This is a genomic window from Micromonospora sp. DT178, from assembly GCF_049841695.1.
Taxonomy (GTDB): domain Bacteria; phylum Actinomycetota; class Actinomycetes; order Mycobacteriales; family Micromonosporaceae; genus Micromonospora.
On the sequence record NZ_JBNCKV010000009.1, the window covers coordinates 1 to 227834 of the forward strand.

Sequence of the window (227834 nt, forward strand, 5' to 3'; positions counted from 1 at the left end):
ACCGACCCGGAGTACTCGACGACGGCGTTCCTGAAGGGCCTCAAGCAGGTCGACGGCTGGCAGGACATGCCCCTGACCGAGGCCGCGCAGACGGTGCAGGTGTCGGCGTACCCCGACCACTACGCCCAGTGGGAGCAGCAGGCCGCCGACCTCGTCGCCGAGCACTGGAACAGCTGACAGCAAGACATGAACGCCGCTGGCCGGCACCCCCACCCGGGGTGCCGGCCAGCGGCGTCTGCGTCGGTCGGCCCCTGTCAGCGGGGAGCCGTGGCGTGGACCCGGACGACCACGGCGGTGGCGTTGTCGTCGCCGCCGGCCTCCAGGGTGCCGTCGAGCAGGTCCCGGACCGCCTCGTCCGGTCGCGGTGCCGCCAGGAGTTCGCGCATCAGGTGATAGTCGACCTGGTCGCTGACGCCGTCGGTGCAGAGCAGCCAGACGTCGCCGGGGCGCAGGGACACCGCGAGCAGGTCCGCCTCCGGCTCGTCCGGATGGCCGGCGTAGCGGGTGAGCTGGTAGCGGGCCCGACCGGCGGCGGGGGAGTCGACCGGGTACCAGCCGTGCAGCACGCCCAGCCAGGCCGCCGTGTGGTCGACGGTGACGAGTTCGAGCAGTCCGTCGCGCAGCCGGTAGGCGCGGGAGTCGCCGAGCTGGACGAGCCAGCCCTGCCCGCCGTCGGGCTCCACGAGCAGGGCGGTCAGGGTGCAGCCGGTCAGCTCCGCCAGTTGCGCGCCGGCGGCGCGTACGGCCGACTGGACGTGGCCCACGGCGGCGCGCAACTGGCGCGCGTCGATTGCGGGCCAGGCGGCTTCGACCCGCGCGACCAGGGTGGCCATGGCCGTCGTGCCGGCGCGGCGGCTGCCCTCGCCGGCGCCCATGCCGTCGACCACCGCGACGAACGGCAGTGCGGGGTCGACGTGCAGGACGTCGAAGTTCGCCGGGTAGCGGTTGCCGACCACGCTGCCGCCGGCGAACTCCAGCGTGACCTCGCCGAGCGGGAGACGGCGCACGTCACCGGGCACGGTGACCTCGGCGCGGCGGCCGACGGAGGAGGGGCACCGGCGGATCGTACTGTGGGTGCTCGGCGGAGGTGATCCGGTTGACCACGCGGCCGCTCAGTCGAGACAGAACTCGTTGCCCTCGACGTCCTGCATCACGAGGCACGACTCGTTGTGCTCGTCGGCGAGCAGCAGTCGCACGCGTACCGCGCCGAGCGCGACCAGTCGTGCGCATTCGGCCTCGAGCGCGGCCAGGCGCTCCTCGCCCACGAGCCCGGTGCCGACCCGTACGTCAAGATGCAGTCGATTCTTGACGACCTTGCCTTCGGGTACGCGCTGGAAGAACAGTCGCGGGCCCGCGCCTGTGGGATCGACGCAGGCGAACGCCGAACCCTGTCGCTCGGGCGGCAGCGCGCGGTCGAAGTCGTCCCAGCTCGCGAACCCCTCCGGTGGCGGCGGTACGACGTATCCCAACACCTCGCACCAGAAGCGGGCGACGCGCTCGGGTTCTGCGCAGTCGAAGGTGACCTGGACCTGCCTGACCGACGCCATCGGCCCACCATAGCGGCGTTCTTCAGTCGCGGGGTGTCAACATGGGTTGACAGGGTGGCGATGTCAACGTAAGTTGACGACATGAGTCAGGCAACGGAACTCGCGGCGGCAGCCGGCAGCACCGACCCCCGGGTCGGGCTGCGCGCCGTCCGCGCGCTGCGCCGGTTGCTCGAACGCCTCGAGGTGGTCCAGGTGGACAACGCCCGTCGACAGGGCTGGTCCTGGCAGGAGATCGCCGACGCGCTCGAGGTCAGCCGGCAGGCGGTCCACAAGAAGCACGCCGGTCGTCCGGCGGTCGGATCCTCCTGGGAGGCGTGATGTTCGAACGGTTCACCGACCGGGCCCGCACGGTCGTACGGCACGCCCGGGACGAGGCCCGGACCGAGGGCCAGCGGCCCGTCGGCACCGAGCACCTGCTGCTCGCCCTGCTTTCCGACGGCGACAGCCTCGCCGCCCGGGTGCTCGCCGAGGCCGGCCTGCGCGCCGACGACCTGCGGGCCCGCGTCCGCCGGCACACCGAGCGGGGAGCCACCGGCCTCGCCGACGCCGACGCCGCGGCCCTGCGTGAGATCGGCATCGACCTGGCGGCCATCGTGGCCCGGATCGAGGAGTCCTTCGGCCCGGACGCGCTGCGCGAGGCCGCGCCGGCGCCGCGCCGCCGCTGGGGTCGTCGGCGGTACGCGGGCGGCCCCTTCTCCCCCCAGGCCAAGAAGGTGCTGGAGCTGGCGCTGCGGGAGGCGTTGCGACTGCGCCACCGTCACATCGGCACGGAGCACATCCTGCTCGGCGTGCTCCGCGAGGGGCAAGGGCTGGGCGCCCTGGTGCTCACCGAGGCGGGAGCCGACCTCGACGACCTGCGCCGCCGCGTGGAGACCGCCCTCCGCACCCCCGCCTGACCCACCCACCCCACCCCCCGGCCCACCCCCGGACCCTTCCGTCGATCATGAGGTTGACGGCGATGTCGATCTCCAGGACCGCGGTCAACCTCATGATCGACGGGTCGCCGGCGGGGCGAGGTGGGGTTGGGTGGGCGGGGGACAGGGCGGGGGACAGCGCGCGGGACAGCGCGGGGCGGGGGCAAACGCGTTTTCGCTGCGCGTAAGGTCACCGTCCGCCGGGTCGCTGCCGTGCCGGATCTGCTGCACACTGGCGCCGTGGATCCTCGACAGGACAAGCGACGCGCGGCGCCCCACGGCGGTCTGCGCTCCGCCGTGGTGGTCAACCCGGTGAAGGTGACCGACCTCGACGAGCTGCGGCGGACGGTCCACGACGCCCTCGCCGCGGCCGGCTGGCCCGAGCCGATGTGGTTCGAGACCACGGTCGAGGACCCGGGCCGCGGCCAGACGCAGGAGGCGGTCGAGGCCGGCGTGGACGTCGTCTTCGCCTGCGGCGGCGACGGCACCGTGATGGCCTGCGTCAGCGGCCTGGTCGGCACCGACGTGGCGCTCGCCGTCCTGCCCCAGGGCACCGGCAACCTCCTCGCCGCCAACCTGGGCCTCTCGGGTGACCTGGCCGCCGGGCTGGAGGTCGCCGTCGAGCGGGGCCGCCGGCTGCTCGACGTCGGCGCGGTCGAGGACCGCTACTTCACCGTCATGGCCGGCATGGGCTTCGACGCCCAGATGCTCGCCGACACCTCCGAGACCACCAAGAAGCGGATCGGCTGGCCGGCGTACGTGGTGGGGGCCGCCCGGCACCTGCGCGACCGGCCGATGAAGGTCTCCATCCGCATCGACGACCAGCAGCCCATCCGCCGCCGGGCCCGCTCCGTCCTCGTCGCCAACGTGGGTCGCCTCCAAGGCGGCGTGCGGCTGCTCACCGACGCCGAACCGGACGACGGCTACCTCGACGTCGCGGTGCTCACCCCGCGTACGCTGCGGCACTGGCTCGCGCTCGGCTGGGCGGTCGTCCGCCGGCAGGACAGCGTGCCCCGGATGGAGGTCTTCCGGGCCCGACGGGTGGAGATCACCAGCAACCGGGCCCAGCCCCGGGAGCTCGACGGCGACCTCATCGAGCCGGGTCGCACCCTCAAGGCCGAGATCCGGCGGCGGGCGCTGTGGCTCTGCGTGCCGCAGCCGGCGCAGGATCCCGACCTGGCCGAGGACGCGCAGGCGGCCGCCGAGCGTGGTGAGCAGCTCATCGAGGACGCGCGCCGTGAGTAGCACCCGGATGGTGCCGGAGACCCGGCTGATGTCCGACGAGGAACTCAACGCCGACGACGCCTGGCACACACTGCGCCGGCAGGGCGGCTGGCACCTGCTGCGCGACGCGTTCATCCGGTTCCGCTACGGCGACGGGTTCAGCCACTCGCGCGCCTTCGCGCTGCAACTCTGCCTCGCCGTGGTGCCGTTCCTGATCGCGCTGACCGGCCTGATCAGCGAACTCGGCGTGGAGGAGGGCGGCCGGGTGGTCGCCGACACGGTGCTCGCGCTCACCCCCGGGGCGAGCGAACCGATGGTGGCCGAGCTGCTCGGCGAGGGCGACCGCACCGAACGCGCCGGCGAGCTGGCGCTCGGCCTGGGCATGCTCACCGGCCTGGTCGCGCTGACCACCACCATGGCCCAGATCGAGCGCGGCGCCAACCGGATCTACGGCGTGGAACGCGACCGGCCGGCGCTGTGGAAGTACGTCCGCGCCAGCGTCCTCGCCCTCACCGCCGGCGTGCCGGCGCTCACCGGGTTCCTGATCCTCGTCGGCGGCGGCCCGATGGGCGACTCGGTGCAGCGGCACTACGCCTGGGGCGAGTTCGCCAACGGCCTCTGGAACGTGGTGCGCTGGCCGCTCAGCCTGGGCCTGACCGTCCTCGCCGTCGCGGTGATCTTCCGGCACGCCCCCCGCCGCAAGCAGCCCGGCCTGTCCTGGCTCTTCTTCGGCGCCGGCATCGCCACCGCGTTGTGGTGGTTGGCCAGCCTGCTGCTCGCCGCGTACGTGCGGTTCAGCGGCGGGTTCGGCCAGACGTACGGGGCACTGACCGGGATGATGGCGCTGCTGCTCTGGGCCAACCTGACCGGCATGGCGCTCTTCGGCGGACTGTCCTTCGCCGCCCAGCTGGAGGCGCTGCGCATCGGGGTGCGCGAGCCCGCCCAACCCGACCTCTGGGAGCCCGAGACCCAGCGCCAGGAGATCCACGACACCGGCGAGATGAGCTCCCTGTAGCTCCGCATCGGACACCCCCCGGTGTACGCGGAGCGCCGATCGGGTAATGCGGCACGCCAGAAGCGAGAGGGAGGCTGCCGTGGGCGCGGTCAAAGAGGCGTTACGACGACCCTTGGGTCACTTCACCGAGCGGACCCTCGCCGGCCTGGCGATCGTGCTCGGTGCCGGGGTCGGTTTCGGGGTGCTCCTCGTCCTGGTCCGGACCCGGTGGTCCCCGCTCTACGACGTCGACCACGGCGTGGCCCAGTGGCTCAACGACCTGGTCGCCCCGCACGGGCCGCTGGTGACCGTGCTCAACGCGCTCACCGACCTGGGCGGGCGGGCGGTCATCGTCTGGCTGGTGTCGGTCGCCGTGGTCGGCCTGCTGATCCGCAAGCAGGGCCGGCTCGCGGTGTTCCTGATCGTCACCGGCGTCGGCGCCCTCGTCCTCGACCCGGCGCTGAAGACGCTGGTCGACCGGCTGCGCCCCGAGGTGGAGGTGCCCATCGGCACGTACGCCGGGGACAGCTTCCCCAGCGGGCACGCGCTGGGCTCGATGGTCGCGTACGGGGCGCTGCTGCTGGTCTTCCTGCCGGCCATGTCGCGCCGCTGGCGCAAGCCCGCGATCGCCCTGGTCGTCCTCGTCGTCTTCCTCATCGGCCTGACCCGGATCGCGCTGGGCGTGCACTTCGTCTCGGACGTGCTCGGGGCCTGGCTGCTCGGCGCCGCCTGGCTCGGCGTCACCGCGTACGCCTTCCGGCTCTGGCGGCTGGAGCGCGGCCGGCCGGTCCCGGCGCTCAGCGACGGGCTGGAGCCGGAGGCCGCGCACGACGTGGCGCCCGCCCCCGACGAGGCGCACCTGCTGCCGCACCCCCGGGCCGCCGTGTTCGAGCTGATCGTCGGCTGGGTGCTGATCCTCGGCGCGCTCTACGGCTTCGGCATGTTCGTCAGCTACCACGCCGGCGGCACCTTCTTCGCCACCCTGGACACGGACGTGCCGAGGTGGTTCGCCGAGCACCGCACCCCCGGCCGGGACGACTTCAGCTACTGGTGGAGCAAGGTCGGCGACACCCACGCCATCCTGCTCATCTCGCTGGTCTTCTGCCCGCTCGTGCTCGCGGTGTGGCGGCGCTGGCGGCCGGTGCTGTTCGTGGCGCTGACCATGTTCGGCGAGCTGACCCTCTTCCTCGCCTCCGCCGCCGCGGTCGACCGGCCGCGCCCGCCCGTCGGCAACCTCGACGGGCCGATGCCGACCTCCTCCTTCCCGTCCGGCCACATCGCCGCCACGCTCTGCGTCTGGGTGGCGATCGCGGTGATCGTCTTTCCGCGTACCGACCGGTGGTGGCGGTGGGTCTTCGTGGCGCTGGCGGTCGTGATGCCGGCCGGCGTGGCGATCAGCCGGATGTACCGGGGGATGCACCACCCCACCGACTTCATGGGCGCGATCATCCTTACCGCCCTCTGGATCGGGCTGCTCTACTGGGTGGTCCGCCCCAACGAGGACCTGCGCGAGGGCAACCGGCCGAGCATCGAGTCCGAGGACGTGCACACCCTCGACGACGAGCTGGCCAAGGCCGGTCGGGCGGACTGACGCCGCCGATGCTGCGGGCGATGACCTGGAACATCCGGACCGGCGGCCGGGACTCCGGCGGCGCCGACCGCCGGGACCTGCTGGCCCGGGTCGTCGCCGACGAGCGGCCGGACGTGCTGGCGTTGCAGGAGCTGCGGGGCTTCGACGCAGGCGACGTGCTCGCCGACTTCGCGGGCCGGGTGGGGATGCGTCCCCACCTGGCCCGTTCCTGCTTCGGCCAGCCGGTGGCGGTGCTGCTGCGCCCGCCGCTGCGCGCCCTCGCCGCGACCCGGGTACGCCGGCCGTTCCACCACGCCGCGCAGCGGGTCACCGTGGCGACCAGCGCCGGCCCGCTGACGGTGCTGAGCGTGCACCTCGACCCGTACCGGGGGCTGCGGCGGCGCGTCGAGGCGGGCTGGGCCGCCGCCGCGCTGCGCCGCGCGCCGGGGGAGCTGGGGCTGCTGGCCGGGGACCTGAACACCCTCGACCCGGTCGCCGACCACACCGAGCGCATCGCCCGGCTCCCGGCCGCGTACCGCCGCCGTCATCTGCGCCGGGACGGGCGGACGGTGGAGACCCGGGCGGTGGCCCGGCTGCTTGCCGCCGGCCTGGTCGATCTGTACGCGGCGGCGGGAGCATCCGACGGCGGGCTGACCGCGCCCACCCGGCACGGCGGCGGGGCGGAGTTCTCCGGGATGCGGCTGGACTACCTGCTCGGCACGGCGGCGCTCGCCGGCCGGGTGCGGGACTGCCGGGTGCTCCGGGGCGGCGGGACCGAGTACGCCTCCGACCACTACCCGGTCGTGGCGGACCTGGACCTCGACCCGGCCTGACGGCCTGACCGCCCGCCCTGTCGCCCCGGCAGCCTTGTCGGCTCTGGTCGCCTGCCGGCCCGGTCGCCTTGTCGGCTCCGGTCGCCTTGTCGGCCCGGTCGCCCGGTCGCCTCGCCGGCTGCGGTCCGCCCGGCCGGCTGCGGTCCGCCCGGCCGGCTGCGGTCCGCCCGGCCGGCTGCGGTCCGCCCGGCCGGCTCCGGTCCGCCCGGCCGGCTCCGGTCCGTGCGGCGGGCCGCGACGGTGGGGCGTTGCCGGTGCCGACTACCGTAAGCCGGTGATCAACCCGCCGAACCCGGAGCCGGGACGCACCGGGGCGCCACCCGCTCCGCTGCTGGTCGCCGTCGCCCGGGGGATCGCGCTGGTCGTGGTGGTGCCCCTGCGGCTGGTCTGGGAGCTGGTCGCCGCCGTCGGCCGTTGGCTGCACCGCTGGCTGCTCGCGCCGGTCGGCCGGTTCCTGGACCGCTGGCTGCTGCGCCCGCTGGGGTGGCTGCTGCGGATCCTGGTGTGGGCGCCGCTGGTGTGGCTCGGCCGCGGCCTGAGCTGGCTGTTCCGCACGCTGATCTGGGTGCCGACGGTGTGGCTCGCCCGTGGGCTGGCCTGGCTGGCCCGGACGGTGGTGTGGGTGCCGCTGGCCTGGCTGGCGTACCACCTGATCTGGGTGCCGCTGCGCTGGCTGGCCCGGCTCCTCGCGCCGCTCGGACGCCTGCTCGTGGTCGGGCTCGTGGCGGTCGGCCGGTGGCTGGCAAAGGCGGGCCGGGTTCTGCTGGGCGCGCTCGCGTGGGCCTGGTGGGCGGCCGGCCGGCTGCTCTGGTGGTGCTACGCGCTCACGCTGCGGCCGTTCGTGCTCGGGGCGGGCTGGCTGTGGCGGCACGCCGTCCGCCCGGTGGGGCGGGCGGTGGCCGCCGCGTGGCGGGCGACGGTGTCGCCGGCCGTCCGTTGGGTGCGCCGCGCCGTCGTGGACCCGGTTCGCCAGGCGACCCGTGAAGCGCTGACCGCCCTCGGCCTGCGCGGCTGACCCGCGCGCCGCCGGGGGTTGAGCGGCGCCCGAGCGAGATCTTGGCGCGGAACGGCCCCTCCAGGGGCACTCCCGTGCCAAGATCCCCGGAGCCGGAGCCGGAGCCGGAGCCGGAGCCGGAGCCGGAGCCGGAGCCGGAGCCGGAGCCGGAGCCGGAGCCGGAGCGCTACAGGAGCAGGTTGAGCAGGACGGTCAGGACTACCGACGCGACGATCGAGAAGAGGATCATCAGCAGGCAGCCCAGGCCGCCGCCGGCCGGCCGGATCTCCGTGTTGCCGATACGCATGTCGTCACCTGTTCGTCAGCGAGGGGGCGAGAAGGGCGCGTACCGCGCCGGCGACCTGCGCCGGGGCGGTGGTCACGACGTTGTGCGCGGCACCCGGCACGGTGACCGTACGGGCGTGCGGCACCAGCCGGCTCACCTGCGCGCGCCAGGACGGCGGCACGACGGGGTCCCGGGAGCCGGCCACCACCAGGGTGGGCGCGGCGATGCGGACCAGGTCCGCCTCGATGCCGTTGCGCACCGAGTGCGACAGCGTCGCGTGCACCCGCCAGGGGCGGGCGTCGAGGACGTCCCGGAGCAGGATCGGCGCCTGCAACGGCGCCTCCCGCAGGGTGTCCACCAGCCAGCGCCCGAACTGTCCCCGCCGGGATCGGGCGGCGGGATCGCTGGTCGGGCCGGCGAGCACCACCGCTGCGACCGCGTCGGGGTGCCGGGCGGCCAGCGCCGCGACGACCTCCGCGCCGAACGAGTGCCCGAGCAGGCAGACGGGCGGCATCCGGTACGCGGCCAGCCAGGCGGCCAGGTGCGCGGCGTGCTCGCGGACGTCGTACGCGCGGCCGGGGCGCTCGGTCAGCCCGAAGCCGGGCAGGTCGGGCGCGTACACCGGATGGGTGTCGGCCAGCGCGAGGGCGAGCGGGGTCAGGTAGCGGTGGGACACCGCCAGCCCGTGCACCAGCACTACAGGAGTGGCGGCGGTGCCGGGGTCGCCGGCGCGGCGGGTGTGCGTACGGAGCCCGTCGACCAGCCGCCACTCGCTGGTCAGCCCGGCGGCCGGCTTCGGGGCGGCCAGCGCGAGGCGCAGCTCCGCCGGACCGAACCGGCCCGGCGGGCTCACCCGGGGCCGCCGGCCCGGTGTCGCCCTCACAGCTCGCGCAGCCTCGGCAGGAGCTGCTCCTGCGCCCAGTCCAGGAACATCGGCTGTGTCTCGCCGCCCACCTGCACGATCGCCACGTGGGTGAAGCCGGCCTCGACGAACTTGCGGAACGCCTCGACGTGCCGCTCCACGTCGGGCCCGCAGGAGATCCCCTCGGCCACGTCCTCCTCGCGGACGAACTGGGTGGCGGCGGCGAACGACTCCGGCCCGGGCAGGTCGGCGTTGACCTTCCAGCCCATCCCGAACCAGCGGAACTGGTCGTGCACGATCTTGCGGCACTCCGCCTCGTCCGGGCCGTAGCAGATGGCCACCTGCCCGTAGCGGGGCTGCCCGGCGCCGCCGGCCTCGTCGTACATCCCGATGATGTGCGGGTCCGGTTCGGTCGCGACGAGGCCGTTGCCGTACTCGGCGGCGAGGGTGACCGACTGGCGGCCGGAGGCGGCGACGGCCATCGGCACCGGGCGGGCCGGCCGGTCCCACACGTAGGCGTCGGGCACGTCGTAGTGGTTGCCCGAGAAGGTCAGCGTCTCCCCGTTGAGCAGGGGTCGGATGATCTGGAGGGCTTCCTCGAACATCTCGTGCCGCTGCTGCACGTGCGGCCAGCCGCCGACCACGTGCTCGTTGAGGTTCTCGCCCGCGCCTAGGCCGAGGGTGAACCGGCCGTCCGAGAGCACCCCGATCGTGCTGGCCTTCTGCGCCACGACCGCCGGGTGGTAGCGGCGGATCGGGCAGGTGACGAAGGACATCAGCTCCGCCCGGCTGGTGGCGTGCGCGACCGCGCCGAGCACCGACCAGGCGTACGGGGAGTGGCCCTGGGAGTCGAGCCAGGGGTAGTAGTGGTCGGAGATGACGAGCTGGTCGAAGCCGGCCGCCTCCGCCCGCACCGCGTAGTCGACCAGTTGCTTCGGACCGGCCTGCTCGCACATCAGGGTGTAGCCGACGTTGACCATGGGTGTCTCCTTCCGACCCGGGCGGATCATCCCCGGATACCCCTGCCAGGTCGGGTCAACCCTCGCGTCCGGTGTCGGCAGCCGGCCGCTTAACCGGTTCATTGCGTGACCGGCCCGACCCGCCTACGCTGATCCCTGCGCCGCCGGGAGCCGGGCGGCGGCTGTCGGGCTGCAGCCGCCATCCCCTGTGACGTCCCACCCCCACCTGGGCAGCGGGGGTCCTCCCTCTGAGGAAGGCCATGAAGAAGAGACTCACCGCCGCCGGTGCGGCCCTGCTCGCGTTGCTGGTCGCCGTGCTGGCGTTCGGCCAGCCCGCGCGGGCCGCGACCGGCTTCTCCGTCGCCGACGGCAAGCTCTACGACGCCAACGGCAACGAGTTCGTCATGCGTGGCGTGAACCACGCGCACACCTGGTACCAGCAGCAGACCAGCTCCTTCGCCAACATCAAGGCGCTCGGGGCGAACACGGTGCGGGTGGTGCTGGCCAGCGGCCAGCGGTGGGCGAAGAACGACACCGCCGACGTCGCCAACGTCATCTCGCTGTGCAAGGCCAACCGGCTGATCTGCGTGCTGGAGGTGCACGACACCACCGGCTACGGCGAGCAGAGCGGGGCGGCCACCCTGGACCAGGCGGTCGACTACTGGCTCAGCGTCTCCGGCGCCCTCGCCGGCCAGGAGAAGTACGTCATCGTCAACATCGGCAACGAGCCGTACGGCAACCAGGGCTACGGCACCTGGGCGACCGACACCGCCAACGCGGTCAAGCGGCTGCGCACGGGCGGCTTGACGCACACCATCATGGTCGACGCCCCGAACTGGGGTCAGGACTGGTCGTTCACCATGCGCGACAACGCCGCGTCGGTCTTCGCGGCCGACCCGCAGAAGAACACGGTCTTCTCCATCCACATGTATGGCGTCTTCGACACCGCCGCCGAGATCAGCGACTACCTCGGCCGGTTCCGCGCCGCCAAGCTGCCGATCGTGGTCGGCGAGTTCGGCTTCGACCACTCCGACGGCAACCCCGACGAGGACACCATCCTCTCCTACAGCCAGGCCAACGGGATCGGCTACCTGGGCTGGTCCTGGAGCGGCAACGGCGGTGGCGTCGAGTACCTCGACATGGTCACCAACTTCAACCCCGCCGCGCTGACCACGTGGGGCCAGCGCCTCTTCAACGGGGCGAACGGGATCAAGGCCACCGCGAAGGAGGCGACGGTCTTCGGCAGCACCCCGCCGCCGACCACCCCGCCGCCGACGACGCCCCCGCCCACCACCCCGCCGCCCACGACGCCCCCGCCGCCGTCCACCCCGCCGCCGGGGGGCTGCACCGCGACGTACACGGTGACCAACCAGTGGCAGGGCGGCTTCCAGGGCGAGGTGAAGGTGACCGCCGGCGCGGCGGCGATCACCGGCTGGACGGCGAAGTGGACGTTCGCCAACGGCCAGACCGTCAGCCAGTCCTGGAGCACCGTCCTGAGCAGCAGCGGGGCGACCGTCACGGCCCGCAACGCCGACTGGAACGGCCGGCTGGGCGCCGGTGCCAGCACCAGCTTCGGCTTCATCGCCAGCTTCAACGGCACCAACGCCACGCCCGCGGTGACCTGCACCGCGAGCTGAGGTAGCTCGTACCACCGGTGGCCGGGCCCGCACGGGCCCGGCCATCGCCGTCGTGCCGCCAGTCGACGGGAGGTGGCGGTGCCGGAACGGCCGCTCGCGGGACCGCCGGGCCGGCTCCGGGGGCGGGCCGCCCACGTGCGCCGCCCGGAGGGGCGCCGACCGTAGGAGCGGCACGGAGACAGCGCAAGACATCGACGATGTGGGATATGCCACCGTCGACCGGGCGGCGGTCGACGGTGCGGGTGCCTACGGTGACCCTGCGATCGCCGGTCTGGTGGTCGCGAGTCCGCAAGGGACACGGGGGTCCTTGTCGTGCACGATCGTTCGCGATCGTGCCCAGCCGCGCGGCTGGGCACGAGTCCTCATGGCACCACGCCCGGCCCTACGCGCCGGGTGTCCGTGAGAGCGCCGTACGCCACGCCGTAGTCGAGTTCCGACGCCTGTCGTCGCGTCGTACACGGCCCCTGCCAGTTGATCCAGAAAGGATCGTCTGTGCCATCGTCGTACCCTCGGCGAGCAGCCCGAACCGCCGGCCTGCTCGCCGCCACCCTGCTGGCCGGGTTCATCGGCGTTCCGCCGGCCCAGGCCGTCACCGGAGGCGCCGCCGTCAGCGACGGCTCCTTCGCCTTCGCCGCGAAGATCGAGGTGGGACCCGGCTCGCGTGCCTGTAGCGGCGCGCTGGTCGACCCGTGGTGGGTGCTGACCGCCAAGAGTTGCTTCAGCGTCGACGGGCAGCCGGTCGTCGCCGGGAAGCCCGCGCAACCGGCCACCGTGACGGTCGGACGACCCGATCTCACCACGTCGACCGGCGCGGTCGTTCCGGTCTTCCGCATCGTTCCGCACCCGGACCGCGACGTGGTGCTCGTCCGGCTCTCCGCGCGGGTCGACGTGGCCCCGGTGCCGCTGGGCGCCGCCCCCGCCGTGGGCGAGCAACTGACCGTCGCCGGCTTCGGTCGTACGGCCACCACCTGGGTGCCGGACCAGCTGCACACCGGCACCTTCGCCGTGCAGGGCGTGAACGCCGGCACGCTGGAGATCCTGGGCAGCGGGCAGGCCGCCATCTGCAGGGGTGACCTGGGCGGGCCGACTGTCCGGCTGGTCGGCGGCAAGCCGCAGCTCGTGGCCCTGCACCACACGTCGTGGCAGGGCGGGTGCCTGGCCGAAACCGCGACGCGCCGCGACGCGGTGGAGACCCGCGTGGACGACCTCGGCGCCTGGCTGGCCGCGAACATGCCGCAGGGCCCGGCGGTCGACCGGTACGAGGACATCAACTTCCTCTACGTGTACGCCGACGGCGACGTCGCGCCGCAGACCTTCCCCGCCACCGCCACGGGCGGCTTCGACGCCCCCCTCGGCGAGTGGAAGGGCGGCGCCAAGGCGTACGGCACGGACCGGGTCAAGGTGCTCAACGACGACTTCGACGGCGACGGCATCAAGGACGTCGCCGTGATGTCGACCCGCACCGACGGCAGCTTCGCCCTCGACACGTTCGTCACCCGCCCGGACGGCAAGCACGGCGCGCCGATCAGGTCCTGGACGTACGGCAGCAACTTCGGCCACCTGGCCAGCATGAAGATGACCTCCGGCGACTTCAACGGCGACGGCCGGGCCGACCTGACCGCCTTCTACGGGTACGGCAACGGCGACGAGGCCTGGATCAACTGGCTCGCCCGCCCGGACGGCGGATTCGACGCGCCGATCGAGGCGTGGCGAGCCGCCAACTTCGGCCACTGGTCGAGCACCTCGGTCTTCGCCGGCGACGTCAACGGCGACGGCCGGCACGACGCCAGCCTCTTCTACGCGTACGGCAACGGGGCCATGGCCGTGATCACCTGGCCGGGCCAGGCCGACGGCAAGTTCGGCACCGGGTACACCTCCTGGTCCACCCCGGCGGACAAGCCGTTCGGGGCGCTCGCCTCGATGAAGCTCGCCGAGGGCGACTTCAACGGCGACGGCCGCGACGACGTCGCCGTGCTCCTCGCCGACAACGGCCTGCGCCTGTTCACCTGGACCGCCAAGGCGGACGGGAACTTCAACGCCCCGCTGGCCTCCTGGACGTCGACCATCTTCGGCCAGTTCGCCAGGAGCAAGCTGGTCTCCGGCGACTACGACGGCAACGGGCGGGACGACCTCGCCATCCTCTACCAGTACACGGACGACGGCATCGGCCTGCACACCTTCACGGCGAAGCCCGACGGCGGCTTCAACGTGCCCTTCGGGTCGTGGCGCGTGGACCGTGCCGTCTACGGCTGGTGGCCGAGCATGAAGATGGACGGCGAGTGACCCGGACCGCCTGAGGCGGCCCCCTGCGCCCACGGCGCGGGGGGCCACGTTCACTCCCCGGTCGCCCGGGTCGCCAGCCGGGCGGCGCGCATCGTCAGGTACCGCTGCTCGGGCAGGCTCGTGGTCAGGGCGGCGGCGGCCCGGTACGCGGCCACCGCCCGTTCCCGCTCACCGGCCATCTCGTGCAGGTGGGCGCGGGCGGCGGGCAGCCGGTGGTGCCCGGCGAGCCGGGGGTCGGCGTCGAGGGCGTCCAGTGCCGCCAGGCCGGCGGCCGGGCCGTGCACCATGGCGGTCGCCACGGCGCGGTTGAGGGAGACGACGGGGTTGCCGGAGGCGCGTTCCAGCACCTCGTACAGGGCGAGGATCTGCGGCCAGTCGGTCTCGGCGGTGCTGGGCGCCTCGTCGTGCAGCGCGGCGATGGCCGCCTGGAGCTGGTAGGGCCCGACCGGCCCGCGCGGCAGCGCCCAGGTGACCAGGGCGACCCCCTCGGCGATCGCCGCGGCGTCCCACCGCCCGCGGTCCTGGTCGGCCAGGGAGATCAGCTCACCCGAGGGCCCGGTGCGCGCGGCGGCGCGGGCGTCGGTGAGCAGCATCAGGGCGAGCAGCCCGGCGACCTCGGCGTCGTCGGGCAGGAGCGCGCGCAGGGCCCGGGTCAGCCGGATCGCCTCCTCCGACAGGTCCACCCGGCGCAGGTCGGCGCCCAGGCTGGCGGTGTGCCCCTCCGTGAAGATCAGGTAGAGCACGTGCCGCACGGCGGCCAGCCGGGCCTCCCGGTCGGTGGGCTCCGGCATCCGGAACGGGATGCCCGAGGCGCGGATGCGCTGCTTGGCGCGGCTGATCCGCTGGGCCATGGTGGCCTCGGGCACGAGGAAGGCGCGGGCGATCTCGGCCGTGCCGAGGCCGCCGACGGCGCGCAGCGTCAGCGCGATCGCCGACGCCGGCGTGAGCGTCGGGTGGCAGCAGAGGAAGAGCAGCGTCAGGGTGTCGTCCCGGTCGGCGGTCAGCTCCTCGTCCGGCGGCGGCGCGGCGCGCCGGTCGTCCGGCTCGCGGCGGGCGACGAGGTCCTCACGCCGCCGCCGGGCCGTCTCGCCGCGGACCAGTTCGACCATCCGCCGGTACGCGACCTGGATCAGCCAGCCGCGCGGGTTGTCGGGCGTCCCCTCGACCGGCCACTGGGTGGCCGCCGCCAGCAGCGCCTCCTGCACGGCGTCCTCGGCGGTGGCGAAGTCGCCGAATCGGCGGGTGAGCACGCCGAGGACCTGCGGCGCCAGCTCGCGCAGCAGGTCCTCGACGGGTGGGTCGGCGGCGGCCAGTCGTCACATCTCCTGCGGCGGCGCCGACATCACGGGGCGCACCTCGATCGGCATGTTCAGCGGCCGGCCGCCCGGGCCGGGCGCGGTGGAGATGTGCGCGGCGAGCGCGACGGCCCGCTCGGGGCTGTCGCAGTCCACGATCCAGAAGCCGGCGAGGAACTCCTTGGTCTCGGCGAACGGCCCCTCGGTGACCACGGGGGCACCGCCGGCGCCTGCCCGGACGATCTTCGCCTGGGCCGGGGCGGCGAGCCCCTCGCCGCCGACCAGCTCACCGTCGGCGATCAGCTTCTCGTTGACCTCACCCATGAACGCGACGTGCGCCCGGATCTCCTCGGGCGCCCACGTCTCGATCGGGGGGAAGTCCGTGCCGGCGGCGCTGAACTGCATGAGCAACATGTACTTCACGTCTGGCTCCTCACGACTGCGCACCATCATCGGTGCTCTCACCCGTCGGTAGAAGCCGGCACCCCGGTTCTCGACATCCCCGCCGGAGATTCTCCGAGAAATCCGCCCGCCCCGCGGTCGACGGCGGTGACCTCCAGCAGCACGGTCTGCTCGGGGTGCAGCGCGGGCATCTGGAGCCCGACGGTCGCCAGCACCGCGCCGCTCAGGGTGACGCCGCCGTCGGCCAGCCAACCCGGGGCGGTCAGTTCGAGGGTCGCGGGCTCCGGCACGCCCGCGGCGGGCCGCACCGCGTACCGGCGGCGGGGGTGCAGGCCGGGAAGCCGGACCGGACCGGGCGTCTGGGTCACCGAGGTGGCCAGCCGGGCCACGGCGTACACCGCGCGGGAACCGTCATGGGCGACCACGCCGTGCGCCCAGACGGCCGGGTCGGGGTGGTCGACGCGGACCACCCGGCCGGAGTGCAGCAGCGGGCGGAGCCGCTTGTGCAGCGCGACCCAGGCGGCCAGCTCGCGGCGCTGCACGAAGCCGATCGCGCCGATGTCCCACTCGATGCCGTGGTGGCCGAAGAGCGCGGTCGCCGCCCGGAAGCCCAGGTCGTGCACGCGGTGGGTGGTGTGCGAGCGCTCCGGCCCGATGTGGCTGCCGACCAGCTCGGGCGGGAGCAGCAGCCCCGTCCAGCGCTGGATCGCCAGCCGTTCCAGGGCGTCGTTGCAGTCGCTGGCCCAGACCCGGTCGGTGCGCCGCAGGATCTCCAGGTCCACCCGGCCGCCGCCGGAGGCGCAGCTCTCGATCTCCACGCCCGGGTGGCGGCGGCGCAGCTCGTCGAGGAGCCGGTAGACCGCGAGGGTCTGCCCGTGCACGCCGGGGCGGCCGTGGTGGCCCGCCTCGGTCAGGTCCCGGTTGTGGTCCCACTTGAGGTAGTCGATGCCGGGGTACGCGTCGAGCAGCGCGTCGAGCCGTTCCAGCAGGTGGGCGTACGCGGGCGGGTGGGCCAGGTCGAGCACCTGCTGGTGCCGCCACTGCGCGGGCAGCCGGCCGGGCGCCGACAGCACCCAGTCCGGGTGGGCGCGGAACAGGTCGGAGTCGGGGTTGACCATCTCCGGTTCGACCCAGAGCCCGAACTGCATCCCGTGCGCGCGTACGTGGTCGACGAGCGGGTGCAGGCCGTCGGGCCAGACGGTGTCGTCGACGTACCAGTCGCCGAGGCCGGCGCGGTCGTGGCGGCGGCCCCGGAACCACCCGTCGTCGAGCACGAACCGCTCCACCCCCACCTCGGCGGCGTGGTCGGCCAGCGCGCGCAGCCGGTCCAGGTCGTGGTCGAAGTAGACGGCCTCCCAGACGTTGAGGGTGACCGGGCGGGGCGCGGTCGGGTGCTGCGGGCGGGCGCGCAGGTGGGTGTGCAGGACGTCGCTGAGCCCGTCCAGGCCCACGTCGGAGAAGACCGCGTGCAGCAGGGGGGTGGCGTACTCCCCGCCGGGGTCGAGCACCATCTCGCCGGGGGCGAGCAGCTCGCCGCCGCCGAGGACCGACTCGCCCGTCGGCCGCCGCTCGGCGAAGGTCACGTGGTCGCCGCTCCACGCCGTGTGCACCGCCCACACCTCGCCGTGGCCGAAGCCGAACCCGGCCGTGCCGGCGACCAGCAGCAGGGTCGCGTCGTGCCCGGTACGGCCGTGCCGGCCCTCGCGTACCCAGGCGCCCATCGGCCACGGGTGCCGCTGCGGGGACCGCTCCCGGCACCACCGGCCGGTCAGGTCGAGCAGCTCGGTGGCGACCGGCGGCACCGGCAGGACCGGCGTCAGCTCCCGCAGCTCGTACGGGCGGTCGCCGGTGTTGCGCAGCCGGTGCCGCAGCAGCACCAGCCCGGTCGGGTCGAGCGCGATCTCGACGGTCAGCGACAGCCCGGCACCGGCGTCGGCCGCCCGGACGGTCACCCGGGCCGGCGCGGCCGGGTCGTCGTCGGTCACGTCGACGCCGTCCAGCCGGAAGGCGGTGGACCAGTCCCGGCGGTCGCGGTGCCCGGCGAGCGCCGGCCGGCCGCCCCAGCCGGCGGCCGCCTCGGGCAGCAGGGACAGCACCGTGGGCGCGTCGAAGCTGCTCGGTACGACCGGCGCGACGGTGGCGTCGACGAGGGCGGGCAGGTCGCCGTCGGGAACCGGGCCGAGGTCGGCGCCCCAGTGCGTGACCCGGGGCAGCCCCGGGCCGCGCGCGTCGAGCACCAGGCTGGTCCGGGCGCGGCGGAGGTGGACGATGGTCATCCCTTGGAAGCCCCCAGCGTCAGGCCCCGGACGAACTGCCTCTGCAACAGGAAGAAGATCACCAGGGTCGGGATCGCGACCAGCACCGAGCCGGCCGAGACGAGGTTGTTGTCGGTGAAGAACTCGCCGCGCAGGTTGTTGAGCGAACTCGTCACCGGGAACTTGTCCCCCGTGCGCATCAGCACGGTGGCCCAGAAGAACTCGTTGTAGATCCAGGTCACCTCCAGGGTGGCCAGCGCGGCCAAAGCCGGCCGGCACAGCGGCATGGTCACCTGCCAGTACTGCCGCCAGACGCTCGCCCCGTCGACCATCGCCGCCTCGTAGAGGTCGCGCGGCAGCGCCTTCATGTAGTTGCTGAGCACGAAGACGCAGAAGCCGCACTGGAAGGCGACGTTGACCAGGATCAGCCCCCAGTAGCTGTCGTAGAGCAGCTCCGAGTCGCTCATGAACGCCGGCAGCGGCACCTGCGTGAAGAGCCGGAACAGCGGGATGAGCAGGGCCTGCTGGGGCAGCAGGTTCGCCGCGGTGAACAGGCCGAGCAGGACGATGTTGGTCTTCCAGCTGAACCGGGCGATGACGAACGCCACGCACGAGGCGAGGAAGAGGGTCAGCAGCACCGCCGGCACGGTGATGTAGACGGAGTTGAGGAAGTGCCTGCCGAACTCGGCGGTCCGCCAGGCGGTGACGTAGTTGTCGAGGGTCCACCCGCCGAGCGAGACGTAGCCGTTGGTGGCCGTGTACTCGTAGGAGCGCAGCGAGGTCAGCACGGCCCAGAGGATCGGGAAGAGCCAACCGATCGCCACCGCCGCGAGGAACACGTGCAGCACCACCCGGGCCGGGCGCGGCGGCGGGCGGCGTTCGGGCGCGGGGGCGGTCCGGTCCTCCCGGGGCACGGTCGCGGTGCTCATCGGCGTCCCTCCCGCAGCACGGTCGCCAGGTAGACGGTGATGAAGACCAGCGAGACGACGAGCATGATGGTGGCCAGCGCCGAGCCGAAGCCGATGCGGCTCGCCTCGCCGACCACGTTCTGGGTGACCAGCGCCGAGATCAGTTCCAGGCCGTTGCGGCCCTTGTTGATGACCCAGACCAGGTCGAACGCGCGCAGCGACTCGATCACCGTCACCACCAGCACAATGATGTTGATGGGCCGCAGGACCGGGAAGATCACCTTGAAGAACGTCCGGCCCTCCGACGCGCCGTCCACGGCGGCGGCCTCACGCAGCGACGGGTCGACGCCCTTCAGCCCGGCCAGGTAGAGCAGCATGATGTAGCCGACGTGCCGCCAGCCGGCGGCCACCAGCACGGCCCAGATGTTGACGTCCGGGTCGCCGTACCAGTCGACGTCGGTGCCGAGGACGGCGTTGACCAGGCCCTGGTCGCGGGAGTAGAGCAGCTGCCAGACGAAGCCGATCAGCGCCAGGGAGAGCACCACCGGCAGGTAGAGCGCGGTCTGGTAGAAGCGGGTGCCGCGCAGCTCCTTGTCGAGCAGGACGGCCAGGAACATGCCGAACGGGGTGGCCACCACGAACAGCGCCGCCAGCCAGAGCATGTTGTTCTGCACGGCCGGCACGAACGGCGGGTAGTTCTGGACCACGTCCGCGTAGTTGCGGCCGCCGACCCACTCGATCTCGGAGACCGGGCCGATGCCGTCCCAGTCGGTGCCGGAGAGCAGCACGGTGGCGCCCGCTGGCAGCCAGACCAGGCCGACGACGAGCAGCAGCGGTACGGCCACCATGAGCGCGACGACCACGCGGTCGGTGCGGGACAGCAGCCGTACGCGCCGGCGGCGACCACCCGTGGAGGTGGCCGCGGCCGGCGGCGGCGCGGCGCGATCCGCTTGGATCAGGGGCAGGTCGGACACGGTGCCCTCACCCTCTCGCCGTCAGTCGGTGAAGATCGACTTCTTCTGGTTCTCGATGCTGGACGTCAGCCCGTCGACGTCCTTCGGGTCCTTGATGAACTGCTGGAGCGCCGGGATGATCACCGTGGAGGCGAAGTCCGGGCGGGTATCGCGGTCCAGGAACTGGGCGATCTCGGTGGCCGAGCCGACCAGCTCGGCGGCCTTCTTCTGCAGGGCGCTGTAGCCGCTGGTGTCGGCCTCGCTGTTGGCGACCAGCGTGCTCGGGTCGCTCTTGACGGTGATGTCCGCGGCCGCCTTCGAGCCGACGTACTCCAGCAGCTTCCTGGCGTTGGCTTCCTGCTTCGGCTTGCGGGCCATCATGTAGCCGTCGATGGGCGCGTCCAGGGCCTTGGCGCCGATCGCCGGGTCGATCTCGGGGAAGGTGAAGAAGTCGAGGTCGGCCAGGTCGGCGCCGTCGAACTGCTGGCCGACGAAGAGGCCGAGCAGGTACATGCCGCTCTTCTTCTGCTGCAACGACTGGGCGGCCTCCTGCCAGGTCCGGCCGAGGCTGTCGGGCTGGTGCAGGGGCAGCAGGCCGCGCCAGGTGTCGAAGACCTTCTTCACCTTGTCGGAGGTCCAGGACTCCTTGCCGGCCATCAGGTCGATGTGGAACTGGTAGCCGTTGATCCGCAGGTTGAGGATGTCGAAGGTGCCCATCGCCGGCCAGCCGTCCTTGTCGGCGAAGGCGATCGGGGTGAGCCCGTCCTTCTTCATCTCCCCGGCGAGCGCGGTCAGGTCGTCGAGGGTCTTCGGCACCTGGTAGCCGTTCTGCTGCCAGACCGACTTGCGGTAGAAGACGGCCCACGGGTAGTACGACGACGGCACGAAGTACTGCTTGCCGTCGTCGCCGGTCGACGCCTTGCGGAACGCGTCGGACATCCCGGAGAGCTTGCCCCAGACGTCGCTGAGGTCACCGGCGAGGCCCCGGGCGGCGAAGAAGCGCATCCGGTAGCCGGCGAACCACATGAACACGTCGTCCGGCTTGCCCTGGAGATAGTTGTTGATGTTCTCCTGGAACGTGTTGTGGTCGACGGTGTTGACGGCGACCTCGAGGCCGGACGAGGTCCGGAAGCCGTCCATGACCTTCGCGATCACCTCCTTGGGCTTCGGGTCGGACTGGTTGGAACCCAGCGACACCGTCTTGGCGCCGGACCCGCCGGAGTCGGAACCGCAGCCGGCGATCAGGCCCGTGCCGAGCAGCGCGGTGGTGCCGGCCGCGCCGGCCAGCAGCGAACGACGGTTGAGGCCGGCCACGGAGGGGGGTACGAGCCGGGCGAGGTATTCGGCTCGGGTGCGGGGACGGGACATGGTGCCTCCTGCGGATGAAGAGGTGCCCGAGGGCCGTCGGTGACGGTGCCCCGGCAACCGTGAACACACACCCGGATCCATCGCGAATCCACATTGGCGAACACGAATTGCCAGTGGCGCCTCAAGCTACTCGTCCTCCGGGCGCTGTCAAGGGGGCGGCAATCTCCCGACAACCCCGTCACGACAAGGCCGTTGAGAGGTAAACGTTGTAAAGATGATCGATGTTGGAACGTGTTGACTTGGCCGCCTCGGCCGGGCACGCTCTGCATTCATGCGGCGATGGCAGGGTGACGACATCTGGTTCGGTGCCGACTACAACCCCGAGCAGTGGCCCGAGTCCACCTGGGCCGAGGACGTCGCGCTGATGCGCCGGGCCGGGGTCAACCTGGTGTCGGTGGGGATCTTCTCCTGGGCGCTGCTGGAGCCCGCCCCCGGCGCGTACGAGTTCGGCTGGCTGGACCGGGCGATCGACGTGCTGCACGGCGGCGGGATCTCGGTCGACCTGGCCACCGCCACCGCCAGCCCGCCCCCGTGGCTGGCCCACCGGCACCCGGAGACGCTGCCCCGACGCGCCGACGGCGCGATCCTCTGGCCGGGCGGCCGGCAGGCGTACTGCCCCAGCTCGCCCGTGTTCCGCGAGCGGTCGCTGGCCCTGGTCGAGGCCCTCGCCACCCGGTACGCCGACCACCCCGCCGTGGTCATGTGGCACGTCTCCAACGAGCTGGGCTGCCACAACGTGCACTGCTACTGCGACGTCAGCGCCGAGGCGTTCCGCCGCTGGCTGCGCGAGCGCTACGGCGACCTGGACGGGCTCAACCACGCCTGGGGCACCGCCTTCTGGAGCCAGCGCTACGGCGACTGGGCCGAGATCAACCCGCCGCGCACCGCGCCGACCTTCGCCAATCCCACCCAGCAACTGGACTTCCTGCGCTTCTCCTCCGACGAGCAGCGCGCCCAACTGCGCGCCGAGCGCGAGGTGCTCACGCGCCTGGTCCGCCAGCCGGTCACCACGAACTTCATGATCGGCACCGGCATCAAGTACCTCGACTACCACTCCTGGGCGTCCGACGTGGACGTCGTCGCCAACGACCACTACCTCACCGCCGCCGACCCGCGTGCCCACGTCGGGCTCGCCCTCGCGGCCGACCACACCCGGGGCGTCGCCGGCGGCGACCCGTGGCTGCTGATGGAGCACTCCACCAGCGCCGTCAACTGGCAGCCGCGCAACGTCGCCAAGGCCCCCGGCCAGTTGCGCCGCAACAGCCTGGCGCACGTGGCGCGCGGCGCCGACGGGGTGCTCTTCTTCCAGTGGCGGGCCTCCCGCGCCGGGGCGGAGAAGTTCCACTCCGCGCTGCTGCCGCACGCCGGCCCGGAGACCAAGGTGTTCCGCGAGGTGTGCCGGCTCGGCGCGGACCTGCGGGCCCTCGCCGAGGTACGCGGCAGCCGGGTCGACGCCGAGGTGGCGATCCTGTTCGACTACGAGGCGTGGTGGGGCGCCGAGCTCGACTCGCACCCGACCGTCGACGTCACGTACGCCGACCGCCTCGGCGCGCTGCACGACGCGCTGTGGCGGGCCGGGATCACCGCCGACGTCGTGCACCCGTCCACCGACCTGTCCCGCTACCGGCTGGTGCTGGCGCCTACCCTCTACCTGGTGCGCGACGCGCACGCCGCGGCGCTGCGCGCGTACGTCGAGGCCGGCGGCACCGCCCTGGTCACGTACTTCAGCGGCATCGTCGACGAGCACGACCACGTCCGCCTCGGCGGCTACCCGGGTGCGTTCCGGGAACTGCTGGGCGTCCGCGTCGAGGAGTTCTTCCCGCTGCGGGCGGGGGAGCAGGTCACCCTGGACGACGGTTCCGTCGCCGACGTGTGGACGGAGTGGCTGCATCCCGAGGGCGCGCGGGTGCTCGCCGCGTACGCCGACGGGCCCCTGCCGGGCGTGCCGGCGCTGACCCGGCACCCGGTCGGCGCGGGCGCGGCCTGGTACGTCGGCACCCGGCTGGACGCGGCGGCGACGGACCGGCTGGTCGCCCGGCTGGTGGCCGAGTCGGGGGTACGCCCGGCGGCGGAGGTCCCCGCCGAGGTGGAGGTGGTCCGGCGGCGCGCCGGCGACCGCAGCTGGCTCTTCGTCATCAACCACACCGACGCCGACGCCCGGCTCGACGCGACCGGCGTGGAGCTGCTGACCGGCACGAGCTGCGGCGGTGACCTGGTCGTGCCGGCCGGCGGGGTGGCCGTGGTCCGCGAGGGCCCGAGCACCGACGCGGCCCGGTGACGGCCCGAAGGAGGTCATCCGGATGCTGGCGCGACAGCGGCAGACCGCGATCCTCGAACTGATCCGGCAGCGCGGCGGCGTGCGGGTCAGCCACCTCGTGAGCCGGTTCGGCGTCTCCGACATGACGATCCGGCGGGACCTGGAGACGCTGGCCGAGCGGGGGCTGATCGACAAGGTCCACGGTGGCGCGACGCTGGCCGGCCTCGGCTCCGCCGAGGAGCCCGGTTTCGCCGCCAAGTCGGCCCGGCAGCAGGCCGAGAAACGCGCCATCGCCGAGCGGGCCGCCGCCCTGGTCGAGCCCGGCATGGCCGTCGCGCTCTCCGCCGGCACCACGACCGCCGCGCTGGCCACCCTGCTCGCCGACGTACGCGGCCTGACCGTGGTGACCAACTCGATCCCGGTCGCCGACGCCCTGCATCAAAATCCCCGCGCCGACCAGACGGTCGTGCTGACCGGCGGCATCCGTACCCCCTCGGACGCCCTGACCGGGCCGGTGGCCGAGGCGGCGATCGGCTCCCTCAACGTCGACGTGCTCTTCCTCGGCGTGCACGGGATGAGCCCGCGCACGGGGTTCACCACCCCGAACCTGCTGGAGGCCGGGACGAACAGGTGCCTGATCGACGCGTCCCGGCGGCTGGTGGTGCTGGCCGACCACACCAAGTGGGAGACGGTCGGGATGGCCACGATCGCCCCGCTGTCCGAGGCCGACATGCTCGTCACCGACGCGGGCCTGCCCACGCAGGCGCGCGCTCAACTCGCCGAGCTGGTCGGCGAGCTGGTCGTCGTCCAGGCCGGCTGAGACCCCTCAGGTGCCGTGCGTGCCGCGCTCAGCGACCGCGCTCGCGATACTCCTGCGCGGACATGCCGTAGGTCGCCCGAAAGAGCCGACTGAAATGCGCTTTATCCCGAAAACCCCATCGCGCGGCAATGGCGTGGATCGGCTGTCCCGCCTTCAATGGACTGACCAGATCACGGCGGCAGCGCTCCAGGCGCTGCCGACGGATCAGTTCCGCGACCGTGAACTCCTCGCCCTCGAAGAGCCGGTGCAGCGACCGCAGGGAGACGTGATGGGCGGCAGCGATCGCGCCCGGGGTCAACTCCGGGTCGCCGAGGTGCTTCTCGACGAAGCTGCGGATCCTCATCCGCAATGTGCGCTGGTGAACCTCGTCCGGGAGCAGCTCCGCGGCATCCAGGCGCTGGGCCAGCGTGCCGGCCACCAGATCCAGCGTCACCGCGCCCAGGACGACGGCGTCGGAGGCCTGGTACTGCTCCGGATACCTGACGATGCGATGTACGAACTGAGCCAGCAGCGCGGCCATGCCCGTGTCGGACGGAATCGACGTGGCGAGCAACCGTCGAGCCTTGTCCGCCGGCAGTGGCAACGTCTGATGTGGGATCACCACGGAGATGGAGCCCGCGAGCCCCGGCCCGGTGGAACGTTGGCGAGCGGCGAACGGCCTGCAGTTGTCCAGGAACGTGAACGACGCCGGTTCGACGGCCGAGTGGTTGCGATCCTGGCTGATGGCGCTGTCGCCCGCCGTCGTCAGGACGAACTGGTAGTTGTCCGGTTGGCTCGTGCGCACCAGTTTCGAGGTCCGCGTGGTGTCCAGGGTCGGGTATCGCAGTGCGGCCAGCTTCACGTTTCCCAGATCCACACTCTTGGCTTGAGCGACGAAGTCGTCCAGGTGCGGGCTGCTGATGCGAGCAGGAGCCGCCTCCGACTCGATCACCTCGTACCAGCAGGCGAACCGATCGCGTGGTGGAAGCAGCGACGTGTCGAGAACCTGGCATGGCAGCACTCGTCACCTCCTCGTCCTCACGTCCGCCGATCTCGGCGAGCGTACTCAGGCGCATCACGTGTTAGTTGCCTGGACGAAGCCTGGTAACCGTCCCCTGCCCCTGTTCGTGCAGCGACCGCCGGCGGGCCGGGAAGGGTCACGAGTCCGACCGCCGGGGCGGCCGAGTGACGGGTTGAGGCGGGTCGCCCGCGAGCCGGACCCGCTTGCGCCACCGGTGGCGGCGCCACACGGCGACTGTGACGGCCACGGCGACGAGCAGCGCGGTGGCGCCCTTCCAGGCGCGCTCGAACCACCATCTGTCGCTGCCGAACGCCGCGTCGCCGGCCGCCATCAGCCACAACCCCACCCACGCCCACTGCCAGCCGCGCGGCCGGGAGAACCTGTCCGGCGGGCCGGAGAAGGCGATGTGGACAACGGATGCGACGCCGACGACGACGATCAGCGGTATTCCGACGCGCGAGGTTGCCTCCCACAGCGACACGAACCGATCATGGCACATCCGGACGACCGGGCCCCGTGGCCCGCGGGCCCCTCGGAGGGAGCGCGGCGACTGGTCACCAGAGCCGCCGGCCCGGCTCGGATCCGCCCCACGATACGGTTCGATCCGTGCTGCCCGGCCGCGCCGACCGCCCCTTGGTCTTCCTCGACGTGGACGGACCGCTGATCCCGTTCAGAGCCCGGCCGGTGGGCCGCAGACGTTCCTCGGGCGGCGCGGTCGCGGCGCCGGACGGCACCGGCAACCCGCTGCTCGACCGGCTCGATCCGGACGACGGTCGCCGGCTGCTCGCCCTGGGCTGCGAGCTGGTCTGGGCGACGACGTGGATGGCGGAAGCGAACGAGATCGTCGCACCCCGGCTCGGACTCCCCGACCTGCCCGTCGTTCAATGGCCGGACGACGACGAGGAGCCGAGGCACGGGCTGCACTGGAAGACCGAGCCGCTGACCCGGTGGGCGGCGGGACGCCCGTTCGTCTGGCTCGACGACGAGACAACCGGCGCCGACCGGCGCTGGGTCGCGGCTCACCACCCGGCGCGGGCGCTGCTGCACCGCGTCGACCCGTACGTCGGCCTCACCGAAGCCGACCTCTCCGCCGTCCGCCGGTGGCTCACCGCCGCCTGATCGCCTGCTCGTTCATGCCGGCTGTCGTACGGCCGTCGGACCCGCCGCGGCAGGCTCGACGCCGCGTCGGGTGCGCCGGCCTGCGGTGGGTGCTCTCGTCGGACGGCGCGCCTTCACAGGCACTTCACAGCGCCTCCGGTTAGGGTCCCGGGAAGTCAGCGACCCGCTCCAGGGTGGAGCGCGGTGTCTTTGCGCGGGAGTTCCGATGGTCTTCAAGAAGATGTTGAGCGCGTTCGGGGTGGGCGGGCCGAGCGTCGACACCGTCCTGACCAACCCGAACACCCGGCCCGGCCTGACCCTCGAGGGCCAGGTGAACCTGCTCGGCGGCGACGCGCCGGCCAACATCGAGCAGGTCGTCGTCGGCCTGGTCACCCGGGTCGAGATCGAGGGCCACGACACCGAGTACGCCGGCGTCATGGAGTTCCACCGGCTGCCGGTCAGCGGCCCGCTCCAGCTCGCCGCGAAGCAGCAGCTCGCCATCCCGTTCCAGCTCCCGGTGCCGTGGGAGACCCCGATCACCGACGTCTACGGCCAGCGGCTGCGCGGCATGACGATGGGGCTGCGCACCGAGCTGGCCATCGCCCGGGCGGTGGACAAGGGCGACCTGGACCAGGTCAACGTGCACCCGCTGCCGGTGCACGAGCGGATCCTGGAGGCGTTCCAGCGGCTCGGCTTCCGCTTCAAGCACGCCGACCTGGAGCGCGGCCACATCCGGGGCACGCAGCAGACGCTGCCGTTCTACCAGGAGATCGAGTTCTTCGCCTCGCCCCAGTACGCGGGCACCATCAACGAGGTCGAGCTGACCTTCGTCACCAGCCCGCACGGCGTCGAGGTGATCCTGGAGTGCGACAAGCGCGGCGGGTTCCTCACCCCCGGGCACGACGCGTTCGGCCACTACCGCGTCTCGCACACCGAAGCCGACCGGACGGACTGGGTCCAGGTGGTCGACGGCTGGCTGCGGGAGACGACGTCCCGCTACGGCAGCCTGCGTGGCGCGCACGGGTTCGGCGGCCACGGGCACGGTCACGGCCGGGGCGCCGGCATGGGCGGCGTCGTCGCCGGTGCCGCGATGGGAGCCGTCGGGGGCATGATCGTCGGCGACATGATCGGCGACGCCTTCGAGGGCGACGGCGAGGACTTCGGCGGCTTCGAGGAGTAGGGCCACACAGGACGGTGGCCTCCGGGACTGTCGTCCCGGAGGCCACCGTTTCTGATGGAGCGGTGCCCGGTCAGTGCCGGGCCTTGCGCTCCTCACCACTGCGCCAGTTGCTGCCGGCCTTGGCCAGACCACGGCTACCCAGGTACCCGATGGTCAGCAGCGTGATCATGAACCAGGCGTTGTCGGCCCGGAAGATGTCCACGCCGGCCGAGTTCCGGCCGACCAGCTGCGAGGCGGCCAGCACGCCGATCACGGCCGCGATGTAGACCCAGAACTCGGTCGTACGCAGCGACGGCTTGGTCTCCGTGCCGGGTGCCTGCATGGCCTCCCGGTGCCCGTCGTGCATCATCGGCATCGGACGGGTGGGCGTCTCCTGCATGGCCCGGTCCTGCATGGCCCGGTCCTGCATCGCCCGGTTGGGCGCGTCCTGCGTCGGCCGGTTCATCGGCCTGGTGGAAGCAGCCTGCGTGCTCATCTTGTCCTCCTCAGGATGCGATGAGTCGTACCTGCGTTCCCTCGCCCCGCTACCGCGTGTCGGCCACGGCACGGTTCGCGTTCATGGCGGGGGCACCCGCCGTCTACCCGAGCCGCCGGGGCCAGTAACCCCCACGGCTGCCCGAATAGTCCGCCCACCCGTGGCCCCGGCCCCGCCCCTGGCCCCGCGCCCTGGCCGTGGCCCCTGGCCCCGGAGGTCGGCGTCGACCATGCGGTTGTGGTGGGGGGCAAAACGCCCGAACGGGCATCTGCCGGGCACCACGACTGCATGATCGAGGCGTGGGGCGGGGCGTCGGGGCGGGTTTGCCGGGCCGGCCCTGGGGCACGCAATCCGGACCGACACTTCTGCGAGGTGATGGACGTGCGTGAGGACGACATGCGACAGGAAGCCGCCCGGCAGGCCGAGGACCGGATCGCCGGCGGCGTGTACGGCGAGGGCGCCCTCGACGAGGTGACCGTGCCCCGCACCGACGTGCAGCGGGTCATCCAGGACGAGGACCCGGACGACCCCGCCCACGTCCCGATCGACCCGGAGGTGCTGCGGGACGGCGGACCCACCCGAGGACAGGGCGCGGTCACCACGACCGGCGGCACCGCGGGCCCGGCCAGCGTGCGCCGGGTGGCGCGGCAGCCGGAGCGGCACCCCGGCAAGGTGGCCCCGACCACCACGGGCGACGCCACCACCGGCGGCCTGAGTACCCCGGCGGGCGGCTCCACCAGCGACCAGTCCGGCACCGCCAGCCAGGTCGGCGACTTCACCCCGGACTGACAGTCCCACCCCGGCCCCCTCCCGCCCCGACCCACCGGGTCGATCATGAGGGTGGCGGCAGCCGTAGAGATCAACATCGCCGTCAACCTCATGATCACCGGAGCCCGGAGCCCGGAGCCCGGAGCCCGGAGCCCGGAGCCCGGAGCCCGGAGCCCGGAGCCCGGAGCCCGAGCCCGGAGCCCGGAGCCCGGAGCCCGGAGCCCGGAGCCCGGAGCCCGAGCCCGGTGCCCGGAGCCCGAGCCCGGTGCCCGGAGCCCGAGCCCGGTGCCCGGAGGCCCGGACGCCCGGAGCCCGGAGGCGGGCGGGTGGGGAGGCCGGGTTGGGTGGGTCAGGTGGGGCGGAGGATGCCTAGGCGTTGGGTGGCGCGGGTGAGGGCGACGTAGAGGTCGCTTCGGCCCCGGGGCGACTCCGCCACGATGCGGTCGGGGTCGACCAGGAGGACCGAGTCGAATTCGAGGCCCTTGGCCTGGCCGACGGTCAGCACCACCACGCGACTCTCCAGCTCCGGGTCCTCGCCGACGGCCGCCTCGGGCAGGGCGGCGGTGAGCGCGACGCCCAGCTCGTCGACCCGGCCGGCCGGCACGATGACCCCGAGCCGGCCGTCGTCCAGGCCGGCGGCCTCCCGGGTGGTGGCGGCAACCAGCTCCGCCGCCAGGTGCTCCGGCGCCACCGCGCGGTCCCACGGCGGCACTCCGCTGGAGCGTACGGAGCGGGGTGGGCGCAGTGCCGGGTCGATCTCGGTGAGCACGTCGGCGGCGACCGCCATGATCTCGGCCGGGGTGCGGTAGCTGACGGTCAGCTCCTCCAGCCGCCAGCGCTGCGCCACGTACGGCTCCAGCGCGTCGGCCCAGGACGGGGTGCCGGACAGCGCGCCGGTCTGCGCCACATCGCCGACGATGGTCATCGAGCGGCTCGGGCAGCGGCGCATCAGCAGCCGCCAGGCCATGGGCGAGAGCTCCTGCGCCTCGTCGACGATCACGTGCCCGAACGCCCAGCGCCGGTCGGCGGCGGCCCGCTGGGCGGTGGTCAGCCGGTCGACCTCCTCCTGCCGCTCCAGCAGCCGGTCGGCGTCGAGCAGGTCGGTGACGCTGAGGATCTCGCCGCCCTCGGCCTCGTCCTCGACGTCGATGGAGCGGGAGCCCCGGGCGATCTCCAGCACGCCCTCGGCGTACTCGCGTTGCATGGCCCGGATCCGCTCCTGGCGGGCGGCGGCGGCCCGCTCGTCCTCGCCGAGCAGCTCGGCCGCCTCGTCCAGCAGCGGCACGTCGGCCGGCGTCCAGCCGCCCGGCTCGCGGTGCAGCATGGCCCGCTCGGCCTCGGTGAGCATGGGCGCGGCGGCGGCGATCCGCCTGGTGGAGGCGTACAGGTCGGCGAGCAGGCGCTGCGGGGTGAGCACCGGCCAGAGCTGGTCCAGCACGGCCTGCACCTCGGGCTCCTCGCGCAGCTCGCGGCGGATCTCGGCCACGTCGGCCTCGTCGAGCAGGTTCTCCCCGCCCAGCGGGTCCGCGCCGATCCGCTCGGCGACCTGGGCCGCGAGGGCGTGGACGATCTCGACGTCGAAGAGCGCCCGGGCCAGGTTGTGCGGCCGGTCGGAGCGGCGGGCCCGGTCCCGGGCGGCGCGCACGGTCTCCGGGTCGAGCAGCAGCACCTCCTGCTGCGGCAGCTCGATCTCCAGCGGCTCGTCGGGCACCCACTGCCGGTCCCGGACGGCGGCGGCCAGCACCTCGACCATCACCGCGCTGCCCTTGAGCGCGGCGGTCGCGGCAGGCTCGGCCCGGCGGGCGCTGACCCCCGGGAAGAGGTCGCCCTGGGTCCGTAGGAGCACGCCCGTCTCGGCCAGCGCCGGGAGCACCTGGGAGATGTAGCGCAGGAACGTGGCGTTCGGGCCGACCAGGAGCACGCCCCGGGCGGAGAGCTGCTCGCGGTGGGTGTAGAGCAGGTACGCCGCACGGTGCAGCGCGACGGCGGTCTTGCCGGTGCCGGGGCCGCCCTGCACGACCAGTACGCCCGGCAGGTCGGCGCGGATGATCCGGTCCTGCTCGGCCTGGATGGTCTCGACGATGTCGCGCATCCGGCCGGTGCGCCCGGCGTTGAGCGCGGCGAGCAGCGACGCCTCGCCGGTCAGCTCCTCGTGCGCGGTGGGGGAGGCGGTGTCCAGGTCCAGCACCTCGTCGTCGAGCGCGGTCACCTTGCGTTCCCGGGTACGCAGGTGCCGGCGGCGGCGTACGCCCTGGGGGTTGGCCGCGGTGGCGAGGTAGAAGGCGCGGGCCGCCGGGGCGCGCCAGTCCATCAGCAGCGGGTCGTAGTCGCCGTCGGTGTCGAAGATGCCGATCCGGCCGATGTAGTGGGGGCTGCCGTCGTTGGTGTCGAGCCGGCCGAAGCACAGGCCGCTCTCCACGGCGGAGAACTGCTCGACCTGGCCCGCGTACATCCGCACCGCGCTGTCGCGCTGGGAGAGTGCCTGGCGGGTGCCACCGGTCGCCCGCAGCTCGTCGCCCAGCCGGCGGGAGGCCTGCTCACGCAGCTCGTCCAGCCGGCGGTAGAGCATCGAGACGTAATCCTGTTCGCGGCCGATCTCGTCATCGGGCTGCAATTCGGCGGAATTGGCGGAATGCCTTGACAAGCCGTCTCCCATTCGAGTAGCATCTCTCTCGGAACGGCTTTGAGAGCCGTTCTTTTTTGTTGCCTGAACTGAGAAAGATACCGTGCGCCGGCCGTCGCGACCAAGCGCGCCGGGCCACGCCACGACCCGTACCGCGCAGACAGCGGGGGCCCGCCGCGTGGCGGGCCCCCGGACTGCCGATTCTCAGCCCCTGGCCACCTCGTAGAGCCGCTCCGGCGTCACCGCGCCGGCGATGAGCCGGCCGTCGTCGGTGAGCAGCGCGCTGAACAGCTTCCCGGTCAGCAGCCGGCCGCTGCCCCAGTCGCCGCTGACCTTCGGCAGCTTGCCGAGCAGCGCCGCCGGGTCGCCGGTCGACCCGTTCCCGGCGCCGCCGGGGGTGGTTCCGGCCCGGTCGGCGGGTGCGCCGGCGCCGTCGAGCCGCGCGACCACCACCGTGGCCCAGCTCTCGCCGACGGTACGCACGTCCGGCCGTTCGCCGTGCGCCGGCCGCTTCCCGGGCGCGTCGGCGGGCTGCCTGCCGGCGGTCTCCTCGGTCACCTTCACCCCGGGCGGCGGGTTGAAGGTGAACTGGTCGGCGGCGGGCCGGGCGTACGACACCTGGGTGAAGGCCATCTCGAAGGCCGGCTTGTCGCTGCCGTCGGCGAAGACCTCAAAGCGCAGCGGCACGTGCTGGCGCGCGTCGATGGCGATGCGCACCTGGTGCACCAGCGAGGCGGCGTCGCGCGGGGCGAGCACCAGCTCGTACGCGTCCCGGCCGGCGACCTTCGCGGACCGGCCGACGCTCACCTCGGTGCTCGGGCCGATCGCCGCCAGGGCCCGGTCGGCCGCCTCCCCGGGGGTGACCGGCAACTCCGGGGTCTCGGTCCCGGCGGCGCCCTCGGGCAGCGTGCGGTGGGTGGCGGTGTTGGACCGGCTGTTCCAGGCCCACACGTCCCGGCCGTTGCGGATGACGTCCCGCTCGCCGAGCGTGTCGACCAGCGCGATGCGCTGCCGGTCGGGCCCGGAGTGCCAGACCCGCAGCGTGTGCGTGCCGGTCAGCAGGCCGGCCGGACCGTCGCCGGCGACCAGGCCGGCCAGCGGCGGCAGGCCCAGGTCGGCGCGCTGCACCACCGTGCCGGAGAGCCCCTCCAGCCGGGAGGTCTGCAGGTCGACCAGGAGTTGGGCGGCGGTACGCGGCGGCAGGCTCGGCTCGGCCTGGGCGGCGAACGTGCCGAGCGCGGCGCCGCCGCCGATGACGGTCGCGACGGCGGTCACCGGGACCAGCCAGCGCAGGACGGGACGGCTCTTCAGGACGGACATGTGACACCTCCTGCCGGACATCCTGCCCCCTGGACGCTGTGAGGGCGCTGAGGACGACCGTACGACCGCCCGCCCGGGTGGCACCCTTGACCCCGTGCGGTTGCTGGTGGTGGAGGACGAGTCGCGGCTGGCGTCCGCGCTGCAACGGGGTCTGCAGGCCGAGGGGTTCGCGGTGGACGTGGCGGCGACCGGCCCGGAGGGGCTCGACGCGGCCCGGCACGGCGGGTACGACGCGATGATCCTCGACGTGATGCTGCCCGGCCTCTCCGGCTACGAACTGGTCCGCCGGCTGCGCGCCGAGGAGCACTGGCTCCCGGTGCTCATGCTCTCGGCCAAGGACGGCGAGTACGACCAGGCCGACGGGCTGGACTGCGGGGCCGACGACTACCTCACCAAGCCCTTCTCGTACGTCGTGCTGCTGGCCCGGCTGCGGGCCCTGTTGCGCCGCGGCGCCCCCGAACGCCCCACGGTGCTCGCGGTCGGCGACCTGCGGCTCGACCCGGCCCGGCGGCGGGTCACCCGGGCCGACGCCGAGGTCGCGCTGACCAGCCGCGAGTTCGCGCTGCTCGACTACCTGATGCGCCGCCCCGGCGAGGTGGTCTCCAAGACGGAGCTGCTCGACCACGTGTGGGACGCCAGCGTCGAGACCGCACCCAACGCGGTCGAGGTCTACGTCGGGTACCTGCGGCGCAAGATCGGCCGGGAGCGTCTGGAGACGGTCCGGGGCGCCGGCTACCGGCTCGCCCCGTGACGCGGGGGCTGCGCGGACGCCTGCGTGCCGCGCTCGGGCTGCGCGGGCGGCTGATGGTGGTCGGGGTGCTCGGGGTGTCGGGGGGACTGGCCGTCGGAGGGCTCGTCCTGCTCGCCGTGCTGGGCTGGGCCCTGCAACGCGCGGTGGACACCGAGGCGTTCCGGACCGCCGACGCGGTCGCGCTGCTCGCCGCCGAGGAGGTCCTGCCCGATCCGCTGCCGGTGGCCGGTGGACAGGTCCGGGTGCAGGTGATCGACGCCGAGGGCAGGGTGCGGGCCGCCTCGATCGACGCCGACCGGCTGGTGCCGATGGTGTCGCCGCAACGGCTCGACACCGGCGCGCGGCAGCGGCTGACGGTGTCTGGGGAGCGGGTCGGGCTGGCCGGGCCGGTGCGGGTGGTGGCCGTACCGGCGGGCACCGCCGCCGACCCGCGCACCGTCCTGGTGGCCCGGTCGCTGGCGGACGTACGGCACAGCGCGCACGTCGTCCGCACCATTCTGCTGGTGAGCTTCCCGCTGCTGGTGGCGGTGCTCGCAGCCGTGGCCTGGCGGGTGGTCGGCGCGACCCTGCGCCCGGTGGAGGCGCTGCGCCGGGGCGCCGAGGAGATCACCGGACGGGACGGGGGCGGGCGGCTGCCCGTACCGGCGTCGCAGGACGAGATCCATCGGCTGGCGGTCACGCTCAACGGGATGCTGGGCCGGCTGGAGTCCGCGCGGGACCGGCAGCGGGCGTTCGTCGCCGACGCCGCCCACGAGCTGCGCAGCCCGCTGACCAACATCCGTACCGAGCTGGAGGTCGCCCGGCGGCTCGCCGACCGGACGGACTGGACGGCGGTGTCGGCGAACCTGCTCGCCGATACCGAGCGCCTCGGCCGGCTCGTCGACGACCTGCTGCTGCTGGCCCGGCTCGACGAGCGGCCGACGGCGCGGGCCACCGGACCGGTCGAGCTGGGGGCGCTGCTGGCGGCGGTGGCCGCCCGGTACCCGTCGCCGCCGGTGCGCCTCGACGCGCCGGCGACGCCGCTGTGGACCGAGGGCGACCCCGACGAGCTGCGCCGGATCCTCACCAACCTGGTCGACAACGCGGTCCGGCACGCCCGAGGCGAGGTGGTGCTGGCCGCCGGGCCGGCCGCCGACCGTGCGGGCGGCGACCGGGCGGGTGGCGACGGCGGAACCGTCGGCGAGGGCGACGGCCGGGCCGCCGGCCGTGGGGACAGCGGGGCCGGGACCGTCGGCCACGGGGACAGCGGGGCCGGGACCGCCGGACGGAAGGCCGGCGGCGGCGCCGTGGCGTACCACCTGGTGACGGTGACCGACGACGGGCCGGGGATCCCGGCCGCGGACCGGGAGCGGGTCTTCGGCCGGTTCACCCGGCTCGACGACGCCCGCGCCCGGGACGACGGCGGCGCCGGCCTCGGCCTGGCCATCGTGCGCGAGCTGGTCCGCCGGGCCGGCGGCGGCATCGTCCTGACCGACGCCCACCCCGGCCGGGACGGCGGTCCTGGGCTGCGGGTACGGCTGCTGCTGCCGGCCCTGCCCGACGCGGAGCGGCCCTGACGGCCGTGGCTGCGCCGGGCGGCCGCTGGCGGACCGTCAGCCGCGGCGGGTGCAGACCTGCTGCGCGCGGGCGATCGTGTCGGTCGACCACACGACCGCGACCGTGAAGCAGTAGTCGGTGCTGCGGTTCAGGCCGTAGACGACGAAGGCGGTGGTGCCGGCGGGCAGGTTGGCGAAGGCCGTCTGCGCCTGGCCGACCCGGCCGCCCGAGATGACCACCGGGCCCTCCCCGCCGGCCGGGTACGTCCAGCGCAGCGCGACGTTGTCGCGGTTGTCCCGCAGCGTCACCGAACCCGGCGGGCTGCCGGGGGAGGCCACGGCCCCGGCCGTCGGGCCGGCGGCGGGCGGGGCGCCCGTGCCGGCCGGGCCCCCGGCCTGCGTGGAGGCCGGCGCGCCGGTCGCGGCCGGGGGCACCGGGTCGGGGTCACCGTCCACCCCGGCCACCCCGGCGATCACCGCGGCCGTGCCCAGCAGCACCACCACGACGCCGCCGACGACGAGCGGCAGCAGCCGGTTGCCGCGCCGCGACGGCGCGCGGTGCACCGGCACCGGCAGCAGCCGCGACGGCTGGTAGGGCTCCTCGGGCGCGCCGGGCTGGCGGACCCGGTGCACCCCGTCGGCCTCGTCGGTGGCGCCGCCGGCCAGGGGGACGACCGCCGGCGGCACGGCGCTGTCGGCCGGCCCGTCCCCGGCGTCGGCCTCGGGGGGCCACCAGCCGGGTGGCGGGTCCTCCGTGGGCTGCCGGGGCGTCGGCACCACGTGCGGCGGCCCGGCGTACGGGTCCGGCTCCGCCGGGCGGTAGCCCGGCTGCGAGGGGTGCTGCGCCGTCGTCGGCCCGTCGCCCGGGGGCGGGGTGCGCGCGGACGGCACGATCGGACCGTCCCGGCCGACGGGTGCGGTGTCGGCGCAGACGTGGTCCGGATTGGCCGCCGCCCGGGCGAGCGCCGCCACCTGCGCCGCCAGCGGGTCGTCGGCCGGCAGGTGCTGCCGGCACAGCTCCCGGGCGAGCGCCAGGTTGTCGTGCGCCTCGGCGAACTGCCCGCAGTCGCGCTGCATCGCCCCGAGCCGGGCCAGCATCTTGATGCCGCTGGGGTGCCCGTCGCCGTAGACCTCGCGGTGCAGCTCCCAGGCGTCCTGCAACCGGTCGCGGGCCACCTGGCACTGGCCGCGCGCGTACTCCACGGTGGCCAGGTCGGCGTGGGCGGCGAGCACCCGCAGTGACTCGGGACCGTCGAGCGCGGTCAGCTCGATGATCACTTCCTGGTAGAGCCGGGCGGCGCGGGACCAGCTGCCGACCCGGTGCAGCACCGCCGCGAGGGTGGCCGCGGCGGCGACCGTGCGCTGGTCGGCGCGCCCGTGCAGCCGGGTCGCGGCCGCGTACGCGAACGCGGCCCAGCCCCGGGCCGAGTGCGGTTCGCCGAGGGCGACCAGCACGCGGGCCTGGAGGCTGGCGGCCTCGGCCAGCTCGGGTGTCGCGTTGGCCGGACGCGGGTCGGCGTCGGTCAGCGCGTCGGCGAGCAGCCGTTGGGCGCCGGCGAGGTCGCCGGCGGACACCAGGTGGTGCGCCTGGTCAGTCAGATCACCGAAGCCGGAAGGCACGCCCCATCGTGCTCATCCGACGACGGTAAGTACAAGACCCGAGCGGGAGTGTATTGGTCAAGAACCGGTCAGGTGTGCGGCGAGCGTCTCGCTGATCCGGCGCAACTGGTCCACCTGGGCCGGGGTCAACGCGTCGAACAGGTGCCGGCGTACGCCCTCGACGTGGCCGGGCGCGGCGGCGGCGAGGGTGGCGAATCCCTCGTCGGTGAGGACGGCGATCTGCCCGCGTCGGTCGGTGGGGCACTCCTCGCGGCGGACCCAGCCGGCCGCCTCCAGCCGGGCCACGGCGTGCGAGAGCCGGCTGCGCGACGAGCCGCTGGCCTCGGCCAGGTCGCTCATCCGCAGCCGCCGCCGCGGCGCCTCGGAGAGCCGGACCAGGATCTCGTAGTAGGCGTGCGGCATCCCGGCGTCACGTTGCAGCTCCCGGTCCAGCGCCTCCATCAGCGCGCGGGAGGCGGTCAGGTACGCGCGCCAGGTGCGCTGCTCGTCGGGGTCCAGCCAGCGGGTCATGACGCCCATCATACGCCAGATGGTTGAACGTTCAACAAAACCGCGCTAGCGTCGGTGGCATGGGAATCCACCGCCTCAACCACGCCGTGCTCTACGTCAGTGACCTCGCCCGCAGCGTCGCCTTCTACCGCGACGTGCTGGGCTTCCGGCCGATCCCGATGACGCCGGACGGCTTCCGGGGCGCCGCCTTCCTCCAGGCGCCCGGCTCCACCAACGACCACGACCTCGGCCTGTTCGAGGTCGGCGCGGGCACCGGCCCCTCCACCGCCGGCCGCGGCACCGTCGGGCTCTACCACCTGGCCTGGGAGGTCGACACCCTCGACGAGCTGGAGGTGACCGCCCAGCGGCTCGCCGCCGCCGGCGCCCTGGTCGGCGCGTCCGACCACGGCACCACCAAGAGCCTCTACGGCCAGGACCCGGACGGGCTGGAGTTCGAGGTCGTCTGGCTGGTGCCCGCCGACCGGCTCGACGACGCGGCCCTGGCCGCCCGCAAGCGGATCGGCCGGCTCGACCTGGACGCCGAGCGGCGGCGCTACGGCGGCCAGACCCGTGGCGGCGTGGGCGTCTCCGTCCCGGCCTGACCCGACCGGGATCCGACGCCACCCCGACCACTCTCCCTCGACAACGCCTTCGCCGACGAGGAGCTGGCGGCGTGCCCGGGGACCGGACGCCGCCCCGACCGCGCGCCGCGCCGTCGGGTCCGGGTGGGGGAGCTGTGTCCGGCCCGGGACGGGCGTGCGGTAGAACGGCAGCATGCCGACCGACGCCGTCCTGCGCGAGCTGCTCGTCCGACACCTGGAGACCTGGCTGCCGGGGGCGCTGCACCGCGCCCGCCGGGCCACCCTGGCCCTGGCGTACGCCGGTGGCGACGCCGGCTCCGCGGAGGCCGCGCTGCGGGTGGTCGCCCGGCACGCCGACCGGCTGCGGGGCCGCCAGCTCACCGTGCTGGTGCTCGCCGACGGCACCGAGGAGCTGCCGGCCCGGCTCGGCGCCGTGGAGGCGGAGCTGCCGGCGGGAGTCGCCGTGCACCTCGTGCCCGGCGGCCCGGCCCGGCTGCCGGTGGCGGTCAAGGCGGCCGGCGCGGCTGGCGCGCCCCTGCTGTCCGTCGTGGACGACGACGCCACCGATCCCGCCGTGCTGACCGCCGCGGCCGTCGGCAAGCCGGCGGACGTGCTGCTCGCCACCGCCGCCGGCACCCCCGCGCGCGCCGCCCTCGCCGACGCCGGGTTCCCGCTGACGACCGAGGTGGAGCTGGTGCCCGCCGACGGGGCCCCGGCGCGGCTGCTGGCCTTCGCGACCGGGTCGGACAAGAGCCTGGAGGCGTTCAAGGAGGCGCTCTGGGCGGTCGACGGGGCCGCCGGCGTGCGCTACCGCGACCCGGCGGGGCGGCTGCTCGACGTCGTCCCGGACCCGGAGCCCGGCCCGCTGCGCCGCGAACTGCTGGCGGAGCTGGCGCGCACCGGCCCCCGTACGGTCACCGAGCTGCGCCGTCACGCCCTCACCGCGACGGTCTACCGGTCGTCCGACGCCGTCCGGGCGCTGACCGGCCTGCTCGACGCGGGGGAGGCGGCCCGCGACCCGGAGCACGGCCGGCTCGGCGGTGACGTGGTCGTCTCGGCCCGGAAGGAAGGGACGGCGTCCTGACGCGAACGCCGAGCGGGGTGCCGGTGGATCACCGGCACCCCGCTCGACCTCGGGACCTCACGCCCGGGACTTGTCCTGCTTCCAGGACAGCGGACCCGGCAGGTCGACCCGGTGCGCCTTGGCCCGCGAGTTCCAGGACCAGCGACCGATCTTGATGCTCCAGGAGGAGAAACCGTTCTCGGTGAAGTTCAGGATGATCGGACCGTACTTCTTGCGCTTGCGGAACATCAGACCCATCGTCGTGCTCCCTTCGATTCCCTTCCCTGCCCTGTCGAACCCGAACATGCCCGGATCGCCGAATCGTGAAACCCCCGCCCGTCCGCGGTGGACGGTGCCGAGGGGTGCCGACCCCTGCGCGTCCGAGGGCGTGCCGAGCCTCACCCGCCGGCATAGGGGTTCGCGACGGTGTCGGCCGACGTCGATCCCGCCCCCCGATAGGGGCATTGACCGGCGCCCCGGCCCCCGGCAGCATGGGGCGATGACGCAGCGGGACGATCTTCCCCACGCGGCTCGCCCGCCCGTCGACGCAGGGCTGCCCCGCACCCCCGGCGCCCACCCGGCCCCGGAGCCGGCGTGACCACCATGGAGTGGTCCCCGCAGGGCGGTGCCGACCTGCTGCCGGTGGACCGGGACCTGTTCCGGGCGCTGCTGCGCCGGCAGGCCGCCACCGTCACCGTCGTCACCACCGTCGCCCCGGACGCCGCCGCGCCGGCCCGCCCGGACGGCTCCGGCGAGCTCGTCCGGGCCGGCTTCACCGCCACGTCGTTCACGTCGGTCTCGCTGGACCCGCCGCTGGTCTCGTTCTGCCTCGGGACCGCCTCGTCGAGCTGGCCCGTCTTCGCCCGGGCCGAGCACGTCGCCGTGCACCTGCTCGGCGCCCACCAGCGGGAGGCCGCCCGGGTCTTCGCCACCGGCGGGATCGACCGGTTCGCCGCCTATCCGCACTGGACGCCGGGGCCGTTCGACGTGCCGCTGCTGACCGGGGCGCTGGCCCGGCTGCTCTGCCGGGTCGCGCACCGGGTGCCGGTCGGCGACCACACCCTCTTCGTGGCCGAGCCGCTCGCGCTGGGCGGCGGCGAGGACGGGGACCCGCTGGTGCACCACCGGGGCGGCTACACCACGACGGGCACGCCGGCCCGGCCCTGACCCGACCGGGCCACGCTCTCACCACACGGCCGGCGGGTGTGGAATGCGGACCGTGCCGCCGGTGACCGGGGGCGGGCGTCAGGCGGGGGCGCGGTCGACGACGAGCACGCGGGTCACGCCGCCGTCGTCCTCGGCGATGTCGCGTTCGTGGACGAAGCCGATCCTGCCCAGCAGCGCCAGCGAGGCGTGGTTGGCGTCGGCGACCGTCGCGTACACGCGGGGCAGGCCGAGGGTGTCGAAGCCGTAGCGGACCAGGGCCCGGGCCAACTCCGTGCCGAGACCGGCGCCCCAGGCCGGCTTCGCCAGCGCGTAGATGATCTCGTGGCCGTCGACCTGGTCCGTCCGCTTGATCTCGGCGTGCCCGACGTAGCGACCGTCGCGGCGCACCGCCCAGACGTCGAAGAGGTCGTTCGCGTAGACCTTCGTGAAGATCCGCCCGAAGAGGGCGCCGGCCTCCTCGGCGCTCAGCGGGCCGTCGCCCATGAACCGGCCCACCTCCGGGTCGGCGAGCAGGGACACGGCGTCCTCGGCGTCGTCCGGCCGGTAGGGCTCCAGCAGCAGGCGGTCGGTGTGCAGGACGGGGGTGGGCATCAGCGCGGCTCCCAGGCGTCGGGCAGGGCCGTCAACCTACGGACGTGGGCGGGCAGCCGGCCACTGATTATCTCCGCGAGGCTCACCTCGTCGACCACCCGCCGCACGGCGGCCCGCACGGCGACCCAGAGCCCGGGCAGGTTCTCCGCCGCGCCCTCGTAGCTGGTCTCCTCCGGGCGCAGCCCGCGCACCCCGGCCAGCGGACCCTCCACCGCACGCAGCACCGCGCCGACGGTCACCTCGCGCGGCGGCCGGGCCAGCGTGTAGCCGCCCTCGGCGCCACGCTGGGCGCGGACGATGCCGGCCCGCCGCAGGTCGGCCAGGACGGCCTCCAGGAACTTGCGCGGCATGTCCTGCTCCGTGGCGATGGCCTGGGTGGACAGCAGCCGAGGGTACGCGGTGGCGAGGCTCAGGGCCGCCCGTACCGCGTAGTCGCCGCGCGCGGAGATCTGCACCCCGACATCATGCCCCGCGCGGTCGGCCGGTCGCGTCGGCGGGCGGGCGGGGACGGACCACCGGCCCGGGTACCGGCTGCTCACGGGCCGCGCGGAACGCGCCCGGGCTCACCCCGACCTCCCGGGTGAAGAACCGGCCGAAGTTCGTCGGCTCGGAGAACCCCAGCCGCCGGCCGATCCGTGCGATCGGCTCGTCGGTGGCGGCCAGCAGCCGGCTCGCCTGGAGGGCCACCCGCTCGTCGACCACCTGCTTGGCGCTGCGCCCGGTCACCGCCAGGCAGGCCCGGGTGAGCGTACGCACCGAGCAGCCCAGCCGGGCGGCGTAGTCCTCGACCCGGCGGGTGTGCTGGTAGCCGCGCTCGACCTCGCGGCAGAGCCGGTGGAAGGTGGCGGTCTCCGCCCGGGTCGCCGGGTGGGCGCGTTCGGGCAGCAGCGACAGCCGGAGCAGCAGCACGGCGAGCTGATGGCGGAGCAGTCCGCGCGCGGCGGCCACCCCCCGGTGGCGCTCGCAGTCCACCGCCAGCTGGCTCACCTCGTTGATCACCGCGTCCTCGTCCTCGCCGGCGAGCTGGAGCCAGGCCGGGACGGCGTCCGGGTCGACGTCGAGCCCGCGCAGCGCCGCCGGATCCCAGCGCACCACCGTCGCGTCGAGCTGCGGACCGGCGCAGCGCAGCACCTGGCCGGCGCGCACCCGCAGCAGGGTGCCGGGTCGGCACGGCAGGGCGCGGAAATCCAGCTCGGCCGTGCCGTGTCCGCCCGTGGTCAGCACGAGCAGGTCCTTCTCCAGCAGCACCGGACGACGCCAGCGCGGCTCGGAGGCGAGGTCACCGAGGGCGACCGTGTCGATCTCGGCGGCGGCGGTCGCCGGGTTGCCGGGCGGAGCGGGGGAGAGCTGACCGGAAGAGACCATCGCCTGCGACGGTAGCCCGGGGCGACGACCAATGCATCCCGGGAGCGCCTCCCAGGTCACGCGCGCGGCCGGTCGCAGTGCGGGCCCGGCCCGCGGGCGCCCGACGGCCGAGCGGTGCGCCGGGGCGGGCGGGTGTGCGGCGGGCCGGCCCCGGGCCGACCGGCGGGGGTTGTCGAGGTCGCCGGGGCCGGGCTACGTTACCGAGCGGTAGCGCCGTCCGGTCGAGGCACGGCCGGAGCCGGTCCGCGCCGGTCGGGCCGCCCGCCCCGCCCCGGCGGCCCCGGCCGACTCGCGATGGGATGGGCATGACGGATCTGTTCTCGGTCGAAGGCAAGACGGTCCTGGTCACCGGCGGCTCGCGGGGGATCGGCCTGATGATCGCCCAGGGCTTCGTCCGGGCCGGCGCACACGTGATCATCTCGTCCCGCAAGGCGGACGTCTGCGAGGCCGTGGCCAAGGAACTCTCCGCCGAGGGGCGCTGCGAGGCCATCCCCGCCGACCTCGGCGACGACACCGGCGCCGAGGGCCTGGCCGCCGCCGTCCGGGAGCGGTACGACCGGCTCGACGTGCTGGTCAACAACGCGGGCGCGACGTGGGGCGCGCCGCTGGAGTCGTACCCGGAGAGCGCGTTCGACAAGCTCTGGGCCGTCAACGTCAAGGCGGTCTTCCGGCTCACCACCGCGCTGCTGCCCGCGCTGCGCGCGTCGGCCAGCGCCGACGACCCGGCCCGCGTGATCAACATCGGCTCCATCGACGGCATCCGGGTGCCGATGATGGAGGTGTACGCGTACTCGGCGACCAAGGCCGCCGTGCACATGCTCACCCGCGGCCTGGCCCACCAGCTCGCCGGCGAGCAGATCACCGTCAACGCGATCGCGCCGGGGCCGTTCGAGAGCAAGATGATGGCGTTCGCGCTGGACGACCCCGCGTCCCGGGCCGCCATCGAGGGGCAGGTGCCGCTGGGCCGCATCGGCCGGCCGGAGGACATGGCCGGCACCGCGATCTACCTGTCGTCCCGCGCCGGCGCGTACCTCACGGGTGCGGTGATCCCGGTCGACGGCGGCATCACCACCCACGGCTGAACCGGCGAAGGGCGGGAGGCGGTGCGCGTACCCCCTGGTGGGCCGGAGCCGCGCGGACTCGGCAGATCCGCGCGGCCCCGGACGGCCGGTGTGGCCGGTGGTTCAGCGACCGGCGAGCAGCCGGCTCACCGCGGTGTCGACGTCCAGGTGCTCGGCCTCGCGGCCGCGCGGGACGACGACGTAGGTCCGGCGCAGGAAACGCACCAGGACGCTGCGCGGCACCTCGAACAGGGCGTTGCCGTCGGGCGACGACAGCGCCAACGCGACGAAGTCCCCGCGCGGGGTGGCCCAGGGCCAGACCCGCACGTCCCCGATGCCGGCCGGCTCGTCGAGGCCCGTGACCAGCAGCTCCCGGGCGAACGACCAGCTGACCGCCTCGCCGCCGGCGGATTCGGCGTGGAACAGGACATGGACCGCATACGGATCAGCAGGGTCGTAACGCAGACTGGCACGCACCGGCAAGGCGGTGGCGTCAGGTGCGACGAGCCTTAGCGACGTCTCGACCTCTACGGTCGTCGGTCGGATGACACTCATGGACGATCTCCCCCCGGCACCGCTGCGGAACGCGCGTGTCCCGCTTTTCCCATACTCAGGTGCTACTCCTGGCTACGCTCCGCCATACGCTGACTTCACCCAGTGGTGGGAAGGGGGTCGGAAAGGCCGCGTGAATGTGAATATTCATGTAGGATTTCCGGTTCTGCCCAGTGCGTGATCCCGCCCGGCATCGGGTGGTTCAGTCGTCGACTTACTCCGGTAACGTCCAGTCGGCCGTTGCAGTGACGGGCGCGAGCCACACTGGGGGAGGAAATGGTTACGAAACGATCCTCAGTGGATCCGATGGCAGTGCCGGGCCCGCCGAACGTCGCGGCCCGGGGAGCCGAAAGGCGGGGGTACGGGGTGCCGACGGAGCAGCACGACCGGCCCGGTCGGCCGGCGACCGACCGGGATGGCGCCGGCGGCACGGCACTGGCCGAGCGGCGGCGGCGACCCCGCTGGCGGCAGCGGCTGGGCACCACCCTCGACCTGATCCGGGCCAACCCGACCGGGCGGGTCGCCCTCAAGATCTTCATCGCCATCGCCGGCGCCCTCGTCGTCACCATCGGCATCGCCCTCATCCCGCTGCCGGGGCCGGGCTGGCTGCTGGTGATCGCCGGCCTCGGCATCTGGGCCGTCGAGTTCCACTGGGCCCGCCGGCTGCTCGGCTTCACCCGCCGGCACGTGCACAACTGGACCCAGTGGGTGAAGGACCGCTCACTGGCCGTACGGTTCCTGCTCGGCACCGTCGGCCTGGTCTTCGTCGGCTCGGTGGTCTGGCTGTCGCTGAAGTACAGCTTCGGCATCGACGTGGTCGCCGAGGCGCTGCACTACCTGGCGACGCACTGACCTGGCGCTCCGCCGGGTCGACCGACCGCCGCGCGGCACGCGGACCCCGGATTTCCGGTCCGGTCCCTCGATCAGGTAGAGTCATCGGCGCTGAGGGCGATTAGCTCAGCGGGAGAGCGCTTCGTTCACACCGAAGAGGTCACTGGTTCGATCCCAGTATCGCCCACGCAGGTCAAAGGCCACTTCCCGGCTTCGGGAAGTGGCCTTTCTGCTGTCGTACAGCAGCGGAGTACAGCAGTTCCGTCAGCGGCCGAGCGAGTCGCCGAGGCGTTTGAGTGCGTCTCTGGTTGCTTTGGTCGATACCGGGGTGTAGATCTCCATCGTCACGGAGAAGCGGGCGTGTCTCAGCACCTGCATGGCGACTCTCGGGTGGACGTCGAGGTCGGCCAGGAGTGTGGCGCAGGTGCGGCGGGCGTCGTGGACGGTGATCGGCTTGACGTTGGACTTCTCGCACCTCGTCTGCCAGGAACGCTGGAAGTTGCGTGGCTCGATGGGTGTGCCGTAGCGGGTGGTGAATACGAGGTCGTTCTCGTGCCAGGCGTTGCCGGCGGCTGCTCGTGCCTCGTCGCGTTGTTGCTGTCTGAGCTTGAGGGCGCCACAGCCTGACCGCCACCGCACTACCGGCCTGGCGTGCCAGGCGGCGTGTCATCCGACGTCGCCAACGACGTGGGGCACCAGCGGCGGGTCACGGAGAAGTAAGGTGGGCGGTGATCTTCACCAGGAACCGGCGGTTCGGCCTGCTCTGGACCAGCACGCTACTGTCCAACCTGGGCAACTGGCTGATGATCGTCGCAGTGCCGGTCTACGTCTACACGATGACCGGTTCGACACTCAGCAGTGGTTTCGCCTTCGTCGCGCAGACCCTTCCCGCGATCGTCTTTGCGCCCCTGGCCGGGGTGCTGGCCGACCGGTGGGACCGGCGGGCGGTCATGGTCGGCGCGGACCTGCTGCGCATGGTCATCGTGCTGGCACTGCTCGTGGTCGACGATCCGGGCATGCTGTGGCTGCTCTACACGGCGATATTCTTCGAGAGCGCGATCGGGCAATTCTTCCAGCCCGCGGCCCGGGCGGTGGTGCCCGCCATCGTCGGTCGGGGCGGTGACCTGGAGGCGGCGAACGCCTGGAACACGGTTGCGGGCGGCATCGTCCGCCTCGCCGGCGCGCCCCTGGGCGGCGCGCTCTACGCCCTCGTGGGTTTCGACGGCCTGGTGCTGATCGACTCCGCGACGTATCTGCTGTCCGCCGTGCTGATCTTCGGAATGGGCCGGCTGCGGGTGGCCGACAATGGGCGCCAGCCGGACACGTCCTCCTGGTTGGCCGCCTTCTGGGAGCAGGTCCGGGAGGGCTTGGCCTTCCTCTTCAGGCACTCTGTACTCCGCGCGACGCTCATCGTCTCCAGCCTCTTCCTGTTGGCCAACGCCGCTCTGAACGTGCTTCTGGTGCCGTACGTCCTCGACGTCCTCGGCGGCGACGCCAGCGACGTAGGCATTCTGATGGCGGCACTCGGCGGCGGCTTCCTGGCCAGCGCGTATGTCGGCAACGTACTGTCCCGCAGCGGGCTCCTCCGGCTGTCGTTCACCGGTTGCCTGGCGGCGATCACCCTCTGCTTCGCCGGGCTCTTCCTCATCCACCACTTCGTCGCCGCGCTGGTCTTCATCGCCCTGGCCGGTCTGCCCGGCGGCGCGCTGCTGATGCTGGTGCAGGTCCAAGTCCAACGCCAGACCTCGGACCGCCAACTCGGTCGGGTCGGATCCGCCTTCTCGGCCGCCGAGATGGCCGCGACCGTCGTCGGCGCCTCGGCGGGCAGCATCGCCGGACAACAACTGCCCCTCACCATCACCGTCTGGCTCGTGATCGGCGTGTCGGCGGCCAGCGCGGTGCTCGCCGCCGCGCTGCTACCCACCCGACCCGGACCGGCGGCAGCGAAACCGGAGGCTACAGCGGAACCGGCGATGGCGAAAACCGGTGACAATGGCTGACCGGCATTCATTGGCGGTGCGGGTTCTCGCGTCGATCACCGCGACCCAATGGAGCCCACACTGACCTACTGGTGGTCCCGGCTGGCTCTGGAGTCCTCCCCCGCAATCGCCTCACACAGGCAGCTCGTCCGCCCTCCTAAGCCTCCTAGCGACCGAGCCGCCGCGCACAGAACGGGTTCTGCCGCCGCCACAGCCTGAATGCCACCACAATGCCGGCCTGGCGACCCAGACGGCATGTCAACCAACACCGTGAACGTTCGTGGTCACGGCACTAGCGAGCGCAGACGGGGGCGAGTTGGGCAGCGTTCAGGCTAAGTCCCCGGGCTTCACCCTCCCCTTCCCGAGAAGCTTTCTAGCGAGGAGCAGGCGGCCGAGGATGATCGCGTAGACATTGCCGATCAAAACCAGCGCAGCTGCGCCAAACTCGCCGTGACCGGCCAACATCAGGGCAGGGAGGCCGGCGAACAGCAGCACGGGCAACATGAAGAGCCACAAGGGGAACCGCAGGTAATAGAGAAGTGTGGGGGTCGAGGGTTTCGGCACGAAGCCATTAGAACGCACGCGGCCAAGGAAGCCCGCCCGTGGACTGAGTGACTAACCGGGTGACGACCGAGGTGAGCGAAGACGGACGCCTGCGGACTCTGGCGGACCGTTCGAGCAGGTCACCTCTGTCGGCCGCGCAGCTCGTTAGCCAGCGATGGTTCCTTCACACCGAAAGAGTCCGTGCCGGCCGGTCGGTGGGTTCACTTCGCCGGGCGGAACGGGCAAGATCGGCCATCGGGCCGAATCACCGAGACGCGGAGGCATCACTATGACCCCGGACGAGGCTGAGCAGCAGGCAAGGATCAGGTTCCTTCACGCCGGGACGGGATTTTTCCGCGCTGGGCAAGTGGCCGCCTGGGCGGGGGTGGTCTACGTCCTCGTAGCGGTGATTCAGCGAGTCAGCGGCTAACGGTCCGGGGCCGCCGACCGGTGCCACATCCGCACTCGGCAAGTTGGAGCCAGGACGCTAAGTGCTGCCGGTGCCACCGCCGCCGTTGAGCCTCATCCATGAGGTCATGGTCCTGGACCTACCACGAACTCCGATGTGGTGTGGGTGACTAACCGAGTGACGGCCGCCACGGACACCCACGGACTGTGGGGGACAGTGTAGGACTGTCTTTGCAGCTCAGCGTTCGTCTCATGCCAGTTCACGAGGCCGTGTAGGTTGCCTGGGGGTCAAGGAGTCGCCAGGGTGCGAACCGGTGGCCCTGTGCTGTCGACAGCAACGGTGACAGCAACAGGGCCGGATGCGGAGGGCCAAGTGCGGCGGTCTGCGGATCAGCGCCCGACGTCAGAGACGTGCGCGGACGCGCCCGGACAGAGCGCAGAACTTACAAGCGAGGGGTTGCGCCGTCCTGCTCTACTAATGGGATGCGTCATCGGTTCCTGCTGTACGCCGGCTTGCTCGTGTTGGGCATGTTGGCGCTAGGGACCGGACTCGTTGTGGCGTTGGGTTACATCGAGCAACCTGGGCCCTTCAACGAGGGGCTCTTGGGCGCGATCGGAGGGTCGATGACGGGGGTAGGTTTCCGCGGTTTGAGGAAGTGTCGCTCCTCCGGCTCGGGCACGGGACGGCTTGGAACAACAGCATCAGTTGACCAGTGAGCGAAGGCAAAGGGCAGCGAGGAGGCAGCGAAACAACCAGCAGCAGCCGGGAGGGTACGACACGGGGCGACGCGCCAGCCTGACTCTGTAGGGCAAGACGGCATCAGAAGCATCGAACGACGTCCATTCCCCGCGTTCGCACCGAAGAGGTCACTGGTTCGATCCCGGGGAGGTGCGGGCAACGGTACGCCCACTGAGGACCAGTGCGGCTGCCGCGATAAATGCGGGCACAAAGGACACTACTAGTCCGAGCTTGCCCAGGTCGACCCATGCTGGATACATTCGACCGAATGCGGCCGGAAGCGCTTCATCAATTTCTGTTGCTTCGTCAGATAGCCATAGCCGGCCCCCGGAGCAGCAACAGCAAAGCGCGCTAAGCAGGCTCGTTGCGAGGGCGACTACTCTCGCGCTCTGTTGACCCGTCCTGACCCACAACGCGACCCCAGCCGATGCAGGCGCGAAGAAAAGTGCATACCACAGGGTAAGCCGAGCTTCGAGACGGAAGTAGGACGCCTTGAGTGCGACTGAACTGCTGTCTACCGGGACGCTGGAACGACCCGCTGCGTCGTTTACGGCAGCGTTGATTCCCCCTTGGGCGTATATGGCGGAAATCGCCGCGAATATTAGCAACGACGCCTGAAGAGCCAACAATGTGCTTGCGATGTTGACTCCCAGCGGGAGCCGTCGAGGCGGCAGCCCGCCAGCCGGGTTCGTGCTAGTTGGAACCACGAGGTGATGCTAGATGGCGATCATCGCCGAACAATTGCCGACCTGTACGCCGGATTTCGCTAGGCCGACGGTTCGTGGAAGTAGACCGTGGCCGACCACCAGTCACCGTCGGCGTTGACCTCGTTGCGCAATATGACGTCCTGGACCTCGATGCCGGGCCGCTGTTCGATGCTGTCTGCGATGCGGCGTAGCAGCGCCGGGACACTGTCCTGGCCGGGGCCGGCTGGATTGCCTTGCGAGAAGTGCTTGATGGTCCACGATTCCGGTTCAGGCGACATGATGGCAGTCTGCCAAGCGTTTCGAACGCGGCCGTCTCCAGTGTGGGCACCACAGGGCACAAGACGTGCTCCGCGTCCGCGTTACGCCGAAGCAGTCGGCCCTGTTGCTGTCGCGACAGCAACGGTGACAGCAACAGGGCCGAACAGTGAGAGCCAAGGCCAGCCGGCGGCGGATCAACGCCCGACCTCAGAGACGTGCGCGGACGGGCCCGGAACTTGCTGACCCGGCTTGCTCTGGCGTGAAGAGCCGCTCGACGGTGGCGCGGTCGAGCAGGTCCCTGTCGTTCATGGCGCCGGCATCGGCAGGCTGACCGAGACCCGGGAACGGTTGGGGCGCTAGGTCAGCAAGAAGTCAGCAGTAGGTCTGGTGTCAGTCATTACGAGGCGACTTTGGTCGACGGCGGGGCGTACGTGACCGCGTTCGATGCTATCGGTCGAGGAGTAACGGTAGACGAGATCGAGTTTCACACCGAAGTGGTCCGGTCAGAAACAATGGCCGGGTGAGCTGGGAAGAGTTCCTGTGGCATATGGATCATCGGCTAGGCATGTACGTCGGTCGGCCAACGTACGAGCGAGCGTTTTCGGCGCTGACGGGATTTGACCTCGCGCGCGGCCGGGGCGAGTTGGCGGCCTTCCAGAAGTGGATGTCCGCCCGCCACCATGGCAGTAGCCTTGCCTTTTGGTCCTTGGTGCTGGTGGAGACCTTCGGTGAAGGTGCCACAGGGGACTGCCTTGTCAGCGATCACGACCACAAGCGGGCTGTCTTCAATCTCTGCCGGCTCTTCCGGATGTTTCTGGGTCAAGCGTCGACCACCGAGCGATAGCGTGGGCTCACTCCGGCGGCGGGGGAGCGAGCCAGGCGAGGGGCTGCCCGCTGAGAGCGGCGTCGGCCAGGCGGTGGGCGCTCGCGGTCCTGAGCGCCGCTCGTGAGCTGTCGATCCAGCGTTCGACGTTGTCGATGCCCTGGTGGCGGTACTCAACGGCTTGGACGAGACATTCCAGCTTGTCGGCGTCGCGAGCGACGACGGCTTCTGGTGTCTCACCCGCTTCGTATTCGGCGACGGCGGCGGTGATGACGTCGGCGACGGCTGGTGGGCAGTCGGCGACCTGGTCGGCGGTGACGGCGGCGTTGGGTGCGGCGGTCAGGTAGCGCTTGGCGATGTGCGGGATGTCGGTGATCCGGGTTTCCTGGGTGTCGTGCAGGATGCACAGCATCGACACCCGGGCCGGGTCGGCGCCTTCCATGGCGGCGAGCATCATTCCGATGAGCGCGGTCCGGAAAGAATGCTCAGCGATGGATTCGGGGTGCTTGACGCCGGCGAACCACCAGCCGGTGCGGGCGGCGCGTTTGAGGACGCCGGCTTCGAAGATGAAGCTCATCGCTCCGGCGGCGTCGTGGTCGTCGGTCATTTGCCCGTCCCTGTGCCGGTGATTCCGTCAGCCCGCAGGCTGTAGACGATAGAGGCTAGTTCCTGCCGGGACTGCGCGGAGATCTGGTCACTGTCCAGGAGCGGGACGCTGCGGTCGAGGAGTGCCCGAGTCGCGGCGGGGTTGTCGAGAGCGAGACCGCGTCGTGCGGCCAGCAGAGCCCAGACGTTGTGGATGTTGAGGTCGACGAAGGGGTGTCCTGGGTCCAGGCGCTGGACCAGGTGCCGAAGAAGGATCGAGCCGTGCCAGTCAGCGAGCGTCCCGGGCATGAAGGAGTCGTCGCGGTGGCGGTACGGGATCTCGCCCACCCAGTAGGCCGAGTAGTTGAGGGCTGCTCGCTCGCAGGCGTCGTCCGGGTGTGCGCGAGCGATGAAGTCCCGCAATGGTTCCGGGTCGCCCTGGTTAGCCAGGGACGTGACGACGGAGCGTGCGTCGGGCCACAGCGGTGACCAGGTGCGGAAGCTAGTCGCTCGGCGGGCTCGGGCGGTGGTCTGGGTGAGCCATCCGGCCGCTGCCTTGGTGGGGTCCATGCCGGCGAGGAAGCAGGCTTGCCGGTGTAGCAACACGTTCCGAGGCCGTCCGGCTGCGGCGCGATCGGCGAGCACATGAAGGTGAGCGAAGAACGCGCGTTGCTCGTCGACGGGCAGGGTCGGCCCGGAGGCAACCGGACCTCGGCGGGGACGGATAACGGGTAGCCCTCTGGCGAAGGTCGGTGTCTGCCCGAGGACGGCCCAGAGGATCAAGTCGGTCAGACGGTGGGTGAGTACGGACCAGCCCAGCGGCTGCTCGGCGATGTCACAGCGGTCGACCTGTCCGTCGAGGACCGTGGCGAGGATGAGATCCGCCTCGGCGGCGTCGTCGAGTGCGGCGAGCAGGACTGTGTTCGCGCCGAGCCGTCCGAGCCTGTGCCGGACGGCGATCGCTTGTCCGAGCGGCACCGCGGTGAATGGTCGGCGCCCGGATTCCCAGCTCTGCACGGTCACGCGGTCAACATCCAGGTCGGCGGCGAGCTGCTCCTGCGTGAGTGGGATGGACTCCCGGATCAGCTTGAACAGGTAGCCGGTCACCTCGCCGCGATGTGGTGCTGATCGTCCGCGACCTGTCATCCGTCATCCCTACGTTGACCGGTGGTCGATGTTCCCGCCATGACACCAATGCTGCGGCAGCGCATCTGACCTGCTCACTCGTACCACGGGTGAGTCCCACCGCCGTCGTCGTGATCGTAGCGTCGCAGTTACCGAACGTTCCAGATCCGGTCCCGTGGTTCGGGGTCGGCCAGGGAGTGCTGCCCGGCGGAGGGAGCGAGTGATGCGGGACAGGCCGCCACTGTGGCGACGAGTGTCCTACGACCAGTACCTGATCGCCGTCGCGATGACCATGGCACGGCGACACCGCCCGGCATGGTCGTGGCGGAAGTGGAGCTGGGTCTGCCGCTGTGGGGTCGAGCTGCCCTGTCGTAGCCGGCACCGTATCCCGATCAACCGGGGCCACTGGCCCGCCAAGGAGGAGCGATGAGCAACGAGGCGGAGCAGCGGATCCTGGTCGTGCATCTGCCGGGGCAAGGACGGCCTGTGCAACGGCTGCCGGGCGTGGTGGTCGCGGCCGACGCCGTACCCGTGCTGGCAGGCGGATTGGGCGACCAGTCGGCAGGCGCGGTGCCTGACTGCGGCGCTGCTCGGAGGCCGCGTATGACCACGCACGGCCCGGTGCTGCCGATCTGGAGCTGCGGCGGCTGCGACACGCCCTGGCCCTGCCGCACGCGGCAGCGAGAGCTACGCGCGGAGTTCGACGGCGCTTCGATTTCCCTGGCCCTCTACCTGGGTGCCCAACTGGTGCGCGCCTCCGAAGACCTGACCTGGGTGCCGGTGGAGGCGCTGCACCAACGCTTCCTCGGCTGGCTGCGGTGAGCATCCTGCGGCCCGGCGACGAGAAGTTCCACTACAGCGACGGCTCCCACAAGCGGATCCCGCCCGACCCGGACTACGACCAGGAGGTCTGGGACGAGCAGGTCCGCCAGCACAAGCTGGGCCATCTGAGGAACGAGCAGCCAAAGGTGCGTATCCAGCGCCTAGTGTGATGCCAGCAGTACAGCAGCGAAGTACAGCAACCGTGCCAGCCGAACCGAGCCGAGGCCGTCAGCAGGCCGTCTAAGCGCGTTACCGCGCCGTCGGCGGGCAGACGATTCGCTACCGCGCAAGCAGGGCGCGCATGACCCTGATGATCTCGTCCGGCGCTTCCTCGGCCATGAAGTGCCCGGCCGACGTGGTGCGGTGGTCCAGATCGGCAGCCCAGGTGTGCCACAGCGCGGCGGCGTCGTAGCCAAGTGCGGCCCCCCAGTCCTGCTGGACGACGGTGGCCGGCATGGGCAGCCGATTCCCGGCGGCTCGGTCGGCCTGGTCGTGTTCGATGTCGATGCCGGCCGAAGCGCGGTAGTCGGCGACGATGGAGGGGACCGCCTCGCGGGAGGCATTCAGGTACTCCGCCCGCAGGTCTGCGGGAATTGCCTGGGGGTTCTTGGTCCATACGTCGAGGAAGTAGCCGAAGAAGGCGTCCGCGCTGGCTCTGATCATCTGCTCGGGCAGGCCGGGTGGCTGGGCCATCAGGTACAGGTGGAAGGCGACAGCGGCGGAGGACCCGTGCAGGATTTCCCACATGTCCAGCGTTGGCAGGACGTCGAGGATGGCGAGGTGGGTGATCGTGGCGGGATGGTCGAGGCCGGCGCGGATGGCGACGAGGGCACCACGGTCGTGTCCGGCCAGGGCGAAGCGCTCGTGGCCGAGCCTGCTGGCGAGGGTGACGATGTCGGCGGCCATGGTCCGCTTGGAGTACGTGTCGACGTCGCGCGCGTCGGGCTTGTCGCTTGCGCCGTAGCCGCGCAGGTCGGGACAGATTATGGTGTGGTCGGTGGCCAAGTCGACGGCGACGTGCCGCCACATGACGTGGGTCTGCGGAAAGCCGTGCAACAACACGATCGGGCTGCCCGTACCCCCCACCGCCACGTTCATCGTCACGTCCCCGTCGACCGCGACGCGCTGGTAGTCGAAATCGGGAATGGTAATAGTCATGGTCGTCCTTTTCTCGTCGTCGGGTGGACGATCCCAGCGTGCCGGTCGCGGATGAGCAGACGATGAGCGCGATACGTTGAACGGAGGCGCGGAAGGGCGGTTCGACCAGTGCAGGTCAGGTTCGGTGTCCTCGGGCCGGTTGTCGCCTGGGACGGCGTCGGCGCGCCGATAGACCTGAAAGGGCCGAAACACCGCGCGGTGCTGGCGCGACTCCTCGTCGGGCGCGGTCGGGTCGTACCGGTCGACCGCCTCGTTGATGACCTGTGGGAAGAGCCCTCACCAGGTGCGGTGGGCAGCGTCCGCACGTTCGTGGCGGCGTTGCGGCGCGCGCTGGAGCCGCAGCGTCCACCGCGCGAGCCGGCTCGGTTGCTGGTCACCGAGGGCCCCGGCTATGCGCTCAGGGTGGCGCCGGACGCGGTCGACGCCTGGCGGTTCGAGGGCGAGGTCGCCGCCGCGTCCACCGCGCCGCCGCAAGAGGCACTCGAGCGGCTCGATCGTGCCCTGAGCTGGTGGCGGGGGCCCGCGTTCGCCGGCATCGACGACGAGCCGTGGGCGCGCGTCGAGCGTTCCCGCCTCGAACAGCTACGACTGAACGCGATCGAGCAGCGGGCCGAGGCGCGACTGGCTGTTGGGCGCGCCTCGGACGTCGTACCCGATCTCGACGCCCACGTAGCCGAGCATCCGTGGCGGGAGGAGGCGTGGCGGCTGTTGGCGCTTGCCCTGTACCGCGCGGGACGCCAGGGTGATGCGCTTGCGGTACTGCGCCGAGCCCGCAGCCTGCTCCTGGAACAGCTCGGCGTCGATCCGAGCCCGCGACTGCGTCGCCTGGAGACCGACATCCTCCGTCAAGCCGACCGGGTCGGCGACGGGCTGGGTTCACCGGGACCGCAACGGGTCTGGGCGGAGACTGCGGCGGCATTCGACCGTACGGTGGCGTCCGGCTCCGGGTCCCGACTGGAGTCGACGGTCGGCCTGCTGCGAAGTCTCGCCGTGACAGGGGCGAGCGGACTCGAGGCGGCGCGGGAACAGCGGATCGCGGCCATCGCCGCCGCCGAGCAATTGGGCGATCCCGATCTCACCGCCCGGATTATCGGCGGCTACGACGTACCCGCGATCTGGACGCGCTCGGATGCCCCGGCGCAGGCGACGCAGATCGTAGCGGCGGCCGAGCGGGCCCTGACTGCCTTTCGCCCTGGCTCGTCCGAGGCCACCCGAGCCCGACTGCTGGCCACGATCGCGGTGGAGTCACGCGGTACCCGCGCGGCGCGCGGACCCGAGGCGGCCCAGGAAGCGGAGCGGATCGCGCGCCGCCTGGGCGACCCGGCCCTGCTGGCCTTCGCCCTGAACGGCGTGTTCATGCAGACCTTCCACCGCGCGGGCCTGGCTCCCCAGCGGGACCAGATCGGTGCCGAGCTCGTCGCGCTCTCCGCCCAGCACGGCCTGGGGACGTTCGAGATCCTCGGTCATCTCGTCCGATTGCAGGCCCGCAGCGCGCTCGCGGACTTCGCCACCGCCGACCAGCACGCCACCGCAGCGGACCGGCTCGCCGAACGGCACGACCGCCCGCTGGTCGGCGTGTTCACCCAGTGGTACCGCGCACTGCGACTGGCCGCGACCGAGCCGTCGCCACAGGCCGCGGAAGCGGCCTACCGCAAGGGGGCGGCACAGCTCGCCAACGCCAGCATGCCCGGCGTCGAGCGGGGCCTCCTACCACTGGCCCTGCTGTGCCTGCGCGTGTCGCACGGCGAACCGGTCCGCTTCGACGATGAGACCGACTGGGGCCCTCACCTGCCCTGGGCGCGTCCACTCGTCCTACTGGGACGGGACCGCCCGGCCGATGCCCGTGCGGCGCTGCGTCAGACCCCGGATCCGCCGCGCGACCTGCTGTTCGAGGCCCTGTGGTGCCTCACCGCCCAAGCTGCGATCGCCCTGGACGATCGGACGGCGATGAGACGCGCCCGGATCGAACTCACGCCGGCCGCTGACGAGCTGGCCGGAGCCGGCAGCGGCATGCTCACCGTCGGCCCCGTCTCACGCCATCTCGACGACCTCGACGCGGCCCTCAGCCGCAGCCGATGAGCCGGAGAGCTGGGCCAGGAGATCCGGGTCGTCGCGGATCGCCAGGCCACTGCGAGCACGGCCCTCCCGCGGTGCGTTCAGCCCGCCGCCGACGACCGACAGCATGCCTTGATCACATATCCGGTTCCGCCGCAGGTCGCGCGCGACCCGGCCGATCCTCGCAGCCCGCACCGGCAAGACACGGGCGACCTCGGCGATGAACACGGCCAGTGTGTCTTGCGCGGCAGGCGAGGCAGGAGAACGCGCCGTCCGATCACCGCCAGACGGCTGGTCTCCGGTCGGGCCAGGCTTCTGTCATGAACAAGGCACTTGAGGGCAAGGTAGCTCTGGTTACCGGTGGTGGTCGTGGCATCGGCGCTGCGGTGGCGTTGCGCCTGGCGGAGGAGGGCGCCGATGTGGCGTTGACGTTCCAGCGGAACCAGCAACGCGCCGACGACGTGGTGGACCAGATCAAGGCCGCGGGACGGCGGGCCATCGCCGTGCAGGCGGACAGCGCAGACCCGGCGGCCGTGGTCGGCGCGGTCGACCGGGTCGCCGGCGAGCTGGGTCGGTTGGACATCCTGGTGAACAACGCCGGCGCGTTCCTGCTCGGACCGTTGGAGCAACTGAAGCTGGAGGAGTTCGAACTGACTGTCGCGGTCAACGTCCGGGCACCGTTCGTCGCCTCCCAGGCTGCGGTGCGACACATGTCGGCCGGTGGACGGATCATCAACATCGGCAGCAACATGGCAGAGCGGGCGGTCTTCCCGGGCTTCGCGCTGTACGCGATGAGCAAGACCGCTTTGACCGGCCTGACCAAGGCACTCGGACGCGAACTCGGCGGCAGGGCGATCACCGTGAATCTGGTGAATCCAGGGGCCACGGACACGGAGCTGAATCCGGCCGACGGCCCCAACGCGGACACGATCAACGGGTTCACCGCCCTCGGTCACTACGCGGACCCGGCCGACGTGGCCGCTGCGGTGGCGTTCCTCGCCAGCGCCGACGGGCGCTACATCACCGGGGCGACGATCAACGTGGACGGCGGCTTCACCATCTGATCACCGGCTCACCGCCGTTCTGGCCACCCCCGCACACAGCTGCGGCCCGTTCCTCCGTCGGGAACGGGCCGTAGCATTGCCAGGCACTCAGCATCCGAGCCGGACCACCCCGATTCGGCACGTACGGATGTCGTACACCGGTGAGCCGATCAGCCTGCGCCCCGCGCTTCGCGGCATGAGCGAGCGCCGGATCTGCACCTCGCGCCCATCGATGCAGCACGGCGGTTCAGGCTACGAGCAGGCGGAGGCCGAGCTCTGCCGTGTCGAGGGCGACGAGGTCGCGGTTGCGCTCGGCCCACCGGCCTGAGGAGAGGTCTTCGCGGAGAGTGTTGACGGCCCGTTGCTCAGCCTGCGGTCCGACTCTGGTCCATACCGACACCGCGCGGCGGACACGTTCGTCCAGGTATGCCTCGGGCCGGCGCCAGTGCGCCTCGAAGAAGCCGTCGGCGCAGTCCCACGGGACGAGCAACGGCTCCGCGCGTCCTCCGATCGCGCCGGTCAGGTCGGCCAGTGAGGGCCAGCCGACGAGAAGATCCGCGAATTCGGGCAGGTAGTCGCGGGTGAGCCAGAACCTTTCACGCCAGCCGGTGTCATCGGCGTCGTACGTGAACACCACCACGCGGCGGGCCACCCGCCGCATCTCACGCAGCCCGGCGACGGGGTCCGGCCAGTGGTGGACGGTGCTGACGGCCATCGCGGCGTCGAAGGACTGGTCCTCGAACGGCAGATTCTCCGCATGGGCGGCCACGCACGGCGCCGCGCCCACGGGACGCTGCGCCCGCATGACCGCCGACGGTTCCACCGCCGTCACGTCCCGGTCGGGTGGTTCGTAGGAGCCGGTGCCAGCCCCGACGTTCAGCACCGTTCGTGCGTCCCCCAGCGCATCCCAGATGCGTGCGGCGATCCGCGGCTCGGTGCGCCGCGTCGCTGGGTATGCAGATCCGATGGCGTCGTACAACTGCGCGCCGAACACCTTCAGTTGCTCCTCCGGCGTCGTCCTGATCCCCATCGCCCGTGCCTCCAGTTCCCTGTCTATGGCCGTCACCATGGCGGCAGCGCGGTCGCGCTGGTCCATCAGCAGGCCGCGCAGCCGGCACAGGTGCGCGACCGCGTCGGTGGCCGGGTCGTCGACCAGATCCGCGATCTCCCGCAATCCGAAGCCGAGCCGCCGGTAGGCGAGCACCTCCCGCAGCCGCTCCACATCGCCCGGGGAGTAGGCCCGGTGCCCGGCCGCGGTGCGCGTGGACGGCTCCAGGAGGCCGATCTCGTCGTAGTGATGCAGCGTGCGGACGCTGACGCCGGCCAATTCCGCCACGCGCCCCACGGTCAGGTGCTCCTCCACGCCCCCGACTATGTGGCATGACGTGGCGTGAGGAGCAAGCGCTCCGCTGCCGACGGCGGTCAGGCAGCGCGGCGGGCGCGGCGGCGGGCCCGGAGGAAGGCGGTGTCGCCGCGTACGCGGTCCCACCAGGACCACGGCACGCTGGTCATGTACCGGCCGATCGACGCGAAGACCGGCGCGGCGTCGGCGTCGCGGCCGGTGCGCGCCAGCCCGTACGCCAGGAAGTTCGCGTCATTGAGCCAGTCGGCGTGCCGGGTGGCCGGCTGGTGGAACCACCGGGACAGCGCGTTGTCGAGGTCGGACTGCATGACCGGATCCTGCCGCCACCGCTGGCCGATCTCGTCGGCAGCGCTGCCCTGGGATGCGCGCTCCTGCTCCCACAGGGCCCACTCGGCGGCGGCCCGCACCGGCAGCACGTGCAGCGGCGAGCCCGCGGGCGCCGCTTCGGCGACCGACCGGGCGAAGCCGAACATCGCCTCGTGCGAGCCGCTCCACTTCCTGCAGTGGTAGGTCAGCTTGAGGATGTGCCCCTGGTGGTGCCGGGGGTCCCGCCGGGTCAGCTCACGCCACGTCTCCTCGACCTCCTCCGGTGGCGCACTCTGGTCGATCATGAGGTCCAGCCGGCTCACCCACGGCGTGGGGTCCTCGGGCGCGAGCCGCATCGCCAGGTCGTTCACCTGCCGGGCCAGCTGCAGCAGGCGGTTGAACTCGGTCCACTGCTCTGGACGGACGTTGGCGGCCCAGTCCCCGCCGCGCACCTCCCAGGCTCGTGCCATCAGGGAATGAGCCCGTACGAGCTGGGCATCCGGATTGGTGGGTGTGCGCGCTGCCCAGCGGTCGGTCCAGGCGGCTGCGGTGTCGACCCGACCGGTCGTACGGTCGACCCGGGATCCCAGCCCACCAGCGGTCGATTCGGCCAGCACCCGGACGTAGCGTGCCCGGCGGTCGTAGTCACCTCGGGTGGCGGCCAGAGCCTTCCGGGCCGCTTCGATGTCGGAGCCGTACCGCGCCTGCGTGCAGGCCTCGCGCAGCACGGTGTCGTCCTGCGCCAGGTTGGTGTCGATCTGGCGGGTGAGCAGCCGCCACACGGTCGAGATCATAATCAGCGATGGTAGGCGTCGGCTGGCGTCCGCCTCCGGCCCGGACCGGCGTACGACATGCGCGCCGGCAGCCCGACGAGCCGGACCGTCCCACGCGCGGCGGCTGCGGCACGGCGCAGCGATAGCCTGCCGTCATGGCGAGCGCTGAACTGGATGAGTTGATCGTCGCGGACGCCGACGCCCTGCGCGCGTGGTTGTCGGCCAACCACGCCACGTCGCCCGGCGTCTGGCTCGCCCTGACCAGGAAGGGCGGCACGGTCACGACGCTGACCTGGCAGCAGGCGGTCGACGAGGCCCTGTGTTTCGGCTGGATCGACGGGCAGGCCCGTAAACGGGATCAGGAAAGCTCCTGGATCCGGTTCACCCCTCGCCGGCCCCGCAGTTCCTGGTCGCAACGCAACGTCTCCCACGTGGCCCGGCTGGAGGCGCAGGGGCGGATGCAGCCCTCGGGCCGCGCCGCGGTGGAAGCCGCGAAGGCGGACGGGCGGTGGGCGGCCGCCTACGCCCCGTCGTCGGAGGCCGAGGTGCCGGCCGACCTCCTCGCCGCGATCGCTGCCGACCCTGCCGCCCAGGCCATGTTCGACGTACTCACCAAGACCAACCGGTTCGCCCTCATCCACCGCGTCAACGCCGTCAAGCGGGCGCAGACCCGCGAGCGGAAGATCGGCGAGTTCGTCGCCATGCTGGCCCGTCACGAGACGATCTACCCGCAGAAGGCCAGGCCTCCACACTCGTCGTGACCGGCGTCGTCGTGATCATGTGCGCCCATCTGCCGCCGGCCGTGCGCGCGCTGTCTCAGCACACCGCTCACGCGAGGCCAGGATGGCGGCACTGAGCTCGTTCACGAACGCCCGGACGTCGTCGGCCCTGCCGGGGTCGGTGTCCTGGCCGGAGTCGTACCACCAGTCGCGTGCCCAGATGATGAGGTCCGCCCATCGGGGGCGGGCGGTGATGGTCCGGTCGGCGGCCCGCCGCTTGGACAGTTGCCGGCCGTGCTGCAGGCGCTGGAAGGCCCGGCAGAGGGTGAGCACCGCGTAGGACTGGGCTCCAGGGCTGCTCATCCGGGTCACCCAGATCGGCCAGTCGCGGACGTGGTCCAGCAGGGCCGAGCGGACGAGGTCGGGGTCGACGGCGGGTAGCAGCGTGCCGGCCGGTGGTCCCAGCAGTTTGTGGCCGTGGTCGTGGACGGCGGACCAGGTCACGAGGCGATGGGAGGTGGCGGGCAACAGGTGCAACGACTCCCCGGGGCTGACCCGGGCAATGACGTGGTTCCGGTCGGCGCCGCCGAGCGCTGTGTGGCGCACGGCGTCCAGTGACACGTATTCCACCTCGATCCTGCCGGCCCACTGCGGGTGCCGCCGCTCAAGCTCCGCGTGCAGTCGGGCGAGCACGCCGAGGAGCTTCTCGTCGGGGTCGCTGTCGAGTACCGCGAGCAGATCGAGATCGCTGCGGGTCGTGGCGAAGTCGCCGGCTACCAGCGAGCCGTGCACGTACAGGCCGAGGAGCCGGCCGGCCAGCGCGGGACCCCATGCTTCACGAAGATCGGACAGAACCATCCCGGACGGTGTCACCAGGTCATCCTGCACTGTGGGCCGAAAGCCCGCCACGGAGTAAACGCGGGTCGCCGCCGGAACGACCCGCACCGACCAAAGGCCTCGCCCCGGGGTGCCGCCGAGCGATTTCAATCCACTGTGGACTTAAGCTACGCTCTCCGCCGGGCCTGCCGACTTCGACCGGTACACGCGGCGGAGGCGGCCACCGGCAACGGTGGCCGGCACCGAACGCAACCCGGCTGACCTGCGGCGATCCGCGGACCCCGGGGCCGCACCCGGGTGGTCTCCCGCCGCCGCCACCTGCGCCGCCACATCACCGAAGGACCGATTCAGTTGTACGACGCGATCGTCATCGGCGCCCGCTGTTCTGGTGCGTCCACCGCCCTGTTGCTCGCCCGGCGTGGACACCGGGTGCTGGTGGTGGACCGCTCCTCGTTTCCCAGCGACGTCATCTCGACGCACTTCCTCTGGCCGCACGGGATGTCCTACCTGAACCGGTGGGGGCTGCTCGACGAGGTGTTGGCGGTCACCCCGGCGCACACCACGGTCGAGGTGGTCAACGACGGCATCTCGTTGACCGGCTCGGTGCCGACCGAACTGCTGCGCGAGTACTTCCGGGACCTGCACGGCGACGACTCGGGCGTGGTGCGGAGCTATGCGTCCGTACGGCGCCGGGTGCTCGACGAGATCCTGGTCGGCGCGGCCGCCAGGGCCGGTGCCGAGGTGCGGACAAGATTCACCGTACGTGAGCTGATCGTCGAGGACGGGCAGGTCGTCGGTGTCCGGGGGCGTACGGTCGACGGAGAGCTGGTCGAAGAGCGGGCCCGGATCGTGGTCGGTGCCGACGGCCGCAACTCGTTCGTCGCCCGCGCCCTCGCGCTGCCGAAGTACGACGAGCGGCCCCGCTGCACGTTCGCCTACTGGAGCTACTGGTCCGGCTTCGACCTCGGCCCGGCGCAACTGCACCGGCGCGGCCGGCTGGCCTGCGCGGTGGCGCCGACCAACTTCAACCAGAACATGGTCCTGGTCTGGGGGCCGAGCGAGTGGTCGCGGGAGTTTCGCGGTGACGTGCCGGGCAACTACCAGAAGGCGCTGGACTTCGTCAGTCCGGAGCTGGGCGACGTGGTGCGCACCAAGGGGACCAGGGAGGAACGCATCTACGGCACCCTGGACCAGTCGGCCTTCCTCCGGCCACTGCACGGGCCCGGGTGGGTGCTCGTCGGTGACGCCGAGTCGGCCAAGGACCAGTGCACCGCCATCGGCATCACCCACGCCTTCCGCGACGCCGAACTGGTCAGCGCCGCACTCGACCGGTGGCTGCGCGGTGACGCGTCGATCGACGAGGCGATGACCGCCTACGGGGACCGCCGCCGGAGCCAGAACGCTGCCGCCTACCACGACTACGTCTGCACCCTCGCCGAGATGCGCCCGTACCGGCACGACGAGTTGCAACTGTTCGTCGCGTTGCGGGGCAACCAGCAGGAGACCGACCGGTTCATCGCCACCCACGCCGACGTCGCGCCGGTGTCGGAGTTCTTCCAGGCCTCCAACCTCTTCCTGCTCAACGACGCCGCGAAGGAGTCCTCCGCCGACCACGCGGTCTTCGAGGACTTCGCGGAGACCTCCCGCAGCTACCAGCAGAACCTCTTCGCCTGATGATCCGACAGGGAGACGACACCGTGACCACCGAGCTGGACCAGCTTGAAGACGGCGAACTGATCGGGATCATCCTCAAGGCGGCACACTGCCGGGACTTCGAGACCATGGCGCGTACCGCGACCGAGGTCTCCGAGATGACCCGCAACTGGGCCACCCACATCCCGTGGGACGACCTCGCGTCGCTCGAAGGCGCCGACGACGAGCTGGCCCAGGTGGTCGCCGACCTCACCGAGATGTGGGAGCCGGCCCACCTGCGCAACCCCGTCGACCCCGACGAGGAGTACGCCCTCGACAAGAACGCGTACGACTTCTACCGCCCCGCCGGCCGCAACCTGCTAACCCGCACCGAGGACTTCTACGGCTGGGTGCAGGCCCGTCGCCGCACGGAGACGTGGCAGTACTCCCGGGTGCTGGAGGCGGCACCGGACAGCGTCGCCCAGATCACCAACGACCTGGGCCGGCGGGCCCGCGGCATCAACTTCAACTCGCAGGACTACCTGTCGTTCAACACCCACCCGGCGATCCGGGAGGCGGCGGCCAGGGCGATGCACGACTACGGGCCGCACAGCGCCGGCTCGCCGATGGTGCTCGGCAATACCCGCATCTCCGACGATCTGGAGGCGGCCCTCGGCGACCTGGTCGGGCTCGACCACGTGACGCTCTTTCCGACCGGCTGGGCGGCCGGCTTCGGCGCGGTCGTCGGTCTGGTCCGGCAGTCCGACCACGTCCTGATCGACCGGCTGGCCCACTCCTGCCTCCAGCAGGGGGCGCGGGCGGCCACCCGGAACGTGGTCCGCTACGAGCACCTCAACGTCGACGCGGTACGCCGGCACCTGACCGATATCCGGGCCACCGACACCCGCAACGGCATCCTGGTCGTCACCGACGGGCTCTTCTCGGTGGACGCGGACTGGCCGGACCTTGTCACCCTGCAACGCGTCTGCCGCGAGTACGACGCCACGCTGCTAGTCGACGTGGCGCACGACCTGGGCTCGATGGGGCCAGGCGGCACGGGCGTGCTGGGGATGCAGGGCCTGCTCGGCAGCGTCGACATCGTGATGGGCGCCTTCTCCAAGACGTTCTGCTCGAACGGTGGCTTCGTGGCCTCCAACTCGCCCGCGTTGAAGCAGTACATCAAGATGTTCGGCGGCTCGCACTTCTTCTCCAACGCGCTGTCGCCGGTGCAGACCGCGGTGGTGCGGGAGGCCACCAGGATCATCCGCTCGGCCGAGGGGGACGCGCTGCGGGCCCGGCTCTTCACCGCGATCCACGCCCTGCGCGACGAGCTGACCGGCCGGGGCCTGACCTGTATGGGTGAGCCGTCACCGATCGTGCCGCTCCTGATCGGCAACGAGAAGCTGGCGCGGACGGCGAACCGCCTGCTCTTCGACCGGGGGGTGCTGGCATTCATGGTCGAGTTCCCGGTGACCCCGACCGGCTCGTCCCGGTTCCGGCTCCAGGTGCAGGCCGGACATCGGCCCGAGGAGGCCCGCGAGGCGGCCCGGATCATCGAGGGCGCCATCGCCGACTCCCGGGCGTACCTCTCCAGCGCCTTCGGCAGTGCTCCCCGCTGAGGGACGCCTCGTAATCCGACAGCGGCGAGATGCCCGGCGCCCGACTGGACCGTGGCCGCCCCACCGCGGCGACCCTTTCACCTGCGGCAACAACTGTGTGGCTGGCTGCGCGAGTACGGTCACCACCACGGAGTTGCCGAGTTCACCGAGCCCACGTTCCCGCTTCAGCGCGCCGACGGTCACCGGCTCGCCCTGCTGGCCTCCGGCCTGACCGACCGGTGTTACTACCGCGGCCCGTACCCCGGCGGCGCGGCGTTCTTCCACCTCGACGACGCCCCGCCGCAGATCACCGCGCCGCTCCGGCCGGAGCGGCGCGGTGACCGTCCTGGGTCAGGTCATTCAGGGCTTCCCGGTGGACCTTCGAATTGCCGTGGAGTCGTTCCTGCGCCAGCAGTCGTGGCGCCTGGCCCCGGCGCCCACGTCGTTGACCGCGCACCGTTCCGACGGTTCGACTCTGCGCGTCGACATACGTGCCGGGCGCTGCTCAGCCCGCGTCGTCGAGTGGGCCCTCGCCGCGGGACAGCCGGATGAGCAGGTCCCGTAGGCGCCGCGTGTCCTGCGGGTCCCTGCCGCCCCCGTAGAGGCTGGCCACGGCGGCGCCGTCCGCAGCGAGTGTGATCAGTCGCGCGCGATCCGGGTCCAGCCCGTCGGCGTCCAGGGCCTCGGTCCAGCTCCGGTCGTCCTCCTGCAGGAACTCGGCCACGCCCGGTACGCCGGCCAGCGAGGCGGCCAGGATGACGTGCTCCGGAACGGTCGACCCGTCGCCCAGCCCGTCGAGAGTCGCCCTGACGTAACCGCGTACCAGCCGGCCCCGGGCGTGGTCGCGCGGATCGACGGCGGCGTGCACGGCGGCGGTGAACTGCTCCGCCAGGTCGCGGGCCAGCTCCAGCAGCAACTGTTCCCGGCTGCGGAAGTGGTGCAGCAGCCCGCCCTTGGAAACCCCGGCGGTGCGGGCGATGAGGTCCAGGCTGACCCCCGCGCCGTGTACGACGACGGCACGGGCGGCAGCATCCAGCACCGCCCGGCGGGTCCTGGCGGTGTCACGCTCGCGAGGCGGCATGCCGTGTCCTTTCGTTCCTGAATCGCCGGCCGTGCCGGCGGGTGTCGGGCGCATCACCACCTTAACCGACCAATCGGCTTGCACAGCCGACCATTTGGTCCGTAGCGTGGACGGCGTGAGCAACGCGGATCTGGCACCCGACCCCGCCACTGCCGCCGGCCCCGCCGGACTGCGGCAGTGGGCCGCCCTGTCCGCGTTGACCCTGGCCGTCACGCTGCTGGCCGTCGACGGCACCGTGCTGGCGCTGGCCGTACCCGCGCTGGTCGCCGAGTTGCAGCCCACCGCCACGCAGTTGCTGTGGATCGGCGACGCCTACTCCTTCGCCCTGGCCGGCCTGCTGATCAGCATGGGCACCCTGGCCGACCGCATCGGGCGCAGGCGGCTGCTGCTGATCGGCGTCACCGGCTTCGGCGCCGCGTCGCTGCTGGCGGCCTTCGCTCCCAGCCCCGGCTGGTTGATCGCCGCCCGGGTCCTGCTCGGCGTGGCGGGCGCGACGCTCATGCCCTCGACGCTGTCGATCGTCCGGAACATCTTCACCGACGCGCGCCAGCGCACCCACGCCGTCGCCGTCTGGTCGGCCGGCGCCTCCGGCGGCGCGGCACTGGGCCCCCTGGTCGGTGGGGCCCTGCTGGAGCACTACTGGTGGGGCTCCGTCTTCGTGATCAACGTCCCGATCATGCTGCTGGTGCTCGTCAGCGTCGCGGCCCTGGTGCCCGAGTCGCGCGACCCGCGTCCCGGGCGGTTCGACCTGCTCAGCGCTCTGCTGTCGGTGGCGGCGATCGTGGCACTGGTCTGGGCCGTCAAGCACGCCGCCAAGGCCGGCGTCGACCTGGCCGGCGTCACTGCGGCCGCGGCCGGCCTCATCGGCGGGGTGCTGTTCGTACGCCGCCAGCGCCGCCTGCCCGCCCCGCTCGTGGACGTCACGCTGTTCGCCCGTCCGGTCTTCACCGGCACCGTTGTCGCCAGCCTGATCGCCATCTTCGCCTTCAGCGGCCTGCTGTTCTTCTTCTCCCAGTACCTGCAACTCGTCCGCGGCTACTCGCCGCTCCAGGCGGGCCTCCGGGAACTGCCGCTGACCCTGGCGTCCATCGCGGTCGTCGCCATCGCCGCCGCCGCGCTCAACCGCCTCGGCGTCGGACGTGCCCTCGGCGCCGCGCTGCTGACCGCGGGCGTCGGCATGGTCGTCCTCGCGATCGGCGAGGGCCACGCGGGCTACGCGCCGCTGGCGCTGGGCCTGGTCGTCATCGGCCTGGGCGTCGGCCTCGCCTTCACCGCCGCCACCGACGCGGTGCTCTCGGCGGTGCCGAAGGACCGGGCCGGCTCCGCCTCGGCCATCTCCGAGATGGCGTACGAGTTCGGCGTCGCCCTGGGCATCGCGCTGCTCGGCACCCTGCACACCGTCCTCTACCGGTCGGCCCTGCCCGACCTGTCGACCTTGCCCGGCCCGACCGGCGACGCGGTGCACGAGTCACTGGCCACCGCCGACCGGGCCCTGACCGGCAACGGGCAGCAGGGAGCCGAGATCCTGGCCGCCGCCCGGGACGCCTTCGTCCACGCCATGCAGACGACCTCGCTGATCGCGGCGGTCCTGCTGATCGCCGCCGGCATGGTCGCCTGGAAGCTCGTACCGTCACCCCGCGACCGGTGACGCGGCACCGCGGCCGGCGTCAGCTCGGCCACTCGACCGGCGGGGCCCGCGGCGACTGAGCTCCGGCCGGCCGTGCGACGCCCCGCCCCTGCCCGCGCGGCGGGGTGGCCTCCGCGCGCACCGCCGGCCGGCCGGCCACAAACCTGGTCGCCACCGCGACGTGGCGTCGCCAGACTGTGCCGATGAGCGACGTGCGGGTGCGCCCGACCACCGACGAACGGCACATCGACGAGGCCGCCGGGATCTGGGCGGCGGCGACCGCGGCCCGCGACGGCGACACCGGGATCGCGCCGCTGCGCCTCGCTCGGCCCCTGATCGAGGCGGTGGTCGGCAGCACACCCCGCTCGTTCCTGCTCGTCGCCCTCGACGCGGATCGGGTCGTGGGCTTCGCCGCCGTCGAGCCCGTGCCGACGGACGAGTCGACCGCCGAGATCCGGTACCTCGGGGTCGCGCCCGACAGCTGGGGCCGGGGCGTCGGCCGGCACCTGCTGAGGGCCGCACCCACCCACCTGGCGGGCGCGGGTTTCGTCGGCGCCGAGCTGGGCGTCTACCTGGACAACCCGAGAGCGGTGCGACTGTACGAGAGCGCCGGCTGGCTGCCGCGCGGCGAGGCCGCACCGCACCCGGGCAGCGGTCGTCCGGAGCAACGGTACCGACTCGACTGGTGAGCCCACGGTCGCCCTCGTGGCCGCCGCCGGGGCGGGACCGGGCCGGCCGCCGGTCGTCGACACCGTGCCGCCGCCGGGCGCGTCGAAGGTGGACACCGCCGATCGCCGTACGGGGATAGGGTGCTCGCGACCGGCCCTCACGATCGGACACTCGGATGAATCCCGCCAGGACGACGGCCTTCCCGCATGGCGGCCGCCGATGATCGACCCGCGACAGGCCTCTGCCGTGGCTCACGCGATCGCCTCGGCGGTCCTGGGCCGAGACCCCGGCCCCATGACCGTCGCTGACAGCCTCTCGCACCACGTCTACCTGGGCGCGGACGTCGTCGTGAAGGTCATCGACGCCGGCCGCCACTCGCGACTGGACCGGGAGATCGCCCTCGCGCCCCACCTGCCCGCCGGCATCACGGCGCCGCTGCTCGACAGCGGGCGCTACGAGCTGGAGACCCGCGAGGTCCGCTACGCCTGCTACGCCCGCGCGCCAGGGACGACCCCCGGCATGGACATGCCCGGCGTCGACGAGGCGACCGCGTGCCAGTTGGCGGAGGAAGCGGTCCAGCGGCTGCACGTACTGCACAGCTGGACGCCTGCGGCCCCCGCCCGGCAGACGCTGGGGGAGACGCTCGACCACGGCGGGTTCGTCAGCCAGGCCGCGCTCCTCGCCGAGGTGGGACAGATCGCCGCCCTGGACCGGGACGGCATCGTCCCCCGCCCGGTGCTCGACGGCCTGAGGGCGATAGCGGAGGGCGGGCCGTCGCAGGCACGCGCGGACGTCCCGGTCCACGCGGACTGCCACTGGGGCAACTGGCTCGCCCGCGATCGCGGTGTGACGGCGCTGCTCGACTTCGAGTGGGCGCGCTTCGGCGAACCGATGGACGACTGGTTCTTCCTGGTCCGGTTCAGCGGCCCGCACATGGAGGCCGTCCTCGACGTCGTCGCCGACGCGACGGAGACGTCCCCGACCACCCTGCGCCGGGAGTGCGAGGTGCGCGAGGCGTGCTACCTCGCCTCGGATCTCCGCGTCGCGCTCCAACGCCCGGACACCCCCGCGCAGACGGTTGCCGAGAACGTCCGTGACCTGGAGGAACTCGTCGTCGCAAGCCCTTGGTGGCGCCACGCCCCGTGACACCGCCGCGGCAAGCGCGGGTGCCCGCGCGCCTGCGGCCGGGGCGCGTGCGCGTTCCGCGTAGCCAGGCGGGGCGCGAACGGGGGACGGAATGGACAGACTGGTCAGCGTCGGTATGGCGGCGACGCGGCGTCCACCGGGCGGTGCCGGGGGCGCGCGTCGTGCGATCATGATCCACATCGGAAGACAGTCGACTGTGGATGGGGCTTGCTGACCATGAAGAGAGTGTTCTCGACCCTGATGGCACTGGTGACAGTCGCGTCGGTGATGACGATCGGCGCACCCGCCGCTCAGGCGGCCGGCTCCTGCTCGGGCACGATCATCTACAGCCAGGTGCAGTCGTCGGGCCTCGGCGAACTGGTGATCTACTACAACAGCAGCAGCGGGGGCACCAACAGCGCGTGCTTCTACCACCGCGGCGCGGCCTACGGGAAGTCGGCACCGACCTTCGTGCAGATCTACCGCTGCGCCGAGCGTTCCGGTGAGGGCGCGCACTGCACCCGCTCGGGTGGCGCGGACACCGACTCCGGTGACTTCAGCTACCACGCCGGCCCGGTCGGCGTCACCGGCACGGCGTCCTACTGCGTCGAGGCGGTCGGCTACATCGGGTGGGCGGGCCAGCGCCACCAGATCTACAGCCGGCGGCAGGGCTGCTGACCGCAGCTCATCGGGCCGCGTACCGGCCGCCGCGACAGGGGCACCTCCCGGAGACGGGGGTGCCCCTGTCGCCGTTCGTGGCAGTTCCGCGTGGCGGCTGTGCCCTAGCCGCGCTCGTCCCATCGGTCGGTGTGGGGGAGGGCGAGCCGCCGTACGACGTCGCTCAGTTCGCCGGACGCGTCGTGCTCCCGCAGCACGGGCGGCGCGTGCCGTAGCACCCACATCGACAGTGCGAGGCACGGCGTGTCCTCCTCGTCGCGCCAGCTCGACCAGGGCAGGCGGTCGCTGAGCAGGTCGAACATCCACTCGTCGGCCGCCGCGCCCAGCCGCCGCCGCGCCGTCGGGCCGGCCAGCAGCTGCGCCCAGGTGTTCAGCCACGGGGCGAGCTGACCGGTGACCTCGGCGACGAAGGCCAGGGCCTCGTGGGCGGGTACCTTCGCCTCGGGGTCCACCAGGGTGTGCTGCCACCAGGCGTCCAGGAACTCCCGTACCGCGTCGCGTTGCGCGGCGGGCCAGTCCAGCCAGCGACCCCTGACGAACAGGCGGGACAGGGGGTCCATCCCGCAGACGACATCCACCTCACCCGCCACGAGGCGTCTGGTCACCGGGGGCAGGATGCGGCGCAGCAGCGGTCCCGGGTAGCGCCAGTCCGTGGTCCAGTACGTGCGGCGGAGCAGGTCCTCGTCGAGCGGCGCGTCCGGGGTCTTGAGCAGCGCCAGCTCCTCGGCGCTGCCCCAGTGGCACTCACAGTTGGTCTCCCGCCGGTGGGCGGTCATGCCCTGGAAGGTGGCGGCCACGCTTGCCAGCGCCGCGTCCAGGCGGCGGTTCACGTCGGTGAGGTCAGGGGTCACGGCGGGACCGCCTTCAAGGACTCCGGGGGCGTACGCCTGCCGAAGAGAAGGATCCTAGACCCGCGTCGCGGGCGGGCCGTCCGCCGGCCGGAGCGCCTGCTGCGGCGCCCTTGCCGGCAAGGACTGAATGATGGTTCAATCCTTGCGTGGTCTACCGGAGCACCGATCGCGTGAAGGCTCGGCTGAGCGCGTCCCGGGAGCGGATCATCGCCGCCGCGCTGGAGATCATGGCCGAGCACGGGTACGCCGGCTGCTCGGTCGCCGCCGTCGCCGAGCGGGCCGGGATGGCGACCGGCAGCGTCTACCGGCACTTCCCCACCAAGGCCGACCTGGTCGCCGAGGTGTTCCGCACGGCCTCGCAGCGGGAGGTGGACGCGGTGGCGCGGGCGGCGGCGCTGGAGGCCACCGTCGCCGAGCGGGTCACCGCCGTCATCGAGACGTTCTCCGGCCGGGCGCTGCGGTCCCCACGGTTGGCGTACGCCCTGCTCGCCGAGCCGGCCGACCCGGCGGTCGACGCCGAGCGGCTCGTCTTCCGCCGCGCCTACGCCGAGCTGATCGCCGGCCACGTCGCGCAGGGGGTGGCGAACGGCGAGCTTCCCCCGCAGGATCCCGAGCTGACCGCCACCGCGCTGGTCGGCGCCCTGGCCGAGGCGATGGTCGGCCCCCTGGCGGCCGGGGTCGCCGGGCCACGCACCATCGAGCACCTGATCACGTTCCTCCACCGCGCGCTGGGAGTTTCGCCGTGACGACGCACGAGGTCCTCAACCAGGTTCCGCCGCTGGCCGGTCACGACGCGGCCGACGACCCGGCGCTGCTCGACGCGCTCGACCGCGAGGGCGCCGGCTGGGCCGCCGCCGAGCTGCACGAGCTGGGCCGGCTCGGCGGCGACGAGCAGGCGATCGAGCACGGGCGGCTGGCCAACGAGCACCCGCCGGTGCTGCGCACCCACGACCGGCACGGCAACCGCGTCGACGAGGTGGAGTTCCACCCGGCCTGGCACGAGCTGATGCGTACCGCGGTCGAGCACGGCCTGCACGCGGCGCCGTGGGCGGACGACCGGCCGGGCGCGCACGTGGCCCGCGCGGCCAAGTTCTACACCTGGCGCCCCGACGCCGGCCACGGCTGCCCGATCTCGATGACCTACGCCGCCGTGCCGGCGCTGCGGCACGCCCCGGAGCTGGCCGCGCGGTACGAGCCGCTGCTCACCGCCACGTCGTACGACTTCGGGCTGCGCCCGCCGCTGGGCAAGCGGGGACTGCTGGCCGGCATGTCGATGACGGAGAAGCAGGGCGGCTCGGACGTACGCGCCAACACCACCACCGCCCGCCCCGAGCCGGACGGCACCTACCGGCTGCTCGGGCACAAGTGGTTCACCTCGGCGCCGATGTGCGACGTCTTCCTCACCCTCGCCCAGGCGCCGGGCGGGCTCACCTGCTTCCTCGTCCCGCGCGTCCTGCCGGACGGCACGCGCAACCCGATGCGGCTGATGCGCCTCAAGGACAAGCTCGGCAACCGCTCCAACGCCTCGGCCGAGGTCGAGTACGAGCACGCGGTCGCCTGGCGGGTCGGCGACGAGGGCCGTGGCGTGCGCACCATCATCGAAATGGTCAACCTGACCCGCCTCGACTGCGTCATCGGCGCGGCGGCCGGGATGCGCCAGGGCGTGATCACCGCCGCCCACCACGCCACCCACCGGCAGGCCTTCGGCCGGTACCTCGTCGAGGCGCCCCTGATGCGCAACGTGCTCGCCGACCTCGCGGTCGAGTCCGAGGCCGCCACCGTCCTGATGATGCGCCTCGCCGGGGCCACCGACCGGTCCGCGCGCGGCGACGCCGGCGAGACCGCGTTCAAGCGGCTCGCCCTCGCCGTCGGCAAGTACTGGGTCTGCAAGCGCTGGCCGGCACACGCCGCCGAGGCCCTCGAATGCCTGGGCGGCAACGGCTACGTCGAGGAGTCGGGCATGCCGAGGCTGTTCCGCGAGTCCCCGCTGAACTCGATCTGGGAGGGCTCCGGCAACGTCGCCGCGCTGGACGTGCTGCGCGCTCTCACCAGGGAACCCCAGGTCATGGAGGCGTTCCGGGCCGAGGTGACCGCCGCCGCCGGCGCCGACGCCCGGCTCGACGCCGCCGTACGCCGGGTGCAGGCCGACCTGTCCGACCACGACGACGTCGAGCTGCGGGCCCGCCGCGTCGTCGAACGGCTCGCACTGGTCCTGCAGGGCTCGCTGCTGGTGCGGCACGGTCACCCCGCCGTCGCCGACGCCTTCTGCGCCTCCCGGCTCGGCGGCGACCACGGCCAGGCGTACGGCACGCTGCCCCGCGGCGTCGACTTCGCCGCGATCATCGCCCGCGCCGTGCCCAAGGTGGGCTGACCGGAGGCGGCGGGGCCCACCGGGCCCGGGCCTGCGCGCGGGAGCCAACACCGGCGTCGACCCGCTCGCCGGCGTGGCGTCGCCCACACCCCGGCGGTCGGAAATCGTACGCCGATCGTCGGTGCCGCTCGTTAGTCTGCCGACGGACACTGCCGGTACGCGACAGGCCGAGGCACGGCTCGCGCCGGCCACCACGGGGACCCAGGAGAATCAGTGACACAGCAATCCATCGCGACCTCGGACAAACTCGACGCCTCGGTGCTCAAGGTGGCCGGGGTCGTCGTCCTCGGCGCGATCATGTCGATCCTCGACGTGACGGTCGTCACCGTCGCCCTGCCGACCTTCCAGCGCGAGTTCGACGCGTCGTACGCCGAGGTCGCCTGGACGATGACCGCCTACACGCTGGCGCTGGCCACGGTGATCCCGCTCAGCGGCTGGGCCGCCGACCGGTTCGGCACCAAGCGGCTCTACATGATCGCCATCGCGCTGTTCACGATCGGGTCGGGGCTGTGCGCCAACGCCGACACGATCGGGCAGCTGATCGGCTACCGCGTGCTCCAGGGCCTCGGCGGCGGCATGCTCCTACCGCTGGGCATGACGATCATGACCCGGGCGGCCGGACCGCACCGGATCGGCCGGCTGATGGCCGTCCTGGGCATCCCGATGCTGCTCGGTCCCATCGGAGGGCCGATCCTCGGCGGCTGGCTGATCGACGTCGCGAGCTGGCACTGGATCTTCCTGATCAACCTGCCGATCGGCGCCGTGGCGCTCGTCTACGCCGCCCTGGCGCTGCCGAAGGACGCCCCCGAGCCCTCCGAGTCGTTCGACTTCCTCGGCATGCTGATGCTCTCGCCGGGTCTCGCCCTCTTCCTCTACGGCGTCTCCACGCTGCCCGAGACCGGCACGTTCGCCGACACCGAGGTGTGGGTGCCCATGCTGGTCGGCGGCGTGCTCCTCGTGGCCTTCGTCCGCTACTCCTTCCGGACCCGGCACCCCCTGCTCGACCTGCGGCTGTTCGCCAACCGCAACCTCACCGTCGCGGCGGTGACGATGTTCGTGTTCATCATCGCGTTCATGGGCGCCGGCCTGCTGTTCCCGAGCTACTTCCTGCAGATCCGTGGCGAGACGACGCTGGCCGCCGGCCTGCTGATGGCGCCGCAGGGGATCGGGGCGATGGTGACCATGCCGGTGGCCGGGATGCTGGCCGACCGGGTCCCGGTCGGCCGTACCGTGCCGTTCGCGCTGGCACTCATCGCCGTCGGGTTCTTCACCTTCACCCAGGTCGACCCGCAGACCTCGTACGTCCTGCTCTGCGGGTCGCTGTTCATCATGGGCCTGGGCATGGGCGGCACCATGATGCCGATCATGACCTCGGCGCTGAAGACCCTGAAGGCCCACGAGGTGGCCCGCGGCTCCACCCTGGTCAACATCCTCCAGCAGATCGGCGGGTCCGTCGGCGCCGCCATGATGTCGGTGATCCTCACCAACGAGCTGAACGGCTCCCGGCCGATCCCCGGAGCGACCGACCCGAGCGGGGAACCGGTGACGGAGGCCGGCCTCGCCATCGCCGTTCAGCAGCAGCCGGAGCTGGCCGGGCAGTTCCCGGTCCAGCCGTCGCTCATCGAGCGCGGCCTCGACTTCGCCGCCAGCTCCTTCGCCACCACGTTCTGGGTCGCGTTCGCGCTGGTGCTGGTCACGTTCGTCCCGGTGGCGTTCCTGCCCCGGCGGCGGGAGCCGTCGCACCTGCTCGACGGCCAGCAGGAGGGGCAGGCGAAGGCGCCCGTCATCGTCCACTGACGCGACGTCCCGGCCCCCGGACATCGTCCGGGGGCCGGGGCTGCAGCGGGGTGGGGCGGCACCGGCGAGAAGGGGCTGCCGGTGGGCGTGTCGTCCTCCGGCCGCAGCGGGTCAGCGCTGCCGTGGCGCGGGGGCGTGGTCGTCGTGGTAACCGGCGGCCTGGAGGGCGAACAGTTCGGCGTAGCGGCCGCCGGCGGCGACGAGTTCGGCGTGACCGCCGGCCTCGACCAGCGCGCCGTCGTGCAGGACGAAGATCCGGTCGGCGTGCCGGACGTTGGCCAGCCGGTGGGTGATGAGGATGGTGGTCGCCCGACCCTGCCGGTCCCGGATGGCCTGGAACAGGGCGTCCTCGGCGCGCGGGTCGAGGGCGGAGGACGGTTCGTCCATGATCAGCAGTTCGGCGTCGCGGAGGAAGCCGCGGGCGGCGGTGATGCGCTGCCACTGGCCGCCGGAGAGGTCCTGGCCCCTGGCGAACGTCCGGTCGAGCAGCGTCTCGTACCCGTCGGGAAGGTCCTGGATCATCTCGTGCGCGACGGCACGGGCGGCGGCGGCCTCGATCCGGTCCTGCCGGGCCTCGCTCTCGACGTCGCCGACGGCGATGTTCGTCGCGGCCGTGAACGGCCACTTGTGGTATTCCTGCGTGACCACCGCGATGCGGGCCCGCAGCCCGTCGAGGTCCCACTCGGGCAGGGGCCGCCCGTTCCAGCAGATGACGCCGTCGGTGGGAGCGCGCAGGGTGGCGATCATCGCGGCGAGGGTGGTCTTGCCCGAGCCGTTCTCGCCCACGAACGCCACCGTCTGCCCCGCCGTGATCGTCAGCGTCACGCCGTCGACGGCGGGCGTGTCCCGGTCGGGGTAGCGCAGGCTGGCATCCCGAACGGCCAGCTCGCGCAGCGGGCCGGGGTCGGCGCCCGTGGTGCCCATGGCAGGGTCGGGCAGGTAGGCGGCGGCGCGGGTCATGAACCCGGTGTAGTCGCCGAAGTGCTGACCCTCGGTGTAGACGCGGTCGACCTGGAAGGTGGTGACGGCCAGCGAGCGCTGCGCGGCCTGCACCGCGACCACGCAGGTCGCCGCCGCCGCGAGCGGGATCTGACCGTCGACGAGCAGCAGCCCGAGCAGGAGGTAGACCGCGGCGGTGGCGATTCCGCCGATCACCGCCCCGACCGTGGTGGTCGTGGTGACCCGGCGGGCGAGGGCCAGCTCGATGTCGGTCTCGACCTTCATCACCCGGTCGTACTGGTCCAGCAGGAAGCGGCGCAGCCCGTAGGAGCGCAGCTCCGGCGCCGAGTCCCGCTCGGCCATCAGCCGGTGCAGCAGCCACAGTCGCCGTCGCCGCACCGAGCCGGCCGTGTACGTCCGGTAGCGCAGGTGCCCGGCCCGCAGCGACGCCCAGGCCTTGGGCAGCGTCGCGACCAGCAGCGCCAGCAGCAGCAGCGGGTGGATGACGACGACGGCGACCGCCACGGCGAGCAGGCCGGCCAGCCCGGCGAGCAGGTTCATCGACGACTCCACCAGGTCGACCGTCGACTCGGTGCCCCGGGAGGCCCGCTCCATGTCGTCGGCGAACGCGTCGGCGTCGAACGCCTCCAGCCGTACCGCCGTGGACGTCTCGAACAGGCCGCGTTCCACCTCCCGGCTCACCCGCGGGGTGAGCCCGTTCTGCGCGTACCCGGTGGCGATGCCCATGCCGGCGCGCAGCGCGGTCGCCCCTGCCAGCACGGCGAGCGCGGGCGTCGCGGCGACCACCTTCTCCGCGGTCGGGCCCCCGGCGAACAGCTCGACGAGCACCCGCTGGGTGGCCAGCAGCCCGAAGGCGGCCATCGCCCCGCCGCCGAGCGTCGCGGCGGCCACCACCGAGGTCCGGAGCCGGTCGGCCCGCCAGCTGGTCCGGACCGCCGTCCAGACCAGCCGGGGCAGCTCGGCGAACACGGTGAACAGGCCGGCTTCCGACCGCGCCTGCATTCCGGTCTCCCAGTACATCGTCCGCAGCTCCGGCAGGACCGACTCCGCCGGTGCCGGTGCCGACTGTGCCGACGTGGTGTCCCGTTCGCTTCGGGTGGCGGCTCCGGTCACGGGCGTGTCTCCTCGCTGCGCGGTGACGTGGTCGTCGGTCGCGGCCGGGTCGTGGCACGGCGGCGGCGGGGCTCGACCCCCACCACCGCCTCCACCCAGAGCATTCGACCAACTACCAATGGTCACCGCCAGTGACGCGCCGGTCCATCCCCTGGGCGGGGAGAATGGCGCGGATCGCGGCCGGTGCCGCCCCCCGGCGCCGGGGGGCGTCCTCCACCCCCGGCGCCGGGCCGCTCACGCCGCCGCGGTCGGCTGTCGCGTGGGGTCGGCGGCGGCACTGCCGCGTCGTGCGGCGACGAAGCCGAAGGCGGCGGCGGTGAAGAACATCAGGGTGCCGTAGATGGCCGACGGCATGGCGATGTCGCTGTTGTTGAGCAGGGCCGGGCTGAGCCCGATCGTGATGGCCAGGGTGGCGTTGTGGACGCCGACCTCGAACGACGACGCGACGGACTCGCGGTGCCCGACGCGCAGCAGGCGCGGCGCCGCGTACCCGATCGCCAGGCTGATCAGGTTGAACAGCAGGACGACGAGGCCGACCGCGCCGATGGTGGCGGCGAGTTCGTCCTTGATGCCGAGCAACGCGCCGGTGATCACCACGACGAGGACGACGATGGAGAGGATCTTCACCGGTCGCTGCATGCGCAAGGCGAACCCGGGCCGGCGCCGGCGGACGGCCATGCCGACCGCGATCGGGATGAGCACCAGGGCGAACACCTGGATCACCTTGTCGAACTGCAGCCCGAGGGAGCGGTCCGAGCCCATGAACGCGGCCACGGAGAGGTTGACGATCAGCGGCAGCGTGAACAGGGCGAGCACCGAGTTGATGGCGGTCAGGGTGACGTTGAGCGCCACGTTGCCCTTGAACAGGTGGCTGTAGAGGCTGGCGGTGCTGCCGCCGGGGGAGGCGGCGAGCAGCATCATCCCGACGGCCAGCTCCGGGCGCAGGTCGGCGACGAGGACCAGGCCCAGGCAGATGGCCGGCAGGATCAGCATCTGGCAGACCAGGGAGACGACCACGGCCCGGGGGTAGGCGACGACGCGACGGAAGTCGTCCACGGTCAGGGCGAGCCCGAGGCCGAGCATGACGATGCCCAGGGCGACGGGGAAGAGCACGATCGACAAACCGGAACTCACGGCGGCGGCCTCCTGATCGCGTGCGCCAAAGGACCACCGGATCCTCACACCGCGACCAGGCGGCGGGAATCTCCTGGCGTGCGGAGTTTGCGTCCGACGCAAGTTGCCGGGCGACGCGCCTCGCCGCAGCCGCTATGTGGGACGGCTGTTGCCTTCTCCTATAGGGCAAGTGGGGTTTGCGGCATGACGGCGACGAGGGTTCTCATCACCCGACGCCACGTGGACCTCGCCCGGTCACCGGTCATCCTCGCCATCCCCCGCACCAGCTCACCCGGGCACCTGGCCGAGAACGTCGCGGCGGCCCGGTTCCGCCTCACCGCCGACGACCTGGCCGAGCTGGCCGGATGAGCCGACCCGCCACCCGCCGTCCGGGGCCTCCTGAGGGCCGTCGCCCCGGTGCGCCCGGTGACCCGGCACGGACGGGGGCCGGCGGGCGTCGTGCCTGGTCCGTCGGCGGTGCCGGCAGGGCCGGTCGGGGCTGGACGCCCCGACCGGCCCGGTCGGCGGTCGGGCCGACGAGGTGTCGGCCCGCGCGAGTTTGCGGTCAGGCGCGCGACCACTTCTGGTTGGCGTCACCGGTGCAGTCCCACAACTGGAGCTTGCCCCCGTTGCCGGTGTTGCGGTCCCGCACGTCGACGCAGCGGTTCGCGCTGAGGTTGACCAGGTCACCGGCGGCGTTGAGCGTGAAGCGTTGCGCCGGGTTGCCGTTGCAGGTGACGAGGTTGACCTCGGTGCCGTTCGCCGTGCCGGCCCAGGCCGGGTCCATGCACTTGCCCATCGCCCGGACGGTGCCGTCGGAGGCGAACGTCCAGGCCTGCGCGGCGGTGCCGTTGCAGTCCCAGATCTGGAGCTTGGCCCCGTCGACCGGGTTGGCGCTGGGGATGTCGATGCAGCGGCCGCTGAGCGCGCCCCGGATCGCGGTGGTGCCCGGCGGCGGGTCGCCGCCCGAGGTGTAGCCCGAGACGCGCACGTAGTCCACGAGCATCTGCTGCGGGAACTGCGTGGAGCCGTCGGGGTAGCCCGGCCAGTTCCCGCCCACCGCCACGTTCAGGATCATGAAGAAGGGGTGGTCGAACACCCAGCGGTTGCCGCCCAGCCGGCCCGGGTCGACCCGGTGGAACTCGACGCCGTCGAGGTACCAGATGATGGAGTTCGGTTCCCAGTCCACCCGGTAGGTGTGGAAGGCGTCGGCGAGCGGCTGGCCGATGGTGCGGCTGCCGGTGATGCCGCCGCCACCCGAGTAGCCCGGGCCGTGGATGGTGCCGTAGACGGTGTTCGGCTCCCGGCCGATGTTCTCCATGATGTCGATCTCGCCCGCGTTCGGCCAGCCCACGCTGCCCATGTCGTTGCCGAGCATCCAGAACGCCGGCCAGATGCCCTGGCCGCGCGGGATCTTGATGCGGGCCTCGAAGCGGCCGTACGCCTGGGTGAACGTCGCCGCCGTGAGCAGCCGGGCCGAGGTGTACTCGCACCGGCCGTAGTGGCACTGGTAGTTGGCGGGGTTCTCCCGGCGGGCGGTGATCACCAGGTTGCCCTGGCCGTCGTGCGCGGCGTTGCTCGTGCTGTTGGTGTAGTACTGCCGCTCGTTGTTGCCCCAGCCGCCGCCGCCGATGTCGAAGCGCCACTTGCTCTGGTCGACGGGCGTGCCGGCGGCCGCGTTGAACTCGTCCTGCCAGGTGATCCCCCCGATGCCGGCCTGCGCCGGTTCGGGGTGGACCGGCACGGCGAGGGCCGTGGTGGCGCCGATGATCGCGGTCGCGGCGAGGGCGAGCGCCCACGGCCGGCGACGGGTACGGAATCTGAACATGTAGGACCTCCTTGGCATCTGCGCCGTCGCGGCGTTTCCCCGCGGCGTCGATCGGCCGTTCGGTGCGGGCGCGACGGCGGACGGATGTGGGCTCAGCCGCGACGCCACTTCTGGTTGGCGCCGCCGACGCAGTCCCACAGGTGCAGGCGGGCGCCGTCCGAGTTGATCCACTCCTTGATGTCGACGCACTTGTTCGCCTGCGGGTTGACCAGGTCGCCGGCCGCCGAGAGGACGAACTGCTGGGCCGGGTTTCCGCTGCAGTTGGCGATCTGGATGGCCGCGCCGTTGGCGGTGGATCCCCAGGCCACGTCCATGCACTTGTTGTTCTGGGTACGCAGCGTGCCGCCGGTGAAGGTCCACGACTGCGCGGCGGTGCCGTTGCAGGTCCAGGTCTGCAGGGGGACGCCGTCGGAGAAGTTGGAGTTCGGCACGTCGATGCAGCGGTTGTTCCAGTTGCTGATCAGCCGGCTCCCGTCGCCGCCACCGGTGGTCACCAGGGACAGCCCGTAGACGCCGAGGATCTCGTTGACCGGCTGGAACCAGGTCGTGCCGCCCGTGGAGCAGTTGCCGGAACCGCCGGACGTGACGCCCTGGGCCTGGTTGCCGGAGATCCAGGCCCCGCCGGAGTCGCCGCCCTCGGCGCAGGCGTTGCTGCGGGTCAGGCCCGACACCGCACCCTGCGGGTAGTTGACGGTCTCGTTGCGGCCCAGGATGGTCCCGCAGCGCCAGCCGGTCGTCCGCCCGGAGCGGCAGACCGAGCTGCCGATCGCCGCGTCCTGCGAGCCGGCGACCGTCACGTTGCCGCCGGAGTAGTTGTTCACCCAGGGCTGCGGCGTCCAGGAGCCGTTGGTGCGTACCCATCCGTAGTCGTTGCCGGGGAACGACGACCCCGCGAACGTGCCCTGGGAGACGTTGTTGAAGCCGAGGGTCGGGCTGCCGACGCCGCCGCAGTGGCCCGCGGTGACGAAGCCGCCGACGACGGCGAAGCCGACCGAGCAGAGGGTGTTGCCGTTGATCACGTACTGGTCGCCGCCGCGGATGTCGTAGAGCGGCCGGGGCGCGTCGGTGGCCGTGACCACCCGGATCGCGTCCGTGGGCACGCCGCTGGCCTTGGCGTACGCGATCGCCTCGTCGGTGGCGCCCGGCCGGACCGTCACGACCACGCTGTTGCGGGCGACGTCGACGTGCCAGCCGTGGACGTCGCGGGGGTCGGCGGCGGCGGTGCGCCGGTCGAGGGCGCGCTTGACCGCGTCGAGGGTGTGCTCGCTGCGGGCGACGACCGTGACGTCGGCGCCCTCGGCGCGGACGGTCCTGGCGAGCGCCGCATCCGTGACGGCGACGGTGAGGCGCTGCCCGCCGGACGGGATCCACGCGCCGGCGAACGCCGGGCCGAGCTTCGCCCGCAGGCGCCGCTCGACCACCGGCGCCGCCGCCTCGGTGCGCAGGCGTTCGTCGACCTGGGCGGGGGTGAGGCCGAGGTCGCGGCGCATCGCCTCGACCAGGGCGGGGCTGAGGTCGGGCGTGGCCGCCGCGGCGGGGGCCGGGGCGGCGGGGGCAGTGTCGCTCGCGTGGCCCGCCGCCGGGGTCAGGCCGAGGAGCAGGAGGCCGGCGGCGGCGGGGACGAGCATGCGCAGTCTTCGAGACAAGAGGATTCTCCCGGTGCGGCGAGGGTGGCAGACGGATCAAGAGAGCGCTCTCTGAAAGAAGTCTGTCGATATCTCGACACATCTGTCAAGAAGGTTGCCAGTTGTGGCCCGCGCGTCGCCCTCGGCGACGACCGGTGTGCCGTGGCCGCATCCGTCCCCAGTGCGCCCCCGGACCCGGGCCGCGCCCGCCTGCGGTGCGCACCCGGGCCCCGTCGGCGGGCGGCGGGGCGCCTGAGCGGCGTCGGTCAGGCGGTGGAGAGCAGGCCGCGCGCCGCCCGGACTTGGTCGACCGCCCGGCGGAGGGCGGCCACGATCCGGTCCTCGCCGGCGGCGTCCAGCCGGGCCACCGGCACCGACAGGCTGATCGCGTCGGACGCCGGCGCCGCCAGGGGTACGGCCGTCGCGAAGCAGATGATGCCCTCGGTGTTCTCCTCGCGGTCCACCGCGTAGCCGCGTTCCCGGACGGCGGCGAGCTCGGCGCGCAGCGCGTCGGCGTCGGTGACGGTGTGCGGGGTGAGCGCGGGCAGCGGCCAGGTCAGCAGCCCGTCGAGCGCGTCGTCCGGACGCTCGGCGAGCAGCGCCTTGCCCAGGGCGGTGGCGTGGGCGGGCAGTTGCCGGCCGATCGCGCTGTAGAGCCGCAGCGGGTGCACCGACTCGCGCTTGGCGAGGTAGACGATGTGCGCGCCGTCCAGGCGTCCCAGGTGGACGGTCTCGCCGAACTGCCGGGACAGGTCGTCGAGCACCCCGCCGAGCAGGCCCACGGTGTCGTCGCTGGTGAGGTACGCGGCGCCGACCTGGAGCGCGCGCACCCCGAGCCCGAACCGGGTGCCGGTCGGGTCGCTCTCGACCCAGCCGCGCTGGGCCATGGTGCGCAGGATGCCGTGCAGGCTGCTCTTCGGGATGTCCAGCGCGCGGGCCAGGTCGACCAGCGAGCGCCGCTGCGGCGAGGCGGCCAGCGCCTCGAGCACCTCCAGCGTCCGGGTGGAGGACTTCACGGGCTGGAACCCGCCGGGCAGCGTCATGGGCGCCACTCTAGCGGGGTTGACAGGCCGGGCGGCACGGCTAGGGTCACATATGTGACTGGCGTACAGAATGATGAACAGAGACATGCGGTCGTCGCGGCCGTCGGCGCGGCCCGGATCCTGCCGGTCGTCGTGCTCGACGACGCCCGCGACGCCGCCCCGCTGGCCGACGCGCTGGTGCGGGGCGGCCTGCGCTGCGCCGAGGTGACCTTCCGCACCGACGCCGCGGCCGAGTCGATCCGCGTCATGTCCGAGCGACCCGACCTGCTCGTCGGCGCCGGCACCGTGTTGACCCCCGCCCAGGTCGACCAGGCCGTCGAGGCCGGCGCCCGGTTCGTCGTCACCCCCGGGTTCTCCCCGGCCGTCGTCCGGCGCTGCCAGGAGTTGGGCGTGCCCGTCTTCCCCGGCGTCGCCACCGGCACCGAGATCCAGATGGCCCTCGACGCCGGGCTCGACACGGTCAAGTTCTTCCCCGCCGAGCAGCTCGGCGGCGTCGGGATGATCAAGGCGCTCGCCGCGCCGTACCGCTCGGTGCGGTTCATCCCCACCGGCGGGGTCAACACCGCCAACCTCGCGGACTACCTCGCGCTGCCCGCCGTGCTGGCGGTCGGTGGCACCTGGATGGTCGCCCCCGACCTGATCGCCGCCGGGCGTTGGGACGAGGTCGCCGCCCGCACCGCCGCGGCCGTCGAGGCCGCCCGACCCGCCGTGGAGAGCTGAGCCGTGCTGTCCATCCGACCGGCCGGCGAGTGCCGGTACGACCTGGTCTCCCTCGGCGAGATCATGCTGCGGCTCGACCCGGGCGAGGGCCGGGTCCGCACCGCCCGCACCTTCCGGGCCTGGGAGGGCGGCGGCGAGTACAACGTGGCGCGCGGCCTGCGCCGCTGCTTCGGCCTGCGGACCGCCGTGGTCACCGCGTTCGCCGACAACGAGGTGGGCCGGCTGCTGGAGGACCTCGTGCTCCAGGGCGGGGTGGACACGTCGCTGGTGACCTGGCTGCCCTACGACGGGGTCGGCCGCGCCGTGCGCAACGGGCTCAACTTCACCGAGCGCGGCTTCGGCGTCCGGGGCGCCGTCGGCACCTCCGACCGCGGCCACAGCGCCGCCAGCCAGCTCCGGCCCGACCAGGTGGACTGGGACCACCTGTTCGGCACGCTGGGGGTGCGGTGGCTGCACACCGGCGGCATCTACGCCGCCCTGTCGGAGACCACCCCGGAGACGATGGAGGCGGCGATGGCCGCCGCCGCCCGGCACGGCACCGTCGTCTCGTACGACCTCAACTACCGGCCCAGCCTGTGGAAGGCGGTCGGCGGGCAGGCCCGCGCCCAGGAGGTGAACCGCCGGCTGGCCCGCTACGTCGACGTGATGATCGGCAACGAGGAGGACTTCACCGCCTCGCTGGGCTTCGAGGTGCCCGACACCGACGCCTCGCTGTCCGAGCTGGAGGTGGCCAACTTCCAGCGGATGATCGAGGCGGCCACCCGGGAGTACGACAACTTCAAGGTCGTCGCCACCACCCTGCGTACGGTCCGCACCGCGACCGTCAACGACTGGGGCGCGATCGCCTGGGCCGACGGGAAGTTCGTCGAGGCGACCCACCGGCCCGGTCTGGAGATCATGGACCGGGTCGGCGGCGGCGACAGCTTCGCCTCCGGCCTGATCTACGGGCTGCTGGAGAAGGGCGACCTGGCCACGGCCGTCGAGTACGGCGCGGCGCACGGCGCGCTGGCGATGACCACGCCCGGCGACACCTCGATGGCCAGCCTCCGGGAGGTCGAGGCGCTCGTGCGGGGCGCCGGCGCGCGCGTGCAGCGCTGACCGACGGCGGGGCCCGCCGGCCGGCCCGGGAGCGATGCGCCTCCCGGGCCCCGGCGGCGGGCCGCCCGACGCGACGTGGCCGGCCTCCGGAGGGCGGCCGGCCCCGGCGAGGGGGTCGTCACCGGCGGCACCCGCCGGCCGTCGATCCGCTCACTCCCCGGTGAAGTGCGGTTCGCGCCGGTCGAGGAAGGCCCGGACCGCCTCGTCGTGGTCGCGGGTCTGGTGCGCCAGCGCCTGCATCGCGGCGGAGAGCTCCAGGACGCTGTCGAGGCTCTGGTGCTGGGCCTCGCGCAGCAGCTTCTTGGCCATCCGTACGGCGTGCGGAGGGTTCGCCGCCACCCGGTCGGCCAGCCGACGCGCCTCGGTGAGCAGCTCCCCGTGCGGCACGACCCGGGAGACCAGCCCCCACTCCAGGGCGGTCGCGGCGTCGACCCGGTCCCCGGTCAGCGTCATCTCGGCGGCCCGGGCGGCGCCGACGGCACGGGGCAGCAGCCAGGCGCCGCCGTCGCCGGGGATGATGCCGAGCTTGACGAAGCTCTCCGCGAAGAACGCCCGCTCCGAGGCGATCCGCAGATCGCACATGAGCGCCAGGTCGCAGCCGGCGCCGACCGCCGCTCCGTTCACCGCCGCGATCAGCGGCACGTCGCACGCGTACATCGCCCTGGGGATCCGCTGGATGCCGCGGCGGTAGCCGTCGCGCAGCTCCTGCGGCGCGCCGCCGAAGAGGCCGACCCGGTCCGCCATGTCCTTGACGTTGCCGCCGGCGGAGAAGGCGCTGCCGGCGCCGGTGAGGATGACCGCCCGCACCGCCCGGTCGGCGTTGACCGCGTCGACCCGGGCGACCAACGCGTCGATCACGTCGTCGCCGGAGATGGGGTTGCGGGCCTCCGGCAGGTTGATCGTCCACGTTTCCACGGGACCGTCCCGCTCGACGAGAACCGGGTCGTCCACGCGCGTCTCCTCGGTGTGCCGCTGATCTGGTCTGCCCCGAAACCAACCACACGCCCGTCCGGCCGGCAAGGCGGGGTACGCGACGGCTGACCGTGGCCCGACCGGGCCACCCGTCGGGCTGCGGCGCGGCGTCCCTGGTCGCGGCGACGATCGCGTACCGGACGCGGTGGGCCGCCGGGGGCGCGGACACGAGCCGGAACTATGGTCGGGCCATGACCTCGGACACCGGCAACCACGACGACTGGACCACGCCCGGAACGTTCGAGGTCGCCCCCGGCGTCCATCGGGTGCCGCTGCCCCTGCCGAACGACGGCCTGCGCGCCGTGAACGTGTACGTCCTGCGCGACGACGACGGCCTCGTGCTCGTCGACTCCGGGTGGGCGGTCGCCGAGGCGCGCTCCGCGCTCGACGCGGCACTCAAGGAGCTGGACTGCTCGCTGGGGGACGTGCGCCGGTTCCTCGTGACGCACGTCCACCGGGACCACTACACGCAGGCCGTGCACCTGCGCCGCGAGTACGGCATGCGGGTGAGCCTCGGCGCGGGTGAACGCGAGAGCCTGGCGGTGTCCATGACGCCGCACCGGAATCCGCTCGCCGAGCAGCTCGGCCGCCTGCGGCTGCTGGGCGCCGGCGAGCTGGCCGACACCCTGGCGGGGCTCACCGGGACGCGGCTGAGCACCGAGGACTGGGAGCTGCCGGACGACTGGTTCCACGACGGTGAGCAGATCAGGCACGGCGAGCGCACCCTGCACGTCGTCGAGACGCCGGGCCACACGCGCGGGCACGTCGTCTTCCACGACACCGGCGGGCACCTGCTGTTCGCCGGTGACCACGTGCTGCCCACCATCACGCCCTCGATCGGCTTCGAGGCCGCGTTGTCGGCGGATCCGCTCGGCGACTTCCTGGCATCGCTCGCGCTGGTCCGGCGGCGACCGGACGCGCGGCTGCTCCCGGCGCACGGGCCGGTGACCCCCAGCGTGCACGCGCGGGTCGACGAACTCGTCGCGCACCACGGCGCCCGGCTCGACGAGACGGAGGCCGCCGTCGCCCGGGGCGCGATCTCGGCGTACGAGGTCGCCGCGCAGCTGCGCTGGACCCGGCGGGAGCGCCGGCTGGGTGACCTCGACGTGTTCAACGCGATGCTCGCCGTCACCGAGACGGCGGCGCACCTGGAACTCCTGGTCGCGCAGGGTCGGCTGACCCGGTCCGACGTCGACGGGCTGCGCCGCTACGCCACCGCGTGACCCGCCGGGCCCGCTTCCGTCGGCGTCGCGTGGCGGCCGGGTCAGCGCGGGGCACGGCCGTGCCCCTACGATGCGGCGTATGGCGCTGCTGTACCGGGCGGAAATGCGCCCCACGAAGTTCGCACTCCTGGCGGCGTGGCTGCCCGGCCGACCGTGGTACCAGGGGCCGGCCGACGCCGACGTCGCGCGCGTGGCGGCCTACCGGTTCGACGATCCGGCCGGCGCCGTCGGCGTCGAGACGCTGCTCCTCAGGGCCGGCGACGGGCCGATCCACCAGGTCCCGCTGACCTACCGCGGCGCACCCCTCGACGGCGGCGACGACTGGCTCGTCGGCACCACCGAGCACTCCGTGCTCGGCCGCCGCTGGGTCTACGACGCGTGCGCGGACCCCGTCTACGCCGCGACGCTCGCCGCGGCCGTGCTCGCCGACGCCGGGCAGGCGCAGGAGTTCTTCGAGGTCGACGGCCGGCGGGAGTACCGCGAGCTGTCGATGGCCATCGCGGGCAGCGGCACCCGGGGCGCCGAGGTCCCGCCCGTCGGCGCCGTGCGCCGCGTAATCGACGAGGGCGACCTCACCCTCGTCGTCACCGATTCGGTGGAGCTGGCCGTCGTCCGCCGCCCCGACGGCGGCACCGCGTCGGACGGCGCCGTGTTGACCGGCACGTGGAGCGGCCAGCCGAGCCCGCTGCCGCTGGCGTACGCCCGCCGGCGCTGACCGGGGCGCACCGCGCCGGCCGTGCGGTGGTTCGCCCCGCGGGCCCGGTCGACCTCGTCCCGCGTGCCGCCGGCGTCGGGCAGCGCGCCGACCCCTTCGGCCCATCCGAGGGCGAAGGGGTCTTGTAATCCTACTGATCCGGTAGGAAAATGGGGTCATGCCGCGCGTACCGCTGCTCACCTCCCGCCGGGTCGTCGACCTGATGCGGGTCGCCTCGCAGCTCTGTCCCGGTCCGCGCCCGACGGCCTGACCGCCGATCGCGCCGCGCCGACGGCCTGACCGGTCGGTTCCACCGGGCCGGGGCCCGACGCGGCCCTTCCCCGCCGTGCCACCCGATCCGGCGCGCCCACCGCCGGCGCCGTCGATGCCGCCGGGCGCACCCGTGGCGTCGCCCCCACGTACGCCGGCCGCCGCGCCGGCGCCGGGATCCTCCGTTCCCCTCCCGCGCCTCCGCGTGCCCCTCTCCCGTCGACCCTGCCCGCGCGCGGTCGCCCCCTCCCAAGGAGCGTCATGAGCAGCGATCCGAGACCCCAGACCCCACCCACCGCCGACGAGTCCCGGCTCGCGTTCAACGAGGACTGGGCCGCCACCGTCCTCGGCCTCGTGCTGATCGCCCTGGTGCTGGTCGGCGCCGTTCCCGCCGGGCTGGTGCCCTGATGGCCGGCGCGCAGGAGCCCACTTCGTCCGGTGCCCGCACGGCGGCGGAGGAACCGACCCGCTCCGGCGCCCTGACGGCGGGGGAGGAGCCCGTCCGCTCCGGTGCCGGCACGGCCGCCGGCTCCGGCACCGCCGCGCCGGCCGGAGAACCCGCCCCGGTCACCGCCCGGCCGGGCGCGTTGCGGGCCTGGACGGGGCTGGGCCTGCTCGTGGTGCTGGCCCTCGCCGCGCTCACCCGCATCCTGGAGCAGAACGTCCCCACCTGGGCCGAGGGCAGCGCCGTCGAGGACGTCGCCGCGGCGGTCGAGTATCCCGTGTACGCGATCCTGCTCGGTCTGCTCGGCAACGTCGCGGTCACCCGGCTCGGGCTGCGCGACCGGATCGCCGCCGCGTTCCGTACCGAGTTCTTCATCAAGACCGGCCTGGTGCTGCTCGGCGCCTCGATCAACCTGGCGGTGATCGCCAGCGCGGCCGGCCCGGCGATCGCCCAGGCGGTCCTGCTGATCAGCGGGGTGTTCCTGTTCACCTGGTGGCTGGCCGGCCGGCTCGGGCTCGACGACAAGCTGCGCGCGCTGCTCGCCTCGGCGGTGTCGATCTGCGGGGTCAGCGCCGCGATCACCGCCGCGGGCGCGGTACGGGCCCGCCGCGAGCAGCTCGCCTACACGGCCAGCCTGGTCATCGTCTTCGCGCTGCCCTCGATCTTCATCCTGCCGTGGCTGGCCGACCTGCTCGGGCTGTCCGACGCGGTGGCCGGCGCCTGGATCGGCGGCAACATCGACACCACCGCGGCGGTGACCGCGGCCGGGGCGCTGGCCGGGGAGGAGGCGCTGCAGATCGCCAGCATCGTCAAGGTCACCCAGAACGCCCTGATGGGCGTGGTGGCGGTGGCGCTCACCGCGTACTTCACGCTGCGGGTGGAACGCCGGCCCGGGGCCGCCCGGCCGGGCGTGGGGGAGCTGTGGCGCCGCTTCCCCAAGTTCGTCCTCGGCTTCGTCGCCGCCTCGGTGATCGCCACCTGGTACCTCGACGCGGCGGGCGCGGACGGCAAGGCCACCATCGCGGTCGTCAACGACCTGCGGGTCTGGTTCCTGATCCTGGCCTTCGTCAGCATCGGTCTCGAGGTCCGCGTGACCTCGCTGCGGGAGGCCGGGTGGCGACCCGTCGCGGTCTTCGCCGGGGCCACCGTGTTCAACCTGGCCCTGGCGCTCGGGCTGGCGTCGCTGCTCTTCCACGGCTTCGTCGCCTGACCCGCTCCGGAGGGTCCCGATGGTCGTCGCGCGGCACGACACCGACCCCGCCGCCGGCCGCAGGCCTGACCGCACCCGTTCCCGCCGCGCCCTGGAGGAAAGATCCGGATGACCCTCACCTTCCACTGGTTCCTGCCCACCTACGGCGACAGCCGGGACATCGTCGGCGGCGGCCACGGCGTGCCGATCGGCACGGCCGGCGGCGCCCGCCCGGCGACCGTCGCCTATCTGGGCCAGATCGCACGGACCGCCGAGCAGCTCGGCTTCGTCGGCGCGCTCACCCCGACCGGCGCCTGGTGCGAGGACGCCTGGCTGAGCACGGCGATGCTCACCGAGGTGACCGAGCGGCTGAAGTTCCTGGTCGCCTTCCGGCCCGGCCTGCTCACACCCGCGCTGGCGGCGCAGATGGCCTCGACGTTCCAGCGGCTCTCCGGCGGCCGGCTGATGGTCAACGTGGTCACCGGCGGCGAGTCGCAGGAGCAGCGTGCCTACGGCGACTTCCTGGACAAGGACGCCCGGTACGCGCGCGCCAACGAGTTCCTGCACATCGTGCGGGCGCTGTGGCGCGGCGAGACGGTGGACCACACCGGCGAGCACCTGCGCATCGCGCGGGGCCGGCTGAACCGGCTGCCCGACCCGGTTCCGCCGATCTACTTCGGTGGCTCCTCCGCCGCCGCGCTGCCGGTGGCGGTGCGGCACAGCGACGTCTACCTCACCTGGGGCGAGCCGCCGGCCCAGGTGGCCGGCAAGCTCGACCGGGTGCGCGCGCTGGCCGCCGAGGTCGGCCGGGAACTGCGCTTCGGCATCCGGCTGCACGTCATCACCCGGGACACCGCCGAGGAGGCCTGGGCGCAGGCCCGCCGCCTGCTCGACGGCATCGCCGAGTCCGACCTGCGGGCGGCCCAGGAGGGGCTGCGCGGCAGCGAGTCCGAGGGGCAGCGCCGGATGCTCGACCTGCACGGGGGCTCCCGCGACGGCCTGGAGGTCGCACCCAACCTCTGGGCCGGCTTCGGTCTGGTCCGGGGTGGCGCCGGCACGGCCCTCGTGGGCAGCCACACGGAGGTGGCCGACCGGATCGCCGAGTACCACGCGCTCGGCCTGGACGAGTTCATCCTCTCCGGGCACCCGCACCTGGAGGAGGCGTACTGGTTCGGCGAGGGCGTACTGCCGATCCTGCGCGAGCGCGGGCTCTGGCGGCACCCGGCCGGCGGGCACCGGCCGGTGGAACCGAAGAGCCTCCCGTTCGTCCCGGAGCCGCCGGGTCGCCCCGTGGCGGTCGCCGGGTCGGCAGGCTGATCCACACCGGCGCGATCCGTCGCGTCGCGGCCGGCCCCGGGGCGAGGGGCCGGCCGCGGGCGTCGGTGCGGCGGGTCAGCCCCAGATGGCGGTCGCCCACTCCGGGTGGTCGACGAACGGGTTCCGGTTGCCCTGCCAGCGCTCGTAGATCCGCTGGTTGCGGCGCTTCTCGAACGTGTCCGGCGGGTCGGCCTGGTTCCACTGGAGCAGCACCGACATCTTGCCGTGGTACGGCGCGGTGCCGTTGTTGACCGACTGGTTCAGCTCAAGGTTGGGCCAGCCGTCGGTGCCCTCGTACCGGATCGCCATGTACATGATCATGCGTGCCACGTCGCCCTTGACCGCGTTGCGCGGCTCCCACGAGTCGGCGTCGGTGTAGCAGCCCGGCGCCTCGGCGACGGGGCTGCCGCCGTTGTCGAAGTCCTTGTTGCCGCGCGTCGAGTTGACCGAGACGTCCTCCGGCCTCAGGTGGTGGACGTCGGTGCCCGGGCCGGTCGCGGTGCCGAAGTCGCCGTGCGACTTGGCCCAGACGTGCTCGCGGTTCCAGTCGTTCACGCCGCCGCCGTTGCTGGTCTTGCTCTGGGACCGCCCGGTGTTGAGCAGGATGACGTTGTTGCTGTTGGCCGGATCCTGGTCGGTGTCCTTCAGCGCCTCCCACACCTGGTCGTAGGAGAGCTTCGTCTGCACCTTGATGATCGAGTGCAGCGAACCGCGCAGCGCCGTGCCGGACTTGCCGATCGCGTCGGCGTAGTAGGTGGAGTCGTAGTCGCCGCCGGGCACCGGGCTGGTCGTCGGGACCGGAGTCGGCGACTGGCTCGGCGAGGGCGCGGTGCCGCCGAGGGTCATCGCCGTCGGGTTCTTCAGGCCGCCGTGGCTGAAGTAGGCGGTGAGCGCACCGGTGGCGGTGATCCGCTGGCCCCGCAGGCCCGGGTTGGTGAGCAGCCCGAACGTGCTCCGGTAGGCGGCGGTGACCTGGACGTAGAGCATCCTGCTCGCGCCGGTCTCGGCCGCCGTGTCGGCGATCGCGATCGCGGTGTCCGAGGTGAAGCCGGACCTGAGCACCGTCGTGCTGCTGGTCGGCTGGCCGATGACGTAGCCGGTCACGGCGGCCGTCCGGCCGTCCTGCGCGGCGAGCGCCTGGGCCACGGTCAGGGTGGCGGCGGCCGACGCCGCGGCCGTCACCGCCACGGGCGCCACCAGGACGACGGCCAGCGCGAACGCCATCGCCAGCCTTCTGGGCCCCGAGCGGGTACTGCTCCTCGTATTCATGAGCAGCGATGCTATCGGTGCGCGGGTGAACGTCGGGAGATCGGGAGCGCAACTTTCGGCGGGGCGGCACCCGCCCGGCACGTGGGCGCGCCGGGCCGGCTACCGGGGCGACGGGCCCGCGCGCAGGTAGGTGAGGGCCGCCAGCACCCGGCGGTTGGTGTCGTCGCTGGGCAGCAGGCCGAGCTTCGCCAGGACGTTGCCGATGTGCTTGCCGATCGCCGCCTCGGTGACGTGCAGCCGCGCGGCGATCGCCGCGTTGGAGCGCCCCTCGGCGAGCAGCGTCAGCACCTCGCGCTCCCGGGCGGACAGGGCCGCGAGCGGGTCGCGCGGGCGGTGCAGCAGCCGCCGCACCACGTCGGGATCGACGACAGTGCCGCCGCCGGCGACCGTACGCAGCTGCCCGGCGAACTCGGCGACCTCCGCGACGCGGTCCTTGAGCAAATAGCCGACGCCCCGGCCGTCGCCGCTGGCGAGCAGGGCGGAGGCGTACTCGGCCTGCACGTGCTGGCTCAGCACCATGACGGCGAGCCGCGGCCGTTCGGCGCGCAGGTCGACGGCGGCCCGCAGCCCGTCGTCGCGCGGGCCGGGCGGCATCCGGATGTCGGTCACCACCAGGTCCGGCTCGTGCGCCCGGACGGCGTCCCGCAACTGCGGTGCCGTGCCGACGGCGGCGACCACCTCGAAGTCGAACCTCGCCAGCAGGCCGGCGAGGCCCTCGCGCAGGAGGACCTCGTCCTCGGCGAGCACGACGCGCGTCATCGGTGGCACGGCAACTCCACCCGGACGAGCGTAGGGCCTCCGGGCGGGCTGGCGAGCAGCAGCCGCCCGTCGGCCGCGGCGACCCGGTCGGCGAGGCCGGTCAGGCCGGTGCCCCCTGCCGGGTCGGCGCCGCCGCAGCCGTCGTCGGAGATCTCCACGACGAGTTCGCCGTCGGCCTGGACCAGCCGGACCTCGGCCCGGGTCGCCCCGGCGTGCCGGACGACGTTGCCCAGCGCCTCCGACACCACGAAGTAGGCGGTGCTCTCGACGAGTTCGGGCAGCGGCTGCCCGAGGTCGGCGTGGACGGTGACCGGAACGGTGGCCTCGCCGGCGAGTTCCCGTACCGCGCCGGCCAGGCCCAGATCGGTGAGGCTCTGCGGGCGGATGCCCTGCACGATCTGCCGGAGCTCGACCATCAGGCTCTTGGCCTGGTCGTGCGCGACGGCGAGCGGACCGGCGGCGGGGGAGTCCTCGGGCACGTCGAGCCGGGCCAGGCCCAGGTGGAGGGTGAGGCTGGTCAGCCGGGGCTGCGCGCCGTCGTGCATGTCGCGCTCGATGCGGCGGCGTTCGGTCTCGTACGCGTCGACCAGCCGGGCCCGCGAGCGGCTGACCTCCCGCAGGGCCACCCCGTCGGCGGGCCGGCCGAGCAGCCACCGCGCCACCGCGCCCTGGACCGCGGCGAGCGCGCCGAGCCCGTACCAGAGCACCGGGAGGAGCAGGACCCCGAGGACGGCGTACGGGACGGCCTCGCCGGCCGTGTCGACGGTGGTCCAGACCACGATGACCTCGTCGGCGTCGCCGGCCAGCCAGGGGCTGGCGACCAGCGTGAGGTCGAGCAGCACGAGCAGGGTGAACACGGCGTACCCGAGCGGCACGACGCCGCCCAGCCAGAAGGTGTGGGCGACCTCCCGCCACGCGGCGGCCTCGGTGTAACGCGCGGCCAGGCCCCACCACCGGTACGCCGGCAACGGCCGCCCGTCCACGAGGCCGAGTCGCTGCCGTTCCACGGCGGTCACCGCGATGCTCACGACCGGGGCCGACGCCAGCACCGCCAGCGCGCCGACGGCCAGGAACAGCACGAGGGGAAGCTCGACCGGGCGGTCCTGTCGGGCGGCGCTGACCGCCGCCAGCAGGGGCGCACCGACGACGAGCAGCCCGACGGCGAGCACCCCGGCGACCGGGACGGTGGTGAGCAGGTAGGCCAGCGCGCGCCACGGCCACGGCGAGAGCAGATATCCGGGCCGGCGCAGCGCCTCGGCCAGGCACAGGGGGCGGGCAGTCGTCATGCCGCTGACGCTAACCGTGGCCGACGCGCCGACCCAGCCGTCTGGAGGTAGTCCCCGGGTAGGGCCAGCACTACCCCGCCCGGCCGGCCCACCACGGTGGACACGGCGCCGGACGGCGGCGGACCGGAACGGTGCGGCGCCCCGCCGGGGGTAGGCTGACCTGCGTGGATCACGAAGACCGCATCGCCCTCTTCCTCGACTACGAGAACCTCGCGCTGGGGGCCCGCGACCACCTCGGCGGCGTGGCCTTCGACTTCCGGCCCATCGCCGACGCCCTCGCCGAGCGCGGCCGGGTGGTGGTGCGCCGGGCGTACGCGGACTGGTCCTACTTCGACGAGGACCGGCGGATGCTCACCCGGTCGCACGTCGAGCTCATCGAGATTCCCCAGCGGATGGGGGCCTCGCGCAAGAACGCCGCCGACATCAAGATGGCCGTGGACGCGGTGGAGCTGGCCTTCGAACGCGGTTACATCTCGACCTTCGTGATCTGCACCGGCGACAGTGACTTCACCCCGCTGGTCCACAAGCTCCGCGAGCTGAACAAGCGCGTCATCGGCGTGGGTGTGGAGAACTCGACCTCGGCGCTGCTGCCGCCCGCGTGCGACGAGTTCCTCTACTACGACCGGTTGGAGGGCGTCGACATCCCGCCCGCCCGGGTCCGGCGGGGCCGCCCGGCCCGCCTGCCCAGCCCCGACGTGCCGCGGGTGGAGCAGGAGCCCGAGCCCGAGCCGCAGCCGGCGGTCGAGGAGGCCGGCCGGGACGTCGACACGCTCGCCGTGCTCGTGGCGCAGACCGTCGCCGGCCTCCAGGGCAGTTCCAGCGGCGAGGTGACGGCCTCGACGTTGAAGCGCACCCTGCTGCGCAAGGACCCGACGTTCAGCGAGTCCGACTACGGGTTCCGCACCTTCGGGGAACTCATGCGGCACCTCGCCCAGCACAACGTGGTCGAGCTGGCGGAGGGGCCCGCCAAGGGCGACCCCGAGGTCTCCCTGCCCGAGCACGGCGACCGGGAGGTGGCGTTCGGGCTGCTCGGCTCGGTGGTGGCGGATCTCGCCGGCGACGAGGGCGCGGTGGCCCTCTCCGGGCTGAAGAACCAGCTGCGCCGGGCACGGCCCGACTTCAGCGAGAAGAAGCTGGGCTACCGCAGCTTCCTCCAGTTCTGCAAGGCGGCCGCCACCAGCGGCGTCGTCGACCTGCGGTGGAGCCCCGAGGCGGACGACTACCTCCTCACCCCCCGGGCCGCCTGACCGGTTCCGGTCGGTGCCGGAGGGCGTCACCTCGTCGTGGGCGTCGCGACCACCGGCCGCGAGGGCTGACCCCGCCGTGCCCGGCCCGTCGCGCGGGGTCGGGCCGGGCACGCGGGTGGTCGGTCAGGGGACGGTCACGCCGTACGCGGCCAGGATCTCCATGATCGGCTGGTAGTAGGTGGTGCCACCGCTGGTGCAGTTGCCGCTGCCACCGGAGAGGATGCCGAGGATGGTGCCGGTGCCGGCGGCGTAGAGCGGCCCGCCGCTGTCGCCCGGCTCGGCGCAGATGTTGGTCCGGATCAGGCCGGTGACGCTGCCCTGGGCGTAGTTGACTGTCGCGTTGAGCCCGGTGACCGTGCCGCAGCGCACCCCGGTCGTGGAGCCGCTGCGGCAGACCGCCTGGCCGACGTAGGCGTTGCCGGCGCCGTTGATGGTGAGCAGGCCGGGGTAGGTGTAGACGGCGCTGGGGTGGGCGACCAGGCTCGTGTAGCGGACCAGCCCGTAGTCGTTGCCGGGGAAGCTGCTGCCCGTCCGGCTGCCGAGGACGGTGGTCTGCGCGCTGTTGGCGTACCAGGTCGCGCCGGCGGTGGTGCAGTGGCCGGCGGTGACGAAGTAGTAGGTGCTGCCGCTGCGGACGTTGGCGCCGAGGGAGCACCGTCCGCCGCCGCCGTAGATCGCCTGCCCGCCGGCGATGAGGGTGCGCAGCTGACCCGGCTCGCGGCGGAGCACCGCACCGGCCCGGTCGGCGGTCGCCCGCAGCGCGGCCACGTCCCGGGCGGAGACGGTGTCGTCGACGGTCAGGGTCATCCGGCCGGTGGCGGGGTCGAGCCCCCAGGCGGTGCCGGTGGTGCGGACCTGCGCGAGCGCGGCCGCGGCGCGGCCGGTGTCGTGGTCGGGGGCGGCCCCGCCGTTATCGGGGGCGGCGTGGGCGGGCGCCGGCAGGCCGAGCAGCAGCGCGGCGAGCAGGAGCAGGGCGGGCGGGAGACGACGCATCGAACCTCCATAGATTCGTTTCTGTCGATTCCCTACAGGATCCACCCCCGGATGCGACCCGGACAAGCGCCGGACCGCACCGCCTCAGTCACGACGGCGGTGCGGTCCGGCTACGGCAACGGGTGGGAGATGCCCCGGGCGTGGTCGGTGAGGGCCGCGCCGACCACCGTCGCCTCCAGCGGCAGCACCTCCAGGCAGCGGCGTACGGCGGCGGCCATCAGGGCGTTCGGCACCCGCATGGACAGCGTGCAGTGCGGCACCCAACGCCCCGGCTGGTAGTGCTCGACCAGCCCGATCCCCGCCTCGGCCAGCCGGCCGTGCACCCGCGCGTGGTGCGCGAGCAGCTCGGCGGTGGGGGTCGGGCCCAGCCACAGCACCCGGCCGACGAACTGCCCGGCGTGCTCGAAGCTCAGCCGCAGCGGAGCGGCGACCACCGTGCCGCGCAGCGCCGCCGCGACCCGCTCCGGGTCGAAGCGGGGCGCGACGGCGAGCGAGACGTGCGGCCGGTGGCGCTGCTCCAGCAGCGACCGCATGCTCTGCACGCCCTCGGACTCCAGCGCGTCCCAGAGCACCCGGATCCGTCGGGTGGCGTCGGTGTCCAGGTAGAGCTCCAGCGCCGCGACCACATGATCACTCTAGGGTCGCGGCGGTCACGGCACGACGACGGCCCGGCCCTCCAGCGTGCCGTCGCGCATCTTCTGGTACGCGACGACCGCCTCGTCCAGCGAGAAGGTGCTGGCCTTCGGCCTCACCAGGCCCCGGGCGCCCAGTTCGAGCACCTCGACGAGCTCCGGCCGGCTGCCCCAGTATGTGGTCTGGATGCTCACCTCGTACGGCACGGAGAAGAAGCCCACCGGCAGCGTGCCGCCGCCGATGCCGACGATGGTCAGGTCGCCGACGGTGCGGGCGGCGGCGGCGCCGAGCGCGAGGGTCGGGTCGGCGCCGACGAAGTCCAGGACCACGTCGGCGCCCCGGCCGCCGGTGGCCCGGCGGATCTCCTGGGCGGTGTCCTCGCCGGAGAGCATCGTCAGGTCGGCGCCGCACTCCGCACCGAGCTTCAGCGCCTCCTCGCGGGTGTCCACCGCGATCACCCGGGCCGCGGTGGTGGCCTTGAGGATCTGCACGCCGACGTGCCCGAGCCCGCCCACGCCGATCACCACGGCGGTGCTGGTCGGGCCGAGTTTCGCCCAGGAACGGCGGATCGCGTGGTAGGGGGTGAGCCCCGCGTCGGTCAGCGGCGCCGCCAGCACCGGGTCGAGCCCGTCGGGCAGCGGCAGGACCTGCCGGGCCTGCGGCACCAGCATGTACTCGGCCATGCCGCCGTCCAGGCCGAGGCCGCCGCCCCCGCCGGGCACCGGCGCCTCGGCGGTGTTCTCGCAGTACGGGTCGACGCCCACCCGGCAGCGGGCGCAGGTGCCGCAGCCCCACGGCCCGTACACGGCCACCGGCTGGCCCACCGTCAGCCCGCCCACCCCGTCGCCGAGCGCGTGCACCCAACCGGCGTTCTCGTGGCCGAGGGTGAACGGCGGGTTCCAGGGCACCGTGCCGGCCTCGAAGTCGTGCATCAGGTGCAGGTCGGAGTGGCAGGCGCCGGCACCGCCGATCTTCACGACCACCTGACCCGGGCCCGGGGTCGGCTCGTCGACCTCGACCAGTTCGGGCGCCGACTTCCAGTTGGGCAATCGCAGTGCGCGCATGACGTCTCCCGTTCTCCCGCTTCCGGTCCGCCTGCCGGCTGCCCGTTCAGCGGCAGCCCAAACGGCCCACCGCGGCGCCCCGGTTCACCCCGTGCGGGCGAACCGCCGGGAGCGTGGCCCCGTCAGGGCAGGGCCGTCGCGTCGGGCCGGGCGGCCTCCGGGACGGTCGAGGTGGCGTCCGGGCTGGTCGAGGTGGCGTCCGGCGCCGCGGCACGGCGGCCCAGGCCCCGGTCGACGGCGACGAAGAGCAGGCCCAGCAGCCAGAACGCGGCGGCGAAGAAGACCGCGCTGACGGCCACCCCGGCGTAGCCCAACTCGCCCGCGTCGACGAACGGGTACGGATACCGGTCCACCACCAGCCCGCGGAGCAGCGCGAAGCCGAGGTATCCGAGGGGGAACGCCAGCCACCAGGCCGCGTAGCGCAGGCGGAGCCGGCCCCGGCGGTCGAACAGCGCCCAGTCCGCCACGGCCAGCAGGGGCACGACGGTGTGCAGGAACTGGTTGCCCAGCGCCTCGCCGAGCGTGCGGTCGGCCGGCGGCATCGCGAACGGGCTGGCCGGGTTGGCCAACACCAGGTGGTAGACCACGCCGGTGATGGTGATGTAGAGCGTGACCGCGCCCTTGAGCGCGGAGGGCGGCTCGGGCCGGTCCTGCCGGGCCAGCCAGGCGGCGTATCCGGCGAAGAGCCCGACGGCGAGGTTGCTCTGGATCGTGAAGTACGGCAGCAGGCCGGTGACCGTGGCGGAACCGAGCGCGGTGAGCACGATCCCGGCCAGCACGCTGATCACGATCGCCAGGCGGAAGGCCACCGCCACGCGTCGACGCCGCAGACTCATCGGGGCAAGCTACCAGCCGCCTCCGCCGAGGTCACCGGCCGACGACGCGCCACCGGAAGCCCGGACGGTCACCCGCGCGCAAACGCGGGCCACGCCGCCGGCACGGCGCGCCGGCAGGGACGCGCCCGCCCGCCGGCCGCCCGGTCAGCCCGCGTCGCCGCCGCTCGGCGCGGCGGTGTGGCGCCCCTGCGCCGGCGAGACCTGGACGGGGTCGGGCCGGGCCGATCGTGCGGCCGTGGCCGACGGCGACGCCGTGGGCGGCCCGGTCCGCCGGACGGTCGGCTCGGCCCCGGGTCGACCGGTCGGGTCGGCTCCCGGTCGGCCGGTCGGGTCGACCCCGGGATGGCTGGTCGGCGTGACCGCCGGTCGGCCGGTCGGGTCGACCCCGGGACGGCCCGTCGGGTCCGCTCCGGGGCGGCCGGTCGGCGTGACCGCCGGCCCGCCGGACGGGCTGCCGTGCGGGCTGGGGTCCTTCGGCTCGTCGGCCAGCACCCGCTCGCAGTAGCCGGCCACCTCCCCGGGGCCACCGGCGGCGTCGACGAGGTCACCGAAGGTGGCGTCGTCCGGAGAGCCGCCCGGCCGGTCGCCGGCGTCCGCCCGGTACGCCCGGCACAGCTCCCGCAGCTTCGCGTCCGGCTCCGGCCGACCGTCCGCCCCGCCCGTCGGGGCGGACGGCGGATGGCGGGTCGTCGTGGAGGAGGCGTCCGTGGTGGGGGCGGGCGCGGGAGCGGCGGTGGTGGGCGCCGGACCCCGCAGCGGGAGGGGCAGCGCGCCCCCGGTGGCGGCGAGGGCCACCCCGCCCGTGAGGGCGAGGGCGGCACCGGCCAGCGCGGCGCGGACGCCGAACCCCGCGAGGGCGGGACGGCGGCGCGGCTCCGGCGGACCGAGCGGGCTGCCGGCCCGGGCCAGCCGGTAGGCCCGTACGGCCGCCTCCTCGCCGGCCAGTTCGCCGGCCCGGCCCGGGGCGCGGACCGCCGTCAACAACGACGTGACGGGCTGCGGGCCGTCCTGCGGGTCGAGGACAGGACCGTCGAGCAGCCGCTCGACGGTCTCCTGGTCCATCCGGTGTGCTTTCATCTCGTGTCCCTCAGCGCCACCGGCCCCCGGACCGTCACACGCGTCGGGGTGTGACGTCCCACAAACGCCGGCTCGGGGAGGAGGCGGGGACCGGGTTTCTGGGGCGGCCCACGGTCCTGGCGTCGTCGACCGCCTCGCGGCTGCCGCTCCGGTTTCGTCGCCGAGCCGGATGCCGGCGGGCAGCCCGGCTGCCGGTTTTCCGCCAGCGGTTGCCGATTCGTCCGGTCCGCGGTGCACTGAATCACATGGGTGTGATCAAGGTGGGCACGTCGTCCTGGGCGGACCAGATGCTGCTGCGCTCGGGCTGGTATCCGCGCGCGGCCAACACCCCGGCCGGCCGGCTCGACTTCTACGCCGGGCGCTTCCCGCTGGTCGAGGTGGACACCTCCTACTACGCGGTGCCCGTGCCCGAGACGACGCGGGGCTGGGTCGACGCCACGCCCGAGGACTTCACCTTCGACGTCAAGGCGTTCAGCCTCTTCACCGGTCACCCGACACCGGTGGCGGCGCTGCCCCGCGACCTGCGCCCGGCCGGTGGCCCGAGCCGGATCCGCCGCCGGGACCTCCCCGCGGCCGCGTACGACGAGCTGTGGGACCGGTTCCGGGCGGCGCTGGACCCGATCGCGGCGGCCGACCGGCTCGGCGCGGTCCTGCTCCAGTTCCCGCCGTGGCTGGCCCGTGGGGCCGCCGCCGAGCGGCGCATCGCCGAGCTGGCGGAGCGGTGCCAGCCGTGGCGGGTCGCCGTCGAGCTGCGCCACGGGTCGTGGTTCGACGGCACGGCGGCGCTGGACACGCTCGCGTTCCTGCGGGAGCGCAGGCTGTCGTTCGTCTGCGTCGACATGCCGCAGGGGCATCCCTCGTCGGTGCCGCCCATCCTGTTCGCCACGGCGGAGCTGGCGGTCGTCCGGTTCCACGGGCACAGCACCGCCTGGGAGACCGGGGACAAGCAGGAGAAGTTCCGCTACGCGTACGGCGACGAGGAACTCCGCCGCTGGTCGGAACTCCTGGCCGAGCTGGCCGGGCAGGCGGGGGAGCTGCACGCGCTGTTCAACAACTGCTGCGGCGACCAGGCCCAGCGTGACGCCGCCCGACTCGCGGAGCTGCTCGGGGTCCGGCCGGCGGGACGCGACCGGGCGGGAGCCGGTTCGCCGTCCTGAGCACGCGCCGGGATCGTCGGCGCGGCGGCGAGGTTTTCCCGTCGGCCGCCCGGGTACCGGCGGGGGCGTGAGCGACGGAAGGGGACGCGGTGATGAGTGAGCAGCGGCAGGAGCGCCCCGGAGAGGCGACGCCGGGCGTGCCGGGGGACGCGGCGGCGCGCGAGACCCGGGAGGCGCAGGAGGCACACGGCGGCAGCATGGCGCCCGGTCTGGTGGACGACACCGGTCACCCGGTGGCGGCGGACCCCGCCGAGGTCGCCGAGGAGGACACCGCCGGCGGCTGACCTCGTGGCGGGGGCCCAATTCCGTGGACCGGGTCGGCGCCCTCGGGCATGATCGCCGGATGGCGGCAACCTCCCGTGCACTCCTGCGCTGGCAGTTCGACCTGACGTGGTCGCTGTTCGAGTACCACCTCGAGCGTCTCGACGCGGCGGACTTCCTCTGGGAGCCGGCCGCGATCTGCTGGACGGTGCGTCGCGACCCCGCCGGCGGGTGGACACCCGACTGGGCCGACACCGAACCCGACCCCGTGCCGGTCCCGACGATCGGCTGGCTGTCCTGGCACATCGGCTGGTGGTGGACGGTGGCCATGGACCATCTCGGCGGACGGCCGCCACGGCAGCGCACCGACGTCGGATGGCCGGGCGCGGGCGAGCCGACAATCGCCTGGCTGCGGGGCCTGCGCGCCGAGTGGCTCGGGCACCTCGACCGCCTCACCGACGCCGACCTCGACGCCACCGCGCCGTTCCCGTGGCAGGACGACGCGGGGCACACGGTGGCGCACATGCTCGGCTGGGTCAACGCCGAGTTGATGAAGAACGCGGCCGAGATCGGTCAGCTCCGGCTGCTGAGGGCGGCGGGGCGCGCCTGACCGTCGGCGTTCGGCGCGGGGCCGTCCCGTCCACGCGCCGGGGCGTACCGGTCAGGAGCGTCGGCCCCTGGTCCGCAGCGCGTCCTCCGTCCGCTCCTCGACGTCGGCGGCGTCGGGAAAGGACCGCCGGGCCGGCGCCGGGTCGGGCGGCGCGCCGGGGCCCGCCGGCCGCGTGGGTGTCGGTTCGACCGGGCCGAAGCCGTGCCGCCCGGCGGGGCCGGACGGTCCCGCCGGCTCGTCGGCCCGACGCTCCCCGCGCCGCCCCTCCGGTACGGCGGTCTCCTCGCTGCCCTCGTCCATGGGGTCGTGCTCACCGACGCCCCACGGCGGCTCCACGTCCATGCCGTCCCTGGTCACCCAGGGCGTGGTCGCCTCCGGTGCGCGTCGGTCCCCGCCGCGTCCCTCTCCTGCCGTCATGGCCACCTCGCTGCTCGGTCCGCCGGTACCGGCCCCGAATGCCCGTCACCGGGGCGGTCATGCCTCGCCGGCGCCCCCGGGCGCGGTCCCGGCGGGTGGGGACGCGCGGCAACGGCGCCCCGCCGCCGAGGAGTCGGCGGGACGCCGTCCGGCGGCACGTCGGTCAGCAGCGGCCGGACTTCGCCATCCGCTTCTGCCGGGCCCCGCCCATCGCCATGAGCGCGCCCATCCCCTTCGGGGCGTTCCGCATGCCGCCGACGCGCCCGAGCATGCCCCGGAACACCTCGCCGGGCTTCTGCTGCTCGCCCATGTACGCGGTCATCACGATGAGCGCCCCGGTCATCGCCGGGATCGCCCACTGGAGCATCCGCATCTGCCGCTGGCACGACGCCACGTTCGACGGCGTGTGCGAGTTCGGCTCGGTGACCCCCTCGACCGCCGGGCCGCCGGCCTTCTCCAGCTTCATGCCGAGCAGCCGGCTGTAGCCGGTCACCGCCAGCGCGCCGACGGTCAGCGCCGTCTTCAGCGTGCTGGCCCGGGCCACCCCCGACTGGGCGGCCACCCGGGGGCTCTCCGTCACCAGTTCCCCGACGGCCCCCGCCAGGTGGGCGCCGATCGCCGCGGCGTTCACCGGGGTCCACCGGGCCCAGCCGGCAGAGGCCATCGGCAACCGCTGGGTCGAGTCGTTCATCTGTGCCGCCGCGCCGTTGACGCCGAACGCTCCCATCAGGGAGCCCCCGAACCAGGCCGCCAGGCCCAGGTCGTGCATCGAGCGCAGTGCGGTGTGCCGTTCGGACATCTGATCCCCTTCCACCGTGTCGGGCGGTGCGGCATACCCGCCGCCCGGCCGGCTAATCCCGCCCGTCAGCTGCTGATACGCCGCGGCGGCACAGATACCGGACCGGGGCGTCGTCGCGGGGAGACGACGGGGACGGGCCGGGAGGAGTCGGCGGGGCAGGTGCGGGTAGTTGGTCGGACGACCCGAGCGAGAGGGGAAGCGGATGTCGCAGCCCGAGGAGAGCCGGGAGAAGACCGCGTCGACCGACGCGGTGCTGATGCACCCGGACAACGATCCGCGCAAGACCACGGCCCAGGTGCCGCCGCCCGCCGAGCTCGGCGAGACCCGCGTGGAGCGGGACGGCGAGATGGTGCCCGTCGACACCGACGAGTGAGCGTCTCCGTCCCGGGCGGCGGGGCGCCGCCCGGGACGCGTCGCCGCGGCCGTGCCGCCCGTCGCCGGCGTCGGGCGGCCGGGCCGGCCCGACCAGTCGCCCCGCTCGTGCCGCGGCCCCCGGCGAGGTCAGCGGGCCGGCAGGTCGGCGGCGAAGCGGGCCACCCGGGCCGCCAGCGGGGCGCTCGCGCGTACCCAGGTGAAGTGGTCCATCCGGGCGCCGGCCTGCGCCGGGGTGTAGCGCTCGCGCACGACGGGCGCCGCGGCCAGCTTCGCGCACAGGTGGTCGACGGTCTCGTGCGGGGTGTACTGGTCGTCGTCGACGCTGACCGCGAGGACGGGGGTCCGCAGCGCCCGCACGGCCGCCTCGGCGTCCACCCCGTCCAACTGCGGGAAGCGCCCGGTCCGCGCGGTGTGGGCCCAGTCCCGGATGACCCCGCGCGCCTGCCGGCCGCCGAAGCCCCAGCCCGGCCAGACGCCGAGCAGCCGGGCGGTCGCCGCGATCCCCTGGGTGTACGGCAGGACGCCGTACCCGCGCAGGCCGGGGTAGCTGCGCCACCACGGCACGCCGACGGCGACCAGCGCCAGCCCGTCGACGTCGTGGTCGCCGTGCACGGCGAGGTGCAGCAGCGCCGCCTGCCCGCCGAGGGAGTGCCCGAGCAGCAGCGTCCTGCGCCCGTCCCGCCGGGTCTTCAGCGCCGCCAGCGCGGCGCCCACGTCGGCGGCCAGTTCCGGATAGCCGTACCGGCAGGCGCGGCTCGGCTTCGGGGTGCTCTCCCCGGTGCCGCGCAGGTCGGCCACGGCCACGGCGAGGCCAGCGGCGCGCAGCGCGGCGGCGAACGGCCGGTAGTAGCGCGCCCGGACGCCCATCGCGGGCGTGATCAGCACCAGCGGGGCGTCGGCGACGCCGTCCGGATCGGGATACACCTGTAGCCCGATGCGGGCCCCGTCGACCTCGACGAACTCCTGCCGGTATTCCCCCGTCGCGTTCACCGCCCCAGGCTACGACCCGAGGCTACCGACGGGTAACCGTGGGGTGGTGGGCGTCACGTCCCCGGCGTCGACCGCGGACCGCCGACCACCACCCGCGCTACGCCACCGCCGGGGCGGGGCGGCCGACGGTGCTGACCGTGGCGTAGACCGTGCTCAGCTGCTCGGCGCAGCGCTTCCACGAGTACCGGTTGCGGATCCGGTCCAGCGCCGCCGTGGCGTACGCGAAGCGACGGACCTTGTCGGCGAGCAGCCGGCGGACCGCGGTGCCGAGGGCCCGGGGGTCCCGGGGCGGCACGAGGTCGCCGGTCAGGCCGTCGACCACGGCGTCGGCGATCCCGCCGACGTTCGTGCCGACGACCGGCACCCCGCACGCCATGCTCTCCAGCGGGGCGAGCCCGAACGGCTCGTACCAGGGGGCGGCCACCAGCAGGTCCGCCGAGCGGTACCACGGGGCCAGCTCCTCCCGGGGTAGCCCGCCCAGCAGCTTCACCCGGTCGGCGACCCCGCAGGACTCGGCGAGCGCGCGGAGCCGGCGGGCGAAGCCGTCCGCGGGGAGCAGCTCCGCCGGCGGGCCGCCGACCACCACGCACTCGGCGTCCGGCACGGCCGGCAGCGCCCGGATGACGTCCTGGATGCCCTTGCGCTCCACCATCCGGCCGACGGTGATGATCCGGGGGCGGGCCGGGTCGCGCGGGGCGACGGGCCCGTCGGGGCGGAACAGCTCCTGGTCGACCCCGGCGGGGACCAGCGTCATCCGGGACCGGGGCACGCCGAGCCGGACCAGCTCGCCGACCTCGTCCTGGCACTGCACGATGACCCGGTCCGCGGCCCGGCCCAGGGCCCGCTCGTAGCCCACCCGGCCCGGTGGACTGGTGTCCCGGGCGCCCGGCAGCCGCCGCTTCACCGAACCGAGGCTGTGGTACGTCAGCACCACCGGCACCCCGGTGCGCCGGCCGGCGTGCACGGTGGCCAGCCCGCTCGTCCAGAAGTGGGCGTGCGCCACGTCCGGCGTCCAGCCGCCGTCGCGCCACTGACCGGCCAGCCAGCGTCCGAACTCGCCCATGTGCGGCAGCAGCTCGTCCCTCGGCACCCGCAGCGCCGGACCGGCCGGCACGTGGCACACCTGGTAGCCGTCCGGGGTGACCACGGAGTCGGGCGGGACGGTGGAGTCCCGGCGGGTGTAGACGCGGACGTCGTGCCCCTCGCCGACCAGGGCGGCGGCGAGCTCCGCCACGTGCGTGTGCTGACCGCCGGACTCCTCCACCCCTCCGACGGCGAGCGGACTGGCGTGCTCCGAGATCATCGCGATACGCATGTGCTTCCTCCATCGGCCGGCCCGTCGGCGGGGACCCGGTCGAGCCCCGGGGCGTCTCCTCGCCGCCTGGCGGACCCCGCCGCAGGAGTCCCTACCCCCGACCTCACCTCCTAACCGCCGCCCGCCCGGCTCGTCCTGGTGAGCTGTCCGTCGGGTGTGGAGGAGCCGGCGGGCGGTGGGGCGAACCACCTCACCGCCCGTGGCCGGCCGATAACACCTGGTCAGGACCGGTCGTCGTGGAGCATGCCCGGCCCGAAGACCTCGTAGGCGATCCGCTCCACCGGCACCCCCCGGCGCAGCAGGCCGCCCCGGACGGTGTTCATGAACGGCAGCGGCCCGCAGAGGTGCACGTGGGCGTCGGGGGAGAGCGGGATCAGCGCCGGGTCGACCCGGCCGGCGATGACCTCGGCGGTCACCCCGGCCAGTTCGCCGTCGGTGAGGTCCTCGTACCAGAGGGCGGTGCGCAGGTTGGGCAGCGCGGCGTGCAGGCGCGGCAGTTCGCCGCGGAACGCGTGCGCCGCGCCGGCCCGGTCGGCGTGCACCAGCACCACCGGACGCTGCGGCTCGGTGGCGGCCAGGTGCTCCAGCGCGGCCATCGCCGGGGTCAGGCCGATGCCCGCGCTGACCAGCAGCAGCGGGCCCTCCCCGGCCACCGCGCTGACCTCGCCGAACGCCGGGCTGAGCCGGAGGGTGTCGTCGACCCCCACGCGCTCGTGCAGGAAGGTGGAGACCATGCCGTCGGGGGCGTCGCCGGTGCCGCGTACGCGCTTGACGGTGATCCGCCAGTGCTCGGCGCCGGGGCAGCCGGAGAGGCTGTACTGGCGGATCTGCTGACCGCGCCCGCCGTCCAGGTCGACGGCGACCGAGGTGTACTGGCCCGGGACGAAGCTGGGCACCGGCCCGCCGTCGGCCGGGACCAGGGTGAACGACACGACGTCCAGCGCCTCGGTGGTCCGGGCGACGACCCGCCAGTCCCGCCAGACCGACTCGCCCTCGGCCAGCCCGGCCACGGTGTAGAGGCGGGCCTCCCGGGCGATCAGCTCGCAGGCCAGCAGCCAGTAGACCTCGTCCCAGGCCGCCGCCACCTCGGCGGTGACGGCGTCGCCGAGCACCTCGCCGACGGCGGCGAGCAGGTGCCGGCCGACGATCGTGTACTGCGTGGCGGTGATGCCGAGCGAGGCGTGCTTGTGCGCGATGCGGTCCAGGATCGGCCCCCATGGCGCGCGGCTGCCGCCGGTCAGGTGCTCCGCGTACGCGACCACGGCGGCCGCGAGGGCGGCCTTCTGCGTGCCGGTGGCCTGGTTGCTGCGGTTGAAGATGTCGAGCAGTTCGGGGTGCGCGTCGAACATCCGCTGGTAGAACCGGCCGGTGATCGCCTCGCCGTGCGCCTGCACGGCGGGCAGGGTCGCCGTCACCACTGCTGCTGAGGACTCCGAGAGCACGGCTTTCTCCTTCTGAGATGAATCGCTCGAACGACGACAGCAAAACAGGTATTCGAGATACCTCTTCAGGGCCGAAGGTCCCGGGTCGGGGGTCGTCCGGATCACATCCCGGGTCCGGTCGACCGTGGTGAGGGCTCGACCGCGGTGGCTAGGGTCGGGACGTGAAGCTCAACCGGTCCACCGACATGGCGCTGCGCATCGCCATGCTCGCCGCCGCGGACCCGCGACGGATGACCGTGGACGAGCTGTCCGACCAGCTCGACCTGCCCCGCAACCACGTCGCCAAGGTGGTGCAGCGGTTGCAGCGGCTCGGGGTGCTCGTCACCATCCGGGGCCGCTCCGGCGGGGTGGCCTTCGCCGAGGGCGGCGGGAACGCCACGGTCGGGCACGTGGTGCGGGCCTTCGAGGGCGACGACGAGGTGGTCTCCTGCGACGAGCCGGCCTGCTCGCTGCGCGCGGCCTGCCGGCTGCGGGGCGAACTTCGCCGTGCCCGGGACGCCTTCCTCGCCGTGCTGGACGACGTGACGCTCGGCGAGCTGGTCGCCGGGCCGACCGGCCCGGCGCTGCTCGCCCTCGGCCTGCCCCGCCCCCGACCGGCCCCGGTCGGCCGGCGGGCCGTACCCGATCCGGTCTGAGGAGCGACGATGTCCCGTGGTGCGGTCTCCCACCCGGTGTTCGCCCGGGTGTTCGCGCGGGCGAGCGTGGCGATGGACGCCGCCGGCGCGGCCGCCCACCGCCGCCGGCTCGTCGCCGGCCTCGCGGGCCGGGTGGTCGAGGTCGGCGCCGGCAACGGCCGCACCTTCGCGCACTACCCGGGCACCGTCGAGCGGGTGCTGGCGGTCGAGCCGGAGCCCCGGCTCCGGGCGGCGGCCCGGGCGGCGGCGGCCGGGGCGCCCGTACCCGTGGAGGTGGTCGACGGCCTCGCCGAGGCGCTGCCGGCGCCCGACGCCGACGCGGACGCGGTGGTGCTGTCCCTGGTCCTCTGCTCGGTGGCCGACCAGGCCGCCGCGCTGCGCGAGGCCCGCCGGGTGCTGCGGCCCGGTGGGCAGGTGCGCTTCTTCGAGCACGTACGCGCGCAGACACCGGGCCTGCGCCGCGCGCAGCGGCTGGTCGACGCGACCGTCTGGCCGTTGCTCTGCGGCGGCTGCCACACGGGCCGCGACACGGTGGGCGCGATCCGGGCCGCGGGCTTCACCGTCACCGAGCTGGACGCGTTCCGCTTCCCCGACGGCCGACTCCCGGCCCCCGCCGCCCCGCACGTGCTCGGCGTGGCCACCCGCGACTGATCCACCCCGTCGGCGGCCCTCGGCGCTCGCCCGCGACCACGCCGGCCTTCCGCGGCCGCGTCGGCGTCGGCGTCCTTGACGCTGTCGGCCGCCCGTGACCGCGTCGGCCCGCCCGGCCCCGGACGCGGCGGAACCCCGCGCCGAGCGGCACGGGGTTCCGGGACGCGGTCGCGGTCAGGAGACCGTGATCGAGCCGTCCCCGGCGCGGACGCAGGCCACGGAACGCGCACCGGTGGTGGCCGCGCCCGTCAGGCACTGCCCGAGCACCTGGTGGCCGGCGGCGTTCGGGTGCCACGACTCCTGGCAGGTCTGGAAGTAGCTCACGCAGGTGTTCGCGATCCGCTGGATGGCGATCTTGTCCTTGCCGGAGAGGCTGGTGACGAAGACGCCGTTCGGCGGGCTGTCCTGCAGGCGGATCGGGGTGGCCAGGGTGCCGGCCGGGCTGGTCCCCGACTCGCAGAGCCGGGCGCCGTCGAAGGCCCGCTGCACGTTGAGGTAGACCAGGTCCGCGCCGGGGAACTCGGCGGCCAGGGTGTCCCGGGTGGACTTGACCAGGGTGCCCAGCCCCTGCGAGAAGCGGTGCCCCGGCAGCAGGCTGGCCCGGTGGATCGGGCAGCCGGCCGCGTACCGCTCGGCGCCCAGCGCGCGGAACTTGTCCCGGGTGTCGTCCCGGCTGTCCTCCTCGTGGAAGCGCGCCTCGAGGTCGAGCGGCAGCGGGTTGGTGTAGTCCTGCAGGACGATCCGGTGCTGACCGTCGGCGTCGATCTCGCGCAGCGTGGTGAGCAGCTGGCGTACGGCCGAGGTGGTCTCCGCGGTCGCGGCGCTCCACTGGGCGGCGGTGGCCAGGTCGGCGTCGGTGCAGGGCTTCTGCTCCACCGGGCCGCCCAGGTAGGCCCAGAACTCCCACCAGCCGGTCCAGGCGTCGGCGATGAACCGGTTGGCGCACTTCTCCGCGACGTTGCCGAAGGTGAACGAGCTGTTGTTCGAGCCGAGCCCGAGCAGCACCAGGTCGATGTCGTGGGTCCGGCCGACCGCGCGCAGCTGGTCGAGCTGGGCGGCTACCTGACGGCCGTTGGTCCGGGCCGAGGAGGCGGCGGCGATGTCGTGCGGCTGCCCGCCGGAGCAGGCGAGGTTGAACCGGTCCTGGATGCCCGGCAGGTTGGCCCGGTGCAGCGAGGCGTTGGCCGAGCGGTGGCAGAAGAACGCGTTGTTGTTCGCGGCGGTCCAGCCCGGGAAGCCCTGGGCGACCCCGTTGACGTCGGCCACCGGGGTGTACGCCCCGGCGCCCTCACCGCTGATGAAGCTGTCGCCGAGCGCCACCGCGGCGGTGGGCGGGGCTGCCGAGGCCGGGGCGCTCAACCCCACGGCGGTCGACAGGGTGGCGGTGGCGACGGCGAGCGCCGCCGCGAGTGCGGTACGACGGAACCTGGACATGACGTCCCCCATCTGTCCATCGAAACGTGAAAGATCCTCCGAGGGCGCGATCAGATCACCCCGGCATGACGGGCGTCAATGGCCCGTAACAAAATCTTTCGCAAAGGGACACACCCGCCCCGTCCGGGCCCCGCCGGCGTCGGCGGTCGGAGCGCCCGGTCCGAAGGCGTCGGTGGCGCGGTGCCCGCGGCCGGTGGCGCCGGCCACCCGGTGCCCGGGACCAGGCGTCCTTGCCGCTGGGGAAGGTCGGCCACGGCCTCGTTGTTGTCCGGAGGGAAGCGCCCGCGGCCGACTCGTCCGCAAACCGGTCACGGTGGCGCCGATACGCCGGAACCGGACGGAACGCGTTACCCTCCCGCCCGGGGCCCGCCCCACGACGAGGCGCGTGCCTCGCTGCGGGGCGCCGTCGTCCTGTCGCATCTCCCGGTTAGGCTCGCTGCGGCGCGCCGGCCGACCGACGACGTCGGACGCGGCACCACATCGCCGAGACCTGGGAGTACGACCAGTTGACCGCAGAGCCTGAGACCCTGTACGGGGCCGACGACCTCACGCACCTCGAGGGGCTGGACGCCGTCCGCAAGCGGCCCGGCATGTACATCGGCTCCACCGACAGCCGTGGCGTGGGTCACCTCGTCAACGAGATCCTCGACAACTCCACGGACGAGGGCGTCGCCGGCCACGCCACGAAGGTGGAGGTGACGCTGCACGCCGACGGCTCGGTTCAGGTCGACGACGACGGTCGTGGCATCCCCACCGACGTGCACGCCAAGTCCGGCATCTCCGGCGTCGAGCTGGTGCTCACCCGGCTGCACGCGGGCGGCAAGTTCGGCGGCTCCGGCTACAAGACCTCCGGCGGTCTGCACGGCGTGGGCGCCTCGGCGGTCAACGCGCTGTCCCGCCGGTTCGACGTCACCGTCCGCCGGGGCGGCAAGGTCCACGCGATGTCGTTCCGGCACGGCGTGCCGGGAGTCTTCGACGGTGACGGCCCCGACGCCGCGTTCACCCCGGGCCCCGGGCTCCAGATCGTCGGTGCGATGAAGCGTGGCCAGCGCACCGGCACCTCGATCCGCTGGTGGCACGACGCGCGCTACTTCGAGACCGGCGCCACCCTGGACGCCGACGCCGTGCGGACGAAGCTGCGCAACACGGCGTTCCTGGTGCCGGGCGTGAGCTACACGCTGCGTGACCACACCGGCGAGGAGCCGACCGAGGAGAGCTTCCACTACCCCAACGGGCTGACCGACATGGTGGAGTTCCTCGCCCCGACCGGCGACCGGCCCGTCTCCGGCATGCTGGTGGTCACCGGCGAGGGCACCTACCGGGAGAACGCCGCCGACGCCAACGGGGTCATGCAGTCCAACGTGCAGCGTCGGGCCGAGGTCGAGGTGGCCTTCCGCTGGGGCACCGGTTACGAGCGCACCGTCGAGTGTTTCACCAACACCATCCGCAACGCGCACGGCGGCACCCACCGCAAGGGCTTCGAGCGGGGCCTGGCGCGTACCCTCGCCGACGCCGTCCGCAACACCCGTGGCCTGCTCAAGGCCAAGGAGGACCCGCCCACCCTGGACGACGTCCTGGAGGGCATGACGGCGGTCGTGCACGTGCGGATCCCGGAGCCCCAGTTCACCTCGCAGACGAAGGACGAGCTCTCCACCGCCGGCATCACCAAGGTGATCCAGGCGCTGGTAGAGCAGCACCTGAAGGCGTGGCTGGAGGACCGCAGGACCAAGGCCGAGGCGCGTACGGTCCTCCAGAAGATCGTCGACGCGGCCCGGGTGCGGCTGACGCAGAAGCAGCAGAAGGACGCCGCCCGGCGCAAGACCGCCCTGGAGGGCGCGTCGATGCCGCCGAAGCTGGTCGACTGCCGGGCCGCCGGCATCGAGCGCAGCGAGCTGTTCATCGTGGAGGGCGACAGCGCCCTCGGGACAGGTCGACTTGCCCGATCTGCCGAATATCAGGCGCTTCTTCCGATTCGGGGCAAGATCCTCAACGTGCAGAAGGCCAACCTCCAGCAGGTGCTGGACAACGCCGAGTGCGCGGCCATCGTGCAGGTGCTCGGCGCGGGCTCCGGCCGCACGTTCGACCTGTCCGCGATGCGCTACGGCCGAGTGCTGATCATGGCGGACGCCGACGTGGACGGCGCGCACATCCGCACCCTGCTGATCACGCTCTTCGCCCGCTACATGCGGCCGCTGATCGAGGCCGGCCGGCTCTACGCGGCGATGCCGCCCCTGCACAAGATCACCACCAGGGGGCGCAACCCGCAGACGATCTACACCTACACCCAGGCGGAGATGGAGGCGACGGTCCGCAAGCTGGAGAAGGCCGGCAAGCAGATCGTCACCCCGATCCCGCGATTCAAGGGTCTCGGCGAGATGGACGCCGACGAGCTGTGGGAGACGACGATGAACCCGGCCACCCGGGCCGTCCGCCGGATCACCCTCGACGACGTCGACGCCGCCGAGCGGATCCTCGAACTGCTGATGGGCGAGAAGGTCGAGCCGCGCCGCAACTGGCTGATCGACTCCGCCGACCGGGTCGACCGCGAGGCGATCGACGCATGACCAGGCCCGCCACCACCCGCCGGGAAGTGAGCTGAACGATGGCACGCCGCAAGGACGACCGCGCCAAGGTGGACCTGTCCGCCTTCGACCAGGCCGGCGCGCGGGTCTTCGACAATCCGCTGGTCACCGAGGTCTCCGACTCCTACCTGGAGTACGCCTTCTCGGTGATCCACTCCCGGGCCCTGCCCGACGCCCGCGACGGCCTCAAGCCGGTGCACCGGCGCATCCTCTGGTCCATGTACGAGCAGGGCCACCGTCCCGACCGGGGGCACGTGAAGTCCGCCCGCATCGTCGGGGATGTAATGGGCAAGTACCATCCGCACGGCGATACCGCGATCTACGACGCGATGGTGCGCCTGGCTCAGGACTTCTCGCTGAACGCGCCACTCATCGACGGGCACGGCAACTTCGGCAGCCCGGACGACGGGCCGGCGGCGTCGCGCTACACCGAGGCCCGGATGTCGCGCGAGGCGATGCTGCTCGTCGGCGAGCTGGGCGAGGACACGGTCGACGTCGAGCCCAACTACGACGGCTCGCTGACCCAGCCCACCGTGCTGCCCGCCGCGTTCCCCAACCTGCTGGTCAACGGCGCGTCGGGGATCGCGGTCGGCATGGCGACCAACATGATCCCGCACAACCTCGGCGAGGTCGTCTCCGCCGCCCGCTGGCTGATCAACCATCCGGACGCCACGCTCGACAAGCTCATGGAGTTCGTCCCCGGTCCGGACCTGCCCACCGGTGGCGTGCTGCTCGGGCTCGACGAGGTGCGTCGCGCCTACGAGACCGGGCGCGGCGTCGTCCGGATGCGGGGCAAGGTCGAGATCGGCCCGCTGGAGGGCAGCCGGGGCCGGCAGGCGATCACCGTCGTGGAGCTGCCGTACGGCATCGGCGCGGAGAAGGTCATCGCGGCCATCACCAACGAGGTCAACAAGACCAAGCGGCTCACCGGCATCGCCGACGTCAAGGACCTCACCGACCGGGAGAGCGGCACCCGCCTGGTGATCGAGTGCAAGGTGGGGGTCAACCCGCAGGCGCTGCTCGCCGACCTCTACCGGCTCACCCCGTTGGAGCAGTCGTTCGGCGTCAACAACCTGGTGCTGGTCGACGGGCAACCGCAGACCCTCGGGCTGAAGGCGCTGCTGGAGGTCTTCCTGGCCCACCGCTACGAGGTCGTGACCCGGCGCAGCTCGTACCGCCGCCGCAAGCGCCAGGAGCGGCTGCACCTGGTCGACGGCCTGCTGGTCGCTTTGCTCGACATCGACAAGGTGGTCAAGCTGATCCGGGGCAGCGACGACGCGCAGGCCGCCAAGGACGGCCTGATGCGCCAGTTCGGCCTGTCGGACATCCAGGCCACCTACATCCTGGACACTCCGCTGCGCCGGTTGACCAAGTACGACCGGATCGAGCTGGAGGCCGAGCAGGAGAAGCTCCGCAAGGAGATCGCCGAGCTCTCCACCATCCTCGACGACCCGAAGGTGCTGAAGAAGGTCGTCTCCGACGAGCTGGCGGCGGTGGTGAAGCAGTTCGGCGCGCCGCGCCGCACCACGCTCGTCGACGGGGACCTCAAGGAGGTGCTGGCCGCGTCTGCGCCGGCCGGCCCGCTGGAGGTCGCCGACGACCCCTGCCAGGTGATCCTCTCCGCGACCGGGCTGGTCGCCCGGACGGCGGCCGAGTCCGAGGAGGCGTCCGAGGGGCGCCGGCGGCACGGCCGGGTCAAGCACGATGCCGTACGCGCCGTCGTGCACTCCACCGCCCGGGGGCGGGTGCTGCTGGTGACCAGCGCCGGCCGGGCGTTCAAGGTCGACGTGCTGCCGCTGCCGGTCCTGCCCGAGCAGGCGGGGACGGTGTCGCTGCGCGGTGGAATGGCCGCCGCCGAGTTGGTGCCGCTGGAAGCGGGGGAGACCGTGGTCGGGCTGGCGCCGCTCGGGGCGGCGGCCGAGGGCTCCCCGGGTCTCGCCCTGGGCACCCGGCAGGGCGTCGTCAAGGTCTGCGCGCCGGAGTGGCCCGTCCGCTCGGACGAGTTCGAGGTGATCGGCCTGCGGGAGGGCGACGAGGTGGTCGGGGCGACCTGGCTCACCGACGGCGCGGAGACGCTCACCTTCGTCACCTCGGAGGCGTCGCTGCTGCGGTTCGCCGCCGGGCTGGTCCGGCCTCAGGGGACCAAGGGCGGCGGCATGTCGGGCATCAACCTGCCCGCCGATGCCCGCGTGGTGTTCTTCGGTGCGGTCCGCACCGACGACCCGGGCCACGGCGAGCCGATGGTGGTCACCTCCACGGGCGCCACGGTGAAGGTCACGCCCTTCCAGGCGTACCCGGCGAAGGGGCGGGCGACCGGCGGGGTGCGCGCCCACCGCTTCCTCAAGGGTGAGACCGACGTGGCCGTCGCCTGGGTCGGGCCGCGTCCGGTGGCCGCCACCGCCACCGGCGAGCCGGTGGAGCTGCCGGCGGCGGACCCGCGCCGCGACGGCTCCGGCTTCGCCGTGATGCTGGGCCCCACCGTCGTCGGCCACCAGATCGAACGCGACTGACCCGTCAGCAGGGAGGGCCGGCTGCCCCGCAGCCGGCCCTCCCTGCTCCCCGCGCCCCACCCAGCCCCGCTCGACGGGTCGCTGGCACTCCCACCCACCCCACCCCACCCCACCCCACCCGCCGGCTCACCTGCCGCCGTCGATCATGAGGTTGGCTGGTCGGAATCGGGCATACCACCCCGCTAACCTCATGATCAACGCTGCCGGAGGCGGGGCGGGCCGGGGCGGGGGTGGGTCAGCGGGTCGGGTTGGAGTCGGGGGTCGGGGTGGGGTCGGGGGTGGGGGTGGGGGTGGTGCCGCGTAGGTGGGCCACCAGGCGCATGCCGTGGTAGACGGCGAGGGCGGCTGCGGTGCCCAGGGCGATGCCGTTGAACGAGAGGTCGCCGGCGGTGAGGGTGTAGTTGGCCGCGCCGACGATCACCGCGACGGCGGCGGTCAGCAGGTTCACCGGGTCGTGGAAGTCCACCCGGTTCTCGATCCAGATCCGCGCGCCGAGGATGGCGATCAGGCCGTACAGGGCGGTGGTGGCGCCGCCGAGCACGCCGGCCGGCACGGTGAGGATCAGCGCGCCGAACTTCGGGCTGAGCCCGAGCAGCACCGCCGTCAGGCCGGCCACCCAGTACGCGGCGGTGGAGTAGACCCGGGTCGCCGCCATCACGCCGATGTTCTCCGCGTAGGTGGTGGTGCCGGAGCCGCCGCCGGAGCCGGCGAGCACCGTGGCCAGTCCGTCGCCCATGAACGCCCGGCCCATGTCCCGGTCCAGGTTCCGGCCCGTCATCGCGGCGACCGCCTTGACGTGCCCGGCGTTCTCGGCGATCAGCACCAGGATCACCGGGATCACCAGCACGACCGCGCGCAGGCTGAAGCTCGGCGCGTGGAACTCGGGCAGACCGACCCACGCGGCGTCCCGCAGCCCGTCGACCGCCTTCGGATCCAGGTCGCCGAGCACGGCGGCGAGCACCCAGCCGACCACCACCCCCAGCAGGATGGACAGTCGGGCCAGGAAGCCCCGGAAGGCCACCGTGGCGAGCAGGATGGCGGCCAGGGTCACCACCGCGATCAGCGGCTGGGCCTTCACGCCGGTGCCGCTCCCGTCGCCGTCCCAGGCGACGGGGGCGAGGTTCAGGCCGATCAGCGCGACGATCGCCCCGGTGACCACGGGCGGCATCAGCGCGTCGATCCAGCGCGACCCGGCGAGCTGGACGACCAGCCCGACGGCGGCCAGCGCCACGCCGGCGACGACGATGCCGCCGAGCGCCGGGCCGATGTCGCCGCCGGCCTTGGCCGCCAGCACCGGCGCGATGAAGGCGAAGGACGAGCCGAGGTACGAGGGCAGCCGGTTGCCGGTGATCAGCAGGAACAGCAGCGTGCCGAGCCCGGAGAAGAAGAGCGTGGTGGCCGGCGGGAAGCCGGTGATGAGCGGCACCGTGAAGGTGGCGCCGAACATCGCGACGACGTGCTGCACGCCGACGCCGAGGGTGCGCGGCCAGGAGAGGCGTTCGCCGGGATGGACCACGTCGCCGGGGCGGATGGACCGGCCGTCGCCGTGGACCGCCCACGCGGACCAACGGGAGCGCGGCTCGGTGGAGGACTGGGTCATGGAACGCCCTTCGCGTCGTGAAGAGGTGACGGGGGCGCAGGTGAAACCCAGGAGTCGTTTCTAGCAGAGGCCCGGCGCGGCCCGGCCGGTGGCCCGGCAGCGGTCCGGCCCTCGGGCTGGCAGAGGCCGAGCCCCCGGGCTGGCAGAGGTCCGACCGGTGGCCTGGCTCGGCCCGGCCACTGGGTTGGCAGAGGCACGGCAGCGTGGCCTGGGCGGAGCCGTTCCGGCCCACGGTGGGTTGCCGCCCGTCGGGCGGGTCAGGCGACGCCGGCGGGGCGGAACTGGACGCTGACCCGGGGGCCGACGGGGCGGGTGGTCTTGGGTACGGCGTGCTCCCAGGTGCGCTGGCAGGAGCCGCCCATCACCACGAGGTCGCCGTGGCCGAGCGGGAAGCGCAGGCTGTCGCCGCCACCGCGGGGCCGCAGCAGCAGTGAGCGCGGCGAGCCGAACGAGACGATGGCGACCATGGTGTCGGTGTGCGCGGAGCGCCCCTGGGTGTCGCCGTGCCAGGCGACGCTGTCCCGGCCGGAGCGGTAGAGGCACATGCCGGCGGTGACGAAGGGCTCGCCGAGCTCGCCGGCGTAGTGCCGGGTGAGGGCGGCGCGCGCCTCGGTGAGCAGCGGGTGCGGCAGCGGGCGGTGCCCGGCGTACCAGCAGAGCAGCCGGGGGACGTCGACCTCGGCGTCGTACATCGTGCGGCGCTCGGCCCGCCAGGGGACGTCGCGCAGCAGGACGTCGAAGACCTGGGCGGAGCCGGTGACCCAGCCGGGCAGATGGTCGACCCACGCGCCGCGGGTGAGCGGGTGCCGGCGCAGCCGGTCGGCCAGCGGGCTCAGCGACGGTCCGGCGGCGGTGAGGTCGAACATCGACGGCTGGTAGGCGGCCCCGGTCATCCGCCCAGCGTACCCGCCATGTTGGTACAGGTGTACGGAAGGAGGCGGCGCCTCAGCGGTTCAGCATCCGGCGCACCCGGCCACCGATCACCTGCTTGACCCGGGCCTGCAGGCGCTGCCCGCGCAGCGTCTCCGTCTCCTTGCGCAGCTCGACGTTGCGGTCGCGCAACCACTGGATCCGCTCCAGCAGCGCGTCGGGGGCGGTCGCGGCGGCCGGGCGTACGGCGGGCGGGAAGGTGGTGGACCGCACCTGCGCGTCGAACCGGGCCGCGCTGTCGCCGTCGGCGAAGGCGTTGCCCAGGTCGTGCTTGGCGAGGAAGGCCAGCATCGTCTCGTAGCGCGACTTGTGGCCGGCGTTGAGCGCCGTGTAGTCGGCCTCCTCGTAGAGCTGGGCGGCGTCGACGTCGACCGGCACCTCCTTCATCACCCGGTGCGGGATGTCGAAGTAGCGGGCGAGTTCCAGGGTGCGCGAGTCGTGCGCGAAGAGGTAGCCGGGGGTGCCGGCGACCAGCGCGGTGATGGTGCCGTGGATGCGGGTGCCGAACGCGAACTCGAACCCGGAGAGGTAGTCCATCCAGGTCCAGGGGTCGACGAACATCCGCACCTTGTCCTCGGTGAACAGCGGGTGCGAGGTGTGGATCGGGATCTTGCTGGTCCTGCCCCGGTCCCCGGGGGCGTCGCCGTAGAGCAGCGTGCCAAGCGTCTTGAGGTCCTGCGGCAGGTAGCGCAGGTTCGGGTACCGGGCGTGGTGCCGGGCGATGATCTCCGCCATCGACGTGACGTACGGCGAGACGGTGAGCGCGAGCCTGTCGTCGGGCGACAGCGACGCCTTCCTCTTCTCCACCCGCAGGCTGTCGCCGTGCAGGAACATCGACGGGCAGCCGATCACGTCGACGGCCGAGAAGCCCAGGGTGCGCAGGTAGTCCCGGGTGATCTCGCCCCGGACGCCGATGCTGTGCGAGCGGTCGAGGACCGCCCGTACGAACCGGGTCACCACGTCGTCGATCGGGCGGAGGTACTCCCGGTCGCCGTTGACGTCGGTCTGCACGCCGACCCCGAGCACCACCACCGGGATCTTCAGCTGCTCGATGAGCTTCGTCATGGCCTCGACGCGGGAGGCGTAGCTGCGGCGGAAGGCGTTGGCGAGCGGTACGACGTAGACGTCGTACCGCTCGTTGATCATGTCGGCGTCGCGCGGGTTGATCCTGAACTCGGTCGAGGTGATCTCGGCGGTGGCGGTGCGCAGGAGCTTGTGGGCGGCGTGGCTGAAGACGAGGTTGCCATTGTTGTCGCCGATCCAGTTCCGCTCGTGCGTCTCCTCGGGCGAGTAGACGTCGAACGGGCCCTTCTTCGCCCGCATCAGGATCCGCTGGTGCATTCGTCCCCGCCTCTCGTCACCTCAGGGTCTGGGAATACTAGCCACCGATCGGCCGCAACCCGGATGGCCGCCACCCGCAGTCACGTACGGGGACGCAACGGTCACCCAGGGACGACAGGAGCGGGGACTCCCCCACGGGACAGAACGGGCACTCATGGACGGGACGGAACAGAGCCTCAGGTCCGGCGGGTAGGGTGCCCGGCGGGGCGGCGCCGACCGGTGGGCCGCCACGGGGCCCCTCGGGGCGCCTGAGGACGGGGTCGAGGAGGAGACGTACGTGCTGGTGACCCTGCGGATCGTCGGGATGCCGGCATGAACGACGCCGCGACCGCCGCGCCGGCCGTCCGTCCCGCGTCCCCGGCCAGCCGCCTGCCGTCGCTGACCGGGCTGCGCTGGGTCGCCGCCCTGCTCGTCTTCGGGTTCCACGTCGCGACGATGGGCATCATCGCCGAGCCCGGCCAGAAGGCCGTCGTGGACTGGGCCTTCGCCCTCGGCCTGTCGGGCGTGCAGTTCTTCTTCATCCTCAGCGGCTTCGTGCTGGTCTGGTCGGCCCGACCCACCGACACCCGTCGGGCGTTCTGGCGGCGCCGGGTGGCCAAGATCTGGCCGAGCCACGTGGTGCTGTGGGCGGCGGCCCTTGCGGTCGCGGCCTGGTTCGCCGACCCCGTGGACCGGTTCGTCGCGGTGGAGAACCTGTTCCTCCTGCAGGCGTGGGACCCCCGGCCGGGCCACTTCTACAGCATCAACACCGTCAGCTGGTCGCTGTCCTGCGAGTTCTTCTTCTACCTCTGCCTGCCGTTGGCGCTGCCGCTGATCCGCCGGGCCCGACCGTGGGCGCTGTGGGCCGTCGTGGTCGCGGTGCCGCTGCTCATCCTGGCGCTCTGGCCGGCCCAGGCGCTGGTGCCGGAGGAGAGCCGCTGGTGGTTCACCCAGATCTTCCCGCCGGTGCGGTCGCTGGAGTTCTGGATGGGCGTGGCCGCCGCCGAGCTGATGCGGCGCGGCCGGTGGCGTGGGCCGGGCCTGCCGCTGGCCAGCCTGGTCTTCGTGGCGACCTGGGTGGTCGCCGCGCAGTGGGTCCGCGCCGAGCTGTGGGCGGCGCTGCTCTCGGTGGCGTACATCCTGGTCATCGCCGCGGCGGCGGACGCGGACGTGCGCGGGCGGCGCTCGCCGTGGCGGTCCCGTCCGATGATCTGGCTGGGCGAGGTCTCCTTCGCCTTCTACCTGGTGCACGTCCTGGTGATGATCACCGTCCTGCGGCTCACCGGCGACTGGGGCGTCGGCTTCACCGGCTGGCGGGGGCCGGCGGTGGTGCTCGGCTTCCTGCTTGTCAACCTGGCCCTGGCCGGCCTGTTGCACCGGGTCGTCGAGACGCCGATGATGCGGTTGCTCACCCCGCGCAGGCCGGCCCGGGCGACGCCGCGGGACGGGGGCGACGCCGGGACGCACTCCGGCGGCCCCGGGGCGACGCCGCCGGGGGAGCGGGGCAACGCCGTGCCGCGCCCCCGGGCCGCCGATCCGCACGACGACCACCGACCGGCGTACGTCGACTCGCGCTGACCGCCCCGGCGCCTCCACCAGCCGCTTCAGCTCGGCCCGCTCGACCGCAGGGCCCGCCGACGAAATCCCGACCGTTTGGGTGACGCCGGTCACCCCGTCGGCGAACCGGTCATCCGGCGCGGCCCGGTCGATTCCCGCCGGAGTTTCGGCGCCGATGTCCGCCACTCGTCCCGTTGTCACCCGGGGGTGCCCGCAGAAACGGTCGTCCCATTGAGTCGCGTCAGTGGCGAAGTGCCCGCAAAATTGTCTCCCGATCAAGGTTTAAGCAGGTGGGACGGGGTTGGCAGGGCGCGGAACGGCCAGTAATGTCGGCGCGTCCGGTGCGGTACCCGATCGCCAGAGGCGACGCCGCGCCGACCCGCCTAATCGTGAACGACGAACCGGGGACCCAGTGCTTGTTGGGGTGAATCCGTGGGCCGTGGGCCCGTGGTAGGGCGTTCTTCCCGCCCGAATCCGTCAGCTAACCCGGTCGGCGGTGTCGGAAGGAGTTCCATCCTCATGCCACACCCGTCCACCCCTCGGTTGTTCCGCCGTCTCCACGGCGCCGCGGTGCCCGCGCTCGTCCGCCCGCAGGTCACGAGCTGACCCACCGGTCACCGTCCGTCGCCCGGCATCCCGGGCGCATCCCCTGAGTGGTCCACCACCCGCCCGGACGCCCGTCCGCGCGGTCGGTCCGTTCTGCCTCGGCGCGGACCGACGGCCGCTCACCCCCGAGCCCGTGGAGGAAACCGTGAAGCACCACCTCAAGCGACAGCTGCGTCGCCTCACGTCCGAGCGTCCGTACCAGCTGGCCGCCGCGTCCGCCGCGGCGCTCGTGCTGGCGTCGGGCACGGGCGCGCTGCTGGCCGGAGCCGACGAGGCCCCCGCCGCCGCGCAGGCCCCGGTGGCCGCGACCGAACTGCGGGACGACACCGCGGCCTCGCGCAGCCAGGCCAGGGTCGCGACCGCCCCGTCCAGCGCCGCCCCGGCCGCGTCCAGCGCCGCCCCGTCGGCCAGCGCCTCCAGCGCCGCCCCGGACCCGGACCTGACCCGCAAGCCGGAGCCGCCGAAGCCCCCGGCCGCCAAGACCCTGGACTACGACTACCAGGCCCAGACCACCTTCTACAACTGTGGTCCGGCGGCCGTCCGGCACGCCCTCAGCGCCGCCGGCATCGCGCGTAGCCAGGACGCCCTCGGCGCCCAGTTGGGTACCGACCAGATGGGCACCGACTCGGCCCAGGACACCACCCGCGTGCTGAACGCGGTGGTGAAGGGCGACCCGTACCGGACCCGGATGATCCCTGGTGGCGCGGCCACCCCGGCCCAGATGGACCGGCTGCAGGCCGACGTCGTCGCGGCCATCGCCGACGGGCGGGGCGTCGTGGTCAACGTCGCCGGCAGCGCGACGGACACCGACGGCGGCTGGCACTCCTTCCCCGGCGGCCACTACATCGCGGTTGTCGGCTACCAGGACGAGGGGCGGCTGGTGAAGATCGCCGACTCGGCGAACCCGGCGACCGCCTCGTACTGGATCAGCACCATCGCCCTGGCGAACTGGGCCGCCACCCGCGGCTACTCCGCCTGAGCGACACCGTCGGGCGTCGGCCCCCGGATTCCGGGGGTCGGCGCCCGGTGTCGTGTCCGGGTCACGGCCCTCGCCCACGGCGTCCGGTGGGTGGCACACTGCGCCCATGGTCGATGAGTCGGGTGACCGGGACGGCCGGCGGGTGCTCCTGTTGCTGCACGGCATGGGTACGACCGGCGACGTGTGGCTGCCCTGGGCGCCGCTGCTGGAGCGCCGGTGGGCGGGGCGGTGGCTGGCGCCGGACCTCGCCGGCCACGGCTGGTCGCCGCCGCTGCCGGAGTACTCGTTCCCGGGGCTGGCCGCGCGGATCGCCGCGGGGCTCGCGGCGGGGGACCGGCTCGTCGTGCTGGGGCACTCCCTCGGCGGGGTGGTCGGGCTGGCACTGGCCGCCCGCAGCGCCGGGCTGCCCGTCGACGCCGTGGTCGGGCTCGGTATCAAGGCCGTCTGGTCGCCGGCGGAGCTGGCGAAGGCGGGTGAGTTGGCGGCCCGGCCGGTGACCTGGTTCGCCAGCCGGGACGAGGCCGCCCGCCGCTACCTGCGGGTGGCCGGACTGACCGGGCTCTTCGCCCCGGACCATCCCGTCGCGGAGGCCGGGCTGCGGCAGGTCGACGGCCGCTGGCGGCTGGCGATGGACCCGGCCGCGTTCGGCGTGGGCGCGCCGGACCTGCCCGCACTGTTGGCCGCGACCGACGTGCCCGTGCTGCTGGCCCGCGGCGAGCACGACCCCATGGTCACCGACGCCCAGCTCAAGGAGCTGGGCGTGCCGGTGGCCACCCTGCCCGGCCTCGGGCACAACGCGCACGTCGAGGCCCCCGAGGCGGTCCTGGACCTCGTCGACCCCTACCGCTGACCGTTCCCACCCGAGGCGGGGCGTCAGGTGGCGGGGGAGAGCGTCGCCTCGTCCGGGTCGAGCGGCAGGTCGGCCCCGCCGGCACGCGGGGCAGGTGCGTTCCACTCCCCGTCGAGCTGGCGCCGCGCGGCCTCCAGGAACGCCTCGGCGTACGACTCGGCGGGGAAGTCACCCAGGTAGCGGCTCCGGGTGGCCCATCGCGCCGGGGCCAGCGGATCGGTGTCCAGCAGCGCGGTCAGCACCTCGTCCGCGTTGGACATGTCGCGCCGCAGCACGTAGCCCGACCCGGCGAGCGGGAACTGCTCGGGGAACTGGTCGCCGGAGTCCACCATGTCGGTCACCGCGTACGGCTTGCCGGAGTAGAGGTAGTCGGAGATCACCCCGGACACGTCGGAGATCAGCGCGTCCGAGCGGTTCACGCACTCGGTGAGGGTCAGCTCCCGGCTCGCGGCGGCGCCGAAGACGTGCTGCCGGCCGCTGCGGGCCCGGTCGGCGGCCAGCAGTTCCGTGAGCCGGCCCAACTGCCGGGCGGAGGCCGGGTTCTGCGAGGTGTACGGGTGGGCGCGCAGGATCACCGTCGCGCCCCGGTCGAGTAGCCGGCGCAGCAGGGTCTCGGCCACCGGCAGGGAGCAGTAGTTCGCGTCCGCGTTGTGCCCGGTCCAGGTCGGGGTGTAGAGCACGGTCGGGTTGCTCCGGCCGTGCGCCGGCTCGGGGCGTACCTCGATCGACTCGACCTGCGGGCGGCCGACGACGACGAACTTCTCCGCCGGGATGTCCACCCCGGCGCGGGCGTACCGGTCGATGGCGGCCTGGCCGGCGACGAAGATCCGGTCGAAGATCGCCGAGACGGGGTTGGCGCTGGGGGCCTTGTCGCTGTCGCCGTGGTGCAGCTGGACGTGGGTCAGCTGGGTGAAGCGGATGCAGTGGCTGTTCTTCGCGCCGTGGTTGACGTAGAACGCCACCCGCAGGCTCGGCACCAGCGCCTCGTCCATCGCCCTGGTGGTGGGGCAGTAGACCACGGGCGCGCTGGTGGCCGCCGCGATCAACGGCAGGAACTCCGGCTCGCGCACCATCACCAGGAACGGCCGGCCGATCCGCTCCAGGTAGGGCAGCCACATGGTGACCTGGTACTCCGAGCCCGGCGGCGCGGAGAAGTGCAACAGGAACTCGGGCCGGTGCCGGCGCAGCGCGCGGGACACCGCCGAGCCGCCGGCGCCCGGGCGGAACCGGCGCCGGGCCAGGTCCAGCCCGATCGCCCCGGCGCCGGCGGCCACCAGCAGCACGGCCGCCAGCGCGACACCGGCCGGCAGGCCCGCGACGGCCGCCAGCGCCAGCAGGGCGAGCAGCCCCGCCAGGGCGTCGCCGAGGCGGGCGGCGACCAGCGGCGTCCAGGAGCGCACCGGCAGGTTCGCGGCGCGCACCTCCAGGCCGCCGGCGTCCCGGAGCGGATTGACCAGCAGCACCAGCCCCAGCAGGACCAGGGCGGTGACGGCCAGCGCGGGATCGAAGCCGGCGTCGAGGCGGCGGGCGTACCCGACCAGGATCGCCGCCGCGACCAGCGCGGTCTCGGCGGCGTTGTCGGCGCCCGGCCGAACCCGCCGCTCCCAGGTGGCCGCCGCGAGGGCGGCCACGGCCAGCCCCAGCCCCCAGCCGGTCGCGCCGGTCAGCGCGACGACGAGGAACGCCAGCACCGCCAGGCCGGTGGCCAGCGCGCGGGCGAGCAGCTTCCGAACCAGGTCACCACGCATGTCGGCTCCGTTTCCCGCCGTGGCCCGAAATCCGCGTCAGCCGGCGTCGGCCGGGCTGGCGTCCCGCTCCACCCGCGCCGGCCCCGGCTGGGCCGGCACCTCGCCCGGCGCGCGACGCACGTCGATGACCTGACCGGTCAGGTCGGAGATCAGCACGTCCAGCGACGACCGGGCGACGGTCTCGGCGGCGAGCAGGGTGTGCTCCGGCTCCTCGCCGAACGCCTTGGTGCGCATCGGGGTCGCGGTCCGCTCGGGGTTGACGCAGTTGACCCGTACGCCGAACTCCGCCCACTCGTCGGAGAGCGCCTGGGTGAGGTTGACCAGGGCCGCCTTGGTGGAGGAGTAGAGCGCGTAGCGGGCCCGGCCCCGGGTGTAGGAGCTGGAGGTGTAGAGCAGCAGCTGCCCCTTGGTCTGCTGGAGGTAGGGCAGCGACTGGCGGGCCACGATGACCGGCCCCACGAAGTTGACCTGGAGCACCCGGTCCATGGTCTCCTGGTCCATCTCGGCGAGGGCGCCCTTCTCCAGGATGCCGGCGGTGACCACCACGTGGTCGATCCGGCCGGTGGCCTCGAAGGCGGTCTTCAGCGCCGCCTCGACGTCCTCGGCGCGCTCGACGTGGGTGCCGGTGCTGGAGCGGCTGAACGGGAAGACCTGCGCGCCGTAGCGGCGGGCCAGCTCGGCGAGGTCGTGGCCGATGCCGTAGCTGCCGCCGAAGATCACGATGGTCCGGCCGGTCAGCTCCTCGGTGTAGCTGCGCTCGTCGGTCACCCGGGGCGCCTGCGCGGCGGCGAGCTGGAACAGCTTGTCCGCCAAATGCACGTCGACCGGGTGGGTGACCTTGATGTTCTCGTCGGAGCCGTCGATGACCTTGATCGGCGTGCCGGGCAGGTAGCGCAGCACCACCCCGCAGTCGTCGGTGGCGGCGAAGTGCGGGTCGCCCTCGGCGAGCCGGTAGGCCTCGCGGATGGTGCCCGAGCGGAACGCCTGCGGGGTCTGGCCCCGGCGCAGCGAGGAGCGCACCGGGATGTCGGTGATGCAGTCGTCCTCGTCGACCTGGACGATCGTGTCGGCCGACGGGATGGCCACGTCGACCGCCGAGTACGTCCAGAGCGCGTTCACGCACTCCCGGACGATCCGGCCGCTCACCAGGGGCCGCACCGCGTCGTGGAAGAGGATGTTGCAGTCGCCCTCGCCGACGGCGTCGAGCGCGATCCGGGTGGTGGCGTTGCGGGTGTCGCCGCCCTCGATCACCTTGGTGACCTTGCGGAAGCCGGCCTTGTCGACGATCTGCTGGGCGTCGGCGACGTGGCCGGTGGCCATCAGCACGACGATCTCGTCGATCTCGGGCGCGGCCTCGAAGACCGCCAGGGTGTGCTCGATGATCGGCTTGCCGGCGATCTTCAGCAACTGCTTCGGGATGCCGAGGCCCAGCCGGGTCCCGGTGCCGCCGGCCAGCACCACCGCCACCGTCCGCGAGGGCCGCCACGGCGCCGGGTTCTCCGGTGCGGCGTCCGGGCCAGCGGTGTGGTCCTGCGTCATTGCCGAAGCCTCACTCTCAGGGTGCGTGAACAGAAGGTTCCGCCCGCGCGGCGACCGGATGAACCTTAACGCGCGGACCGCGCCGCCCCCACGGGGCGACGCGGTCGGCCGGCACCGGGCGGATGCCGTACGTGCGCCGGGGCGCTACTTGCCGCTGAACGCCTCGTACTCGCGGACGACCTCGTCGGTCGGGCCGTCCATGCGCAGGACGCCCGATTCCAGCCAGATCGTCCGCTCGCAGGTGTCCCGGATCGAGGAGAGCTGGTGGCTGACGAGGAACACCGTGCCGGCGCCCTCCCGCAGCTCCCGCACCCGCCGCTCGCTGCGCTTGCGGAAGATCTTGTCGCCGGTGGCGAGGGCCTCGTCGATGAGCAGCACGTCGTGCTTCTTGGCCGCGGCGATGGAGAAGCGCAGCCGGGCCCCCATGCCGGAGGAGTAGGTGCGCATCGGCAGCGAGGCGAAGTCGCCCCGCTGGTTGATGCCGGAGAAGTCGATGATCTCCGGGGTCCGCCGCTGCACCTCCTCGGGCGACATGCCCATGGCCAGGCAGCCCAGCACGACGTTGCGCTCGCCGGAGAGGTCGTTGAGCAGGGCCGCGTTGACCCCGAGCAGCGACGGCTGCCCCTGCGTGTAGACCGCGCCGCGGTTGACCGGCAGCAGGCCGGCGATGGCGCGCAGCATGGTCGACTTGCCGGAGCCGTTGCTGCCGATCAGCCCGATCGCCTCGCCCCGGTACGCGGTGAAGCTGACCCCCTTGACCGCGTGCACCTCCCGGATGTTCGGCGCCGAGGTGCGGCTCATGATCCGCTTGAGCGCGCCGACCGGGCCGCCGCCCCCGCCGGCACCCTTGTGGATCCGGTAGATGACGTGGGCGTCGTCCACCACCACGGTGGGGATGCGCTCCCGCACCTGGGGCAGCGTCACCGTCACGTCGTTGGACGACTCGAAGTGATCAACCACGGCCGTACTCCTGTTCGCCTCGCCAGAAGTAGATGAAACCTCCGACGCCCATCACGATCGCCCAGCCCAGCGCCGTCACCCAGAGTTGGAGCAGGGAGGAGCTGAGCGTCGGGGTGTCCTCCAGCAGCGAGACCCGGGCCAGCTCGATGTAGACCAGCGCCGGGTTGAGCTCGACCAGCCGGGAGGCCCAGGACGGCAGCTGCTCGCTGAAGAGATCCACGCTGTAGAGCACCCCGGAGCCGTACATCCAGGCGCGCATGACGAAGGGCATGACCTGCTTGAGGTCCGCCAGCTTCGAGCCCAACCGGGCCATCGCCATGGTCAGCCCGGCGTTGAAGACCGTCTGGAGCAGGATCGCCGGCGGCAGCATCAGCCAGGCCAGGGTGATCGGCTCGCCGGTCACCAGCACGATGAGGACGAGCACCACCATTGAGCCGAGCAGCTGCTGGAACTGGGTGATCGTCACGGCCAGCGGCAGGCAGGCCCGGGGGAAGTGCAGGGCCCGGATCAGGCCCAGGTTGCTGGTGATCGACTGCGTGCCGTTCTGCACCGCGGTCTGGGTGAAGTTGAAGATGAACAGACCGGTGCAGAGGTAGGCGATGAAGTTCGGGGTCCTGTCCTGCTCCAGCACCACGCCGAAGATCAGGTAGTAGACCGCCGCGTTGGTCAGCGGGGTGAGCACCTGCCACAGCTGTCCCAGCCGGGCGTTGCTGAACGACGCCACCAGCTTGGCGTTGGCGTACGCGGCGATGAAGTGCCGGTAGTGCCAGAGCTGCCCCGCGTATTCGCCCAGGGACGGCCGTTCGCCGGCGAACCGGAGACCGTACCGCTTGGCGAGCTGGGCCCCGGTGAGCCCGGAATCCGGGTCCGCCACCGTGGTGTTGGCCATGGTTAGGCGCTCCGATCTCTTTCGTGCCAACGGGTTGCGCGCGACGACGGGAGAGCGTGGCCAGTGCGGAGCGCCGCCTCGTCGCCGGGCGAACCGTAGTGGAAAACACGTCGGGACGCAACCGTACCGTCGCTGCGCTACATTGTTGCACGTGAAGACCGATAAGAGGCGGGTGCCGGCCGGTGCGGCGGTGCTCCGTGACGACATCACCACGGCCATCCGCCGCGCGGTCACCCAGGAGCTGGCGGAGGTCGGCTACGGGCGGTTGTCGATAGAGGCGGTGGCCCGGCGGGCCGGGGTCAGCAAGACGGCGATCTACCGCCGGTGGCGCTCCAAGCTCGAGCTGGTGCTGGACATGGTCTCCGCGGTCGCCGGGCGCAAGCTGCCGATGGTGGACGCCGGGAGCCTGCACGGGGACGTGGAGCTGCTGCTGCTCGTGGCCGCCGGTGCGCTGCGCCACCCGCTGGCCTCGCAGATCATCCCGGACCTGCTCGCCGAGGCGGCGCGCAACCCGCAGATCGCCGAGACCCTCCAGCGGGCGCTGGCCGGCTACCAGGACCGGGTCGGCGAGCTCGTGATCGGCCGGGCGGTCGAGCGGGGCGAGCTGCCGGCGGGAGCGGACCGGCGCGGCGCGGCGGATCTGATCGTCGGGCCGGTCTACTGGCGGCTGGCCATTTCCCGGACACCTCTTGACACGCCGGAGATCACGCGCATGGCCGCCGCGATCGTCGCGGCCCTGCGGGTAGCATGTACCGGTCCGTCCCTCGACGAGCCAGCGGTGTGGGACACCCGGTCCCTGACCGCTTCTGAACCCCACCGGGCCGGTGCGTGAACGTTGACCTCGTCGGTCTCGGCCTGATTCGCAACGGGCTAGTATCGCACCCCGAACCCCCACCCGAGCACCATCTGACACAGGAGGATGCCCCATGGCTGGGCCGCACCCAGAGTTCATTCCCCCAGCGCGGCCGATCATCGGCGAGGCCGAGATCGAAGCGGCTGTCCGGGTGCTCCGCAGCGGCCGGGTGGTGCAGGGTCCCGAGGTCGCGGCCTTCGAGGAGGAGTTCGGCGAGCTGGTCGCCGGGCGGCACTGCGTCGCGGTGAACTCGGGCACCTCCGCCCTGCAGCTCACCCTCATGGCCCTGGGCTTCGGCCCGGGCGACGAGGTCATCGTGCCGTCGTTCTCCTTCGCGGCCAGCGCGAACGCCGTCCGGCTGGTCGGCGCCGAGCCGGTCTTCGTGGACATCGAGCCGGGCAGCTTCTGCCTCGACCCGGAGGCGGTCGCCGCCGCGGTCACCCCGCGCACGGTGGCGATCATGCCGGTCCACCTCTACGGCCACCCCGCCGCGATGGACCGGATCATGGCGATCGCCGAGCGGCACGGCCTGGCCGTCGTCGAGGACGCCGCCCAGGCGCACGGCGCCGCGCTGCACGGCACCCCGGTGGGCGCCTTCGGCACCGCCGGCTGCTTCAGCTTCTACCCCACGAAGAACATGCACGCCCTGGAGGGCGGCATGGTCAGCACCGGCGACGCCGAGCTGGCCCGCACCCTGCGGCTGCTGCGCAACCAGGGCATGGAGCAGCGGTACGCCAACGAGATCGTCGGCGCGAATATGCGGATGACCGACGTCGCCGCGGCCATCGGCCGGGTCCAGCTGGGCCAGCTCGGCGAGTGGACCGAGCAGCGCCGGGCCAACGCCAAGTTCCTCGACTCGAAGATCACCGGCATGGTCACCCCGCCGGTTGCCGACGCCGCCAGGCACGTCTACCACCAGTACACGGTGCGGGTGCAGGGCGACCGGGACGCCGCCCAGCAGCGCCTGACCGAGCTGGGCATCGGCAACGCCGTCTACTACCCGACCCCGATCCACCGGCTCAAGCCCTACCTGACCGAGGACGGCAAGCCCGGCCCCTGGGACCTGCCGGAGACCGAGCGCGCCGCCGCCGAGGTCGTCTCCCTGCCGGTGCACCCCTCGCTGACCGAGGCCGAGCTGGAGCGCATCGCCGAGGGCGCGAACCTGGCCGGGGGTGCCCGGTGAGCGCCGGCCGCAAGCTGCGCGCCGGCCTGATCGGCCTCGGCGCGATGGGCCGCAACCACGCCCGCGTCCTCGCCGGCCTGGACGGTGTCGAGCTGGTCGGCATCGTCGACCCGGCCGGCGACACCACCGGCACGCTGCGCGCGCCGGTCGTGCCCGAGCTGGGCGACCTGCTCGCCCTCGGCGTCGACTACGCGGTGGTGGCCTGCCCGACGGCGCTGCACGAGCAGGTCGGCCTGGAGCTGGCCGCCAACGGCGTCAGCGCCCTGATCGAGAAGCCCCTCGCGCAGAGCGTGGACGCGGCGGTACGGCTCGTGGAGGCCTTCGAGGCCGCCGGCCTGGTGGCCGGGGTGGGGCACATCGAGCGCTACAACCCGGCCCTGCAGAACCTGCGCACCCGGCTGGAGGCGGGCGAGCTGGGCGAGGTCTACCAGGTCGTCACCCGCCGGCAGGGCCCCTTCCCGCACCGCATCGCCGACGTCGGCGTGGTGATGGACCTGGCCACCCACGACATCGACCTGACCAGCTGGGTGACCGGCCAGGAATACACCTCGGTGTCGGCGCGGACGGTCTCCCGCAGCGGCCGGCTGCACGAGGACATGGTCGCCGTGGTGGGGCAGCTCGCCGACGGCACCATGGTCAACCACCTCGTCAACTGGCTCAGCCCGCTCAAGGAGCGGTCCACGGTGATCACCGGTGACCGGGGCTGCTTCGTCGCCGACACCCTCACCGCCGACCTCACCTTCTACGCCAACGGCGCCATCGACACCGAGTGGGAGGCGCTGCGCGCGTTCCGGGGCGTCGCCGAGGGCGACATGGTGCGCTACGCGATCGCGAAGCGGGAGCCGCTGCTGGTCGAGCACGAGCGCTTCCGGGACGCGGTCGAGGGCAAGGAGAGCGACATCGTGACCCTGCGCCAGGGCCTGCGTACGGTCGAGGTGGCCGGCGCCGTCCTGCGCTCCGCGACCGACGGCAGCACGATCGCCGTGGGCACGGGCACCCCGTCCCCGGCGGGGGACACCCTCTCCACCCGCTGAACCCGGGCGACCGCGGTCCGCGTCCGGCGGACCGCGGTCGGGCACCCTCCACCGCCAGCCCTCCTCCACGAAGGACAGCGCATGTCAACGCCCCGCCGAGCGCCGCGGCTCGTCGTACTGGTCGCCAACGGCATCACCGGCGACTCCCGCGTACAGAAGACCGCCATCGCCGCCGCCCGGGACGGCTGGGACGTGGTCCTGGTGGGCCGGAGCAGCCGCAAGAAGGGCGAGCCGGAGCGGTCCGCCATGGGACCGATCCAGGTCATCCGGGTTCCGGTGCCGCAGACCCTGTCGCGCCGGCCCGCCCGCGAGCACCGGATCCGCCGCACCCTGACGCAGTTCGGCATCCCGGACAAGTCCGCCCTGGCCCGCTACCGCGCCTCGCACCAGGCCTGGCTCCGGTCGCAGACGGCGAAGCGCAACCCTCCGCCGCGCGCCTGGCTGCGCGCGCACGAGGCGGTCCACCAGTTCCGGCTGCGGGCGTGGGGCTGGGAACAGTTCCACAGCACCCAGCCGCTGCCGCCGACCGGCGACTGGCGGACCGACTGGCCGACGCTTGTCGACATCGACCTGGCGTTCGGGCCGGTGCTGGAGGAGCTGGAGCCGGACGTCATCCACGCCAACGACATCAACACCATCCCGACGGCGGCGATGAGCGCCGCGCGGTTGCGGGCGCGCGGGCGCGGCTGCGTCTGGCTCTACGACGCCCACGAGTACGTGCAGGGCGTCGCCTGGCCCAAGCCGCAGCAGGCCAGTGGCGTGCGGGCCGCCGAGCGGGAGTTCATCGGCCGGGCCGACGCGGTGGTCACCGTCTCCGAGCAGATCGCGGTGAAGCTGCAGACCGAGTACGGACTGCCGAAGACCCCGATGGTGGTGGGGAACTCGCCGGTGCGCGAGGGCATCCGCAGCGGCGCCGTGACCGCCTCCGTGCGGGAGCGCGCCGGCGTCGCCGAGGGCGTGCCCCTGATGGTGTACGCGGGCTGGATCGGCAAGGAACGCGGGCTGGACACCGTCATCGCGGCGCTGCCGCAGCTGCCGGAGCACCACCTGGCCCTGGTCAGCGGCCGGATGACTCCGCTGCTGGAGGACCTGCTCGCCCGCGCCGAGGCGGCCGGCACGCGGAACCGGGTGCACGTGGTCCCCTACGTCGCGCCGTACGAGGTCGCCGACTACCTCAGCTCCGCCGACCTCGGCCTGATCCCGTTCCAGCGGACCCCGAACTGCGAGCTGTCCCTGCCGACGAAGGTCTCCGAGTACCTGCACGCCGGCCTTCCCCTGGTCACGAGCGACGTGCAGGTGGTCCGGGCGTTCGTCGAGGGGCACGACATCGGGGAGACCTTCACCTCCGGCGACGTGGCGGGCTTCGTGGCGGCGACCCGGCGGGCCACCGCCCGCCGGGCCGAGCTGGCCGCGCACATCACCGAGCCGATCCTCGACGAGCTGTCCTGGGAGCGGCAGAGCAGCAAGCTGCTCCAGCTCTACCGGGACCTCTCCGGCGTCGCGCCGGCCGGCCCGCGCGAGGTGCCCTGGACGGTGCAGGAGCGCCCGGTCACCGCGCCGTCGACGGGCACCGCCGAGGCGCGGCCCCTGGGCGGCTGGCGCGAACTCGGCGACACGCCGATCCGCCTCGGCCTCGGCCCGGCCAACTACGCCGGTCAGGCCGCCGCCTTCGCCAGGGCCATCTGCCGGGACAACGCCGACGTGTCGGTGCAGGTGGTGATGAACAAGCTGCCCGGCTCGTTCGACTACCCGGCGGACGTCTACCTCGACTCGCTGCGTCAGCCGGAGCTCGACTTCCAGCTGGAGCAGCTCAACCGGGTGCTCAGCCAGTACACCCACGTGCTGGTGGACGCGTTCATGCCGCTGTTCGGCCAGCTCAACGGCGACAACATCGAGGGTGACCTGCCGGCGCTGCGCAAGGCCGGGATCAAGGTCGCGCTGCTGGCGCACGGTAGCGAGATCCGGCACCCGGACCGGCATCAGCAGCGCCACGAGTTCTCCCTGTTCCGGGACGCGCCCGACGGCATCGCGGCGAAGCTGCGCAAGAAGGCCGAGCGCAACCGGCGGGTGGCCGAGGAGTCCGGGCTGCCGGCCTTCGTGACCACGCCGGACCTGCTCGAGGACCTGCCGTGGGCGACGTGGGCCCCGCTGGTGGTGGACGTCGACGCGTGGGCCTGCGACCGGCCGGTGATGCAGCGGGCCCGCCCGCTGGTGCTGCACGCGCCCTCCAAGCGGTGGACCAAGGGCACCGACCGGATCCTGCCGGCGATGCAGGCCCTGCACGACCGGGGCGTCATCGAGCTGCGGCTGGCCGAGGGGGTCGCCTGGGCGGAGATGCGCGAGCTGGTCCGCGACTGCGACCTGGTGCTCGACCAGTTCACCACCGGCAGCTTCGGCACCTTCGCCGTGGAGGCGATGGCCGCCGGCAAGCCGGTGGTGGCCTACCTCAGCGAGCAGGTCACCAAGACCGTCGGCGGCGACCTGCCGATCGTCAACGCCACCCCGACCGACCTCACCACGGTCGTCGAGTCCCTGCTCGACGACCGGGAGGCGACCGCCAAGATCGGCCTCGCCTCCGCCGAGTACGCCCGCACGTACCACGACGGCACCTGGACGGCCCGCCAGCTCACCTCGTTCCTCGGCTGAGGCACACCGCTCCGACGCGACGGCCGCCCGTCCCCCGCCCACGCGGGGAGCGGGCGGCCGTCGGCGTGGCGCCCCCGACCCACGAACGACGGCGGCCCGGACGATCGGAATCGTCCGGGCCACCGTCGGCGCTGCCGGCCGGGTGTCGGTCAGAAGACCGCCCGCACGTACGGGATCCGGGCCGCCACCATGGAGACGGCGAAGGAGATCACCAGCACGGCCGGGTAGGTCAACCCGATGACCTCCAGCGACCGCCCGGCCTCCACGTCGGGGATCAGCTGCCGGAAGACCTCGAAGACCAGCAGGTGGATCAGGAACACCCCGAACGAGGCGTCGGAGAGGCGGGTCACCAGGCGGCCCACCGCGGGGCGCCAGGTGACCCGGGACCCGATGCTCACCGAGGCCATGAAGATCAGCAGGGTGGCGGCGGCGACCAGCGTGCCGGTCGCCATCACCGGGAAGGTGGCCTGGAGCAGGCGGTGCTGGGGCGCCACCCCGAACTGCCAGATCGCCTCGGCCAGCAGCAGGCCGGCGCCGAGCAGGGCGAGTGCGGTCCAGAGCCGGTTGAGCACGACCCGGCGCAGCGCCCAGCCGGCGATGAAGAAGCCGACGTACGGCCACCACCGGTTCCAGCTGGTCAGGATGTTCGGCCGGGAGTCGCCGAGGATGAGGGCGATGCCCGGGATCATGTACGCGACCATGGTCCAGCCCAGCGCCACCGCGGCGGTGACCAGCGCGCGGTGCCGCCCGCCGGCGTGCAGGAACGGCGCGAGGACCGGCGCGAGCACGTAGAGCCCGGCGATCAGCCAGAGGAAGTACAGCGCGGTGAAGACCTTGCCGTCGATCAGCAACCGGGTGAGCAGGGTGAGGCTCACCTCCTCGCCCCGCATCGCCATCCGCACCACGACCACGTACACCACGTGCCAGACGATCATCGCGGGAAGGATCCGGGCGAACCGCTTGCGGTAGAACGCGGCCGGGCCGGCCCGGTGCGCCCGCGGGTCGAGCACGAACGCCCCGCTGATCATGATGAACGCGGGCACGGTCCAGATCGCCCCGATGTCGATCGCGGTGGCGACCCACCAGCCGAGGTTGCCGCGCAGGTCGTCCTGGCCGACGATGACGCCGAAGACGTGGATCGCCACCACGCCGCAGATCGCCACGACCCGCAGCGCGTCCAGCCCGTACTCGCGCGGGGGTGGTCCGGCGGCCCGGCCCTCCGGGCCCGCGGTGGCGACGGCTCCGTCCGACCGGTGCGGGGCCGGCGACGGTACGGGGCCGGCCCCGACGGCCGGCGCGACGTTGACAGGGTGGGAGGCGGTCACCGGGCCATGCTAGTGCCCCGGGCGGCCCCGTCGACCGCCCCGGCGCACCGGGAGCGTGGCGTCCGGGCGGCTGCCGCTGCCGTACACTCGCCGGGGCCCGACGGGGCCGCACAGACGGAGGAGGCACCCATGACCGACGGCGCCGCCGGACCGGCCGCCCCCGCCACCCGGGGCCGGGTGGTCATGCTCGTGGACAACGGCGTCGAGGGCGACTCCCGGGTGCAGAAGACCGCCGCCTCCGCCGCCGAGGCCGGCTGGGACGTGGTCCTGCTGGGCCGCTCGGCCACCGGCAAGGTGCAGACCTGGCAGCTCGGCGGCGCCGAGGTCCGACTGCTGCCGATGAACACCTCGCTCGCCCGGCCGCCGCACGAGTTCCGCCGCCACTGGGTGCGCGGCCCGCTCGCCTACCCGCCCACCGGGATCGCCGCCCGGCGCGAGCAGGAGGTGCGCGCCCGCCGCGCCGACCTGGAGGCGCGGCTCGGCGCGCTGAGCCAGGCCCGGGGGGAGGGTCGTTCCTCCGCCGGGCTGACGCTGAGCCGGCAGCTGCTGCGGGGCGAGCTGCTGGCGACGAAGGTGTCGCGCCGCTGGGTGTCGCTGCGTCGCCGCCAGCTCAGCCGGGCCCAGGAGGTACGCAAGGACCTGGCCACCCCCGTGGACAAGCTCTACACCCGGTTCTGGCAGACGGTGGCCGGCGACCGCGCCTGGCGCCGGCTCGACCCGGCGCTGTGGGACTTCGAGCTGGCCTTCGGGCCGGTGGTCGACAAGCTTCGGCCGGACCTGATCCACGCCAACGACTTCCGGATGCTCGGCGTCGGCGCGCGGGCCAAGCTGCGGGCCGCCGCCAAGGGTCGGCGCGTCGCGCTGGTCTGGGACGCCCACGAGTTCCTGCCCGGCATCCGGCGCTGGAACGACAGCCCTCGGTGGCTGCCGGCCAACACGGCGCACGAGCGGGAGTACGCCCCGTACGCCGACGCGGTGCTCACCGTCTCCGACGGGCTGGCCGACCTGCTGCGCGAGCGGCACCACCTGCCCGAGCAGCCCACCGTCGTGCTGAACACCCCGAGCAGCGCGGACGCGGCGGGCGGCGGCGACGGGGTGCCCGACATCCGCCAGCTCTGCGGGATCGGGCCGGACGTGCCGCTGCTGGTCTACAGCGGTGCCGCCGCGGAACAGCGGGGCCTCGGCATCATGGTCGAGGCGCTCACCGAACTGCCCGGCGCGCACGTGGCGCTGGTGGTGCCCCGCCCGGCCGCCCCGTACGTGAAGGGGTTGGTGGTGCGGGCGGGTGAGTTGGGGGTGGCCGAGCGGGTGCACGTGTTGTCGTACGTGCCGCATCATCAGGTGGTGCCGTTCTTGTCGGGGGCTTCGGTGGGGGTCATTCCGATTCATCATTGGCCGAATCATGAGATCGCGTTGATCACGAAGTTCTTCGAGTATTCGCATGCGCGGTTGCCGTTGGTGGTCAGTGATGTGCGGACGATGGCGGAGACGGTGCGGTCGACGGGGCAGGGTGAGGTGTTCCGGGCGGAGGATGTGGGGGACTTCGTGCGGGTGGTGCGGGGTGTGTTGGCGGATCCGGGGCGTTATCGGGAGGCGTACGAGCGTCCGGGGTTGTTGGAGTCGTGGACGTGGGAGGCGCAGGCGCGGGTGCTCGACGGCGTCTACTCCCGGCTGCTGCCCGACCACCCGCCCGCCCCGACGCACGGCCCCGCCCCCGAGCCGTCCCCGCAGGTGGGGGTCTGACCGCACGACCGTGCCGCCGGCGGCGGCGGGCGGCGACGCGGCCGCAGCCGGGGGCACTGTGGAGCATGTCGCCATGAGTAGGATCGGGCACCGTGACCGCAGCGCAACCCCCGGCGACCGACCTGTCCACCGACGCCGCCGAGGAGCGCGCGCCGGCTGATCCGCCCCGGGAGCCCCGCCGGCGCCGGCCGGACCTCGTCGCAGTGTTCGTCCTCCTCGCCGGCGCGCTCTGGGTGACCGGCCGGGGCTGGCGCGACGTGCGCGGCCGGGTGCTCGGCGCGCAGCCGGCGGACCAGGACTTCAACGAGTGGATGCTGGCCCACGCGGCGCACGCGGTGGCCAACCTGGAGAACCCCTTCTTCACGAGGTTGCAGAACGCGCCGGACGGCGTGAACCTGATGACCAACGTGGGCATCCAGCTGCCCGGCGTCCTGCTCGCGCCGGTCACCCTGCTCGGCGGCGCCGCGCTGTCCTACCTGGTGCTGATGACCCTCAACCTGGCCGGCACCGGATTCGCCTGGTACTGGGTGCTCTCCCGGCACGTGGTCGGCAACCGCGCGGCGGCGCTGGTCGGCGCCGCCTGCTGCGCCTTCGCGCCGGCCCTGGTCTCGCACAGCAACGGTCACCCGCACATCACCGCGCAGTGGCTGGTCCCGCTCATCGTGTGGCGGGTGGCCCGGCTGACCCGCGGCGGGCGCCCGCTGCGCGACGGGCTCATCCTCGGCGGGCTGGTCTCCGCGCAGTTCTTCGTCAGCGTCGAGATCCTCTTCATCCTCGCCCTGGCCTGCGTGATGGCGCTGCTGGGGCACGTGCTGTTCCGGCCCCGGGCGGCGCTGGCCGCGGCGCCCCGGGCGCTGGCCGTGCTGGGTGTCGCCGGCGCGCTGACCCTGCTGGTGACGGCGTACCCGCTCTGGATGCAGTTCCTCGGCCCGCAGCACCGCAGCGGACACCCCACCGACCCCGACAAGTACGCGCTGCGGCTCGCGTCCTACTTCAGCTACGCGACCGAGTCGCTCGGCGGCGGACCGCAGGGCGACCGCCGGCTGGCCGCCAACGTGACCGAGGAGGCCAGCTTCTACGGCTGGCCGCTGGTGCTGGGGGCCGTCGCCGCGGTGGCCTGGCTGCGCCGGGAGCACCTGGTCCGGGTGCTGGGGTTCACGGCGCTGCTGGCCGCGCTCTTCTCGCTGGGCAACACGATCAACTGGGCGGTCCGCGGGCCCGGGGTCCCCGGCCCGTTCCGCCTGTTGAACGGCCTGCCGGTGGTCGACGCGATGGTGGTGGCCCGCTTCGCGCTGATCACCACGGCCGCCCTCGGGGTGCTCGTCGCGATCGTGGTGGACCGGATGCTCGCCGGCCGGGTCCCGGCCCGGGTGGGCGTCGTGCCGGTCCGGCCGGTGGTCGCGGTGGCGTTGGCCGTCGCCCTGGTGCCGCTGCTGCCGACCCCGCTGCCGGCCGTGGGACGCCCGGCGGTGCCCGACTTCGTCACCGCCGGCGGGTGGCGGGACCACGTGGCGCCCGGGCGGACGCTCGTGCCGGTGCCGGTGGAGAACATGACCTCGGTGCGCTGGGGCGCCGCCGCGGGCGTCGGCTTCGCCGTGCCGCAGGGCTACTTCCTCGGACCGACCTCGCCCACCGACGACACCGGCCGGTGGGGGGTGGACCCCCGGCCCACCGCGGTCCTGCTGACCGAGGTGGCCAACGGGGAACGCCCGGCACCGGTCACCGTCACCCCCGAGGAACGCGCGCAGGCGGAACGGGACGTCCGGCACTGGCGGGCGGACGCCGTGGTGCTGCCCCGGCATCCCCGCGCCGAGGCGCTCCGTTCGGCGCTGGACGCCTGTTTCGGCCCGGGCCGCCGCGTCGACGACGTCTGGCTCTGGGACGTCCGCCCGCTGACCCGCTGACCGCCCGGGCGGTTCCTACGCCGGGGGCGGCCCCTCCTCGCCGGCGGTGTCCCGGGCGGGCCGGGCGGGTCTGCCCAGCAGCATGGCGAGGCCGACCACCACCGGCAGCCAGATGACCAGGACCAGCCGGTCCGCCTCGGACTCCTTCGGGTGGGCCACCAGCGTGAGCAGCCCGGTCGCTCCGGTCGTGGCGAAGAGCAGCGCGGCCCGGCCGGGCAGCGCCCGGAACAGGGCGGCGAAGCCGATCAGCAGCAGCGCCAGGAACGGCGAGGCGGCCAGCGGCGCGCCCCCGTTCCACCAGGCGTTGAGCTGGGCGGGCCAGAAGTCCCGGTTCAGCTCCACCAGGCGGGGCCACGGGTCGGGCACGTCCGGCCGGGTGAAGTGCACGGTGAACTTGTCCTGAAGTGTCTCCGCGGCGCCGGGGATGTCCAGCGCGGCGCTGAGGCCGAGCCAGACCGCCGTGGCCACGCCGCAGGCGGCGGTGAGCACGACCAGCCCCGGCTCCCAGCCGGCGCGGCGGCGGCGGGCCAGGGTCAGCGCGCCGAGCACCGCCGTCAGCGCGCCCGACAGCAGCAGGCCGGTGGCCGGCCGGGTGACGGTCGAGGCGAGCAGCCCGGCCAGCACCGCGCCGCCGAGCAGCAGCCGACCACGGGTCGAGCCGCCCGGCCGCAGCAGGGGCACGGCGGCACAGAGCGCGGCCAGCGCGAACGCCGTCGCGCCGGCCTCGGCCAGCAACCGGCTCAGCCAGAAGCCGGTGGGCAGCAGGAAGAGCAGCGTGGTGGCCGCGAGCGAGCTGACCAGGCCGCCGCCGAGCAGCCGTACCGCCAGGGCCGCCAGCACGCCGGCCAGTACGGCGAGCGCGGCGGTGGCCAGCACCATCCCCCGCTCCCCGAAGACCAGCACGAACGGTGCCGTGGTCAGCGAGTAGCCGGGTCGGGTGGTGAAGATCCGCTGGTAGCGCGGGGGCATGCTGGCGGCCCACTGCCGGGTGGCGGTGACGCAGGAGACGCCCGGGCGCGGACTCGGCATGCCCTGGCGGCAGACCAGCCGAGCGGCGAACCGGTCCGCCTCGGCGGAGGGCGTGCCGGTCATCGTGACCGCCTGCCGGGCGTACCAGTAGGTGTCCGGGTAGGCGTGCTGCGGCGCGGTCTCCCAGCGGCCCCACCACAGCAGGCTGCCGAGCGCGGCGGCGGCGAGCAGGCCGAGCACCAGCCGGACGCGGGCCCGGCGGGCGTCCGGCGCGTCCACCGGTGCGCCACGGAGGGTTTGGTTACTCGACATCTCGCCCTACTTCTGGCGGAAGGTATCCGGCTGACAGTTTCCTCGCGCGGGGCGCGCAACGACGCGGTCGGCGCCGGGACGGACAGCGGGGAGGGTACGCTCCGGGGCGCGCGGAGGCGATGCCGACCCGCGCTTTCCCACAATCCATGGTGCGGGGGCGCCGGCCGGCGGTCTCGTACAATCGCTCGGGATCCGGGCCGGGTGACCCGGCCGGACGGCACCGGGCAGAGGCGGAGTAGCAGACGATGGGGCTGAACGGCGGCGCCGGCGCCCGGGGGCGTGTTGTCATGCTGGTCGACAACGGGGTCAACGGTGACTCCCGGGTACAGAAGGCCGCCCGTTCGGCCGCCGACGCCGGCTGGGAGGTCGTCCTGCTCGGTCGCACAGCCGCCGGGCGCTCCCAGAGTTGGCGACTCGGCGACGCCGAGGTGCGCCTGCTGCCGATGCCCGAGCCGCTGGCCAAGCGCCGGCACGAGTTCCGCCGTGGCTGGCTGCGCTGGCCGCTGGCGTACCCGCCCACCGGGATCGCCGCGCACCGCAGCCAGGCGATGAAGGCCTGGCGGGCGGACCTGACCTTCCGGCGGGCGGCGCTGACGGTGGCCGCGCGCGACGGTGGCGCCCGCCGCCCGTCACCGCTGCGGTGGCACGCGCTGCGCGCCGAGGAACTGGCCGCCGGGGTGGCCCGCCGCTGGGTCTCGTTGCGCCACTGGCAGCTGACCCGGTCCCGGCAGGGCCGCAAGAAGCTCGACGGCCCGCTGGACCGGGCGTACACGAAGTTCTGGCAGACCGTGCAGGGCGACGGCGCCTGGCGGCGGCTGGAGCCGGGGCTGTGGGACTACGAGCTGGCCTACGGCCCGACGGTCGACGAACTGCGGCCGGACCTGATCCACGCCAACGACTTCCGGATGCTCGGCGTGGCCGCCCGGGCCAAGCTGCGCGCCGCCGCCGAGGGCCGCCGGATCGCGGTCGTCTGGGACGCCCACGAGTACCTCCCCGGCGTGCAGGCGTGGCGCGACAACGTCCGCTGGCTGCCGGGCAACATGGCGCACGAGCGGGAGTTCGTGCCGTACGCCGACGCGGCGATGACCGTCTCCGGCGGGCTGGCAGACCTGTTGCGGCAGGAGCACGGCCTGGCCGAACGGCCGGAGGTCGTGCTCAACGCCCCCTCGCTGGCCGAGCTGCCCGGCCCCGGTGACGAGCCCGCGCCGGACATCCGCGAGCTCTGCGGGATCGGGCCGGACGTGCCGCTGCTGGTCTACAGCGGCGTGGCCGCCGCGCGGCGGGGCCTCGACGTCATGGTCGAGGCGCTGCCGCAACTGCCCGGGGCGCACGCCGCCTTCGTGGTCAACAAGCCCGACTCCGCGTACGTGAAGGGGTTGGTGGTGCGGGCGGGTGAGTTGGGGGTGGCCGAGCGGGTGCACGTGTTGTCGTACGTGCCGCATCATCAGGTGGTGCCGTTCTTGTCGGGGGCTTCGGTGGGGGTCATTCCGATTCATCATTGGCCGAATCATGAGATCGCGTTGATCACGAAGTTCTTCGAGTATTCGCATGCGCGGTTGCCGTTGGTGGTCAGTGATGTGCGGACGATGGCGGAGACGGTGCGGTCGACGGGGCAGGGTGAGGTGTTCCGGGCGGAGGATGTGGGGGACTTCGTGCGGGTGGTGCGGGGTGTGTTGGCGGATCCGGGGCGTTATCGGGAGGCGTACGAGCGTCCGGGGTTGTTGGAGTCGTGGACGTGGGAGGCGCAGGCGCGGGTGCTCGACGGCGTCTACTCCCGGCTGCTGCCCGCCGGTCGCGGTGCCGGCGGTGACGACACCACGCCGGGCGCCGAGCCGCCAGCCCTGCGGGTCGGCGCGTGACCACGCCCGACGTCACGGTGGTGACGGCCGTCTACAACACGATGCCGGACCTGACCCGGTGCCTGACCTCCCTGGTGGAGCAGACCATCGGGCTGGACCGGCTGGAGGTCGTCGCGGTCGACGACGGCTCCACCGACGGCAGCGGCGCCGAGCTCGACCGCTTCGCGGCGGCGTACCCGGGCACCGTGAAGGTGCTGCACCAGGCCAACTCGGGCGGCCCGGCGGCCCCCAGCAACCGCGCGCTCGACCAGGCCACCGGCCGCTACGTCCTGTTCATCGGCGCCGACGACCACCTCGGGCCGGAGGCGCTGGCCCGGATGGTGGCCGCGGCCGACGAGTGGGGCTCCGACGTGCTGCTCGGCCGGATGGTCGGGGTCAACGACCGCTACGTCCACCAGGCGATCTTCGAGAGCACCCGGGCCGAGGTGGACCTCTTCGCCTCGGCGCTGCCGTTCGCCCTGTCGAACACCAAGCTGTTCCGGCGCGACCTGATCGAGAAGTACGCGCTGCGTTTCCCGGAGGACATGCCGGTCGGCAGTGACCAGCCGTTCACCCTGGAGGCGTGCCTGCGGGCCGGGCGCATCTCGGTGCTGGCCGACTACGACTACTACTACGCGGTCAAGCGGCTGAACGCCGGCAACATCACCTACCGCAGCAACCACCTCGCCCGGCTGCGCGGCGTCGAGCGCGTCGTCGAGGTGGTGGCGGAGCTGATCGAGCCCGGCGAGCGGCGCGACGCGGTGCTGTACCGGCACTTCACCTGGGAGATCGCCAAACTGCTCCAGGACGACTTCCTCACGCTGGAGCCCGACGTCCAGGAGCAGGTCCGCGCCGGCGTGGCGAACCTGGCCCGCAAGCACCTCACGGACTCCATCCGCGACCGGCTCGGCGTCACCGCCCGGGTGCGGATCGGCGCCGCCTGGCTCGGGTCCCTCGCCGACGTGCGGGCGGTGATCAGGCAGGACGTCGAGGAGGGTCTCCCGCCCACGGTGGTGCAGGACGACCGCTGGTACGCCCTGTACCCTGGCTTCGGCGACCCCCGTTCCGCCCTGTCCGAGGAGTGGTTCGAGGTCAGCCGGTCCGACGCCAAGTGGCTCGCCCGGCTGGAGACGGTCTCCGCGACCTGGTCCCCCGACCGGGGCGGGGAGAGGACGTTGACGGTCGCCGCGCGCAGCCCCTGGCCGGAGCTCGCCGAGCTCGCCGACGGCGGGCTCACCTTCAAGGTGGGCTCGGCCACCGGTAGCATCACCGGCCTGACGGAGGACCCGCTGGGGACGACCGTCCGGGTCACGTTCCGGGCCGCGGACCTGCTCGCCGGGCTGCCGCCGGGTGGGCGGACCCGCACCGTCCGGGTCACCGCCGTGGCGGCCGGGGAGAGCGGTTCCACCCCGCTGCGCGGGCCACGTCCGCCGGTCCGGCAGCGGGTGCTCCACCGACACGGCGGACAGCTGTACGTGTTCACCACGACCACGAACCACAAGGGCCACCAGGTGATCGCCGTCTCGCCGGTGACGCTGCGCCGGGTGGTGGCCCGCCTGCGGCGCAGGCTTCCACTAGGAGGAAAGTAGTTCCATGAACATCTGCGTCGTCGCGCTGGGGAAGATCGGCCTGCCGCTCGCCGTGCAGTTCGCCACGAAGGGCCACCGGGTGATCGGTGCCGACGTCTCCGAGCGGGTCGTCGGGCTGGTCAACGACGGGGCGGTGCCCTTCCCGGGTGAGACCGACCTGGACGTCAAGCTCAAGGAGACGGTGGCCGCCGGGCTGCTGACCGCCACCACCGACACCGCCGCCGCGGTCGCCGAGTCCGAGGCGGTCGTGGTGGTCGTGCCGCTCTTCGTGGACGCCGAGGGCGTGCCGGACTTCGGCTGGATGGACGACGCGACCCGCGCCATCGCCGCCGGCCTGAAGCCGGGCACCCTGGTCAGCTACGAGACCACCCTGCCGGTCGGCACCACCCGCAACCGCTGGGCGCCGATGCTCGAGGAGGGCTCGGGGCTGACCGCGGGCAAGGACTTCCACCTGGTCTTCAGCCCCGAGCGGGTGCTCACCGGTCGGGTCTTCGCCGACCTGCGCCGCTACCCGAAGCTGGTCGGCGGCATCGACGAGGCGTCGGCGGAGCACGGCGTCCGCTTCTACGAGGCGGTGCTGGACTTCGACGAGCGGCCCGACCTGGAGCACCCCAACGGCGTCTGGGACCTCGGCTCCGCCGAGGCGTCCGAGCTGGCGAAGCTGGCCGAGACCACCTACCGGGACGTCAACATCGGCCTGGCCAACCAGTTCGCCCGGTTCGCCGACACCGTCGGCGTGGACGTCACCAAGGTCATCGCGGCGTGCAACACCCAGCCGTACAGCCACATCCACCAGCCGGGCATCGCGGTCGGCGGGCACTGCATCCCGATCTACCCCCGGATGTACCTGTGGAACGACCCGGCGGCCACCGTCGTCCGCTCGGCCCGCGAGGCCAACGCGGCCATGCCGGAGTACGCGGTGGACCTGCTCGCCGCCGCCTACGGCGACCTGACCGACGTCGGGGTGCTGGTGCTGGGCGCCGCCTACCGGGGTGGGGTCAAGGAGACCGCCTTCTCCGGTGTCTTCCCGACCGTGGACGCGCTGCGGCGGCGCGGTGCCCGGCCGTACGTCTCGGACCCGATGTACACCGCCGAGGAACTCACCGCGCACGGCCTGCCGCCGTACGAGGGTGAGCCGCTCGGCGCGGCCGTGGTGCAGGCGGACCACGCGGAGTACCGCACCCTCAGCCCGTCCGACCTGCCCGGCGTGACCGTCCTGGTGGATGGCCGCCGGGTCACCGACCCGGCCCGCTGGGCCGGCGTGCGGCGGGTGGTCATCGGCGGCTGATCCGCCGTCGCGTCACGGGGCCCCGGTCGACAACGGCCGGGGCCCCGTCGCGTCGAGGGGGGCGCCGCCGTGGCCCGCCGGTTGGCCACGCGACACCCCGGCAATACTCGAAGGACATGCCACGTTAAGGTCGCACCTGCCCGGATTCGCCGGTGATCGACAGGGGAGAGTGTCTTTGTTCAGCAAACTGCGCAAGCAGCCGGACGCCGGCCTCATCGGCGCGCTACTGCTGTCGTACGCCGTCATGGTGCTGGCCGGGGCCCTCGGCTGGATGATCCCCTTCGCGGTCGCCGGCCTGGCCGTGGCCGCCGGTGAACTCACCCTGCTGCGCCGGCCGACCGGCGGGGAACTGCTGGAGAAGGCCGGCATCGGGCAGCTCCACCGGCACCTGGCCCGGGACCTGGCGGTCGTCCTGCTGATGGTGACGACGGTCCGCCCCGGCCCGACGGCGCTGGTCCTGGTGCTGCTGCTGCCCGCGGCGCTGCTGGCGCTCGCCCTCGGCACCGGGGTGCTGGCGCGCCTCGGCGAGCGTGGCGCCGCCGCCGTCGCCTTCGTCCGCAACATCGACGTCGGGCGGTCCTCCGGGGCGCCCCGGCCGCCGGCCTGGGCCGTCGCCGTCGAGGGCGACCGGCTGCCCCTGCTCAACCTGCTGCTGGTGCCGGCGGCCGTGGTCGCGGTGCTGGCCGACGACGTGACGCCGGTGGTGCTCACCGCGGCGGCCACCCTGGTGGCGGGGGCGCTGGTCGCCGCCGTGCTCGCGCTGTCCTGGCTGCGCGGGCGCGGCCGGGCCACCTCGGCGCTGCCGACGGTGCAGAGCTGGCTCGCCCGCGAGCAGCCGGATCTGGCCCTCTACTTCGCCGGCCCGGTCAAGGACGTCTACCAGGCCAACATGTGGCTCGCCCCGGTCGAGGCGACGGGCCGGCGGGCGGTGGTGCTGATGCGCCAGGAGGAGGCGTTCCGGGCGCTCGCCGACACCCGCCTGCCGGTGATCTGCGTACCGGCCGGCACCGACTTCATGAACCTCGAACTGGGCAGCCTCCGGGCCGCCCTCTACGTGGCGAACGTGGGCGCCAACATCCACCTGCTGCGCGAGCCGGGCGTGAAGCACGTCTTCGTCGGCCACGGCGACAGCGACAAGCAGGCCAGCGTCAATCCCTACAGCAAGGTGTACGACGAGGTCTGGGTGGCCGGTCCGGCGGGGCGGGAGCGCTACGCCCTCAGCGGCGTCGGCGTGCTCGACCGCGACATCGTCGAGATCGGCCGGCCGCAGCTGGCCGGCGTGCACACCTTCGGCTCGGCGGCCACCGGCCGGCCGTTCACCGTGCTGTACGCCCCGACCTGGGAGGGCTGGCTGGAGGAGGAGGTCTACCACACCTCCGTGGTGCTGATGGGCGAGCGGATCGTCGCCGGCCTGCTGGCCACCCCCGGGGTGCGGGTGATCTACAAGCCGCACCCGCTCACCGGCAGCCGGTCGGCCAAGGCGCGGTCGGCCAACGACCGGATCGTCCGTCGGATCCGGGCCGCCGGCGGGCAGAGCGACGCGACCTCGCTGGCCGGCGACGCGCACCTCGTGGTCACGGGTCGGGCGCCGGGGCTGTTCGACTGCTTCAACCAGACCGACCTGCTGGTCAGCGACATCTCCAGCGTGGTCTCGGACTTCACGCAGAGCCAGCGGCCGTACGTCGTGGCGAACCCGGCCGGGCTGCCCGAGGACGAGTTCCGCCGCCGGTACCCCACCGCGCGGGCCGCGTACCTGCTCGGTGCGGACTGCGGCGAGCTGCCGAAGATCGTCGCGGTGACCCGGGCCGGTGACGACCCGATGACCGAGGCGCGTCGGGAGCTGAAGACGTACCTGCTGGGCCCGGACGAGCCGAACGCGATGGACCGCTTCCGGGCGGAGGTCGACCGGCTCTGCGGCTGACGCGTCGACGCGGGGGCGGTGTCCGGGCGGTGCCGGTCACCGCCCCCGCGTCGTCCGTTCAGCCCCGCTGCGGCGGGTTGTCCACGTCCCGCGAGACCACCTCGCCGCGCTCGTCGACCCAGCCCTTGGGGCGCGCCGGGTTGCCGGCGACGAGCTGGTACGGCGCGACGTCCCGGGTCACCACGGACCCGGCCGCGATCATCGCGTACTCGCCGACCTCGATGCCGCAGACGAGGGTGGCGTTGGCGCCGATCGAGGCGCCCCGGCGGATGAGGGTCGGCGTGATCGTCCAGTCCGGATTCTGCGCCCGGGGCCGGAAGTCGTTGGTGAAGACCGCGCACGGACCGACGAAGACCTCGTCCTCGATCGTGACGCCCTGGTAGACCGAGACGTTGTTCTGGATCTTGACCAGGTCGCCGACCGTCACGCCGGCGTCGACGTACACGTTGCGGCCGATGACGCAGCCGGCGCCGACCTGCGCCGAGGAGCGGATGTGGGCCAGGTGCCAGACCTTCGTGCCGTCGCCGACGCGGGCACCCTCCTCGACGTCGGCCGTCGGGTGGACGAAGACGGAGGGGGACGGGGAACTGCTGTCAGTCATCCTTCAACTCGCATGGCTCGGGGCGCGGCGTCGCGCCGTCGGTGATCCGCGTCGGCGTACGCCGGGCGGGCGTCGATCGCGCGGATCGGTTCTGCCACACCCGCCCCGGGGCGCGCGGGCGAGGCCGGGGGAGCGGACTCGGCGTAGCATAGCGACCCCGTCAGGCGAGCAGCGCCGCCACCGCGTCGGCGGCCGGCAGGTCCGCCGGCAGCGCGTCGGCGGACACCACGGCGGGCACCGGCAGCGGGCCGTACAGGTGCGGGAAGAGCGCGCCGTCGCGCGACGGCTCCCAGCGCAGCGCGTCGCCCAGCCGGTCCGGGTCCACCGTCAGCAGGGTCAGCCCGGTGGCGCCGGCGAAGTACCGCCGGGCCGTGCCGACCACATGGTCGGCGCCGGAGAGGTGGATGAACCCGGACTGCCGGTCCAGCGCCGTACCGTCGAGGTGGCCGGCGGCCAGCGCGTCGTCCCACTCGATGGTGGTGAGCAGCTTGTAGATCACCCCGGCAGCCTACGCGCGGCCGGTCCCGCCGGCGGCCGTCCCGGTTTCCCGGTACCGCCCCGGCGCCCGCCGCCGCCCGGCATGCTCGGGGCAGCGGGTCGCGGAGGGATGGCGATGGAGAGCTACGACGAGGACTGGACCGACAGCCAGCGCGCGCTCTACGACGAGTGCCACCGGGCGGGCGGCGAGTGGGCCGGCGACCCGGACACCCCGACCGAGGACGTGCAGCACGTGATCAACCTCGGCCAGGCGGACGACGACACCCTCCCGGACGCCGAGATCGACTATCCGCCCCTGGTCGACGCGGTCACCCAGGCCACCGGCGAGATCGTCACCAGCGTGCCCGCCAGCCACGACGACCCCGGCTTCCGCGGCTTCGTCGACGGGGTCCGCGACGCCACGGCCGACGAGGTCTTCGGCCTCTGACCTGCCGATCGACCCGCCACGGGCGCTCGGGCGCCGGCTGCTGCGAGCGCCGGCTCGGAACCGGCCCTCCCGTCGCGGGCGTACTTCTGCCACCATTCGGGGTCGACGGACCGACGAATGGGGGCCCCGGGTGCGCATCCTGCTGGTCGAGGACGACCGCCGGGTGGCCGCCGCGCTCTCCTCCGCCCTCACCCGCCGGGGGTACGAGGTGGAGCACGCCGCGACCGTCGCGGCGGCCCTCTGCGCCGCCCCCTGCGACCTGGTGCTGCTGGACCTGACCCTGCCCGACGGCGACGGCACCGACCTGTGCCGGGAGCTGCGGCGGCGCAGCAGCCAGCTCGGCATCATCGCGGTGACCGCCCGGGGCGAGGAACGGGACCGGGTGCTCGGCCTGCGGCTCGGCGCGGACGACTACGTGGTCAAGCCCTTCTCCATGACCGAACTCCAGGCGCGCATCGAGGCGGTGCTGCGCCGCGCGGCGCACGCCGTGCCGGAGCGCAACCTGATCGAGGTGGGGCCCGTACGCGTCGACGTGGCCGCCCGGACGGTCACCGTCGAGGGCCGGCCGGTGGCGCTGACCCGCAAGGAGTTCGACGTCCTGCTCTCCCTGGCCCGCCAGCCCGGCGTGGCGGTGGCCCGGGAGCGGATCCTGCTCGACGCCTGGGGCACCACCTGGGGCGACGGGCACACGGTCGAGGTGCACGTCGGGTCGCTGCGCGGCAAGCTGGGCGATCCCGGCCTGGTGGAGACCGTACGCGGGGTCGGCTACCGGCTGCGCGGCGAGTGAGGCGACGCCGTGCGACGTCGACTGGTGATCAGCTATCTGCTGTTGATGGTGCTGGTGCTGATCGCGCTGGAGACCCCGCTGGCGGTCACCCTGGCCACCCGGGAGACCGACCGGGTACGCGCCGACCGGCTCGCCGATGCCACCCGGTTCGCCTCGCTGGCCGGCCCGGCGCTGCGGGGCGGGACCCCCGGCCCGCTCGACAACGAGCTGCGCAGCTACGACGACCTCTACGGCATCGGCGCGGCGGTGGTCGACCGGGACCGCCGGACGGTGGCGGCCTCGGAGAGCTGGCAGCCGGCCCCCGGCTCCCACGAGGCGCTGGACACCGCGCTCTCCGGGCAGCAGGCCAGCGGGCCGGAGTCGGTCTGGCCCTGGGTCGACGGGCCGATCGTGGTGGCGGTGCCGATCAACGACGGCGGTGAGGTGCTCGGGGCGGTGGTCATCACCACCCCGGCCGACCCGGTCCGGCGGGCCGTCACCGTCTGGTGGCTGGCGCTGGCCGGAACCGGCCTGCTCGCGGTGCTGGCCTGCGTGCTGACCGCGTTCGGGCTGGCCGGTTGGGTGTTGCGCCCGGTCACCGAGCTGGACGCGGTCACCCACGAGATCGCCGAGGGGGACCGCGGCGCACGGGTGCAGCACCGGCTCGGCCCGCCGGAACTGCGTCGCCTGGCGACCAGCTTCAACCACATGGCCGACGTCGTCTCCGACGTGATGGACAGGCAGCGGGCGTTCGTCGCGCACGCCAGCCACCAGCTGCGCAACCCGCTGACCGCGCTGCGGCTGCGGGTGGAGGAGCTGGGCCCGAGCCTGACCGACGCGGACGGGCGGGCCGAGCACCAGCTCGCCCTGGAGGAGACCGACCGGCTGGCCCTCGTGCTGGACGCGCTGCTGACCCTGGCCCGCGCCGAGCGGCGGGAGAACCAGCGGGTCACCGTCGACGCGGCGGCCGTCGCCGCGTCCCGGGTGGCCGCCTGGGAGCCGCTCGCCCGGCACCGCCGCATCACCCTCCGACTCATGGTCGAGGACGCCCCGGCGTACGCGCGGACCGTGCCGACCGCCATCGACCAGGCCCTGGACGCGCTGATCGACAACGCGGTCAAGTTCAGCGACGCCGGTGGGGAGGTGACGGTGACCGTCCGGCACCACGACGACGGCACCGCGCTGGAGGTCCGGGACACCGGCCCGGGCATGACGGCGAGCCAGCTCGGGCAGGCGACCGAGCGGTTCTGGCGTGCCCCGGAGGTGCAGAACATCGACGGGGCCGGGCTGGGCCTCACCATCGTCGCCGTGCTGGTCGACGCCTCGGACGGGCGGCTCACCATGCGCGGGGGCGAGCCGCGCGGCCTGGTCGCCGGCCTCTGGTTCCCCGCTCCGGGCGATCCCGCAGCCGCTGATCCCGCCGATCCCGCTTCCGGCGCCCCCGCTTCCGGCGGTCCCGCTTCCGGCACCCCCGCTCCCGGCGACCCCGGCGCATTGGCCCGCGACGACGCTTCCCCGGCGCCTGCGGCGGAGGCCGACGCACCGACCTTCGCCGGAATCCCGTCGGCCCATCGGCCACCGCAGCCACCGCAGCCGACGCGGCCGGCGCGAGCGGCTGAGCGCTGAGGCCGGGCCGGCGCGGACCGCGCTCGGTGGCGGTGCGGTCGGTCCCTGTCGAGCTGCCCATCCATGAACCCGCCCCGCCCCACGGGGCAGCTCGACAGTGATGCCGGGGTGGAAGGCCAGGGCAGGGCAGGGCAGGGCAGGGCGGTGCGGTGCCGGTCGCGGTGCCGGGGTGCGCAGGGGATCAGGTTTGGCGGGCGGCGCCGGTCGGCGGTGCCGGGGTGCGCAGGGGTCAGGGTTTGGCGGCGCGGTACCAGTCGGCGGCGCCGGGGTGCAGCGGCAGCGGGGCGGTGGCGATGGCCGAGCGGGGGCTCATCCGGCCGGCGGCCGGGTGCGCGGCGGCCAGTTCCTGGCGGCGTTCCATCAGCAGCCGGGTCACCTCCCGGATCAGCGGCGTGGGCAGGTCGGCCCGGACGATGAGGAAGTTCGGGTTGGCCACCGTGGTCACCGGGTCCGTGCCGTACACCGAGCGGGGGATGTCCCGGGAGACGTAGACCTCCGGGTTGCTCTCGCGCAGCGGCCCGGTCCACTCGCCGAGGTCGACGATCCGTGTCGCGCTGTCGTCCGTGAGCTGCTCCAGCGCCCGGACCGGCAGCCCGCCGGAGAAGAAGAACGCGTCGATCGTGCCGGCCCGCAGCGCCGCGACCGAATCGTCGAGGCCGAGCCGCTCCTGGCGTACCCGGTCGCCGCCCAGGCGCGCCACCTCCAGCAGCCGGACGGCGGTGATCTCGGTGCCGGACCCGGGCGCGCCGACGGACACCCGCCGCCCGCGCAGGTCGGCGAGCGTGCGGACGGGACCGCCGGCGGTGGTGACCAGGTGCAGCAGGTCGTCGTAGACCCGGGCGACCGCGACCACGGACGGGTGCGCCGCCGGTGCCGCCGGCAGCACGTCGGCCTGGGTGAAACCCAGCTCGGCCTCGCCGGCGCCGACCAGCCGGACGTTCTCCGCCGAGGCGGCGGTCACCACCACGCTGGCCCGAACGTCCGGCAGCTCCCGGTTGAGCACGGCGGCCAGGGACTGCCCGAAGGCGTGGTAGACCGCCGTCGGGCTGCCGGTCGCGATCCGGATCCGTACCGGCGGCTCGGGAGCGTCCTGGCAACCGGCCACGCCGGGCAACGCCACCACCAGCAGCAGCGCCAGCAGCGCCGGCGGGCGGAAGGGGCGCGGGCGGACACGGCGGAACCGGGTGCGACTCACGCGCTGCACTCTGCGCCGTGCGGGCCGTCGCCGCAACCCGCCGCCCACCGACCGGGCTAGGACCCCGGGGGCGCGTCGACGACGATGGTCAGCTCGCTGCGGTACGCGACCGAGGCCGGAGCGATGCCTCCGGTCGGCTCGCCGGCGCCCCGCCAGACGCGGACCGCGCGGTAGGCGTACCCGTCCTGCCGGGCGGGTTCGGCGACGAACGACACCACCTCACCGCGGGTCAGCGCGCGGTGGCCGGGCACGTCGAGCGTGGAGAAGTGCACCCAGCAGCCGCCGGGCACGGTGTCGGCGTCGATGACGCCCCAGCCCTGCCCGGGGTGGTACTCGCGGACGACGCCGATCGCGTTCATCCGGCCGACCGGTCGGGCACGTGGGTGGGACCCAGCGCGGTGCTGTGCAAAATCCGCTGGCGGTCCGGGCCGTCGGCGACGCAGACGAGGTAACAGCCGGTGCCGGGGCGCAGCAGTGCCGGAACGTCCAGCAGGGCGGCCCCGCGCACCAGGATGGCGGCCAGCTCCCGGTCGGTGATCCGGACGCCGAGGATGTGTCGGCGGACGTGCCGCCCACCGGCGAGCAGGGCGGCCCGCCAGGCGGCCGCGGCCAGCCGGGGCCGCCACGCCCGCCGTACGGTCGACGCGCCCGGGACCGGCCCGCCCAGCAGCTCGCGCCGGCCCTGCCGCCAGCCGGCCTCCAGCGCCCTCGCGTACGCCGGCCGGTGCTGGTGCGGCACGGAGAGCCGGTGCAGCTGGTAGCGGCGGCGCAGCCCGCCGACGGTCACCTCGTGCTCGATGGGGACGTCCAGCCGGTGAAGGAGCTGACGCATGCGGTGCGCCGCCTCCTCCCGGTTGAACTCCACCGACGGGGGGCGGTGCTCGGGCGCCGGCCGGCGGGTGCTGGCGACGGCCGGCGGGGGCGTGCAGCGCAGCAGGCAGGCGGCCTCGAACGCGTCGGCCAGGGTGGACCAGTCCAACGGCGGCGGGGTCGAGGGCAGGCGCGGCCGGTCGAGCAGGATCTGTTCGGGAGCCAACTCAGGCACTCCTTGTCGGCGTCGGGGGTCCCTCTACCGTGGCCCGTCGACGCCGCCGGGGAAACCGATCGGCCCCAGCCTTGAGGAAATCTTGCGGCTCTCCTACAACTCCGTGACGACCACGTCGACCTGGCGTGGCCGGCCGGCCGGGGTGGGCTGCTCCAGCACCGGATACTTCAGGTCGCGCAGCGCGGTCAGCAGCCCGCCGACGGTGCGCGGCCGGGCGCCTACGGTCAGCAGGTCGCGGACCAGCCGACCCTTGGTCGCCTTGTTGAAGTGGCTCACCACCGACCGGACGGGCACGCCGTCGACCTCCCGCTCGTGCAGCACCCGGACGGTCACCGTGCGGTCGGCCACCTCGCCCCGCGGCGCCCAGGTGGCCGCGTACGCGCCGGAGCGCAGGTCGAGCACCGGCCCGTCGCCGGCCGCCGCGGCCATCGCCGGCGCGAGCGCCCGCCGCCAGTACGTCGACAGCGCGCCGAGCCCCGGCAGCCTCGCCCCGATCGGGCACCGGTAGGGCGGGATCCGGTCGGTGAGGCGTACCGCGCCCCAGAGCCCCGAGCTGACCAGCACCGACCGGCGGGCGGCCCGCTGCGCGGTCGCCGGCAGCGAGGCGAGGTCGAGCGCCTCGTAGAGCACCCCGGTGTAGACGCGGCCGGCGGGCGCGGTGGCGGCCACCCGCAGCCGGGCGTTGCGGCGCAGCTCGCCGCGCTGGCCCTCGCTGATCCCCAGCGCCGTCAGGGCCGCCTCCTCGTCGCCGTCGGCGCTGAGCGCGACCAGCGCCGTCAGCACCTCCTCCCGGGCGCCGGTCAGCTCCGGCAGGGAGAGCCGGGCGAGGTCCAGCCGCCGGCCGGTGCCGGCGTCGGCCTTCCCCTCGGAGGGCGGCAGCAGGATGAGCATCGGTGACTCCTCGGCTCGGCGCGGCGTCCGCGCGCCGGTCCGGTCAGCGTACGGGCCGGCCCTACCGCCACGGCCGCACCGGCGTCTCCGGGTGGTACACGCGATACCCGCCCACCTCGGAGACCAGCGCGGCGTCGGCCCGGTCGCCCAGCAGCGCGCGCAGCCGCCGCTCCGCCGCCGAGCCGGCCGCCAGCACGTACCCTGGCCGGTCGGCACGCCCCACCTGCCGCCAGTACGCGGGGTAGCGGTTCTGCCCGGGGGTGAGGTCGCCGTCGAGCACCGCGCACGTCACCGCCTCGGCCGTGTTGAAGATCAGCCGGTTGCAGGTCCAGTAGTCCCCGTACACCTCGCGGGGCCCACCCGCGCGAAGCGTGTCGGCCAGCTCGCGGGCCTGCCGCTCCTCGGTCCGGGACGCCTCGGCGCCGGTGGTTGCGAACAGCACGGTGACCACCAGCGTGGTCGCGGCCAGCGCGGCGAGCACGGCGGTGGCCAGCGCACCTGCCAGCCGGCCGAGCGCGCCGACCGTGCCCCGCCAGCAGGCGACCGCCGCCACCCAGAGCGGCCAGAGCACCGCCGGCAGGGAGAGCTGGAGCACCGACAGGTAGCGGGCGTTGTCCAGCGGGCTGGTGGCGGCGAGCGGGCTGCGCACGTACGACAGCAGGGTCAGCGCCGCGCCGACGACCAGCGCGAGGTGCACCACCGGGCCGACCCGCTCGCCGCGCGGGGCGCCCGCGGCCCGGCGGTACGCGAGGACGGCGAGCGCGGTGGCGACCGCCAGCAGCACGGGGTAGAGCAGCCCGAACCAGCCCTGCCAGCGGGCGCAGCCGTCCACCGGGCAGAGGCCGGCGGCGAGCGGCACCCCCTCCAGCAGCCCGCCGTCCAGCCGCCGCGACAACGGCGGCGACGGGCCGGCCTTGGTGCTGATCTCGCGGAACACCGACAGCGAGTCCTCGCCGGGCGGGGCGAGGAGGTTGTCCCGGATCATCGGCGCGATCCCGATCGCGAACCCGGCCAGCAGCAGCAACCCGGCCCAGCCGAGCAGCTCCCGGCGGGCCACCCAGAGCAGTGCCAGCGCGGCCACCGCCAGGTAGGGCAGGATCAGCCAGTCCGACCAGGCGGCCACCCCGGCGAGCAGGCCGAAGAGTCCCACGGCCGACCGGCGGTGCCGCACCGTTCCCCGCGCGAGTCCGACCGCGATCAGCAGCATCAGCAGCACCGCGACCTTGACCTCCGGGCGGCCGCCGACGACGGTCAGCTGGTCCCGGACGACCCGTTCCCCGCCGAGCGCCAGCAGGCCGACGACCCCGGTGGCGAACCAGGGCGAGCAGATCCGCCGGGCCAACCGGTGGATCAGCCAGAGGAAGAGGGCGTAGAGCAGCAGCAGCGGCAGGCGCAGCAGCGGCCAGCCCGGCCCGGCCACCGCGATCAGCGGCGCGGCCAGGTACGACTCCAGCATCCCCATGTAACGCTGCCCGTAGAGGAAGACGGGCAGCTCGCGGCCCTGCGCGATGTGCAGCGCGGCCAGCCCGAACGTCGCCTCGTCGCTGTTGGAGACGGGCACCGTGTGCAGGGTCAGGACCAGCCGGTAGCCGACCCCGGCGAGCCCGAGCAGCAGCGCGACGAGCGCCGGCCGGTCGAGCTGCGGGCGCCACCGCCCACGCTTGTGCACTGGTTGCGACACGACCAACGCCCCCGTCGTCGTCCCGACCGGAGTGTTTCACGCCGTCGGGGCCGACCGGGGCGGATCGGCGCAGCCGGCCGGTCGGTGCCCGCCGGCCCCGTCGACCCCGACGACCAGTGGCGGGGAAGATCGCCTCGCGTGGCCGAGGTGGCCGGGTTGTGGCAGGGTTGCTGGCGTGCCACCCACTCCCGCCGGCCAGTTGGCCGTACCTAACCTGCACCGGGCCGCGCGGATCGAGGACGCCGTGCACCTGCTGGTCGAGCGCCGGCTGCGGCGCACCGGCTGGCGGACGAACGTCATCGCGTACACCGGCTACGGCGCACCCGGCTGGGTGCGGGTGATGTGCCGGGTGCTGCTGGGCCGGCCGGACACCCGCCAGCGCGGCCGGCTGGAGAAGGTGCGCGGGTGGCGCAGCTTCACCACGCTGCCGGCCAAGCACGTCACGGTGAGCATCGAGGCCGGCGGGGAACGGCACGAGGCGCGGGCCGACCGCAGCGGGTTCGTCGACGCCGTGGTCAAGGCGGACCTGCCGCCGGGCTGGGGCTCGGTGCGGATCAGCCTGCCGGACGCCGAGCCGGTCGAGGCGCCGGTACGCATCCTCGACCCGGAGGTGCGCTTCGGCATCCTCTCCGACATCGACGACACGGTCATGGTCACCGCGCTGCCCCGGCCGCTGCTCGCCGCCTGGAACACGTTCGTCCTCGACGAGCACGCCCGCAACGCCGTTCCCGGTATGGCGGTGCTCTACGAGCGGCTCGTCACCGCGCACCCGGGCGCGCCGGTCTTCTACCTCTCCACGGGTGCCTGGAACGTCGCGCCGACGCTGACCCGGTTCCTGTCCCGGCACCTCTACCCAGCCGGGCCGCTGCTGCTGACCGACTGGGGACCGACCGCCGACCGCTGGTTCCGCAGCGGGCGGGAGCACAAGCGGGTCACCCTGGCCCGGCTCGCCAAGGAGTTTCCCGAGGTGAAGTGGCTGCTGGTCGGCGACGACGGGCAGCACGACCCGGAGATCTACCGCGAGTTCGCCGCCGCCCACCCGCAGAACGTGGCCGGGGTGGCGATCCGTCGGCTCTCGCCCACGCAGGCGGTGCTGGCCGGTAGCCTGCCCACCCCGGGCGGTGAGTCGTCGGCGGGGCCGGTGGGGCAGAAGTGGCTCTCCGCGCCCGACGGCGCCGGCCTGTGGAAGCTGCTGCGCGACGCCGGCCTGGTCTGATCCCCTGACGCCGAGCGGCCCGGCGCGGCTCGCGTCGCCATCGGCCTGACGAGGAGGACGCCCAGCCAGCGCGCCCGCTCGGCGGCCAGCCGAGGTTGTCAGCGTGCGTACGCTCACGTCCATGCCTACTGCCATGATCGAGATGGATGACGGTGCGCAGCTGCGCACGTGGACCACCGGCTCCCTGGATCACGCCGCCATCCCCTTGGTCATCCTGCACGGAGGGCCGGGGCTGCCTGACTATCTCGGCCCGGTCGCCGGCATGATCGAAGACCTGTGCCTGGTCCATCGCTACGACCAGCGCGGCACGGGAGGATCGGGCTGGGAGGGGGAGCATACGATCGCCCGCCACGTTCGAGACCTGGCGTTGTTACTCGATGCGTGGGGACATGACCGGGCCGTTCTGGTGGGGCACTCGTTCGGAACCAACCTGGCCGGCTACTTCACGCTGGCGCATCCCGAGCGCGTGGCGGGACTGATACAGATCGCCGGGCCCTTCCTGGACCCCTGGCGCGATGCCTACCGGGCGGCGCAGCGAGCACGACGTACCGACGAGCAGCAGGACAGGCTCGACGAACTCGAAGCGCTCGCATCGCGGACCGACGCCGAAGAGATCGAGTACCTCACCCTGTCGTGGTTCACCGACCACGCCGACCGGGCCCGGGCATGGGATTGGGCACTGGCATCGGCCCGCGCGTGTCGACCCGTCAATTACGCGATGAACAGCCAGCTCAACGCCGCGAAGAAGGCGGACCCGCTCGAATCGCACGTGGATGAACTCCGCGAGTGCCTTCCCGCCGGCACTGTGATCATCGGCGGGGCCGACGACAGCCGCCCCGCCGAAGCCCTGCGACGACTCGGAGCACACCTCGAGTGCGAGGTCGTCCTCATCCCGAACGCGGGCCACCATCCCTGGCTGGAAGCGCCGGACCAATTCACCGCGGCGTTCCGCGCCGCAGCGGCGAGGCAAACCCGAGAGCATGCCTGACGAGTCGCCGGGACATCGGCGGTAGCTCAGATCAGAATGCACTCAGTTCGACAAGACCGCGTGCAGGGTGCCGTCGCGCTTGTACCAGGTACCGCGACGCGGGGGCCGTGGCAGATCCGGCTGTCTGATCGAGGTGGATCGGTGTTCGGCCGGTAGTGCCTGCGAGCAGTAGGTCACGTGTGGGGATGGCTGGTGATGCCGTCCAGGATGGCGATCAGGTTGTGGTGGAAGGTCTCCTCGGCGTTGAGGTGGGCGCCGTCGGTGACGAGCCGGGCGACGGTGGGGTAGCGGCCTGTGTCGAGCATGCGTGTCAGGTAGGGCCCGAGGGTGGCCTGCCAGGCGGACACGTCGGTGCCGGTCGAACGGGCGGTGCGTCGCTCGGTGACCTCGCTGCGGAGCGCCCCGACGATGAACGCGTTGAGCGCGCCCACAGCCCGCTGGAGATCGTCGATACCGCGCACGCCGGGGGCCTGGCTGAGCGCCGCCGCGATCGATTCGCCCACGGCGAGCGCGTGAGGTCCCAGGTGTGGCCTTGCGCCGAGCAGGTCGGCGAACCACTCGTGCTCAAGAGCGGCATCGCGGGTCCGGTGGACGATGGCCAGTAGCGTGGCGCGCCACTCGGAGTGCTGATCGGCCTCGGCGATCTGGGCGTACACAGCGTCGACCATCAGATCGAGCAGTTCGGACCTGTTGGTCACGTAGTCGTAGAGCCGCATCGGACCGACGCCGAGATCCTTGGCGATCTTGCGTACCGACAGCCCGTCGAGGCCGTGTGCGTCGGCGAGTCGGATGGCCGTGGCGGCGATCTTCGCGCGGCTCAGCGGCACCGGCGCCGCCCGCGGCTGAGGCTCGGGGCGTTCCCAGACGGGCAGCGGCGCGCTACCGTACGGCGTATCCATGAGATACAGCGTACGGTAACGGAGATGTTGATGCGAATTGCGATCGCCGGCGGTGGCCTCGGCGGCCTGACGCTGGCCCGGATCCTGCACCGGCACGGCATCGGCGCGGTGGTGTACGAACGTGAGGCGAGCCGATCCGCGCGATCGCAGGGCGGATCGCTCGACCTGCACCCGGAGTCAGGGCAACGGGCCCTGGCCGATGCGGGGCTCGCCGGCCGGTTCCGATCCGAGGCGCGGCCGGAGGGCGAGGAACATCGCATCCTCGACCCGGCCGGACGCACCCTCGTGCACCACAGGCCACAACCCGGCTCATTCTCCGGGCGCCCCGAGATCGACCGCGCCGCACTGCGTGATCTTCTGCTCGACTCGCTCCCCGGCGACGCGGTGGCCTGGCGGCGCCGGCTCGTCGCGGTGACGCCACGACCCGACGGAGGATTCGGGCTGACGTTCGATGGCGGCCACAGCGCCGACTGTGACGTCCTCATCGGCGCGGACGGCGCGCGCTCGGTCGTCCGATCGCTGCTGACCGACGTGGGACTGTCCTGCGTGGCCACCCTGGTCGAGCTGAGCATCGGCGATGCCGACCGGCGACACCCGGATCTCGCCGATCTGGTCGGCCCCGGAAACCTCTGGTGCGTCGGCGTGAGCCAGATCCTGGCGGCACAACGCCTCGGCGACGGCAGCATCCGGGTCGGAATCTCCCTACGCGCGGACGATCGTCACCTGGACACCTACCGCAGCAAGCGCGCTCTGCTGGACATGTTCGATGGCTGGGACCCCAGCCTCACCGCACTCATCGAAGCCGGCGACAGCCCGCCGAACCCACGCAGGATCGAGGCGATGCCCACCGGCACGCGCTGGGCCCACCAGCCTGGCATCACCCTCATCGGTGACGCCGCGCACCTCATGCCGCCGGTCGGCGAGGGCGCCAACCAAGCCATGCTCGACGCCGCCCAACTCGCCGCCGAACTCGCCAACAACCCCGCCGACCCCGACTCGGCGATCCAGGCGTACGAGGAGGCGATGTTCACCAGAACCCATCCGATCGCCGAGATGTCGGCACGAGTCCAGGCAATGATGCTGTCCCCCACCGCGGCCGACGACATCGTCCGCTTCTTCGCACCACGGCCCACCGAGCCGGCACCCGCGGATTGACAGCGCGCAGCGCCGCGGCCTCGCCCTGCATCGTGGGCCGCCCCTCGCCGTCCGGTGCCGAAGCGACTCCGGTCGGTAAAACTCGTGAAGGATACTTGCGCAACGGGCCGGCAACATTGAACATCTTTTCGTGCGCAGAGACTATGGTCGATACCTGTCCGGGTTGGCGTTGGTGGCGGCGCTGGCGCTCGGCGCGGCCCTCCCCACGGCCGCCCCCGCCCCTCGGCCCGCCGCGCCGGACACCGTGCCGGTCGCCGCCCAGGCGGCCTGCGTGACCGATCCGGCCACCCCGAAGCGGCAGCTGCGCGGCATGTGGATCGCCAGCGTGGCCAACATCGACTGGCCGAGCCGCACCGGGCTCACCCCGGCCGCCCAGCAGGCGGAGTACCGGGGCTGGCTCGACCTGGCCAAGCAGCGGCGGATGAACGCCGTCGTCGTGCAGATCCGGCCCGCCGCCGACGCGTTCTGGCCGTCGACCTACGAGCCGTGGTCGCAGTGGCTCACCGGCACCCAGGGCGGCAATCCCGGCTACGACCCGCTGGCCTTCATGGTGGCCGAGGCGCACGCCCGCAACCTGGAGTTCCACGCCTGGTTCAACCCGTACCGGGTGGCGAACCACACCGACCTCAGCAAGCTGGCGGCCGGCCACCCGGCCCGCAAGAACCCGGGCTGGACCGTCACCTACGGCGGACACATCTACTACAACCCCGGCATCCCCGCCGTCCGCGCCTTCGTGCAGGACGCGATGATGGACGCCGTACGCCGCTACGACATCGACGCGGTGCACTGGGACGACTACTTCTACCCGTACCCGGTCAGCGGGGTGGCCTTCCCCGACCAGGCCACCTACGCCCAGTACGGCGCCGGCTTCAGCACCATCGGCGACTGGCGGCGCAACAACGTCAACCTGCTGGTCCGGGAGATGCGTGACAAGATCCGGGCGGCCAAGCCGTGGGTCAAGCTCGGCGTCAGCCCGTTCGGCATCTGGCGCAACGCCGGCACCGACCCGCTCGGCTCGCGCACCACGGGCCTCCAGTCGTACGACGCGATCTACGCCGACACCCGCCGCTGGGTGCGGCAGGGCTGGGTCGACTACATCGCCCCGCAGGTCTACTGGCACATCGGCCACCCGGCGGCCGACTACGCCGAGCTGGTCCGCTGGTGGTCCGAGACGGTGACTGGCACCGACGTGCAGCTGCTCGTCGGGCAGGCCACCTACCGCGCCGGGGCGTCCGGGCAGGACGCCGCCTGGCAGGACCCGGCCGAGCTGACCGATCACCTGACGCTGAACCGCAGCCACCCGAGGATCGTCGGCGACATCCACTTCAGCGCCAAGGACGTCCGCGCCGACCGCATCGGCGCCGTCTCCCGGGTGGCGACCGACCACTACCGCCGCCCGGCGCTCGCACCCGTCGGGGTGGGCGGCGCCGCGCCCGCCGCGCCGAACCTCACCTCGGCGGTACGCGGCACCGGCGGCGTGACCCTCACCTGGCAGCGCGGCGCCACCGGCAGCACGGCCGCGTACGCGGTGTACCGGCTGCCCGGCGACGGCGCGGTCGACGCCTGCGACCTGGCCGACGCCCGGCACCTGCTCGGCACGGTCCGCGCCTCGGGCAGCATCGGGACGTTCACCGACGCGACCGCCGCGGCCGGCTCGACGTACCGCTACCTGGTGACGGCGCTGGACCGGCTGCACCACGAGAGCCCCGCCAGCAACGCGCGGGTGGTCACCGGCAGCGGCGGCACGTTCAGCGTGATCGTGGACAACGCCACGGCCGGCGGCTTCACGGCCGCCAGCACCTGGGGCACGTCGTCGTACCTCCCGGCGCGCTACGGCGCCAACTACCGCTTCGCCAACCCGCAGGCGGTCAGCGACCCGGCCTGGTTCAGCGCGACGCTGCCCGCCGCCGGCTCGTACCGCGTCGAGGTCTGGTACCCGGCCGACCCCGGCTACAACAGCGCCACGCCGCACCTGGTGGCGACGGCGAACGGGAACGTGACCGTCACCGTCGACCAGCGCAGCGGCGGCGGCCAGTGGCGGGTGCTGGGCACCTACGACCTCGCCGCCGGGACGCGCCAGGTCGTCGCGGTCAGCCGCTGGACCAGCACCCAGGGGTACGTCGTCGCCGACGCGGTCCGGATCACCCGACTCTGAGCGAGCCGACAGGTTGGAGATCTTGGTAGGAATCGGTCCCTCCAGGGGCCGATTCCTACCAAGATCTTCCGTGCGGTCGGTCGTGGCCCCGGCTGGTCTCGGGAATGGGGCCCTGGGCGTGCTGCGGTGTGAGGGCGACGCCCGGCTCAGTCGCGGCGCAGCCAGAGCACGCCGAGCGGGGGCACCCGCAGCGCGGCGGAGGCGGGCATCCCGTGCCACGGCACGTCCTGCGCGTGCACCTCGCCGAGGTTGCCCACGCCCGACCCGCCGTAGTGGTGGGCGTCGGTGTTGAGCACCTCCGCCCACGTGCCGCCGGCCGGCAGCCCCACCCGGTAGTCCTCCAGCGGCCGCGCGGAGAAGTTCGCCACGCAGACCAGGGTCGCGCCGTCGGGGGCGATCCGGACGAACGAGACGGTGTTGTTGGCGACGTCGTCCCCGGCGATCCAGCGGAAGCCGGCCGGCTCGGTGTCCTGCGCCCAGAGCGCCGGGGTGTCCCGGTAGACGCGGTTCAGGTCGCCGACGAGCCGCTGCACCCCGGCCCGGGCCGGGTCGTGCAGCAGGTACCAGTCGAGGCCGCGCTCCTCGCTCCACTCCCGGTCGTCGGCCAGCTCGCAGCCCATGAAGAGCAGCTGCTTGCCCGGGTGCGCCCACATGTACGCCAGCAGGGCGCGCACGTTCGCCAGCCGCTGCCAGGTGTCGCCGGGCATCTTGCCCGCGAGGGAGCCCTTGCCGTGCACCACCTCGTCGTGGCTGATCGGAAGCACGTAGTTCTCGCTCCAGGCGTACGCCAGGGAGAACGTGAGCTGATGGTGGTGGTGCTGCCGGTAGACCGGGTCCTTCGAGGTGTAGAGCAGGGTGTCGTGCATCCAGCCCATGTTCCACTTGAACCCGTACCCGAGCCCGCCGGCGTCCGTCGAGCGGGTGACCCCGGGCCAGGCGGTGGACTCCTCGGCGATCAGCACCACCCCGGCGTGGTGCTTGTAGACCGTCGCGTTCACCTCCTGCATGAACGCGATGGCCTCCAGGTTCTCCCGGCCGCCGTAACGGTTGGGCAGCCACTGCCCCTCCTGCCGGGAGTAGTCCAGGTAGAGCATCGAGGCCACCGCGTCCACCCGCAGCCCGTCGACGTGGAACTGCTCGCACCAGTAGAGCGCGTTGGCGACCAGGAAGTTGCGCACCTCCGGGCGGCCGAAGTCGAAGACGTACGTGCCCCAGTCGGGGTGCTCGCCCCGGCGCGGGTCGGGGTGCTCGTAGAGGGCGGTGCCGTCGAAGCGGGCCAGTGCCCACTCGTCCTTGGGGAAGTGCGCCGGCACCCAGTCGAGGATCACGCCGATCCCGACGGCGTGCAGGGCGTCCACGAGGTGACGGAACTCGTCGGGGTCGCCGAAGCGGGACGTCGGGGCGTAGTAGCCGGTGACCTGGTAGCCCCAGGAGCCGCCGAACGGGTGCTCCATCACGGGCAGGAACTCCACGTGGGTGAAGCCCAGCTCGGTGACGTACGCGGTCAGCTGCTCGGCCAGCTCCCGGTAGCCCAGCCCGGGGCGCCACGAGCCGAGGTGTACCTCGTAGACGCTCATCGGCTCCTGGTGCGGCTGCCGCCGGGCCCGCCGCGACAGCCAGTCGGCGTCGCCCCACTCGTACGTCGAGTGGTGCACCACCGAGGCGGTGGCCGGCGGCACCTCCGCGTACGCCGCAAGGGGGTCGGCCTTGTCCCGCCACCGCCCGTCGGCGCCCAGGATCCGGTACTTGTAGCGGGCGCCCGCCCCGACGCCCGGGACGAACAGCTCCCACACCCCGCTGCCGCCCAGCGAGCGCATCGGCCAGCCGTCGTCCGGCGCCCAGCCCGCGAAGTCACCGACCACCCGGACCCCGCGCGCGTTCGGCGCCCAGACGGTGAACGCCACGCCCTCGTCGAAGACCCGGGCGCCGAGCGCCTCCCAGAGCCGCTCGTGGCGACCTTCGCCGATCAGGTGCAGGTCCAGCTCGCCCAGGGTGGGCGGGTAGCGGTACGGGTCGTCGTGGCTGCGGCCGTCGACCTCGACGCGGTAGTCGAGCACCTCGCCCTCGACCTCCGCCTCGAACACGCCGACGTCGTGCACCCGCCGCATCCGGTGCCGCTCGCCGTCGACGAGGAGGGCGACGTCGGCGGCGCCCCGGCGCAGCGTCCGGACGACCGTCCGCCCGTCGGCCGGGTGTGCGCCGAGGACGGCGTGCGGGTCGTGCGTGGCGCCGGCGATCAGCTGGTCCATCGGTCGTCGTCCTTCTGGGCGGGAGCGGTGGGGGCGGTGCCGCCCGAGAGGTCGTCGGGAACGTCGGCGACGGTCAGGTCCGGCGCCCCGGTCGCCGACGCCGGGCCGGCGGTGGGATCGGAGGTCGGCCGGCGCACGGTCAGCACGTGCGCCGGTTGCAGGTACGGGTCGAGGCGCACGGCGTTGCGCTGCCCCCAGTCGTAGCTGGCGCCGGTCAGCTCGTCGCGCACCGTGAACCGGTCGTGCCAGTCCAGCCCGAGCGCGGGCATGTCCAGCGTGGTGTTGCCCCACTGCACACCCTGCGGGTCGAACGAGCAGACCACGAGGACCGTGTTGCCCGTGTCCGGGTCGTGCTTGGACCAGCAGAGCAGCGCCGGGTTGTCGATCTCGTGGAAGACCAGGTTGCGCAGCTGGTGCAGGGCCGGGTTCTCCCGGCGCACCCGGTTGAGCACGGCGATGAACGGGGCGAGGGAGCGGCCCTGGGCCTGCGCGCCGGCCCAGTCCCGGGGGCGCAGCTCGTACTTCTCGTTGTCGAGGTACTCCTCGGCGCCGGGGCGGGCGGTGTGCTCGAACAGCTCGTAGCCCGCGTACATGCCCCAGGAGGGGGAGAGCAGCGCGGCCAGCACCGCCCGGATCTTGAACATCGGCGGGCCGCCGTGCTGCAACGACTCGTGCAGGATGTCCGGCGTGTTCGGCCAGAAGTTGGGCCGCATGTAGGCGGCCGCCTCGACCAGCTCCTCGCAGTACGCCCGCATCTCGGCCGCCGACGTGCGCCAGGTGAAGTACGTGTACGACTGGGTGAAGCCGATCTTGCCCAGCCCGTGCATGATCGCCGGCCGGGTGAACGCCTCGGCGAGGAAGAGCACGTCCGGGTCGACCTTCTTGACCTCGGCGATCAGCCAGTGCCAGAAGTCGAACGGCTTGGTGTGCGGGTTGTCCACCCGGAAGATCCGGATGCCCTCGCCGACCCAGTGCAGCACCACCCGCAGGACCTCCGCCCGGATGCCCTCCGGGTCGTTGTCGAAGTTGAGCGGGTAGATGTCCTGGTACTTCTTCGGCGGGTTCTCCGCGTACGCGATGCTGCCGTCGGCCCGGGTGGTGAACCACTCCGGGTGCTCGGTCACCCACGGGTGGTCCGGCGCGCACTGCAACGCCAGGTCCATCGCCACCTCCAGCCCCTGCTCGGCGGCGGCGGCGACGAAGTCGCGGAAGTCCTCCGGCGTACCCAGGTCGGGGTGGATCGCGTCGTGGCCGCCCTCGGCGGCGCCGATGGCCCACGGCGAGCCGACGTCGTCGGGCCCGGCGGTGAGCGCGTTGTTGCGGCCCTTGCGGTTGACCCGGCCGATCGGGTGGATGGGCGGCAGGTAGAGCACGTCGAAGCCCATCGCCGCGACGCCCGGCAGGCGCTCGACGGCGGTGGCGAACGTGCCGGAGCGCGCCGGGGCGTCGACGGTGGCCGGGATCGCTCCCTCCGAGCGGGGGAAGAACTCGTACCAGGCGGAGAAGAGCGCCCGCCGGCGGTCCACCCACAGCCGGTGCTCCTCGCCGGCGGTGACCAGCTCGCGGACCGGGTGCTCCCAGAGCAGGGCGGCCAGCTCCAACGCCGGGGCGACCCGCCGGGGCAGCTCCTTTTCGGCGTCGCCCAGCGCCGCCACCGCCGCGCGGACCCGCCCCGCGTCGCCGGCCGGCACCAGCTCGACAGCGGCGGTCAGCACCCGGGCGCCCTCGGCGAGGTCGTTGGCCAGGTCCTCCGGTCCCTGCCCGGCGGCGATCTTCTTGGTGACCGCGTTCTGCCAGGTCAGGTACGGATCCTGGAACGCCTCGACGGTGAAGACCCACTCGCCGACCGCGTCGGGGCGGATCACCGCGTGCCAGCGGTCCTGCCCGGGCTCGCCGGGGCGCATCCGGGTGAACGGCCGCGCCCGCCCGTCGGGGCCGCGCCAGACCACGTTGCAGCCGAGCGCGTCGTGCCCCTCGCGGTAGGCGCGGGCCGACACCGGCACCGGCTCGTCGACCACCGCCTTGGCCGGGTAGCGACCGCAGGAGACGACGGGGGAGACGTCTTCGATCGGGAACCGTCCAGTCACCGGTTCAACCTACTGCGCGAGATCCTTTCGCGCGCGGCCAAGCACCCCATCGCCCTCCCTCCTGACTTGTTCGCAGAGGTCCGGTCAGGACCCGGCGTACACCAGGCGCCCGCAGCCGCTCAGGGCGCGGCGGCTGGCGGGCGTGGGTAGTGGCGGCGTAGATCTTGGTAGGAAAGGGCCCTTCAAGGGGCCGTTTCCTACCAAGATCTACTGCTGTCCCGAGCTTCGGAACGCTTTGCCCAGTGGGTGGAAGATTGGGATTCAGGCGGGCGGTTCGGGCGCCACGAACGAGCCCTTGCCCTGGTGCACCTCGATCCAGCCCCGCTCATCCAGGATCCAGAGGGCCCGTTTGATCGGGTTGTCGGACGAGTTGTACTGGCGGGCGAGTTCGGCGATCGTGGGCAGCTTGTCGCCGGGCTTGAGTGTGCCGCTTCGGATCGAAGTGGTGATGTCATCGACCACCTGCTCGTAGACAGGCTTGCGGGGCATGGGGGACCACCTCTCGTCAGCCCGTCCAGCGTCTCACTGCGCGCGACACGGTGTGGACCCTGTGTTGACTCTGGCTACTAAGGGTCCTAAGTTGCGAGTGGCAGGGGTTCTCTCGTCAGCAGCGGAGTGCCCCCGGGCCGGGCGAGGGAACGCGGACCGTCCTCGCCGCCCGAACCGCCCTGATTCACACCGCATGCTTCGCGCACCTCGTTCTGACCGCACGTTTCGTACTCACCCGCAAGGAGGCTCACCATGCAGGAGCGTCCGCATGACGGGCCGCTGCCGGCGGCACACCCGGTCCCGGGTGCCCTCGCTCGGCACCCCGACGGGGATCAGGTGCCCTGTCCGCCCCGCCCGCAGCGCGCGCCGCTCACCCGTCGCCAGTACGCCTACGGCATCACGGTGACGCTGCTCGTACTTGTGCTCGTCGTGGCCGGGATCCTGCGGTGAGCGGGACGGGCCGGCGGTGACCGGCCTGCCGGTGGGCCGGCGGGTCGCCCAGTGGCGGGTGCGGCGCAACATGACCCAGCAGCAGTTCGCCGACCGTCTCGGCAAGTCGAAGAGCTGGGTGGACAAGGTCGAGCGCGGAGTGCGCCCGCTGGAACGGATGTCCAACCTGCGGGAGGTCGCCGAGGCGCTGCGGATCGACATGGAGGTTCTGCTCGCGGAGCGGATCGGGCAACCGGACGTCGCCGTTGCCGGTGTGGCGCGGATCCGGGCCGCCCTGGCCCGCTACCACGTCGAGGTGTCGTCCCGGCCGCCCGACGTCGCGAAGGTGCGGGCCCGCCTCGATCATGCCGAGCAGAGCTACCGGCACGCCCGGTATCCGATCCTGCTCGGCCTGCTGCCCGGGTTGCTCGACGCCGCCCGCGAGGCGCGGGTTGCCCGCCCCGGCCGGGCTGCCGACGAGCTGCTGGTGTCCGCGTACGGGCTCGTCGCCCTGGCGCTGGTCAAGGTCAGTCAGGGGGAGTTGGCGTGGCTGGCCGCCGACCGGGGGATGGCCGTGGCGCTGGCCACGGACGACGGGCGGCTGGCCGCCGTCGCCACCGTACCGCTGAGTCAGGCGTTGCGGGCCGTCGGCCGGCGGCGCTCCGCGATGGAGACGGCGCTCGTGGCCGCCCGCCGTCTCCCGCGCGAGTCGGCCGAGGGTGTCCTGTCGCCGGGCGGTGACAGGGCCCCGTCGCTGCGCGTGACGTTGCTGCTCCAGGCGGCGCTCGCCGCTGCCGGCCGGGGAGACGAGCGTCGGGTGGCCGGCCTGCTCGACCAGGCCGCGGCAGCGGTCGGCACCGTCGGCGGCGGCTTCGGCAGGGCGTCGGTCGAGGCGGCGCGGGTGGTGGCCGAGGCCGCCGTCGGAGACGTGCAGGCGGCGACGGTACGGCACGAGCGGCTGGTCTGCGGTGAGCAGTGGCGGTGGCTGCCGCCCGAGCACCGGGCGGCGTACCTGCTCGACGTGGCCCGCGTACACGCTCTCGCCGGCGACATGGTCCGGGCGGGGCGGGCGCTGCTGGACGCCGAACGCACCGCGCACAGCGAGGTGCACGACCGGCCGGCGGCGCGCGACCTGGTCGCCACCGTGGCCCGGTACGCCGCCGCTCCCGCCAGCCTGGCCCGCCTCGCTGCCGCCCTGCACGTCACCTGAGGCTGCCTCGTGGCCTGCCCGAACCCATTCCCCGACACGTACCGGTTGTATTACGTGGTAGAGGGGGGCGTCATGAAACTCAACAGCAAGGGCCAGGTCACGATCCCGGCCGCGTTGCGGGCTCGACACGGGCTGCACGAGGGCGATGAGGTCGACGTCGTGGAGGAGGGCGGTGTGCTGCGGATCGTCCGGGTGAGTGGCGCGGAGACCAGGGGCCAGCGCCTGGTCCGGCACATGCGCGGTCGCGGCGGTGCGAAGCAGACCAGCGGTATGTCCACCGACGAGCTGACGGAGCTGCTACGTGGGGAGTGAGCGGCTCCGCGCGCTGGCACCGCGGCCCGCCGGCCGACGCCTTGCACGAACCACCTTCCACGTCACCTGACCTCGGCACGCACGCCGTACGCGGCCAACCGGTGCGCCCTTCCTTACACCAGCAGCGAGCGGTAGAGCTCGAGAGTTCGGGCGGCGATGGCGTCCCAGGAGAAGTGTTCGACGGCGCGCCGCCGCCCGGCCCGGCCGAAGTCGGCGGTCCTCACCGGGTCGGCGAGCATCTCGTTGATCGCCGCCACCAGGTCGGCCACGAAGCGGTCCGGGTCCAGCGGCCGGCCCGAGCCGTCGGTGGCCTGCTCGATGGGGACCAGCAGCCCGGTCTCGCCGTCGGCGACCACCTCGGGGATGCCGCCGGTGGCGGTGGCCACCACCGCCGTCTCGCAGGCCATCGCCTCCAGGTTGACGATGCCCATCGGCTCGTAGACCGAGGGGCAGACGAAGACCGTGGCGTGGGTGAGCACCTGGATCACCTCGTGCTTCGGCAGCATCTCCGCGACCCACACCACCCCGGAGCGCTTCGCCCGCAGCTCCGTCACCAGGCCCTCCACCTCGGCGGCGATCTCCGGGGTGTCCGGTGCCCCGGCGAGCAGCACCAGCTGGGTCTCCGCCGGCAGGTCCCGCGCCGCGCGCAGCAGGTAGGGCAGGCCCTTCTGCCGGGTGATCCGCCCCACGTACACCACGCTCGGCCGGGCCGGTTCGATGCCGAGCCGGTCCACCACGTCCGTGCCGTGGTCCGGGGCGTACTGCGCCGTGTCGATGCCGTTGTGCACCACCCGGACCCGGTCCGGGTTCACCGCCGGGTAGGCGGTCAGCACGTCGCGCCGCATCCCCTCGCTGACCGCGACGACCGCGTCGGCCGCCTCGAACGCCGTGCGCTCGCACCAGGAGGAGAGCGCGTAGCCGCCGCCGAGCTGCTCGGCCTTCCACGGCCGCAGCGGCTCCAGGCTGTGCGCGGTCACCACGTGCGGCACGCCGTGCAGCAGCTTCGCGGCGTGCCCCGCCAGGTTGGCGTACCAGGTGTGGCTGTGCACCAGGTCGGTGCCGGCGCAGGCCGCGGCCATCTCCAGGTCCACGCCCATCGTCCGCAGCGCGGCGTTCGCGCCGGTCAGGCCCGCCGGTTCGGCGTACGCGGTGACACCCGCCTCGGTGCGCGGCGCGCCGAAGCAGTGCACCCGCACGTCGGCGAGCCGGCGCAGCTCCCGGGCCAGGTACTCGACGTGCACACCGGCGCCGCCGTACACCTCGGGCGGGTACTCACGGGTCAGCAGGTCGACGCGCAGCCCGGCGGAGTCGTTCATGAACGGCACCCTAGTGCAGAACGCGCCGCCGCACCGGGCTGTGGAACTGTGCCGTACGAGTGGTGAAGTGACGGCGGGGTAGATAGCGTCTGGACATGGCTGCCAAGGTGCTCGCGATCGTCCTGGCCGGCGGAGAAGGCAAGCGCCTCATGCCGCTCACCACGGACCGGGCCAAGCCGGCCGTCCCGTTCGGCGGGATGTACCGCATGGTCGACTTCGTCCTGTCCAACCTGGCGAACGCCGGCTATCTCAAGATCGTCGTGCTGACCCAGTACAAGTCCCACTCGCTGGACCGGCACATCACCAAGACATGGCGGATGTCGACCCTGCTCGGCAACTACGTCACCCCCGTGCCGGCCCAGCAGCGCCGCGGCCCGTGGTGGTTCGCCGGCTCCGCCGACGCGATCTACCAGAGCTTCAACCTCATCCACGACGAGCAGCCCGACCACGTGATCGTCTTCGGCGCCGACCACATCTACCGGATGGACCCGCGCCAGATGGTGGAGGACCACATCGCCTCCGGCGCCGGCGTCACCGTGGCCGGCATCCGGCAGCCGCTGTCGATGGCCGACCAGTTCGGCGTCATCGAGGTCGGCGAGGACGGCCGGCGGATCCGGGCGTTCCGCGAGAAGCCCACCGACGCGGTCGGCCTGCCCGACGCGCCCGACCAGATCTACGCCTCGATGGGCAACTACGTGTTCAGCACCAGGGCGCTCTGCGAGGCGGTCGAGCGCGACGCGGAGGACAAGACCAGCAAGCACGACATGGGCGGCAGCATCATCCCGATGCTCGTCGAGCGCGGCGAGGCCAACGTCTACGACTTCCGCGACAACGAGGTGCCCGGCAGCACCGACCGGGACCGCGGCTACTGGCGCGACGTGGGGACGCTCGACTCCTTCTACGACGCCCACATGGACCTGATCAACGTGCACCCGGTGTTCAACCTCTACAACTTCGAGTGGCCTATCTACACCGGGCAGCTGACCTACCCACCGGCCAAGTTCGTGCACCAGTGGGGCGAGCGGGTCGGCCGGGCGGTCGCCTCGATGGTCTCGCCCGGCGCGGTGATCTCCGGCTCGCTGGTGGAGAACTCGGTCGTCTCGCCCAAGGTGAAGGTGCACTCCTGGGCGCACGTGGACGGCGCGGTGCTCATGGAGGGGGTCGACATCGGCCGGCACGCGGTCGTGCGCCGGGCGATCCTCGACAAGAACGTGGTCGTGCCCGAGGGCGCGGAGATCGGCGTCGACCTGGAGAAGGACCGGCAGCGCTACACCGTCTCCGACAACGGCATCGTGGTGATCGGCAAGGGACAGAAGGTGGAACCGTGAGCAGTCATCCCCGGGCCGGCAAGCCCGCCCAGCCCGCCGACCTGGTCGACGTGCCGCGGCTGGTGACCGCCTACTACGCCGAGCACCCCGATCCGCAGGACCCGGCGCAGCAGGTCTCCTTCGGCACGTCCGGGCACCGCGGGTCGAGCCTGCGCCACGCGTTCAACTCCGACCACATCCTCGCGGTCACCCAGGCGCTCTGCGACTACCGCCGCGAGCAGGGCCTGGACGGCCCGCTGTTCCTGGGCCGCGACACCCACGCGCTCTCCGCCCCGGCCGCCGTGGACGCGCTCGAGGTGCTCGCCGCCAACGAGGTCACCGTGCTGCTGGACGGCCGCGACGGCTACACGCCCACCCCGGCGGTGTCGCACGCCATCCTCGCCCACAACCGGGGGCGCACCAGCGGGCTCGCCGACGGCATCGTCATCACCCCGTCGCACAACCCGCCCGACGACGGCGGCTTCAAGTACAACCCCACCCATGGCGGCCCGGCGGACAGCGACGTCACGAGGTGGATCCAGGACCGCGCCAACGCGATCCTCGCCGACGGCCTGAAGGAGGTCCGGCGGATCCCGTACGCCCGGGCCCGCGCCGCCGACACCACCGGGTCGTACGACTTCCTCGCCCGCTACGTCGACGACCTGCCGGCGGCGATCGACATCGACGCGATCCGCGACGCCGGGGTGCGCATCGGCGCCGACCCGCTCGGCGGCGCGAGCGTGGCCTACTGGGGCGAGATCGCCGAGCGGCACCGCCTGGACCTGACCGTGGTCAACCCGACGGTCGACCCGACCTGGCGCTTCATGACCCTGGACGGCGACGGCAAGATCCGGATGGACTGCTCCTCGCCGAACGCGATGGCCTCCCTGATCGCCGCCCGCGCCGACTACCAGGTCTCCACCGGCAACGACGCCGACGCCGACCGGCACGGCATCGTCACCCCCGACGGCGGCCTGATGAACCCCAACCACTACCTCGCGGTGGCGATCGGCCACCTGTTCCGCACCCGGACGCAGTGGGGTCCGGCCGCCGCGGTCGGCAAGACCCTGGTCTCCTCCTCGATGATCGATCGGGTCGCCGCCGACCTGGGTCGCCCGCTGCTGGAGGTGCCGGTCGGCTTCAAGTGGTTCGTGCCGGGGCTGCTCGACGGCGCGGTGGGCTTCGGCGGCGAGGAGAGCGCCGGCGCGTCCTTCCTGCGCCGCGACGGGGGCACGTGGACCACCGACAAGGACGGCATCCTGCTCTGCCTGCTCGCCGCCGAGATCATCGCGACGACCGGCCGCACCCCCAGCCAGCACTGGGCGGAACTGGCCGAGCGCTTCGGCGCGCCCGCGTACGCCCGCATCGACGCGCCGGCGACCCGGGAGCAGAAGGCCGTGCTCGGCAAGCTCTCGCCGGAGCAGGTGACCGCCACCGAGCTGGCCGGCGAGCCGATCACCGCGACCCTCACCACCGCTCCGGGCAACGACGCGCCGATCGGCGGGCTCAAGGTGACCACGGAGTCCGGCTGGTTCGCCGCCCGGCCGTCGGGCACCGAGGACGTCTACAAGATCTACGCCGAGTCCTTCCAGGGCCCGGAGCACCTGGCCCGGATCCAGCAGGAGGCGAAGGACCTGGTCTCGGAGGTCCTCGAGCGGGCCTGAGCACCCGGCTCGCCTCCCACCGGAGCCGACACCGGTACACGGCCGGCGGGTCAGCGCGGCGGGGGTAGCTCGCGGCGGTTGAACCTCTCCCGCATGCCCTCCGGGAGCAGCTCGCGCAGCTGTTCGGGCAGCAGCGGCAGGTCCAGCAGGCTCAGCTTCAGCTGGTTGCGTTCCTGGTAGCGGCGCGGGTCCAGGCGGACCACCAGGCCGGCGTCGTGCCGGTAGCGGATCTGCACGACGCCCTCCGTCGCGGCGTCCCGGATGACCAGGCCGTCCACCTCCACCGCGACCGGGCCGGAGCCCTCGCGCAGTTGCAGGCGGACCGTCTCGTGGGGGGAGAGCACCAGCGCACGGGAGATGCCGGCCATCGGGGCGGACGGGGTCACCACCACCGCCTCGGTGGCCGGCGAGACGAGCGGGCCGCCGGCGGCGTAGCTGTAGGCGGTCGAGCCGGTCGGGGTGCTGACCACCAGCGCGTCGCAGCGGTAGTACCCGTACTGCTGCCCGTCGACGGCGAGGGAGGCGCTGACGAAGCCGGAACCGGGCTGGCGGATCAGCGCGATGTCGTTGAACGCGACGAGGTCGTCGCCGCAGACGTCACAGGCCAGGCAGCTGTGGCTCTCCACCGTGAAGTCGTGCGCCACCAGCCGGTCCAGGGCCCTCGGCAGCTCCGGCGGCTCCACCTCGACGAGGAAGCCGAGCTTGCCGACGTGCACGCCGAGCACCGGCTTCGGATCGTGCACGGCCGACCGCAACGCGCCGAGCATCGTCCCGTCGCCACCGATGGCGATCAGCGCGTCCGACCGGACGGCCACCTCGCCCACCGGCAGCGGCTCGACCGTGGCCGGCACGCGGTGCCGGTCCTCGGCGCGTACGGCCAGGGAGATGTGGTGCCGGGCGGCCCAGGTCACGATGGTGTCGACCACCGCGGAGACGTCCCGGGTGGGATGCAGCACCAGCCCGAGCCGGCTCCGGTCCATGCCTACAGCTCATCACATCCCGGGGCCCCGGGACGGGCGTACCGCGAGGCGGGCGGGTGACCGCGTGGCGTGCCACTTCGTCACGTCCGGGGCTTTCCGCGTGACGCGCCGGTGCACGGGTCGTTGGTGCAGACGGGAGCGGGTCCGCAGGGGCCCGATGTCCCGAGCCCGCGTGCAGGTGGCGCGCCGGGCGGGAACCACGAGGAGGATCTTTGAAGATCGTCGTTACCGGTGGCGCCGGTTTCATCGGCTCCAACCTGGTACGCGCCCTCGCCGACGCGCCGCGGGTCACCGAGGTGGTGGCCGTCGACGACCTCTCCACCGGGTCGCTGGACAACCTGCTCGACCTGCCGGTGCGGCTGTTCACGGGGACGATCCTCGACCACGACCTGCTCGACGAGGCGGTCAGCGGGGCGGCCAGCGTGGTCCACCTCGGCGCCCTCGGCTCGGTGCCCCGCTCCATCGACGACCCGCTGCGCAGCCACCACGCCAACGCCACCGGCACCCTCAGCGTGCTGGAGGCCGTCCGGCGCCACGGGGTGCCCCACGTCGTGGTCGCCTCGTCGTCCTCCGTCTACGGCGCCAACCCGGTCCTGCCCCGCCAGGAGACGCTGCGGCCGATGCCGGTGAGCCCGTACGCGGTCTCCAAGCTGGCGACCGAGGCCTACGCGCTCGCGTACGCCTCTTGCTACGGCATCGGCGTGCTGCCGTTCCGCTTCTTCAACGTCTACGGGCCCCGCCAGGCCGCCAACCACGCGTACGCGGCCGTGGTGCCGAGGTTCGTCTCGGCGGCGCTGGAGGGCCGGCCGCTCCAGGTGCACGGCGACGGCACCCAGTCCCGCGACTTCACCTACGTCGGCAGCGTCACGGACGTGATCGTCGACGCGGTCCTGCGCCGCGTCTGCGCCCCGGACGTGGTGAACCTCGCCTTCGGCGCGCGGCTCTCCCTGCTGGAGCTGATCGCGGAGCTGGAGGAGGTGCTCGGCCGCCGGCTGGAGGTCGTGCACGGCCCACCGCGGGCGGGCGACGTGCGCCACTCCGACGCGGACGACGGGGTGCTGCGCGCGCTCTTCCCCGACGTGACGCCGGTGCCGCGCGCCCAGGCCCTGCGGGCGACGGTGCAGTGGTACGAGGCGCACGCGGAGCAGCTTGCCTGACGGCGGACCGGCCGCCGGCCGGGTGCGGGCGGCGGTGGCCCGGTACCCGCCCGAACGGGTTGGCGGGAGCCGCCGGTGCGACGGCACGCCGTCCTGATACGCAACCGTGACCTTGGGTGTTGCTTGTCGTTGACTGTCAAGAAGGGTGCAAAAGGGTAATTTCGCCTAGTTGACGCCGGTGAGGCGGCAACACGCGACATCGGGGGAAACAGTTGAAGATCGTGGTCAGCGGCGGGGCCGGTTTCATCGGTTCGAACCTGGTCCGGGCGCTCGCCGAGCAGCCGCGGATCAGCGAGATCGTGGTGGTCGACGACCTGTCGACCGGCTCGCTGGACAACCTGCTGGACGTGCCCGTCCGGGTCCTCGTCGGCTCGGTCTGCGACCCGGACGTGTTGGACGACGCGCTACCGGGCGCCGCGAGCGTGGTGCACCTCGGTGCCCTCGGTTCGGTGCCCGGCTCGATCGACGATCCGGTGCGCAGCCACCACGCCAACGCCACGGGAACGGTGGGCGTGCTGGAGGCGGTGCGCCGCCACGACGTGCCGCACGTGGTGGTGGCCTCCTCCTCCTCGGTGTACGGATCGGCTCCGGGGATGCCCCGGCACGAGGCGCTGCGGCCGATGCCGGTGAGCCCCTACGCGGCCTCCAAGCTCGCCACCGAGACCTACACCCTCGCCTACGCTGCCTGCTTCCACCTCGCCGTGCTCCCGTTCCGCTTCTTCAACGTGTACGGGCCGCGGCAGGATCCCGAGCACCCCTACGCCGCCGTGGTGCCGAGGTTCATCACCGACGCGCTCGACGGCCGACCCCTGACGCTGCACGGCGACGGCCAGCAGACCCGCGACTTCACCTACGTCGCCGATGTCACCGACATCATCACCGACGCCGTGGTGCGCCGCGTCGGCGCGGCCGACGTGGTCAACCTGGCGTTCGGCACCCGTACGTCGCTGCGGGATCTGGTCGCCGAGCTCGAGGTCGTGCTCGGCCGGCGGCTCGAGGTGGAGCACGGCCCACCGCGGCCCGGCGACGTCCGCGACTCGCAGGCCGACTGCACCCGGCTACGCGAGCTGTTCCCCGCCGCCCGGCCGCACCCGCTGCGCGCCGGTCTGATGGCGACCGTCGAGTGGCAGTCCGCTGCCCGCGCGCTGAGTCCGGTCTAGGGCGGCCAACCACGATGCATCCCGCCGTCACGGAGTCGGTCGACGCCCGAGCCCCGCTGGTCGATCCGGCGGTGGCCGACCGGGGCCGCGACCGGAGGCTGGTGGCCGGCATCGCGACGACGGTGGGCAGCCGGGCGGTCGGGGCCGTCGTGCCGCTGCTGCTGCTCCCGCTCACCCAGCGGTATCTCGGCGTGGAGCTGTTCGGCCTGTGGCAGGCGGTGACGGCACTCACCGCGATGGCGGCCTTCGCCGACCTCGGCCTGGGCAACGGGCTGATGACCAAGCTGGCGGACGCCCATGCCCGGGGCGACACCGTGCAGGCCAGACGCTACGTCTCCACCGCCTACCTGACCCTGGCCGGCGCGGCGGTCGCGGCCTGCGCTGCCCTCTGGATCGGGGCGCTCGCCATCCCGTGGGCAGCCGTGTTCAACCTGCCCGGCTCCGAGCTGGTGCCGACGGCCCGGGCCATGACGCTGGTCTGCCTGACCGTCTTCATCCTCAACGTGCCGATGTCGCTGGTCGTCCGGGTGCAGTACGGCGTCCAGCAGGTCGCCCGCGCCAACTCGTGGCAGCTGGCCGGGTCCCTGCTCTGCCTCCCGCTGACCCTGGTCGCCGTGGCCCTCGACGCCGGGCCGGTGCCCCTGGTGGCCGCCGCGGTGAGCGGCCCGCTGCTGGGCAACCTGGTGAACAGCCTGTGGCTGTACACCCGACGGATGCCCGAGCTGGCCCCGTCACTGCGGTACGTGGAGGCATCCGCCGCCCGGGCGTTGCTCCGGCTGGGCGGGATGTTTCTGCTGCTCACGGCCGTGCTGACGGTCGCGACCAACACCGACCCCCTGATCGTCGCCCAGACCCGCGGCCTGGCCGAGGTGGCCGTGTTCGCCGTGGCCGCCCGCCTGTTCGCCCAGTTGGGACTGCTCATGTCGATGATGACCACGGCGTTGTGGCCGGCGTACGGTGAGGCGCTGGCCCACGGACGGGTGGACTGGGTCCGTCGCCTCACCGGCCGGATGACCCTCATCGCGGCGGCAGCCGTCGGGTTGCCGACCGTCGTGGTGGCGCTCGTCGGTGGGGAGCCGCTGGCCACGCTGATGGGGATGGCGCAGGCACCGGACCGGTGGCTGCTCGCCGGCCTCGGTGCCTGGTGGATGGTGCTCGCGGTGGCCTCGCCCTGGTTCATGGTGCAGAACGCCGCCGGGGTGGTCCGCCCGCAGCTCGTCGGCTGGACGGCGTACCTCGTCCTGGCGGTGCCGCTGAAAGGGTGGGGCGCCGGGGCGCTGGGGATGGCCGCGGTGCCGTGGCTGGGTGCGGCTGTCGGGCTGGTGACGGTCGTCCCGGCGGCGCTGCTGGGCTACCGCCAGGTGCTGGCCCGGGCCCGACCGGCGGCGCACGGGCAGCGGGTGACGGCATGAACGGGCAGAGGGACCGGCCCCGCGTCCTCGTCGTCGGGGCGGAACCCTTCCGGGCCGCCACGGGCAGCGGCGTCACCCTGGCCAACCTCTTCGAGGGGTGGCCCCGGGACCGGCTCGCGCAGGTCTACACCGCCGCCGCGGAACCCTCCACCGAGGTCTGCTCCCGGTTTCACCGCGTCGACCCGCGCAGCAGCCCGATCGACCACCACGGACGGCGGTTGCTCAGCCGTGGCGGCTCGCCGTGGGGGCGGGGCGACGCGGCGATCGGGGCGGTACCGGTGTCGGCGGGGGCACCCTCGTCGGCCCGGCTGCACGCCGAACTGCGGGCCCTGGCCGACCTGAGCCCGCTGCGGGTCGCCGGCCCGCTGGTCGAGTGGGTCCGGGCGTTCCGCCCGGACGTGGTCTACTCGATGCTGGGCAGCGTACGGATCATGCGGCTGGCCGACCGGCTGGCCGAGTGCAGTGGCGCGCCCCTGGTGCCCCACTTCATGGACGACTGGCCGGCGACCCTCTACGCCTCCGGCGAGCTGCTCGGCTACGGGCGGCGCTCGGTCCGGCGCCACCTGGACCGGGTCATGCGACGCTGCGTCAGCGGCCTGTGCATCAGCGACGAGATGGCCAGGGAGTACGAGCGGCGGTACGACCGGCCGTTCGCGGCGTTCGCCAACTGCGTCGACGAGAGCGCCTTCGCCGACCCGGTGGACGCCTCGGCGCGGCCCGGGGCGCTGCGCCTGAGCTACGTGGGGGGCCTGCACCTCGACCGGTGGGCCGCGCTGCGTCAGGTCGGCCTCGCCCTCGGCGAACTGCCCGGGGAGCTGCCTCGACCGCGGTTGACGGTGCACGCGCCCGAGGCGGACCTGGCCCGCTACCGGGACCGGTTCGCCGACTGCCCGCAGGTCCACTTCGGGGCGTCCCTGCGCGGCGCGGAGGTCACCCGCGCGTTGGCCGAGGCCGACGTCCTGGTGCACGTGGAGTCGTTCCGGGCGGAGCTGCGGCGCTACACCCGTTTCTCGCTCTCCACGAAGATCCCCCAGTACCTGGCCGCCGGGCGGCCTGTCCTGGCCCACGGCCCGGGGGAGCTCGCCTCCATGCGGCACCTCGACGCCGCCGGGGCCGCGGTGGTGGTGGGCGTCGACGACCAGGGACAGCTGCGGCACGCCCTCGAACGGCTCTGCCGGGACGCCGCGCTGCGCGGTCGGCTGGCCCGTGCCGGGCACGACTGGGCGCGGCAGCACCACAGCAAGGGCCAGGTGGCCCGGGCATTCGCCGCCCGCCTGGCAGAAGTCTCCGCCGTACCCGGCCCGGTGCCGGAGAGGACGATGCTATGACGGATCCATCCGGATGGGTGGCGTACGTGGGGCCGTTCCGCTACCCGTGGGGCGAGGCCTGCTCCCGGCGGGTCGACGGGATCGCCCAATCGCTGGCCCTGGCCGGCCGGCACGTGGTGGTGGTCGGCGGGGAGCACACCCCGGCCGAGCCTCGACCGGTCGACGCCGTGGCGGGCCCGGGCACGATATCCCACGTCGGGGTGGGCGAGTTGCCGCCCGCCGGGGCGAGCCCGGCGGCCAGGGCGACCCAGGTGCTCCTCCGCTGGGGGGCGCGGACCGTCGCCTGGCTGGCGGCGCAACCGACCCGACCGTCACATGTCGTGGTCTACGGCGGCGGGACGCCGTACATGGTCCACCTGCGCCGGTGGTGCCGGCGCCACGGGGTTCCGCTGGTGGTCGACGTGGTCGAGTGGTACAGCCCTCGGCAACTGGTCGGCGGAGCGCTGGGCCCCCTGCACCTGTCGGCGAAGCGCGCCCTGCGTCACCACTATCCGCGCTGCTCGGGCGTCATCGCCATCAGCACCCTGCTCGAGGAGCACTTCCGGCAGCGGGGCTGCCCGGTGGTGCGGGTGCCACCGACCCTCGACGTGCGGCAGTTGGCGGGCGCGCCGGAGGCCCCGGCCACCGGGCGGGACGGGCTCACGCTGGTCTACGCCGGCACCCCCGGTCGCAAGGACCTGCTCGGCACCGTCGTCGAGGCGGTCGAGGCGGTGGCGCGCTCCGGTGCGCGGCTGCGGCTACGGGTGGTGGGGCCGTCCCGCCAACAGCTGCGGGACCTGCTCGGCGGCGACCCGCCGGAGATGGTGGAGGTGATCGGCCGCGTGCCGCAGTGGACGGTGCCGCAGCTGCTGCGCGAGGCCGACTTCAGCGTCCTGCTCCGGCCGCCGGCGCGCTACGCCAACGCCGGCTTCCCGACGAAGGTCTGCGAGTCGATGGCGAACGGCACCCCGGTGATCTGCAACCTGACCAGCGACCTGGGCCGCTACCTGGAGGACGGCGTCAACGCCCTGGTCTGCGCCGACCACTCCGTGGCCGCGCTGACGGCGATGCTGCACCGGGCGGTGCGGTTGACCGCCGAGGAACGGCTGCTCATGCGCAAGGCCGCCCGGGAGCAGGCGCTGGACTCCTTCGACGTCCGGGCGTACGCACAGCCGCTGGCGCGGCTACTCGATTCTGTGCAGGAGGTAACGGGTGCCGGACACCGGGGACACTGAGATGCCGGAGCGGATGCGGGTGTGCGTGGTGGGGCCGCTGCCGCCACCGATGGGAGGCATCGCCCGCGGGGTGGCGATGCTGGTCAATCGGTTCCGCGACGACCCGGCGGTCCGTATCGAGGTGGTCGACATCGCCCAGCAGTGGCGCGGCGTGCACGACCTCGGGCGGGGTCGGCGCCTGACCGCGGGCGTACGCCAGCTCACGGCCGGCGCCGTGACACTGCGCCGCGTCCTGGCCGCAGGCCGGACCGACGTCGTGCACCTGCACTCGTCCGGTGGCCCCGGCGTCCTCCGGGACCTGGCGTTACTGCTCATCACCCGGGTGTACCGGCGACCGGCCATCTACCACCTGCACTTCGGGCGGATTCCCGAGATCGCGGGGCGCGGCAGCCGGGAGTGGCGGTTGATGGCCCCGGCAATGCGGCTGGCGACGGCCGTTCTGGTCCTCGACGAGGCGTCCGAGGCCACCGTCCGCAACCAGCTCCCGACGGTGTGGGTGCGGCGGATGCCGAACGGAGTGGACCTCGACCGGCTCCCGGCGCCACACCGGGACCCCGCGCCGGCGGAACGCACGGTGCTGTTCGTCGGCTGGTTCCTGCGCGCCAAGGGGGTCGAGGACCTGCTGGCCGCGTGGCGGACGGCCGCGCAGCCGGGCTGGCGGCTGCTCTTCGTCGGCCCCGCCGACCCGGCCTACCTGCGATCGGTGACCGAGCAGCACCAGCCGCCGGCGTCGGTGTCCTTCCTGGGCGAGCTGCCGCACACGGACGCCCTCGCCATGATGGCCCGCTGCGACCTGTTCGTCCTGCCCAGCCACACCGAGGGGTTCCCCAACGTGGTGGTCGAGGCGATGGCGCTCGGCTGCCCGGTCGTCGCCACCGACGTGGGGGCGACCGCCGAGATCCTCGGCGACGACAGCGGGGTGGTCGTCGCGCCCTCGGACCCCACCGGCCTCGCCGCGGCGCTGCGGGAGCTGATGACCGACCCGGTGCGCCGTGCCGAGCTGGCCGACCGGGCCCGGGACCGGGTGCACCGGCTCTACGGGCTACAGAGCGTGCTGCGCCAGCACACCGACCTGTGGCGTCGGGTCGCCGCTTCCCCCCGGCACGACCGCCGATCGCCGGCCGCCGCGCGGGGAAAGCACCCCGTCGGGTCCTGACCGGCGGGCCCTGCGGTGGTGCCGGCCGCCGGTGCCCTGTGGCCGGTCGACCGCGAGGGCGGGCACGAGCGAGAACAACGCCAGCGGTAGCCAGGCGGCCAGGGCGGCCTCCCAGTGGCCGGTGAGCCAGATCGGCAGGAACATCACCAGGAACAGCCCGGCCAGCCGCGCGCCGAGCCGGGAGGCGCGCCCGACGGGCCGCACGGCGGCGGCCAGGACGGCTGCGTAGCACAGCACGCCCACGAGCCCGAGGTCGGCGCCGAGGGTGAGGAGGAGACTGTGGGCGCCGATTCCCCATGAGCTGACCGCCATGAACGCGCCCGCCCCGATCCCGGCGAGCGGGGACTGCCCCCAGACGGCGACGGCCTCGGGCCAGACCAGCATCCGGCCGGCGAGGTCACCGGTCGCGCGGTCGGCGACGAGGCCGTCGAGCCGCAGCAGCGTCACCTCGCCCATGCCGAGCGGTACCAGGAGCAGGACCGCCGGGACGACCACCGCCGCCACCAGCCAGCACGCCCGGGGAGTCGCCCGGCTGCACAGCAGGTAGGCGGCCCCGAGCAGCAGCGCGGCCAGGGCGCCCCGCGTGCCGCTGAGCAGCACCGCGTAGCTCAGCAGCGCCACGATCGCGTAGAGCACGAGGCGTGCCGCGCGGGGCAGCCCACCGACGGTGCCCAGCAGCACCGCCAGCAGGATCCCGGCGACCATCGTGTAGGCGGTCAGGTTGATGTTGAATCCCTCGATGCCGTACCGGACGCTGAGGTCGAAGGCTCCCGCCCGGCCCAGGTCGCCGCTGACGGAGGGGTCACGGATCAGCTCGTACGTCCGGACGAGACACCCGGCGAGGAACGCGCCACCGACCGCGAGCAGGTCCCGGGCGGTGGTCACGATGTGCCGCACCGCGACCAGCAGCAGCACGCAGGTGCCGTACAGGTAGACGGCGCTGCGGGTCGCCGCGGTGTCGACCGTCCACCCGAGGCTGGCGACCACCCACACGCCGAGCAGCAGGGCGAGCACGTCGACCAGCCCGGGCCGGGGAAAGCGACCACTGAGGGCGACGGCGACCAGCAGAGCAGGAGCCAGATAGGTCTGATCCACCGACCAGCAGGCCAGAAAGGCGACGCCGCTGAGGATCGCCACGCTGGCCAGCGTGGCGTAGCGCCGAGGGGCCCGTCGCCGGTGCGTGCCGAGCGGGCGGGCGGATCCGGACAGGAGGCCTGGAGGTACGTCTCCCACGCTGTAGCCCTTCGGATTCGGTGACCAGGCGGCATATCCGCTGCGGTCGCCAGTCTCCCATCTCTTTCTTGATTAAGCGGGCATTCGTAGTGATTGTCGGATGAAAGGCGTTTCTCCGGTACGGGAGTGGTCGTTCCTCACAACGAACCCGCCGGGCGTACGGGGGCGGGGCACGTCGAACCGACATGGGAGCGGGAGTGACCACAAATTCCAACGGCCAGCGGGTACTCATCACCGGCGGCACGGGTTCCTTCGGCAAGACGATGGTGCGCCGCCTCCTCGACCGCGGCGTCGGCGAGGTCCGGGTGCTCAGCCGCGACGAGGCCAAGCAGGACGACATGCGCCGGCAGCTCGGCGACGACCGGGTGCGCTACCACGTCGGGGACGTGCGTGACTACGACTCGGTGCTGCGGGCCAGCCGGGGGATCGACTACATCTTCCACGCGGCGGCGCTCAAGCAGGTGCCCTCGTGCGAGTTCTTCCCGCTGGAGGCGGTGCGGACCAACGTCCTGGGCAGCGCCAACGTCGTCGAGGCGGCGGAGCGCAACGGCGTCGGCTCCGTGGTCGTGCTGAGCACCGACAAGGCCGTCTACCCCGTCAACGCGATGGGGATGAGCAAGGCCATGATGGAGAAGGTCGCCCAGGCGCACGCCCGGAACAACCCGAACAGCGCGACCACGGTCTCCTGCGTCCGGTACGGCAACGTCATGTACTCCCGCGGCTCGGTGATCCCGCTGTTCATCGAGCAGATCAAGGCGGGCCGGGCGCCCACGGTGACGGACCCGGGGATGACGCGCTTCCTGATGTCGCTGGCCGACTCGGTGGAGCTGGTCGAGCACGCCTTCCAGCACGCCCGGCCCGGCGACATCTTCATCCGCAAGGCCGTCGCCTGCACCGTCGGCGACCTGGCCGAGGCGGTCTGCGAACTCTTCGACGTGCCCGCGAAGCTGGACGTGATCGGCGTACGGCACGGCGAGAAGCAGGACGAGACGCTGGCCAGCCGGGAGGAACTCGCCCAGGCGGACGACTTCGGCGACTTCCTCCGGGTGCCGCTGGACGCCCGCGACCTCAACTACGCGCTCTACGTCTCCGAGGGCGAGCTGGGCCAGGGGCCGCGGGAGGACTTCAACTCCGCCAACGCGCCGCGGCTGGGCGTACCGGAGATCGTCGAGCTGCTGAAGACGCTGCCGGAGGTCCGCGCGGAGCTGGCCCTGCGGGACCCGGTGCTGGCGTGCTGAGGCTGGCGGTCACCGGCGCCGGCGGCTTCCTCGGCTGGCACGTGCGGGTGCTGCTGCGCGTCCTCGACTGGCCGGAGCCCGTCGTCGTCACCCGGGCCGACCTGACCGACCCGGAGCGGGTCGCGGCGAAGGTCGACGGCGTCGACCGGGTGCTGCACCTGGCCGGGGTCAACCGGGGCGAGCCGGCCGACGTCGCCGCCGGCAACGTGCAGCTCGCCGCCCAGCTCGCGCAGGGCCTCAAGCACTGCCCGACCCCGCCCGCCACGGTGGTCTTCGCCAACTCGGTGCAGGCCGGCAACGGCACGCCCTACGGCGACGCCAAGGCCGCCGCCGCCGGCATCCTGGCCGACACGGGCCTGCCCGTCGACGACGTCCTGCTGCCCAACCTGTACGGCGAGCACGGCCGGCCGTACTACAACTCCGCGGTCGCGACGTTCTGCCGGCTGCTCGCCGAGGGCGGGCAGCCGGAGGTGCACGGCGACCGCGAGCTGAGCCTGGTGCACGTCACCGACGCGGCGGCCCGGCTCGTCGGCGTACCGGCCGGTGGCTCGTGGGACCCGGCCATGCCGGTGCTGCGGACCGGCGTACGGGCCCTCGCCGACCGGCTCGCCGACGTCGCGGCCACCTACCGGACGGGCGAGCTGCCGGCCCTGGCGGACCGGCACGACGTGCGGCTGTTCAACACGTACCGCTCGCACTGCTTCCCGGCGCACTACCCGCTGGCGCTGCCCCGCCGGGCGGACGCCCGGGGCGAGCTGGTCGAGACGGTCAGGGCGCACGGGGGAGGCGGCCAGACCTTCTGCTCCACCACCCGGCCCGGCGTCACCCGCGGCGAGCACTTCCACCTGGCCAAGGTGGAACGCTTCGTCGTGCTGCGGGGCTCGGCGGAGATCAGCCTGCGCCGGGTCGGCGACACCGCGGTGGTGCGGTTCCCGGTCTCCGGCGACGAGCCGGTGCTGGTGGACATGCCCACCATGTGGGCGCACAAGCTGGTCAACACCGGCGCCGACGACCTGGTCACCATGTTCTGGACGAACGAGCTGTTCGACCCGGGACGGCCGGACACCTGGCCCGAGCCGGTGGAGACGGGCCGGCCGGAGCACGCCGTGGCCGTCGCGTGAGGATCGGCCTGGTCAGCCAGTGGTACCCGCCCGAAGGGGTGTTCATCCCGGGCAACCTGGCGCGGCAACTGGCCGGGCGCGGCCACGACGTGCGGGTGCTGACCACCTTCCCGAGCTATCCGCACGGCCGGACCTTCCCCGGCTGGCGGCAGCGCTGGAGGCACACCGAGACCGACGGGCCGGTCGCCGTCCGGCGCGTGCCCGCCTACCCCAGCCACGACACGTCCGCCGCCCGGCGCGCGCTGAGCCACCTGTCCTTCGGGGCCAGCAGCGCGCTGGGCGGCGTCCGCTGGTTCGCGGGCGTCGACGTCACCTACGTCTACCACCCGCCACCCACCTCCGCCGCCGCGGCGGCGCTGGCCCGCCTGGCCCGGCGTACGCCGATCGTGCTGCACGTCCAGGACCTGTGGCCGGAGTCGGTGCTCGGCTCGGGCATGGCTCCCGCGGGCCGGGCGGGCCGGGCCCTGGAGCGCGGCGTCGCCGCGCTGATGCGCGCGACGTACCGCCTGGCCGGCGCCGTCGTGGTGATCTCGCCGGCGATGGCCGACCTGGTCGTGGCCCGCGGCGCGGACCCCGACCGGGTCCGGGTGGTGTGGAACTGGACCGACGACGCGCTGTTCCGGCCGGTGCCGGCCACCGACGAGGCCCGCGCGGCGCTCGGTCACCGCGGGCGCTGCACGGTGATGTTCGCCGGCAACATCGGCCTGTTGCAGGGGATCGAGACCGCGATCCGGGCGGCGGCCGCCGTGCGCGACCGGATCGACCTGGTGCTGGTGGGCTCGGGTGCCGGCGAGCAGGCTGCGCGCCGGCTCGCCGCGGACCTCGGCGCCGACAACGTGCGGTTCGTCGGCCGGCAGCCCGCCGAACGGATGGCCGCGCTGTACGCCGCCGCCGACTGGCAGCTGGTCTGCCTGCGGGACCTGCCCGCGCTGCGCGGCAGCATCCCGTCGAAGCTGCAGGCCGCGCTGGCCTGCGGCACGCCGGTGATCGCGTCCGTGGGCGGTGACGCCGCGGCCCTGGTCCGTTCGGCCGGGGTCGGCCTGGTCTCCCCGCCGGGGGACTGGCGTGCGCTCGCCGCGCGCTTCTCCGTCGCGGCGGCCGAGTCCGCGGCGGTCCGGGCGGAACTGGGCCAGCGGGCCCGACGGGTCTACCAGGAGCGCATGTCGCTACGGGTGGGCGTGGACCAGTTCGAGGACATCATGACCAAGCTGGCAGCAGAGAGAGGACGGGCATGACCCGGATCATGACGGTGGTCGGCACCCGACCCGAGATCATCCGACTGTCCCGGGTGATCGCCCGGCTCGACGACACGGTGGACCACCTGCTGGTGCACACCGGACAGAACTGGGACAGCACGCTCTCCGACGTCTTCTTCAAGGAGTTGCGGCTGCGCGAACCGGACCGCTTCCTGCGGGTGGACACCTCGTCGCTCGGCCGGGTGCTGGGCGGCGTGCTGGTCGGCATGGAGGCGGCGATCGCCGAGACCCGGCCCGACGCGCTGCTCGTGCTCGGCGACACCAACAGCTGCATCGCCGCGCTGATGGCCCGACGGATGCGGGTGCCGGTCTACCACATGGAGGCCGGCAACCGCTGCTTCGACCTCAACGTCCCCGAGGAGACCAACCGGCGGCTGGTCGACCACGTCGCCGACTTCAACCTGGTCTACACCGAGCACGCCCGGCGCAACCTGCTCGCCGAAGGGCTGCACCCGCGTCGGATCCTGCACACCGGCTCGCCCATGCGGGAGGTGCTGGAGCACTACCGGGCCGACGTCGCCGCCTCGGGCGTCCTGCGCCAGCTCGACCTCGCACCCGGCCGGTACTTCGTGGTCAGCGCGCACCGCGAGGAGAACGTGGACCAGCCGGACCGCCTCCAGCGCCTGCTCGACTGCCTCAGGGCCGTCCGCGACCGGTGGGGGCACCCGGTGCTGGTCTCCACGCACCCGCGTACCCGCAAGCGGCTGGAGGCGTTGGCGCCGGACACGACCGCCCTCGACCGCATCGCGTTCCACGAGCCGTTCGGCCTCTTCGACTACGTGCACCTGCAGACCAGGGCCTTCTGCACGCTCTCCGACAGCGGCACGATCAGCGAGGAGGCCGCGATCCTCGGCTTCCCCGCCGTGACGCTGCGCGAGTCGATCGAGCGCCCCGAGGCGCTGGACGCCGGCGGCATCATCATGACCGGGCTCGACCCGCAGGGCGTCGTGGAGGCGGTCGAGGTCACCGTGGCCCAGGTCGCCGCCCAGGGGGTGCCGTGCCCCGTCGACTACCGGGTCCCGGACACCTCCCGCCGCGTGGTCGACTTCATCCTCTCCACCGTCCGCCGGCACCACGACTGGGCGGGCATCCGCCGCTGACCCGGAACCACGAGGGCCGGCGACCGGAAGCTCCGGTCGCCGGCCCTCACCGTGTGGCGGGTCAGCGGGACAACGGCACCTGCACGGAGGCGCGGGGGACCGGCCCGACCGGGTGGTCGCAGAGCACGGCGAGCTGCGCGACCACCTTCTCCGGATCGTCGTACGGGTCGAGGCCGCTGACCTCCATCGGATCCAGGGCGGGCACCGCCACGTGCGACACCAGCGGGTGCAGCGGGCGGGCGTCGGTCTCGCCGGTGCCGAACAGGTCCTCGTGCAGCTTCTCGCCGGGGCGCAGTCCGGTGTAGACGATCGGCACACTGCTGTCCGCCTGCTCGGCCAACTGCCGGGCCAGGTCGGCGATGCGGACAGGCTCGCCCATGTCCAGCACCAGGGCCTCCCCGTCGCGGCCGATCTCGGCGGCCTGCAACACCAGGTGCACCGCCTCCTGCACCGTCATCAGGTAGCGGCTCACCTCCGGGTGGGTGACGGTGAGCGGGTGGCCCAGCTCGATCTGCCGCTGGAACGCGGTCACGACCGACCCGCGGCTGCTCAGCACGTTGCCAAAGCGGACGCTGAGGAAGGTGCCGGGGAAGCGGGAGGAGGCGTGCGCGGTCAGCCGCTCGGTGATCCGCTTCGAGTAGCCGAGGACGCTGATCGGGTCGGCGGCCTTGTCGGTGGAGATGTTGACGAAGCGGGCCACGTCGCGGCACGCGTCGAGCACGGAGAGGGTGCCCCAGACGTTCGTCTTCACCGCCTCGCCGGGGTGCCGCTCCAGCAGCGTGAGGTGCTTGAGCGCGGCGGCGTGGAAGATGACGTCCGGCCGGCGCTCCCGCAGGATCCGCCGGATGCCCTCGTCGTCGCGCAGGTCGGCGAGGATCAGCTCGGGACCGTCCAGCATGGCACGGCCGGTCAGCGACATCTGGAGGCTGTGCAGGGCCGACTCGTCGCGGTCGAGCATCATCAGCTCGCCCGGGTCCGTCTTCATCAGCTGCCGGCACAGCTCCGAACCGATGGAGCCGCCGGCGCCGGTCACCAGGATCCGCCGGCCGCTGAGTCCGTCGCCGCTCAGCGCCATGTCGGCGACCACCTGCCGGCGGCCGAGCAGGTCGTCGATCTGCACGTCGCGGACGTCGGTGACGGTGATCCGGTGGTCGACGAGGTCCCGTACCGGCGGCAGCACCTTGAACATCGCCCCGGTCCGGAGGGTGGCCTCGCGGATCTGCCGGATCAGCGCGGCGTCGGCGTTGGCGACGGAGAAGATCACGGTCGTCGCGCCGGTGCGCCGGACGGCCGCCGCCACGTCCTGACGCCCACCGAGCACGCGTACGCCGCCGATGCGCAGGTCCCGCTTGTCGGGGTCGTCGTCGAGGGCGCCCACGGGCCGGTAGCGTCCGCGCGGGTCGCCGAGCATGGCCCGGAGCAGGCCCTGCCCGGCGTCGCCGAGCCCGAACAGCAGCACCGGGTTGGAGGATCGGGCGTCGGGGCGCATGGCGAGGTCGCGACGGTGCCGGTAGGTGAACCGGGCGGTCAGCATGAACAGCAGCGCCAGGGCGCCGCCGACCAGCGGCGTGCTCGCCGGCACCGGTCGTACGCCGGCCGGCAGCAGCCCGATCAGCATGATCGCGGCGGTGGTGGCCGCCGTGCCCGCGACGCCCTGCACCTCCTGGAGGCTGCCCAGCGGGTGGCGTCCGGAGTAGATCCGGCGGACCGCCGCGACGGCCACGTGCACGACCGCGGCGAGGACGCCGCAGGTGGCGGCGCGCGCGAGCTGGCCGGATGCCAGGTCGAGTTCGTAACGGAACCAGACCGCCGCGACGAACCCGCCGACCCAGGCGGTGCTGTCGGTGGCGAGGAATCCGATGGTGCGGCGGCGGGCCCTGGCCCGGTGCGACCCCTGCTCACCGAGTCGGGTGGTCTCTGTTTCCGGCGGCATCTGTGCTCCCCTGTCCGTCTCCGACCGCTTCCGCCGCAGGGCGGAAGGAGCTTTGGGCTCTTTAAGTTGATACATGCCCGAGAGTGATGTTTGGAGCTTTTCAGGTTTGATGACCGAATTTTCGTCCGTCGAGCCGATGGCCCGTCGGTTCAACGGGCGGGCACGCCCTTGACGACGACGCCGTCCGGCACGTCGCGGACGACGCAGGCGCCCGCACCGACGGTGCTGTCCCGGCCCACCCGCAGGCCCTGCAACACGGCCGCCGTCGTGCCGACGAGCACCCCCTCCGCCAGGTGGCAGTCGCCGGAGACGGCGGCCAGCGGGTTGACCGACACGAAGTCGGCGAGCGCGCAGTCGTGCCCGACCGTGGCGTTCTGGTTGAGGTGCACGTGCCGGCCGAGCGTGACGTTGGTGGTGACCCGGGCCCCGGCGAAGGCGACGAAGCCCGGTCCGTGCACCGTGTCCGGCCCGATCGTCGCCGCCGGATGCACGAGGCTCGCCGCCGGCGTGCCGTACGCGTCGACCCGGGCGGCGACCGCCCGCCGGACGCGCGGGTCGCCGATGCCGATGACGTGGTGCGCGTCCTGCGGCGCGTCACGCAGCCAGGCGACGCCGCCGAGGTAGGGCACGTCGAGCCGCTGCACCCGCTTCAGGTTCTCCTCGGAGGGCCGGTCGTCGACGAACCCGAGCAGGCGCCAGCGCGGCCGGCCGGCGGCGGCGTCCATCGCTTGGGCGATCGTGAGGACCTCCCGGCCGTGCCCGCCGCAGCCGACGACCACCAGCGGGATCGTCACGCCGTCGACGCTCCCGTACGGGCTGCCAGGAACTCGTCGACGGCGGCGAGGACGAGGCCGACCTGCCGCTCGTTCAGCGCGCTGCCGCTGGGCAGGGCCAGCCCGTCGGCGAACAGCCGCTCGGCCACCCCGGTGACGAGGCACTCGGCGTCGGCGTACGCCGGTTGCAGGTGCATCGGCTTCCAGACCGGGCGGGTCTCGATGTCCCGCCCGGCCAGGTGGGCGGCCAGGTCGGCGGCCCGCCAGCCGGCCCGCTCCGGGTCGACCGCGATGGTGGTCAGCCAGCAGTTGGAGCCGGGGTCCTCCACACCGAGCAGCCGCACACCCGGGATCGGGGCGAAGAGCTTGGCGTACTGGTCGCGCAGGTGCCGGCGCCGGGCGATCATCCCGTCCAGCCGGACGAGCTGGGCGCGGCCCAGCGCGGCGAGCAGGTTGCTCAGCCGGTAGTTGTAGCCCGTCTCGCGGTGCTCGTAGTGCGGCGTCGGCTCGCGGGCCTGGGTCGACAGGAACCGGGCCCGGGCCAGCAGGGCCGTGTCGTCGGAGACGAGCATCCCGCCGCCCGAGGTGGTCATGATCTTGTTGCCGTTGAAGGAGAGGATGCCCACCTGCCCGAAGGAGCCGGCGGGCCGGCCGTGGTGGGTCGCGCCGAGGGCCTCCGCGGCGTCCTCGACGACCGGTACGCCCGCCGCCGCGCAGACCGGGGCCAGCGCGGTGTGGTCGGCGCAGCTGCCGAAGAGGTCGACGGGGACGACCGCGCCGACGCGCTGTCCCCGGAGGACGAGTGCCCGGATCAGCTCGTCCACGAGGGCCACGTCGACGTTCCCGGAGTGCGGGTCGCAGTCCACGAAGACCGGCCGCGCGCCGGCGTAGCGGACCGCGTTCGCGGTCGCCACGAACGTCAGCGTCGGCACGATGACGGCGTCGCCGGGCCCGACTCCCACCCCCAGCAGGGCCAGGTGCAGCGCGGCCGTGCCGGAACTCACGGCGACGGCGCCGCGGGTGCCCACCCGCGTGGCGACCTCGCGCTCGAACGCGTCGAGGTCCGGACCGACGGGCGCGACCCAGCCGGACCGCAGGGCCGCGACGACGTACGACTCCTCCAGCGGCCCGACGTCGGGCGGGGACAGGTGGATGGTCCCGCTCATCGGCGACCTCCGGCGGGGACGGTCAGGGAGGCGTCCGGTCCCGGTGCGGCGGGGACCAGCGGGGGCGTGCCGAGGAACTCGGGCGCGGTGGCCGAGCCCGCCGCGGAGATCCCCTCGCGCCGCAGCACGGTGCGGACGGTCGCGGCGAGGATCGACAGGTCCAGCCGCAGGCTGCGGTGGTCGACGTACCAGACGTCCAGGTCCAGCTTCTCCTCCCAGCCCAGGCTGTTGCGGCCGCGCACCTGGGCCAGCCCGGTGACGCCCGGCCGGACCTCGTGCCGGCGGGCCTGGGTGGGGGAGTAGCGCGGCAGGTACTCGGTGAGCAGGGGGCGGGGACCGACCAGGCTCATGTCGCCGCGCAGCACGTTCCACAGCGTCGGCAGCTCGTCCAGGCTGGTGGAGCGCAGGAACCGCCCCAGCGGCGTCAGCCGGTCCCCGTCGCGCACCCGTCCCCGCAGCGGATCCGGCGGGAGCATGGTGCGGAACTTGACCAGCTCGAACACCCGGCCGTGCCGTCCCGCGCGGGGCTGCCGGAACAGCACCGGCCGGCCGAGTCCCGCCGCCACCAGCACCGCCACGACGAGGACCAGTGGCGCGGTCAGTACCAGCAGCACCACGGCCGCCAGCACGTCGATCGCCCGCTTGAGGGCCTCCGGTCGGGGCCGCTCCGCGAGGCTTCCCGGCGTGTCCACGGAACCAGGCAAGGCTTCGACCTCCAGGCAGAGTCGGGCACCATACGACAATCACGTTCTAACAGGGATGAACATGCCGGCGGTGCGAAATCGCCACACTCGACGCCGATCCCGACAGGTCAACCGCGCAACGGCCTGTCAGGACGCGGCCCGGCACCGAAGACGTGGCACCTCGGCCCGCCCGCAGTAGAGTGCTCGACGGTTCATGACGCGGGGGAGAGTCGGTGCTGCATCTGAGGGTCATCACGCCGAGCGACCAGTCCTCCGCCGTGGCGGACCTGCTGGCCGCCGATCCCGGGGTGACCCACCTGGCGGTGCTCCCGGGCGCCGCCCGTCAACCGGCGGGCGACCTCATCCTCTGCGACGTGGTCCGGGAGAGCGCCGACAGCGTGCTGCACGCGCTACGGCAGCTCGGCGTGGAGGAGCGCGGCGCCATCTCGGCCGACGACGTCGAGCTGTCCATCTCCGCGGCGGCCGTCCGGGCGGCCGAGAAGGCGCCGGGCAGCGGGGCGGACGCGGTGGTCTGGGACGAGATCGCCGCCAAGACCGGCGAGCAGACCGAACTCTCCGCCACGTACCTCGTGCTGCTCACCGTCGCCACCATGCTCGCCGGCGTCGGCGTCCTGCTCGACCAGCCGATCCTCATCGTCGGCGCGATGGTGGTCGGCCCCGAGTTCGGCCCCCTGGCGGCGCTCTGCGTCGCGCTGCTGCGCCGCAACCCGACGGTCATCGGCCGGTCGGTGCAGGCCCTGGTGGTCGGCTTCCTCGCCGCGATGGTGGTCACCGTTCTCAGCACCTGGGGCCTGGACGCGGTGGGGCTGGTCGAACGCGGGATGCTGGAGTCCGAACGCCCGTTGACCGACTTCATCTGGCGGCCCGACGCGCTGTCCTGGGTGGTCGGCCTGCTGGCAGGAGTCGCCGGCATGCTCTCCCTGACCTCGAAGAAGTCCGGCAGCCTGGTCGGCGTGCTGATCTCGGTGACCACCGTGCCGGCCGCCGCGAACGCGGCCGTCGCCGTGGCTTACGGCGTCTGGCACGAGGCGTCCGGCTCGGCGCTCCAACTGGTGATCAACCTCTGCGCGATCCTGCTCGCCGGCCTGGCCACCCTGCTGGTGCAGCAGACGTGGTGGAGGCACCTGGGCCGGCGGCGCCGGCTCCGCCGGCCGGGCGGCGTCACCCGCTGAGCCGCCCGGGCCGCCTGGCCCCCGCGCGCCCAGCCCGGAGCGCCTGCCCCGCGCGCTGCTCCGAACGCCGCGCCCCACTCAGGGCGTCGCGCCGCCCGTCTCCAACCGGCGCTCCAGCAGCGTGCGCAGCGGGATCGACTCGCCGTCGCGACCGCCCGCGCCCACCACGAGCGGCGGCGGGCTGGGCTGCGGCTCGGCCCCGAGCAGCAGGGCGCGCGGGCCGCCCGCCACGGTCAGCAGGTGGAAGCGGCCGTCGACGTCGACGGCCCGGGTGCGGGCCCGGTCGACGTACCAGCCGCGCAGCCTCGTCCGGTAGCTCCCGCGCCCGTCGAGCCCCCGGGCCGTGAGCCGTTCCGTGGGCAGCCCGCGCCGGGTCGCCTCGGCGACGAACCAGGCGACCAGCTCCGCCGCCTCCGCGTGCTCGGCCGCCCGCCGGCGCTCGTCGGCCGCCGCGTGCGCCCGCACCGCCCGCCGCTGCCGCTCCCGCCACTCCAGGCCGTCGCCCACATCCACGACCGCGACGGTACGCCCCGCCGTCCGCCACCGGAAAGCACCAGCGCGAGCCACCCAGGCTGGTCCGGTCGGTCGACAAGCGCGCACCGCCGGGCGCTGGTGGCCGGTGAGCCGGTCGGCGGGCCGCGCCGGCCGCCGACGTCGTGATCGTCCTGGGCACCGCCGGCCCGGCTCGTTCGCGCCGGGCAGCCAGGGAGGTTCGCACGACGCTGTCGAGCTGAGTCGTTTGCGACATCAGGCGAGTTGCCTGAATCGTCGTCCGAATCGTCTACGACATCAGCTCGACAGCGTCGTGCGTGCGTCCCGTGCCGCTCCGGCCGGGTGGCCCGGAACCCGGCGGCCGGGCTTCGCCGTGCGCCCCTCCGGCCCGCCGGCGAACGGTGGCTCCCACCCGATCACGCGGGGCGGGCGGGAGCGTCGCCGAGCGTGAGCCCGCCGGCACGGAGCGACCGCGTCAGGCGAGTCCGGCCCGGCGCAGCGCGTCCGCCATGGCGTCGTTCGCCGGCGCGGGCCCCGCTCCGCCACGGCCCTGCCGTTGCGCCCCGCCCCGCCCGCCCTGCCCGGACTGACCAGCCTGCCCGCCCTGACCGCCGCGTCCGCCGCCACCCTGACCGCCGCGTCCGCCGCCCTGAGCGCCCTGGGCGCCCCGGTCACCGCGTCCGCCGCCCTGGCCGGGCTGGCCGCCCTGACCGCCCCGGGAGGCGCCCCGGTCGCCGCGCGGTCCGCCCTGCCCGCCACGTTCGCGGCGTCCGCCGTCCGGGCCGCCGCGCCCGGCGCCCGCCTCCGCGTCGTCCTCCAGCCGGAGGGTGAGCGAGATCCGCTTGCGGGGCACGTCGACGTCGAGCACCTTGACCCGGACCACGTCGCCGGACTTGACCACCTCGCGCGGGTCCTTCACGAACGTCCGGGACATCGCCGAGACGTGCACCAGCCCGTCCTGGTGCACGCCGACGTCCACGAACGCGCCGAACGCGGCCACGTTGGTCACCACGCCCTCCAGCACCATGCCGGGCACCAGGTCGCCGATCTTCTCCACCCCCTCGACGAAGGTGGCGGTGCGGAACTCCGGCCGCGGGTCACGGCCCGGCTTCTCCAGCTCGGCGAGGATGTCGGTGACGGTGGGCAGGCCGAAGGTGTCGTCGACGAAGTCGGTGGCCCGCAGCCCTCGCAGGATGGCGCTCCTGCCGATCAGCGACCGCAGGTCCTGCCCGGTGCTGGACAGGATCCGACGGACCACCGGGTACGCCTCCGGGTGCACGCTGGAGGAGTCCAGCGGGTCGTCGCCGCCGGGGATGCGCAGGAAGCCCGCGCACTGCTCGAAGGCCTTCGGCCCGAGCCGGGCGACCTTCTTCAGCTCCGATCGGGTGCGGAACGGACCGTTCGCGTCGCGGTGCAGCACGATGTTCTCCGCCAGCCCGGCGCCGATGCCCGAGACCCGGGTCAGCAGCGGCGCGGAGGCGGTGTTGACGTCGACGCCGACCCCGTTGACGCAGTCCTCGACCACCGCGTCCAGCGACCGGGAGAGCTTCACCTCCGACAGGTCGTGCTGGTACTGGCCGACCCCGATCGAGCGCGGGTCGATCTTGACCAGCTCGGCGAGCGGGTCCTGCAGCCGGCGGGCGATGGAGACCGCGCCGCGCAGCGAGACGTCCAGCCCGGGCAGCTCCTGGGAGGCGTACGCGGAGGCGGAGTAGACCGACGCGCCGGCCTCGGAGACCACCACCTTGGTCAGGTTGAGCTGCGGGTACCGCTTGATCAGCTCGCCGGCGAGCTTGTCGGTCTCCCGGCTGGCGGTGCCGTTGCCGATGGCGACGAGCTCGACGCCGTGCGCCCCGGCCAGCCGGGCGAGGGTCTCGATCGAGGCGTCCCACTGCCGGCGCGGCTCGTGCGGGTAGATCGTGTCGGTGGCGACCACCTTGCCGGTGGCGTCCACCACGGCGACCTTCACGCCGGTACGTAGGCCCGGGTCCAGCCCCATCGTGGGCCGGCTGCCCGCCGGGGCGGCGAGCAGCAGGTCCCGCAGGTTGGTGGCGAAGACCCGTACCGCCTCCTCCTCGGCCGCCTGCCACAGGCGCATCCGCAGGTCCGCCCCGAGGTGGATGAGGATCCGGGTGCGCCAGGCCCAGCGCACCGTGTCGGCCAGCCACCGGTCCGCCGGCCGGCCCTTGTCGGTGATGCCGAACCGCCCGGCGATCGCCGCCTCGTAGCGGCTCGGCCCGGTCGGCACCGCGTCGGCCTCGCCGGCCTCCTCGGGCTCCATGGTCAGGTCGAGCACGCCCTCCTTCTCGCCCCGGAACATGGCCAGGATCCGGTGCGAGGGCAGCTTCGGGTACGGCTCGGCGAAGTCGAAGTAGTCGGCGAACTTCGCGCCGGCCGCCTCCTGCCCGTCGCGTACCCGCGAGACCAGCCGGCCCCGCGACCACATCTGCTCGCGCAGCGTGCCGATCAGGTCGGCGTCCTCGGCGAAGCGCTCGATGAGGATCGCGCGGGCGCCCTCCAGGGCGGCGGCGGCATCGGCCACGCCCTTCTCCGCGTCGACGTAGCCGGCGGCGCTCTGGCGCGGGTCCTGGCCCGGGTCGGTCAGCAGCGACTCGGCGAGCGGCTCCAGCCCGGCCTCGCGGGCGATCTGCGCCCGGGTCCGGCGCTTGGGCTTGTACGGCAGGTAGATGTCCTCCAGGCGGGACTTCGAGTCGGCCGCCATGATCTGTGCTTCCAGGGCCTCGTCGAGCTTGCCCTGACCACGGATCGACTCCAGCACCGCCGCGCGTCGCTCGTCCAGCTCGCGCAGGTAGCGCAGCCGCTCCTCCAGGGTGCGCAGCTGGGTGTCGTCGAGCAGGCCGGTGGCCTCCTTGCGGTAGCGGGCGATGAACGGCACGGTCGCGCCGCCGTCGAGCAGCTCCACGGCCGCCCGTACCTGACGCTCGGCGACGCCGAGTTCCTCGGCGATCCGCTGATGAACAGAGAGGGTCACGATCTCGATCCGCCTTCGGTGTGGGTTCCGCTGTGCATTGTGCCGGCCCGGACCGACGGCCGTCGCCGCCCCCGGCCCGGCGAGCCGGCGGCGACCCGTCGGCGCTCCGGCCCGCGCTGCGCTAGCGTGGCGATCATGGAACCTCCCGTGGACCCGCGCGCCCGGCGGCTCTTCGGCGGCAGCGCCCGGGCGCTCGGCGACCTCGCCGCCAGCCCGTTCCGGGCCGACCGCGACCGCATCGTGGCCTCGCCGTTCTTCGCCCGGCTCAACGGCGTGACCCAGGTGGTCAGCCCCGGCGGCTCCGGTCTGCTCGTGCACAACCGGCTGACCCACAGCCTCAAGGTGGCGCAGGTGGCGCGAGCCATCGCCGAGCGGCTGACCGCCGACGGCCGGCACCGCGACCTGCTGGAGAAGCTGGGCGGCTGCGACCCGGACGTGGTGGAGGCCGCCGCGCTCGCGCACGACCTCGGCCACCCGCCGTTCGGGCACCTGGGGGAGCGGGTGCTGGACCGGCTGGCCCGGCAGCGGCTCGGGCTGACCGACGGCTTCGAGGGCAACGCCCAGTCGTACCGCATCGTCACCAGCACCGAGATCCGCGGCGCGGCGACCACCGGCCTGGACCTCACGGCGGCGGTGCGGGCGGCGCTGCTGAAGTACCCGTGGACGCGGCTGGACCATCCCGACCCGCACCCCCGGCTGATGGACCCGCCGCCGCGCGGCGCCACCCCGCCGCCGGACGACCCCGGCAGCGGCTCGTCGAAGTTCGGGGCGTACCGGACCGAGGTCGACGACCTGCGGCAGGCCCGGGAGCCGTTCGTGGGCCGGATCCCGGACTGGCAGCAGACCGCCGAGGCGTCGGTGATGGACACGGCCGACGACGTCGCGTACGCGATCCACGACGTGGAGGACTTCTACCGGGTCGGGGTGCTCCAGCAGGGCGCGGTGGCCGCCGAGCTGATGGCCTGGCAGCGCGAGAGCGGGCACTTCCGGGCCATCACCGACGCGGCCCTGGCCGCCGCCGCCCGCCGGCCCGGCTCGGCGATCGAGCGGCTGCGCCGGCAACTGCACCGCAAGGACGCCTGGATCGCCGACGACGAGGCGTTCGCCGCCGCCGTCGAGCACGTCCGCGAGGAACTGGTGGAGGGTCTGCTCGCCATGCCCTTCGACGGCTCCATCGAGGCGGAGCAGTACGTGGCCCGGTTCTCCGCCCGGTGGACGACCCGCTTCGTCGACGCGATCACCGTGGTCGAGCAGCCGGCGGTCCGCTCCGGCCACGTGCTGCTCGCCCCGGCGCAGTGGCACGAGGTGCAGGTGCTCAAGTTCGTCCACCACCGGTTCGTGCTGGCCCGGCCGGACCTGGCCCTGCACCAGCGCGGGCAGGCCCGGCTGCTGGGCACCCTGGTGGAGGCGCTGCTGGAGTGGCTGCTCGACCCCGAGGAGGAGTCCCGGCTGCCGCGCCGCCTGCACGACCTGGTGGAGCTGGCCGAGGCGGAGCTGCACCCGCGTACGCCGGACCGGATCGGCAAGGCCCGCGGGCGGGCGATCGTCGACTTCGTCGCCCAGCTCACCGACGGTCAGGCGGTCGCCATGCTGGACGCCCTGTCGGGCCGCTCCGGGGCGCTCTGGACCGACGCCTTCGTCCTCTGAGGGCCCGTCAGGCGACGGGAGGGCCCGTCAGGCGACGGCCTGCCACCAGCCGTCGACGGCGGGCGGGTCGTCCACCACCACCCGCTCCCCGGGGCGGGGCACGGCGAGGCGCACGTCCCGCGCCTTCGCCTCGGCCCAGATCCGGTCCACCGGCTCGGACCAGTCGTGCAGGGCGAGGTTGAACGTCGCCCAGTGCACCGGTACGAGCAGCCCGCCGCGCAGGTCGAGGTGGGCGGCGACGGCCTCCTCGGGGAACATGTGGATGCTCGGCCAGGCCCGGTCGTACGCCCCGATCTGCATCAGCGTGACGTCGAACGGCCCGTGCCGCTCGCCGATCTCCGCGTAGCCGTCGAAGTAGCCGGAGTCGCCGGTGTAGAAGACCTTCCGGTGCGCGCCGGCGACCACCCAGGAACTCCAGAGCGTGCCGTCGCGGCGCAGCCCCCGGCCGGAGAAGTGCTGCGCGGCGGTGGCGGTGATCTCCAGCCCCGCCACCCGGTGGCTCTCCGCCCAGTCCAGCTCGACGATCCGCTCCGCCGGTACGCCCCAGCGGTCCAGGTGCGCGCCCACCCCGAGCGGCACCAGGAACGGCGCCGACTGCAGGGCAGCCAGCGCCTGGACGGTCGCCATGTCGAGGTGGTCGTAGTGGTCGTGCGAGATGAGGATCGCGTCGACCGGGGGCAGTTCGTCGAGGCGGACCGGCGGCTCGTGCAGGCGGCGCGGGCCGACCAGGGCCGACGGCGAGCACCGCTCGCTCCAGACCGGGTCGAGCAGCACCCGGCGGCCCTCGATCTCGATCAGCGCGGAGGCGTGGCCGTACCAGACGACGCTCAGCTCCCGCCCGACGTCGGTGGCCGGGGCGGCGCCCGGACGCGCCAGCGGCACGGCGGCGCCCGGCCGGCGCTTCTGCTTGCCGAAGATCAGCTCACGGACCAGGTTGCGGTCGGGGACGCCGGCCATCGAGCGGGTGCCGCCCGGATTGTGGAAGGTGCCGTCGCGGAACCGGGGTGAGCGGGCGGCCCGCTCCGCGCGGGCGCCGGTGAGCCGGCCGCCGAGCGCCGCCGGCACGTCCCGGGCCACCCACGCGAGCCCGGCCAGCGCGGCCAGCCCGGCCGCGCCGCGTAGCCGCCGCCCGAGTGCCCGGTCGAGTCCCGCGCGTTCCGGTGGTGCGCCCATCGTCGTCCCTCCGCCGTGTCCCGTCGTACACGGTAGCCCGGCCACCAGGGGACCGGCGGGAGGTCGGCGGGCCCGCCGGGACGGCGGGCCCGCACCTCGTGGGCGGCTCAGCCGCCGTTGCTGGGCCGCTGGGCGGCCGGCCGGTGGGTGACGCCGGTGCCGGTGAGGCGGTCCACCGAGGCCAGGAAGCGCCGGCCCATCCGGGCGCGGGCCTCGACGGCGGGGTGCGTCGCGCCGTAGTCGTCCGGATCGGCCTGCCCGTCGGCGAAGAGGGCGTACGTCAGCACGGGTGCGCCGGCCGTGTCGAAGATCACCCCGGCCTCGTGCCGGGCGTCGGCGAACCAGCCGGCCTTCGTGGCGACCCGGGCCCGGTCGGTCGAGGACATGACCCGCCGGATCCCGTCGGTGTACGCGACGGGGGCGCGCAGCAGCCGGAGCACGAACGCCGTGCCGGCCGGCGAGAGCAGCGTGCCGGCCACCAGCGCGCGCAACAGGTCGTGGGTCTCCCGGGGGGTGCTGGTGCCGAGGAAGAACCGGTTGGGGTTGGCGACCGGCTGCACCTGCGTGTTCGGGAAGCCCTTGCCACGCAGGATCTCGTTCAGCTCGGCGGCCGGGCAGACCAGGCCGCACAGCCGCACCGCCGTGTCGTCGGAGACGGTCAGCAGGTTGGCCAGCACGTGGCCGAGCGTCACGAAGCTCGGGTACGCCCCGTCGAGGCTGAACATGCCGTCCCCGCCGGGCACCACGATCGCGGCGGTCACCTCGACCCGCTGGTCGAGCGTCAGCAGCCCCCGGTCGACCTTGTCGAGCACCGCCACGGCCACCGCGATCTTGTTGACGCTGTATGCCTCGATGCGCCGGTCCGGCTCGTCGGAGACCGCCACCACCGGGGCGCCGGCCGGGTCGGCGACGCTGACGTACGCCTGCCAGTTGCCGCCCGCTGCCACCGTCTCCCGCTCGTAGATCGCGGCCACCCGGCGGGCGGCCTGCCGGGGCGTCGCCGGAGCCGGCTCGGCGACCTCGGGGGCGGCGGACGCCGGCGCGGCGGCGCCGAACACCGTTCCCGCCGTGGCCACCGTGCCCAGTCCCAGCGCGGTCCTGCGGTTCACCCGGATAGTCAATCGTCTCTCCCGTCGTGGTGGGCCGGCCCACCACCCTAGGCGAAACGATCGACGCCGGTGATCCCGCGCGGAGTTCACGGCAGCCGACGCCGGACGGCCGCCACGACCGGGCCGGGCAGTTCCCCGACGGCCCGGGCCACCCGCCCGAGGTCGGGCAGCCAGCCGCCGCGCACCGACGCGGCGGCCGGGTCCGGCGCGAACACCGTGCCGTCGTGCGGCGCGACCGGCCGGTCGGTCAGCCCGAGCAGCCGCATCAACGGCCCGACGAGGGCGTCGTAGACGCCCGGCAGCAGGGTGAAGCCGACCCGCATGACCACGTTGACCCGGCCCACCGACACCTCCCGGCGGGGCCGGTCGGCGCAGTCCACGATGGCCCGCGCCACCCGCTCGGGGGTGGTGATCGGCGGCGGGGGCCGGCCGGTCCGGCCGAGGTAGTTCGCGGCCCGCTGGTAGACCGGGGTGTCCACACTGCCCGGGTTGACGATGCAGACGTGCACCCCCGGGGCATCCCGGGTCTCCTGCTGCAACGCGCGGGTCAGCCCCTGCAGCCCCCACTTGCTCGCCACGTAGCCGCTCATGTACGGCGCGGTGATGTGGCCCAGCACCGACCCCGTGAGGATCAGCGTTCCTCCGCCGTCGGCCCGGAAGCGGGGCAGCGCCACCCGGGCGACCGCGGCGGCGGCGAGCAGGTCGGTGCGTACCACCTGCTCGAAGACCCGCTCCGGGGTCTCCTCGAACCGGCCGTACGCCATCACCGCCGCCGTGTGCACCCAGACGTCGATGCCGCCGAACCGGTCGAGGGCCGCGTCGGCGAGCGCCGCCAGCGCGCCCTCGGCGGTGACGTCGGTGGGCACCTCGAGCACCTGCGCGCCCGCGGCCCGGCACTCGTCGCGGACCGCGGCGAGGGTGACGGGGGAGCGGGCGGCGAGCACGAGCCGGTCCCCGCGTTCGGCGAAGGCCCAGGCCGTCGCCCGACCGATCCCGCTGGTCGCGCCGGTCACGACCACCGTCCGGGTCACGGTGCCAGCACGACCTTGACGCAGCCGTCCTCCTTCTTCTGGAACATCTCGTACGCCTGCGGCGCCTCCGACAGCGGCACCCGGTGGGTTCGCAGGTCCGCCACGCCCAGCGGGTCGTCGTCCCCGGAGAGCAGCGGGATGATCTCGTCGGTCCACCGGCGCACGTGGCACTGCCCCATCCGCAGCTGGATGCCCCGGTCGAACATCTCCATCAGGGGCATCGGGTCGACCTCGCCGCCGTAGACGCCGGAGATGGAGACCGTGCCGCCCCGGCGGACGGCCTTGAGCGCGGCCTTGAGCACGACCAGCCGGTCGACGCCCGCCCTGTCGGTCATGGTCTGGGCGAGCTTGTCGGGCAGCAGCCCGGCGGCGGTCTGGGCGAGCTTGCCGAGGGGTGCGCCGTGGGCCTCCATGCCTACCGCGTCGATGACGGCGTCGGGGCCGCGCCCGTCGACGAGGTCGATCAGCGCGCCGGGCACGTCGTCCAGCTGGCTGACGTCGAGCACCTCGATGCCGTGCCGGCGGGCCATCGCCAGCCGCTCCGGCACCAGGTCCAGCCCGATGACCCGGTCCGCGCCGAGGTGCCGGCCGATGCGGGCGCAGAACTGGCCGACCGGCCCGAGCCCGAAGACGGCGAGGGTGCCGCCGCGCGGGGTGTCGGCGTACTTCACCGCCTGCCAGGCGGTCGGCAGGATGTCGGACAGGTAGAGCCAGCGCTCGTCGGGCCCGGTGTCGGGCACCTTGATCGGGCCGAACTGGGCGTGCGGCACCCGCAGGTACTCCGCCTGCCCACCGGGCACCGAGCCGTAGAGCGAGGTGTAGCCGAACAGCGCGGCGCCCTTGCCCTCGGCGGTGACCTGGGTGGTCTCGCACTGCGCGTACAGCTGCCGGTCGCACATCCAGCAGGAGCCGCAGGAGATGTTGAACGGCACCACCACCCGGTCGCCCGGCTTGAGCCGGGTCACCCCCGGGCCCACCTCCTCGACGATGCCCATCGGCTCGTGGCCGAGGACGTCGCCGGGCTTCAGGTACGGCCCGAGCACCTCGTACAGGTGCAGGTCGGAGCCGCAGATCGCGGTCGAGGTGATCCGGACGACGGCGTCCGTGGGCTCCTCGATGCGCGGATCGGGCACCTCCTCCACCCGTACGTCCCGCTTGCCCTGCCAGGTCAGCGCCTTCATGTCCCGTCGTCCCTCCTGTGCCGGCTCCCAGGAGTGCTACCCGCGCGTGCCGACTTGAACCGGCCGCCACCGGAAGACCGGCCCGGCCGTCACCCCTCCGCCCGGCCCGGCCGTTCCCTGATCCGTCCGGCCCGCTGGGCCTGTGGTTTTGGTTCCGCCCGGGTAAGCCGGGTGGATCGCATGGACGCTGTCGAGCTGCCCCGTGCGGTGGGGCAGCCCGTGCGGTGGGGGTGGGCAGGCGGTGCGGTGGGGCTGGCGGTGCGTCCGTCGCCGAGCTGCCCGGCGTACCGGCGGTCGCATGGCCGGGCGGGGTGGGCGGTCGTGTCGCCGAGCTGCTCGGCGTGCCGGCGGTCGTCGGGCGGGTGGGTGGTCGCGTTGCCGGGCGGGCGGGTGGACGGTTGGGTGGATGGGCGGTTGGGTGGATGGGCGGTTGGGCGGTTGGGCTGGATGGGCGATTGGGGTGGATGGGCGGTCCCATGGACGGGGCAGCTCGACAGGGACCGTCGAGGGGTCCCGACCCGCCACGCCCGCGGCGGTGGAACCGACAGGCCCGACCACCGGCCGACGGGTCCCGTACCGGAAAGCGGGCGGGCCGCCGCACCGCAGGGGTGTGGCGGCCCGTCCGGTCCGGTCGTCAGGAACCGGTGTCCTGGGAAACCGGTGTCGTCAGGAACCGGGGGTGTTGTCGCCCCGCTTCGAGGTGGCCATCAGGAAGTCGCGGTTGAGTCGGCCGATGGTGTTCAGCGGGATGCCCTTCGGGCAGACCACGGTGCACTCACCGGCGTTGGTGCAGCCGCCGAAGCCGGCCTCGTCGTGTGCGTCGACCATGCCGATCACCCGGGTGTAGCGCTCCGGCTGGCCCTGCGGCAGCAGCGAGAGCTGAGTGACCTTCGCGGCGGTGAAGAGCATGGCGGAGCCGTTCGGGCAGGCCGCCACGCAGGCGCCGCAGCCGATGCACTCCGCCGCCTCGAAGGCGGCGTCCGCGTTGGCCTTGGCGACCGGGGTCGAGTGCGCCTCGGGGGCGCTGCCGGTCGGCGCGGTGATGTAGCCGCCGGCCGCGATGATCTTGTCGAAGGCGCCCCGGTTGACCACCAGGTCCTTGATGACCGGGAAGGCGCGGGCCCGCCACGGCTCGATGTCGATCGTGTCGCCGTCGGAGAACTGCCGCATGTGCAGCTGGCAGGCGGTGGTGCCGCGCTGCGGCCCGTGCGCGTCGCCGTTGATCATCAGGCCGCACATGCCGCAGATGCCCTCGCGGCAGTCGTGGTCGAACGCCACCGGCTCCTCGCCGGCGAGGATCAGCCGCTCGTTGAGTACGTCGAGCATCTCCAGGAAGGACATGTCCGGGGAGACGTCGTCGACCTTGTAGGTCACCATCCGACCCTTGTCCTCGGGGCCGGACTGGCGCCAGATGCGCAGGGTCAGGTTCACTTGTAGCTCCGCTGCGTGGGGTGGACGTATTCGAAGTTCAGGTCTTCCTTGTGCAGCACCGCCGGCTCGCCGGTGGCGGTGAACTCCCAGGCCGCCACGTACGCGAAGCGGTCGTCGTCGCGCTCCGCCTCGCCGTCGGGCGTCTGGTGCTCGGCCCGGAAGTGGCCGCCGCAGGACTCCTCGCGGTGCAGGGCGTCGATGCACATCAGCTCCGCCAGCTCGAAGAAGTCGGCCACCCGGCCGGCCTTCTCCAGCGACTGGTTGAGCCCCTCGCCGTTGCCCGGCACCCGGACCCGCTGCCAGAACTGCTCGCGCAGGGCGCGGATCTCGTCGATCGCCTTGCGCAGCCCGGCCTCGCTGCGCTCCATGCCGCAGTGCTCCCACATGATCTGGCCCAGCTCGCGGTGGAACGAGTCGACGGTCCGGTCGCCGTTGACGGTCAGCAGCCGCTGGATCCGGTCCTCGACGTCGGCGCGGGCCTGCACGGCCGCCGGGTGCGCGGCGTCGACCTTCTCGAACGGGCCGGACGCCAGGTAGTGGGCGATGGTGTTCGGCAGCACGAAGTAGCCGTCGGCCAGGCCCTGCATCAGCGCCGACGCGCCGAGCCGGTTCGCGCCGTGGTCGGAGAAGTTCGCCTCGCCGATCACGAACAGACCCGGGATGGACGACTGGAGGTCGTAGTCGACCCAGAGGCCGCCCATCGTGTAGTGCACGGCGGGGTAGATCCGCATCGGCACCTCGTACGGGTCCTCGCCGGTGATCCGCTCGTACATCTCGAAGAGGTTGCCGTACTTGGCCTCGATGGCCTTGCGGCCCAGCCGGTTGATCGCGTCGGCGAAGTCCAGGTAGACGCCGAGCCCCGTCTGGCCGACGCCGCGCCCCTCGTCGCAGACGTTCTTGGCGGCGCGGGAGGCGATGTCGCGGGGGACCAGGTTGCCGAAGGAGGGGTAGATCCGCTCCAGGTAGTAGTCCCGCTCGTCCTCGGGGATGTCCTTCGGGCTGCGGGCGTCGCCCTTGGCCTTGGGCACCCAGACCCGGCCGTCGTTGCGCAGCGACTCGCTCATCAGGGTCAGCTTCGACTGGTGGTCGCCGGAGACCGGGATGCAGGTCGGGTGGATCTGCGTGTAGCAGGGGTTGGCGAAGTACGCGCCCTTGCGGTGGGCCCGCCAGGTGGCGGTGACGTTGCAGCCCTTGGCGTTGGTGGAGAGGTAGAAGACGTTGCCGTAGCCGCCGGAGGCGAGCACGACCGCGTCCGCGAACTCGGTGGTGATCTCGCCGGTGACCATGTCCCGGACCACGATGCCGCGGGCCTTGCCGTCGACGACGATCAGCTCCAGCATCTCGTGCCGGGCGTTCATCTCCACGTTGCCGAGGCCGATCTGCCGCTCCAGCGCCTGGTACGCGCCGAGCAGCAGCTGCTGGCCCGTCTGGCCCCGGGCGTAGAAGGTGCGCTGCACCTGCGCGCCGCCGAAGGAGCGGGTGTCCAGCAGGCCGCCGTACTCGCGGGCGAACGGGACGCCCTGGGCGACGCACTGGTCGATGATGTTGACCGAGACCTCGGCCAGCCGGTGCACGTTCGACTCCCGGGAGCGGAAGTCGCCGCCCTTGACGGTGTCGTAGAAGAGCCGGTGCACCGAGTCGCCGTCGTTGCGGTAGTTCTTGGCGGCGTTGATGCCGCCCTGCGCGGCGATGGAGTGCGCCCGGCGCGGGCTGTCCTGGTAGCAGTAGGACCTGACCCGGTAGCCCTGCTCGGCGAGCGTGGCGGCGGCCGAGCCGCCGGCCAGGCCGGTGCCGACCACGATCACGGTCATCTTGCGGCGGTTGGCCGGGTTGACCAGCTTGGCCTCGAAGCGGCGGCGTTCCCAGCGGGTCTCGATGGGGCCGTCGGGAGCCTTGGTGTCGGCGATCGGGTCGCCCTCGGTGTAGAGATCCATGTCAGGACACCAATCCGGTGAGTACGGCGAACGGGACCGCCAGGTAGCCGGCGCAGAGCACGACGGCGAAGCCCAGTGCCATGGCTCGGGCCCGCCGCTCGCCGCGCGGGCTCTGCTGGCCGAGGCTGCGCAGCGCGCTGAACAGGCCGTGCCGCAGGTGGAAGCCGAGGGTGACGACCGCCAGGGTGTAGAAGAGCGTGACGTACCAGCGCTCCGGGGCGAAGTCGGCCACCACGTTGGCGTACGGCCGGCTGGGGTCGCCGACGGGGTTCAGCGTGCCGGTGGTGAGGTCCAGGATGTGGTAGATCACGAAGAGCAGGATGATCACGCCGCCCCAGCGCATGGTGCGGGCCGCGTAGCTGCCCTGGACCTTCTTGCGGTGCGCGTACTGCACCGGGCGGGCGGCGCGGGCGCGCACGGCGAGGGCGGTCGCGGCCCAGATGTGGCCGAGCACCGACACCAGCAGCCCGATCCGCAGGATCCACAGGAACCACACGCCGGGCAGGATCGGGGCGCCGATCTCGCGCAGCCAGTGCGCGTAGTGGTCGAACGAGGTCGCCCCCGTGAAGATCTTCAGGTTGCCGAGCATGTGCGCGATCAGGAACAGCACCAGGATGATGCCCGTCACCGCCATGACGGCCTTCAGGCCGACGCTGGAGCGGATGGGCGACCGAGTTCTCGTGACTACCACGCGATCGACGCTAGGAGCACTTGATTCAGTCGTCCAATGCATCGACCTCGCAGTCTTGATAGCTATAGGCTATGTAGATGCAGCTCCATCAGCTGAAGTACTTCGTGGCGGTGGCGGAAGTACGACATTTCACCCAAGCCGCCGACATCGTCGGCATCACGCAGCCGTCCTTGAGTAAGCAAATTCACGCCCTGGAGGACGGTCTCGGCGCCCCGCTGTTCGAGCGGGTACGGGGCAACATCGCGCTCACCGCGGCCGGTGAGGTGCTGCTGCCGCTGGCCAAGCGGATCCTGGCCGACGTCGACACCGCGACCCGCGAGGTGCAGGAGCTGGTCGGTCTGCGCCGCGGCCGGGTCCGGCTCGGCGCCACCCCCAGCCTCGCCACCTCGCTCGCCCCGCCGGTGCTGCGCCGGTTCCGCGACGCCCACCCCACCATCGACCTGCGGGTGGAGGAGAGCGGCTCGCAGGACCTGGTCCGCGGGCTGCTCCGCGGCGACCTCGACCTGGCGCTGATCATCATGCCGGCCCAGGGCACCGACCCCGGGCTGCGCGCCGACCCCATCCTGCGGGAGAGCCTGGTGGTCGCCTCCGTCGAGGAGCTGTCGGTGGCCCCGGAGACCGGGCAGCTGCGCGTCACCGACCTGCGCGACCAGCCGATGGTGATGTTCCGGGAGGGCTACGACCTGCGCGACGCCACCATCCAGGCCTGCCGGGAGGCCGGCTTCGAGCCGACCATCGCCGTCGACGGCGGCGAGATGGACGCCGTGCTGAGCTTCGTCGAGGCCGGACTGGGCGTCGCGCTGGTCCCCGGCATCGTGGTGGCCCGGCGTCCCGGCGTGCGCGTCACCCGGCTGGCCCCGCCCGGCGTCCGGCGGACCATCGCGGTCGCCCGGCGCCGCGACGTGGTGCCGACCCACGCCGGGCGGGAGCTGCGCCGGATACTGCTGGACTACGTGCGCGACGCCACCGGAGACGGGGACCTGCCGCCGGGCGTCGAGCCGCTCTGAGGCCGCCGCCGCGCCGGCCCCGCGCCGGCAGGACTGCGCACGCCGGAAGACGACCGGCCCGCGCCGGCCTGCCTACGCTGCCGGCATGGCAACGGGCAGCGCCGTGGTGATCGGCGCCAGCATGGGCGGGCTGCTGACCGCCTGCGCGCTCACCGAGGCGTACGAGCGGGTCACCCTCGTGGACCGTGACCTGCTGCCCGAGCGGGCGGAGAGCCGTCGGGGCGTACCGCAGGGGCGGCAGTTGCACGTCCTGCTGACCCGGGGCCGGCAGGCGTTCGAGGAACTGCTGCCCGGGATCTCGGCGGAGCTGAGCGCGCGGGGCGTGCCCACGGTCGACCTGCACGAGCAGGTCCACTGGTACAACAACGGCCACCGGATGCGGCGCGCGCCGTCCCCGCTGTTCGCCCTCGGGGTCAGCCGGCCGCTGCTGGAGCAGGTCGTCCGGGAGCGGGTGGCCGCCCTGCCCGGGGTGCGGATCGTGGCGGGCTGCGAGGTGGAGGGGCTGACCACCACCCTCGACCGGGGACGGATCACCGGCGTGCGGCTGCGCCTGCGCGACGGGGACCCGACCACCGTCGCGGCCGACCTCGTCGTCGACGCCGGCGGCCGGGGCACCCGCAGCCCGGTGTGGCTGGCCGAGCTGGGCTACCGGCCCGCGCCGGAGGAGCGGGTCAAGGTCGGCGTCACCTACCTCACCCGCACCTACCGCCGGGAGCCGCACCACCTGGAGGGGCTGCTCGGCGCGCTCACCAACGCCGTGCCCGGCCAGCCCCGGGGCGGCATCGTCGCCGTGCAGGAGCAGGGCCGGTTCGCGGTGGCGCTCAGCGGCATGCTCGGCGAGGAACCGCCGGCCGACGACGAGGGCATGACCGCCTTCGCCGAGACCCTCGCCGCCCCGCAGATCGCCGACCTGCTGCGTACGGCGCAGCCGGAGAGCCCACCGGCGACGATGAAGTTCCCGGCCAGCGTGCGGCGGCGCTACGAGCGGCTGCGCCGCTTCCCGGCCGGCTACCTGGTGGTGGCCGACGCCGTGTGCAGCTTCAACCCGGTCTACGGGCAGGGCATGACGGTGGCCGCGCTGGAGGCCCTGCTGCTGCGCCGGCTGCTCCGGCGGCCGTCCGACCGGCTCGCCCGGCGGTTCTTCCGGGGCGCGGCCCGGCTCATCGACGGGCCGTGGTCCATCGCGGTCGGCACCGACCTGCGCTTCCCCGAGGTGCCCGGCCGGCGCTCGCCGCGGGTACGCCTGGTCAACGCGTACGTGGGCCGGCTGCACGCGGCGGCGACCCGGGATCCGGCGCTGGGCGCGGCGTTCCTGCGGGTGGTGAACCTCGTCGACCCGCCGACGCGGCTGCTCGCCCCGCCGGTGCTGTTCCGGGTGCTGCGCGGCTTCACGGCGTCGGCGCCCCTGCCGCGGCGGGCGCCGACGCGCGCCTCCTGACGCGGGTTGGCGGGTCGCCCTACCTGCCCTCGGCCTCGTCCATCGCCCGGTAGATCCGCTGCTCCGACACCGGGTACGGGGTGCCCAGCGCCTGGGCGAAGACGTTCACCCGCAGCTCCTCGATCATCCAGCGGATCTGCCGGACCGCCGCCGCCTGCCGGCGGCCCGGCGGCAGCGCGGCGAGCATCTCCTGGTACTCCTTCTGCACCACCGCGACCCGGTCCTGCTGCTGCTTGTCGCGCTGCGGGTTGCCCGGCAGCCGGTCCAGCCGCCGCTCGATCGCGGTGAGGTAGCGCAGCAGGTCGGGCAGGCGCGCGTACCCGGTCTCGGTGACGAACCCCTTGTGCACGAGACCGTTGAGCTGGGCCCGGATGTCGGCCAGCGCGGCCACCACCGCCAGGTTCCTCGTGGCGCCGAGCCGCTGCTCCACCGCGTACGCGGCGGCGAGCACCCGGCGGACGCGGTCCATCACCTCGACCACGACGTCGACCAGGTCGGCGCGGACCTTCTCCCGCAGGGCGGCGAAGCCCTCGGCGTCCCAGGCCGGGCCGCCCGCGTCGCCGATCAGCTTGTCGATGGCCGCCCCGGCCGCGTCGGAGATCAACTCCTGCACGCCGCCGTGCGGGTTGCGGCTCAGCGCCAGCTTCGCCTCGTTGCTGAGCCGCCCCTGGAGGAACTTCGCCGGTGACGGCACGGTCAGCCGCAGCAGCCGCCGCGTGCCCGCCCAGTGCGCGGCCTCCTGCTCGGCCGGCGAGTCGAAGACCTTCACCCCGACCGTGTCGCCCTCGTCGACCAGGGCCGGGTACGCGGTCACGGCGTAGCCGGCGCGGACCTGCTCGATGCTGCGCGGCAGCGTGCCGACGCTCCACTCGCGCAGCCCGGTGCGGGCCACGTCCGGCGCGGCGGCGGCCACGACCTGGCGTACCTCCGCCTTGAGCCGGCGTTGCAGGGCCGGCAGGTCCTTGCCCTCGGCGACCGGCTTGTTCTCCTCGTCGAGCACCCGGAAGCGGACCCGCAGGTGCGGCGGCAGCTTCTCCGGCTCCCACGCGTCGCGGGGCACGGTGACGCCCGTCATCCGGCGCAGTTGCCGGGTCAGCGCGTCCAGCAGCGGCTCCTCGCCGGCGGGCATCGCGGCCAGCGCCGCGCGGGCGAAGTCCGGCACCGGGACGAAGTTGCGGCGCACCGCCTTGGGCAGCGATCGGATCAGCGCGATCACCAGTTCCTCGCGCAGCCCGGGCACCTGCCAGTCGAAGCTCTCCGCCGGCACCTGGTTGAGCAGGGGCAGTGGGATGTCGACGGTCACGCCGTCGGTCGGCGTGCCCGGCTCGAACCGGTAGGTGAGCGGCAGGGTCACCCCGTCGGCGGACCACTCGTCGGGGTAGTCGGCCTCGTCCACGCCGGTTCGGCCGGCGTTGACCAGCAGCTCCCGGGTGAAGGTGAGCAGGTCGGGCTGCTCCCGGCGGGTCTTCTTCCACCAGGCGTCGAAGTGCCGGCCGGAGACCACGTCGGCCGGGACGCGGGCGTCGTAGAAGTCGAAGACGGTCTGGTCGTCGACGAGGATGTCGCGGCGCCGGGCCCGGTGTTCCAGCTCCTCGATCTCCGCCAGCAGCCGCTGGTTGTCGGCCCAGAACCGGTGGTGGGTCTGCCAGTCGCCCTCGACGAGGGCGTGCCGGATGAACAGCTCGCGGGACAGCGCCGGGTCGATCCGGCCGAAGTTGACCTTGCGCGAGGTGACCAGCGGGATGCCGTAGAGGGTCACCTTCTCGTAGGCCATCACGGCCGCCTGCTTCTTCTCCCAGTGCGGCTCGCTGTAGCTGCGCTTGACCAGGTGCGTCGCGAGGGGCTCGACCCACTCGGGCTCGACCCGGCCGGCGACCCGGCCCCAGAGCCGGGAGGTCTCCACCAGCTCGGCGGCCATCACCCAGCGCGGCGGCTTCTTGAACAGCGCCGAGCCGGGGAAGAGCGCGAACTTCGCGCCCCGGGCGCCCAGGTACTCGTGCTTCTGCGCGTCCTTGAGCCCGACGTGGGACAGCAGGCCGGGCAGCAGCGACTGGTGCACCTTCGGGGTGTCGATCTCCTCCGGCAGGTCCGCGCCGCCCCGGCGCCGGCCGCCGCCGTCGCCGTCGCGCGCCGGTCGCCCATCCTCGGGGGTACGCAGCACCTGGCGCAGTTGGCTGACGATGTCCTGCCACTCGCGTACCCGCAGGTAGTTGAGGTACTCGGCCTTGCACATCCGCCGGAACGCGCTGGAGGAGAGCTCGCGCTGCTGCTCGCGCAGGTGCCGCCACAGGTTGAGCAGCGTCACGAAGTCCGACTCGCGGTCGGTGAACCGGGCGTGCGCCTGGTCGGCCTGGGCCTGCTTCTCGGCGGGCCGCTCCCGGGGGTCCTGGATCGACAGCGCGGCGGCGATCACCATCACCTCGGTGGCGCAGCCGTTGCTCTCGCCCTCGACGACCATCCGGGCCAGCCGCGGGTCGACGGGGAGCTGGGCCAGCCGCCGGCCCAGCGGGGTGAGCCGCTTCGCCGGGTCGGCCTCGGCCGGGTCCAGCGCGCCGAGCTCGTGCAGCAGGTTGACGCCGTCGGCGACGTTGCGCCGGTCCGGCGGGTCGATGAACGGGAACGCGGCGATGTCGCCGAGCCCGATGGAGGTCATCTGGAGGATGACCGAGGCAAGGTTGGTGCGCAGGATCTCCGGGTCGGTGAACTCCGGGCGGGACAGGAAGTCCTGCTCGTCGTAGAGGCGGATGCAGATGCCGTCCGAGGTACGCCCGCAGCGCCCCTTGCGCTGGTTGGCCGACGCCTGCGACACCGGCTCGATGGGCAGCCGCTGCACCTTGAGCCGGCTGCTGTAGCGGGAGATGCGGGCCGTGCCCGGGTCCACCACGTACTTGATCCCGGGCACGGTGAGCGAGGTCTCCGCGACGTTGGTGGCGAGCACCACCCGGCGCCCGGCGTGCGGGGCGAAGACCCGGTGCTGCTCGGCGGTGGAGAGCCGGGCGTACAGCGGCAGGATCTCGGTGCCGCGTAGCGCCGGCTTCTTCTCCACCAACTTGCCCAGCGCGTCGGCGGTGTCGCGGATCTCCCGCTCGCCGCTGAGGAAGACCAGGATGTCGCCGGGGCCCTCGGCGGCCAGTTCCTCGACGGCGTCGCCGATGGCCTGGACCTGGTCGCGGACGTTCTCCTCGTCCTCCCCGTCGTCCTCGCCCTCGGCCACCTCGACCAGGGGGCGGTAGCGCACCTCGACCGGGTACGTCCGCCCGGAGACCTCGACCACCGGCGCCGGTACGCCCTCCGGCTCGTCGGCGGTGGGCGGCCCGGCGAAGTGCCGGGCGAACCGCTCGGTCTCGATGGTCGCCGAGGTGATGATCACCTTGAGGTCGGGCCGGCGGGGGAGGAGCTGCCGGAGGTAGCCGAGGATGAAGTCGATGTTGAGGCTGCGCTCGTGTGCCTCGTCGATGATCAGCGTGTCGTACTGGCGCAGCATCCGGTCGGTCTGCAACTCGGCGAGCAGGATGCCGTCGGTCATCAGCTTGACCAGGCTGCGGTCGCTCACCTGGTCGCTGAAGCGCACCTTGTAGCCGACCACGTCACCCAGCTCGGTGCCGAGTTCCTCGGCGATGCGGTCCGCCACCGTACGGGCGGCCAGCCGGCGCGGCTGGGTGTGCCCGATCAGCCCGGTGATCCCGCGCCCCAGCTCCAGGCAGATCTTCGGCAGCTGGGTGGTCTTGCCGGAGCCGGTCTCGCCGGCCACGATCACCACCTGGTGGTCGCGGATCGCGGCGGCGATGTCGTCCTTGCGTTCGCTGACCGGCAGCTGGGCCGGGTAGGTGACCACCGGCACGGCGGCGCGCCGGCCCTCCAGCACGGCCTCGGCCCGCGCCACGTCGGCGGCGATCTCGTCGAGCGCCGACTCCCGGCGCTGCGGATCGCGCAGCCGGCGTACCCCGTCCAGGCGTCGTTGCAGGCGGCGCTGGTCGCGGAACATCAGGGGACGGAGGCGGCGGTGCAGCTCGCGGACGGGGTCGGTCGCGGCGGGTGCGGCTGGATTCTGCATGTCGTCGCCAAGGATAGGCAGCCGACGGCCGGACCGCCCCCGGGTTACCGCCGCGCCGCCTCCGCCCGCCCCGGTCGCGCGCCCGCCGACGGCTGTGGTCAGGGCGAGCGCGCGGGCGGCCCACCGGTCTAGAGTGGGGCGTCGACCGACCTGGCCACGGGGGACTGGATGACGATGCGCGACACCGACCGGGCCCTGGTGCAGGCCGCCACGGCGGTCGCCAAGCTGCGCTGCCGCAGCGAGAACCACACGGTCGCCGCCGCCGCGCGGACCCCCGACGGCCGGGTCTTCACCGGGGTCAACGTCTACCACTTCACCGGCGGCCCCTGCGCCGAGGTGGTCGCGGTCGGCGCCGCCGCCACCCAGGGCGTCACCGAGCTGGAGACGATCGTCGCGGTGGGCGACCGGGGGCGCGGGGTGATCCCGCCCTGCGGGCGCTGCCGGCAGGTGCTGCGCGACTACTTCCCCACGGTCCGGGTCATCGTCGGGCCGATGGACGCGCTGCGGGTGGTGCACGTGGCCGAGCTGCTGCCGGAGACGTACGTCTGGGCCGACCAGCAGCTCGACGGGCCGGCGGGCCCGCTGCCCGCGCCGCGACCGGCCGACTGACGCCCCGACCGCCGCCTGACGCCCGGACCGCCGCCTGACGGCGGCCCGGCTGGCGCCCGCACGACCGGACGCCGGCCCGTCAGTCGCCGGCGGCGGCCTCCAGGATCGACCGGGGCATCGGCACGCTCTCGAACCGCACGTTGCGCTCCGGCACCATCCAGCTCATCACCTGCACGCTCAGCCGCCCGGCCCGCACGGCCGGGTCGTTGTGATAGAGCTCGCGGGCCTCCTGCGGGGAGACGGCAAGCACGACGAAGCCGCGCAGCCGCTCGTCGTCGGCGTCGACGAACGGGCCCGCGGCCAGGACGAGCCCCTGCTCCACCAGCCCCGCCTGGTGGGCCAGGTGGGCGTCCTGCAACCGGTCGGCCGCGTCCAGCGGCAGTTCCGGCGCGTCCGACGGCCGGACCAGGAGCACCACGGTGTGCTGGTCGAATCGCATGCCCACACCCTAGGGCGGCCGGGGCCGCCGTCCGCCCGGATCCGGCACCGTCCGTCCTGCTCAGCGCCGCTCGGATCGACGACGGCGAGTTAGGCCCGGCCAGGGCGTTCCGCTACGGTAAGGCGACCCTAAGCCCGAACGTGCAGGAGCCTCGTGACCAGCCTCGCCACCCGACCGGCCCCGGCCGGCACCCGGCGCCGGGCGCGTGGCGGCCGGCGGCTCGCGGTCATCGTGGCCGCCGCCGTGGTGCTGGGGCTGGCCGTGCTGGCGAGCTTCGCGCTCGGCAGCCGGGCGCTGGCCGTCGACGAGGTGTGGCGCGCGCTGGTCGCCCCGGACGGCGGCGAGGCCGCCACCATCGTGCGGGAACTGCGGATGCCGCGCACCGCGCTCGGCCTTGCCGTCGGGCTGGCGCTCGCAGTCGCCGGCGTCCTCTTCCAGGCCCTCACCCGCAACCCGCTGGCCGAACCGCGGATCCTCGGCATCAGCGCCGGCGCCTCGTTCGGCGTGGTGCTGGCCATCTCCGTCTTCGGCGTGGGCACCCTCGCCGGGTACGTCTGGTTCGGCATCGCCGGCGCGCTCGGGGCCGGCGTGCTGGTCTTCGCCGTCGCGGCCAAGGCCCGCGAGGGCGCCAGCCCGGTCACCCTCGCGCTGGTCGGCGCGGCCCTCGACGCCAGTCTCGCCTCCGTGGTGTACGCGCTGCTCAGCATGGACGCCCGCACCTTCGAGGAGTACCGCTTCTGGATGGTCGGCGGGCTGACCGGCCGGGACCTCACGGTGGCCGCCCAGGTGCTGCCGTTCGTGCTCGCCGGGCTGGTCCTGGCCGCGCTCGTCGCCCGGGGCCTGGACGCGCTCGCCCTCGGCGACGACGTGGCCCGGGGCCTCGGGCACCGGATCGGGCTGGTCCGCCTCGGCGGCGGCGTCGCCGCGGTGCTGCTCACCGGGGCGGCCGTCGCCGCCGCCGGGCCGATCGCGTTCGTCGGGCTCGCGGTGCCGCACCTGGCCCGCGCCCTGGTCGGCGCCGACCACCGCTGGACCCTCGCGGTCTCGGCGCTGCTCGGGCCCGCGCTGCTGCTCGGCGCCGACGTCGTCGGCCGGCTCGTCGCGCCGCCCGGGGAGGTGCCCGCGGGCATCGTCACCGCGCTGATCGGCGCCCCGCTGCTGGCCTTCCTGGTCCGCCGCGCGAAGGTCGTGACGGCGTGACCGCCCCCGCGACCCCGGCCGTCGGGCGGCCGGCGGGCCGCCCCCGGCTGGGCGTCACCGCGCTGCCCGGGCGGTCGCTGGTGCGGATCGGCCCGGTCAGCGTGCAGGTCCGCCGCCGCTCGGTGCTGGTCGCTGCGGCGCTGGTCGTGCTGCTGCTCGGCGCGGGGGTGCTCAGCCTCTCGCTGGGCACCCCGTACGTCGCCCCGGCCGACGTGCTGCGCGCCCTCTCCGGCGCCGGCACCCCGTACGACCTGGTGGTCCTCGACCTGCGGCTGCCCCGGCTGGTGCTGGCCGCGGTGGCCGGCGCGGCCTTCGGGGTGGCCGGCACGCTGATCCAGAGCGTGGCCCGCAACCCGCTCGCCAGCCCCGACGTCGTCGGCATCACCCAGGGCGCCGGTCTCGCCGCGACGGTGGCCCTGACCGGCGGTGTCGCCGCCGTCCTCGTGGCGCCGGCGGCGCTGGTCGGCGGGCTGGTCGCCGCCGTGCTGCTGTTCGTCCTCGGCGCCCGGCACGGGCTGGCCGCCCAGCGGTTCGTGCTCGCCGGCGTGGCGGTCGCCTTCGCGTTGCGGGCCCTGACCGAGGTCGTCATGCTCACCGCCGACCCGATCGACGGGCTGCGCGCGCAGATCTGGCTGATCGGCACGCTCGCCGGCAAGGGCTGGACCGAGAGCCTGTGGATCGCCCTCACCCTGGCCGCGCTCCTGCCGGTGCTGGCCTGGGCCGGCTGGGCGCTGAACAGCACCGCCCTGGACGACGACACCGCCCGGGGGATCGGCCTGCGCCCGGTGGCCCGCCGGGTCGGCCTCGCCGGCACCGGGGTGCTGACCGCCGCGATGGTCACCGCGCAGGTGGGCGCGGTGGACTTCGTCGCCCTCGTCGCCCCGCAGCTGGCCCGCCGGCTGGTCCGCGCCGAGCGCCCGCCGCTGCTCTGCGCCGCGTTGCTCGGGGCGCTGCTGCTGGTGCTGGCCGACCTGGGTGGCCGGCGGCTGTTCGCCCCCACCCAGCTGCCGGCGGGCGTGCTGACCGCCGCCATCGGCGGCCCGTACCTGATCTTCCTGCTGCTCCGCGGCCGGCGGCGGTCCTCGTGATGTCCCACCCTGGCAAGGAGGCGTGATGCTCTCCACCCGCGACCTGGTCGCCGGCTACGACGAGCGGACCGTGCTGGACGGGCTCGACCTGGAGCTGCCCGGCGACGCGTTCACGGTGATCGTCGGGCCGAACGCCTGCGGCAAGTCCACGCTGCTGCGCACCATGGCCCGCCTGCTCACCCCCCGCAGCGGCGCCGTGCTGCTGGACGGCACCGCCATCCGGGACCTGCCGACCCGCGAGGTCGCCCGCCGCCTCGGCGTGCTGCCGCAGAGCCCGCTGGTGCCGGAGGGGGTGACCGTCGCCGACCTGGTCGGCCGGGGCCGGCAGCCGTACCAGCGGTGGTGGCGGCAGTGGTCGGAGTCCGACGGCGCGGCCGTCGACCGGGCCATGGCGCTCGCCGACGTGACCGGGCTGGCGGACCGGCCGGTCGACACGCTCTCCGGCGGCCAGCGCCAGCGCGTCTGGATCGCCATGACCCTCGCCCAGGACACCGAGGCGCTGCTGCTGGACGAGCCCACCACCTTCCTGGACCTCGCCCACCAGGTGGAGGTGCTGGACCTGCTGCACCGGCTGCGCGTCGAGCGGGGCCGTACGGTCGTCGCCGTGCTGCACGACCTCAACCAGGCCGCCCGGTACGCCGACCACCTCATCGCCATGCGCTCCGGCGCCGTGGTGGCCGCCGGGCCGCCCCGGGAGATCCTCACCGCCGACCTGGTCCGCGACGTCTTCGGCCTCGACTGCGTGGTCGTGCCCTGCCCGGTGACCGGGGCGCCCCTGGTGGTGCCCGCGCTCACCAGTCCCTCCCTGACCCGCCTGCCCGCCGGGGACGCGGCGACGCCGCTGACCGGCTCGCACCCTTCGAAAGGATTCTGATGCGTCGTCTCGCCGCCGCCCTCACCGCGGCGTTGGCCCTCGGCGTCGGTCTCACCGCCTGCGGTGAGAGTGACCCGGTCGCCGACACCACCACCGGGGAGACCCGGGAGATCACCCACGCCATGGGCACCACGAAGGTGCCGGCCGAACCGAAGCGCGTCGTCGTGCTCGACACCGACAAGATCGACACTGCGCTGTCGCTCGGCGTCACGCCGGTCGGCGCCGCCACCGCCGGCGAGGCGAGGAGCTGGCCGACCTACTTCGGCGAGGAGAAGCTCGCCGGCATCAAGGAGGTCGGGGTGCTCACCGAGCCCGACCTGGAGGCCATCAACGCCCTCAAGCCGGACCTGATCCTGGGCAGCAAGTTCCGCCAGGAGAAGTTCTACGACGAGCTGGCCGCCATCGCGCCGACCGTCTTCACCGAGAAGGTCGGCATCACCTGGAAGGAGAACTTCCTCTTCGACGGCAAGGCGCTCGGCAAGGAGCAGCAGGCCAAGGACCTGCTGGCCACGTACGAGACGCGGGCCAGGGAGTTCGGCGGCAAGCTCGGCGACGCCGCCACGCGCGAGGTCTCCATCGTCCGCTTCATGCCGACCGAGATCCGGGTGTACGGGCCGGACTCGTTCTCCGGCATCGTCATCGGCGACACCGGGCTGGGCCGCCCCGAGCGCCAGCAGCTCACCGGCAAGGAGGACCGGCGGATGGACCGGGTCAGCCCGGAGCGGATCGGCGAGGTCGACGGTGACGTCATCTTCGTGACCGCGTACGGCGAGAAGGCCGCCGCCGAGCAGGCCAAGGTGACCGGCGGGACGCTCTGGAAGGGGCTGTCGGCGGTCAAGGCGGGCAAGTCGCACGTCGTCTCCGACGAGATCTGGATGACCGGCATCGGCATCGGCGCCGCCAACAAGATCCTCGACGACCTGGAGAAGTTCCTCACCGCCTGACGCGGTCGCGCGCGGCGGCCGCTACGGCTGCCGCGCGTCACCCGCCACGGACTCGCCGGCGGCGCGTCGCAGCGAGCGGTACCGGGAGAGGTCCTCGCGGGCCGGCCCGCCCTGCCGGACCCGCTCGGCCGGGCGCACCGCCGGCTGGTCCGGCACCCGGGGCGCCTCCCCGCTCTCCGTGACCAGGTCCTCGGTCTCCTGGACGAGGTAGTGCGGCCGACGCTTGGTCTCGTAGTAGATCCGGCCGATGTACTCCCCGATCACGCCCAGGATCGTCATCTGGATGCCGCCGAGACCGATCACGCTGACGATGATGGTGGTGTAGCCGGGAACGTCGATTCCCTTGCTGACGGCGTCCCCGACCACCCAGGCCATGTAGACCACCGCGATCAGGGTGAGGAACAGGCCGCCGTAGATCGCCAGCCGCAGCGGCCGGTTGTTGAACGACAGCAGCCCGTCGAAGGCGTAGTTGAACAGCTTGCCGAACGTCCACCTGCTCCGGCCCGCCTGCCGGGTCTCGTTGCCGTGGGCGACCACCACCGTCCGGAAGCCGATCCAGGAGAACAGCCCCTTCGAGAAGCGGTTGTACTCCGGCATCGCCAGCACCGCGTCCACCGCCAGCCGGGACAGCAGCCGGAAGTCACCCGCCCCGTCCAGCAGCCGCACGTCGATCCACCAGTTGACCACCCGGTAGAAGGACCGCGAGGCCAGCATCCGGACGAACCGGTCACCACGCCGGTCCCGGCGCGCGATCACCTGGTCGAAACCCTGCTGGTACAACGCCACCATGTCGGGCAGCAGCCGTGGCGGATGCTGGAGGTCGGCGTCCATGATGACCACCGCGTCCCCGGTGGCCCGCTCCAGCCCGGCCAGCATCGCCGCCTCCTTGCCGAAGTTTCGGCTCAGCGACGTGTAGCGCACGGTGGGATCGGCGGCGGCGAGGCGGCGCAGCGCCACGAGGGTGCCGTCGGAGCTGCCGTCGTCGACGTACACCACCTCGATGTCGACGTCGGACAGCTCCGCGACCGCGGCGGTCACCGCGGTGTGCAGCCGCTCCACCGAGGCTTCCTCGTTGAAGCAGGGCACCACCAGCGACAGGAGCACCCGCGTCACCCCGCCCGGCCGGTGCCCGAGGACCCCCGGCCCGCGCCGCGCGGCCCCGCGCCGCCCCGGTCAGAGGCGGTAGACCAGCACACCATCGATCTCCTCCCGGGTGATGCCGAGCCCGTCGAACGGCCGCTCCGCAATGCCCTCCCAGGGCGTCCCGGCGGTCCAGCCCGGCAGGGCCACCACGGACCGCACCCCGATGCCCCGCAGGTACGCCACGCTGCCCGGATCGGGGAAGGCGGCCGTCGCGGCCCGGGTCTGCGCCTGGGTGACCGGCTCGAACCCGGCCAGCCCGTTCGTCACCCGGGGGAACCCGTCCGTCGTCCACAACATGAAGATCAGGTCGACCGCGCCGCCGGCGGGCAGCACCAGCATCGGTTCCCCCGCCGTACGCATCGCGGCCGGCGGCGTCGGCACCACCGGATGCGCCGTCCGGTTGACCCCCTCCAGCCCGACCAGGGCCAGCGGCACCAGCAGGAGCACCGGTGCGAGGAACCTGGCCCAGCCCCGGGACGACCACCGCCGCACCGCCGTGGCGAACACCGTCACCGTGCCCGCCGCCAGCACCGCCAGCAGCAGGCTGGTCCAGTGCATCATCCGCCCCGGCGTCCGCAACGCGTCCCAGCCCGGCAGGTGCTTCGACAGCGTCAGGTAGCCCGGATCGCCGTCACCGCCGAGGGTGACGCCCAGGCCCAGCAGCACCGTGCCGAGCACGCCGAGCCCCAACGCGACCCGGTGCCGGGCCGGAAACACCGAGACGAACAGCCCCGCCGCGGCCAACGCGAGCAGGACCATCCCGGGCAGCAACGCCATCTCCGGCGGCCAGGACAGCTGTTCCCGGGCCGCCGCGTGCCGCTCGCCCCACCACCACGAGTCCGCCGGGGCGGTGACGAAGCCGATCAGCGGCGGCGAGAACATCTCCGTCCAGGCCAGCGACCGCTCGGCCTGCGGGTTGAGATCGACGACCCGCAGGTAGACCAGGCCCAGCAGCAGCGTCGCCGCGCCGAAGGCGGCCCCGCCGGCCAGGTCGGCGACCAGCAGCCGCCGGCCGAACGCGGGACGTCGCCCGCGCCGCCACCACGACCAGCCGTAGCCGCCGGCCCCGACCAGCACCGCGGCCAGCAGGAAGTACACCAGCGGCAGCCCGATGCCGAAGCCCAGACTGATCTGCCAGGCGGCGACGAGCCACCCCGCCAGGGCCCAGCCCGGACGCCGTCGCTCCGGCCGGTAGCCGTGCCGCAGCGACCAGCCGTGCCCGCGGGCCAGCATCGCCAGGCACAACGCGATCCCGCCACTGGACAGGATGTTCAGGTGGCCGGAGTGCGCCAACCGCCAGGGCGCGTACGCCCACGCGACCCCGGCGACAGCCCCGCCCAGCCGGCCCGCGCCGAGCTGCCGGACCAGCGCGTACGCCCCGACGAAGGCCAGCGCGTGCACCAGCACGTACATCACGTTGTATCGGACCAGGGCGGCCTCGAAGCCCGAGCCGAGCATCCCGAACGGGGCGTATCCGAGCAGGGTGTCGCTGTAGGCGTACGTGTGGGTCTCGGGGAAGAACGTGTTGGAGTGCCAGAGACCGGCCGGGTTGTTGAGCACGGCGTGCCCGGCCCAGGCCATCTGCCACGCCTGCAACGTGGGGTCGCCGATGTCGCCGGGGATGGTGCTCGCCGGATGCCGCATCGTCGGCCAGGTCAGCACCACCGCCAGCAGCAGCCCGCCGAGCACCGCCAGCGTCCATTCGTGGCGCAGCCAGCTCCACCGCTCCCGCCGGCCGGGGTCCCGGGGAGCGGGAACCTGGTCGTGGTCGGCGATCTCGGCGGGCGGACGGGCGTCCGTGGACCCGGTGGTCATGAAGATAGATGATTCACGATGCTGGGCGTCGTGTCGATCCGCCGCCCGGGATGTGGGCTTTCGGTCGGCGCCCGGCCCGGCCGTGTCGGCCGGACCGGGCGGGCGGATCGGATGGTGGGTAGGGATCAGGCGGCGGTGGCCCAGATGGCCCGGAAGGCCGCCGCCTCGCCGGCCAGCCAGCGCTCGATCTGCTCCGGGCGGGCGTCGGCGGGCATGCGGTGGGCCTCGCCGCGACGCACGTCGACCAGGACCGGCTCGGCGTGCGGCAGCACCGCGTCCATGTGCCGGGCCATCAGGTGCAGGGTGGCGAGCGTCGCCTCCTCGCTGGGCGGCGCCTCGTCGAAGTGCAGTCGGACGGCCTCGACGCGACCGTCGGCGTGCCGTACGCCGAACTGGGGGTTGACCTTGACGGGCAGGTCGCCCAGCATCGCGAGCGCGTCGCGGGTCTGGGCGAGGTCGACGTCCCTCGGCTCGCCGAGGGAGCGCAGCCAGGCCGTCGCGCCGGGGACGAGGGCCTGGTAGAGCGGTCGCCAGCGGGGCTTGACCACGTCGACCACCTGGTCGAGGTGGGTGCCCCCGGTGTGGAAGGCGATGTCGGCCTTGAGCGCCTTGACGAACTGGCCGTGCGGGTTGAAGCCGGAGCGGCTGGCCCGCTGCTTGCGCAGGCCCCCGACGAAGGTGGCCTTCGTCGGGCCGGTGCGGTCGACGTAGCGGGTGAAGCCGAGCAGGGTGGCGTAGGGGGTGGGTGGGGCGGAGGCGGGCGTGATCACGGGCGTCCTCCCAGGTCAGGACCTCGATTAGTACATACATTCTAATCGACGGGTGTGACATCTCCCAGGGTTTGTGAGTGCCTTCGTCGCCGCCGTGGACCCGATGCTCCGATACGGTGAGCCGCGACGGTCTTCGCTGTCCCCGGGGAGCCCCTGCTGGCCGCACGCACGGGCCGCGCGTCACGACGCCGGACCAGCCGATCGGGACCTCTCGACGACGAGCGAAGGTGCCGAGGGCCGACTCGAGGGAAGGCTCCTGCGCGTGGTCGACGACGAGGGTCGTACGCGGCACGGAGCGGTCGTCACCCAGCGGAGCCGCCCGCGACGCGGGCTGGACTACTACCTGCTTCTCGCTCCTGCCCGCGGCGAACAGCCGGCCGCACCCGAGGGCATCCTCGTCGAAGAGTTCGTACGCGACCAGGAATTCGTGACGGTGGGCCTGTTCGCCGCGGCCTGGCGGGTCGAAGACCCTCGCTGGCTGAGCTGCGCGTCCTTCAGCCGGGTCACGCGCACGGATCCCGTGTCGCTCACCCGGGTGGTGCCGAGCGACCGAAGCGGCGCGGAGATCGCATACCGGCGGCTCGGCGGTGGCAGGTTACCGGATGAGGCAGCACTGCGGTCGAGCTTTGTCGACCACGAGACCCTTGCCACGGCACCGCTGCTGCGGCTGGGACCGGTCGACACACCGGCGGGCTTTGCGGAGAAGCGGACCTACCGCGTCCTGTTCGCCAAGGATCTGCGAGCCGAGCAGGTCGAGGCTCTCCGCGACTGTTGGAGTCCGCCGCCCGGCGGCCAGGATGCCCGTGGGCCGGTCCCGGAGCTGCCGGCCGGGCACCGGAGGGCAGGCAACGACCTCTTCTCCTGGACCCTCCGCCGCGTCGGCGGTGGGCTCGCCTGGGGCCTTGACGTGACCGCGTTGCTCGCGACCGACCTCGACGACACCGTCGGCCCGGTCCTGGACGACCTGACGGAGACAGTGCGGTGGCACGGACTGATACCCGTGGTCACGGAGCGGTTCAGCTGACGGTCGCCGCCAGGGCACCCGCAGCCCCGTCCGGCCGCCCGGCCGAAGAAGTGGCCGACTGAAGCGGACACGTCAGCTACGAACCTTCTCGCCTGGCCGGGCCGCCGCGACGGTGCGGTGTAAGGCGGCGCTCCCGACGCGTTCGGTTCGCGAAATGCTATTCGCCCCGGCAACGACGAAGGGAAAGGAGCATCCGCTCCTTTCCCTTCTCAACATATAGCGCACCGGGGGGCTTGCGGCAAGACCCGGGTCGTGCCGCAGAATCACCCGCCGAGGCCAGGACCAGCGGAAACGGAATTCGCTGAACGCGTGTGTCGTCGTCGAACGGGGGACGTCGAAACGCTGGTGGAACTCGCGGCACCCGGCGCGTAAATGCGGCTGAGTGCGCCCCGGACGAGGAGTTTCCGGCGCGGCTGACCGGTGTCGCCGGGCCAGGCCCAGAACGAGATCGGAGCTGACGACGTGAGCCCGCTGACCACCAGTGCGTTCGACCTTCCCGACCATCTCTCCGCCAAGGGGGACCCGACGCTGATCGCCGGCGACGAGCGGCACTTCGCGGCCATCGCGGAGAGCCTCGATCAGTTGACCACCGACCTGTCCGACCGCCTCGACGCCGAGCGCAGGGCGCCCGGCGGCAAGGGCCGGCAGGCGGTCGACCGGGACACGGAGATCCGCCGGCTGACCGCCCGGCTGCGCACACTGCGTCGCTTCGGGATGGACCTGTGCCTCGGACACATGGTCGGTGCGGACGACCCCGAGCCCGTGTACGTCGGACGACGTGGCCTGACGGACGGCGCGGGGCGTCGGCTGCTGCTCGACTGGCGTTCCCCCGCGGCCGAGCCGTTCTTCGGTGCGACCCATGCCAACCCGATGGGTCTGGCGAGCCGTCGCAGGTACCGCTGGACCCGTGGCCGGATCACCGACTACTGGGACGAGGTGTTCACCCCGGACGGGTTCGAGGGGCACGCCGCCGCGCTCGACGACCAGTCCGCCTTCATCGCCAGCCTGGGCGGCAGCCGGTCGACCCGGATGCGCGACGTGCTCAGCACGATCCAGGCCGACCAGGACGCCATCATCCGGGCGGGCTCGCGTGGCGCGCTCGTCGTCGACGGCGGTCCCGGCACGGGGAAGACCGTCGTCGCTCTGCACCGCACCGCGTACCTGCTCTACGCCGACCCCCGCCTCGGTCACCGCCGTGGCGGCGTGCTGTTCGTCGGGCCGCACCAGCCCTACCTGGCCTACGTCGCCGACGTCCTACCCAGCCTCGGCGAGGAGGACGTGCAGACGTGCACCCTGCGGGACCTCGTACCGGAGGGCGCCGCGGCGACCGTCGAGACCGACCCGGAGGTGGCCCGCCTGAAGTCGTCCGCGGACCTGGTGCGGGCGATCGAGGCGGCGGTCAGGTTCTACGAGGAGCCGCCGACGAAGGGGATGACGGTCGCGACCGACGAGTCCGACATCTGGCTCAGCGCCGACGACTGGGCCGCGGCGTTCGAGGCGCCGGGGTCCGGTGCCCCGCACAACGAGGCGCGTGACGAGGTCTGGGAGGAGCTGCTCACGATCCTGACGGACAGGTACGACGGCGACGAGCCGGACGACCTGGTCCGCAGGTCGCTGTTGCGCAACCGGGAGCTGCGTACGACCTTCAACCGCGCCTGGCCGCTGATCGAGGCGACCGACCTCGTCGGCGACCTGTGGTCGGTGCCGGCCTACCTGCGCACGTGCGCCCCCTGGCTCAGCGGCGACGAGGTCCGCAGGTTGCAGCGCCGCGACGCCCGGGCCTGGACGGTGTCGGACCTGCCGCTCCTGGACGCGGCACGGCAGCGGCTCGGCGACCCGGAGGCGTCCGGGCGCCGGCGGCGGCAGGAGGCCGTCGTCGCCGTCGAACGCGCGCGCATGGCGACGGTCGTGGACGACCTCATCGCGGCCCACGTCTACGACGACGGCGAGGGTGTGCTGTCGAGCCTGCGCCAACTGGACCTCCAGGACGCCCTGGTCGACGAGACCGTACTGCCCGACATCGAGCCGGACCTGCTCGCCGGCCCGTTCGCGCACATCGTCGTGGACGAGGCGCAGGAGCTGACCGACGCCGAGTGGCAGATGCTGCTGCTCCGCTGCCCGTCCCGGAGCTTCACCATCGTCGGCGACCGCGCGCAGGCCAGGCACGGTTTCACGGAGTCGTGGCAGGAACGGCTGGAACGCATCGGGCTCGACCGGATCACCCTGGCCTCCCTGAGCATCAACTACCGGACGCCGCAGGAGGTCATGACGGAGGCCGAGCCGGTCATCCGGGCCGTGCTCTCGGACGCCAACGTGCCGACCTCCATCCGCAGCGGCGGCCTTCCCGTCGTACGCGGATCCGCCGCTGACCGGGACGCGATCCTCGACACCTGGCTCGCCGCCCACGCCGAGGGGGTCGCCTGCGTCATCGGCGACCCCACCTTCCGGGCGACGTCCCGCGTCCGGTCGCTGACCCCGGAGCTGTCGAAGGGGCTCGAGTTCGACCTGGTCGTCCTCGTCGACCCGGAGGCGTTCGGCGACGGCGTCGCAGGCGCGGTCGACCGCTACGTCGCGATGACCCGGGCGACCCAGCAGCTCGTCGTCCTCACCACCGCCTGACGCGTCACGCCTCCGGCCGCCCGGCATCGCGTCGCCGCAGGAGCAGACCCACGGCGACGGCGCAGACGCCGCCGAAGCACCCCAGCGCCACCGCGACGACGTGCAGCGCGGCGGTGAAGCCGTCGCCGGCGAGGTGCCCGCCGCTGACGACGGCGAGGGTGGAGCCGACGAGCGCGAGCGCGACGGTCTCGGTGACGAGCCGGCCCGTGTTGAACAGCCCGGCCACGGTGCCGGCCTGCCGGACGGGCGCGCTGGAGATGGCGAGTCCGTCGATCACGCCCGTGGTGGCGCCGACACCGGTCCCGATCAGCAGCAGCGGCAGCAGGAGGGAACGGGGTGTGCTGTCGGGTCCGATGGTGGTGAGGGCGAACATGCCGGCCGCGCCGAGGACGATCGACCCGACCGACAGCAGGCGGGGCGAGCGACGCGCGACCGCCGCTCCGACCGGGGGCAGGGCGACCGAGGGCAGGGTGAGCATGAGCATCCACAGCCCGGCTCGACCGGCGTCGAGGCCGACGACGTCGATGAGGTAGGAGGGCAGGTAGACCAGCAGGGGTACGAGCAGTCCCATCATGGTCGCGGCGACCAGGGAGTACCCGACGAAGCGCTGGTTGCGCAGGAGAGCGAGGTCGAACATCGGGTCGGTGCGGCGCTTCTCGACCCGTACGAACCCGGTCCCGCAGACCACGAGGGCGAGCAGCGCGGCGATCACCGACGGGTGCGAGGCGCCCAGGGCGGGTGCCTCGACGAAGGCCCAGATGAGGAGCGCGAGCGCGGCGGTGAACAGCGCGCCGCCGCCCCAGTCGATCCGCCTCCTGGCGCCGGGCAGGGCGGGCAGGAAGGGACACAGCAGCAGCACGACTCCCGCCAGCGCGGCGGGGACCGCGAAGACGGCCCGCCAGCCGAGCGCGTCCACGAGCAGGCCGGAGATCGTGGGTCCGAACGCGAGGCCGACGCCGAGGACCGCGCCGAGCGCGCCGAACACCCGGGTCCGGGCCGCTCCGGCGAAGGTCGCCGCGAGGATCGACTGACCGGTCGCCGTCGCCGCTGCCGCACCCGTGCCGGCGAGGACGCGCGCGAGGTTCAGGACCGTGGCGTCCCGGGCCAGCACGCACAGCACGCTGCCGGCGAAGAAGACCGCGACCCCGGCGGCGAAGAGGCGGCGCTTGCCGAGCAGGTCCGCGAGCGAGCCGCCGAAGGCCAGGAACGCCGCGAAGCAGAGGTTGTAGCCGTTGACGACCCACTGCGCCGTCGTCAGCGACGCGTCGAGGTCGTGCTGGATGCCGGGAAGCGCGACGGACGCCCCGGTGATGGTCAACGGAAACGACAGCGACGACAACAGCACCGCCGTCAGGGTGCGGGCGCGCGCGTTCACCGCGACCACCCACCCGGGACCGAGACGGTCGGGAGGAGACGGGAGCAGGGGGCGTCACAGGGGACGGGACAGGTGGATGCAGAACTGTGCACGAAAGGCTCCGGACATCGCATGCGGAGCCGGGCAGCCCGGACGGCCACACCGGCGAAGGGTCGCTGATGCGGCGGAGCGGAAACGCAGAGCGTTCGAGGGTCTGGGGTTTCGCGCCGCCGCTAGGGGCGGCGCACCCTGTCCGAGGCGGGCACGGGGTCAACCTAGTCCAGGGCGGCTCACCCCGGCAACGCGATACCTGGGTGCGGGCACCCGGAGCAGCGCGGCGGGGCCGGCCGGAGCCGGCCCCGCACGGTCGCGGCGGTGGCTAGAGCTGGCCGACCGAGGTGATCCGGACGACCGCCGCGCCCGCCTCGTCGGAGGCCGCGAGATCGACCTCGGCGCTGATGCCCCAGTCGTGGTCCTCGTCGGGGTCGTCGAGGATCTGCCGGACCGTCCACCGCTCCCGACCCTGCTCGATCATCAGCAGCGCCGGTCCGCGCGCGTCCGGGCCCACCCCGATCTCCCCGTACGCCTCGAAGTACGGCTCCAGGGCGTCGGCCCAGGCGTCCGCGTCCCAGCCCGACGCGGCGTCCAGCTCGCCGAGGTCGTACCAGCGGCGCAGGGCGGCCAGCTCGACCCGGCGGAACAGGGCGTTGCGCACCAGCACCCGGAATGCCCGGGCGTTGCGGGTGACCGCGGGGACACGGTCGTCCAGGGCCTCGGCGGCCTCGGCGGCGTCGGTGGGGTTGCGCAGCCGCTCCCACTCGTCGATGAGGCTGGAGTCCACCTGCCGGACCAGCTCGCCGAGCCACTCGATGAGGTCGACCAGCTCCTCGGTCTTGGCGTCCTCGGGCACCGTCTGGCGCAGCGTCTTGTACGCGTCCGCGAGGTAGCGCAGCACGAGTCCCTCGGAGCGGGTCAGCCCGTAGAACTGCACGTACTCGGTGAAGGTCATCGCCCGCTCGTACATGTCCCGGACGACGGACTTGGGGGAGAGTTCGTGGTCGGCCACCCACGGGTGCCCCTGCCGGTACATCTCGTACGCCGAGTCCAGCAGCTCCGCCAGCGGCTTCGGGTGGGTCACGCCGTCGAGGAGTTCGAGGCGGGCCTCGTACTCGATGCCCTCGGCCTTCATCGCGGCGACCGCCTCGCCGCGGGCCTTGAACTGCTGCGCGGAGAGCACCTGGCGCGGGTCGTCCAGGATCGACTCGACCACCGAGAGCACGTCGAGGGCGTACGAGGGGGACTCGACGTCGAGCAGCTCGATCGTGGCCAGCGCCAGCGGGGAGAGGGGCTGGTTGAGGGCGAAGTCGAGCTGGAGGTCGACGGTGAGGCGGACCCGCCGCCCGGTCTCGTCGGGCTCGTCGAGCTGCTCGACGACCCCGCCCGCGCGCAGCGCCCGGTAGATGGCGATGGCGCGCCGGATGTGCCGGCGCTGGGCGGCACGGTCCTCGTGGTTGTCGGTGAGCAGGTGCCGCATCGCGGCGAACGCGTCGCCGGGGCGGCCGATGACGTTGAGCAGCATCGAGTGGCTGACGTGGAAGCTGGAGGTGAGCGGCTCCGGCTCCGCCTCGACGAGGCGGTCGAAGGTGGGCTGGCCCCAGCCGATCGACCCCTCCGGCGGCTTCTTGCGCACCACCTTGCGCCGCTTCTTCGGGTCGTCGCCGGCCTTGGCGAGCGCCTTCTCGTTCTCGATGACGTGCTCGGGTGCCTGTACGACCACCCGGCCGACGGTGTCGAACCCGGCCCGCCCGGCGCGGCCGGCGATCTGGTG

Annotated in this window: 196 protein-coding genes, 1 tRNA gene, 2 pseudogenes and 1 riboswitch (1 of these 200 running past the window's edge); of the genes and pseudogenes, 102 read left to right on the plus strand and 97 right to left on the minus strand. The window is 73.4% G+C overall.

Annotated features, from left to right (window positions below; translation table 11 throughout):
* Window positions 1–254 precede the first annotated feature (254 nt).
* Together ACLQ22_RS17940 and ACLQ22_RS17945 are read right to left on the minus strand one after the other, a co-directional pair.
* Window positions 255–1007: a PP2C family protein-serine/threonine phosphatase gene (locus tag ACLQ22_RS17940; protein ID WP_425693320.1), complete on the minus strand. Its 753-nt coding sequence runs from the start codon at window positions 1005–1007 to the stop codon at window positions 255–257.
* A 105-nt stretch (window positions 1008–1112) separates the two neighbouring features.
* Window positions 1113–1547: a VOC family protein gene (locus ACLQ22_RS17945; protein WP_425693321.1), complete on the minus strand. Its 435-nt coding sequence runs from the start codon at window positions 1545–1547 to the stop codon at window positions 1113–1115.
* 81 nt (window positions 1548–1628) lie between these two features.
* On the opposite strand from ACLQ22_RS17945, the gene ACLQ22_RS17950 reads away from it, so the two are divergent.
* The 7 genes from ACLQ22_RS17950 (at window position 1629) to ACLQ22_RS17980 (ending at window position 8097) form a co-directional block, all read left to right on the plus strand.
* Window positions 1629–1865: an HTH domain-containing protein gene (locus ACLQ22_RS17950; protein WP_111218248.1), complete on the plus strand. Its 237-nt coding sequence runs from the start codon at window positions 1629–1631 to the stop codon at window positions 1863–1865.
* Complete coding sequence (locus ACLQ22_RS17955) at window positions 1865–2443, plus strand: Clp protease N-terminal domain-containing protein (protein WP_425693322.1); 579 nt, start codon at window positions 1865–1867, stop codon at window positions 2441–2443. The genes ACLQ22_RS17950 and ACLQ22_RS17955 overlap by 1 nt, the downstream gene beginning before the upstream one ends.
* A 258-nt stretch (window positions 2444–2701) precedes the next feature.
* Window positions 2702–3706 carry a diacylglycerol/lipid kinase family protein gene (locus tag ACLQ22_RS17960; protein WP_425693323.1) on the plus strand — a complete coding sequence of 335 codons (1005 nt, stop codon included), beginning with the start codon at window positions 2702–2704 and terminating at the stop codon, window positions 3704–3706.
* Window positions 3699–4700, plus strand: a complete 1002-nt coding sequence (locus tag ACLQ22_RS17965; protein WP_425693324.1) for a YihY/virulence factor BrkB family protein — start codon at window positions 3699–3701, stop codon at window positions 4698–4700. The genes ACLQ22_RS17960 and ACLQ22_RS17965 overlap by 8 nt, the downstream gene beginning before the upstream one ends.
* A 79-nt stretch (window positions 4701–4779) precedes the next feature.
* The gene (locus tag ACLQ22_RS17970; RefSeq protein ID WP_425693325.1) at window positions 4780–6270 is read left to right on the plus strand and encodes a phosphatase PAP2 family protein; all 1491 of its coding nucleotides are present in this window, start codon (window positions 4780–4782) and stop codon (window positions 6268–6270) included.
* Window positions 6271–6278: 8 nt separating this feature from the next.
* Window positions 6279–7082: an endonuclease/exonuclease/phosphatase family protein gene (locus ACLQ22_RS17975; protein WP_425693326.1), complete on the plus strand. Its 804-nt coding sequence runs from the start codon at window positions 6279–6281 to the stop codon at window positions 7080–7082.
* A 274-nt stretch (window positions 7083–7356) separates the two neighbouring features.
* Window positions 7357–8097, plus strand: coding sequence for a hypothetical protein (locus ACLQ22_RS17980; RefSeq protein ID WP_425693327.1), 741 nt, complete (start codon window positions 7357–7359; stop codon window positions 8095–8097).
* A 290-nt stretch (window positions 8098–8387) separates the two neighbouring features.
* On the opposite strand, the gene ACLQ22_RS17985 is transcribed toward ACLQ22_RS17980, so the two are convergent.
* Both ACLQ22_RS17985 and ACLQ22_RS17990 read right to left on the minus strand, forming a co-directional pair.
* Window positions 8388–9245 (minus strand): alpha/beta fold hydrolase, encoded by an 858-nt coding sequence (locus ACLQ22_RS17985; protein WP_425693328.1) that lies wholly within the window; start codon window positions 9243–9245, stop codon window positions 8388–8390.
* Window positions 9242–10204, minus strand: coding sequence for a TIGR03557 family F420-dependent LLM class oxidoreductase (locus tag ACLQ22_RS17990; RefSeq protein WP_425693329.1), 963 nt, complete (start codon window positions 10202–10204; stop codon window positions 9242–9244). Before ACLQ22_RS17990 ends, ACLQ22_RS17985 begins: the two co-directional genes overlap by 4 nt.
* 239 nt (window positions 10205–10443) lie before the next feature.
* Here ACLQ22_RS17990 and ACLQ22_RS17995 point away from each other — a divergent pair, with 239 nt between their 5' ends.
* Both ACLQ22_RS17995 and ACLQ22_RS18000 read left to right on the plus strand, forming a co-directional pair.
* Window positions 10444–11820 (plus strand): cellulase family glycosylhydrolase, encoded by a 1377-nt coding sequence (locus ACLQ22_RS17995; protein ID WP_425693330.1) that lies wholly within the window; start codon window positions 10444–10446, stop codon window positions 11818–11820.
* 492 nt (window positions 11821–12312) lie between these two features.
* A complete protein-coding gene (locus ACLQ22_RS18000; protein WP_425693331.1) occupies window positions 12313–14103 on the plus strand; it encodes a trypsin-like serine protease in 1791 nt (596 codons plus the stop codon).
* A 50-nt stretch (window positions 14104–14153) separates the two neighbouring features.
* Here ACLQ22_RS18000 and ACLQ22_RS18005 read toward each other — a convergent pair whose 3' ends face one another.
* Genes ACLQ22_RS18005 through ACLQ22_RS18030 form a run of 6 tightly spaced genes read right to left on the minus strand, consistent with a single transcriptional unit; the run spans window position 14154 to window position 21284 of the window.
* Complete coding sequence (locus ACLQ22_RS18005) at window positions 14154–15416, minus strand: RNA polymerase sigma factor (RefSeq protein ID WP_425693553.1); 1263 nt, start codon at window positions 15414–15416, stop codon at window positions 14154–14156.
* A gap of 3 nt (window positions 15417–15419) precedes the next feature.
* Window positions 15420–15812, minus strand: a complete 393-nt coding sequence (locus tag ACLQ22_RS18010) for a YciI family protein (RefSeq protein ID WP_425693554.1) — start codon at window positions 15810–15812, stop codon at window positions 15420–15422.
* Window positions 15813–15859: 47 nt separating this feature from the next.
* A complete protein-coding gene (locus ACLQ22_RS18015) occupies window positions 15860–18076 on the minus strand; it encodes an alpha-galactosidase (protein WP_425693332.1) in 2217 nt (738 codons plus the stop codon).
* Complete coding sequence (locus tag ACLQ22_RS18020) at window positions 18073–18984, minus strand: carbohydrate ABC transporter permease (protein WP_425693333.1); 912 nt, start codon at window positions 18982–18984, stop codon at window positions 18073–18075. The genes ACLQ22_RS18015 and ACLQ22_RS18020 overlap by 4 nt, the downstream gene beginning before the upstream one ends.
* On the minus strand, window positions 18981–19937 hold the full coding sequence (locus ACLQ22_RS18025; protein WP_327030952.1) for a sugar ABC transporter permease: 957 nt from the start codon (window positions 19935–19937) through the stop codon (window positions 18981–18983). Before ACLQ22_RS18025 ends, ACLQ22_RS18020 begins: the two co-directional genes overlap by 4 nt.
* Before the next feature lie 21 nt (window positions 19938–19958).
* Entirely contained in the window at window positions 19959–21284 is a 1326-nt protein-coding gene (locus tag ACLQ22_RS18030) for an ABC transporter substrate-binding protein (RefSeq protein WP_425693334.1), read from the minus strand.
* Window positions 21285–21555: 271 nt separating this feature from the next.
* On the opposite strand from ACLQ22_RS18030, the gene ACLQ22_RS18035 reads away from it, so the two are divergent.
* Together ACLQ22_RS18035 and ACLQ22_RS18040 are read left to right on the plus strand one after the other, a co-directional pair.
* A complete protein-coding gene (locus tag ACLQ22_RS18035; RefSeq protein WP_425693335.1) occupies window positions 21556–23562 on the plus strand; it encodes a beta-galactosidase in 2007 nt (668 codons plus the stop codon).
* 22 nt (window positions 23563–23584) lie between these two features.
* Window positions 23585–24361 carry a DeoR/GlpR family DNA-binding transcription regulator gene (locus ACLQ22_RS18040; RefSeq protein WP_425693336.1) on the plus strand — a complete coding sequence of 259 codons (777 nt, stop codon included), beginning with the start codon at window positions 23585–23587 and terminating at the stop codon, window positions 24359–24361.
* Between the two features lie 28 nt (window positions 24362–24389).
* Here the strand turns inward: ACLQ22_RS18040 and ACLQ22_RS18045 are convergent, their stop codons facing one another.
* Window positions 24390–25361: a helix-turn-helix domain-containing protein gene (locus ACLQ22_RS18045; RefSeq protein ID WP_425693337.1), complete on the minus strand. Its 972-nt coding sequence runs from the start codon at window positions 25359–25361 to the stop codon at window positions 24390–24392.
* Window positions 25362–25497: 136 nt separating this feature from the next.
* Entirely contained in the window at window positions 25498–25842 is a 345-nt protein-coding gene (locus tag ACLQ22_RS18050) for a hypothetical protein (protein WP_425693338.1), read from the minus strand.
* Window positions 25843–25967: 125 nt separating this feature from the next.
* Here ACLQ22_RS18050 and ACLQ22_RS18055 point away from each other — a divergent pair, with 125 nt between their 5' ends.
* Together ACLQ22_RS18055 and ACLQ22_RS18060 are read left to right on the plus strand one after the other, a co-directional pair.
* A complete protein-coding gene (locus tag ACLQ22_RS18055) occupies window positions 25968–26480 on the plus strand; it encodes an HAD domain-containing protein (protein ID WP_425693339.1) in 513 nt (170 codons plus the stop codon).
* Between the two features lie 205 nt (window positions 26481–26685).
* The gene (locus tag ACLQ22_RS18060) at window positions 26686–27639 is read left to right on the plus strand and encodes a sporulation protein (protein ID WP_425693340.1); all 954 of its coding nucleotides are present in this window, start codon (window positions 26686–26688) and stop codon (window positions 27637–27639) included.
* Window positions 27640–27709: 70 nt separating this feature from the next.
* Here ACLQ22_RS18060 and ACLQ22_RS18065 read toward each other — a convergent pair whose 3' ends face one another.
* The gene (locus tag ACLQ22_RS18065) at window positions 27710–28114 is read right to left on the minus strand and encodes a hypothetical protein (RefSeq protein WP_132240023.1); all 405 of its coding nucleotides are present in this window, start codon (window positions 28112–28114) and stop codon (window positions 27710–27712) included.
* A gap of 381 nt (window positions 28115–28495) precedes the next feature.
* On the opposite strand from ACLQ22_RS18065, the gene ACLQ22_RS18070 reads away from it, so the two are divergent.
* Entirely contained in the window at window positions 28496–28903 is a 408-nt protein-coding gene (locus ACLQ22_RS18070; RefSeq protein WP_121398940.1) for a hypothetical protein, read from the plus strand.
* 328 nt (window positions 28904–29231) lie between these two features.
* Here ACLQ22_RS18070 and ACLQ22_RS18075 read toward each other — a convergent pair whose 3' ends face one another.
* Window positions 29232–31538 carry a HelD family protein gene (locus ACLQ22_RS18075; RefSeq protein ID WP_425693341.1) on the minus strand — a complete coding sequence of 769 codons (2307 nt, stop codon included), beginning with the start codon at window positions 31536–31538 and terminating at the stop codon, window positions 29232–29234.
* A gap of 171 nt (window positions 31539–31709) precedes the next feature.
* Window positions 31710–32825 (minus strand): LolA family protein, encoded by a 1116-nt coding sequence (locus ACLQ22_RS18080; RefSeq protein WP_425693342.1) that lies wholly within the window; start codon window positions 32823–32825, stop codon window positions 31710–31712.
* Window positions 32826–32919: 94 nt separating this feature from the next.
* Between ACLQ22_RS18080 and ACLQ22_RS18085 the strand changes: the two genes are divergently transcribed.
* On the plus strand, window positions 32920–33576 hold the full coding sequence (locus ACLQ22_RS18085) for a response regulator transcription factor (protein ID WP_357876174.1): 657 nt from the start codon (window positions 32920–32922) through the stop codon (window positions 33574–33576).
* 53 nt (window positions 33577–33629) lie between these two features.
* Window positions 33630–35132: a sensor histidine kinase gene (locus tag ACLQ22_RS18090; RefSeq protein WP_425693555.1), complete on the plus strand. Its 1503-nt coding sequence runs from the start codon at window positions 33630–33632 to the stop codon at window positions 35130–35132.
* Window positions 35133–35168: 36 nt separating this feature from the next.
* Here ACLQ22_RS18090 and ACLQ22_RS18095 read toward each other — a convergent pair whose 3' ends face one another.
* Together ACLQ22_RS18095 and ACLQ22_RS18100 are read right to left on the minus strand one after the other, a co-directional pair.
* Window positions 35169–36731, minus strand: a complete 1563-nt coding sequence (locus tag ACLQ22_RS18095) for a tetratricopeptide repeat protein (RefSeq protein WP_425693343.1) — start codon at window positions 36729–36731, stop codon at window positions 35169–35171.
* A 57-nt stretch (window positions 36732–36788) separates the two neighbouring features.
* The gene (locus ACLQ22_RS18100) at window positions 36789–37250 is read right to left on the minus strand and encodes a MarR family winged helix-turn-helix transcriptional regulator (protein ID WP_425693556.1); all 462 of its coding nucleotides are present in this window, start codon (window positions 37248–37250) and stop codon (window positions 36789–36791) included.
* Window positions 37251–37300: 50 nt separating this feature from the next.
* Here ACLQ22_RS18100 and ACLQ22_RS18105 point away from each other — a divergent pair, with 50 nt between their 5' ends.
* Window positions 37301–37822 carry a VOC family protein gene (locus tag ACLQ22_RS18105; RefSeq protein ID WP_121395776.1) on the plus strand — a complete coding sequence of 174 codons (522 nt, stop codon included), beginning with the start codon at window positions 37301–37303 and terminating at the stop codon, window positions 37820–37822.
* A gap of 172 nt (window positions 37823–37994) precedes the next feature.
* Window positions 37995–38885 (plus strand): hypothetical protein, encoded by an 891-nt coding sequence (locus tag ACLQ22_RS18110; RefSeq protein ID WP_425693344.1) that lies wholly within the window; start codon window positions 37995–37997, stop codon window positions 38883–38885.
* A gap of 57 nt (window positions 38886–38942) precedes the next feature.
* Here the strand turns inward: ACLQ22_RS18110 and ACLQ22_RS18115 are convergent, their stop codons facing one another.
* A complete protein-coding gene (locus ACLQ22_RS18115; RefSeq protein ID WP_007075522.1) occupies window positions 38943–39122 on the minus strand; it encodes a DUF4236 domain-containing protein in 180 nt (59 codons plus the stop codon).
* A 345-nt stretch (window positions 39123–39467) separates the two neighbouring features.
* Between ACLQ22_RS18115 and ACLQ22_RS18120 the strand changes: the two genes are divergently transcribed.
* Window positions 39468–40031: a flavin reductase family protein gene (locus ACLQ22_RS18120; protein ID WP_425693557.1), complete on the plus strand. Its 564-nt coding sequence runs from the start codon at window positions 39468–39470 to the stop codon at window positions 40029–40031.
* Window positions 40032–40109: 78 nt separating this feature from the next.
* Here the strand turns inward: ACLQ22_RS18120 and ACLQ22_RS18125 are convergent, their stop codons facing one another.
* From ACLQ22_RS18125 to ACLQ22_RS18135, 3 genes are read right to left on the minus strand one after another with little or no spacing between them, the layout of a single operon-like run.
* Window positions 40110–40622 (minus strand): GNAT family N-acetyltransferase, encoded by a 513-nt coding sequence (locus ACLQ22_RS18125; protein ID WP_425693345.1) that lies wholly within the window; start codon window positions 40620–40622, stop codon window positions 40110–40112.
* Entirely contained in the window at window positions 40622–41077 is a 456-nt protein-coding gene (locus ACLQ22_RS18130; protein ID WP_121398934.1) for an RrF2 family transcriptional regulator, read from the minus strand. Before ACLQ22_RS18130 ends, ACLQ22_RS18125 begins: the two co-directional genes overlap by 1 nt.
* 7 nt (window positions 41078–41084) lie before the next feature.
* Window positions 41085–41987: a helix-turn-helix transcriptional regulator gene (locus tag ACLQ22_RS18135; RefSeq protein ID WP_425693346.1), complete on the minus strand. Its 903-nt coding sequence runs from the start codon at window positions 41985–41987 to the stop codon at window positions 41085–41087.
* A gap of 305 nt (window positions 41988–42292) precedes the next feature.
* Here ACLQ22_RS18135 and ACLQ22_RS18140 point away from each other — a divergent pair, with 305 nt between their 5' ends.
* Window positions 42293–43069 (plus strand): SDR family oxidoreductase, encoded by a 777-nt coding sequence (locus ACLQ22_RS18140; RefSeq protein ID WP_425693347.1) that lies wholly within the window; start codon window positions 42293–42295, stop codon window positions 43067–43069.
* 102 nt (window positions 43070–43171) lie between these two features.
* On the opposite strand, the gene ACLQ22_RS18145 is transcribed toward ACLQ22_RS18140, so the two are convergent.
* On the minus strand, window positions 43172–43603 hold the full coding sequence (locus ACLQ22_RS18145) for an SsgA family sporulation/cell division regulator (RefSeq protein ID WP_067311359.1): 432 nt from the start codon (window positions 43601–43603) through the stop codon (window positions 43172–43174).
* 303 nt (window positions 43604–43906) lie between these two features.
* Between ACLQ22_RS18145 and ACLQ22_RS18150 the strand changes: the two genes are divergently transcribed.
* Both ACLQ22_RS18150 and ACLQ22_RS18155 read left to right on the plus strand, forming a co-directional pair.
* Window positions 43907–44452, plus strand: coding sequence for a TIGR02611 family protein (locus tag ACLQ22_RS18150; RefSeq protein WP_425693558.1), 546 nt, complete (start codon window positions 43907–43909; stop codon window positions 44450–44452).
* A gap of 94 nt (window positions 44453–44546) precedes the next feature.
* A tRNA-Val gene (locus tag ACLQ22_RS18155) sits at window positions 44547–44618 on the plus strand.
* A 77-nt stretch (window positions 44619–44695) separates the two neighbouring features.
* Here the strand turns inward: ACLQ22_RS18155 and ACLQ22_RS18160 are convergent.
* Window positions 44696–45046: pseudogene (locus ACLQ22_RS18160) on the minus strand (tyrosine-type recombinase/integrase); the annotation flags it as partial.
* Window positions 45047–45159: 113 nt separating this feature from the next.
* Here ACLQ22_RS18160 and ACLQ22_RS18165 point away from each other — a divergent pair.
* Window positions 45160–46431 (plus strand): MFS transporter, encoded by a 1272-nt coding sequence (locus ACLQ22_RS18165; RefSeq protein WP_425693348.1) that lies wholly within the window; start codon window positions 45160–45162, stop codon window positions 46429–46431.
* Window positions 46432–46737: 306 nt separating this feature from the next.
* On the opposite strand, the gene ACLQ22_RS18170 is transcribed toward ACLQ22_RS18165, so the two are convergent.
* Entirely contained in the window at window positions 46738–46905 is a 168-nt protein-coding gene (locus ACLQ22_RS18170) for a hypothetical protein (RefSeq protein WP_425693349.1), read from the minus strand.
* A 1961-nt stretch (window positions 46906–48866) separates the two neighbouring features.
* Window positions 48867–49085, minus strand: coding sequence for a hypothetical protein (locus ACLQ22_RS18175; RefSeq protein ID WP_357451576.1), 219 nt, complete (start codon window positions 49083–49085; stop codon window positions 48867–48869).
* Between the two features lie 500 nt (window positions 49086–49585).
* On the opposite strand from ACLQ22_RS18175, the gene ACLQ22_RS18180 reads away from it, so the two are divergent.
* Window positions 49586–49909, plus strand: coding sequence for a hypothetical protein (locus tag ACLQ22_RS18180; RefSeq protein WP_425693350.1), 324 nt, complete (start codon window positions 49586–49588; stop codon window positions 49907–49909).
* Window positions 49910–49916: 7 nt separating this feature from the next.
* Here ACLQ22_RS18180 and ACLQ22_RS18185 read toward each other — a convergent pair whose 3' ends face one another.
* Window positions 49917–50495, minus strand: coding sequence for an HD domain-containing protein (locus ACLQ22_RS18185; RefSeq protein ID WP_425693351.1), 579 nt, complete (start codon window positions 50493–50495; stop codon window positions 49917–49919).
* A complete protein-coding gene (locus ACLQ22_RS18190) occupies window positions 50492–51619 on the minus strand; it encodes a helix-turn-helix domain-containing protein (protein ID WP_425693352.1) in 1128 nt (375 codons plus the stop codon). Before ACLQ22_RS18190 ends, ACLQ22_RS18185 begins: the two co-directional genes overlap by 4 nt.
* Before the next feature lie 405 nt (window positions 51620–52024).
* On the opposite strand from ACLQ22_RS18190, the gene ACLQ22_RS18195 reads away from it, so the two are divergent.
* Together ACLQ22_RS18195 and ACLQ22_RS18200 are read left to right on the plus strand one after the other, a co-directional pair.
* Entirely contained in the window at window positions 52025–52420 is a 396-nt protein-coding gene (locus ACLQ22_RS18195; protein ID WP_425693353.1) for a hypothetical protein, read from the plus strand.
* Window positions 52417–52590 carry a hypothetical protein gene (locus ACLQ22_RS18200; RefSeq protein WP_425693354.1) on the plus strand — a complete coding sequence of 58 codons (174 nt, stop codon included), beginning with the start codon at window positions 52417–52419 and terminating at the stop codon, window positions 52588–52590. The genes ACLQ22_RS18195 and ACLQ22_RS18200 overlap by 4 nt, the downstream gene beginning before the upstream one ends.
* Window positions 52591–52699: 109 nt before the next feature.
* Here ACLQ22_RS18200 and ACLQ22_RS18205 read toward each other — a convergent pair whose 3' ends face one another.
* The gene (locus tag ACLQ22_RS18205) at window positions 52700–53518 is read right to left on the minus strand and encodes an alpha/beta fold hydrolase (protein ID WP_425693355.1); all 819 of its coding nucleotides are present in this window, start codon (window positions 53516–53518) and stop codon (window positions 52700–52702) included.
* A gap of 168 nt (window positions 53519–53686) precedes the next feature.
* On the opposite strand from ACLQ22_RS18205, the gene ACLQ22_RS18210 reads away from it, so the two are divergent.
* Entirely contained in the window at window positions 53687–55657 is a 1971-nt protein-coding gene (locus ACLQ22_RS18210) for a BTAD domain-containing putative transcriptional regulator (protein ID WP_425693356.1), read from the plus strand.
* Here the strand turns inward: ACLQ22_RS18210 and ACLQ22_RS18215 are convergent.
* Window positions 55610–55861 carry a hypothetical protein gene (locus ACLQ22_RS18215; RefSeq protein ID WP_425693357.1) on the minus strand — a complete coding sequence of 84 codons (252 nt, stop codon included), beginning with the start codon at window positions 55859–55861 and terminating at the stop codon, window positions 55610–55612. The two genes, ACLQ22_RS18210 and ACLQ22_RS18215, sit on opposite strands and share 48 nt — an antisense overlap.
* Before the next feature lie 92 nt (window positions 55862–55953).
* Here ACLQ22_RS18215 and ACLQ22_RS18220 point away from each other — a divergent pair, with 92 nt between their 5' ends.
* Window positions 55954–56697, plus strand: coding sequence for an SDR family NAD(P)-dependent oxidoreductase (locus ACLQ22_RS18220; RefSeq protein WP_425693559.1), 744 nt, complete (start codon window positions 55954–55956; stop codon window positions 56695–56697).
* Window positions 56698–56923: 226 nt separating this feature from the next.
* Here the strand turns inward: ACLQ22_RS18220 and ACLQ22_RS18225 are convergent, their stop codons facing one another.
* Window positions 56924–58039, minus strand: a complete 1116-nt coding sequence (locus ACLQ22_RS18225) for a MerR family transcriptional regulator (protein WP_425693358.1) — start codon at window positions 58037–58039, stop codon at window positions 56924–56926.
* 59 nt (window positions 58040–58098) lie between these two features.
* The gene (locus tag ACLQ22_RS18230; protein ID WP_425693359.1) at window positions 58099–59139 is read right to left on the minus strand and encodes a DUF4034 domain-containing protein; all 1041 of its coding nucleotides are present in this window, start codon (window positions 59137–59139) and stop codon (window positions 58099–58101) included.
* A gap of 134 nt (window positions 59140–59273) precedes the next feature.
* Here ACLQ22_RS18230 and ACLQ22_RS18235 point away from each other — a divergent pair, with 134 nt between their 5' ends.
* Window positions 59274–59879 carry a YdeI/OmpD-associated family protein gene (locus ACLQ22_RS18235; RefSeq protein ID WP_425693360.1) on the plus strand — a complete coding sequence of 202 codons (606 nt, stop codon included), beginning with the start codon at window positions 59274–59276 and terminating at the stop codon, window positions 59877–59879.
* Window positions 59880–59894: 15 nt separating this feature from the next.
* On the opposite strand, the gene ACLQ22_RS18240 is transcribed toward ACLQ22_RS18235, so the two are convergent.
* Window positions 59895–60725, minus strand: coding sequence for an aminoglycoside adenylyltransferase domain-containing protein (locus ACLQ22_RS18240; protein ID WP_425693361.1), 831 nt, complete (start codon window positions 60723–60725; stop codon window positions 59895–59897).
* A 294-nt stretch (window positions 60726–61019) separates the two neighbouring features.
* Between ACLQ22_RS18240 and ACLQ22_RS18245 the strand changes: the two genes are divergently transcribed.
* The 3 genes from ACLQ22_RS18245 to ACLQ22_RS18255 are packed head-to-tail and all read left to right on the plus strand — an operon-like array spanning window position 61020 to window position 64456.
* Complete coding sequence (locus ACLQ22_RS18245; protein WP_425693560.1) at window positions 61020–62348, plus strand: NAD(P)/FAD-dependent oxidoreductase; 1329 nt, start codon at window positions 61020–61022, stop codon at window positions 62346–62348.
* A gap of 23 nt (window positions 62349–62371) precedes the next feature.
* A complete protein-coding gene (locus ACLQ22_RS18250) occupies window positions 62372–63925 on the plus strand; it encodes an aminotransferase class I/II-fold pyridoxal phosphate-dependent enzyme (RefSeq protein ID WP_425693362.1) in 1554 nt (517 codons plus the stop codon).
* Between the two features lie 51 nt (window positions 63926–63976).
* Window positions 63977–64456 carry a DUF6882 domain-containing protein gene (locus ACLQ22_RS18255; protein ID WP_425693363.1) on the plus strand — a complete coding sequence of 160 codons (480 nt, stop codon included), beginning with the start codon at window positions 63977–63979 and terminating at the stop codon, window positions 64454–64456.
* On the opposite strand, the gene ACLQ22_RS18260 is transcribed toward ACLQ22_RS18255, so the two are convergent.
* Window positions 64410–64985 (minus strand): TetR/AcrR family transcriptional regulator, encoded by a 576-nt coding sequence (locus ACLQ22_RS18260; protein WP_425693364.1) that lies wholly within the window; start codon window positions 64983–64985, stop codon window positions 64410–64412. The genes ACLQ22_RS18255 and ACLQ22_RS18260 overlap by 47 nt on opposite strands.
* Window positions 64986–65100: 115 nt before the next feature.
* On the opposite strand from ACLQ22_RS18260, the gene ACLQ22_RS18265 reads away from it, so the two are divergent.
* The 4 genes from ACLQ22_RS18265 to ACLQ22_RS18280 all read left to right on the plus strand — a co-directional run bounded on the left by ACLQ22_RS18265 (window position 65101) and on the right by ACLQ22_RS18280 (window position 69084).
* A complete protein-coding gene (locus ACLQ22_RS18265) occupies window positions 65101–66633 on the plus strand; it encodes an MFS transporter (RefSeq protein ID WP_425693365.1) in 1533 nt (510 codons plus the stop codon).
* Window positions 66634–66815: 182 nt separating this feature from the next.
* Window positions 66816–67301, plus strand: coding sequence for a GNAT family N-acetyltransferase (locus tag ACLQ22_RS18270; protein WP_425693366.1), 486 nt, complete (start codon window positions 66816–66818; stop codon window positions 67299–67301).
* Window positions 67302–67575: 274 nt separating this feature from the next.
* On the plus strand, window positions 67576–68427 hold the full coding sequence (locus ACLQ22_RS18275; protein WP_425693367.1) for a phosphotransferase family protein: 852 nt from the start codon (window positions 67576–67578) through the stop codon (window positions 68425–68427).
* Between the two features lie 216 nt (window positions 68428–68643).
* Complete coding sequence (locus ACLQ22_RS18280) at window positions 68644–69084, plus strand: hypothetical protein (protein WP_425693368.1); 441 nt, start codon at window positions 68644–68646, stop codon at window positions 69082–69084.
* 104 nt (window positions 69085–69188) lie between these two features.
* Here the strand turns inward: ACLQ22_RS18280 and ACLQ22_RS18285 are convergent, their stop codons facing one another.
* Window positions 69189–69935 (minus strand): hypothetical protein, encoded by a 747-nt coding sequence (locus ACLQ22_RS18285; RefSeq protein WP_425693369.1) that lies wholly within the window; start codon window positions 69933–69935, stop codon window positions 69189–69191.
* A 170-nt stretch (window positions 69936–70105) separates the two neighbouring features.
* On the opposite strand from ACLQ22_RS18285, the gene ACLQ22_RS18290 reads away from it, so the two are divergent.
* The 3 genes from ACLQ22_RS18290 (at window position 70106) to ACLQ22_RS18300 (ending at window position 74103) form a co-directional block, all read left to right on the plus strand.
* Window positions 70106–70681 (plus strand): TetR/AcrR family transcriptional regulator, encoded by a 576-nt coding sequence (locus tag ACLQ22_RS18290; protein WP_425693370.1) that lies wholly within the window; start codon window positions 70106–70108, stop codon window positions 70679–70681.
* Entirely contained in the window at window positions 70678–72306 is a 1629-nt protein-coding gene (locus tag ACLQ22_RS18295; protein WP_425693371.1) for an isovaleryl-CoA dehydrogenase, read from the plus strand. The genes ACLQ22_RS18290 and ACLQ22_RS18295 overlap by 4 nt, the downstream gene beginning before the upstream one ends.
* Before the next feature lie 213 nt (window positions 72307–72519).
* On the plus strand, window positions 72520–74103 hold the full coding sequence (locus ACLQ22_RS18300) for a DHA2 family efflux MFS transporter permease subunit (protein ID WP_425693372.1): 1584 nt from the start codon (window positions 72520–72522) through the stop codon (window positions 74101–74103).
* 111 nt (window positions 74104–74214) lie between these two features.
* Here ACLQ22_RS18300 and ACLQ22_RS18305 read toward each other — a convergent pair whose 3' ends face one another.
* Complete coding sequence (locus tag ACLQ22_RS18305; RefSeq protein WP_425693561.1) at window positions 74215–76083, minus strand: ATP-binding cassette domain-containing protein; 1869 nt, start codon at window positions 76081–76083, stop codon at window positions 74215–74217.
* A 327-nt stretch (window positions 76084–76410) separates the two neighbouring features.
* Window positions 76411–77310 (minus strand): bile acid:sodium symporter family protein, encoded by a 900-nt coding sequence (locus tag ACLQ22_RS18310; RefSeq protein ID WP_425693373.1) that lies wholly within the window; start codon window positions 77308–77310, stop codon window positions 76411–76413.
* Between the two features lie 183 nt (window positions 77311–77493).
* Here ACLQ22_RS18310 and ACLQ22_RS18315 point away from each other — a divergent pair, with 183 nt between their 5' ends.
* Window positions 77494–77658, plus strand: coding sequence for a hypothetical protein (locus ACLQ22_RS18315; RefSeq protein WP_425693374.1), 165 nt, complete (start codon window positions 77494–77496; stop codon window positions 77656–77658).
* 196 nt (window positions 77659–77854) lie between these two features.
* On the opposite strand, the gene ACLQ22_RS18320 is transcribed toward ACLQ22_RS18315, so the two are convergent.
* The 3 genes from ACLQ22_RS18320 to ACLQ22_RS18330 all read right to left on the minus strand — a co-directional run bounded on the left by ACLQ22_RS18320 (window position 77855) and on the right by ACLQ22_RS18330 (window position 81785).
* Window positions 77855–79117 carry a ricin-type beta-trefoil lectin domain protein gene (locus ACLQ22_RS18320; protein ID WP_425693375.1) on the minus strand — a complete coding sequence of 421 codons (1263 nt, stop codon included), beginning with the start codon at window positions 79115–79117 and terminating at the stop codon, window positions 77855–77857.
* Window positions 79118–79209: 92 nt separating this feature from the next.
* Window positions 79210–80763: a ricin-type beta-trefoil lectin domain protein gene (locus tag ACLQ22_RS18325; RefSeq protein ID WP_425693376.1), complete on the minus strand. Its 1554-nt coding sequence runs from the start codon at window positions 80761–80763 to the stop codon at window positions 79210–79212.
* 245 nt (window positions 80764–81008) lie between these two features.
* The gene (locus ACLQ22_RS18330; RefSeq protein WP_425693377.1) at window positions 81009–81785 is read right to left on the minus strand and encodes an IclR family transcriptional regulator; all 777 of its coding nucleotides are present in this window, start codon (window positions 81783–81785) and stop codon (window positions 81009–81011) included.
* Window positions 81786–81839: 54 nt separating this feature from the next.
* On the opposite strand from ACLQ22_RS18330, the gene eda reads away from it, so the two are divergent.
* Both eda and ACLQ22_RS18340 read left to right on the plus strand, forming a co-directional pair.
* Window positions 81840–82505 (plus strand): bifunctional 4-hydroxy-2-oxoglutarate aldolase/2-dehydro-3-deoxy-phosphogluconate aldolase, encoded by a 666-nt coding sequence (gene eda, locus ACLQ22_RS18335; protein ID WP_425693378.1) that lies wholly within the window; start codon window positions 81840–81842, stop codon window positions 82503–82505.
* A 3-nt stretch (window positions 82506–82508) separates the two neighbouring features.
* On the plus strand, window positions 82509–83603 hold the full coding sequence (locus tag ACLQ22_RS18340) for a sugar kinase (RefSeq protein WP_425693379.1): 1095 nt from the start codon (window positions 82509–82511) through the stop codon (window positions 83601–83603).
* Between the two features lie 150 nt (window positions 83604–83753).
* On the opposite strand, the gene ACLQ22_RS18345 is transcribed toward ACLQ22_RS18340, so the two are convergent.
* Window positions 83754–84554 (minus strand): crotonase/enoyl-CoA hydratase family protein, encoded by an 801-nt coding sequence (locus ACLQ22_RS18345; RefSeq protein ID WP_425693380.1) that lies wholly within the window; start codon window positions 84552–84554, stop codon window positions 83754–83756.
* Window positions 84555–84766: 212 nt separating this feature from the next.
* On the opposite strand from ACLQ22_RS18345, the gene ACLQ22_RS18350 reads away from it, so the two are divergent.
* The 5 genes from ACLQ22_RS18350 (at window position 84767) to ACLQ22_RS18370 (ending at window position 89713) form a co-directional block, all read left to right on the plus strand.
* On the plus strand, window positions 84767–85798 hold the full coding sequence (locus tag ACLQ22_RS18350; protein WP_121395723.1) for an MBL fold metallo-hydrolase: 1032 nt from the start codon (window positions 84767–84769) through the stop codon (window positions 85796–85798).
* 79 nt (window positions 85799–85877) lie between these two features.
* The gene (locus tag ACLQ22_RS18355) at window positions 85878–86513 is read left to right on the plus strand and encodes a CG0192-related protein (RefSeq protein ID WP_425693381.1); all 636 of its coding nucleotides are present in this window, start codon (window positions 85878–85880) and stop codon (window positions 86511–86513) included.
* Window positions 86514–87023: 510 nt separating this feature from the next.
* A complete protein-coding gene (locus tag ACLQ22_RS18360; RefSeq protein ID WP_425693382.1) occupies window positions 87024–87170 on the plus strand; it encodes a hypothetical protein in 147 nt (48 codons plus the stop codon).
* Entirely contained in the window at window positions 87170–88417 is a 1248-nt protein-coding gene (locus ACLQ22_RS18365) for a YeiH family protein (RefSeq protein WP_425693383.1), read from the plus strand. The genes ACLQ22_RS18360 and ACLQ22_RS18365 overlap by 1 nt, the downstream gene beginning before the upstream one ends.
* Window positions 88418–88525: 108 nt before the next feature.
* Window positions 88526–89713, plus strand: coding sequence for an LLM class flavin-dependent oxidoreductase (locus ACLQ22_RS18370; protein WP_425693384.1), 1188 nt, complete (start codon window positions 88526–88528; stop codon window positions 89711–89713).
* Between the two features lie 75 nt (window positions 89714–89788).
* Here ACLQ22_RS18370 and ACLQ22_RS18375 read toward each other — a convergent pair whose 3' ends face one another.
* The 3 genes from ACLQ22_RS18375 to ACLQ22_RS18385 form a co-directional block, all read right to left on the minus strand.
* Window positions 89789–90937, minus strand: a complete 1149-nt coding sequence (locus tag ACLQ22_RS18375) for an endonuclease (protein ID WP_425693385.1) — start codon at window positions 90935–90937, stop codon at window positions 89789–89791.
* A 144-nt stretch (window positions 90938–91081) separates the two neighbouring features.
* On the minus strand, window positions 91082–91741 hold the full coding sequence (locus ACLQ22_RS18380; RefSeq protein WP_425693386.1) for a response regulator: 660 nt from the start codon (window positions 91739–91741) through the stop codon (window positions 91082–91084).
* The gene (locus ACLQ22_RS18385) at window positions 91738–93027 is read right to left on the minus strand and encodes a histidine kinase (protein WP_425693387.1); all 1290 of its coding nucleotides are present in this window, start codon (window positions 93025–93027) and stop codon (window positions 91738–91740) included. Before ACLQ22_RS18385 ends, ACLQ22_RS18380 begins: the two co-directional genes overlap by 4 nt.
* A 164-nt stretch (window positions 93028–93191) precedes the next feature.
* On the opposite strand from ACLQ22_RS18385, the gene ACLQ22_RS18390 reads away from it, so the two are divergent.
* Window positions 93192–94274, plus strand: coding sequence for an NYN domain-containing protein (locus ACLQ22_RS18390; RefSeq protein WP_425693388.1), 1083 nt, complete (start codon window positions 93192–93194; stop codon window positions 94272–94274).
* 123 nt (window positions 94275–94397) lie between these two features.
* Here ACLQ22_RS18390 and ACLQ22_RS18395 read toward each other — a convergent pair whose 3' ends face one another.
* The 5 genes from ACLQ22_RS18395 to ACLQ22_RS18415 form a co-directional block, all read right to left on the minus strand.
* Window positions 94398–95267, minus strand: a complete 870-nt coding sequence (locus ACLQ22_RS18395) for a S1 family peptidase (RefSeq protein WP_425693389.1) — start codon at window positions 95265–95267, stop codon at window positions 94398–94400.
* A 110-nt stretch (window positions 95268–95377) separates the two neighbouring features.
* Window positions 95378–95893 (minus strand): 2'-5' RNA ligase family protein, encoded by a 516-nt coding sequence (locus ACLQ22_RS18400; protein ID WP_121395712.1) that lies wholly within the window; start codon window positions 95891–95893, stop codon window positions 95378–95380.
* A gap of 24 nt (window positions 95894–95917) precedes the next feature.
* Window positions 95918–96964 (minus strand): NAD(P)-dependent alcohol dehydrogenase, encoded by a 1047-nt coding sequence (locus ACLQ22_RS18405; RefSeq protein ID WP_425693390.1) that lies wholly within the window; start codon window positions 96962–96964, stop codon window positions 95918–95920.
* Window positions 96965–97086: 122 nt separating this feature from the next.
* Window positions 97087–97800 (minus strand): Pr6Pr family membrane protein, encoded by a 714-nt coding sequence (locus tag ACLQ22_RS18410; protein WP_425693391.1) that lies wholly within the window; start codon window positions 97798–97800, stop codon window positions 97087–97089.
* Between the two features lie 144 nt (window positions 97801–97944).
* Window positions 97945–98877 carry a hypothetical protein gene (locus ACLQ22_RS18415; protein ID WP_425693392.1) on the minus strand — a complete coding sequence of 311 codons (933 nt, stop codon included), beginning with the start codon at window positions 98875–98877 and terminating at the stop codon, window positions 97945–97947.
* A 245-nt stretch (window positions 98878–99122) separates the two neighbouring features.
* Between ACLQ22_RS18415 and ACLQ22_RS18420 the strand changes: the two genes are divergently transcribed.
* The 3 genes from ACLQ22_RS18420 (at window position 99123) to ACLQ22_RS18430 (ending at window position 100905) form a co-directional block, all read left to right on the plus strand.
* Window positions 99123–100034 (plus strand): DUF72 domain-containing protein, encoded by a 912-nt coding sequence (locus ACLQ22_RS18420; protein ID WP_425693393.1) that lies wholly within the window; start codon window positions 99123–99125, stop codon window positions 100032–100034.
* A gap of 92 nt (window positions 100035–100126) precedes the next feature.
* Complete coding sequence (locus tag ACLQ22_RS18425; RefSeq protein ID WP_425693394.1) at window positions 100127–100318, plus strand: hypothetical protein; 192 nt, start codon at window positions 100127–100129, stop codon at window positions 100316–100318.
* Window positions 100319–100377: 59 nt separating this feature from the next.
* Complete coding sequence (locus ACLQ22_RS18430) at window positions 100378–100905, plus strand: DinB family protein (RefSeq protein ID WP_425693395.1); 528 nt, start codon at window positions 100378–100380, stop codon at window positions 100903–100905.
* Between the two features lie 51 nt (window positions 100906–100956).
* On the opposite strand, the gene ACLQ22_RS18435 is transcribed toward ACLQ22_RS18430, so the two are convergent.
* A complete protein-coding gene (locus ACLQ22_RS18435) occupies window positions 100957–101322 on the minus strand; it encodes a hypothetical protein (RefSeq protein WP_425693396.1) in 366 nt (121 codons plus the stop codon).
* Window positions 101323–101485: 163 nt separating this feature from the next.
* A complete protein-coding gene (locus ACLQ22_RS18440) occupies window positions 101486–102121 on the minus strand; it encodes a hypothetical protein (RefSeq protein ID WP_311411379.1) in 636 nt (211 codons plus the stop codon).
* A 202-nt stretch (window positions 102122–102323) separates the two neighbouring features.
* Here ACLQ22_RS18440 and ACLQ22_RS18445 point away from each other — a divergent pair, with 202 nt between their 5' ends.
* Window positions 102324–102494 carry a hypothetical protein gene (locus ACLQ22_RS18445; protein ID WP_425693397.1) on the plus strand — a complete coding sequence of 57 codons (171 nt, stop codon included), beginning with the start codon at window positions 102324–102326 and terminating at the stop codon, window positions 102492–102494.
* A 128-nt stretch (window positions 102495–102622) separates the two neighbouring features.
* On the opposite strand, the gene ACLQ22_RS18450 is transcribed toward ACLQ22_RS18445, so the two are convergent.
* The 3 genes from ACLQ22_RS18450 to ACLQ22_RS18460 form a co-directional block, all read right to left on the minus strand.
* On the minus strand, window positions 102623–103486 hold the full coding sequence (locus tag ACLQ22_RS18450) for an alpha/beta fold hydrolase (RefSeq protein WP_425693398.1): 864 nt from the start codon (window positions 103484–103486) through the stop codon (window positions 102623–102625).
* A 97-nt stretch (window positions 103487–103583) separates the two neighbouring features.
* Window positions 103584–104801 carry a glycosyltransferase gene (locus ACLQ22_RS18455; RefSeq protein WP_425693399.1) on the minus strand — a complete coding sequence of 406 codons (1218 nt, stop codon included), beginning with the start codon at window positions 104799–104801 and terminating at the stop codon, window positions 103584–103586.
* A 221-nt stretch (window positions 104802–105022) separates the two neighbouring features.
* On the minus strand, window positions 105023–106243 hold the full coding sequence (locus ACLQ22_RS18460) for a globin domain-containing protein (RefSeq protein WP_425693400.1): 1221 nt from the start codon (window positions 106241–106243) through the stop codon (window positions 105023–105025).
* Window positions 106244–106404: 161 nt separating this feature from the next.
* Between ACLQ22_RS18460 and ACLQ22_RS18465 the strand changes: the two genes are divergently transcribed.
* Window positions 106405–106878: an RrF2 family transcriptional regulator gene (locus tag ACLQ22_RS18465; RefSeq protein WP_425693401.1), complete on the plus strand. Its 474-nt coding sequence runs from the start codon at window positions 106405–106407 to the stop codon at window positions 106876–106878.
* 9 nt (window positions 106879–106887) lie between these two features.
* Complete coding sequence (locus ACLQ22_RS18470) at window positions 106888–107529, plus strand: class I SAM-dependent methyltransferase (protein WP_425693402.1); 642 nt, start codon at window positions 106888–106890, stop codon at window positions 107527–107529.
* Window positions 107530–107703: 174 nt separating this feature from the next.
* Here ACLQ22_RS18470 and ACLQ22_RS18475 read toward each other — a convergent pair whose 3' ends face one another.
* On the minus strand, window positions 107704–108963 hold the full coding sequence (locus ACLQ22_RS18475) for a hypothetical protein (RefSeq protein WP_121398920.1): 1260 nt from the start codon (window positions 108961–108963) through the stop codon (window positions 107704–107706).
* A gap of 479 nt (window positions 108964–109442) precedes the next feature.
* On the opposite strand from ACLQ22_RS18475, the gene ACLQ22_RS18480 reads away from it, so the two are divergent.
* Both ACLQ22_RS18480 and ACLQ22_RS18485 read left to right on the plus strand, forming a co-directional pair.
* Window positions 109443–111527 (plus strand): DNA gyrase/topoisomerase IV subunit B, encoded by a 2085-nt coding sequence (locus tag ACLQ22_RS18480; RefSeq protein WP_425693562.1) that lies wholly within the window; start codon window positions 109443–109445, stop codon window positions 111525–111527.
* Window positions 111528–111565: 38 nt separating this feature from the next.
* Window positions 111566–114055, plus strand: coding sequence for a DNA gyrase/topoisomerase IV subunit A (locus ACLQ22_RS18485; RefSeq protein ID WP_425693403.1), 2490 nt, complete (start codon window positions 111566–111568; stop codon window positions 114053–114055).
* Between the two features lie 235 nt (window positions 114056–114290).
* Here the strand turns inward: ACLQ22_RS18485 and ACLQ22_RS18490 are convergent, their stop codons facing one another.
* The 3 genes from ACLQ22_RS18490 to ACLQ22_RS18500 form a co-directional block, all read right to left on the minus strand.
* A complete protein-coding gene (locus ACLQ22_RS18490) occupies window positions 114291–115655 on the minus strand; it encodes a uracil-xanthine permease family protein (RefSeq protein WP_425693404.1) in 1365 nt (454 codons plus the stop codon).
* Window positions 115656–115912: 257 nt separating this feature from the next.
* Complete coding sequence (locus ACLQ22_RS18495; RefSeq protein ID WP_425693405.1) at window positions 115913–116548, minus strand: alpha-ketoglutarate-dependent dioxygenase AlkB; 636 nt, start codon at window positions 116546–116548, stop codon at window positions 115913–115915.
* Window positions 116549–116600: 52 nt separating this feature from the next.
* Window positions 116601–117926: a polysaccharide pyruvyl transferase family protein gene (locus ACLQ22_RS18500; RefSeq protein ID WP_425693406.1), complete on the minus strand. Its 1326-nt coding sequence runs from the start codon at window positions 117924–117926 to the stop codon at window positions 116601–116603.
* Between the two features lie 312 nt (window positions 117927–118238).
* On the opposite strand from ACLQ22_RS18500, the gene ACLQ22_RS18505 reads away from it, so the two are divergent.
* The 3 genes from ACLQ22_RS18505 to ACLQ22_RS18515 all read left to right on the plus strand — a co-directional run bounded on the left by ACLQ22_RS18505 (window position 118239) and on the right by ACLQ22_RS18515 (window position 121897).
* Window positions 118239–119483, plus strand: a complete 1245-nt coding sequence (locus ACLQ22_RS18505) for an acyltransferase family protein (protein WP_425693407.1) — start codon at window positions 118239–118241, stop codon at window positions 119481–119483.
* Between the two features lie 349 nt (window positions 119484–119832).
* Window positions 119833–119973: riboswitch (cyclic di-AMP (ydaO/yuaA leader) on the plus strand.
* Between the two features lie 228 nt (window positions 119974–120201).
* Window positions 120202–121047 (plus strand): C39 family peptidase, encoded by an 846-nt coding sequence (locus ACLQ22_RS18510; protein ID WP_366638934.1) that lies wholly within the window; start codon window positions 120202–120204, stop codon window positions 121045–121047.
* Between the two features lie 106 nt (window positions 121048–121153).
* The gene (locus ACLQ22_RS18515) at window positions 121154–121897 is read left to right on the plus strand and encodes an alpha/beta fold hydrolase (RefSeq protein WP_425693408.1); all 744 of its coding nucleotides are present in this window, start codon (window positions 121154–121156) and stop codon (window positions 121895–121897) included.
* 23 nt (window positions 121898–121920) lie between these two features.
* Here ACLQ22_RS18515 and ACLQ22_RS18520 read toward each other — a convergent pair whose 3' ends face one another.
* The 4 genes from ACLQ22_RS18520 to ACLQ22_RS18535 form a co-directional block, all read right to left on the minus strand.
* Window positions 121921–123645, minus strand: coding sequence for a CDP-glycerol glycerophosphotransferase family protein (locus ACLQ22_RS18520; protein WP_425693409.1), 1725 nt, complete (start codon window positions 123643–123645; stop codon window positions 121921–121923).
* A gap of 36 nt (window positions 123646–123681) precedes the next feature.
* Complete coding sequence (locus ACLQ22_RS18525) at window positions 123682–125184, minus strand: bifunctional cytidylyltransferase/SDR family oxidoreductase (protein WP_121395675.1); 1503 nt, start codon at window positions 125182–125184, stop codon at window positions 123682–123684.
* 144 nt (window positions 125185–125328) lie between these two features.
* Window positions 125329–126144, minus strand: coding sequence for an ABC transporter ATP-binding protein (locus tag ACLQ22_RS18530; protein WP_425693410.1), 816 nt, complete (start codon window positions 126142–126144; stop codon window positions 125329–125331).
* Window positions 126137–127033: an ABC transporter permease gene (locus tag ACLQ22_RS18535; RefSeq protein WP_425693411.1), complete on the minus strand. Its 897-nt coding sequence runs from the start codon at window positions 127031–127033 to the stop codon at window positions 126137–126139. Before ACLQ22_RS18535 ends, ACLQ22_RS18530 begins: the two co-directional genes overlap by 8 nt.
* A 151-nt stretch (window positions 127034–127184) precedes the next feature.
* Here ACLQ22_RS18535 and ACLQ22_RS18540 point away from each other — a divergent pair, with 151 nt between their 5' ends.
* The 4 genes from ACLQ22_RS18540 to ACLQ22_RS18555 all read left to right on the plus strand — a co-directional run bounded on the left by ACLQ22_RS18540 (window position 127185) and on the right by ACLQ22_RS18555 (window position 132749).
* Window positions 127185–127865 carry a TetR/AcrR family transcriptional regulator gene (locus ACLQ22_RS18540; RefSeq protein WP_366638944.1) on the plus strand — a complete coding sequence of 227 codons (681 nt, stop codon included), beginning with the start codon at window positions 127185–127187 and terminating at the stop codon, window positions 127863–127865.
* Window positions 127866–127959: 94 nt separating this feature from the next.
* Window positions 127960–129069, plus strand: a complete 1110-nt coding sequence (locus tag ACLQ22_RS18545) for a DegT/DnrJ/EryC1/StrS family aminotransferase (RefSeq protein ID WP_425693412.1) — start codon at window positions 127960–127962, stop codon at window positions 129067–129069.
* Window positions 129066–130103: a Gfo/Idh/MocA family protein gene (locus tag ACLQ22_RS18550; RefSeq protein ID WP_425693413.1), complete on the plus strand. Its 1038-nt coding sequence runs from the start codon at window positions 129066–129068 to the stop codon at window positions 130101–130103. The genes ACLQ22_RS18545 and ACLQ22_RS18550 overlap by 4 nt, the downstream gene beginning before the upstream one ends.
* A gap of 81 nt (window positions 130104–130184) precedes the next feature.
* Window positions 130185–132749, plus strand: a complete 2565-nt coding sequence (locus ACLQ22_RS18555) for a glycosyltransferase (RefSeq protein WP_425693414.1) — start codon at window positions 130185–130187, stop codon at window positions 132747–132749.
* A 149-nt stretch (window positions 132750–132898) separates the two neighbouring features.
* On the opposite strand, the gene ACLQ22_RS18560 is transcribed toward ACLQ22_RS18555, so the two are convergent.
* Window positions 132899–134074 carry an acyltransferase gene (locus tag ACLQ22_RS18560; RefSeq protein WP_425693415.1) on the minus strand — a complete coding sequence of 392 codons (1176 nt, stop codon included), beginning with the start codon at window positions 134072–134074 and terminating at the stop codon, window positions 132899–132901.
* Between the two features lie 183 nt (window positions 134075–134257).
* On the opposite strand from ACLQ22_RS18560, the gene ACLQ22_RS18565 reads away from it, so the two are divergent.
* Together ACLQ22_RS18565 and ACLQ22_RS18570 are read left to right on the plus strand one after the other, a co-directional pair.
* The gene (locus tag ACLQ22_RS18565) at window positions 134258–135817 is read left to right on the plus strand and encodes a glycosyltransferase family 4 protein (RefSeq protein WP_425693563.1); all 1560 of its coding nucleotides are present in this window, start codon (window positions 134258–134260) and stop codon (window positions 135815–135817) included.
* Between the two features lie 92 nt (window positions 135818–135909).
* Window positions 135910–137721 carry a hypothetical protein gene (locus ACLQ22_RS18570; protein WP_425693416.1) on the plus strand — a complete coding sequence of 604 codons (1812 nt, stop codon included), beginning with the start codon at window positions 135910–135912 and terminating at the stop codon, window positions 137719–137721.
* A gap of 15 nt (window positions 137722–137736) precedes the next feature.
* Here ACLQ22_RS18570 and ACLQ22_RS18575 read toward each other — a convergent pair whose 3' ends face one another.
* Complete coding sequence (locus tag ACLQ22_RS18575; RefSeq protein ID WP_425693417.1) at window positions 137737–139002, minus strand: hypothetical protein; 1266 nt, start codon at window positions 139000–139002, stop codon at window positions 137737–137739.
* Window positions 139003–139289: 287 nt separating this feature from the next.
* On the opposite strand from ACLQ22_RS18575, the gene ACLQ22_RS18580 reads away from it, so the two are divergent.
* The 4 genes from ACLQ22_RS18580 to ACLQ22_RS18595 all read left to right on the plus strand — a co-directional run bounded on the left by ACLQ22_RS18580 (window position 139290) and on the right by ACLQ22_RS18595 (window position 145638).
* Window positions 139290–140861 carry a glycosyltransferase family 4 protein gene (locus tag ACLQ22_RS18580; RefSeq protein ID WP_425693418.1) on the plus strand — a complete coding sequence of 524 codons (1572 nt, stop codon included), beginning with the start codon at window positions 139290–139292 and terminating at the stop codon, window positions 140859–140861.
* Window positions 140858–142429, plus strand: coding sequence for a glycosyltransferase family 2 protein (locus tag ACLQ22_RS18585; RefSeq protein WP_425693419.1), 1572 nt, complete (start codon window positions 140858–140860; stop codon window positions 142427–142429). Before ACLQ22_RS18580 ends, ACLQ22_RS18585 begins: the two co-directional genes overlap by 4 nt.
* Before the next feature lie 4 nt (window positions 142430–142433).
* Window positions 142434–143717 (plus strand): nucleotide sugar dehydrogenase, encoded by a 1284-nt coding sequence (locus ACLQ22_RS18590; protein ID WP_425693420.1) that lies wholly within the window; start codon window positions 142434–142436, stop codon window positions 143715–143717.
* Window positions 143718–143892: 175 nt separating this feature from the next.
* On the plus strand, window positions 143893–145638 hold the full coding sequence (locus ACLQ22_RS18595; RefSeq protein ID WP_425693421.1) for a CDP-glycerol glycerophosphotransferase family protein: 1746 nt from the start codon (window positions 143893–143895) through the stop codon (window positions 145636–145638).
* Window positions 145639–145696: 58 nt separating this feature from the next.
* Here the strand turns inward: ACLQ22_RS18595 and ACLQ22_RS18600 are convergent, their stop codons facing one another.
* Entirely contained in the window at window positions 145697–146239 is a 543-nt protein-coding gene (locus tag ACLQ22_RS18600; protein ID WP_425693422.1) for an acyltransferase, read from the minus strand.
* Between the two features lie 160 nt (window positions 146240–146399).
* Window positions 146400–146738 (minus strand): DUF952 domain-containing protein, encoded by a 339-nt coding sequence (locus tag ACLQ22_RS18605; protein ID WP_425693423.1) that lies wholly within the window; start codon window positions 146736–146738, stop codon window positions 146400–146402.
* A 114-nt stretch (window positions 146739–146852) separates the two neighbouring features.
* Here ACLQ22_RS18605 and ACLQ22_RS18610 point away from each other — a divergent pair, with 114 nt between their 5' ends.
* From ACLQ22_RS18610 to ACLQ22_RS18620, 3 genes and pseudogenes are all read left to right on the plus strand, one after another.
* Complete coding sequence (locus ACLQ22_RS18610; RefSeq protein WP_311412826.1) at window positions 146853–147164, plus strand: hypothetical protein; 312 nt, start codon at window positions 146853–146855, stop codon at window positions 147162–147164.
* 130 nt (window positions 147165–147294) lie between these two features.
* Window positions 147295–147951, plus strand: a complete 657-nt coding sequence (locus ACLQ22_RS18615; protein ID WP_121395645.1) for a response regulator transcription factor — start codon at window positions 147295–147297, stop codon at window positions 147949–147951.
* A gap of 9 nt (window positions 147952–147960) precedes the next feature.
* Window positions 147961–149364, plus strand: a pseudogene (locus tag ACLQ22_RS18620) (sensor histidine kinase); the annotation flags it as partial.
* A 421-nt stretch (window positions 149365–149785) separates the two neighbouring features.
* Here ACLQ22_RS18620 and ACLQ22_RS18625 read toward each other — a convergent pair.
* The 5 genes from ACLQ22_RS18625 to ACLQ22_RS18645 form a co-directional block, all read right to left on the minus strand.
* A complete protein-coding gene (locus tag ACLQ22_RS18625; protein WP_425693424.1) occupies window positions 149786–150760 on the minus strand; it encodes a TAXI family TRAP transporter solute-binding subunit in 975 nt (324 codons plus the stop codon).
* Between the two features lie 47 nt (window positions 150761–150807).
* Window positions 150808–151110 carry a cold shock domain-containing protein gene (locus tag ACLQ22_RS18630; protein ID WP_425693425.1) on the minus strand — a complete coding sequence of 101 codons (303 nt, stop codon included), beginning with the start codon at window positions 151108–151110 and terminating at the stop codon, window positions 150808–150810.
* Window positions 151107–151787, minus strand: coding sequence for a hypothetical protein (locus tag ACLQ22_RS18635; RefSeq protein ID WP_425693426.1), 681 nt, complete (start codon window positions 151785–151787; stop codon window positions 151107–151109). Before ACLQ22_RS18635 ends, ACLQ22_RS18630 begins: the two co-directional genes overlap by 4 nt.
* A gap of 102 nt (window positions 151788–151889) precedes the next feature.
* Window positions 151890–152687, minus strand: a complete 798-nt coding sequence (gene yaaA / locus ACLQ22_RS18640; RefSeq protein WP_425693427.1) for a peroxide stress protein YaaA — start codon at window positions 152685–152687, stop codon at window positions 151890–151892.
* Window positions 152688–152748: 61 nt separating this feature from the next.
* Window positions 152749–154368 (minus strand): hypothetical protein, encoded by a 1620-nt coding sequence (locus ACLQ22_RS18645; protein ID WP_425693428.1) that lies wholly within the window; start codon window positions 154366–154368, stop codon window positions 152749–152751.
* A 175-nt stretch (window positions 154369–154543) separates the two neighbouring features.
* On the opposite strand from ACLQ22_RS18645, the gene ACLQ22_RS18650 reads away from it, so the two are divergent.
* Together ACLQ22_RS18650 and ACLQ22_RS18655 are read left to right on the plus strand one after the other, a co-directional pair.
* Complete coding sequence (locus tag ACLQ22_RS18650) at window positions 154544–155584, plus strand: App1 family protein (RefSeq protein WP_425693429.1); 1041 nt, start codon at window positions 154544–154546, stop codon at window positions 155582–155584.
* 121 nt (window positions 155585–155705) lie between these two features.
* Entirely contained in the window at window positions 155706–156572 is an 867-nt protein-coding gene (locus ACLQ22_RS18655; RefSeq protein ID WP_425693430.1) for an alpha/beta fold hydrolase, read from the plus strand.
* Window positions 156573–156745: 173 nt separating this feature from the next.
* Here the strand turns inward: ACLQ22_RS18655 and ACLQ22_RS18660 are convergent, their stop codons facing one another.
* Window positions 156746–157471 carry a TetR/AcrR family transcriptional regulator gene (locus tag ACLQ22_RS18660; protein ID WP_425693431.1) on the minus strand — a complete coding sequence of 242 codons (726 nt, stop codon included), beginning with the start codon at window positions 157469–157471 and terminating at the stop codon, window positions 156746–156748.
* A 30-nt stretch (window positions 157472–157501) separates the two neighbouring features.
* Here ACLQ22_RS18660 and ACLQ22_RS18665 point away from each other — a divergent pair, with 30 nt between their 5' ends.
* Both ACLQ22_RS18665 and ACLQ22_RS18670 read left to right on the plus strand, forming a co-directional pair.
* Window positions 157502–158626 (plus strand): FAD-dependent oxidoreductase, encoded by a 1125-nt coding sequence (locus tag ACLQ22_RS18665; RefSeq protein ID WP_425693432.1) that lies wholly within the window; start codon window positions 157502–157504, stop codon window positions 158624–158626.
* Between the two features lie 130 nt (window positions 158627–158756).
* Window positions 158757–160781, plus strand: coding sequence for a family 10 glycosylhydrolase (locus ACLQ22_RS18670; protein ID WP_425693433.1), 2025 nt, complete (start codon window positions 158757–158759; stop codon window positions 160779–160781).
* Window positions 160782–160927: 146 nt separating this feature from the next.
* On the opposite strand, the gene glgB is transcribed toward ACLQ22_RS18670, so the two are convergent.
* The 3 genes from glgB to ACLQ22_RS18685 all read right to left on the minus strand — a co-directional run bounded on the left by glgB (window position 160928) and on the right by ACLQ22_RS18685 (window position 165606).
* Window positions 160928–163030 (minus strand): 1,4-alpha-glucan branching protein GlgB, encoded by a 2103-nt coding sequence (gene glgB, locus ACLQ22_RS18675; RefSeq protein ID WP_425693434.1) that lies wholly within the window; start codon window positions 163028–163030, stop codon window positions 160928–160930.
* Window positions 163018–165117, minus strand: coding sequence for a maltotransferase domain-containing protein (locus tag ACLQ22_RS18680; protein WP_425693435.1), 2100 nt, complete (start codon window positions 165115–165117; stop codon window positions 163018–163020). The genes glgB and ACLQ22_RS18680 overlap by 13 nt, the downstream gene beginning before the upstream one ends.
* Window positions 165118–165378: 261 nt before the next feature.
* Entirely contained in the window at window positions 165379–165606 is a 228-nt protein-coding gene (locus ACLQ22_RS18685) for a winged helix-turn-helix domain-containing protein (protein WP_334607023.1), read from the minus strand.
* Between the two features lie 252 nt (window positions 165607–165858).
* Between ACLQ22_RS18685 and ACLQ22_RS18690 the strand changes: the two genes are divergently transcribed.
* The 3 genes from ACLQ22_RS18690 (at window position 165859) to ACLQ22_RS18700 (ending at window position 167557) form a co-directional block, all read left to right on the plus strand.
* A complete protein-coding gene (locus ACLQ22_RS18690; RefSeq protein WP_425693436.1) occupies window positions 165859–166056 on the plus strand; it encodes a hypothetical protein in 198 nt (65 codons plus the stop codon).
* A 16-nt stretch (window positions 166057–166072) separates the two neighbouring features.
* Complete coding sequence (locus tag ACLQ22_RS18695; RefSeq protein ID WP_425693437.1) at window positions 166073–167245, plus strand: helix-turn-helix domain-containing protein; 1173 nt, start codon at window positions 166073–166075, stop codon at window positions 167243–167245.
* A 72-nt stretch (window positions 167246–167317) separates the two neighbouring features.
* A complete protein-coding gene (locus tag ACLQ22_RS18700) occupies window positions 167318–167557 on the plus strand; it encodes an AbrB/MazE/SpoVT family DNA-binding domain-containing protein (protein ID WP_425693438.1) in 240 nt (79 codons plus the stop codon).
* Between the two features lie 113 nt (window positions 167558–167670).
* Here the strand turns inward: ACLQ22_RS18700 and glgA are convergent, their stop codons facing one another.
* On the minus strand, window positions 167671–168873 hold the full coding sequence (gene glgA, locus ACLQ22_RS18705; RefSeq protein ID WP_425693439.1) for a glycogen synthase: 1203 nt from the start codon (window positions 168871–168873) through the stop codon (window positions 167671–167673).
* A gap of 95 nt (window positions 168874–168968) precedes the next feature.
* Between glgA and glgC the strand changes: the two genes are divergently transcribed.
* Window positions 168969–170201 (plus strand): glucose-1-phosphate adenylyltransferase, encoded by a 1233-nt coding sequence (gene glgC, locus ACLQ22_RS18710; RefSeq protein WP_425693440.1) that lies wholly within the window; start codon window positions 168969–168971, stop codon window positions 170199–170201.
* Complete coding sequence (pgm, locus tag ACLQ22_RS18715) at window positions 170198–171844, plus strand: phosphoglucomutase (alpha-D-glucose-1,6-bisphosphate-dependent) (RefSeq protein ID WP_425693441.1); 1647 nt, start codon at window positions 170198–170200, stop codon at window positions 171842–171844. Before glgC ends, pgm begins: the two co-directional genes overlap by 4 nt.
* A gap of 50 nt (window positions 171845–171894) precedes the next feature.
* Here the strand turns inward: pgm and ACLQ22_RS18720 are convergent, their stop codons facing one another.
* Window positions 171895–172824 (minus strand): NAD(+)/NADH kinase, encoded by a 930-nt coding sequence (locus ACLQ22_RS18720; RefSeq protein WP_425693442.1) that lies wholly within the window; start codon window positions 172822–172824, stop codon window positions 171895–171897.
* 212 nt (window positions 172825–173036) lie between these two features.
* Here ACLQ22_RS18720 and ACLQ22_RS18725 point away from each other — a divergent pair, with 212 nt between their 5' ends.
* From ACLQ22_RS18725 to ACLQ22_RS18750, 6 genes are all read left to right on the plus strand, one after another.
* Entirely contained in the window at window positions 173037–173981 is a 945-nt protein-coding gene (locus ACLQ22_RS18725; protein WP_425693443.1) for an NAD-dependent epimerase/dehydratase family protein, read from the plus strand.
* A 221-nt stretch (window positions 173982–174202) separates the two neighbouring features.
* Window positions 174203–175141: an NAD-dependent epimerase/dehydratase family protein gene (locus ACLQ22_RS18730; RefSeq protein WP_425693564.1), complete on the plus strand. Its 939-nt coding sequence runs from the start codon at window positions 174203–174205 to the stop codon at window positions 175139–175141.
* 14 nt (window positions 175142–175155) lie between these two features.
* Complete coding sequence (locus tag ACLQ22_RS18735; RefSeq protein WP_425693444.1) at window positions 175156–176553, plus strand: lipopolysaccharide biosynthesis protein; 1398 nt, start codon at window positions 175156–175158, stop codon at window positions 176551–176553.
* Window positions 176550–177881: a glycosyltransferase family protein gene (locus tag ACLQ22_RS18740; protein ID WP_425693445.1), complete on the plus strand. Its 1332-nt coding sequence runs from the start codon at window positions 176550–176552 to the stop codon at window positions 177879–177881. Before ACLQ22_RS18735 ends, ACLQ22_RS18740 begins: the two co-directional genes overlap by 4 nt.
* Window positions 177878–179095: a glycosyltransferase gene (locus ACLQ22_RS18745; protein ID WP_425693446.1), complete on the plus strand. Its 1218-nt coding sequence runs from the start codon at window positions 177878–177880 to the stop codon at window positions 179093–179095. The genes ACLQ22_RS18740 and ACLQ22_RS18745 overlap by 4 nt, the downstream gene beginning before the upstream one ends.
* Window positions 179073–180251, plus strand: a complete 1179-nt coding sequence (locus ACLQ22_RS18750) for a glycosyltransferase family 4 protein (protein WP_425693447.1) — start codon at window positions 179073–179075, stop codon at window positions 180249–180251. The genes ACLQ22_RS18745 and ACLQ22_RS18750 overlap by 23 nt, the downstream gene beginning before the upstream one ends.
* On the opposite strand, the gene ACLQ22_RS18755 is transcribed toward ACLQ22_RS18750, so the two are convergent.
* Entirely contained in the window at window positions 180138–181388 is a 1251-nt protein-coding gene (locus ACLQ22_RS18755; protein WP_425693448.1) for an O-antigen ligase family protein, read from the minus strand. The two genes, ACLQ22_RS18750 and ACLQ22_RS18755, sit on opposite strands and share 114 nt — an antisense overlap.
* A gap of 293 nt (window positions 181389–181681) precedes the next feature.
* Between ACLQ22_RS18755 and ACLQ22_RS18760 the strand changes: the two genes are divergently transcribed.
* From ACLQ22_RS18760 to wecB, 4 genes are read left to right on the plus strand one after another with little or no spacing between them, the layout of a single operon-like run.
* Window positions 181682–182722, plus strand: a complete 1041-nt coding sequence (locus ACLQ22_RS18760; protein WP_425693449.1) for an SDR family NAD(P)-dependent oxidoreductase — start codon at window positions 181682–181684, stop codon at window positions 182720–182722.
* Complete coding sequence (locus tag ACLQ22_RS18765; protein WP_425693450.1) at window positions 182716–183843, plus strand: NAD-dependent epimerase/dehydratase family protein; 1128 nt, start codon at window positions 182716–182718, stop codon at window positions 183841–183843. Before ACLQ22_RS18760 ends, ACLQ22_RS18765 begins: the two co-directional genes overlap by 7 nt.
* Entirely contained in the window at window positions 183840–185078 is a 1239-nt protein-coding gene (locus ACLQ22_RS18770) for a glycosyltransferase family 4 protein (RefSeq protein WP_425693451.1), read from the plus strand. The genes ACLQ22_RS18765 and ACLQ22_RS18770 overlap by 4 nt, the downstream gene beginning before the upstream one ends.
* A complete protein-coding gene (wecB, locus tag ACLQ22_RS18775; RefSeq protein WP_425693452.1) occupies window positions 185075–186199 on the plus strand; it encodes a non-hydrolyzing UDP-N-acetylglucosamine 2-epimerase in 1125 nt (374 codons plus the stop codon). Before ACLQ22_RS18770 ends, wecB begins: the two co-directional genes overlap by 4 nt.
* Before the next feature lie 61 nt (window positions 186200–186260).
* Here wecB and ACLQ22_RS18780 read toward each other — a convergent pair whose 3' ends face one another.
* From ACLQ22_RS18780 to ACLQ22_RS18795, 4 genes are all read right to left on the minus strand, one after another.
* Window positions 186261–188132 (minus strand): polysaccharide biosynthesis protein, encoded by a 1872-nt coding sequence (locus tag ACLQ22_RS18780; protein ID WP_425693453.1) that lies wholly within the window; start codon window positions 188130–188132, stop codon window positions 186261–186263.
* 149 nt (window positions 188133–188281) lie between these two features.
* Entirely contained in the window at window positions 188282–188926 is a 645-nt protein-coding gene (locus ACLQ22_RS18785) for an acetyltransferase (RefSeq protein ID WP_425693454.1), read from the minus strand.
* Complete coding sequence (locus ACLQ22_RS18790; protein ID WP_425693455.1) at window positions 188923–190071, minus strand: DegT/DnrJ/EryC1/StrS family aminotransferase; 1149 nt, start codon at window positions 190069–190071, stop codon at window positions 188923–188925. The genes ACLQ22_RS18785 and ACLQ22_RS18790 overlap by 4 nt, the downstream gene beginning before the upstream one ends.
* Window positions 190068–190763, minus strand: a complete 696-nt coding sequence (locus ACLQ22_RS18795; protein WP_425693456.1) for a sugar transferase — start codon at window positions 190761–190763, stop codon at window positions 190068–190070. The genes ACLQ22_RS18790 and ACLQ22_RS18795 overlap by 4 nt, the downstream gene beginning before the upstream one ends.
* 224 nt (window positions 190764–190987) lie before the next feature.
* Here ACLQ22_RS18795 and ACLQ22_RS18800 point away from each other — a divergent pair, with 224 nt between their 5' ends.
* Window positions 190988–191947, plus strand: coding sequence for a DUF389 domain-containing protein (locus ACLQ22_RS18800; RefSeq protein WP_425693457.1), 960 nt, complete (start codon window positions 190988–190990; stop codon window positions 191945–191947).
* A gap of 78 nt (window positions 191948–192025) precedes the next feature.
* On the opposite strand, the gene ACLQ22_RS18805 is transcribed toward ACLQ22_RS18800, so the two are convergent.
* Window positions 192026–192460, minus strand: a complete 435-nt coding sequence (locus tag ACLQ22_RS18805) for a hypothetical protein (protein WP_425693458.1) — start codon at window positions 192458–192460, stop codon at window positions 192026–192028.
* Between the two features lie 454 nt (window positions 192461–192914).
* Window positions 192915–195431: a Tex family protein gene (locus tag ACLQ22_RS18810; protein WP_425693459.1), complete on the minus strand. Its 2517-nt coding sequence runs from the start codon at window positions 195429–195431 to the stop codon at window positions 192915–192917.
* A gap of 135 nt (window positions 195432–195566) precedes the next feature.
* Here ACLQ22_RS18810 and ACLQ22_RS18815 point away from each other — a divergent pair, with 135 nt between their 5' ends.
* A complete protein-coding gene (locus tag ACLQ22_RS18815; RefSeq protein WP_425693460.1) occupies window positions 195567–197078 on the plus strand; it encodes a deoxyguanosinetriphosphate triphosphohydrolase family protein in 1512 nt (503 codons plus the stop codon).
* 27 nt (window positions 197079–197105) lie between these two features.
* Here ACLQ22_RS18815 and ACLQ22_RS18820 read toward each other — a convergent pair whose 3' ends face one another.
* The 7 genes from ACLQ22_RS18820 to ACLQ22_RS18850 form a co-directional block, all read right to left on the minus strand.
* Entirely contained in the window at window positions 197106–198251 is a 1146-nt protein-coding gene (locus tag ACLQ22_RS18820) for an MBL fold metallo-hydrolase (protein ID WP_425693461.1), read from the minus strand.
* Window positions 198252–198358: 107 nt separating this feature from the next.
* Window positions 198359–199360, minus strand: a complete 1002-nt coding sequence (locus tag ACLQ22_RS18825) for a serine hydrolase (RefSeq protein ID WP_425693462.1) — start codon at window positions 199358–199360, stop codon at window positions 198359–198361.
* 86 nt (window positions 199361–199446) lie between these two features.
* A complete protein-coding gene (locus ACLQ22_RS18830) occupies window positions 199447–200391 on the minus strand; it encodes an SDR family NAD(P)-dependent oxidoreductase (protein ID WP_425693463.1) in 945 nt (314 codons plus the stop codon).
* Entirely contained in the window at window positions 200388–201572 is a 1185-nt protein-coding gene (locus ACLQ22_RS18835; RefSeq protein ID WP_425693464.1) for a zinc-dependent alcohol dehydrogenase, read from the minus strand. The genes ACLQ22_RS18830 and ACLQ22_RS18835 overlap by 4 nt, the downstream gene beginning before the upstream one ends.
* A gap of 666 nt (window positions 201573–202238) precedes the next feature.
* Window positions 202239–203003 (minus strand): succinate dehydrogenase/fumarate reductase iron-sulfur subunit, encoded by a 765-nt coding sequence (locus ACLQ22_RS18840; RefSeq protein WP_121395570.1) that lies wholly within the window; start codon window positions 203001–203003, stop codon window positions 202239–202241.
* Window positions 203000–204937 (minus strand): fumarate reductase/succinate dehydrogenase flavoprotein subunit, encoded by a 1938-nt coding sequence (locus tag ACLQ22_RS18845; RefSeq protein ID WP_425693465.1) that lies wholly within the window; start codon window positions 204935–204937, stop codon window positions 203000–203002. The genes ACLQ22_RS18840 and ACLQ22_RS18845 overlap by 4 nt, the downstream gene beginning before the upstream one ends.
* Before the next feature lies 1 nt (window position 204938).
* Entirely contained in the window at window positions 204939–205628 is a 690-nt protein-coding gene (locus ACLQ22_RS18850; protein WP_425693466.1) for a succinate dehydrogenase cytochrome b subunit, read from the minus strand.
* 77 nt (window positions 205629–205705) lie between these two features.
* On the opposite strand from ACLQ22_RS18850, the gene ACLQ22_RS18855 reads away from it, so the two are divergent.
* Window positions 205706–206635, plus strand: a complete 930-nt coding sequence (locus ACLQ22_RS18855; RefSeq protein ID WP_425693467.1) for a LysR family transcriptional regulator — start codon at window positions 205706–205708, stop codon at window positions 206633–206635.
* 85 nt (window positions 206636–206720) lie between these two features.
* A complete protein-coding gene (locus ACLQ22_RS18860) occupies window positions 206721–208073 on the plus strand; it encodes an FAD-dependent oxidoreductase (protein ID WP_425693468.1) in 1353 nt (450 codons plus the stop codon).
* 19 nt (window positions 208074–208092) lie between these two features.
* On the opposite strand, the gene hrpA is transcribed toward ACLQ22_RS18860, so the two are convergent.
* Window positions 208093–212127: an ATP-dependent RNA helicase HrpA gene (hrpA, locus tag ACLQ22_RS18865; protein WP_425693469.1), complete on the minus strand. Its 4035-nt coding sequence runs from the start codon at window positions 212125–212127 to the stop codon at window positions 208093–208095.
* Between the two features lie 168 nt (window positions 212128–212295).
* Here hrpA and ACLQ22_RS18870 point away from each other — a divergent pair, with 168 nt between their 5' ends.
* Window positions 212296–212736 carry a cytidine deaminase gene (locus ACLQ22_RS18870; RefSeq protein WP_121395559.1) on the plus strand — a complete coding sequence of 147 codons (441 nt, stop codon included), beginning with the start codon at window positions 212296–212298 and terminating at the stop codon, window positions 212734–212736.
* 79 nt (window positions 212737–212815) lie between these two features.
* On the opposite strand, the gene ACLQ22_RS18875 is transcribed toward ACLQ22_RS18870, so the two are convergent.
* On the minus strand, window positions 212816–213175 hold the full coding sequence (locus ACLQ22_RS18875) for a YciI family protein (protein WP_425693470.1): 360 nt from the start codon (window positions 213173–213175) through the stop codon (window positions 212816–212818).
* A 153-nt stretch (window positions 213176–213328) separates the two neighbouring features.
* On the opposite strand from ACLQ22_RS18875, the gene ACLQ22_RS18880 reads away from it, so the two are divergent.
* From ACLQ22_RS18880 to ACLQ22_RS18895, 4 genes are read left to right on the plus strand one after another with little or no spacing between them, the layout of a single operon-like run.
* Window positions 213329–214375, plus strand: coding sequence for a FecCD family ABC transporter permease (locus ACLQ22_RS18880; protein WP_425693471.1), 1047 nt, complete (start codon window positions 213329–213331; stop codon window positions 214373–214375).
* Window positions 214372–215463 carry a FecCD family ABC transporter permease gene (locus ACLQ22_RS18885; RefSeq protein ID WP_425693472.1) on the plus strand — a complete coding sequence of 364 codons (1092 nt, stop codon included), beginning with the start codon at window positions 214372–214374 and terminating at the stop codon, window positions 215461–215463. Before ACLQ22_RS18880 ends, ACLQ22_RS18885 begins: the two co-directional genes overlap by 4 nt.
* 25 nt (window positions 215464–215488) lie before the next feature.
* Entirely contained in the window at window positions 215489–216337 is an 849-nt protein-coding gene (locus tag ACLQ22_RS18890; protein ID WP_425693473.1) for an ABC transporter ATP-binding protein, read from the plus strand.
* Entirely contained in the window at window positions 216337–217281 is a 945-nt protein-coding gene (locus tag ACLQ22_RS18895) for an ABC transporter substrate-binding protein (protein ID WP_425693474.1), read from the plus strand. Before ACLQ22_RS18890 ends, ACLQ22_RS18895 begins: the two co-directional genes overlap by 1 nt.
* A 21-nt stretch (window positions 217282–217302) precedes the next feature.
* Here ACLQ22_RS18895 and ACLQ22_RS18900 read toward each other — a convergent pair whose 3' ends face one another.
* The 3 genes from ACLQ22_RS18900 to ACLQ22_RS18910 all read right to left on the minus strand — a co-directional run bounded on the left by ACLQ22_RS18900 (window position 217303) and on the right by ACLQ22_RS18910 (window position 221009).
* On the minus strand, window positions 217303–218394 hold the full coding sequence (locus ACLQ22_RS18900) for a glycosyltransferase family 2 protein (protein ID WP_425693475.1): 1092 nt from the start codon (window positions 218392–218394) through the stop codon (window positions 217303–217305).
* Window positions 218395–218454: 60 nt separating this feature from the next.
* Window positions 218455–220239 carry a hypothetical protein gene (locus tag ACLQ22_RS18905; RefSeq protein ID WP_425693476.1) on the minus strand — a complete coding sequence of 595 codons (1785 nt, stop codon included), beginning with the start codon at window positions 220237–220239 and terminating at the stop codon, window positions 218455–218457.
* A 125-nt stretch (window positions 220240–220364) separates the two neighbouring features.
* Window positions 220365–221009, minus strand: a complete 645-nt coding sequence (locus tag ACLQ22_RS18910) for a hypothetical protein (protein WP_425693477.1) — start codon at window positions 221007–221009, stop codon at window positions 220365–220367.
* 262 nt (window positions 221010–221271) lie between these two features.
* Here ACLQ22_RS18910 and ACLQ22_RS18915 point away from each other — a divergent pair, with 262 nt between their 5' ends.
* Both ACLQ22_RS18915 and helR read left to right on the plus strand, forming a co-directional pair.
* On the plus strand, window positions 221272–222033 hold the full coding sequence (locus tag ACLQ22_RS18915; RefSeq protein WP_425693478.1) for a hypothetical protein: 762 nt from the start codon (window positions 221272–221274) through the stop codon (window positions 222031–222033).
* Window positions 222034–222504: 471 nt separating this feature from the next.
* Window positions 222505–224652: an RNA polymerase recycling motor ATPase HelR gene (gene helR / locus ACLQ22_RS18920; RefSeq protein WP_425693565.1), complete on the plus strand. Its 2148-nt coding sequence runs from the start codon at window positions 222505–222507 to the stop codon at window positions 224650–224652.
* A gap of 4 nt (window positions 224653–224656) precedes the next feature.
* Here helR and ACLQ22_RS18925 read toward each other — a convergent pair whose 3' ends face one another.
* Window positions 224657–226027 (minus strand): MFS transporter, encoded by a 1371-nt coding sequence (locus ACLQ22_RS18925; RefSeq protein ID WP_425693479.1) that lies wholly within the window; start codon window positions 226025–226027, stop codon window positions 224657–224659.
* Between the two features lie 358 nt (window positions 226028–226385).
* Window positions 226386–227834: the 3' portion of a DEAD/DEAH box helicase gene (locus tag ACLQ22_RS18930; protein WP_121395544.1), read on the minus strand. Its footprint extends 1056 nt past the window's final position; only the last 1449 of its 2505 coding nucleotides appear in the window; the start codon falls outside the window, past its right edge; the stop codon is at window positions 226386–226388.

Excerpts from the sequence above, each read along its gene's own strand:
- glgB (WP_425693434.1), bottom strand. The coding sequence starts at position 163,030 with ATGGACCAGCTGATCGCCGGCGCCACGCACGACCCGCACGCCGTCCTC.
- ACLQ22_RS18220 (WP_425693559.1), top strand. The coding sequence starts at position 55,954 with ATGAACAAGGCACTTGAGGGCAAGGTAGCTCTGGTTACCGGTGGTGGT.
- ACLQ22_RS18475 (WP_121398920.1), bottom strand. The coding sequence starts at position 108,963 with ATGTCCAGGTTCCGTCGTACCGCACTCGCGGCGGCGCTCGCCGTCGCC.
- ACLQ22_RS18125 (WP_425693345.1), bottom strand. The coding sequence starts at position 40,622 with ATGCCCACCCCCGTCCTGCACACCGACCGCCTGCTGCTGGAGCCCTAC.
- ACLQ22_RS18600 (WP_425693422.1), bottom strand. The coding sequence starts at position 146,239 with ATGACTGACAGCAGTTCCCCGTCCCCCTCCGTCTTCGTCCACCCGACG.
- ACLQ22_RS18630 (WP_425693425.1), bottom strand. The coding sequence starts at position 151,110 with ATGAACGCGATCGGCGTCGTCCGCGAGTACCACCCCGGGCAGGGCTGG.
- ACLQ22_RS18395 (WP_425693389.1), bottom strand. The coding sequence starts at position 95,267 with ATGCGTCGTCTCCCGCCCGCCCTGCTCCTGCTCGCCGCGCTGCTGCTC.
- ACLQ22_RS17975 (WP_425693326.1), top strand. The coding sequence starts at position 6,279 with ATGCTGCGGGCGATGACCTGGAACATCCGGACCGGCGGCCGGGACTCC.
- ACLQ22_RS18010 (WP_425693554.1), bottom strand. The coding sequence starts at position 15,812 with ATGTTGCTCATGCAGTTCAGCGCCGCCGGCACGGACTTCCCCCCGATC.
- ACLQ22_RS18100 (WP_425693556.1), bottom strand. The coding sequence starts at position 37,250 with ATGGGCGTCATGACCCGCTGGCTGGACCCCGACGAGCAGCGCACCTGG.
- ACLQ22_RS18445 (WP_425693397.1), top strand. The coding sequence starts at position 102,324 with ATGTCGCAGCCCGAGGAGAGCCGGGAGAAGACCGCGTCGACCGACGCG.
- ACLQ22_RS18440 (WP_311411379.1), bottom strand. The coding sequence starts at position 102,121 with ATGTCCGAACGGCACACCGCACTGCGCTCGATGCACGACCTGGGCCTG.
- ACLQ22_RS18610 (WP_311412826.1), top strand. The coding sequence starts at position 146,853 with ATGGAGAGCTACGACGAGGACTGGACCGACAGCCAGCGCGCGCTCTAC.
- ACLQ22_RS18415 (WP_425693392.1), bottom strand. The coding sequence starts at position 98,877 with ATGAAAGCACACCGGATGGACCAGGAGACCGTCGAGCGGCTGCTCGAC.
- ACLQ22_RS18525 (WP_121395675.1), bottom strand. The coding sequence starts at position 125,184 with ATGACGCAGGACCACACCGCTGGCCCGGACGCCGCACCGGAGAACCCG.
- ACLQ22_RS18515 (WP_425693408.1), top strand. The coding sequence starts at position 121,154 with ATGGTCGATGAGTCGGGTGACCGGGACGGCCGGCGGGTGCTCCTGTTG.
- yaaA (WP_425693427.1), bottom strand. The coding sequence starts at position 152,687 with ATGCTCATCCTGCTGCCGCCCTCCGAGGGGAAGGCCGACGCCGGCACC.
- ACLQ22_RS18780 (WP_425693453.1), bottom strand. The coding sequence starts at position 188,132 with ATGCCGCCGGAAACAGAGACCACCCGACTCGGTGAGCAGGGGTCGCAC.
- ACLQ22_RS18315 (WP_425693374.1), top strand. The coding sequence starts at position 77,494 with ATGACGGCGACGAGGGTTCTCATCACCCGACGCCACGTGGACCTCGCC.
- ACLQ22_RS18090 (WP_425693555.1), top strand. The coding sequence starts at position 33,630 with ATGGTGGTCGGGGTGCTCGGGGTGTCGGGGGGACTGGCCGTCGGAGGG.
- ACLQ22_RS18385 (WP_425693387.1), bottom strand. The coding sequence starts at position 93,027 with ATGACGACTGCCCGCCCCCTGTGCCTGGCCGAGGCGCTGCGCCGGCCC.
- ACLQ22_RS18135 (WP_425693346.1), bottom strand. The coding sequence starts at position 41,987 with ATGGTCTCTTCCGGTCAGCTCTCCCCCGCTCCGCCCGGCAACCCGGCG.
- ACLQ22_RS18520 (WP_425693409.1), bottom strand. The coding sequence starts at position 123,645 with ATGCGTGGTGACCTGGTTCGGAAGCTGCTCGCCCGCGCGCTGGCCACC.
- wecB (WP_425693452.1), top strand. The coding sequence starts at position 185,075 with ATGACCCGGATCATGACGGTGGTCGGCACCCGACCCGAGATCATCCGA.
- ACLQ22_RS18665 (WP_425693432.1), top strand. The coding sequence starts at position 157,502 with ATGCGAATTGCGATCGCCGGCGGTGGCCTCGGCGGCCTGACGCTGGCC.
- ACLQ22_RS18890 (WP_425693473.1), top strand. The coding sequence starts at position 215,489 with ATGCTCTCCACCCGCGACCTGGTCGCCGGCTACGACGAGCGGACCGTG.
- ACLQ22_RS18495 (WP_425693405.1), bottom strand. The coding sequence starts at position 116,548 with ATGACCGGGGCCGCCTACCAGCCGTCGATGTTCGACCTCACCGCCGCC.
- ACLQ22_RS18790 (WP_425693455.1), bottom strand. The coding sequence starts at position 190,071 with ATGAGCGGGACCATCCACCTGTCCCCGCCCGACGTCGGGCCGCTGGAG.
- ACLQ22_RS18700 (WP_425693438.1), top strand. The coding sequence starts at position 167,318 with ATGAAACTCAACAGCAAGGGCCAGGTCACGATCCCGGCCGCGTTGCGG.
- ACLQ22_RS18120 (WP_425693557.1), top strand. The coding sequence starts at position 39,468 with ATGGAGTGGTCCCCGCAGGGCGGTGCCGACCTGCTGCCGGTGGACCGG.
- ACLQ22_RS18590 (WP_425693420.1), top strand. The coding sequence starts at position 142,434 with ATGAACATCTGCGTCGTCGCGCTGGGGAAGATCGGCCTGCCGCTCGCC.
- ACLQ22_RS17995 (WP_425693330.1), top strand. The coding sequence starts at position 10,444 with ATGAAGAAGAGACTCACCGCCGCCGGTGCGGCCCTGCTCGCGTTGCTG.
- ACLQ22_RS18140 (WP_425693347.1), top strand. The coding sequence starts at position 42,293 with ATGACGGATCTGTTCTCGGTCGAAGGCAAGACGGTCCTGGTCACCGGC.
- ACLQ22_RS18040 (WP_425693336.1), top strand. The coding sequence starts at position 23,585 with ATGCTGGCGCGACAGCGGCAGACCGCGATCCTCGAACTGATCCGGCAG.
- ACLQ22_RS18420 (WP_425693393.1), top strand. The coding sequence starts at position 99,123 with ATGGGTGTGATCAAGGTGGGCACGTCGTCCTGGGCGGACCAGATGCTG.
- ACLQ22_RS18555 (WP_425693414.1), top strand. The coding sequence starts at position 130,185 with ATGTCAACGCCCCGCCGAGCGCCGCGGCTCGTCGTACTGGTCGCCAAC.
- ACLQ22_RS18535 (WP_425693411.1), bottom strand. The coding sequence starts at position 127,033 with ATGGCCAACACCACGGTGGCGGACCCGGATTCCGGGCTCACCGGGGCC.
- ACLQ22_RS18185 (WP_425693351.1), bottom strand. The coding sequence starts at position 50,495 with ATGACCGACGACCACGACGCCGCCGGAGCGATGAGCTTCATCTTCGAA.
- ACLQ22_RS18820 (WP_425693461.1), bottom strand. The coding sequence starts at position 198,251 with ATGGGCGCACCACCGGAACGCGCGGGACTCGACCGGGCACTCGGGCGG.
- ACLQ22_RS18655 (WP_425693430.1), top strand. The coding sequence starts at position 155,706 with ATGCCTACTGCCATGATCGAGATGGATGACGGTGCGCAGCTGCGCACG.
- ACLQ22_RS18175 (WP_357451576.1), bottom strand. The coding sequence starts at position 49,085 with ATGTCGCCTGAACCGGAATCGTGGACCATCAAGCACTTCTCGCAAGGC.
- ACLQ22_RS18835 (WP_425693464.1), bottom strand. The coding sequence starts at position 201,572 with ATGAAGGCGCTGACCTGGCAGGGCAAGCGGGACGTACGGGTGGAGGAG.
- ACLQ22_RS18690 (WP_425693436.1), top strand. The coding sequence starts at position 165,859 with ATGCAGGAGCGTCCGCATGACGGGCCGCTGCCGGCGGCACACCCGGTC.
- ACLQ22_RS18060 (WP_425693340.1), top strand. The coding sequence starts at position 26,686 with ATGGTCTTCAAGAAGATGTTGAGCGCGTTCGGGGTGGGCGGGCCGAGC.
- ACLQ22_RS18580 (WP_425693418.1), top strand. The coding sequence starts at position 139,290 with ATGCTGGTCGACAACGGGGTCAACGGTGACTCCCGGGTACAGAAGGCC.
- ACLQ22_RS18500 (WP_425693406.1), bottom strand. The coding sequence starts at position 117,926 with ATGCACCAGCGGATCCTGATGCGGGCGAAGAAGGGCCCGTTCGACGTC.
- ACLQ22_RS18145 (WP_067311359.1), bottom strand. The coding sequence starts at position 43,603 with ATGAGTGTCATCCGACCGACGACCGTAGAGGTCGAGACGTCGCTAAGG.
- ACLQ22_RS17990 (WP_425693329.1), bottom strand. The coding sequence starts at position 10,204 with ATGGTCAACGTCGGCTACACCCTGATGTGCGAGCAGGCCGGTCCGAAG.
- ACLQ22_RS18505 (WP_425693407.1), top strand. The coding sequence starts at position 118,239 with ATGAACGACGCCGCGACCGCCGCGCCGGCCGTCCGTCCCGCGTCCCCG.
- ACLQ22_RS18430 (WP_425693395.1), top strand. The coding sequence starts at position 100,378 with ATGGCGGCAACCTCCCGTGCACTCCTGCGCTGGCAGTTCGACCTGACG.
- ACLQ22_RS18065 (WP_132240023.1), bottom strand. The coding sequence starts at position 28,114 with ATGAGCACGCAGGCTGCTTCCACCAGGCCGATGAACCGGCCGACGCAG.
- ACLQ22_RS18205 (WP_425693355.1), bottom strand. The coding sequence starts at position 53,518 with ATGAACGTGGCGGTGGGGGGTACGGGCAGCCCGATCGTGTTGTTGCAC.
- ACLQ22_RS18230 (WP_425693359.1), bottom strand. The coding sequence starts at position 59,139 with ATGATCTCGACCGTGTGGCGGCTGCTCACCCGCCAGATCGACACCAAC.
- ACLQ22_RS18405 (WP_425693390.1), bottom strand. The coding sequence starts at position 96,964 with ATGCGCGCACTGCGATTGCCCAACTGGAAGTCGGCGCCCGAACTGGTC.
- ACLQ22_RS18275 (WP_425693367.1), top strand. The coding sequence starts at position 67,576 with ATGACCGTCGCTGACAGCCTCTCGCACCACGTCTACCTGGGCGCGGAC.
- ACLQ22_RS18190 (WP_425693352.1), bottom strand. The coding sequence starts at position 51,619 with ATGACAGGTCGCGGACGATCAGCACCACATCGCGGCGAGGTGACCGGC.
- ACLQ22_RS18875 (WP_425693470.1), bottom strand. The coding sequence starts at position 213,175 with ATGCGATTCGACCAGCACACCGTGGTGCTCCTGGTCCGGCCGTCGGAC.
- ACLQ22_RS18320 (WP_425693375.1), bottom strand. The coding sequence starts at position 79,117 with ATGTTCAGATTCCGTACCCGTCGCCGGCCGTGGGCGCTCGCCCTCGCC.
- ACLQ22_RS18575 (WP_425693417.1), bottom strand. The coding sequence starts at position 139,002 with ATGTCGAGTAACCAAACCCTCCGTGGCGCACCGGTGGACGCGCCGGAC.
- ACLQ22_RS18150 (WP_425693558.1), top strand. The coding sequence starts at position 43,907 with ATGGCAGTGCCGGGCCCGCCGAACGTCGCGGCCCGGGGAGCCGAAAGG.
- ACLQ22_RS18855 (WP_425693467.1), top strand. The coding sequence starts at position 205,706 with ATGCAGCTCCATCAGCTGAAGTACTTCGTGGCGGTGGCGGAAGTACGA.
- ACLQ22_RS18195 (WP_425693353.1), top strand. The coding sequence starts at position 52,025 with ATGAGCAACGAGGCGGAGCAGCGGATCCTGGTCGTGCATCTGCCGGGG.
- ACLQ22_RS18435 (WP_425693396.1), bottom strand. The coding sequence starts at position 101,322 with ATGACGGCAGGAGAGGGACGCGGCGGGGACCGACGCGCACCGGAGGCG.
- ACLQ22_RS18105 (WP_121395776.1), top strand. The coding sequence starts at position 37,301 with ATGGGAATCCACCGCCTCAACCACGCCGTGCTCTACGTCAGTGACCTC.
- glgA (WP_425693439.1), bottom strand. The coding sequence starts at position 168,873 with ATGAACGACTCCGCCGGGCTGCGCGTCGACCTGCTGACCCGTGAGTAC.
- ACLQ22_RS18905 (WP_425693476.1), bottom strand. The coding sequence starts at position 220,239 with ATGACCACCGGGTCCACGGACGCCCGTCCGCCCGCCGAGATCGCCGAC.
- ACLQ22_RS18355 (WP_425693381.1), top strand. The coding sequence starts at position 85,878 with ATGGCGCTGCTGTACCGGGCGGAAATGCGCCCCACGAAGTTCGCACTC.
- ACLQ22_RS18745 (WP_425693446.1), top strand. The coding sequence starts at position 177,878 with ATGACGGATCCATCCGGATGGGTGGCGTACGTGGGGCCGTTCCGCTAC.
- ACLQ22_RS18030 (WP_425693334.1), bottom strand. The coding sequence starts at position 21,284 with ATGTCCCGTCCCCGCACCCGAGCCGAATACCTCGCCCGGCTCGTACCC.
- ACLQ22_RS18860 (WP_425693468.1), top strand. The coding sequence starts at position 206,721 with ATGGCAACGGGCAGCGCCGTGGTGATCGGCGCCAGCATGGGCGGGCTG.
- ACLQ22_RS18235 (WP_425693360.1), top strand. The coding sequence starts at position 59,274 with ATGGCGAGCGCTGAACTGGATGAGTTGATCGTCGCGGACGCCGACGCC.
- ACLQ22_RS18870 (WP_121395559.1), top strand. The coding sequence starts at position 212,296 with ATGACGATGCGCGACACCGACCGGGCCCTGGTGCAGGCCGCCACGGCG.
- ACLQ22_RS18490 (WP_425693404.1), bottom strand. The coding sequence starts at position 115,655 with ATGACCCAGTCCTCCACCGAGCCGCGCTCCCGTTGGTCCGCGTGGGCG.
- ACLQ22_RS17955 (WP_425693322.1), top strand. The coding sequence starts at position 1,865 with ATGTTCGAACGGTTCACCGACCGGGCCCGCACGGTCGTACGGCACGCC.
- ACLQ22_RS18370 (WP_425693384.1), top strand. The coding sequence starts at position 88,526 with ATGACCCTCACCTTCCACTGGTTCCTGCCCACCTACGGCGACAGCCGG.
- ACLQ22_RS18425 (WP_425693394.1), top strand. The coding sequence starts at position 100,127 with ATGAGTGAGCAGCGGCAGGAGCGCCCCGGAGAGGCGACGCCGGGCGTG.
- ACLQ22_RS18365 (WP_425693383.1), top strand. The coding sequence starts at position 87,170 with ATGGCCGGCGCGCAGGAGCCCACTTCGTCCGGTGCCCGCACGGCGGCG.
- ACLQ22_RS17950 (WP_111218248.1), top strand. The coding sequence starts at position 1,629 with ATGAGTCAGGCAACGGAACTCGCGGCGGCAGCCGGCAGCACCGACCCC.
- ACLQ22_RS18375 (WP_425693385.1), bottom strand. The coding sequence starts at position 90,937 with ATGGCGTTCGCGCTGGCCGTCGTCCTGGTGGCGCCCGTGGCGGTGACG.
- ACLQ22_RS18350 (WP_121395723.1), top strand. The coding sequence starts at position 84,767 with ATGACCTCGGACACCGGCAACCACGACGACTGGACCACGCCCGGAACG.
- ACLQ22_RS18410 (WP_425693391.1), bottom strand. The coding sequence starts at position 97,800 with ATGAGTCTGCGGCGTCGACGCGTGGCGGTGGCCTTCCGCCTGGCGATC.
- ACLQ22_RS18845 (WP_425693465.1), bottom strand. The coding sequence starts at position 204,937 with ATGGATCTCTACACCGAGGGCGACCCGATCGCCGACACCAAGGCTCCC.
- ACLQ22_RS18735 (WP_425693444.1), top strand. The coding sequence starts at position 175,156 with ATGCATCCCGCCGTCACGGAGTCGGTCGACGCCCGAGCCCCGCTGGTC.
- glgC (WP_425693440.1), top strand. The coding sequence starts at position 168,969 with ATGGCTGCCAAGGTGCTCGCGATCGTCCTGGCCGGCGGAGAAGGCAAG.
- ACLQ22_RS18260 (WP_425693364.1), bottom strand. The coding sequence starts at position 64,985 with ATGCCGCCTCGCGAGCGTGACACCGCCAGGACCCGCCGGGCGGTGCTG.
- ACLQ22_RS17945 (WP_425693321.1), bottom strand. The coding sequence starts at position 1,547 with ATGGCGTCGGTCAGGCAGGTCCAGGTCACCTTCGACTGCGCAGAACCC.
- ACLQ22_RS18455 (WP_425693399.1), bottom strand. The coding sequence starts at position 104,801 with ATGCGTATCGCGATGATCTCGGAGCACGCCAGTCCGCTCGCCGTCGGA.
- ACLQ22_RS18080 (WP_425693342.1), bottom strand. The coding sequence starts at position 32,825 with ATGTCCGTCCTGAAGAGCCGTCCCGTCCTGCGCTGGCTGGTCCCGGTG.
- ACLQ22_RS18740 (WP_425693445.1), top strand. The coding sequence starts at position 176,550 with ATGAACGGGCAGAGGGACCGGCCCCGCGTCCTCGTCGTCGGGGCGGAA.
- ACLQ22_RS18565 (WP_425693563.1), top strand. The coding sequence starts at position 134,258 with ATGCTCGTGGACAACGGCGTCGAGGGCGACTCCCGGGTGCAGAAGACC.
- ACLQ22_RS18035 (WP_425693335.1), top strand. The coding sequence starts at position 21,556 with ATGCGGCGATGGCAGGGTGACGACATCTGGTTCGGTGCCGACTACAAC.
- ACLQ22_RS18660 (WP_425693431.1), bottom strand. The coding sequence starts at position 157,471 with ATGGATACGCCGTACGGTAGCGCGCCGCTGCCCGTCTGGGAACGCCCC.
- ACLQ22_RS18115 (WP_007075522.1), bottom strand. The coding sequence starts at position 39,122 with ATGGGTCTGATGTTCCGCAAGCGCAAGAAGTACGGTCCGATCATCCTG.
- ACLQ22_RS18305 (WP_425693561.1), bottom strand. The coding sequence starts at position 76,083 with ATGTACTGGGAGACCGGAATGCAGGCGCGGTCGGAAGCCGGCCTGTTC.
- ACLQ22_RS18815 (WP_425693460.1), top strand. The coding sequence starts at position 195,567 with ATGGAACCTCCCGTGGACCCGCGCGCCCGGCGGCTCTTCGGCGGCAGC.
- ACLQ22_RS18330 (WP_425693377.1), bottom strand. The coding sequence starts at position 81,785 with ATGACGCTGCCCGGCGGGTTCCAGCCCGTGAAGTCCTCCACCCGGACG.
- hrpA (WP_425693469.1), bottom strand. The coding sequence starts at position 212,127 with ATGCAGAATCCAGCCGCACCCGCCGCGACCGACCCCGTCCGCGAGCTG.
- ACLQ22_RS18470 (WP_425693402.1), top strand. The coding sequence starts at position 106,888 with ATGTCCCGTGGTGCGGTCTCCCACCCGGTGTTCGCCCGGGTGTTCGCG.
- ACLQ22_RS18720 (WP_425693442.1), bottom strand. The coding sequence starts at position 172,824 with ATGGACCGGAGCCGGCTCGGGCTGGTGCTGCATCCCACCCGGGACGTC.
- ACLQ22_RS18110 (WP_425693344.1), top strand. The coding sequence starts at position 37,995 with ATGCCGACCGACGCCGTCCTGCGCGAGCTGCTCGTCCGACACCTGGAG.
- ACLQ22_RS18075 (WP_425693341.1), bottom strand. The coding sequence starts at position 31,538 with ATGGGAGACGGCTTGTCAAGGCATTCCGCCAATTCCGCCGAATTGCAG.
- ACLQ22_RS18270 (WP_425693366.1), top strand. The coding sequence starts at position 66,816 with ATGAGCGACGTGCGGGTGCGCCCGACCACCGACGAACGGCACATCGAC.
- ACLQ22_RS18545 (WP_425693412.1), top strand. The coding sequence starts at position 127,960 with ATGGCTGGGCCGCACCCAGAGTTCATTCCCCCAGCGCGGCCGATCATC.
- ACLQ22_RS18685 (WP_334607023.1), bottom strand. The coding sequence starts at position 165,606 with ATGCCCCGCAAGCCTGTCTACGAGCAGGTGGTCGATGACATCACCACT.
- ACLQ22_RS18020 (WP_425693333.1), bottom strand. The coding sequence starts at position 18,984 with ATGAGCACCGCGACCGTGCCCCGGGAGGACCGGACCGCCCCCGCGCCC.
- ACLQ22_RS18485 (WP_425693403.1), top strand. The coding sequence starts at position 111,566 with ATGGCACGCCGCAAGGACGACCGCGCCAAGGTGGACCTGTCCGCCTTC.
- ACLQ22_RS18380 (WP_425693386.1), bottom strand. The coding sequence starts at position 91,741 with ATGACGCGCGTCGTGCTCGCCGAGGACGAGGTCCTCCTGCGCGAGGGC.
- ACLQ22_RS18280 (WP_425693368.1), top strand. The coding sequence starts at position 68,644 with ATGAAGAGAGTGTTCTCGACCCTGATGGCACTGGTGACAGTCGCGTCG.
- ACLQ22_RS18895 (WP_425693474.1), top strand. The coding sequence starts at position 216,337 with ATGCGTCGTCTCGCCGCCGCCCTCACCGCGGCGTTGGCCCTCGGCGTC.
- ACLQ22_RS18360 (WP_425693382.1), top strand. The coding sequence starts at position 87,024 with ATGAGCAGCGATCCGAGACCCCAGACCCCACCCACCGCCGACGAGTCC.
- ACLQ22_RS18015 (WP_425693332.1), bottom strand. The coding sequence starts at position 18,076 with ATGACCATCGTCCACCTCCGCCGCGCCCGGACCAGCCTGGTGCTCGAC.